The 183351-nt window shown below is 51.0% G+C and carries 175 protein-coding genes and 8 pseudogenes; 109 read left to right on the top strand and 74 right to left on the bottom strand.

Going from position 1 to position 183351, the window contains the following annotated elements:
- Positions 1-3789: 3789 nt before the first annotated feature.
- Entirely contained in the window at positions 3790-4773 is a 984-nt protein-coding gene (locus AC07WB_RS23830; RefSeq protein ID WP_494941569.1) for a ParB family protein, read from the bottom strand.
- Positions 4770-5978: an AAA family ATPase gene (locus AC07WB_RS23825; RefSeq protein WP_049852738.1), complete on the bottom strand. Its 1209-nt coding sequence runs from the start codon at positions 5976-5978 to the stop codon at positions 4770-4772. The genes AC07WB_RS23830 and AC07WB_RS23825 overlap by 4 nt, the downstream gene beginning before the upstream one ends.
- 578 nt (positions 5979-6556) lie before the next feature.
- Between AC07WB_RS23825 and AC07WB_RS23820 the strand changes: the two genes are divergently transcribed.
- Positions 6557-6865: a hypothetical protein gene (locus AC07WB_RS23820; protein ID WP_494941568.1), complete on the top strand. Its 309-nt coding sequence runs from the start codon at positions 6557-6559 to the stop codon at positions 6863-6865.
- Positions 6866-6898: 33 nt separating this feature from the next.
- Positions 6899-7057, top strand: coding sequence for a hypothetical protein (locus AC07WB_RS23815; RefSeq protein WP_494941567.1), 159 nt, complete (start codon positions 6899-6901; stop codon positions 7055-7057).
- A gap of 890 nt (positions 7058-7947) precedes the next feature.
- On the opposite strand, the gene umuC is transcribed toward AC07WB_RS23815, so the two are convergent.
- On the bottom strand, positions 7948-9219 hold the full coding sequence (gene umuC, locus AC07WB_RS23810; RefSeq protein WP_494941566.1) for a translesion error-prone DNA polymerase V subunit UmuC: 1272 nt from the start codon (positions 9217-9219) through the stop codon (positions 7948-7950).
- An 8-nt stretch (positions 9220-9227) separates the two neighbouring features.
- Positions 9228-9677: a translesion error-prone DNA polymerase V autoproteolytic subunit gene (gene umuD, locus AC07WB_RS23805; protein ID WP_494941565.1), complete on the bottom strand. Its 450-nt coding sequence runs from the start codon at positions 9675-9677 to the stop codon at positions 9228-9230.
- A 155-nt stretch (positions 9678-9832) separates the two neighbouring features.
- Between umuD and AC07WB_RS23800 the strand changes: the two genes are divergently transcribed.
- Both AC07WB_RS23800 and AC07WB_RS23795 read left to right on the top strand, forming a co-directional pair.
- Positions 9833-10702 (top strand): metallophosphoesterase, encoded by an 870-nt coding sequence (locus tag AC07WB_RS23800; protein WP_494941564.1) that lies wholly within the window; start codon positions 9833-9835, stop codon positions 10700-10702.
- A gap of 122 nt (positions 10703-10824) precedes the next feature.
- Entirely contained in the window at positions 10825-11091 is a 267-nt protein-coding gene (locus AC07WB_RS23795) for a hypothetical protein (protein WP_494941563.1), read from the top strand.
- Positions 11092-11136: 45 nt separating this feature from the next.
- Here AC07WB_RS23795 and AC07WB_RS23790 read toward each other — a convergent pair whose 3' ends face one another.
- A complete protein-coding gene (locus AC07WB_RS23790; RefSeq protein WP_494941562.1) occupies positions 11137-11493 on the bottom strand; it encodes a nuclear transport factor 2 family protein in 357 nt (118 codons plus the stop codon).
- A gap of 50 nt (positions 11494-11543) precedes the next feature.
- The gene (locus AC07WB_RS23785; protein WP_494941561.1) at positions 11544-11864 is read right to left on the bottom strand and encodes an ASCH domain-containing protein; all 321 of its coding nucleotides are present in this window, start codon (positions 11862-11864) and stop codon (positions 11544-11546) included.
- 201 nt (positions 11865-12065) lie between these two features.
- Between AC07WB_RS23785 and AC07WB_RS23780 the strand changes: the two genes are divergently transcribed.
- Positions 12066-12281, top strand: coding sequence for a YdgH/BhsA/McbA family protein (locus tag AC07WB_RS23780; protein WP_049853205.1), 216 nt, complete (start codon positions 12066-12068; stop codon positions 12279-12281).
- A 359-nt stretch (positions 12282-12640) separates the two neighbouring features.
- On the opposite strand, the gene AC07WB_RS23775 is transcribed toward AC07WB_RS23780, so the two are convergent.
- Complete coding sequence (locus tag AC07WB_RS23775) at positions 12641-13255, bottom strand: hypothetical protein (protein ID WP_494941560.1); 615 nt, start codon at positions 13253-13255, stop codon at positions 12641-12643.
- Positions 13256-14200: 945 nt separating this feature from the next.
- Between AC07WB_RS23775 and AC07WB_RS23770 the strand changes: the two genes are divergently transcribed.
- The 13 genes from AC07WB_RS23770 (at position 14201) to AC07WB_RS23710 (ending at position 25192) form a co-directional block, all read left to right on the top strand.
- Positions 14201-15097 (top strand): integrase domain-containing protein, encoded by an 897-nt coding sequence (locus tag AC07WB_RS23770; RefSeq protein ID WP_494941559.1) that lies wholly within the window; start codon positions 14201-14203, stop codon positions 15095-15097.
- A 305-nt stretch (positions 15098-15402) separates the two neighbouring features.
- Entirely contained in the window at positions 15403-15750 is a 348-nt protein-coding gene (locus tag AC07WB_RS23765; RefSeq protein ID WP_494941558.1) for a hypothetical protein, read from the top strand.
- A gap of 99 nt (positions 15751-15849) precedes the next feature.
- A complete protein-coding gene (locus AC07WB_RS23760) occupies positions 15850-16191 on the top strand; it encodes a hypothetical protein (RefSeq protein ID WP_494941557.1) in 342 nt (113 codons plus the stop codon).
- Positions 16192-16301: 110 nt separating this feature from the next.
- Positions 16302-16910, top strand: coding sequence for a hypothetical protein (locus AC07WB_RS23755; RefSeq protein WP_494941556.1), 609 nt, complete (start codon positions 16302-16304; stop codon positions 16908-16910).
- 69 nt (positions 16911-16979) lie between these two features.
- Positions 16980-17345: a hypothetical protein gene (locus AC07WB_RS23750; protein WP_154182273.1), complete on the top strand. Its 366-nt coding sequence runs from the start codon at positions 16980-16982 to the stop codon at positions 17343-17345.
- 111 nt (positions 17346-17456) lie between these two features.
- Positions 17457-18068, top strand: a complete 612-nt coding sequence (locus AC07WB_RS23745; RefSeq protein ID WP_494941555.1) for a hypothetical protein — start codon at positions 17457-17459, stop codon at positions 18066-18068.
- Positions 18069-18241: 173 nt separating this feature from the next.
- Positions 18242-18736, top strand: a complete 495-nt coding sequence (locus AC07WB_RS23740) for a hypothetical protein (protein ID WP_494941554.1) — start codon at positions 18242-18244, stop codon at positions 18734-18736.
- Positions 18737-18810: 74 nt separating this feature from the next.
- Positions 18811-19797 carry an ArdC family protein gene (locus AC07WB_RS23735; protein WP_494941553.1) on the top strand — a complete coding sequence of 329 codons (987 nt, stop codon included), beginning with the start codon at positions 18811-18813 and terminating at the stop codon, positions 19795-19797.
- A 102-nt stretch (positions 19798-19899) separates the two neighbouring features.
- Complete coding sequence (locus AC07WB_RS23730; RefSeq protein WP_494941552.1) at positions 19900-20838, top strand: DUF1281 domain-containing protein; 939 nt, start codon at positions 19900-19902, stop codon at positions 20836-20838.
- On the top strand, positions 20835-21146 hold the full coding sequence (locus tag AC07WB_RS23725; protein ID WP_494941551.1) for a DUF5983 family protein: 312 nt from the start codon (positions 20835-20837) through the stop codon (positions 21144-21146). Before AC07WB_RS23730 ends, AC07WB_RS23725 begins: the two co-directional genes overlap by 4 nt.
- An 89-nt stretch (positions 21147-21235) precedes the next feature.
- Positions 21236-21916 (top strand): N-6 DNA methylase, encoded by a 681-nt coding sequence (locus AC07WB_RS23720; protein ID WP_494941550.1) that lies wholly within the window; start codon positions 21236-21238, stop codon positions 21914-21916.
- Between the two features lie 116 nt (positions 21917-22032).
- The gene (locus AC07WB_RS23715; protein ID WP_494941549.1) at positions 22033-23550 is read left to right on the top strand and encodes a UvrD-helicase domain-containing protein; all 1518 of its coding nucleotides are present in this window, start codon (positions 22033-22035) and stop codon (positions 23548-23550) included.
- The gene (locus AC07WB_RS23710) at positions 23540-25192 is read left to right on the top strand and encodes a TraI domain-containing protein (RefSeq protein WP_494941548.1); all 1653 of its coding nucleotides are present in this window, start codon (positions 23540-23542) and stop codon (positions 25190-25192) included. Before AC07WB_RS23715 ends, AC07WB_RS23710 begins: the two co-directional genes overlap by 11 nt.
- A gap of 32 nt (positions 25193-25224) precedes the next feature.
- On the opposite strand, the gene AC07WB_RS23705 is transcribed toward AC07WB_RS23710, so the two are convergent.
- The 3 genes from AC07WB_RS23705 to AC07WB_RS23695 are packed head-to-tail and all read right to left on the bottom strand — an operon-like array spanning position 25225 to position 26638.
- Positions 25225-25611, bottom strand: a complete 387-nt coding sequence (locus tag AC07WB_RS23705; protein ID WP_494941547.1) for an acyl-CoA thioesterase — start codon at positions 25609-25611, stop codon at positions 25225-25227.
- Positions 25611-26081: a hypothetical protein gene (locus AC07WB_RS23700; RefSeq protein WP_200539314.1), complete on the bottom strand. Its 471-nt coding sequence runs from the start codon at positions 26079-26081 to the stop codon at positions 25611-25613. The genes AC07WB_RS23705 and AC07WB_RS23700 overlap by 1 nt, the downstream gene beginning before the upstream one ends.
- Positions 26063-26638 (bottom strand): hypothetical protein, encoded by a 576-nt coding sequence (locus AC07WB_RS23695; protein ID WP_494941546.1) that lies wholly within the window; start codon positions 26636-26638, stop codon positions 26063-26065. The genes AC07WB_RS23700 and AC07WB_RS23695 overlap by 19 nt, the downstream gene beginning before the upstream one ends.
- A 588-nt stretch (positions 26639-27226) precedes the next feature.
- On the opposite strand from AC07WB_RS23695, the gene dnaB-PI reads away from it, so the two are divergent.
- From dnaB-PI to AC07WB_RS23570, 25 genes are all read left to right on the top strand, one after another.
- Positions 27227-28615, top strand: a complete 1389-nt coding sequence (gene dnaB-PI, locus AC07WB_RS23690; protein WP_494941545.1) for an SPI-7-type island replicative DNA helicase — start codon at positions 27227-27229, stop codon at positions 28613-28615.
- Positions 28612-30165 (top strand): ParB family protein, encoded by a 1554-nt coding sequence (locus AC07WB_RS23685; protein ID WP_494941544.1) that lies wholly within the window; start codon positions 28612-28614, stop codon positions 30163-30165. Before dnaB-PI ends, AC07WB_RS23685 begins: the two co-directional genes overlap by 4 nt.
- A gap of 3 nt (positions 30166-30168) precedes the next feature.
- Positions 30169-30753, top strand: coding sequence for a DUF2857 domain-containing protein (locus AC07WB_RS23680; protein ID WP_494941543.1), 585 nt, complete (start codon positions 30169-30171; stop codon positions 30751-30753).
- A gap of 45 nt (positions 30754-30798) precedes the next feature.
- On the top strand, positions 30799-31047 hold the full coding sequence (locus AC07WB_RS23675; RefSeq protein ID WP_494941542.1) for a ParE family toxin-like protein: 249 nt from the start codon (positions 30799-30801) through the stop codon (positions 31045-31047).
- Between the two features lie 76 nt (positions 31048-31123).
- Positions 31124-32314 carry an STY4528 family pathogenicity island replication protein gene (locus tag AC07WB_RS23670; protein WP_494941541.1) on the top strand — a complete coding sequence of 397 codons (1191 nt, stop codon included), beginning with the start codon at positions 31124-31126 and terminating at the stop codon, positions 32312-32314.
- Positions 32315-32568: 254 nt separating this feature from the next.
- Positions 32569-33282, top strand: a complete 714-nt coding sequence (locus AC07WB_RS23665; protein WP_494941540.1) for a PFL_4669 family integrating conjugative element protein — start codon at positions 32569-32571, stop codon at positions 33280-33282.
- 1 nt (position 33283) lies between these two features.
- Entirely contained in the window at positions 33284-33847 is a 564-nt protein-coding gene (locus AC07WB_RS23660; protein WP_494941539.1) for a hypothetical protein, read from the top strand.
- Positions 33848-33860: 13 nt separating this feature from the next.
- Positions 33861-35927 carry a DNA topoisomerase III gene (locus tag AC07WB_RS23655; protein WP_494941576.1) on the top strand — a complete coding sequence of 689 codons (2067 nt, stop codon included), beginning with the start codon at positions 33861-33863 and terminating at the stop codon, positions 35925-35927.
- Positions 35928-36256: 329 nt separating this feature from the next.
- The gene (locus AC07WB_RS23650) at positions 36257-36739 is read left to right on the top strand and encodes an STY4534 family ICE replication protein (RefSeq protein WP_494941538.1); all 483 of its coding nucleotides are present in this window, start codon (positions 36257-36259) and stop codon (positions 36737-36739) included.
- 57 nt (positions 36740-36796) lie between these two features.
- Positions 36797-37405, top strand: coding sequence for a single-stranded DNA-binding protein (locus tag AC07WB_RS23645; RefSeq protein WP_494941537.1), 609 nt, complete (start codon positions 36797-36799; stop codon positions 37403-37405).
- A 62-nt stretch (positions 37406-37467) separates the two neighbouring features.
- Positions 37468-37710 (top strand): DUF4160 domain-containing protein, encoded by a 243-nt coding sequence (locus AC07WB_RS23640; protein ID WP_049852770.1) that lies wholly within the window; start codon positions 37468-37470, stop codon positions 37708-37710.
- The gene (locus tag AC07WB_RS23635; protein ID WP_007885438.1) at positions 37694-37942 is read left to right on the top strand and encodes a DUF2442 domain-containing protein; all 249 of its coding nucleotides are present in this window, start codon (positions 37694-37696) and stop codon (positions 37940-37942) included. Before AC07WB_RS23640 ends, AC07WB_RS23635 begins: the two co-directional genes overlap by 17 nt.
- A 129-nt stretch (positions 37943-38071) precedes the next feature.
- Positions 38072-38719, top strand: coding sequence for a PFGI-1 class ICE element type IV pilus protein PilL2 (gene pilL2, locus AC07WB_RS23630; RefSeq protein ID WP_494941536.1), 648 nt, complete (start codon positions 38072-38074; stop codon positions 38717-38719).
- A complete protein-coding gene (locus tag AC07WB_RS23625) occupies positions 38716-39483 on the top strand; it encodes a DUF2275 domain-containing protein (RefSeq protein WP_494941535.1) in 768 nt (255 codons plus the stop codon). Before pilL2 ends, AC07WB_RS23625 begins: the two co-directional genes overlap by 4 nt.
- A gap of 10 nt (positions 39484-39493) precedes the next feature.
- Positions 39494-40204, top strand: a complete 711-nt coding sequence (locus AC07WB_RS23620; protein WP_494941534.1) for a TIGR03759 family integrating conjugative element protein — start codon at positions 39494-39496, stop codon at positions 40202-40204.
- Positions 40183-40809 (top strand): lysozyme family protein, encoded by a 627-nt coding sequence (locus tag AC07WB_RS23615; protein ID WP_494941533.1) that lies wholly within the window; start codon positions 40183-40185, stop codon positions 40807-40809. Before AC07WB_RS23620 ends, AC07WB_RS23615 begins: the two co-directional genes overlap by 22 nt.
- Positions 40810-40811: 2 nt before the next feature.
- Entirely contained in the window at positions 40812-41318 is a 507-nt protein-coding gene (locus AC07WB_RS23610) for an integrating conjugative element protein (protein ID WP_494941532.1), read from the top strand.
- Positions 41315-41884: a restriction endonuclease gene (locus tag AC07WB_RS23605; RefSeq protein ID WP_494941531.1), complete on the top strand. Its 570-nt coding sequence runs from the start codon at positions 41315-41317 to the stop codon at positions 41882-41884. The genes AC07WB_RS23610 and AC07WB_RS23605 overlap by 4 nt, the downstream gene beginning before the upstream one ends.
- Positions 41881-43980, top strand: a complete 2100-nt coding sequence (traD, locus tag AC07WB_RS23600; protein WP_494941530.1) for a type IV conjugative transfer system coupling protein TraD — start codon at positions 41881-41883, stop codon at positions 43978-43980. The genes AC07WB_RS23605 and traD overlap by 4 nt, the downstream gene beginning before the upstream one ends.
- Positions 43973-44746, top strand: a complete 774-nt coding sequence (locus AC07WB_RS23595) for a TIGR03747 family integrating conjugative element membrane protein (protein WP_494941529.1) — start codon at positions 43973-43975, stop codon at positions 44744-44746. The genes traD and AC07WB_RS23595 overlap by 8 nt, the downstream gene beginning before the upstream one ends.
- A 179-nt stretch (positions 44747-44925) precedes the next feature.
- Positions 44926-45546, top strand: a complete 621-nt coding sequence (locus AC07WB_RS23590; protein WP_494941528.1) for a LysE family translocator — start codon at positions 44926-44928, stop codon at positions 45544-45546.
- A 136-nt stretch (positions 45547-45682) separates the two neighbouring features.
- Entirely contained in the window at positions 45683-46150 is a 468-nt protein-coding gene (locus tag AC07WB_RS23585) for a GNAT family N-acetyltransferase (RefSeq protein ID WP_494941527.1), read from the top strand.
- Positions 46151-47398: 1248 nt separating this feature from the next.
- Positions 47399-47641: a regulatory protein YcgZ gene (ycgZ, locus tag AC07WB_RS23580; protein ID WP_072093448.1), complete on the top strand. Its 243-nt coding sequence runs from the start codon at positions 47399-47401 to the stop codon at positions 47639-47641.
- A 34-nt stretch (positions 47642-47675) separates the two neighbouring features.
- Positions 47676-47960 carry a hypothetical protein gene (locus AC07WB_RS23575; RefSeq protein WP_494941526.1) on the top strand — a complete coding sequence of 95 codons (285 nt, stop codon included), beginning with the start codon at positions 47676-47678 and terminating at the stop codon, positions 47958-47960.
- Between the two features lie 61 nt (positions 47961-48021).
- On the top strand, positions 48022-48273 hold the full coding sequence (locus AC07WB_RS23570; protein WP_494941525.1) for a biofilm/acid-resistance regulator YmgB/AriR: 252 nt from the start codon (positions 48022-48024) through the stop codon (positions 48271-48273).
- A 309-nt stretch (positions 48274-48582) separates the two neighbouring features.
- On the opposite strand, the gene AC07WB_RS23565 is transcribed toward AC07WB_RS23570, so the two are convergent.
- The 3 genes from AC07WB_RS23565 to AC07WB_RS23555 form a co-directional block, all read right to left on the bottom strand.
- Entirely contained in the window at positions 48583-48843 is a 261-nt protein-coding gene (locus AC07WB_RS23565) for a hypothetical protein (RefSeq protein WP_049852710.1), read from the bottom strand.
- 600 nt (positions 48844-49443) lie between these two features.
- The gene (locus AC07WB_RS23560; RefSeq protein ID WP_494941524.1) at positions 49444-50637 is read right to left on the bottom strand and encodes an MFS transporter; all 1194 of its coding nucleotides are present in this window, start codon (positions 50635-50637) and stop codon (positions 49444-49446) included.
- Positions 50634-51161, bottom strand: coding sequence for a GNAT family N-acetyltransferase (locus tag AC07WB_RS23555; RefSeq protein ID WP_033780118.1), 528 nt, complete (start codon positions 51159-51161; stop codon positions 50634-50636). The genes AC07WB_RS23560 and AC07WB_RS23555 overlap by 4 nt, the downstream gene beginning before the upstream one ends.
- 98 nt (positions 51162-51259) lie before the next feature.
- On the opposite strand from AC07WB_RS23555, the gene AC07WB_RS23550 reads away from it, so the two are divergent.
- Positions 51260-52165, top strand: coding sequence for a LysR family transcriptional regulator (locus AC07WB_RS23550; protein ID WP_494941523.1), 906 nt, complete (start codon positions 51260-51262; stop codon positions 52163-52165).
- A gap of 138 nt (positions 52166-52303) precedes the next feature.
- Here the strand turns inward: AC07WB_RS23550 and AC07WB_RS23545 are convergent, their stop codons facing one another.
- Positions 52304-52969 (bottom strand): SOS response-associated peptidase family protein, encoded by a 666-nt coding sequence (locus AC07WB_RS23545; protein WP_494941522.1) that lies wholly within the window; start codon positions 52967-52969, stop codon positions 52304-52306.
- Between the two features lie 380 nt (positions 52970-53349).
- Here AC07WB_RS23545 and AC07WB_RS23540 point away from each other — a divergent pair, with 380 nt between their 5' ends.
- Genes AC07WB_RS23540 through AC07WB_RS23495 form a run of 10 tightly spaced genes read left to right on the top strand, consistent with a single transcriptional unit; the run spans position 53350 to position 61520 of the window.
- Positions 53350-53685: an integrative conjugative element protein, RAQPRD family gene (locus AC07WB_RS23540; protein ID WP_494941521.1), complete on the top strand. Its 336-nt coding sequence runs from the start codon at positions 53350-53352 to the stop codon at positions 53683-53685.
- Entirely contained in the window at positions 53685-53927 is a 243-nt protein-coding gene (locus tag AC07WB_RS23535) for a TIGR03758 family integrating conjugative element protein (RefSeq protein WP_494941520.1), read from the top strand. Before AC07WB_RS23540 ends, AC07WB_RS23535 begins: the two co-directional genes overlap by 1 nt.
- A 30-nt stretch (positions 53928-53957) precedes the next feature.
- Positions 53958-54359, top strand: coding sequence for a TIGR03745 family integrating conjugative element membrane protein (locus AC07WB_RS23530; RefSeq protein WP_494941519.1), 402 nt, complete (start codon positions 53958-53960; stop codon positions 54357-54359).
- A 13-nt stretch (positions 54360-54372) separates the two neighbouring features.
- A complete protein-coding gene (locus tag AC07WB_RS23525; protein WP_494941518.1) occupies positions 54373-54738 on the top strand; it encodes a TIGR03750 family conjugal transfer protein in 366 nt (121 codons plus the stop codon).
- Positions 54735-55391, top strand: a complete 657-nt coding sequence (locus tag AC07WB_RS23520) for a PFL_4703 family integrating conjugative element protein (RefSeq protein WP_049852787.1) — start codon at positions 54735-54737, stop codon at positions 55389-55391. The genes AC07WB_RS23525 and AC07WB_RS23520 overlap by 4 nt, the downstream gene beginning before the upstream one ends.
- A gap of 41 nt (positions 55392-55432) precedes the next feature.
- Entirely contained in the window at positions 55433-56311 is an 879-nt protein-coding gene (locus AC07WB_RS23515) for a TIGR03749 family integrating conjugative element protein (RefSeq protein ID WP_494941517.1), read from the top strand.
- Positions 56301-57836 carry a TIGR03752 family integrating conjugative element protein gene (locus AC07WB_RS23510; RefSeq protein WP_494941516.1) on the top strand — a complete coding sequence of 512 codons (1536 nt, stop codon included), beginning with the start codon at positions 56301-56303 and terminating at the stop codon, positions 57834-57836. Before AC07WB_RS23515 ends, AC07WB_RS23510 begins: the two co-directional genes overlap by 11 nt.
- An 11-nt stretch (positions 57837-57847) precedes the next feature.
- Entirely contained in the window at positions 57848-58264 is a 417-nt protein-coding gene (locus AC07WB_RS23505; RefSeq protein ID WP_277978012.1) for a TIGR03751 family conjugal transfer lipoprotein, read from the top strand.
- A complete protein-coding gene (locus tag AC07WB_RS23500) occupies positions 58264-61128 on the top strand; it encodes a conjugative transfer ATPase (RefSeq protein ID WP_494941515.1) in 2865 nt (954 codons plus the stop codon). Before AC07WB_RS23505 ends, AC07WB_RS23500 begins: the two co-directional genes overlap by 1 nt.
- Complete coding sequence (locus AC07WB_RS23495) at positions 61125-61520, top strand: hypothetical protein (RefSeq protein ID WP_494941514.1); 396 nt, start codon at positions 61125-61127, stop codon at positions 61518-61520. Before AC07WB_RS23500 ends, AC07WB_RS23495 begins: the two co-directional genes overlap by 4 nt.
- 92 nt (positions 61521-61612) lie before the next feature.
- On the opposite strand, the gene AC07WB_RS23490 is transcribed toward AC07WB_RS23495, so the two are convergent.
- Complete coding sequence (locus AC07WB_RS23490) at positions 61613-61825, bottom strand: hypothetical protein (protein WP_494941513.1); 213 nt, start codon at positions 61823-61825, stop codon at positions 61613-61615.
- A gap of 193 nt (positions 61826-62018) precedes the next feature.
- Here AC07WB_RS23490 and AC07WB_RS23485 point away from each other — a divergent pair, with 193 nt between their 5' ends.
- From AC07WB_RS23485 to AC07WB_RS23465, 5 genes are read left to right on the top strand one after another with little or no spacing between them, the layout of a single operon-like run.
- Entirely contained in the window at positions 62019-62411 is a 393-nt protein-coding gene (locus AC07WB_RS23485) for a TIGR03757 family integrating conjugative element protein (protein ID WP_494941512.1), read from the top strand.
- Positions 62412-63389, top strand: coding sequence for a TIGR03756 family integrating conjugative element protein (locus AC07WB_RS23480; RefSeq protein ID WP_494941511.1), 978 nt, complete (start codon positions 62412-62414; stop codon positions 63387-63389). It abuts the gene before it with no gap.
- A gap of 8 nt (positions 63390-63397) precedes the next feature.
- Positions 63398-64852 carry an integrating conjugative element protein gene (locus AC07WB_RS23475; protein WP_494941510.1) on the top strand — a complete coding sequence of 485 codons (1455 nt, stop codon included), beginning with the start codon at positions 63398-63400 and terminating at the stop codon, positions 64850-64852.
- Entirely contained in the window at positions 64852-65232 is a 381-nt protein-coding gene (locus AC07WB_RS23470; protein ID WP_494941509.1) for a hypothetical protein, read from the top strand. Before AC07WB_RS23475 ends, AC07WB_RS23470 begins: the two co-directional genes overlap by 1 nt.
- Positions 65232-66740 (top strand): conjugal transfer protein TraG N-terminal domain-containing protein, encoded by a 1509-nt coding sequence (locus tag AC07WB_RS23465; protein WP_494941508.1) that lies wholly within the window; start codon positions 65232-65234, stop codon positions 66738-66740. The genes AC07WB_RS23470 and AC07WB_RS23465 overlap by 1 nt, the downstream gene beginning before the upstream one ends.
- 27 nt (positions 66741-66767) lie before the next feature.
- Here AC07WB_RS23465 and AC07WB_RS23460 read toward each other — a convergent pair whose 3' ends face one another.
- Both AC07WB_RS23460 and AC07WB_RS23455 read right to left on the bottom strand, forming a co-directional pair.
- Complete coding sequence (locus AC07WB_RS23460; RefSeq protein WP_152929147.1) at positions 66768-67175, bottom strand: hypothetical protein; 408 nt, start codon at positions 67173-67175, stop codon at positions 66768-66770.
- Between the two features lie 903 nt (positions 67176-68078).
- A complete protein-coding gene (locus tag AC07WB_RS23455) occupies positions 68079-68966 on the bottom strand; it encodes a LysR family transcriptional regulator (protein WP_034458343.1) in 888 nt (295 codons plus the stop codon).
- A gap of 131 nt (positions 68967-69097) precedes the next feature.
- Between AC07WB_RS23455 and AC07WB_RS23450 the strand changes: the two genes are divergently transcribed.
- From AC07WB_RS23450 to AC07WB_RS23430, 5 genes are all read left to right on the top strand, one after another.
- The gene (locus AC07WB_RS23450; protein WP_494941507.1) at positions 69098-70078 is read left to right on the top strand and encodes an aldo/keto reductase; all 981 of its coding nucleotides are present in this window, start codon (positions 69098-69100) and stop codon (positions 70076-70078) included.
- A 72-nt stretch (positions 70079-70150) separates the two neighbouring features.
- On the top strand, positions 70151-70924 hold the full coding sequence (locus AC07WB_RS23445) for an SDR family oxidoreductase (RefSeq protein WP_034458340.1): 774 nt from the start codon (positions 70151-70153) through the stop codon (positions 70922-70924).
- A gap of 10 nt (positions 70925-70934) precedes the next feature.
- Positions 70935-71246, top strand: a complete 312-nt coding sequence (locus tag AC07WB_RS23440; RefSeq protein ID WP_034458338.1) for a putative quinol monooxygenase — start codon at positions 70935-70937, stop codon at positions 71244-71246.
- A gap of 77 nt (positions 71247-71323) precedes the next feature.
- A complete protein-coding gene (locus AC07WB_RS23435) occupies positions 71324-72208 on the top strand; it encodes an aldo/keto reductase (RefSeq protein ID WP_494941506.1) in 885 nt (294 codons plus the stop codon).
- 149 nt (positions 72209-72357) lie between these two features.
- Entirely contained in the window at positions 72358-72999 is a 642-nt protein-coding gene (locus AC07WB_RS23430; protein WP_053085176.1) for a carboxymuconolactone decarboxylase family protein, read from the top strand.
- 408 nt (positions 73000-73407) lie between these two features.
- Here the strand turns inward: AC07WB_RS23430 and AC07WB_RS23425 are convergent, their stop codons facing one another.
- A complete protein-coding gene (locus tag AC07WB_RS23425; RefSeq protein WP_494941505.1) occupies positions 73408-74388 on the bottom strand; it encodes an IS110 family RNA-guided transposase in 981 nt (326 codons plus the stop codon).
- A gap of 217 nt (positions 74389-74605) precedes the next feature.
- Between AC07WB_RS23425 and AC07WB_RS23420 the strand changes: the two are divergent.
- Positions 74606-75046 (top strand): annotated as a pseudogene (locus AC07WB_RS23420) (recombinase family protein); the annotation flags it as partial.
- A gap of 181 nt (positions 75047-75227) precedes the next feature.
- Here the strand turns inward: AC07WB_RS23420 and AC07WB_RS23415 are convergent.
- The 3 genes from AC07WB_RS23415 to AC07WB_RS23405 are packed head-to-tail and all read right to left on the bottom strand — an operon-like array spanning position 75228 to position 78153.
- Positions 75228-76103: a transporter gene (locus tag AC07WB_RS23415; protein ID WP_494941504.1), complete on the bottom strand. Its 876-nt coding sequence runs from the start codon at positions 76101-76103 to the stop codon at positions 75228-75230.
- A complete protein-coding gene (locus AC07WB_RS23410; RefSeq protein ID WP_494941503.1) occupies positions 76100-77149 on the bottom strand; it encodes a phenylacetaldoxime dehydratase family protein in 1050 nt (349 codons plus the stop codon). The genes AC07WB_RS23415 and AC07WB_RS23410 overlap by 4 nt, the downstream gene beginning before the upstream one ends.
- Positions 77150-77151: 2 nt before the next feature.
- Positions 77152-78153, bottom strand: a complete 1002-nt coding sequence (locus tag AC07WB_RS23405; RefSeq protein WP_494941502.1) for a carbon-nitrogen hydrolase family protein — start codon at positions 78151-78153, stop codon at positions 77152-77154.
- Between the two features lie 149 nt (positions 78154-78302).
- Here AC07WB_RS23405 and AC07WB_RS23400 point away from each other — a divergent pair, with 149 nt between their 5' ends.
- Positions 78303-79247: a helix-turn-helix domain-containing protein gene (locus tag AC07WB_RS23400; RefSeq protein WP_494941501.1), complete on the top strand. Its 945-nt coding sequence runs from the start codon at positions 78303-78305 to the stop codon at positions 79245-79247.
- Positions 79248-79417: 170 nt separating this feature from the next.
- On the opposite strand, the gene AC07WB_RS23395 is transcribed toward AC07WB_RS23400, so the two are convergent.
- From AC07WB_RS23395 to AC07WB_RS23380, 4 genes are all read right to left on the bottom strand, one after another.
- Positions 79418-79594: a hypothetical protein gene (locus tag AC07WB_RS23395; protein WP_494941500.1), complete on the bottom strand. Its 177-nt coding sequence runs from the start codon at positions 79592-79594 to the stop codon at positions 79418-79420.
- 10 nt (positions 79595-79604) lie between these two features.
- Positions 79605-80690: a hypothetical protein gene (locus tag AC07WB_RS23390; protein WP_494941499.1), complete on the bottom strand. Its 1086-nt coding sequence runs from the start codon at positions 80688-80690 to the stop codon at positions 79605-79607.
- 479 nt (positions 80691-81169) lie between these two features.
- On the bottom strand, positions 81170-81433 hold the full coding sequence (locus AC07WB_RS23385) for a glycoside hydrolase family 19 protein (RefSeq protein WP_494941575.1): 264 nt from the start codon (positions 81431-81433) through the stop codon (positions 81170-81172).
- On the bottom strand, positions 81430-81810 hold the full coding sequence (locus tag AC07WB_RS23380; RefSeq protein ID WP_494941498.1) for a hypothetical protein: 381 nt from the start codon (positions 81808-81810) through the stop codon (positions 81430-81432). Before AC07WB_RS23380 ends, AC07WB_RS23385 begins: the two co-directional genes overlap by 4 nt.
- Positions 81811-82154: 344 nt before the next feature.
- Between AC07WB_RS23380 and AC07WB_RS23375 the strand changes: the two genes are divergently transcribed.
- The 3 genes from AC07WB_RS23375 (at position 82155) to AC07WB_RS23365 (ending at position 90494) form a co-directional block, all read left to right on the top strand.
- Positions 82155-85631: an autotransporter domain-containing protein gene (locus AC07WB_RS23375; protein ID WP_494941497.1), complete on the top strand. Its 3477-nt coding sequence runs from the start codon at positions 82155-82157 to the stop codon at positions 85629-85631.
- Positions 85632-85702: 71 nt separating this feature from the next.
- A complete protein-coding gene (locus AC07WB_RS23370; protein WP_494941496.1) occupies positions 85703-88777 on the top strand; it encodes a hypothetical protein in 3075 nt (1024 codons plus the stop codon).
- A gap of 52 nt (positions 88778-88829) precedes the next feature.
- A complete protein-coding gene (locus AC07WB_RS23365) occupies positions 88830-90494 on the top strand; it encodes an HNH endonuclease (protein ID WP_494941495.1) in 1665 nt (554 codons plus the stop codon).
- Between the two features lie 429 nt (positions 90495-90923).
- Here the strand turns inward: AC07WB_RS23365 and AC07WB_RS23360 are convergent.
- The 3 genes and pseudogenes from AC07WB_RS23360 to AC07WB_RS23350 all read right to left on the bottom strand — a co-directional run.
- Positions 90924-91451: pseudogene (locus AC07WB_RS23360) on the bottom strand (ABC transporter permease subunit); the annotation flags it as partial.
- Positions 91439-92350, bottom strand: a complete 912-nt coding sequence (locus AC07WB_RS23355; protein WP_494941574.1) for an extracellular solute-binding protein — start codon at positions 92348-92350, stop codon at positions 91439-91441. The gene AC07WB_RS23355 and the pseudogene AC07WB_RS23360, both read right to left, overlap by 13 nt.
- A gap of 206 nt (positions 92351-92556) precedes the next feature.
- Positions 92557-93480: a LysR family transcriptional regulator gene (locus AC07WB_RS23350; RefSeq protein ID WP_494941494.1), complete on the bottom strand. Its 924-nt coding sequence runs from the start codon at positions 93478-93480 to the stop codon at positions 92557-92559.
- 125 nt (positions 93481-93605) lie between these two features.
- Between AC07WB_RS23350 and AC07WB_RS23345 the strand changes: the two genes are divergently transcribed.
- Both AC07WB_RS23345 and AC07WB_RS23340 read left to right on the top strand, forming a co-directional pair.
- Positions 93606-94637 carry a Rieske 2Fe-2S domain-containing protein gene (locus AC07WB_RS23345; RefSeq protein WP_494941493.1) on the top strand — a complete coding sequence of 344 codons (1032 nt, stop codon included), beginning with the start codon at positions 93606-93608 and terminating at the stop codon, positions 94635-94637.
- Positions 94638-94648: 11 nt separating this feature from the next.
- Positions 94649-95617 (top strand): annotated as a pseudogene (locus AC07WB_RS23340) (PDR/VanB family oxidoreductase).
- On the opposite strand, the gene AC07WB_RS23335 reads toward AC07WB_RS23340, so the two are convergent.
- Genes AC07WB_RS23335 through AC07WB_RS23325 form a run of 3 tightly spaced genes read right to left on the bottom strand, consistent with a single transcriptional unit; the run spans position 95607 to position 97564 of the window.
- Positions 95607-96125 (bottom strand): DUF1543 domain-containing protein, encoded by a 519-nt coding sequence (locus tag AC07WB_RS23335; protein ID WP_346437114.1) that lies wholly within the window; start codon positions 96123-96125, stop codon positions 95607-95609. The pseudogene AC07WB_RS23340 and the gene AC07WB_RS23335 overlap by 11 nt on opposite strands.
- A gap of 24 nt (positions 96126-96149) precedes the next feature.
- Positions 96150-96782, bottom strand: a complete 633-nt coding sequence (locus AC07WB_RS23330) for a LysE family translocator (RefSeq protein ID WP_346437113.1) — start codon at positions 96780-96782, stop codon at positions 96150-96152.
- Positions 96779-97564, bottom strand: a complete 786-nt coding sequence (locus AC07WB_RS23325) for a YqcI/YcgG family protein (RefSeq protein ID WP_346437112.1) — start codon at positions 97562-97564, stop codon at positions 96779-96781. Before AC07WB_RS23325 ends, AC07WB_RS23330 begins: the two co-directional genes overlap by 4 nt.
- Before the next feature lie 110 nt (positions 97565-97674).
- On the opposite strand from AC07WB_RS23325, the gene AC07WB_RS23320 reads away from it, so the two are divergent.
- The 5 genes from AC07WB_RS23320 to AC07WB_RS23300 all read left to right on the top strand — a co-directional run bounded on the left by AC07WB_RS23320 (position 97675) and on the right by AC07WB_RS23300 (position 100672).
- On the top strand, positions 97675-98601 hold the full coding sequence (locus AC07WB_RS23320; protein ID WP_494941492.1) for a LysR substrate-binding domain-containing protein: 927 nt from the start codon (positions 97675-97677) through the stop codon (positions 98599-98601).
- A 151-nt stretch (positions 98602-98752) separates the two neighbouring features.
- Complete coding sequence (locus AC07WB_RS23315; RefSeq protein WP_494941573.1) at positions 98753-99235, top strand: Y-family DNA polymerase; 483 nt, start codon at positions 98753-98755, stop codon at positions 99233-99235.
- 21 nt (positions 99236-99256) lie between these two features.
- A complete protein-coding gene (locus AC07WB_RS23310; RefSeq protein ID WP_494941491.1) occupies positions 99257-99817 on the top strand; it encodes a DinB/UmuC family translesion DNA polymerase in 561 nt (186 codons plus the stop codon).
- Positions 99818-100170: 353 nt separating this feature from the next.
- Complete coding sequence (locus tag AC07WB_RS23305) at positions 100171-100416, top strand: type II toxin-antitoxin system Phd/YefM family antitoxin (protein WP_346530374.1); 246 nt, start codon at positions 100171-100173, stop codon at positions 100414-100416.
- Positions 100397-100672: a Txe/YoeB family addiction module toxin gene (locus AC07WB_RS23300; RefSeq protein WP_350262670.1), complete on the top strand. Its 276-nt coding sequence runs from the start codon at positions 100397-100399 to the stop codon at positions 100670-100672. The genes AC07WB_RS23305 and AC07WB_RS23300 overlap by 20 nt, the downstream gene beginning before the upstream one ends.
- A gap of 302 nt (positions 100673-100974) precedes the next feature.
- On the opposite strand, the gene AC07WB_RS23295 is transcribed toward AC07WB_RS23300, so the two are convergent.
- The 4 genes from AC07WB_RS23295 to AC07WB_RS23280 all read right to left on the bottom strand — a co-directional run bounded on the left by AC07WB_RS23295 (position 100975) and on the right by AC07WB_RS23280 (position 108324).
- Positions 100975-101748 (bottom strand): nucleotidyltransferase domain-containing protein, encoded by a 774-nt coding sequence (locus AC07WB_RS23295; protein ID WP_494941490.1) that lies wholly within the window; start codon positions 101746-101748, stop codon positions 100975-100977.
- Positions 101749-102195: 447 nt separating this feature from the next.
- On the bottom strand, positions 102196-103224 hold the full coding sequence (locus AC07WB_RS23290) for a tyrosine-type recombinase/integrase (RefSeq protein ID WP_494941489.1): 1029 nt from the start codon (positions 103222-103224) through the stop codon (positions 102196-102198).
- 1691 nt (positions 103225-104915) lie between these two features.
- Positions 104916-105431 carry a thiol peroxidase gene (gene tpx / locus AC07WB_RS23285; RefSeq protein ID WP_494941488.1) on the bottom strand — a complete coding sequence of 172 codons (516 nt, stop codon included), beginning with the start codon at positions 105429-105431 and terminating at the stop codon, positions 104916-104918.
- Between the two features lie 1018 nt (positions 105432-106449).
- Positions 106450-108324, bottom strand: coding sequence for a hypothetical protein (locus AC07WB_RS23280; RefSeq protein WP_494941487.1), 1875 nt, complete (start codon positions 108322-108324; stop codon positions 106450-106452).
- A gap of 662 nt (positions 108325-108986) precedes the next feature.
- Between AC07WB_RS23280 and AC07WB_RS23275 the strand changes: the two are divergent.
- Positions 108987-110228 (top strand): annotated as a pseudogene (locus AC07WB_RS23275) (aminotransferase-like domain-containing protein); the annotation flags it as partial.
- Positions 110229-110279: 51 nt separating this feature from the next.
- Here the strand turns inward: AC07WB_RS23275 and AC07WB_RS23270 are convergent.
- The 3 genes from AC07WB_RS23270 to AC07WB_RS23260 are packed head-to-tail and all read right to left on the bottom strand — an operon-like array spanning position 110280 to position 112835.
- On the bottom strand, positions 110280-111191 hold the full coding sequence (locus AC07WB_RS23270; protein ID WP_320204563.1) for a MurR/RpiR family transcriptional regulator: 912 nt from the start codon (positions 111189-111191) through the stop codon (positions 110280-110282).
- 28 nt (positions 111192-111219) lie between these two features.
- Positions 111220-112134, bottom strand: a complete 915-nt coding sequence (locus AC07WB_RS23265) for a PstS family phosphate ABC transporter substrate-binding protein (protein ID WP_494941486.1) — start codon at positions 112132-112134, stop codon at positions 111220-111222.
- Positions 112131-112835: a PstS family phosphate ABC transporter substrate-binding protein gene (locus tag AC07WB_RS23260; protein ID WP_141400297.1), complete on the bottom strand. Its 705-nt coding sequence runs from the start codon at positions 112833-112835 to the stop codon at positions 112131-112133. The genes AC07WB_RS23265 and AC07WB_RS23260 overlap by 4 nt, the downstream gene beginning before the upstream one ends.
- Positions 112836-113550: 715 nt before the next feature.
- On the opposite strand from AC07WB_RS23260, the gene AC07WB_RS23255 reads away from it, so the two are divergent.
- The 3 genes and pseudogenes from AC07WB_RS23255 to AC07WB_RS23245 all read left to right on the top strand — a co-directional run.
- A complete protein-coding gene (locus AC07WB_RS23255) occupies positions 113551-115761 on the top strand; it encodes a TonB-dependent siderophore receptor (protein ID WP_494941485.1) in 2211 nt (736 codons plus the stop codon).
- A 125-nt stretch (positions 115762-115886) separates the two neighbouring features.
- Entirely contained in the window at positions 115887-116939 is a 1053-nt protein-coding gene (locus AC07WB_RS23250) for an ABC transporter substrate-binding protein (RefSeq protein WP_494941484.1), read from the top strand.
- Positions 116940-116990: 51 nt separating this feature from the next.
- Positions 116991-117366: pseudogene (locus tag AC07WB_RS23245) on the top strand (phage integrase family protein); the annotation flags it as partial.
- Between the two features lie 133 nt (positions 117367-117499).
- Here AC07WB_RS23245 and AC07WB_RS23240 read toward each other — a convergent pair.
- Positions 117500-118399 (bottom strand): siderophore-interacting protein, encoded by a 900-nt coding sequence (locus AC07WB_RS23240; protein WP_494941483.1) that lies wholly within the window; start codon positions 118397-118399, stop codon positions 117500-117502.
- 21 nt (positions 118400-118420) lie between these two features.
- Complete coding sequence (locus tag AC07WB_RS23235; protein WP_494941482.1) at positions 118421-119626, bottom strand: MFS transporter; 1206 nt, start codon at positions 119624-119626, stop codon at positions 118421-118423.
- 137 nt (positions 119627-119763) lie between these two features.
- On the opposite strand from AC07WB_RS23235, the gene AC07WB_RS23230 reads away from it, so the two are divergent.
- The 9 genes and pseudogenes from AC07WB_RS23230 to AC07WB_RS23190 all read left to right on the top strand — a co-directional run bounded on the left by AC07WB_RS23230 (position 119764) and on the right by AC07WB_RS23190 (position 134103).
- A complete protein-coding gene (locus AC07WB_RS23230) occupies positions 119764-121506 on the top strand; it encodes an IucA/IucC family protein (protein ID WP_494941481.1) in 1743 nt (580 codons plus the stop codon).
- Positions 121506-122447, top strand: a complete 942-nt coding sequence (locus AC07WB_RS23225; RefSeq protein WP_494941572.1) for a GNAT family N-acetyltransferase — start codon at positions 121506-121508, stop codon at positions 122445-122447. Before AC07WB_RS23230 ends, AC07WB_RS23225 begins: the two co-directional genes overlap by 1 nt.
- A gap of 23 nt (positions 122448-122470) precedes the next feature.
- The gene (gene iucC, locus AC07WB_RS23220) at positions 122471-124171 is read left to right on the top strand and encodes an aerobactin synthase IucC (protein WP_494941480.1); all 1701 of its coding nucleotides are present in this window, start codon (positions 122471-122473) and stop codon (positions 124169-124171) included.
- On the top strand, positions 124168-125493 hold the full coding sequence (locus AC07WB_RS23215; protein ID WP_494941479.1) for a lysine N(6)-hydroxylase/L-ornithine N(5)-oxygenase family protein: 1326 nt from the start codon (positions 124168-124170) through the stop codon (positions 125491-125493). Before iucC ends, AC07WB_RS23215 begins: the two co-directional genes overlap by 4 nt.
- Positions 125494-125518: 25 nt before the next feature.
- Positions 125519-127708 carry a TonB-dependent siderophore receptor gene (locus tag AC07WB_RS23210; RefSeq protein WP_494941478.1) on the top strand — a complete coding sequence of 730 codons (2190 nt, stop codon included), beginning with the start codon at positions 125519-125521 and terminating at the stop codon, positions 127706-127708.
- 217 nt (positions 127709-127925) lie between these two features.
- Positions 127926-128171, top strand: a pseudogene (locus AC07WB_RS23205) (transposase); the annotation flags it as partial.
- A gap of 551 nt (positions 128172-128722) precedes the next feature.
- Positions 128723-129904 carry a PAS domain-containing protein gene (locus AC07WB_RS23200; protein ID WP_494941477.1) on the top strand — a complete coding sequence of 394 codons (1182 nt, stop codon included), beginning with the start codon at positions 128723-128725 and terminating at the stop codon, positions 129902-129904.
- A 1746-nt stretch (positions 129905-131650) separates the two neighbouring features.
- On the top strand, positions 131651-133309 hold the full coding sequence (locus AC07WB_RS23195; protein ID WP_494941476.1) for a methyl-accepting chemotaxis protein: 1659 nt from the start codon (positions 131651-131653) through the stop codon (positions 133307-133309).
- Positions 133310-133914: 605 nt separating this feature from the next.
- Entirely contained in the window at positions 133915-134103 is a 189-nt protein-coding gene (locus AC07WB_RS23190) for a con-10 family general stress protein (protein ID WP_072093446.1), read from the top strand.
- 444 nt (positions 134104-134547) lie between these two features.
- On the opposite strand, the pseudogene AC07WB_RS23185 reads toward AC07WB_RS23190, so the two are convergent.
- Positions 134548-134831 (bottom strand): annotated as a pseudogene (locus AC07WB_RS23185) (methyl-accepting chemotaxis protein); the annotation flags it as partial.
- A 673-nt stretch (positions 134832-135504) separates the two neighbouring features.
- Here AC07WB_RS23185 and AC07WB_RS23180 point away from each other — a divergent pair.
- The gene (locus AC07WB_RS23180; protein WP_494941475.1) at positions 135505-136665 is read left to right on the top strand and encodes a diguanylate phosphodiesterase; all 1161 of its coding nucleotides are present in this window, start codon (positions 135505-135507) and stop codon (positions 136663-136665) included.
- Positions 136666-136703: 38 nt separating this feature from the next.
- Here AC07WB_RS23180 and AC07WB_RS23175 read toward each other — a convergent pair whose 3' ends face one another.
- A complete protein-coding gene (locus AC07WB_RS23175; protein ID WP_494941474.1) occupies positions 136704-136988 on the bottom strand; it encodes a hypothetical protein in 285 nt (94 codons plus the stop codon).
- A 315-nt stretch (positions 136989-137303) separates the two neighbouring features.
- Here AC07WB_RS23175 and AC07WB_RS23170 point away from each other — a divergent pair, with 315 nt between their 5' ends.
- The 3 genes from AC07WB_RS23170 to AC07WB_RS23160 all read left to right on the top strand — a co-directional run bounded on the left by AC07WB_RS23170 (position 137304) and on the right by AC07WB_RS23160 (position 138238).
- Positions 137304-137468, top strand: a complete 165-nt coding sequence (locus AC07WB_RS23170; protein ID WP_161804883.1) for a hypothetical protein — start codon at positions 137304-137306, stop codon at positions 137466-137468.
- Positions 137469-137698: 230 nt separating this feature from the next.
- Positions 137699-137959, top strand: a complete 261-nt coding sequence (locus AC07WB_RS23165) for a hypothetical protein (protein WP_049852687.1) — start codon at positions 137699-137701, stop codon at positions 137957-137959.
- Positions 137960-138040: 81 nt separating this feature from the next.
- Complete coding sequence (locus tag AC07WB_RS23160) at positions 138041-138238, top strand: hypothetical protein (RefSeq protein WP_049852688.1); 198 nt, start codon at positions 138041-138043, stop codon at positions 138236-138238.
- Positions 138239-138456: 218 nt separating this feature from the next.
- On the opposite strand, the gene AC07WB_RS23155 is transcribed toward AC07WB_RS23160, so the two are convergent.
- The 6 genes and pseudogenes from AC07WB_RS23155 to AC07WB_RS23130 form a co-directional block, all read right to left on the bottom strand.
- The gene (locus AC07WB_RS23155) at positions 138457-138723 is read right to left on the bottom strand and encodes a biofilm development regulator YmgB/AriR family protein (protein ID WP_049852689.1); all 267 of its coding nucleotides are present in this window, start codon (positions 138721-138723) and stop codon (positions 138457-138459) included.
- A 132-nt stretch (positions 138724-138855) separates the two neighbouring features.
- A complete protein-coding gene (locus tag AC07WB_RS23150; protein ID WP_312464204.1) occupies positions 138856-139128 on the bottom strand; it encodes a hypothetical protein in 273 nt (90 codons plus the stop codon).
- 102 nt (positions 139129-139230) lie between these two features.
- On the bottom strand, positions 139231-139473 hold the full coding sequence (gene ycgZ, locus AC07WB_RS23145) for a regulatory protein YcgZ (RefSeq protein ID WP_336779080.1): 243 nt from the start codon (positions 139471-139473) through the stop codon (positions 139231-139233).
- A gap of 284 nt (positions 139474-139757) precedes the next feature.
- Positions 139758-140012, bottom strand: coding sequence for a hypothetical protein (locus AC07WB_RS23140; RefSeq protein ID WP_049852692.1), 255 nt, complete (start codon positions 140010-140012; stop codon positions 139758-139760).
- 463 nt (positions 140013-140475) lie between these two features.
- A pseudogene (locus tag AC07WB_RS23135) lies at positions 140476-140659 on the bottom strand (con-10 family general stress protein).
- A 264-nt stretch (positions 140660-140923) separates the two neighbouring features.
- Complete coding sequence (locus AC07WB_RS23130; protein ID WP_494941473.1) at positions 140924-141328, bottom strand: hypothetical protein; 405 nt, start codon at positions 141326-141328, stop codon at positions 140924-140926.
- Positions 141329-141732: 404 nt separating this feature from the next.
- Here AC07WB_RS23130 and AC07WB_RS23125 point away from each other — a divergent pair, with 404 nt between their 5' ends.
- Positions 141733-141972 (top strand): biofilm development regulator YmgB/AriR family protein, encoded by a 240-nt coding sequence (locus AC07WB_RS23125; protein WP_336769020.1) that lies wholly within the window; start codon positions 141733-141735, stop codon positions 141970-141972.
- Here AC07WB_RS23125 and AC07WB_RS23120 read toward each other — a convergent pair.
- The 3 genes from AC07WB_RS23120 to AC07WB_RS23110 form a co-directional block, all read right to left on the bottom strand.
- The gene (locus tag AC07WB_RS23120; protein WP_494941472.1) at positions 141962-142276 is read right to left on the bottom strand and encodes a hypothetical protein; all 315 of its coding nucleotides are present in this window, start codon (positions 142274-142276) and stop codon (positions 141962-141964) included. The genes AC07WB_RS23125 and AC07WB_RS23120 overlap by 11 nt on opposite strands.
- A gap of 378 nt (positions 142277-142654) precedes the next feature.
- Positions 142655-144202: a methyl-accepting chemotaxis protein gene (locus AC07WB_RS23115; RefSeq protein WP_312464209.1), complete on the bottom strand. Its 1548-nt coding sequence runs from the start codon at positions 144200-144202 to the stop codon at positions 142655-142657.
- A 256-nt stretch (positions 144203-144458) separates the two neighbouring features.
- Complete coding sequence (locus AC07WB_RS23110) at positions 144459-144707, bottom strand: hypothetical protein (protein ID WP_049852804.1); 249 nt, start codon at positions 144705-144707, stop codon at positions 144459-144461.
- 231 nt (positions 144708-144938) lie between these two features.
- Between AC07WB_RS23110 and AC07WB_RS23105 the strand changes: the two genes are divergently transcribed.
- A complete protein-coding gene (locus AC07WB_RS23105) occupies positions 144939-145229 on the top strand; it encodes a hypothetical protein (protein WP_049852697.1) in 291 nt (96 codons plus the stop codon).
- 351 nt (positions 145230-145580) lie between these two features.
- Here AC07WB_RS23105 and AC07WB_RS23100 read toward each other — a convergent pair whose 3' ends face one another.
- Positions 145581-146183, bottom strand: coding sequence for a TetR/AcrR family transcriptional regulator (locus tag AC07WB_RS23100; protein WP_494941471.1), 603 nt, complete (start codon positions 146181-146183; stop codon positions 145581-145583).
- 140 nt (positions 146184-146323) lie between these two features.
- On the opposite strand from AC07WB_RS23100, the gene AC07WB_RS23095 reads away from it, so the two are divergent.
- Entirely contained in the window at positions 146324-146725 is a 402-nt protein-coding gene (locus tag AC07WB_RS23095; RefSeq protein WP_494941470.1) for a RidA family protein, read from the top strand.
- Positions 146726-146952: 227 nt separating this feature from the next.
- On the opposite strand, the gene AC07WB_RS23090 is transcribed toward AC07WB_RS23095, so the two are convergent.
- Positions 146953-147606 carry a TetR/AcrR family transcriptional regulator gene (locus AC07WB_RS23090; protein ID WP_494941469.1) on the bottom strand — a complete coding sequence of 218 codons (654 nt, stop codon included), beginning with the start codon at positions 147604-147606 and terminating at the stop codon, positions 146953-146955.
- 118 nt (positions 147607-147724) lie between these two features.
- Between AC07WB_RS23090 and AC07WB_RS23085 the strand changes: the two genes are divergently transcribed.
- The 3 genes from AC07WB_RS23085 to AC07WB_RS23075 are packed head-to-tail and all read left to right on the top strand — an operon-like array spanning position 147725 to position 151280.
- Positions 147725-148378, top strand: a complete 654-nt coding sequence (locus AC07WB_RS23085) for an O-methyltransferase (protein ID WP_494941468.1) — start codon at positions 147725-147727, stop codon at positions 148376-148378.
- 57 nt (positions 148379-148435) lie between these two features.
- Positions 148436-149797, top strand: coding sequence for a hypothetical protein (locus AC07WB_RS23080; RefSeq protein WP_494941467.1), 1362 nt, complete (start codon positions 148436-148438; stop codon positions 149795-149797).
- A 19-nt stretch (positions 149798-149816) separates the two neighbouring features.
- Positions 149817-151280, top strand: coding sequence for a prolyl oligopeptidase family serine peptidase (locus AC07WB_RS23075; RefSeq protein WP_494941466.1), 1464 nt, complete (start codon positions 149817-149819; stop codon positions 151278-151280).
- A gap of 346 nt (positions 151281-151626) precedes the next feature.
- Here the strand turns inward: AC07WB_RS23075 and AC07WB_RS23070 are convergent, their stop codons facing one another.
- From AC07WB_RS23070 to AC07WB_RS23060, 3 genes are all read right to left on the bottom strand, one after another.
- Positions 151627-152097, bottom strand: coding sequence for a DUF1203 domain-containing protein (locus AC07WB_RS23070; RefSeq protein ID WP_494941465.1), 471 nt, complete (start codon positions 152095-152097; stop codon positions 151627-151629).
- A 250-nt stretch (positions 152098-152347) separates the two neighbouring features.
- Positions 152348-152824 carry a GNAT family N-acetyltransferase gene (locus AC07WB_RS23065; RefSeq protein WP_110412124.1) on the bottom strand — a complete coding sequence of 159 codons (477 nt, stop codon included), beginning with the start codon at positions 152822-152824 and terminating at the stop codon, positions 152348-152350.
- A 335-nt stretch (positions 152825-153159) separates the two neighbouring features.
- Positions 153160-153828 (bottom strand): DUF3313 domain-containing protein, encoded by a 669-nt coding sequence (locus AC07WB_RS23060; protein WP_494941464.1) that lies wholly within the window; start codon positions 153826-153828, stop codon positions 153160-153162.
- Positions 153829-153949: 121 nt separating this feature from the next.
- Here AC07WB_RS23060 and AC07WB_RS23055 point away from each other — a divergent pair, with 121 nt between their 5' ends.
- The 3 genes from AC07WB_RS23055 (at position 153950) to AC07WB_RS23045 (ending at position 155179) form a co-directional block, all read left to right on the top strand.
- A complete protein-coding gene (locus tag AC07WB_RS23055; protein WP_494941463.1) occupies positions 153950-154426 on the top strand; it encodes a hypothetical protein in 477 nt (158 codons plus the stop codon).
- 81 nt (positions 154427-154507) lie between these two features.
- Positions 154508-154798 carry a hypothetical protein gene (locus tag AC07WB_RS23050; protein ID WP_312464633.1) on the top strand — a complete coding sequence of 97 codons (291 nt, stop codon included), beginning with the start codon at positions 154508-154510 and terminating at the stop codon, positions 154796-154798.
- A 78-nt stretch (positions 154799-154876) separates the two neighbouring features.
- Entirely contained in the window at positions 154877-155179 is a 303-nt protein-coding gene (locus tag AC07WB_RS23045) for a hypothetical protein (RefSeq protein ID WP_235440749.1), read from the top strand.
- Between the two features lie 321 nt (positions 155180-155500).
- On the opposite strand, the gene AC07WB_RS23040 is transcribed toward AC07WB_RS23045, so the two are convergent.
- The 4 genes from AC07WB_RS23040 to AC07WB_RS23025 form a co-directional block, all read right to left on the bottom strand.
- Complete coding sequence (locus AC07WB_RS23040; RefSeq protein WP_049852805.1) at positions 155501-156118, bottom strand: TetR/AcrR family transcriptional regulator; 618 nt, start codon at positions 156116-156118, stop codon at positions 155501-155503.
- A gap of 264 nt (positions 156119-156382) precedes the next feature.
- Entirely contained in the window at positions 156383-156703 is a 321-nt protein-coding gene (locus AC07WB_RS23035; RefSeq protein ID WP_442955905.1) for an ASCH domain-containing protein, read from the bottom strand.
- Positions 156704-156907: 204 nt separating this feature from the next.
- A complete protein-coding gene (locus AC07WB_RS23030; protein ID WP_235440750.1) occupies positions 156908-157195 on the bottom strand; it encodes a GNAT family N-acetyltransferase in 288 nt (95 codons plus the stop codon).
- A gap of 633 nt (positions 157196-157828) precedes the next feature.
- Positions 157829-158431 (bottom strand): DUF2913 family protein, encoded by a 603-nt coding sequence (locus AC07WB_RS23025; RefSeq protein ID WP_049852720.1) that lies wholly within the window; start codon positions 158429-158431, stop codon positions 157829-157831.
- Between the two features lie 398 nt (positions 158432-158829).
- Here AC07WB_RS23025 and AC07WB_RS23020 point away from each other — a divergent pair, with 398 nt between their 5' ends.
- Entirely contained in the window at positions 158830-159015 is a 186-nt protein-coding gene (locus tag AC07WB_RS23020; RefSeq protein ID WP_072093450.1) for a con-10 family general stress protein, read from the top strand.
- A 673-nt stretch (positions 159016-159688) separates the two neighbouring features.
- Here AC07WB_RS23020 and AC07WB_RS23015 read toward each other — a convergent pair.
- Positions 159689-159895 (bottom strand): DUF2767 family protein, encoded by a 207-nt coding sequence (locus AC07WB_RS23015; protein ID WP_369817624.1) that lies wholly within the window; start codon positions 159893-159895, stop codon positions 159689-159691.
- Between the two features lie 514 nt (positions 159896-160409).
- Positions 160410-160631, bottom strand: a complete 222-nt coding sequence (locus tag AC07WB_RS23010; RefSeq protein ID WP_494941462.1) for a hypothetical protein — start codon at positions 160629-160631, stop codon at positions 160410-160412.
- A gap of 1191 nt (positions 160632-161822) precedes the next feature.
- Between AC07WB_RS23010 and AC07WB_RS23005 the strand changes: the two genes are divergently transcribed.
- Positions 161823-162413 (top strand): hypothetical protein, encoded by a 591-nt coding sequence (locus AC07WB_RS23005; RefSeq protein WP_152929145.1) that lies wholly within the window; start codon positions 161823-161825, stop codon positions 162411-162413.
- Positions 162414-162911 carry a hypothetical protein gene (locus AC07WB_RS23000; RefSeq protein ID WP_494941461.1) on the top strand — a complete coding sequence of 166 codons (498 nt, stop codon included), beginning with the start codon at positions 162414-162416 and terminating at the stop codon, positions 162909-162911.
- 51 nt (positions 162912-162962) lie between these two features.
- Here AC07WB_RS23000 and AC07WB_RS22995 read toward each other — a convergent pair whose 3' ends face one another.
- The 5 genes from AC07WB_RS22995 to AC07WB_RS22975 all read right to left on the bottom strand — a co-directional run bounded on the left by AC07WB_RS22995 (position 162963) and on the right by AC07WB_RS22975 (position 169474).
- Entirely contained in the window at positions 162963-163166 is a 204-nt protein-coding gene (locus AC07WB_RS22995) for a hypothetical protein (protein WP_049852724.1), read from the bottom strand.
- A gap of 812 nt (positions 163167-163978) precedes the next feature.
- Entirely contained in the window at positions 163979-164263 is a 285-nt protein-coding gene (locus AC07WB_RS22990; protein WP_494941460.1) for a hypothetical protein, read from the bottom strand.
- A gap of 900 nt (positions 164264-165163) precedes the next feature.
- Positions 165164-165349, bottom strand: coding sequence for a hypothetical protein (locus AC07WB_RS22985; protein WP_049852726.1), 186 nt, complete (start codon positions 165347-165349; stop codon positions 165164-165166).
- Positions 165350-166652: 1303 nt separating this feature from the next.
- The gene (locus AC07WB_RS22980; protein ID WP_494941571.1) at positions 166653-168839 is read right to left on the bottom strand and encodes a putative bifunctional diguanylate cyclase/phosphodiesterase; all 2187 of its coding nucleotides are present in this window, start codon (positions 168837-168839) and stop codon (positions 166653-166655) included.
- Positions 168840-169234: 395 nt separating this feature from the next.
- A complete protein-coding gene (locus tag AC07WB_RS22975; protein ID WP_049852809.1) occupies positions 169235-169474 on the bottom strand; it encodes an antitoxin Xre-like helix-turn-helix domain-containing protein in 240 nt (79 codons plus the stop codon).
- Between the two features lie 354 nt (positions 169475-169828).
- Here AC07WB_RS22975 and AC07WB_RS22970 point away from each other — a divergent pair, with 354 nt between their 5' ends.
- Positions 169829-170035, top strand: a complete 207-nt coding sequence (locus AC07WB_RS22970) for a DUF3606 domain-containing protein (protein ID WP_049852727.1) — start codon at positions 169829-169831, stop codon at positions 170033-170035.
- On the opposite strand, the gene AC07WB_RS22965 is transcribed toward AC07WB_RS22970, so the two are convergent.
- The gene (locus AC07WB_RS22965) at positions 170032-171501 is read right to left on the bottom strand and encodes a methyl-accepting chemotaxis protein (RefSeq protein WP_494941459.1); all 1470 of its coding nucleotides are present in this window, start codon (positions 171499-171501) and stop codon (positions 170032-170034) included. The genes AC07WB_RS22970 and AC07WB_RS22965 overlap by 4 nt on opposite strands.
- A gap of 340 nt (positions 171502-171841) precedes the next feature.
- Here AC07WB_RS22965 and AC07WB_RS22960 point away from each other — a divergent pair, with 340 nt between their 5' ends.
- Positions 171842-173623 (top strand): EAL domain-containing protein, encoded by a 1782-nt coding sequence (locus AC07WB_RS22960; RefSeq protein ID WP_336779062.1) that lies wholly within the window; start codon positions 171842-171844, stop codon positions 173621-173623.
- 305 nt (positions 173624-173928) lie between these two features.
- On the opposite strand, the gene AC07WB_RS22955 is transcribed toward AC07WB_RS22960, so the two are convergent.
- The 3 genes from AC07WB_RS22955 to AC07WB_RS22945 form a co-directional block, all read right to left on the bottom strand.
- On the bottom strand, positions 173929-174117 hold the full coding sequence (locus tag AC07WB_RS22955; RefSeq protein ID WP_312463956.1) for a biofilm development regulator YmgB/AriR family protein: 189 nt from the start codon (positions 174115-174117) through the stop codon (positions 173929-173931).
- A gap of 119 nt (positions 174118-174236) precedes the next feature.
- Positions 174237-175826 (bottom strand): sensor domain-containing diguanylate cyclase, encoded by a 1590-nt coding sequence (locus tag AC07WB_RS22950; protein WP_494941570.1) that lies wholly within the window; start codon positions 175824-175826, stop codon positions 174237-174239.
- Positions 175827-176676: 850 nt separating this feature from the next.
- Entirely contained in the window at positions 176677-177579 is a 903-nt protein-coding gene (locus tag AC07WB_RS22945; protein WP_049852730.1) for a GGDEF domain-containing protein, read from the bottom strand.
- Positions 177580-178292: 713 nt separating this feature from the next.
- Between AC07WB_RS22945 and AC07WB_RS22940 the strand changes: the two genes are divergently transcribed.
- Both AC07WB_RS22940 and AC07WB_RS22935 read left to right on the top strand, forming a co-directional pair.
- On the top strand, positions 178293-178604 hold the full coding sequence (locus AC07WB_RS22940) for a hypothetical protein (RefSeq protein ID WP_049852731.1): 312 nt from the start codon (positions 178293-178295) through the stop codon (positions 178602-178604).
- Between the two features lie 87 nt (positions 178605-178691).
- Positions 178692-178913, top strand: a complete 222-nt coding sequence (locus tag AC07WB_RS22935; RefSeq protein ID WP_376753478.1) for a DUF2767 family protein — start codon at positions 178692-178694, stop codon at positions 178911-178913.
- Between the two features lie 180 nt (positions 178914-179093).
- On the opposite strand, the gene AC07WB_RS22930 is transcribed toward AC07WB_RS22935, so the two are convergent.
- From AC07WB_RS22930 to AC07WB_RS22920, 3 genes are all read right to left on the bottom strand, one after another.
- The gene (locus AC07WB_RS22930; protein ID WP_494941458.1) at positions 179094-179726 is read right to left on the bottom strand and encodes a DUF421 domain-containing protein; all 633 of its coding nucleotides are present in this window, start codon (positions 179724-179726) and stop codon (positions 179094-179096) included.
- An 8-nt stretch (positions 179727-179734) separates the two neighbouring features.
- Positions 179735-180181: a DUF3290 domain-containing protein gene (locus AC07WB_RS22925; protein WP_312463954.1), complete on the bottom strand. Its 447-nt coding sequence runs from the start codon at positions 180179-180181 to the stop codon at positions 179735-179737.
- A 2096-nt stretch (positions 180182-182277) separates the two neighbouring features.
- Positions 182278-183351, bottom strand: a complete 1074-nt coding sequence (locus AC07WB_RS22920) for a RepB family plasmid replication initiator protein (RefSeq protein WP_494941457.1) — start codon at positions 183349-183351, stop codon at positions 182278-182280.

Raw genomic sequence — 183351 nt, 5'->3', positions numbered from 1 at the left:
TTGAAAATCCGTGATATGAACAAGCGATAATCGCCGTTACTCGTTACAGTGGATACTAGCACTCACTACAGCGGTTATTCTACTCACTATAGCGGTTTAATTACTCTCTACAGCGGTCTTACTACTCGCTACAGCAGTCAACGATCCTTTCTAAATCCACGTATATCAAGGCTTGAGCGTGATCTGGGATCTATTAGGAACATATAGGGTCTTATTATGATCTGTTATTGGATCTAGCCAGTTGATAACTTTAAAACCAATAGATTGCCCATTTTGCGTGCTGTTTTCGGTGCATAACTATTTAAAACTAAGAGCCCATAAAATGTAGTGGTTTTACCGAACCTAAGAGCAGCAGGTGTTTGACCATAATTTCAACTAACTGGCTTATTAACAAGCAAATCAGCTCCTTACTCACTATAGCAGTCATGATGTTCTCTCTATATTGGTCATCTATTCTCTCTATAGCAGTCAAGATGCTCTTTATATTGGTCATTACACTCGCTACAGCAGTCATCGACAGGGGTTTAGCCCACTGATAGCAAGGCCTGTGGCGTTGTCGGGATCTGTTTAGGATCTCAATGGGATCATATTAGGATCAAGTTATTGGATCTGACCTGTGGATAATGGGGATAAATATAGGAATTTTATAAGCCTGTAAGCTATATCCAGTCATACGTCTCAAAGGGTAAGAAGGCTTCACTGATGACTGGTCATCGCATTGATACAGCGAGTACATACGAGGAATACTGTGCCTTATGCCTGTAATGATTGAGAATTTTCTACTGAGCTTGTACTAAGCACTACATCAAACAGAGCTCGCATAACCTCATGATGCCTGCCTTCTGGATCATAAACGCCTATTAACAGCGACTCATGATGACTGCTATAGAGAGAAGATGAATATTGTTATGAGTATCCCCATTCGTCTTCGTTTCAATGAGTTGATGTAGATTTGCTAAGGTGTAAGTAGCTCGTGCAACGCTAAAGACCGCTGTAGTGAGTAACTTACTCGCTATAGTAGTCATTTGGATTGAGATTATCCATGACATACACTTTCCGTTTTCAACAGAATCTACCTCATCAAGTCATTCACATTCCCTGTTAGCAGTAAAAAGTGGCGACATTGATAGTGTTCTGTGCCCTCTCATTCCTCCTCAATTTCATTTTTAATTGATCGCTTGTATAGATACTAAGCTACACATCGATCAGAGCAGCGGCCATTAATGGGGGTATCCAATAAGCATCGAGTGAAATCTTCAAAATAGTGAAGCAGGATTTGTTGAGAGAATGGTGTAGTGATAGGGCTGTTGAAACAGAAACTGTGTAATGACTTAAACCTGTTAGAACAAGAGGAAGTACTGACTAACTCACTGATGAAAATGTATAAAAAAGTATAGTACGATTCTTTATGAGTGTGTTGGAAAGCTTTTAAATTTTAATATGGGACACTCATTTACACCTCCCGAAAATTCTTTTGCTCAGAAACACCTCTTTTTGCTGGCTTTAAGCATCAGCTGTTTTGCCCAACAACAGTAATAGGCAACTTGATACTATTTCCCAAAGTTATTAAAGCAACCGAATTTTCCCCAAAAAGTTCCATATCTGAGTTAGTTAAATGATGCCATTAGAGAGCAGACAACTAAAATGTTTGAAGGATAATCAGCGAGCTGAGGGTCTTTAGTTTAAATCAGACTCAGGCGCTAAACCTCGTGAACGCTATATAGTCTTAAGGCCATTTGCCGAGGATATGGTCTAATCATCACGATCTAGTGCTAGCTAGCGCATAATGGCCATGCTCACCAGAACCGTGATTTAAAATTCTAACGAAACCTTAATGGCCTTCCCTACCATCCTCATTGTTTAAACCTCAGGGATTTTTCTACCTCCCTGATTCGAAGCCATTCCACATCATATGTTCTTGATGCGATGTAACCTTGCAACCTCAAATGGTTAAATGAACGCTATGTCTGGGAGCCGGTTAATTCAAGTTGACCGTAGCACTGTGCATAACCTGAAATGTGGTTACGCCTTGAAATGACAAATTGATGCTTAGGGGCAATTTTAGGAGCTAATTTGTGACGCGTTCTGGTGAATTTTGCAAAGGATTGCTGCAGCGAATCCACTAAAATTCACGTAGCGACGTCAGTGCTATTAAACGATTGTTTTTAAGGGATTCTTACAGGGAAATACAAATCCAGCACAAGAAATGTGGCAAAATTGTGTTTGAATCAACATTCAGTTTTTTCTTGATATCTTCACCCACCCCCAACAAGGCTATTCACTCTTAGTCTTAATTCGAACGATTTTATTTCACCGCATCAAATAACTTATGTCATTCGTATCGGCTTTGTTATTCATATCCTACTCCACTTTGATATATACCTCCCTGTGTTCGTCATGCTGACATCAGTAACGTGACGGCATCCATATGGAATGACGTTTTTCCCGCGAACAGATCATCTGTATCTTCTATACAGCCTAAGCCGGGATTACTGCCCGTAAGCACGCCATTTCAAAACCACCTTCTTTATCTTGCGTAAAAAGTTTGGCGGCATCGAAATCTCTCATGTGAAGCAGGTTAATTCACTTGCAGAAACCAACGTCCGGCTCATGAATCTGCTTTCCGAAGCCATACTGGCTAAAAAGGCATTTCAGATGGCTCTGGTCCAAAAACACTGACGACAGATAAATAGCCGGAAGCCTTGAAGTCTATATGTATGAACGCTCTGTTGCAGCGACTTGCCTTCAGGCTCATAGGTTTCTCCATGTACAACTGCCTCTATAAGTATCAGCGTCCAACTCCTTTTGCTTGAGTAAAAAGGCGCAACAATGAAATGAATTTTTCAATGCCGGCGCTTTGGCTTTCGCTGTAACTGGTGGCTTTTGATGCGTTAAGAGCTATGGGTCACTCATAAGCGAGTTAACACAATTATTATTTTGGTGCCCTTAACAAGAAGAGAAGGTTGTACTGTGATGTGCCGTTGACTGAATGGCTTCAACTCTATTTTACGGATGCACCTAATCTAGCTTGGTTGATGAAGATCTTCATGGACGCACTCGTCAGCTGTCGCTGTATTAATTGCGTGCTCAGTGTAGATGATTACACGGAGTCGAGCCTGACTATTAACGTTGCTTTTCGGATTTCAGATGTTCAGGTCACATATATTCTGGACAGTATCATGCTGTTACGTGGCTATTTGGTGACGATATAAGCTGCTCAGGGGGCGACATTCAACTGCCTGGTTTTTTGTACATGATGTGTAACTAAGGCTCATCAAGCAGGGTTAGCAGAAACAGAACGGTTCTAATGTGAGTTCAAATGGAAGATTTTGAGATGAAGGTCTAATGAGCAAAGTTATCAGTGAGAATGCTTACGGTAGGAATACGATTGATGAGTGACGGCAGGATTATAACGAATACCGTCCGTATGCAGCACTGAAATGCCAGATTCCAACTGAATGTGCAGCGGCATGCACAATGGGAATCATGAAAGGCCAATCGACATAGCTAACTGACTATGGAATCAAAGTTTGGGAGCTGGTCGTTAAGCGCCGACTTTAAGGTACACCTAAGGTCACTCCCTCCTCGTTCCCGCTATCATTTTCATATAGATCTGGTCTTGTTTATTTGATTATTTTTGGATGAAAACAGTGGGAATTTCAATGTGAAATATTCTTGTTTTTTGTAGGTATGACAATGGGTTAGGGTGTTTTCTGGAGGGGGGGTTTATTGACTAAGTTTGAAAGAGGCACAGCTTCAGTCATAAAGCTTTGCCTCTTTGGATGCAGGTTAGCTATCACCTTCAGATTGCATGCGTGCTATTACAGCTTTAACTGCAGCATCAAGCTCTGCTTGATAGGTCGCCGAGAGGCGTGAAAACTCATATGTGACCAATCTTTTTTCGCTATCGGTTTTCTTGCGGGCGAACTGTTTCTTGTCCTTAAAGTCAGCTATTTTTTCTGTGACGACTTGCTTGGGACCGCGCTTGTTTTTCACCCCAGCATTTTCTGCACGGAAATAGGCGATGATTTTCGCTTTTACACTCGGATCTTCACGAGCATAAGAGACATCATTATCTATGCGTTCTTGCACAGCTGAAGTGAGTTGTTGGATGGTTATATGCTGGGCCTCAGCTTTGTCAGCAATATCCAGTAATGTCTGATAATCGTTGATGGACAATTCACTAACTGAAGGAAAGACGGCGATCATTTCGTCTGGTACAGCTGCGGCTTGATATGCTCTCGTGACTTTGGCTGCTGACAACCCTTCAGCTTCAGCAATGTCAGACTTATTCATATCATCCGGGTACATCAACTGGAGACGCTTTCCAAGCTCACGAAGTGTATGCTCCTTAGCTGTCTGGATGTCGATGGCAAGTTGACGCGCATCTGCAAGGCTAATTTCGTCGCGTGTAACCAACACTTCAAACGATGTGCCATTAAAGATGCAGGCTGCTCGTCGGCGTGAACCATCCAGAACCTCAATTCGCCCATCCATTTCGCGGCCAATTGCTGGGAAGAACTGCTGTAACTTGATCGTTCGCGCGATATCACTAACTGATTCCGGGGTCAGAAACGCTTGGTCACGACCGTTTATCGCTGCATCGACATAGGTGTTTGACTCTATATCATCATGAAGCACCCTTGTAAGGGTAAAGCTTGCTTCTGCACCTGATTTTAAAGTGAAAACGCGCTCGCCATCGATTTCATTCAGCGTTTTAGAGAAGCCTGTTTTACCGAATTGACGGCCAAGTTTTACCATTTCTTTTTTCACTTAATACCTCTTACAAATTCAATTCGCTTAAATACTGCTTGCGTAAAACGCTCAGCTTCGCGTTTCGCATTCTTAAGGGCTTCAGCACTACCCGGATAAGAGTGAGGATCTGCGCTGACAATGGTGTCGAAACTCTCACCGCAACGTTCAAAGCCATCAAGTCGCGGTAGTGAGGCATCGAGGATGTAGGAAGTAAACACATCACGAGCCAGACCATGCGTCATTTCATGATCCCGCTTAGACGTCATTTTCGACATAAAACCGATATTACCTTTGATGCGGGGAGTGATGCCCTCTTCCTCCAGCTGCTCAAGCATCTCGGGCAGGCGCGTCAGATACTTCAGCGTGGAGTGAAAATCTACCTGTGCCGGCGGCGTAGGAGTCAACAGTAAATCGCTGGCGGCAATGGCGTTAAGCATGAAGGCATCCAGATGCGGACCCGTATCAATAAAGATGAAGTCATAGTCTTGGCCAACACGATCAATAATATTCCGGCGCAACACATCAGAGGGAAGAACCCCCGGTAAATGCTGGTTAACGAGGTCATTCCATTGGCTGGCAATAAAGCCATCATCAATCGAAGCTGGGATAATATCCACGCCGGGAATGATGGTCGGCTTGATGATGTCTTCTTTGATTTGCTCAGCATCCAGATCGTTCAACATAGCCTGAGCTGCTGTCTCGACGATTGAGCCAATACTGTTCGTGTGATTGAGGAACATGGTGCTGGATGCCTGAGGATCGAGGTCAATCACCAGCGTACGCAGGTCATATTGTAATAGGTCTGGGTGAACACGCAGGCCATGAGCAAGGGTGACCGTGGTGACTGTTTTTGATACGCCACCTTTAAGGTTTACCACGAACACCACAAACGGACCTTCACCTGCATGAATATCGCGATACTTTGGCACTTTGCGATGAGCGTAAATATCAACCACATCCTGGATGGTTAATGCATAGTGCTTGGCATTACCGGCTTCCTTTTTGCCAAACACATGCCCTTTAGATTCCATTTCTTCTACTGCTTGCTCAACAGCGCGTCGGCTAAGCTTAGGTAGATTAGCTACCGAATTTCGCGTGAATGTCTGGTAATACTGATCGAGGCCGTATTCATTACGTCTATCAGTGATGTCATCACTCATGCTGCGAAGCATGGCATTTGCCCTACGTGCTGTTACGTCTACCCCACCGTAATTACTTTTCATTACTCCGCTCCGTTGGTAACTTTTGCAGCCAGTGTACAGCTTATGATGCTGCGTGCAACTTTTAACGATATTCTTTAAAAAGTTGTACTGAACATGAGATGTTGATCCCGCTCATCTTTACTCAATCAGTAGCCTTCTTTCTTCTATAAGCTAACGTCATTAAGTCAATGGGGATGCGATTTGCTGCACCCTCCCCTCTTCTTTTAACTCTGACTACGTGATGAAAAACCGAAAAATTACCCATGGTAATTTCAGTGTTAAGTTAATGAAAAATAAGTTTTTTTGTTTTTCATTTCAAATTGAAATTCCCTTGAGCTTTTGCGTTTCCAACCGCCTGTTGAAGAGAAGATGTACCTTGTTATCCTTTTAAACCCTTGGATATGATTTCTTAAATGTCTTTCAGCTGGATGATGTACATTCAGCGTTATCACTGTAATCGCTTGTAAAATTGCATGGCGGTAAATAGATCGTGGTTTTTTTTCATATGTTTATTCTGCTTCTACGGGCTATATCTAATCTTGGCAATAGTGAATTTACAGATACAGTGCTCTATCAAATGGAATGTTCAGGATGGAGTCATGGCAATTATAAAGGCTTCAGCTCTACTTTCTCTTCTATCACTCTTCGCTTTCAATGCGAGCAGTGCTGAGTGTTCACCTCAGCAAGTTCAAAATAACAAGATGAATAATTTCATTCTCTTTGATGATCAGCCTTCAGCTGACACTCCTAAAGCAATAGAAATAACCATCGAAAGCCGCGATGGCTTCATCCACAGTTCAGTTTCAGCTATCTTTAGCCGTTGCGGAGAATTGATAAAAGCGGAGTTCGCTAAGGAAAATAACTACCAAACGGGAAGTCGAGTTTTAACTGCGACCTACTCTGCATAAATCAACAAAAAAGAGTATGGCTGGAGCACAAATTTGAAGTTTGATAATGCCATGACTGATAAAGACTCAAAAAAGAGAACCGAACTCTTTAGGCAGCAAGTTGAAGGTGTGATCTTATTAGGGAAAAATGGAGTAATAAGTAAGTCAGGTGAAAGATTTGAGGCAATGACAGGAAATCTAAATCAAATTTGAGTAGCGAATACATCTTATCGTTTCGATGCGACTGGACGGTTACTTATCACGGATAGAAGAAGTAATCTTCGTTCAGATAATGCTAAAACAGTCTATGAATATGATGCCAGAGGGCGACTTCTTCAGAAACGCTCAGCATCAGTATTGGACATCTATTCCTATGATCAAACAGGTAGAGAGCTCAGTTTAACTTCTACAGCGCCCTATTTTACCACAGAGAAGACAGTGACCACGTGCCAGGAGTGGAATGAATTTGGTAAATGCATATTGGCACACCAGCGTATAACGATAACCCCTCCCAATGCCAAGTCTGGTGTTAATTCCATTCAGAAACATGATGCTATCCTCAAAACATCTATCAGCTATTGGGAATGAGCGTAGACGTAGAACACAACTATCTCAGATGCGATTCTGTGATTTATGGCGCTACGATGGGAGTTGAAAGCACTAACTGGTGTCGAAACCAATTAAAAGCATTAGGTAGTTCAGTAAGCTGTTTACAAAATGCCCCGCCGACATTCAGCGTTCTTACATTCTAATCAGATTGAAGAGGTTTGGAAGATAAGTATCATTCCAGGCCAATAATTCGTGATGAATTGATTCTTATATGGGAAGCACTGCAGGTATGTAATTTGTTGCGTTAACCCTTTTAACGACATTTCAATTTGCCTTTATACTTGGGAGCTAAAAAGAAGTTGGGTGTAATGTTTAACGCTCAGTGAATATTAGTAATATCATAACCTTGATGCATTGAACATCCCTCCGCGTAATAGGGTTCTTCAGGAGTGTGAATAATCTTTATTATTATCTGCCAGTACGGAGGTCCCCCTAACTGGCGAACAGATATTTACGCTTAATGGGCATCTCATCCTATAGCGTGCTATCAGGCTCTAATACACCCTGGCTACAGGGATCTCGTTCCAGTTGGTAGTCCAGGCGTTACTCAACAATTCACGTTTCATTTTCCACTCTGTATTAACCCCCTGACCAGCAAACCACACATTGCCAAGTCCGGACTGGTTGATACCATCTAGAACTTTCATGAGCTTTTCGCTGTTGGGCCAAGCTTGATTTTCATCGAACAGATTTAACTGGCTCACTCCATTTGGCGTAAAATCATCGAGCATGACGCCAGCCTTCATATACCTTTTTCCTTCAAGCCAGATTTGATCAAGAGACTTCATCACAACATCAATGATCTCTCTGGTATCTTGCGTAGGAAGCGAAAGCTTCATACCTGCAGTGTTGCCATAGTAGATCTCATTGTGTGCATGAGGTGACGTTTGAATGAACATGCTGACATGGCGACAGTATTGACGTTCACCGCGCAGTTTTTCTGCTGCACGTGTTGCGTACTGACAAAGTGCTTGCTGCATGGCAAACTTCATTGTGATGCGTTCACCGAAGCTACGACTACAAACGATTTGCTGCTTGGCTGGAGGAAGCTCTTCCAAGGGTATGCAGGATTCGCCGTTAAGCTCTCGCACAGTACGCTCCAGAACAACGCTAAAGTTGTCACGGATGAATCTTGGATGAGCGCGTGAGAGATGGAGCGCGGTTTCAATTCCCAGCAGGTTAAGTCTTTTAGCAATTCGCCTGCCAACCCCCCAAATCTCCTCGACAGGCTGATTTTCCAAAAGAGTCGTGGTGCGCTGCGGATTGCTGGGCGTTAGCGCCAGTACCCCGCGGAATTGTTTCCACTCTTTGCTTGCCCATTGAGCCGATTTAGCCAGTGTTTTTGTGGGTCCCATACCCACGCCAACGGTGAGTCCCGTAGTATCAAGTACGTGGCTACGCAGACGTCGGCCGAAATCTTCAAAGTTTTCGCACCCGTCTATGCCGGTTAGATCCAGAAACATTTCATCAATGCTGTATTGCTCAACCCTTGGTGTGATTTCTTCAAGAGCGGTCATTACACGCTGAGACATCGAGTGGTAAAGAGCGTAATTGCTGCTGAACACATGAATTTTCTCAGGATAATCCTGCGTTTTAATCTCGAACCAAGGGGCTCCCATTTTTACATATTTTTTAGCGGCAGCACTGCGCGCAATAACACACCCATCATTATTACTTAATACCACCACGGGTTTGCCGCGTAGGTCTGGGCGGAATAGGGCCTCGCAGCTAGCGTAGAATGAGTTTACGTCTGCCAGTCCAAACATGACCACGATTACCTCCTGCGCGCGCGAGTGCTATTGAAAAACCATGTCACGACGCCGAGAAGTTGTAATTCATCGGGATAAATAACGGAGTAGGCCGGGTTCATGGGCAACAGAGCGAGGCGAGGGTGTAGTTGCAAGCGTTTAACAGTAAATTCGCCGCCGACTTCTGCAATAACAATATCGCCATGGCTCGCTTCTTCAGCGCGATCAACAACCATGACGTCTCCATCAAACAGCCCCAACTCCTCCATACTGCTGCCACTAGCGCGAACGAAAAAGGTTGAAGCCCGTCGACGGATGCAGAGTTCGTTGAGATCCAGTTCTGACTCGACATAATCTTGAGCGGGGGAGGGGAATCCCGCGGAGCAGGCATCTCCATAGAAAGGAATTTTTAACGGCGGACAATACAGTGGCGCCCATAGAAGCGACAAACCATTATGGTACATGGCCGGTTTCATAAACCGACTCTCCAGAATAAATCCTTTGATTGATGTGCTAATCGTTGTGTGTAGTTCATAAAAAGTCCCTCCTAATTTATACTGTTTATGCATACAGTATTATGGAGTGGGAATTATCTGGCAAGAGGGGGGGGGTGACAGAGGGAGGATGCGACTTGCAAATTGCTGAACGTAGAGAATTTTTTTTTCTTAAAAAATCTCTTCTGAAAATAGAATGCAAGCTAGTGTCTGTGGCTAACCTTGAGGAATCCGTTCTCAATGTAGATAAACCAACCTGGGAAGCAAATATGCTGATCGCGCAGATTTCAGATATTCATGCCACGTCTGGCAATGACTCTCTTCATCGGCTTGACCGTGTATTGGCATGGTTAGCCCAACTGGGACCGGACTTGTTGGTCATTACCGGTGATTTGATCGATGACCAGTGGCTTGAGGGTTATGAGCGGATAGCTTCGCGTCTACGTCAGCAAACCTACCCTGCATTGCTTCTTCCAGGTAATTCTGACCATCGTGGCCAAATGCAATCAGTCTGGGGCTCTCAACAATGGGCGCCTGACTCGCCTGACGGTACACTCAACTTTAATTTTGACTTAGCCGGTCTGCATCTACTGGGTGTCGATTCGACGATTGAAAATGAAGATTATGGCTCTGTGCATGGTCAGCTTGAGTGGCTGGAAAAGCAGCTTAATGACGGCAGGCATTCCCCCTCTCTGCTGTTTATGCATCACCACGTTTTTACCTCGGATATACCGGGTCTGGATAAGACGATGTGTAGAGGCGTGGACAAGCTGACTGATATCATCTTTAGCGCACCTGGAAAGGTAATAGCTATTTCAACAGGGCACGTTCACCGACCCATTTCTAGTATGCTGGCAGATAACCCGGCATATGTTTGTGGTTCTATTTGTCCGGCGAATCCAGTCTGGTTTGGAGCAGAGAGTATTCCCTCAGCTGATGATCCCCCGGCACTGATGATTCATCGTTATGCCGGCAATGTCCTAACCAGTCATCATGTGTCCGTATAAATGCGTGGGAACAGAAGAGGGGAGGGGGATGATACTTATTTGACAGTTATCGCTTTTATCTTTAATCGGTTTGAACAGTTGCAGTACTTTATGTTTACAGCATTTAGCTTATGGAGGGACTTATGCCTCATTACTGCATTTATAAAAAGGATAAGCATACCCTGATAGTGAACAGAGCGGATGAAAGCAGAGCAACGTTGCTGATCAGTCGGGGTATGAAAAACAGTTTGAAGAAGTTACCGCATCCGGCAGCTGAAGCTGCACTGCAACGTTTTAGGGATATTTGCCAGGAAGACAAGACTATAGAGTCTGCATTCGCAACGGGTGGAGCGTTTGTAGCGCTAACGGTTGGCTTGAAGGCCGCGGTAGATTCATTGTTCCAGAAATAAAAGGCTCTCAAAAAGGGCTTATTGCTAATGCCTCAATAAGCAAACTTAAGTTGAACCTGCTTCTGGTGTGCCCTGGTGAAAAGCGAGCTGCCAGCCGTTTTCCTCGCAGAGTATCCAATAAGATGTGCGTAGAGACGCTCGACTACCATCGGATTGGGAAGTTCTGTAATGCAATATTACGCAGGCATCACCCAGGAAGATTAGCTGAAAATCAGCGCTACGAATATCCGGGGCATCTCTCTCGTGCTCGAGTGATGCGATGGTCTCGATTCGGTTAACCATCAAGCCTGAACGGGTGATTTCGTGAAATTGTGGATGCAATATTTGCTCAAGCCAGTTGCGATCGCTCCGCTTTTCGCCATGAAGGCTGCACTCCAGAATTTTTAGCTTTACTAGCAGCACGGGTAATATCCTCGACCTTAAGAGCATTAGATTTTGCCCGCGTTTCGGTGTCATTCGTTAGCCGACTCAAGGTGATGTATTACATCTACCTCAGAATCTAGCTCAATATCAGGATAGTGTTCACGCATCCCTGCCAGCAGTACCTTATCAGGCCACACATCTCGCTTATCCAGATAACCGGCAACAGCAGACAACGGCATCCTTTTGACTTTGGTCACCATCACTCGTGCTGTGTCAGATGTATCTGATGCATTCACATAGATCATCGCACCAGGAACTATCTCCTGTTCACGCAAACGGATGGTATGCGTTTTTGTGCCTGTACGAACTTCGGAAAGCAGCCGCGGGACAATTTTAAGGCTTTGAACCATGTTATCTCCTGCAAAGCAGTAGTGTGCTTACTCAACTCTGCTTTGCGATAAAGTGATTTTCATAGGGAGTGCCTATCGGCGCAATAGTTAGCATGATCACAATACCAGCATTTATTGTTAATTATGAAATGATAACTATAGGTATTATTATTCCATCGAAAGCGAACGAGCTTTCAACCATACACACTAAGGAATATGACCATGAAAACTATCAAAGCAATGTCTATCGCCGCCGTAGCCGCTCTTTCTCTGATGTCTGCAGCAAGCTTTGCGCAGAGTGTTTCAGTAACCTCCGGTACGCTGGATGGTGCAGAAGCAAAAATAGCAGCGAAGGCTCAGGAACAAGGTGCTCAGTACAAAATTACTGAGGCAAACACCAACAATATCGTGCACATGACCGCAGAATTATACAAATAACGTATGGTCGCAAAGGGAAGTGCCGGAAGAGGTCGCCATAATGGCGGCCTTTTTCGCGTTAAAATCTGCGAATGTGTCATCGTTATCCCAAATTTCAAAGGTTCTGGATTAGTACTGGGAAGATAAATCTATAGTTATGCCTCTGTCTTCTGCTTATCATGAAAACCAAAAATATAAAGTGGTAATATTTGTCAATTACCAGCAATAGGTTTATATTGGCTCTCACCGCTTTTTTGACATGGACGATAATGTATAACATTCCTTATTCAGTCAAAAGTGGTGGCGAGCCTATTTATCTTGTTCAGCGTAACGTTAGGCCATATGCTATGGTCTGCGCTCCTATTTCTTTAGTTTATCAATTAGTTTTTATAATGAATGAAGCTACCTAGCGCTGGATATGTAATTAAACAAAATGTGTATTGTATTAACATGAAAATAGACATAGAGCCTGTTACTAAGGCTAATGGGATTTGATTTTTCATGTCAACTAAAGAAAATGTCGCTTGAGAAAAGATAATAGCAAGCGCGATGTATATTACGATACGATAGATCCCTTTGAATCTTTTCTTAAGGAATTTTTCTTTATTAAGAGTTATTGCGGTGTTGCTTACAAATGGGCTCAATGAAATTAACTCTTTATCTAAACAGTCAATTACTGTTCGTATAGATGCTTCCTTTTTGGTATCAAGTTCAGGGTTTTTCTTCATAAGCTCTAACATTAGCGAAGCAAGCTCGTTATCTTTTATTTTTGTGAGCTCAAACAAAACCTGTGACTTTAATTTTTGACTTGCCACAATTTTGGCATCTGAGAGTTCATTTTTACTATTGTCAAGTGACGATATTTCTTTATAAACCGATATTCTTTCGTTGGTGAATTTTTTTAATCTTCCATGAATGCCAAAGAAAAAATTAAGAGCAGCAAGGAAGATTGTTACTGTCAGCGTTAAAATCGTGGCATTGCTAATGTTATCCAATGGGGTACTCCTTTAATTCACTTTAAAATAGATGTATGATAAAAGTATATGTTATTTTAGTTTGACAATAAAATTTATAAGTTGATATATTTTAGATGCTATACGTTGCGTAAGGGCAACCACCAATGGTCCTGTAGCTTGAGAGGATCGCCTTCGGGTAGCTACGAAAACACTCCTGTAGCCTGAAAGGGAGAACACATCAGTGTGGTACATCTGCTAGCTCCTGGAAGCAGATATCGTCAAAACAAGCGCACCTACGACGCGACGATGGGGGTACATTAATCATACCAAAGCCAGGCTTTTACATACGCCTCACGCCCTCAGATAAGGCATCCACACTGATGCTTTTCTTCACTTATGTTATGAGATTTGTCAGGGATACGCCCTGAGCTGCATACGACTTCTGCTATGACGCATAAGCCCATTTGGAACATTTGGGCGCTTGCGGAAGACGCATTAGGAGCATGAAGCTGCGCGCGTCACTTTGGTTCGAGTGAAACGAGAACAAAGTGACGCGCGCAGCGCATAACGGTCAAACCCACGTACAGTGCGGTTTTCAGCATGCCGGTACATTCTGACGTGCACGTATTACGTGTTTTCAGATGCTCAACTGGCTATTTATCAACCATGACGCGACGTTAACGAACAACCCGTTAAGGGCGTTTAATTAGAAGGAGAATGATCGACTCGGTATCGATGGCGACATCAGGAAACTGGTGTACGGAGGCAGACTGACTAACGTCAGCACGGCGCAAGCCGCAAACAGGTCAGAGACCTGGGGAGCCTCGCAAGAACTCAACATTTCGCCGCCCCGATGCACAGATACCAGTCGAGACGCAGGAAGCGCAAAAGCAACCGTGTCATCGGGGAAGAAATGTACAGATTCAGAGTCATACAGCTGTGGGTTGATGGGCTTACAGCTGTAGGTTCTGAAGGAGATAAAAATTGTCTGGTAAATTAGGTAAGCAGCTCGTCACGCTCGCACGTCAGGGTGGAGGAAGTTTTAAAACAGTTTCTGATCGTTCAAAGATTGCCAGTCGCTTTTCGGAGCGACTGGCAACCCTTAATATTCAGATTCGGGACGTTAGCCATATTAAAACCAAGCATCTCGAAAGTTATATTCGTAGTCGTCAGGATGAAAATATCTCGTCACGCACCCTGCAAAATGAAATGGCCGCTTTACGTTCAATCCTTTCACAAGGCGGACGTAACGTTCTGGCTAATCCTGCACATGAAAAATTAAGTAATAAGGCACTGAATATTTCAGGAACCAGTCGGGAAGGCACTAAAGTTGCCATTTCGGACGAACGTCTCAGAGAAATTGTTTTAACGGTTTCAGAAAAAGACAGTGGGGTTGCGTTAGGTATTCAGCTCGCCAGATATATTGGGCTGCGTGCAGAGGAAACGGTTCAGTCGGCAAAGTCAATTAAGACCTGGCGAAAAAATTTAGAAGCCGGAAATAATAATGTTCGCGTTGTGTTTGGCTCTAAAGGAGGGCGTCCACGTGATGCCACCGTTTTTGATAAAGAGAAGGTTGTTAACCTGTTAAATGAAGCTATTCGCTACATAGAAAAAAATAACGGTAAATTAATCGATAAACCAACGCTTCATCAGGCGCTTGATCGTTATCATAACGTATTACGTGAAAGTGGAATGACCGGAATCCATGCGCCTCACTGTCTCAGGTATGCTTATTCAAAAGATGCTGTAAATCATCATTTAGAAAATGGTATGAGTCGCAAAGAGGCTGAGGCTTTAGTTTCAATGGATCTTGGACACGGTGATGGACGTGGTGCGTACGTTGCCCGGGTTTATAACCGGATAGATGAGTCAGATGAATAAAAGGTTCTTGTAATTTGCTTTAAGCAAACGCTATTATTAAAACGCTTCTTACGTTGTCTTCGGACAACCACCAATGGTCTGTAGCTTGAGATGACCGCCTTCGGGTAGCTGCAAACAACACTCCTGTAGCCTGAAAGGGAGAACACATCAGTGTGGTACATCTGCTCGCCTTTGGAAGCAGATATCGTCAATCACGGCTCCTACTGCCTGGCGATGAAGGTACATTCAACCATCCGGCTCCGGCCTTCGTCCTTCGGGGAAACATTCCCGACAGGGCAAATGTTTCTCTGTTTTCTGGAGAAACTATGTCCATAACCCGCTCGTTTCTGAATGAGTTGCGTACACCATTCGATCTGGTCCTTTCCGTTGCAACCCGCGTTGCATCTGAATGTCCTGACCTTAAGGCTGCACTCAGGGGAACATCGTGGCTTGCTTCACCTACCTGTCATTATGAATTTCGTTCCCGCGTCTGGTTTGACGATCAACGTTATCACGCCATTGTTATGGCAAGAACGTTGATTGCAGGCCAGCCAGGCGATGAATTCATTTTCAGCCGGCACGGGGAGCATTTTACGCACAAAGCTGCAGCGAAAGCCGCACAGCATGCCGCGTCTGATGCTGCGACTTTCAGGGTGTTCACCGCTCAGAAATAACAGCGCAGTCGTCTGTAGCATACATTCGCTATGCGAATGCCCCCTCGGGAAACATCTTCCCGACAGGGCAGGTGTTTCCCGCTCAACAGGAGAAACACCATGCATACCCTTTTATTACCAACCTCCTTTTCCATAAAAGGCATTTTTTCAGCCGCCTCTGCTGCAGCGTTATCCCTGTGGGATCGCGCCGCTGCCGGTAAAAGAAAAGAAGAGTGGATAACGAACCGGGCTGGTTCATTTAGCTTCAGGGTTCAGGTTCATCAGTTATCTTCAGGAAAATGGACGGCCGGCATACTTACCCGTTCCGGCACGTTTTACGGCAATCACCGGTTTGGTTCTCTGAAAAAACCGGATGAGGTTTTCAGCTCGTACCGTCATGCTCGCCGCTATGCACTGAAGCTGGCGAATCAGATGGCTAACCTGCGCTATGCATATCAGTGAGGGAAGGGTGATCTGGCAATTAGCCGGTTAGAATCTTTCTAATCTGACTTAACCCTGTGGGGATTTATTCCCTATCAGGGGGATAAATCCCCTTTTTTTGAGGATTTATCATGACACCAATCTCCGTAGCGCCCCAACACATCACCTATACCGTGAAGCAGAGCGGAAGGATTTCCCCGAGCCAGTGGCACAGTTTTACCCTGGCAGTCACTGAAGCATTCTGGCTGTTACCGGTACATCTCCGTCCGTGCTCGCCAACTGACGGTACACGTCTGGAACGCGCGTCCATGATGTTTACTCACCCCGGGGTTTTTGAATTCGGTGGAAAAGACGAAGGGAATTACATATCCAAAAGCGTGATGTTTACCCTGGATATGAGCCCTGAATTGCGTATTGAAACTGAAGGTCAGCCCATCGACTTCTTCACGCGGATTGCGCTGCTGATGCTGTATCACCATTGCTCAGGCTGCTTTGAGATAACGTCATCAGCTGGCGGCGTCAGCTGGGCGCTTCCTGTTCGCTGGGCAATACGGCACCAACTGATTGCTGACAGTAATGCTCCCCAGCCTTTCAGCACGCACGGTTTCATTACCGGTGCAGCTGATGAACTGCTTATCAGAAGCGTTTCCGGGGCTGAACGTCCGTTTACGACGGCTGACTGGGGGCTGGTTTTAGAACTTGAGTTCGCGCTCGAAGAACTGAAAACCGACAAACGCTGACATTTAACTTTATGCACCTGGAGGAGATACCCACCTCCAGCCGGTATCCCTCCCTGAGGAGATATACCGATGCGATTCTCTACACCAAATGATGTACTCAGCTTCATGCTTCAGCTTGAAAGCGAACTCGTCGGGATCCGTGCGCTTGAGAATATCGAGTGTGATTACTATGCAGATCCAGAGTGTATGAGCCTTATACACAACGCTCTTGAGTACGCAGGTAAGCAACTCGGTGAATTTGAAGAGGCCACTATCCGGGGAGAAACAGCAACCTGCTCAGCGCTCGCGCTGGAGGTGCAGGAAAATCTTCACCTGATAGCGGCGGATATCTACGAATACCACTGGAACCGTTCAATTGAAGAGGGCCGCTGGGAATATCGTTATAACAAAGCTGTGGCTGCATGCGATGACACAGATTTTTTAATGACCATTTAGGGTAAAAACCTTAACCCTCCTTCCGGGATTTACTCTCCGGACAGACCAACTTAACCCAACGGGGATTTACCTCCCTGTGGGCGGTAAATCCCTTTTTAATGGAGATTTACCATGACACATACACCAACCGAGACTCTGGTCCTTCCGGGCGTTTACCAGTTAGAACAGGGAGCGGCCATAAATGATGAACAGTGGTTCAGATTTACCGACGCAGTTAAAGAAGCCTTCTGGCTTCTTCCCGCTCAGCTCCGGCCTTATAAGCAGCTGGGTTTTGACATGAACCGCGCGTCAGAACTTTTTGACGAAGAGGGTTCGGTCACGTTCAACCATAAGGACGGCGAAGGCTACTGCCTGAATCCGTTCTACCTCAGGCAGACGCTTTCGGATAATTTTCGGCCATACCGTAAAGTGGAGAGCCAGCGATGCAAACAGGATTTATTCGTGCGCATCGTGCTGGTTCTTCTGCATAACCTATGCCCAGAAAGCTATCACATAACCAGTTCCTGTCCGCAAAGCTGGCATTTCGCGCAGCGATGGCTGGCATGGAATATGGATATGTTTACCAAAGCACCTGAAAACATACCTGCATCGTTTGTTATACCCGGTGCAATTGAACACCTGCTGCTGGTAAAAACCTCCGGTCCCGGCAAGCAGGTCACCACTGAAGAGTGGGAAGCCATATCAGGCATTGAGTTCTGGCTTGCTCAGCAGCACAACAGCTGACCTGTATAACCATCCTTCCGGGATTTGCTCTCCGGAAGGAGACAGATCCCGCTATTACAGCAGGTGATCCTATATTTACTTTCAACAGTGACGCGCTCGCGCAGCTGTTTCATGAAACTTACCATCAGGCTATGTCAGTCAGGCTTGTTATCTGTTCGCAGGAAGGTTTGTTCATGGAGTTCAGGAACGGATTACCCGGTCAGCTTTTCTACCGCAAAGAGCGCATTTATGCCCTTGAATACAGCGGCGGGAGTACCGATCCGGGCGTGCAGGTAGAACTGAATTTTGGTCAGTTCTCTGAGACGTTCGATCTGACTGTAGATGACCCGGCCTTTTTCAGTCCCATAACGCCGGCAGACAGGGTGGTTGTTCTGTCTGTCCATTCACCCTATCAGCTGAAGCGCAAAACCATCAGCTGGCTCAGTCAGCGTAAACTCGCGCTGTTCCGTGAACGGATCGACCTGATGAGGACTTCGGATTTTTGTGACTGCAGCTGCGACGAAGAGCGGGCCCGGTGGTTCGGTTCGGCAGCTTCAATGCTTGAAGAAGCAATGTTTACTGGCAGTAAGCGGCATGACCGCCACGCTTTCTATTATTCAAGGCGGCAACTCCGGTTGCGGCTGAACAGCATAACCGCCGACGGAAAGATTATTTCTCCGGTGCGTTAACCACTTCCCCTGATGGGCGTATTTCTCGCCCGTCAGGGGAGGGATGCGCCCTTTTTTCATTTAAGGAACATCCCATGACTAAACCAACCAAAACCCGTCGCACGAAGAAAACTGAGAGCGTCGATCTGTACCAGAAGGTCACTGACCGTATCGTTGAGGCACTGGAGAACGGCGTGGCGCCATGGAAAAAACCGTGGCGCACTACTGGCCGCTACGCCGCAGCGGGTCCGTTACCGGTTAATGCCTCAACCGGTAAGCCTTACAGCGGCGTAAACGTGCTGCTGTTATGGCTGGCCGCAGAGGAAAATGGGTACAGCACCGAACGCTGGGTAACGTATCGTCAGGCGCAGGAGCTGGGCGGTCAGGTTCGCAAAGGTGAAACGTCATCAGAGGCCATTATCTTCAGACCTTTTGAAAAGCAGGCTGAGGATGCCAGCGGAAACAAGCTGTTTGATTCCGACGGTAAGCCGCTGATGGAATCGCGGGCCATGATCAAGCCTAACTTCCTGTTTAATGTCGGGCAGTGTGACGGTTTACCGGACAGTGTTGCGGCTGTACCGCATGAGTCTCCCGTAGCTGAATACCCCGGCACGATCGACTGGCCGACGGAAAAACGGATATGTGAGATTGTGCATATGGCGGGCGTTAAGGTTGAGTTCAGATTACAGAACCGGGCCTGTTACGCCAGGCACACTGATTCCATACTGATGCCGAAGGCTGAACAGTTTTTTACCCACGCCGACTACTTCAGCACGCTGCTGCATGAAGTTGTACACGCCACCGGCCATGAGTCACGACTTAACCGCGAAGGCATAACCAAACCGTCGAAAACGTTCGGCGATCCGGTGTATGCGTTTGAGGAGCTGATAGCGGAGATGGGCAGCGCGTTTCTCTGCGCCCAGCTCGGTGTGTTTGGCGATGTTCAGCACGACAGCTACATAAAATCGTGGCTTGAGGTACTGAAGTCGGACAAAAAAGCACTCTTTCGTGCCTGCCGGCACGCGAGAGAAGCGTCAGAGTTTTTACTGCAGTTAGATCAACGTGCGGCTGAAGCTGCATAACACACCAACCCGGCATCGTTAAGTAAACGCGTTGCCGTCCCGTGAGGGCATTGTTCCTCACGGGACAGTGCCCTCTTTTTTTTGAAAGAAGAGGAATTAACCATGTCAGACTGGTGCCATAACCGTTTAGAAATCACCGGCAAATCCGCGCTCATCAGCATCATGGAGGAGTGGATCAGCGGTGAAGCCGTACCGCTTTACCGTCACGCCGTCATGCGCAGCATAAAGCTGTTTCTGGCGGGGTGTGGCGGCCTGCTACGCCCGGTTAAAACGGAGTTTTTTCCGCCGTTTCCCGGATTAATGCAGAGCGGAACGGGACAGGGCACACCAGCCAACTTGGCGTTTGATCAGTGGCTCGGTTTACTGCGCAATGACGTACCGCTTGACGGGGAGCATCTGCGCAAAATTGAGCGGCTTTACCATCAGTCGGGTATCGACGCGATCCGCTGGGACAGTATTCCGGACGTTTCACGCAGACATATCGCGCGACTCATTGAGGAACGCTATGCAGACTGGTTTGGTATTGCCACGCTTTCCCGGGAAATCGATCCGGGTCAGTGCTGGGAGCGACTGAGTCAGCTTCCTGACAGGGCTCAACCCTGCGATATGCTGCAGATAATCCCGAGCCGGCTGGCTGCCGAACTGAACGGAAGTGGCGGACTCCTGTCCGGGACGTCTACGTCCTGCAGCCTCTATTGCCGACAGTACGGTATGGAGTGGCCGGCAGGTCACAATGTCAGCTGGGAACGTGATGGCGTCAGCAGCATAAAGCTTGCGTTTGATTCCGCCTGGTTCCCGCCAGCAGCAGAGGTCATCGCGGCACTGTCATCTACCTTTGACTGTGAAATTCGTCACTGGTACAGCGAGCCGGTTCACGATCTTGATGGTTATGACTGTTACGATCGGGGCGAGCACGTCTGCAGTGCTGAGGCGATTATTGACGAGCTGGACGACGGCAGGCCCGGACTTCATCTGGTGCCGGTCGTTGAACCTCATGAACCAGAAAGTGCAATATCCGTTCATCAGGCGGCACAGGTATGAGCGGCAACAGTGAGTACCTTCGCTGCCGCGTTATTTCGACGGCTCACCTCAGCGCAGAAGACAATGCGCTGCTGGATGAAATCACGACTCGTGAAGTCGGTAACGGTGAGTGGGTCCACTATATCGGCGGGGGCTATCTTCTGCGGTTAACCGCGTGTACCGCGTCGGTTCTGCGGCTGAAGGAAGCCGGGCTATCGAAAGAAGCCCGCCGCGTGATCGCTTCACTGATGCGTTCGGATGCCGTGGAAATCCTGATTTTTGAATCAGGGGCTCCGGAGGCGGAAGGATTCACCACGTACAGCTGGTAACCAAAAAAGGCGGGCCGTAAGGCTTGCCTCACACCCTGAGGGGAACACCTCCTTAGGGGCGTGTTCCCCTTTTTTTATGGAGAACACGCATGACTTTTATCAACCATCGCCGCGCATTCCTTAAGATTTTCAACATCACGGCCCGTTATCATCACCAGCACAAGGTGTTTGAGGACTTCGTCAGCTGCGCGGCCATTGCGCTGCACAACGGCGTTGCGCACGATGCAGAGCTGGAAAAGCAGTATCTCAACATAATAGCCGGCTACGAGAAGGAAGACGTCACCCGGATGGCTGAGTTACTGGGTCACGTCGTGATGGCGCTCTATCAGGAACGTTGTGATTTTCTCGGCAGCGTTTTTATGGAGCTTGAGCTGGGAGATAAGTATCGCGGCCAGTTTTTCACGCCGTGGGACGTATCGCGAATGATGGCATCAGTGCAGCTTTCCGGTATCGATGCGCTGATGCAGGGAAAAGACTTCATTACCCTGCAGGAGCCGGCGAGCGGTGCAGGTTGCATGGTCATCGCCTTCGCTGAAGAGTTTGCTCAGCGCGGTTACACGGTCTCAGAACAGCTGTGGGTGTCGGTGACGGACGTAGATCCGCTGGCCGCCAATATGTCCTATATACAGCTCTCGCTCTGCGGCATTGCGGCAGAGGTTGTGACCGGAAACGCGCTGACGCTTGAGCGGCGTCGCACGCTTTACACCCCGCTGCACTACACCGCCAGGTGGGCAGCAAAACTCGGCAGCGCAGAGCAACGCGCAGCCTGACCATAACGCCTCTCCGGAGGCGTTTTTTTTTGCGGGTCAGTATAGAGTTTGCGGTGGATACCGCCTCCCCGGCAGGGCATGGTTCATGGCTTGACGCTGACGGAGGTACTGATTACATGCAACCCACGCAGGAGCAGGCACAGATCATCGCCTGGAAAGGCAGGAAACTTGTCGTTACGGCATTTGCCGGTACGGGCAAAACGTCCACGCTTGAAGCCTACGCACTGGCAAACCCCACGGAGCGGATGCTTTATATCGCCTACAATCGGGCGATCAGGGAGGAGTCTGAGCGTCGTTTTCCTTTTAACGTCGAGTGCAGAACGTTTCATCAACTGGCATGGCCGACGTTCGGGCGGCACTTCCAGGCGCGGCTAACCACGTCTCTTCGCGTAACGGATATTGCGCGGCTGCTCAACACCCGTCACTGGCTGCTGGCACGGACTGCGCTGAGCACGCTTAACACCTTTCTGTACAGCGCCGACGGAGAAATCTCATTTCTGCATCTGCCCGATGAAAACGATCGGGGCGGACTGGACGCGGGGAAAATACTCGGAGCTGCACAGGTCATATGGCACGAAATGACCCGGATAGATTCACATTTTCCGGTGACGCATGACACCTATCTTAAACTTTATCAGCTGTCAGTGCCGGAGCTGAATAAGAAATGGGACGTGATCCTTTTCGATGAAGCGCAGGATGCGAATCCGGTGACCAGTCAGTTTGTTCTCAGCCAGCACTGTCGCATCATCCTTGTCGGCGATCGTTATCAGCAGATATATCGCTTCAGGGGGGCGGAAAACGCTCTCGTTTCCCCGCAGCTGGAGACTGCAGACAGGCTGTGGCTGACGAACAGCTTCCGGTTTGGTCCGGCGGTCGCAGACGTTGCGAATACCCTGCTTGCCGAGGCGGGGGAAACCCGCCGGATTTGCGGCCTTGGCGGTGAGGACCAGGTAGTACCCGAACTGCCCGCCGGAACCGCACACTGCTGCGTTATCAGCCGGACGGTAGCGGGCGTAATTGGCTCAGCCCTGGTGGAGAGCCTGACGGATAAAAAGGTGTACTGGGTCGGCGGCATGGAGGGCTACCGCATTGGTGAACTGGAAGATTTGTACTGGCTTTCGGTCGATATGCCCGATCGCATTCAGTCGCCGCAGCTAACGCGTGATTATCGTGACTTTGAAGAATACCGAACCATTGCCAAAGCCACAAAGGATCCGGAAATGGGGCAGGGTGTACGATTGCTGGACATGTACTTTCCACTGCCAATGCTGCTGGCCGTGTTAAAAAAGCAGGCGGTGACGCGCGAAAGCGATGCTGATGTGACGGTCGTTACGGCGCACCGCAGTAAAGGGCTTGAGTGGATCACGGTCAAAATCAACGACGATTTTGTTGATATTACCGATCCCCTTCTTAACCCGCGCGAAAAAGAAGATGAGCTGAATCTTCTGTACGTATCGGTGACGCGTGCGCGCAAAATTCTGGTGCCGAATGAGCTGGTCTGCATCGTGACCGGCTGCCTCTATGCACTGAGCGCAGACTCTGAAACGCCGGGCGGAAAGGACTCAGAGAGCGCAGACGCTGCGCTTAATATCAGCAATGAAGTTGAATTATCAGGGAGCCAGAATGTTCAGTAAGCTCATAACCATGATATCCGGGGGGCAAACCGCGGCTAAGCCAGCGCAGGCTGGCGGTAAGGTTCCGCCCGGATATTTCGTGCCACATTCAGCCGCAGAGCTGCTTTCTTCCCCGCATCGTAAGCTCCTTCTCAGGCAAATCTGGGATAATACGTCTTTGCCTGAAGATATTTATAACCGGCTTTACCTGGCACCGCTGAAAAGACTCGCTGAGGGCGTACAAAACGTGCCGGCCAGCGCTGAAGGTGAATGGAGTAAAGAGGGCGGATACATAGATCTCACCCTGAAATTTACCGCCTGCAGCGTCAGGCTGGCGAAAGGCAATATGTTTCCTCCAGGCGCGGCACCTGAGGAACAGGCCGCTAAAAACACGCTCTGGAATGCGGTTGTTTTCTGGTCAGCGCTTACCGCGCATCTGCCACAGCTGACGAGGATTGAAGGTGAATTACTGGACGGACAATGCTGGATCCCCGGTATGTCAGCGCCGGGTGCACCCTATCGATTCCGGATAAGCAATGCAGCTGACTCCGGTACGGCGGCAATGATGGCCGCCAGGCTGTTGCCTGATGACGGGGTCACCTGGCTCTGCGGCGATCGCCAGGCCATGCGGGTGATGGCTTCTCTGGCCGGCGGGGATGCGGCGGTCATGCCGCTCATCAAAGAAATTCTCGACAAAGCGCGGAGCATCAGCGGTTCGCCCGCCGGTTCTGCACAGACGGGCTTGCCTGCAATGGCCGCTCCGGAGCTGATGCCGGATCCGGGGATGCCGGCAATGGCTTTCCCTGGCGATATCATCAGTGCTGCCTCTGCACTCGCCGGTATCGGGTCGGAAAGTGCAGAGAATCTGGCCTCCGGCCTCGCACCAATGAACGCAGAACCTCCATTAACTGCGGATGATGAAACCGGGTCTTTGCCCTCAGCACTTTCAGAAAACTGCGGCGCAGTAACTGAGCAGCCAGTGGCTACAAATGCGGCTGATGATGATACGACCGTGCTTCTCAGCATGTTTTCTGCAGCTGAACCGGCGGGCACCGATGTGGATGAACAGGCGGATAGAGCAGTTACGGCTCCAGCAGATGAGTGTTTTCCTGTACAGGATATGAATGAACAGGTAATTGCGGTCCCGGATGAAAGCCTAGAACCTATACCCGATGAAAAGGCGCAGGAGACATTGCCTGTCATTGATTCAATGCTGGAACAAACCAATAAAGAAAAAGTTGCGTCGGAAAATTCCGTTGCTCTCTCTGGACATGAAAGCAGTGAGGTAGATAATCTTGGGGAACAATATTTATTATGGCTTAAAGAGTCAGTTAATAATGATTCGCTCAGCGTAAATGAAAAAGACAGTCTGCTTCATGCAGTGAGTGGGTTTATGTTTGTTTCTCTGCCGGGTGCAGTTTTTAAATTCATCGAGGCAACAGGAATTGATAATGATCGTAGGGCTGTTCAGGCGTCATTTGAAAAGAATGGAGTATTGCATATGCGTAACGATAAGCGTTTTTTTAGAGTGCGAATATATGAATCTGAAGGGATGGAAGGTAAATATCAGAAGCGGAGTGGATATTTAGTGCGCCTCTCATTATTTTATCAGGCAGGAAAGGATAAGGTAAAGGACAGCCGATATATTCTGATTGAAAACTGACAAGGGAACCCGGCAGGGCTCCCTCAGATAATTCAGGCTGAAATAGCATTCTTAACTACTTCAGGTATATCCGGCCTGCCGTTGGCGATACACGTAGCGGTGAATATCGCTTCTGCATACACGATATCGTTAACCAGTATTTGCTGGATAAAATTGACGCGGCTGCGCTTCTCATTTGCCTGGAGGGCGCATGTAACCTGCATTTCATCCCCTTTATGCAGGCTCTTTTTAAAGCGCATAGTGTATTCAAGGATCATGTGAAGGCGTCCTTCAGCGAACTCCTGTTCCAGATCCAGGCCCAGTTCCTCTTTCATAAAGGCGTGGCGCGTCCACTCCATGTAGAAGGGATAATACAGTCCATCCACAACGCCCTGGAAATCAACGTGCTTTTCGTCTACGGAATAGGTTTTGGTAAACATCATAAGTCCTTAAAATAGTTCAGCAGTGCAAACCGCATTGGCAGTATCAGATTTTCAAATTCCTTTTGCGAGGTGTCAGCCCCGGTACAGATGTTGAGTGCCATACTCAACTCATTTTCAATTCCATAAATAAAGCTGATGCCGTGATAAATGTTGTGCTGCCGGCGCTGTTCATCAATGACATTATTTTTGTCATTGCGGAGAGCGTCATCCCAGACCACTGTACTGACGTCCCCTTTTTTGATTTTTGTCAGCTCAATACCAATTTTAATGAGAAGGCTGTCTTTGTATTTCCCATCGTAATAAAACTTGTTATCCCAGTCCGCATAACCATTGCTTTGATGGGCTGAAATAGTGTTGTTTTCAATCAGCAACGTGGATATATAGGTCGTTTTTTCCAGCTTGTTCAGGAAGTTTATGACCTCAGTACTGCAGCGATGAAAATTTAGCTTTACCTCTTTTGGATCCACTTCACTCTCCGGCACTCGAGAATATCTTCTTTCTTAATGGCCGTGCTTTTTACACCTTCAATAGTGACGTTATCCTCGTCAACTATTTTGACCACCCCAATTATCAAGCCGTTTTTGTGCCTTACATGGCATAGCTTGTTATTATTAGGGTCCAGAGTTCGCTCATTGGATACAATACAGAACTCTCCGAAACTTATATAAGGCTCGCCGTATGTACCGCCAACCTGGATGAGTTCAACGTCGGGTAACTGGCGGCTGGCCAGTATGAAAAGAGTATCTTCATCGAGCTGGGTGTATTCAGTGAACTGCGGCGGAAATCCCGCACCCGTCATGATCCAGTCACCTTCAACCTTCAGACCGCTCTCGCTGAAAAAGCCTGCAATCAGATTGATCACATCAATGCGTCGCGGCGGTACCGAACCGCCAGACTCCCAGCGGGTGTAAGTCGTGTAGGAAAGGTCAGTATTCTTCTGCTGAACGTAGTTCACCACTTCCTGAGGCGACGTTCCGGTTGCCGCGCGGCAACATTTCAGCCTCTTCTCAATTGTGTCAAGCATGTGCACGTCCTGGGCGAAAACAATACACATGATTCTAAAGGAAAAGTTAGCTTTCGGCGTGGGAATAAATACCACTAAATGGGAAATATTTGCACCAAAGTTTTAAGTGATGGTAATATTTAAAGACTTTATAAATAAAACGTTAAAGAATTTCATACTCTTTCATCAGCGCTGGCACGATTTTCATAAGTCGGGTCAAATTTTCGCTACTTGCATGATAAGTGTTGCTGCTGAGCATTCGGGATCAATGAGGGGCCAGAACAGTAGGCCTGAAATTAATAATTTTGAGTTAAGAAGAAATCCACACTTTGACTTAAGCCGGAGAGACTATGCCCTCAGTAACTGATGCCCAGAACCCTGCACCAATCGTTTACATAGGTCCAGTCAGACGTATGAAAACTGAAAGCTGTGCCGTCAGGCTCACTCAGTCTTCAGGCCGGGTGGTGAGCGCTTCAAAACTTGTTCAGGGTCTCATTGATCGTTATCTGGACATCTATACAGAAGAGTTAGCGGCTCAGTCAGTTAACAGCTAGCACCTCAAATATCAAACGAATGCTAATCCACGTTTATTCGTGGAGGGATCATCTCATGCCTGAAAAACCATTAGTAACAGAAAGTATTCCTTACCATACCGACGCAGAGCAGTGCGTGTTGGGTGCGCTGATGCTCGATAATGAACGATGGGACGATGTCAATCTCCTGCTTACCGGAGACGATTTCTTCGTTGGCGCCCATCGGGCGATATTTAGAGCCATGAGTGGGCTGTCGTCCCGATTACAGCCTTTTGACCTTATCACCCTCAGTGAAATGCTGGAAAGCGAAGGCCGGCTCGAAACGGCTGGCGGTTTTGCTTATCTTGCCGAACTCAGCAAAAACACCCCTTCGGCGGCAAATATCCTCTCCTATGCCGGAATTGTTCTCGAAAAGAGCCGGCTCAGACAACTACAGATCATTGGTAACTCTCTTCTGGCAGATATTGGCAGTAGCAGGCTTAATTCCCTTAATGTTGCCGCCCACGCTGAAGATGCGCTTTTCCGGTTGAGTGAGCAGGGACAGCATGCAAACGAGTGCGAAACGGAAATCATGCAGGCGCTGGATCAGCTGCTGAGCAAGCTGGAAGTGGCCACTGCCGCAGACAACGGAATTACGGGAACGCCGACCGGGATGACTGAGTTTGATTTTATGACGTGTGGACTGCAGCCCGGTGATTTAATCATACTCGCCGCGCGTCCCTCCATGGGTAAAACCTCCCTGGCACTCAGCTGGGGCATCGGTGCTTTGCTGAGCCGACCGGACGAGAACGTAATCATTTTCAGCATTGAAATGCCCACCGACCAGTTGACCATGCGGATGCTGTCGATGCGCAGCAGGGTAGAGCTAAACAGCCTGCGCAGCGGTAATCTCAGTGACGAAGACTGGAGCAGGATAAGCATGGGTGCACAGGAAATAGCGGACTGGCGCCAGAGGTTGATCATTGATGATAACAGCAATCAGACACCGGCTACCCTTCGTACTCGCGCCCGTAGATACGTCCGAAAATACGGCAAACCCTCTCTCATTATGGTGGATTATCTTCAGCTGATGCGCTGTCCGGACATGGAAAACCGCACGCAGGAAATCGCTGAGATATCCCGCTCTCTTAAAGCGCTGGGTAAAGAACTGGGGTGCCCCGTCCTTGCACTGTCACAGCTCAACCGCCAGGTTGAGCAACGCGCGGATAAGCGGCCCAACAATGGCGATCTTCGTGATTCAGGGGCGCTCGAACAGGATGCCGATCTGATTGCGTTTATTTATCGCGATGAGGTGTACCACGCCGATACCGCACATCCCGGTCAGGCCGAAATCATTATCAGTAAACAGCGGCAGGGGCCGACCGGCACTATCAAAACTCAGTTTGACGGCAGATGTACTCTCTTCAGTGAATACCCGGAAGGGGGATATGACCTGGGGTATGACTACCGGAGGCCAGCACAGTGAAGAAGGATCAGCAGGTTATAAGCGCATTGTCAGAGGGAGAAAACATCGCACATGTGTTCACTTTGGATCAATTGTGCGCTAATCCCGATAATCCACGAAAAACCCTAAATCCTCGTTACGATGATATTAAAGCGTCTATTCGCGCGCGCGGTCTCGACTCCGTGCCTCTTGTCACCCGCGATCCGCGACTCCCTGAAGGGATCTGGACCTTCAGCGATGGCGGGAATACGCGTTATGCCATTATGCGTGAGCTGTGGGACGAAACCGGAGATACGCGTTTTTACCGAATGACCTGCGTGGTGAAACCCTGGGCAGGCCGCTTTCAGTGCCTGACGGGGCACCTGGCAGAAAATGAAACGCACGGACAGCTGACGTTCATTGATAAAGCCCTCTCGGTTCAGGATGCCAAGCAGTTGCTTGAAGAAGAGAGAGGGACAAAAGTTTCGCTGCGGGAACTGGCATCTGCACTGACAGAGAACGGGCTACCCGTCCATTATTCCAGCGTCTGTCGTATGGAAGATGTCATCAGACATCTTTATCCGTGGATGCCTGAACTTCTGCGCTCGGGGTTTGGCGGGCAGGAACTTCGGCATCTGCTCAAGCTTCGTAAAAGCGCTGAATCAGTCTGGGAAAAGTATCAGGCAGAAAATTTTATTGAAACTGATACAGATTTTACCCAGGTATTTGGCATGTGCTGCAGCAAATTTGACGATCCAGAACTGTGGTCTCTTGAGATGTTCAGAGATGAGTTAATCGGCGATCTTACGCAAGCATTTCCCTGTGAAGAGCTCAACTACGATGGCTGGCTACTTGAGTTAAAAGGCAACTCCAAACCTGACGCCTTAGATCCGGAAAAATACTCCCTGCTCGATACAGCGAATGAAACTGTGCCGGAAGCAGAATCACAGGAAGCTGGCCATGAAATTCCAATCGAGACTGAACTGCAGCAGTCTGAGCCTGACCAGAGTTTTGACGATAATACGCCTGATTTTCAAAATCATGATCATCAGGCACGCACCGAAAAGCGAAACGGTTGTCAGGAGCCTTCTGACCAGGCCAGCGTCACCCCGGATTCTTCCTGTGCTCAACCAGATATACAGCCATCCCTCGTAAAAGACCCGGCTGAAGTTGCTGAGCCACAGGAACACGCCGTAACAGACTCGCTGTGGCACGTAAATGCTCTCCAGGACGACATCGACCATCTACAGAACCTCTCGTGGCGCCTGAGCTGGGAAATTGCCAGCGCCCATGGTTGTGGCGATGATCTTGAACCAGCCTGTGACAGTGAAACCTCACCGGGTTTCCGGATGGTTTCTGCCAGTAACGCATCTGATGTGGCTATCTTTCTGGCCTCGCTTACCGGCGCATCTCATTTCGCCGAAGACGTAAGCCTTTCGACTGTTTTGCTGATCGGGTCCTCCGAATCAGCCTCACCGCTATTTAATGACGAGCAGACCCTGACCCTCTTCCGACTTATCAGGATCCTTCGTCGCCTACGAGAACTGCAGCGTTTAAATGCTGCGCCTGTTGTTCCTGTCAATGAAGGGTAAACGATGAACACCAACCTCTCACGCGCCGCTAACGGTTTCCTGCTCGATCTGGTCATGGAGCTGAAGAACGGTTTTATACGCCGCTGCGACAAAATGGGCCTGAACTCCGACGACATCGCCATGCTCAGGGACATGACCGTGGAAGACATTCACTACATCATCAACAGCGAAGTATCCGTGCTGACGTTTGCCATAAACCAGGACAACCTTGCCCGGCTGGTCATACAGGCGCGACTTGAGCATACGCGAAAACAACGTATCGACCGGGCGCTTGCTCTGGGCGGCTCAATCAAACTCATGGAGCATTTTTTCGGGCTGATGAGTAATGACGTGGCGGCGCGTCGCAGGATCGCCGGAATAAAAATTCGTGCAGGTCGTGGAAGCGTCCTTAGCGATGAACAGAGTACGGAACTGTGGGAAATCTGGGCAGCAAATGATTGTAAAACACTTCGCAGCGAAACGGATGAAGGGCTTGATTTGATGCTGCTTGCCGCTGAACAGATGGATATTTCTCTGACTGCAGTCTGGAACACGGTTCTGAGGTGGGAAAGTGAAAATCTGACAGCGGCCACGCGGAGAAGAGCATGACTGTTAACCGGAGGAGAGCATTCACTGTAATCAGAAGGAGTCAAAATGCGATTTAAAGAGATCATCCCGGGCCTGAAAGCTCCGGAGACTGTTCCGGCGTCATTGTCTAAAAAAGCGGCTAGCGCGGTGCGAGGATTCTGGCACGGAGAGCGTAACTATAAGCGCCTGAATGAAAACCGTACGGGCTATTACAAGATTGATCTCGGGCCGTTCTGGCGACTGCTCAGCCGCGATGAAGGGCGCACCTGGGAGATGATGAACCATGAGCGCTATAACACGGCTATGCGTAACTGAAGCGTAGTCAGAATGCTGAGCGATGAGCCTTTAGCGGCACATTGCTCAGCATTTTTTTGTATTCAGAAGGTGAAGAATGACATTACCGGATGACAGCCTTATCCATCAGGCAGTCACAAAATTAACTGATCGACTGACCGCGCGTTTACCGGAAGAACAGAACAGCTTTGTCCGCGGAGGCCTGCTGTTTACGGGCAACATTCATGATTCCATGCCGCGCCGGTTGCTTCTCGATCAGCGTCTCTCTCCGCTTGATAAAATGGGCTGGATAATTATCCGCCTGCACGCTTTGAGCAATGACGGTGCCGTTTTTCCTTCCTATGAAGAATTGCAGCTGCAGCTGGCAACGCCGGGTAAAGGCAGGGCATCCAAAGAGACCATCAGCCGGATACTTCTGATGTTGCGCATCACGGGCTGGCTCAGCCTCTGCAAACGCGTAAGAGATGAAAAGGGAAGGGTAAGAGGAAATATTTATGCGCAGCATGATGAGCCTTTGTCATTTGCTGATGCAGAAATGTTCGACCCACACTGGCTTAAAACTGTGGCTGAAGCCTGCCTGAGCAGTAACCGCACCATCAGCGCTACCGCAAAAACAATCATCAGTGAAATCCGGCTTGATCACTCAATGCTCCATCATCGCAGTCATCTCCAGATAATTGGGGCCCGTCTGGGCTCAGCCCAAAGTCCTGAAGAATTGATCCGCCGTGCCGCCTCCGGGCAGACAGTCCGCTCGCCGGGTTCGGATTCCGAACTCAGCTTAAAAAAACATGATCCGCAGCCCGGTTCGGATTCCGAACACAGTGAGAGTACCGGGAATGACAACCGGGTTCGGAATCCGAACAGTTACGTACGTAGTTTTACTAATAATACAGATAAAACATACGTAACCGGTTCGGTTTACCTGCCAGATGGCTTCGCCTCACTGCTGAAACCAGCAGACCGGGACATGGTTAATCGCCAGCTGCAGGCGCTGTCGCCTGAGCGATCTGCCCTGGTGCTGTCGAATGTTATTCGTGCTCAGCGTGAAGGCAGCCTGCAAAACCCCCTTGGCTGGTTGCTGACGGTGCTTAAAAAGGCCCGGCAGGGGGAGCTTTATCCTGCAGAAAACGTACGAAAAGTGCCTGATCACATGAGCCCGTCACCGCGCCCTGAACTGCGCCCTTTTAAGCCTTCTCGTCCTGATAGCCGGCAGACGTGCAGTGAAGAGCGCGTAAGAGAAATCGTTCAGAGTCTTCGAATGTCTGTTGGAGCTCAGAGAAATGATTAGGCACCCAGCGGAGTCACAAAAGCGAGCAGTGTTGCACGGTGCAACAGAGGTTAAAAAGCGAGCAGTGTTGCACGGTGCAACAGAGGTTAAAAAATGAGCAATGTTGCGCGGTGCAACAGAGGTCATTAATTAAGCGTCATAAGCAGCGAACAAATTTTACGTTTCGAATATCTGATTTCGAATTGTTTACGGTCCTCTCAGGAATGAGGATCGCCACTTAACTTACGAAAGCCTTTGCCAATCAGGAGACAGCTATGGCCGAACAGACAACCACTCAAACAACGCCCCGGCGAGCTGGCGGATTAGTATCCACACTGACTGTCGAGCTGCATTCGCATTATGCAATCAGGCTCTGGGAAGGGCGCAATCGATCAGATGAGAAATCAAAGGCTGAAAAACGCCCCAAAATTCTGGGGATGCCGGAAGCGATTTCGCGTGCAGGGTTCGCCGGGCGTGATGCAGCTGCCGGCAACCCCTATGGTGATGCGTTGCTGGTCAATCTTGAAGAGGCCATTAAGCTGGCGACTCAGAAGGTGGAAGGGCAAGTCAAAAAGATAGCAACCATTACAGCCGCCATTCCGGCAGGTATCACCCTATCTGAAGTTACATCCTCCGAGCCGCTGAACCTTGATGTATTCAGCCGTTCCCCCCTTGGTTATCGCTGTGTCTGGCTGTTAGTGCATTACGATCAGCTGGCGCTGAAAGCCTTCCGGGCATTCCATTACGGTCTGATCTCCCGTTCACAGCGCGATGATGTCCTCCAAAAAGGGAGTAAAGCGATACGTGTCGTCTACGGGTTGATTCAGAACTACCGGACCGTGCCGGTGACATACGAGGATATCCGCCATAAAACGGCGCGGGGTCTGGCTGCCATAGAACGACTGGGGGAACCCGATCCTGCCGTTATGTCAGGCAAAAAACGTTCTTCGTTCTCTCCACTTTCTGCCGTTACCTCAGAGGACGATTAATTTGAACCGGATGATTACTTCGGGCGTTATCTGCGCCCTTCTCAGCGGCTGTGCCGGCACTGACTTTGCCAGCATCAACAAAAATATCAGCGATACCGCTTTCAGTATCAGTAACACTCTTCGCGGCAGTGATTCGGATTCAATGGATTCCGGCAACGGTATGCCGGTACTGACAAAAGCATCAGGATCTGGCGGGGAAAGTGCCAGTAAACAGTTCAGTGTGCCAGTAGATATCGATACGGCAGCCGCGCGATTAAAGCGCCACTACGGCTATGTGAGTGCGGATGAAATTGAACGTATTCGTTCCAGAGATCGTAACAGCCGCTGGAGTGCCGCTGCCATCGAGGACGCTCATCCAGTCTGGGAAGCGGTTCCGGGGAGCTCCTATCGTATGGGCAGCGATGTGGGTGACAACGACCATATGGATATTGAGCTTGAAAAGAACGGCTCCGGTACGCGGGTATATGTGACATACAAATCACCCGTGGCATCGCACCTTACCGGCAGCGCGTTCAACAACGTTATGTCTCAGGTCCGCCAGGTTGCTTCTGGTCAGGCACGCTAAAACGGAGGCCGGCATGCAGCTTTATCTATGTGAAAAACCCTCTCAGGCCAAAGATATTGCCCGCGTGCTGGGCGTCAGCCAGCGCGGCCAGGGGTGTATTACCGGCGGTAATATTACGGTCACGTGGGCAATAGGCCATCTGCTGGAAACGGCCACGCCCGAAACCTATGGCGTGCAGTTTGGTCGCCCGTGGCGCACGGAGGTGCTGCCGATCATCCCGGACCGCTGGCAGATGACCGTCAAGAAAGACACTGCCGAGCAGTTTGGCGTTATCAAAAAACTGCTGAAACAGGCCAGTGAGGTAGTCATAGCCACCGATGCCGATCGCGAAGGTGAGGTAATCGCGCGCGAGCTGATGGATTACTGCAATTACACCGGTGCCGTGCGCCGGCTGTGGCTTTCCGCGCTGGATGAGGCCAGCATCAAAAAAGCCCTCAGTGAAATGCTGTCAGGCGACAAGACCGAAAAACTGTATCAGGCAGGTATTGGTCGCTCGCGGGCGGACTGGCTTATCGGGATGAACCTGACGCGGCTTTATACCCTTAAGGCCGGTGAAGCCGGGTTATCGGAGGTGTTTTCCGTGGGCAGGGTGCAGACGCCCACGCTCGCTATAGTGGTTAACCGGGATCTTGAAATTGCCGGCTTCACACCAAAGTCCTGGTGGAAAGTCAGAGCGCAGCTTGAAAAAGACGGTGTCCGTTTTGAGGCTGAATGGGTCGCTGCGGACCAATACTGTGATGATGAAAAGCGGTGCGTAAATCAGCAGATTGCACAGGCCGTTCAGCAGCTCTGCCTGAAAACCGGGAACGGCAGCGTGATTTCCGTTGAGAAAAAGCGGGCTAAGACGCCGGCACCACTTTGTTTTTCCCTCGGCGATCTTCAGGAAGCCTGCAACAGGAAATGGGGTTTCGGCGCTAATGAGGTGCTGTCTATAGCCCAGTCGCTGTATGAAACGCACAAAGCGACGACCTATCCGCGAACAGACTGCGGTTATCTGCCAGTATCGATGCGGGAAGAGGTCAGTGACGTTCTCCAGGCTGTACAGCATTCTGATCCTGCTATCGGCAGCGAGCTTTCCCGACTTGATACCGCATTAACCTCGCGCGTCTGGAACGACAAGAAAATTACTGCGCACCACGCCATTATTCCGACGCGACAGCCATTCGACATAGCAAAGCTGAACGCAAAAGAGCTCAAAGTCTACTCTCTTATCCGCCTGCACTATCTGGCTCAGTTTATGCCGCTGCAGGAATCCGACGTGACGGATGCCACCTTCAATATCGGTAATCAGCTTTTCCGCACGCGCGGTCGCGTGATGGTTCATGCCGGGTGGAAATCCCTGTTCAGTGGGGAGCTGGCTGAAGAGGAAGAGGGTGATAAGGAGTCCGCCGCGCAGCTGCCCGTGCTGGAACAGGGCAACGTCTGCAGCGTCACCGGTGCAGACGTCAAAGATAATGTGACAAAAGCGCCGCCGCACCACACGGAAGGAACGCTTATTGCCGCCATGAAAAACGCCGCCAGCCTGGTCACGGATCCCCAGCTCAGGAAGGTGCTACGTGATAACGCGGGGCTCGGTACGGAAGCAACGCGCGGCGGCGTACTGGAGACGCTGTTTAAACGGGGCTTCCTGGAGAAAAAAGGGAAATTCATCATTGCCACGCAGATGGCGCGGGAACTGATCGCTGCCTTGCCAGAGACGCTGACCAGTCCGGGCATGACGGCCCTGTGGGAGCAGGCGCTGGATGACATTGCCCAGGGAAAAAGCGGGCTCGGTGAGTTTATGCAAAAGCAAAGCCAGTGGACCCGGCATCTGATCGAAAAAGGGCGGGACACTGCCTTTAAGGTCACGGCTCCGGTCGGCCCTGTCTGTCCGCTGTGTGGCGGACAGACCCATCAGCGTAAGAGTAAGGAAGGTAAATTCTGGGGCTGTGTGAAGTACCCGGACTGTAAGGGAATTGTTGGTGAGACAAACCGTAAAACCCGACGCCAGGCTGCGGGGAAAAGCCGGGGCACTGGTAAAGGCCGGAAAAGTCCGGCTTCTGCGCCGGCTACCCTAAATCTGCAGAGCCAGAAAGGTTGACAGTTGTGAAATTTGGCTTAAAAATAAACGTGCTTGTCCGTCGTCTCTGACGACCACCAATGATTCACCAGCCTGAGAGAATCGCCTTCGGGTGGCTGAACATAACACTCCTGTAGCCTGCAAGGGAGAACACATCAGTGTGGTAAATCTGCCCGCCTTTGGAAGCAGATATCGTCAATCACGGCTCCTACTGCCTGGCGATGAAGGTACACTCAACTATCAAGACAGTCAGAATTTAGCTGATTCTGACTCCCCGACGGGAATACTTCTCCCGTCCGGGCAGAAGTTTTCTCCGTCGAACCAAATTTGACCTCCATGGAGAAAACATCATGTCTGTAAACAACACCTCTAATGCCAGTAACACCGGTAAATCTAAAGACTACTTCAACCTGACCATCAACGGACTGGGCTATCTCAGCAACGTTCGCCAGGTTAACGCTCAGTCCGGCACCTTTATCAGCTGCGTTATTAACGCACTGTCAGGTCTGAGCGACAGCCCTTCTTATGTGCGTTTTGACGTCACCGTTGCCGGCAAAGAAGCCTGCAGTCTCATAAACCGCTGCCAGAAAGCGGTGGATGAGGATAAGAAAGTGCTGATTGGCTTTGTTCTGAGCAACCCATCAACGGACATTTTTCAGCTGAAAAATGGTGAGCACGCAGGTGAAAGTCGCGTCAGTCTGAAAGCCCGCCTGATCAAGGTGGACTGGGTCAAGATAGGCCAGGACATGGTCTTCAAGACTGAACGCGCCGAACCGCAGCATGCGCAGAGCGCCGCTTCCCAGCAGCAATCCTACGCAGAAAACTCATTCTGATTGTTCACCATAGCCTGCTCTTTTCTGAGCAGGCTTCCCTTTATAAGGAGCATACTTATGTCCTCACGTGGCGTAAACAAAGTCATTCTCGTTGGCAATCTCGGTCAGGATCCGGAAATCCGCTACATGCCTGCCGGCGGCGCTGTCGCTAACATTTCACTGGCAACGTCGGAGTCATGGCGTGATAAGCAGACCGGCGAAAATCGTGAAGTTACTGAGTGGCATCGCGTTGTGCTGTTTGGCAAGCTTGCAGAAGTCGCCGGCGAATACCTTCGCAAAGGTTCTCAGGTCTATATTGAGGGTCAGCTGCGCACCCGCAAGTGGCAGGATCAGAGCGGGCAGGACAAATACTCGACGGAAGTTGTCGTAAATGTTGGCGGCACCATGCAGATGTTAGGTGGCCGTACACAAAACAGTGACCAGCAGCAGTACAGTGGCAACTGGGGCCAGCCTCAGCAGCCGCCGTCACAGCCAGATTCCGCTCCACAACAGAAAAACAGTGGAAATAACGGAAAAGGTAATCGTGGTTCGCAACGTAACAATGCCGGCCAGCCCACGCCTCAGCAGCCCGCGCCACAGTCGCAGCCTGCAGGAGACTGGGATGATGATATACCGTTCCTCGGACACGGCTACGGCATGGCAAAACACGCTTCATCTTCTCTCTGACTCTTCGCTGCGTTTTGACCGCTGCACTAAATTTCACCATAATCCTTTAAAGGTTACTGACGATGCCTGCCATACTACGGCTGAACGGTTTTCGGTTCTTTTTCTACTCCAACGAAGGCAATCCACGCGAACCCGCTCACATTCATGTGATAAAGGCCGGTACAGAAGCAAAATTCTGGCTGGAGCCGGTTGTAAAACTGGCAAGTAACGATGGATTCGACTCACGGACGGTAAAAGAGCTGATGACAGTGATAAGGCAACACCAAATCATGCTTCTGGAGGCCTGGAATGATTATTTCAGCTAAGAACGTTCGGTTCGATCATCACATTATGTGGGTCGAACTCTCAGACGAGCGGATAATCGGCGTACCGCTTTCATGGTTTCCCCGGCTTCGCAACGCGTCTGCCGAACAGCTGAAAGATTACGAACTGTCTCCCCGTGGTATCCACTGGGACGCACTGGACGAAGATATCTCAATCGATGGCCTGTTACAGGGGCGCGGTGATGTAACGCACCCGCCTCATCAGGTCGCCTGAAGGTGCTGATTAAAAAACGCTGACTCCGGTCGGCGTTTTTTTTTGAAATCGCAAAAAGAGTTGTTGATAGAAGCATGCCGAAGAGTTGCGCACAGTGAAGCCTGTTCTCACTGTACAGGAACTTTTCAGATGAAATTTAACGCCGTCTTTACCGCTTTACCGCTTGCGCTGCTGGCGGGGTGCGTTCAGCAGCCCCAGAAGCTGCAGGAGCGGGCACCTGCTGAACCGGTTGCCCCGGTCAGCGTATCCCGCAATATCCAGGCATCCGCTGATGATGTATATGCGCGGACGCCGGAAGTGGTTCGCTACGATCGCTACCTGCTGGTCAGCACGGATCCGCAGGCGGTGCAGCGCGACCCTCTCTCCCAGATTATTGACGTCCGCATCCCCTCATCAGTGCAGCCAACCGTGGCTGACGCCATGCGCTATGCCCTGAAGCAGTCCGGCTATTCGCTTTGTCAGACCGGTCCGGCTAACGGCGTGTTATACCGTCAGCCGCTGCCGGCAGTCCAGTTCCGGCTCGGCCCGATGCGCCTTCGCACCGCGCTACAGGTGCTTGCGGGCCCGGCATGGGAGCTTGAAGTGGATGACGTACAGCGTGTGGTCTGTCACAGCCTGCGCGCCGGTTATCAGTTGCCCGTGACACAGCTGCCGCCGCGTCCTTCCAGCGCCTACGCACCGGCTGCAGGCGCTCCATCTTCTGCCAGTTCCTCTCAGGTGATCGCCCCTCGTCCCATTCAGGCCCAGTCTGCTCACGGAGGGTGGCTGACAAAATGACCACAGAAACGTCCTTCCCTCACGAAAACGCTGATGACGTTGTTCCGTCATCAGGCGGCAGGTTTAGCGCCGTCAAACGCCGGCTGCCGGCTATAGGACTGACCACGCTTTCCGTTGCCGCGCTTGGTCTCGCATTCATATCGCTTCGCGCCGGTGTGTCGCAGGAAAACCGTCTCAGCTACGTCGAGAAGCAGCAAAACGTGGTTTACACCCAGGCACTGGCTAAAACCGATCTTGAACCTCTCCAGGCAAACATCAGCACGCAGGCCGAGGCGATAAAAAGGCAGCAGGTTCAGCTCGATGCGGTCCGTAAATCTCTCGAAGCCTGGTCTGCCAAAGGCTTATCTGAAGCAGTCGGTCAGGTTCGCCATTCGATCGATGAGCTGAACGATTCGCAAACTGCACTGCAGAGCCGTCAGGCTGCACTGGAACAGTCAGTTACCGCACTGCAGAACCCGCCTCAGAAAGCGCAGCAGGCCACAGCTGAACCCAAAGCGGCAACGCCTGTAAAAAAGCCGGCACCCGCTAAGCCGCACCGGCCAGTCAAAACCGTGGCCCGCAAAGCGCCATTTGTACTGACCGGCGTTGAAAAGCGGGGCACGGAGTCGTTTGCGGCCATCGCGCCGTTGGGATTTAGCTCGCTGGCTGAAATCCGCCTGATCGTCGAAGGCCAGACCGTTAACGGCTGGACACTTGTTCACGCCGGTTACGGGCAGGCGCAATTTCGCGTAAACGGACGCTTAACGACTATCAACGTTCGCTAACGGAGGTGATATGAAGCTAAAAATAGCCAGTCTTACAGCGATTATGCTCAGCTGCTCTGCGCAGGCCAGCGTTCAGGTTCAGAATTCCAGGGGCGAACCGGTGGATGCGCCGGCGCAGAGCGTGCAGGATCTGAAACAGCAGGCCGGTCAGTGGGGGCTGAGTCAGGACGATTATGAGCGCTATCAGTCGCTGATGAACGGTCCGCGCGGCATTCAGTCACCGGGTCTGGATCCGTTGTCAACGCTGGGTATCGAGGCGCGGAGCCAGGCCGAGCGTCGTCAGTATGCTGAGAAGTGGGTAAAGGAAGAGTTTGCGCGTACGCAAAAAGAGCTGGATTTCCAGCGCGAAGTTACCGCCGCATGGAAGCGGCTCTATCCGGAAACGCTTGCGGTAAATATGGGCAACGCAGCCGGCATTGCGCACGACACCGGCGGGCGGCTGGCGCTGTTCGTTAAGTCAGCGGGCTGCGGGCAGTGTGACGCGCGGCTGGCAGCGGTATTAGCCGATAACAGGCCGGTTGATATCTACCTTGTAGACAGCCAGGGCGATGACGGGAAACTTCGCGGCTGGGCAACAGACCATCACATTCCGCTGGACAGGGTGCGCAGCCGTCAGATCACACTGAATCACGACGGCGGTCGCTGGATGCGGTTCGGTAACGGCATCATGCCGGTCGTTCTGCAGCAGGGGGAAGACGGATGGCAACTCGCCGCATTCTGACCGGAGCGGCGCTGCTGCTTTCATTTTCCACGTTCGCCGGTGGCAAACAGACCGTTCCGGAGGGGTATGTGCGCGTGGCGCAGGCTCACAGCGTGCCGCCTGAATCGCTCTACTCTGTCAGCCTGCAGGAATCATCACGCAGGCTGCCGCAGGGCGAACGCCCGTGGCCGTGGACCCTCAATGTCGCGGGTAAGGGCTATCGCTACAAAACCCGTCTTGAAGCCTGGCAGGCGCTGCAGGTGTTCATGAAAACGAACTCACTGAAGCGCATCGATGTCGGTATCGCCCAGGTTAATCTCGGCTGGAACGGCCAGCGTTTTACGTCAACCTGGGAGGCGCTGGATCCTTACGTGAATCTCAATGCCGCTGCTGCCATCCTGCGCGAGTGCTGGGACCGGAAACCCGGAAGCTGGCTCGATGCAGCCGGCTGTTATCACCATCCCGCCGGCGGCGCACCCGCTGCCCGCTATCGCGCTTTTGTTAAGGGCAAGCTCGCCATGCTCCAGTCCTCGCCGCATCTGCCGGCGGCTACCGCCGTTGAACAGACCGCGTCCGCATCGGTGCCGGATAACGGCCTCGTCTGGATAAATCCACGGAGTCAGTGATCATGAATCTGAAAAACCTCATCGTTACCGCAATCATCGCCTTTTCGCCTGGTGCGCGGCCTGAGCTCAACGTCATTGCAGACCTGGGCGGGCAGAGCACACAGGCTATTTTCGAGGCCGTAAACCGTCAGGATACGCCGCCTGCACCTGCTGCGGTTCCTGAACAGGGGGAAGCGGCCATGCTGCCGGTTATTACCCCAGAATTTTCCCCCGGAAACGTGACTCCCCGGGCGCTGCAGCTGCCGGGCATCGGCGCGCTGTTTATTATTGGTGATGACAGCTATTCACGGCAGTGGCTGCAGCAGAACGTACAACAGCTTTCGGCCAGGAATGCAGCCGGCCTGGTTGTGAACGTTGAAAGCATGGCATCGCTGGAATCTCTGCGCGGTCTCGCGCCCGGTCTTCAGCTGGCCCCCTCATCGGGATCTGAACTTGCGCGCCGTCTGCAGCTGACCCATTACCCCGTACTTATCACGGACAGCGGCCTGTCTCAGGAGGTGGAGCCGTGATATCAGCTCCTTACGTCGCTGCACTGCTGATGGCAAATCCGGTTCTCCTGGCCGTCCTGCTGGCCGTGATTATCTTTCTGCTCTGGCGCTTTCGCCGGCAGTCGGCCAGCGAGCGGCGGCACCGCCGTTATCGCGCCACGGCAGAACGCGTCTATACCCGCCTTCGCCAGCTCAGCGGAGACGGGCAGCGCATGAGCTATCTGCGCAGGGTTAATCCCTACGTCTTCGAGGAGTTACTGCTGCTGGCATTTGAGCGTCAGGGCTATGCCGTACAGCGCAATGCGTCATACAGCGGCGACGGCGGCCTGGATGGACGGGTACACATAAACGGCGAGTGCTGGCTGATCCAGGCTAAGCGCTACAGCCGGGCGATAACGCCGTCACACGTTCAGGATTTTGACGCGCTGCTGACGCGTATGGGGCAGCGCGGTCTGTTTATTCATACCGGCAGGACCGGCCAGAAAAGCAGGGCTGTCAGCAGCGGTTCACAGCAACTGATGATTATCAGCGGACAACGCCTTCTGGCTCTGCTGGCAGGTAAACCCTTTAAGGAGTTTTCTTTGTGAGTGATAAATACGTAATTGAGGCGCTTCTGCGCCCGGCTGTGGAGCTGAATACAGCGGTCGCAGCGGGCACTGCCGCCATCGTCTGCGTGACAGCGCCCTGGGCAGTCGCCCTGGCACCCTCCGTCAGCTACGTCACCGCCGGCGGATTCGCCGTGCTTTCTGCCATACGCGCGCGTCAGGGAATACAGGTCATTCGCTACCGCCGCAATCTCCGCCGTCTTCCGCGCTACGTGATGACGTCAAAACAGATCCCCGTCAGTAAACGCCGGCTTTTTCTGGGCCGTGGGTTTCGCTGGACCCAGAAACACACCCAGCGCCTGCGCGATACGCTACGCCCGGAAGTGGCCCACTACCTTAAGCCGTCGAAGCTGTATCAGCTTGCCCGTCAGTTAGAGGAAGCGACAGAAAGCAGTTTACCGGCAATCGGCAGACTGCTCAGTGCAGATTCGCCAGTCAATCCGGTTCGCCCGCTTCCCCCGGTTGGCGGTAATCCGGCCGTACACGGCATTGAACCGGATGAAACTGACGTTACGCTCGATCTGCGTGAGCGTGTCGGTCACACGGTTGTCTACGGCACAACCCGCGTGGGCAAAACACGCCTCGCTGAGCTGTTAATCACTCAGGATATACGTCGTGGAGACGTCACCATCGTGTTTGATCCGAAAGGCGATGCAGACCTGCTGAAAAGAGTCTGGGCGGAAGCGCACCGGGCAGGTCGGGGCGATCAGCTGACCGTTTTCCATCTTGGCTGGCCTGATATTTCCGCGCGGTATAACGCAGTAGGGCGCTTCGGGCGCGTATCAGAGGTGGCTACCCGCGTTGCCGGCCAGCTCAGCGGTGAAGGTAACAGCGCAGCGTTTCGCGAATTTGCCTGGCGATTCGTGAATATCGTTGCCCGGGCGCTGGTCGCCCTCGGGGAACGCCCGGATTACACCCTTATTACCCGCTACGTGAACAACATCGCCGATCTGTATCTGCGTTATGCCGAAAAAATCATTACTGAGAAACTGCCTGAACTGCACAGCCAGATCGAGAACAACGCCAACGCATTCAGTGAGGACGACGTACCGCGCAACATGCAGGGACAGCCTGAAGCTATCCGGATTTGGGCAGTTGAAGTGGCGCTGAGTTCTGACGCGGGAAGCGCGCTGTATGACCCGATCCTTGACGGACTGCGCTCTGCAGTACGTTATGACCGCACCTATTTTGACAAAATCGTGGCGTCACTGCTGCCGCTGCTGGAAAAACTGACCACGGGTAAAACGGCGGAGCTGCTGTCCCCCGATTATCTGAACATGGAAGATCCGCGCCCTATTTTTGACTGGGAGCAGGTTATCCGTAAAAAAGGCATCGTTTACGTAGGGCTTGATGCGCTCAGCGACAGCGAGGTTGCCAGCGCCGTAGGTAACAGCATGTTTGCCGATCTGGTGAGCGTGGCCGGGCACATCTACAAGCACGGTATCAACGGCGGTCTGCCGGGTTCAAAAGAGGGCAAAGACCCCATTAACCTGCACTGCGATGAATTCAACGAACTGATGGGCAATGAGTTTATCCCGCTCATCAATAAAGGCGGCGGGGCAGGCATGCAGGTGACGGCCTATACGCAGACCTCATCTGATATTGAAGCCCGGATCGGGAGCGCGGCCAAAACCTCTCAGGTTCAGGGTAACTTCAACAACCTGATCATGCTGCGCGTGCGAGAAAACCGGACGGCGGAGCTGCTGTCCTCACAGCTGCCGCAGGTGGAAATCTACAGTAAAACGCTGGTCTCAGGTCATCAGGATTCAGCTGACGTCACCGTCAATCACGACTTTACCTCCAGCACCCAGGATCGCGTCGGCACCATTAAGGTGCCACTGCTTGAGCCTGCCGACATTGTCACGCTGCCTAAAGGTCAGGCGTTTGCGCTGCTTGAGGGCGGCCAGCTCTGGAAAATCCGCATGCCGCTGCCGGCGGGCGATGCAGGTGACGTGCATATGCCTGAGAACATCGCGCGTCTTGCAGAAGAGATGCGCCGGAATTACCACAGCAGTGAAGGGTGGTGGGACAGCCGCAGTTCAGCAGCTGCGCCAGTGAAGGGAGATAATAATGGCTGAGGCACGTCGTACCGCACCGCAGCAATATCCGCAACAACACCCCGCGCAACCGCGTGAGCACGGCCTGCTCTATAACCTGGTCTGGGGCTGGCCGTGGAAACTCGTTGGCGTGATCCTGGCTTCACTGATGGTGAGTCTTGTCATTGAATATGTCGGGATTGCGTTCTTCTGGCCTGAAATGGGTGCAGCGCACAGCCAGGCGGTGATGAATATTGAGTTTGGCTATCTGTCTTCTGATTTTACCCGCAGCCTGCTGCTTTCCGAGCCGGCTGCAACGGTGACGCGCTGGATAACTGATGCCTGGCAGTGGGCGTTTGTGGACAGTGGGATTATCGGCTGGATACAGGAAAAATATCAGGCAGAGATGAACAGCGGCAATGAGGTATCGCGCAATCTTAAGGAAGCCAGCGGCTGGCTGGGGAGTTATCTGCAGCAGTACATGCTGGCAACGGTATATGTCTCTATCGTGACGCTGATCCGCGTCACCATCATTGCCCTTTCTGTTCCGCTGTTCGTAATGGTTATATGCGTCGCCGTGGTAGAAGGGCTTGGCCGTCGTGATCTGCGTCGGTTTGGTGCCGGTTACGAGTCATCTTTTTTGTACCACCGCGCGAAAAGGTTGATTAAACCGGCTGTGTATCTGCCAGTGATGGCCTACCTTTCATGGCCTTCTGCGGTCTATCCAAACCTGTTACTGCTACCCGCTGCGTTAATGCTGGGAATTACCATTACGGTTACAACTGCTTCGTTCAAAAAATATCTTTAGCCGCCTAAAACTAATGCCTGTGTAATGCAGGCTTTAGTTTTTCAAGCCGCTACAATCGATTAAATCTTGATCGGATTGGACGTCCGGTGTGAGCGAGGTGCGGACGTTTAAAAAGTGATATTTGTTGGATTGATTATGTGGGACTAAATGATTAGCATCTGCTCTTTCGGACAAAGAAAATGACTGTTAACGATTCCCTCCTGGCATTCTCTCTCGCAGCACTGTTACTTACCCTTACTCCCGGCCTTGATACGGCACTTATTCTGCGCACCGCTTGTGCTGAGGGCGGCAAAAAGGCTTTTCACGCTGCGCTTGGCATTGATGCTGGCTGTTTTGTATGGGGCGCGTTGGTCGCGTTAGGTCTTGGTGCTCTTCTGGCGGTTTCAGAGATGGCTTACACTGTGCTCAAAGTTTGTGGCGCGGTCTACCTGAGCTGGCTGGGCTTACAACTCTTGATACGTCCTCGATCATCGTTCAGTGATAGTGATGACAACAACGCTTCTCAGAGGAACTGGTTTATCAGAGGTATGCTGGGGAATGTGCTCAATCCAAAAATGGGCATTTTCTATGTCTCTTTTTTGCCGCAGTTCATACCTGCAGGTCACTCACCTTTAATATGGACTTTTATCCTGGTCAGCATCCACGTAGCGATTGGGAGTATATGGTCAGTCACTCTCATTTTATCCACGCATTTTGCGTCAGCCGTATTGAAGAAAAGTCGCGTAGTTCGGGTGATGGACCAAGCAACAGGGGGCTTATTTTTATGCTTCGCGGCTAAGCTTGCTGTAAGCACGAGATAGATTTAATGGCATTTATGTTCGCTTCTGGCACACAGCGGACTTTCAGCTACGCGGGGTCTGGGCCAGAGCAATCGGCGGAATGGACAGGATGGTTATTCTGTCCAGACTAAGCAGACTGAAAACATTGGAGTGGCTCATGGATATTCATTTCGCATACATCTCCCCGGACAGCCCAGGATTTGTTGAGTTGCGAGCGCAGAGCATGGCTGAAGGATTTAACATGCTGCGTCGGCTAAATGAAAATTGGCTAAGCGGTCATAACCGTTTTGACAGGCCTGGAGAAAAACTGATTGGGGCTTATGCTGACGGTTTAATTGTTGGCGTGTGTGGGCTTAACATCGATCCTTTTACGCAAGAAATTGGTGCCGGTCGTCTGCGACATCTATATGTAGACACTGAATGGAGAAGAAATCGGGTTGGCAGTGATCTACTCAGTGAAATACTGAAAGATGCTGGTCGATGGTTTGATTTTATCAACACAAATGCACCTTCATCAGCATTCATTTTCTATGAACTAGCGGGTTTTGTAGCTTTACATGGTGTAGATAAAGTTACACATCAATTATCCCTGAGAAACCCAGCACGGCAATTCGTCAGGTATTGAACAGACATCCAACTCTTGTCCATGAATGTAAACTGCATGATTTAGGGAAGGGGGTAGTTTCAAGTAAAAATCATAACATGTATTACAGGTCTTGAAATATGACAGTTTATGGTTTGCGAAATACAAAGCAGAACGTCAAAGGCAAAGCAGGTAGAGATTAATCGGAAATTTGAGTTTAATCACGTCACCATGCATTATTAGACGGATTTTTACACTATAAGATTATGAAGAGATATTGGTTTTCCCCCGCAGAGTGCAGTTAATAGACCCAACCTATGACAACTGTTTCGTTTTTGATATATTGTTAAATCTTTTTGAGGAAGAGCTATAATATTGTCGATAAAGTCTTAGCCGATTTAATAGTCTTAGGTTTATTGTAAGCTAAAAGCGAATTTCGTCTGCTCTTGACTCTGCTGCGAGCATGGGAGATTACGTCCAGCCATTTCGGGTCGGCCATATTAGTGATGTATTGTTCTAAAGCGGTCAACATAGCTGACCATATTATGAACTGATAATCTTTATCGTTTGCAAGAGAATCCCGCATCGATTGTATAACATTATCTACTTGTAATTTAATTTCCAGTAAAGATGTTCCTGCCTGATGCTTTGCGGCTAATCGCCTTATTTCTCTAACGTGACTATTTATGTTGATTTCATTCATGGTTAGTAACTCTCTGCGTGAATGCTAATATTTACCTCTTTCCTCATAAAAATAATTGACGAAATGGTGGTGAGGTTATACTGGCAGCGCTTCTTTCTATCTAGATTAGACTGGTACTGAAAGAATGGGAAGTGAATACTGTAGAATTTTTTTTTTACAAGACTGCTTTAAAATAAAAGAAGCGGTTTCATTTATCTTGTTTTCATTATAACTGTTCGTATCATCGTGATCTTAAGAAATAAATGCATGCTTTATATCAATTCTCGTATAAATTGACCCGGCGGAACTCTCCGCACGTACGAATGATGCTTTGCATCGCCTCTGGAAGCGTAAGGGATTTCCACTTTCAGGGGTAATTTTTTACCAGGCAGTGGGCTTCTTATCGACGCCGTGATCCTTCATTATGCTGAAAGTCAAAGAGAAGGATGCAAAACACTAACTCAACTAACCTCATGATTTATAGCACCTTAATTTATTAGGTATAAAATATTTCCTAAATGGAAGATGCAAAGCTGTACAAAGGAACTAACTCTGTATAAGTTTGTGTCACTTTTCCTGATTTAATTAACGACATTCGAGGTTAATTCATGCAGCAATCCGTTGGCATACCTAACTCAGTAAGTGACATTGCAGCCTACTTTAGCCGTGCATCTCTTCCTTCTCAGCAGGAAACGCTGGGTAGCATAGTGGTAGAAATTCTTCGTTCAGGACGCAATCTGAACCGAAAAGCGATCTGCACAAAACTTGTATCACGGCTTGAGCATGCATCCTCGCCTGAAGAAGCTCATCACTATCATCAACTGATAGCGCTCCTTTTTGCTCGGGGCTGAATTGCCTTATGGCCCAATCAGGGCAGAGAGTCTTATGAACAATAGCGATGAAGAACAATTTAGTGACATTCTCATCGGCGAGGCGGTATTTTCATTGCTTCGCGAAAAAGTCGGGATTTCCCTAAAGGCGATTCTGTTAAAGCTTAAGAATATGCTCGAGTCAGAACAGGATCCCGAGCGAGTCTGTACAATATTACGGGCTATTCAAAACTTAAAGTCTGAAAAGACGCAGAGTGAATCAAGCCGAATGGACGGTGGTAAAAGTGCAACAACGTTAACCATCGAAAGTTATGATCACGACAATACAACCCGACACTGATCACGGCTAATCCGTAAAGAACTGGAAATCAGTACGTTTACGAACCGCATAAGGGAAATGTATGCAGCAAAATATTACCGAATCAGATCTTCAGTCGTACCTGGAAAGTGCAGGGGACCAGTTTACCTCAGAAAAAGAAGTGATTGGTATCATAGTTAAATCACTCATAGCTGAAAAAGGGCGCGTAACGAATAAGGCAATCATTTTGCGCCTTATTGAAGAACTGGAATGCACAACTGACATTGAGCAACTTGATGTGCTTCGTAACTGCCTTGAAATTGTGGTAGGACAAACGGCTGACGATGAGGGTTAAACCGTTCTTGAATCTGGTGGGAATTTGAAACCGGATAACTTCGCCAGTTGTTTGTCGGTGTGATAACGAACAAAACTGGTGTGAGATTTTAACTGTTAACCAATGTCACCAAAAGACTACTATCTGCAAAATTTGTTTATCCAAAATTTAACTAAAAATTTTTTAACACATAAATGCGTTTATATGGAGAGTGTCGTCCCTGACAGTTTCTCCGGCCGGTACCCGTTTTCACGTTACCGCTGAGGTTATTCGCTTCGTCGTTTCCCGGCCGGAGCCGGATTACTTCCTAAGGCATCATTTCTTTAATAGTTAATTCAGATCTCGGTTCAGGCCTATAAGGGTCTGCAGGTACGGTACCTGCTTCTCGGCGACCTCGTCTGAATGGAAACTCTTCAGCCATTCTCTGGCATTAAAGATATCCTTCAACCTGACGCTATCAGTCTCCGATTTTGCCATGTAGCCAAGTTGAGTGAACAATGAGCCAATACTAATCTCTTTTTCACCCAACGCCAGGCTAAATGCCGCTTCGCCAATAATGGCATGGCCTTTCTCGTTGTTTTGAAATAACACAGAATTTCCTCCATTAGTACGAATTTTAATAACCTCATGTATTACTATAGACTCTGAGCATTGGCTTGCACTTCATTTAATCCGAAAAGCAAATGGGCTTTCATATCAGATGTGCTTCCAGGAATTATCCGGATGTTCTCAGCAATGAATATTTAAAAAGAGTGAGAGATTATACACTTTTTACTGGGTACAAGGCGGGCGAGCTATCAAGGCCTATTAATAGCGAAAAGTGGATATAAGAATTATCAAGACATGGCAGTTGTGCCACGTTAAAAATAACAATTTCTGGCCGGCCCCCGCATACGCCTTAATCTCGATACTGCGGCGGAACGGTTTGTTCCGGCACCTGTTTCTTTCGATTTACTTAAAAATGGCCTGATGATTTTGACGCACCTTCATGGTTATGCACTCAAAACTACTGTCTGCAGTTCAGCTAACAGATTTTTTAAACGTCCGCTTATGGCACAAAGCGGACATCTGCATCAGATAAAGTCCGATATGTGCGAAAAGCGAAAACACAAGATACGGATTTATCCAGATCAAATCCTGATAGTATCTCGAACCGTATCAAACGTTTTTCCCGGGCAGATGTAGTATTTTCTAATCTCGGCTCTGTACTCCTGAGCCGGAATGACGTCGCCAGAGCACTACGGAAATCGCCGTAATGAACAGTGTCAGGAAAGCTGAAATAAGCAGCGTACCACCTACGCCGTCCCGTTCCAGCATCATGGCATAAGCAGAAGGGGCAAGTGCCGCGAGAAAAAATCCTGTTGATAACAGCACGCCTGTTTTGCGGGCGTAATGTTGCGGATCAAACAGCACGAGAGGAAGTAAGGCCTTCACGACCGTGCACAGTCCGTTTACGGCTCCATAACCCAGGACGAAGAGGGCTGTAGCCACAGGCGTAACGTACCCCGCAAGGCCGGTCATAAAACAGAGTGGCAGCAGGATACCGGTAATAAGATTCAGGCGTAGTGCGGAGATTCGTGCGCCGGAGGCCACGTCCAGCAGGCGGGCACTCACCTGTCCCACGCCCCAAAGCATGCCGGCCAGGGCAGGCATGCTATAAGCGGCCAGTATCTGGGGGAAATGCGTAGACACGCCGGTGGAGACAAAGCTGAGCAGCGCTATCAGGGTGGCATACCACAGGCCGCTGATAAATCCTTTTCGTTCCTCTGCGGTCCCTGCCGCCGGAAGCTCAGATCGACCAGCAGCGGGAGGTTTTACACGACGGCCTGCCGGAACGGCGGTCAGAAAAAGCAGGCCCACCAGACCCGCACACCCGTAAACGAGTAAGGCATGCCGCCAGTCGGTAATGTGCAGCAGGGCCGCGCCAGCAGTCCAGAACACAGCTGACGCGAGGCCGCCCAGCAGTGTAACCAGAGAGACTGCCCTTCGGGCCCCGGCACCTGCGGTTTCCACAAGCAGGGCAAACGCAGCGTCATACAAGGCAAGGCGCATGCCGACACCCGTCAGGACCCAAACCGCAATCCATGCCACCGTGGAATGGGTAATCGCCATCAGAAAACACCCAATGGTTATGGCGAAGGTTCCCGCCATCATCATCATGCGTCCTCCGGTCCGGGCCATGACGGAACCGGTCAGCGGTGAAACCAGCCCCATAACCAGCATGGCAACAGTCAGACCAGAGAATGTCACCACGGGAGACCAGCCCGTCTCCGCCATGATGGCGGCTCCGAAAACGCCCGGCATGTAGAACGTAATACCCCAGTTAATAAGCTGTGTCATACCGATACAGAAAATGCTGCGGCCTGTCAGATGTCCGGCTGTCAAACTATGCTCTCCGCAAGCGTGGAGTCGCCCTGTCCAAGCGTGCGCTGCAGAATGACCGTATCGAGCCAGCGCCCGTGCTTGAATCCTACCGAGCTGAGTGTGCCAGTGATGCTGAAGCCTGCGGCGCGGTGCAGGGCAAGGGAGGCAGTATTTTCGCTATTACCTACCACGGCCACGAGCTGGCGAAAGCCACGGGCTTCTGCCCAGGCTATCGCACGGGATAACAGCATTTTGCCGTAGCCCCGCCCCTGACAAGTGGCGTCAATATAGACTGAGTCTTCCAGGGTAAACCGGTAGGCGCGCCGTTCTCTGTAAAATGACAGGTAGCAGTATCCCCGGACTTGCCCATCATCAACCGCCACAAACCAGGGCAGTCCTGCTGAACGCACCTTTTTCAGGCGGGCTGCCATTTCAGGTACATCTGGCGGTTCGGTTTCAAAAGTGGCGGTGCCATGTAATACGTGATAAGCATAAATCTGCTGGATAGCAGTAATATGTCTTTCATCTGCTTCAGTTATTTCCATCGGTATTGCTCTTTATCCGGTCAGAAACAAAGACTAACCCGGGTAAATAATTTCAGACAGGCCGCAGGACTTATCAGCGGTATAAGGAAAACTTTGGCATGGCAAACCTGAACCTTGATCACCTTGCTACTTTCAGGATGGTCATCAGCCGGGGCAGTTTCTCCAGAGCGGCAGAAGCTCTCGGACTTTCACAGCCTGCTGTCAGCCTGCAGATAAGACAGCTGGAGCAGGCACTCCATGTCCGGCTTATTGAGAGAACCAGCCGGGGGATAAGGCCCACTCCTGCCGGGCTGACTTTTTCTGAGCACTGTATGAAAATTGATTCAGTGGTAAATACGGCCATTGAATCGGTGTCTCTGCATTCAGACGACATCACCGGCACCGTTACTGTTGGCACTGGTGCAACAGCCTGTATTCATCTTCTGCCTCCCTTACTGCAACAGCTGCGACAGGCACATCCCCTGCTGAAAGTAGACGTACGCACGGGCAATACTTCCGATATTGTTCGGAGCGTAGGGGAGAATCGTATAGACATTGGACTTGTAACGCTTCCAGTAACCGTCAAATGCCTGAGCGTAAGCCCGCTGGGTACTGAAGAGTTTGTTGTTATCATGGAAAAGGATGCATCAGAGCAGAGTGCGAACCCGCTGTCTCCCGACGCCCTTTTGTCACTGCCGCTGATTATCTTTGAACCCGGAAGCGGGACACGCGCCCTAATCGACGAATGGTTCCGGTATGCCGGGCATACTGCCAGCCCTGTGATGGAACTTGGCAGTATTGAAGCAATCAAAAGAATGGTGCGTTCCGGTCTGGGCTACAGCATCGTTCCCCTTATGTCCGTTGCTGGTATGGAAGAAAGTCAGGGTCTCAGCCTTTACTCTGTGACGCCCTCGCTTCACCGGACTCTGGGGACAGTAATGCGGGAGGATCGGATTGTCAGCAGGGGCATAAGTGAAGTGCTGAAAAGACTAAACGTCAGTTTTGCAAAAGATGAAAGCAGTTAAATATCACTCAATATATTTATCTGACAGATCCGGTCTGCTCAGCTCCGAAAAATATCCTTGCTGCTTAAGCCTCTGATGTCCGCTCCTGGCACGAAGCGGACGCGGTTGAAAGGTTCGCTATGAGTGAAAACTGCTGAGCTATATCTTTTCAATCAGCTCTTCGCCCTGATGACGTGGCATATTCACCTTCGTCGATACGGGGTGCCATTTGAATGTGCTTTCCGGTAAGGCTGCATCATGCGCGATTTCTTCTGCGCGTTCGGGTGTGGTATCACCACTTAGCCACTCCCTCACTGCTGACGCCTTCAGCACCAGCGGCCTGCGGTCATGAATGTCCACCATGCCCTTGTTACTGGCTGAGGTGACGATCAGAAAACCTTCATGCCCGTGCGGATCGTTATAGGGCGCTTTGCCGATGGCGGCAAAAAACAGCGGCTCATGCGTTTTTTGATAGATGAAATAGGGCTGTTTCCTTTCTTCTTTCTTTACCCACTCAAACCATCCATCGGCAAACACCACGGCGCGGCCGTGGTTCCATAGCGGTTTAAACATACGGCTCGATGCGGCGGTTTCTCCCCGCGCATTGATGAGCGGCTGCTTGTCCCACCATTCGGGTCCGTAACCCCAGTACACCGGATCTATTTTCAGTTCCTCGTCGCGCTCGCTCAGCAATAGCACGTTGGTTCCGGGCGCTACGTTATAACGGCCGATGGGTTCTGGATCGTGCACGTAATTGCTGTCGGCTACGCCAAGGGCGTCAAGGTAAACGTCCCGGCTCTGATACTGCGCAAACCTTCCGCACATAATTTTTCCCCTCCCTTTCTGCACGATATCTGTTAAGGCGCGCTGTGCCTGATTTTACTCATCATTCAATATTAGTCGGCGAAACCGCAGATTAAATTCTGCGTTCGGGGAATTAATTTAATGTCTTACTCTTGTTTCCCCATATCAGAGCTGGACGGAGGCACCTGAAACTTGTTTTCAGATGACGGCCGTCAGCAGGCAAGGCGCATAGTGCCGCGTCAGAGCAGTTATTTAGTTACAACAAACATTAAGATTTAAATCCACCTCTTTCAGCATTTGCGCTGCTTTCTAAATTTTTATTTTCCCAAAAAGAGTTAACGGCTGAACCCTGCAGCCAGATTTCGCATGCTTACCACACTCAACAACCACTGGAGGTGCATATGAAATCTCTTCGTCCGGCAACACAACTTCTGTTATGCGGCGGTGTGCTGGGCCTGACCTTTCTCGCGTCCTTTCCGGCGCCTGCATCTGAGAAAGACGAGCTGGCATCCGCTCAGCGAATGATCGTCCAGGTTCAGGCTTCGCTGGAAAGGGCGCGGGTTGCCGCAGCACAGGCTGATCCGTCGGAGCGTGGCCGCTACTTCTTCGACTACCAGCGGGCAAACGGCGATTTGAAGACCATCAGGGCCGGTATTGACCGCTATCTGGAACCCACGCGTGCCCAGCCCCGCGATTTGTCTGGCGTGGCAGGAAATTATCGCCGGGAGCGTCCCTGATGGCGATGACCGCTGCACAGGAAGCTGCCTTTAAGGCGGGTTCCGGAAATGTGGAACCCAATCTGCTGCACCTGCTCTGTCTCGGACTGCTGGTCGGCTTCCTCTTCTTCTGGGCAGCATGGGCAATCGTGGATGTCTACTCAGGCTGGACAAATCAGCGTCTGAAGGAGGCCGCGATGGGCAGAGCCGTAGTCCGCTCAGTCTTATTGTTAGTTGTAAGTATCTGGATGTTTTGTAGTTAACCCTAAACCAACTCTTTTACAGGTGAAATCATGTCTAAATTCGTATCTGCAGTAACCCGCGTGACCGCTAAAGCTCAGACTAAAGCTAAATCAGCCTGGGCACGTATCCTGACTGCTGGCCTGCTGAGTACTCTGGCTGCTAAGCCAGCTCTTGCCGATTTGCCGACGGTTGAAGGTCCTTCGTCCAGCGGAACGGGGACCGGCCTGATGGGTACACTCAGCGGGCATTTACAGGATGGTCTGGTTCTCGGCGGCCTGGTCGTGTGTGGGTTTGCATTCTTCAAAGTCGCAGAAGCCAGCCTGGTAACGTTTGGTGAAGTCCGCAACGATCGCGCCACTTGGACAAAGTTCGGCTCCATCGTTGTTGTTGGTGTGGTCATGCTGGTCGCGGTTATCTGGCTGCTGGGTAAATCTGCAGAAATCATCGCATAAGGAAAACATTCCGATGGCGACCATCAGATTTTTACCGGATCGCCTGAACGCTGAGCCCGTTGTATTCCGGGGGTTTAACACCCCCGAGTTAGGGCTGGCGGCGCTGATTGGCGCTGCATCCGGTTTCGTGCTTTCGCTGCCCTTCGCGTTACTTTTTGGCTGGCTTGCCATCCCTACCGGGACTCTGCTTTTCCCTCTTGTATTGATTGCGTTCGGCGGCAAATGGCTTGCCAGCAAAAAACGCGGAAAACCGGAGACATTCCTCTGGCAGCAGTTTGATTTAAAAAAGCGCCGCATGGGGCTGGGCGATCCCAGATTAATCATTGACTCGCATGGCTGGTCCCTGCGACGCAGCAAAACCCTCAGGAGTACCAGATGAGTCGTTTTCGCCACGCGGTTAAGGGCCGCGATCAGCATATTTTCACCCTCCGGGCGGCCTGTGTCGTATTGCTGCTGTTACTGGTTACCGCTATGGGGGGCTGGATGCGGGCACCTGAAAAGCTGACCATCCACAACCCGCCTGATTTGCGTAAGGGCAGCACGCGCCCGTGGTGGGAAATCCCGCCTCCGACCGTGTACGGCTTTACGTATTACATTTTCCAGCAGCTGAACGCCTGGCCCAAAAACGGCAAAGTGGACTATCCCGCCCGCATTCAGTCTCTTTCAGCTTACCTGACGCCACAATGCAAGGCGTTTCTTGAGGAGGATTCAAAGGTTCGCGGTGAAAAAAACGAGTTAACCGACCGTGTGCGCGTCGTTTACGAAATTCCAGGACGTGGTTATTCAGGTGACAGCGTGAAAGTCATCGATCGCGACAACTGGGTGGTGAAACTCGATCTTGTTGCCGACGAATACTACCTCACCGAGCCGGTTAAGCGCGCGATGGTGCGCTATCCGCTAAAAGTCGTGCGCTGGGACGGCGACTCTGAATCTAATCCATTTGGCATGGCGCTGGACTGCTATGAAGGCATCCCGCAGCGTCTTTCTGCCGCGCCTGAACAGCCGAAACCAGAAAGAAAGGGGATGTTCTGATGTTGAATCCATCTTTTACCTCAGGATCGCGTGCATGCCTTATGGCGCTGTCACTGTCCCTGCTGCCGTTGGCAGCGATGCTTTCCGCGCCGGCGCAGGCGGACGAGCTGATGAAATGGGAGCGCGTGCCGCTGCAAATTCCCCTCAAAGCGGGTCAGGAAGGCGTGATTTTCGTTGATAAAAACGTGCGCGTGGGTTTCCCGCCGGCACTAAATGGAAAATTGCGCGTACAGAGCACCGGCGGCGCGGTCTACCTCAAAGCCGACAGTGATTTTCCTCAGACTCGCCTGCAGCTGCAGGACATGGAAAGCGGTGAGGTTATTCTGCTGGACGTCCGTACAACGGCCACCGCGTCAGCCGAACCGGTTAAAATCGTTTACAGCGGTGACGTCAGCACCCTCAGCAGTGCAGCCGCCGGCACCGGAGAGAAAACCGCCAGCGACAGCAACAGCACGCAGGCGAAGCGTAAAAAAGTCAGCTATAAGGCTCCCGTTCCGGTACTGCTGACGCGCTATGCAGCCCAGAATCTGTATGCACCGGTGCGCACCGTTGAAGCCGTGCCTGGCATTCATCCCGTTAATCCGCACCTGCCATCACGCATTACGACGTTGTACCCCTCGGCTCCCGTGACCGTGTCACCTGTAGCCGGCTGGGGCGTGGCCGGTCGCACCGTCATCGCGCTGAGGATACGCAACAGCTCATCACTGAAGGTTGTGCTCGATCCGCGTGAACTGCAGGGCCAGTTTGTCACGGCCACCTTTCAGCACCGCTGGGTGGGTGCCGCCGGCACGCCGGAGGACACCACCACGCTGTACCTGGTCACCGCCGGTCGTCCTGATGACGCTTTTGTACGTGAGCCATCCGTAACCCATAAGGCTGCTACCCGCCCTGCCCAGAAGGTGATCCGCTATGAAAATTAAGTCAAACGGACTGGTTAAAGTGCTGGTTCCGGCCATTCTGGTTGGCGGCGGATTCATTGCGGTGAAAAGTTATAACAGCAAGCCGCAGGAGCCCGCCACACAGGCTGCACATGCACAGACGGACGACGCGCTGAAAAACCTGTCTCCGCAGGAGCTCAAAGCGCTCGGCATCGAGGGCGACACGCCGCAGGATACGCTGAAAACCATCGTGGGCTCGCTAAACGCCGTTCGTCAGCAGCAGGATTCTCTTAACAAGCAGAATGCCAGACTGCTGGATGAAAATGAAAAGTTACGTGAGCGCAATACCAACGTTTCCGGCCAGGTTAATGAAGCGGTTCAGGGCGTGGAGAAAAGCTATCACGAGCGTGAAAGCCAGATGCGCCAGCAGCAGAACGTCCTGACGTCAAAAATCAACGAGCTGACGAATAAACTGCAGAATGCCGGGAAGGGTATTGCAGACAAGGCAAAAGGCACTGACAGTGATATCCCGCTGGGTCTGGGTCTCGACGGCATGGGTGCCGCCGGTGGTAATGCCCCGGCCTCCGGCAGCGATGGCCTGATGTGGGTCACGCCGCAGGACAACCCCTCGACGTCCCCGGCGCAGAAAAATGGCGCGTCGGACAGCAGCGCCGGCGGTTCACAGTTCCCGACGTCTTTTCTCAGTGAAAACGCGCTGACGAAGCAAAAAGGCACCTATGAACAGCAGGTAAAGGGTTCCACCGCTGAAAAAGGCGCGGAAGAGGAGGCCGAACCGGTGTATACGCTGCCGGAGAACTCCACGCTGATTGGCAGCCGCGCCATGACGGCACTGCTCGGCCGCGTGCCGATCAATGGCACCGTAACCGACCCGTATCCCTTTAAGGTACTCATTGGTAAAGACAACCTGACGGCCAACGGCATCGAGCTGCCGGACGTTGAGGGTGCGATCGTCTCCGGCACCGCCTCAGGCGACTGGACCCTGTCCTGCGTGCGTGGTCAGGTCAACAGCGTCACCTTTGTGTTCACTGACGGCACCGTACGTACTCTGCCGAAGCCGGACCGCAGCGGCGAAGGCGGCAATAACAGCAATCAGAACGGCGGCAAAGAGACCGGCATCAGTGGCGGCATCGGCTGGATTTCTGATGAAAACGGGATCCCCTGCATTTCCGGCACACGCAAGTCTAATGCCTCAAGCTATCTGCCAACGATCGGACTGCTGGGTGCCGCTGGGGCTGCGGGTGACGCCATCGGCCAGAATCAGACGACAAGCCAGACCAACGCCTACGGCGGTGTTACCTCTACGCTCACCGGCGACGCCGGGCAGGCCGTTCTGGGCAAGGCGATTTCAGGCAGTTCTGATGAAATTACCGAGTGGGTCAAACAGCGCTACGGGCAGACCTTTGACGCTATTTACGTACAGCCGGGGGCAAAACTTGCCGTACACATTACCCGAGAGCTGGCGATCGACTACGAAGATAAGGGCCGCAGGGTGCGTTACGACTTCACCCTGCCGGGCGAAGACGGCAGCACTGGCGGACTGGACTGAGGAGAATGACCATGGGTATTACTGCAAAATTCGGGATTTTCATGATTATTGCAGCCAGCGCGCTTGCCGGCTGCTCCACTAACAAAGATGAAATGCTGCCGCCGGGTAACAGCAACATGCTGGAGCTGTGGAAAGGCACCGACGGTGAATCAGGTGTCTCGCGCGGCAGTGAAGCCCGCAGCACGCTGCGCCGTGGCCTTTCTGACAGCGAGCAGCAGGCCGCACTAAGCGACGATCGCAGCTTCAGCCGCACGCAGGAATCAGAAATCAGCCAGCAGTTCCCGCGACTGCCTAATCCTGACATGGTGATGTACGTATTCCCTCATCTCGCTCAGGGAAACACCCCCGTGCCCGGTTACAGCACCGTTTTCCCCTTCTATGACCAGACGCAGTACGCCATGCCTGGCGAACGTACGGAGGCGCTGTAATGTTCGGACTCTTTAAAAGGAAATCCCCTGAAAAAAACCGTCACTTATCTGACGCTTCTGAGCAGGCCGGTCCGGAGCCCGTTGTCCGTCCCGGTAAAATGTCACAGGCCGATGAAAAACGCGTTTACTCGCATAATCCGTCCATCGTTGATTATCTGCCGTGGGCAGAGTTTCTGGATGAGGAGCAGTGCCTGCTGCTTGATGATGGTATCTCAGTGGGTGCCGTCTATGAAGTGACGCCGGCGGCAACCGAAGGCCGTCCTGACGAGCGCCTGGAGCAGATCCGCGACGTGGTGGAAGATGCGCTGCAGGACAGCTTTGACGACCTGGCGAGCAATCCGTGGATCGTTCAGTTCTACTGTCAGGATGAAAATAACGTCGATGCCTATCTTGACCGTCTGCGCGGCTACGTCAGGCCGCACGCGCAGGGCAGCGGGTTTACCGAGGCGTGGATCAGGGAAACCGAACAGCATATGCGCGGGATTGCGCGTCCTGAAGGTCTGTTTGAAGACAAACTGATCACCGGCCAGCCGTGGCGCGGGCAGCAGCGACGCACGCGCATGGTTATCTACCGCTGGGCGACAAAAAACAGCGTTGATTTGATGTCACCCATCGGCATGCTGAATCAGGCGTGCGAGCGCCTCTGCAGCGCCTTTTCCAGCGTCAACATCTACTGCACGCGCCAGAATGGTCTGCAGGTTCACGCCTGGCTGCTGCGGATGTTCAATCCTGCGCCCGAGGGCATGAATAAAGAAGCGTTTTACCGCGCGGCGGCCTATGAAGACAGCCGCGAAACGCCTGCAGGCATGATCCCCGTAGAGAATGATTTCGCCGAAACCCTGCTGTTCACGCCGCCACGTTCTGACGTTGAAAACGGGGTGTGGTGGCTGGATAACATTGCCCATTCAGCCATTTCCGTGGAGCGCCTGCGTAAACCCCCTGAGCCCGGCACGCTTACCGGCGAAAAGAGCCGGGGTGAAAAGAAAATTAACGCGCTGATGGACACATTCCCCGAAGGCACCATGCTGTGCATGACGGTTGTCGCAGAGCCGCAGGACACGCTGGAAGAGAAGTTTAACCGCCTAGCGAAAAACGCCATCGGCGAGAATACTGAGTCGGGTCGCGTCCGTCAGGATGTCGCTGCGGTCAAGGAGCTGCTGGGGAACCGCCACAAACTGTATCGCGCGGCCATCACCTTTATCCTGCGGGCAAAAGACACGCCCGAAATGAACCGCAAGCGCATCGAGCTCAGCACCGTACTGCTGAACGAAGGGCTGCAGCCGGTACGCGCTGAACATGAAACCGGCCCGCTTAACACCTGGCTGCGTGCGCTGCCTATGTGCTTTAACCCGCAGCATGACAGGAAAAACTGGTATACCCGCCTGACGTGGGTTCAGCACCTTGCCGGGCTGCTGCCCGTCACCGGCCGCGAAACCGGGACCGGCAACGCCGGATTCAGCTTTTTTAACCGTGGCGGCGATGTGCTGGATTTTGATCCCCTGAACAAGGATGACCGCTCTCAGAACGCGCACATGCTGCTGTTCGGACCGACCGGCGCAGGTAAATCCGCCACGCTCTGCTCGATGCTCTGTCAGCTGATGGCCGTGCACCGCCCGCGCCTGTTCATCGCGGAGGCCGGTAACAGTTTCGGGCTGACCGCTGACTACTTTGAAAGTCTGGGCCTTACGGTTAACAAGGTCAGCGTCAAACCCGGCAGCGGCGTATCGCTGCCCCCCTTCGCTGATGCGCATAAGCTGTTTGACGGCGACGCTCCCGCACCGGCAATTGATGAGAGTGATCTGCCGGATATTGAAGACGATCCGGATGATGATGAAGAGAACGGTAAGCGCGACATTCTGGGCGAGATGGAAATTTCTGCCCGAATGATGATTACCGGCGGCGACCCGAAAGAAGATGCCGCGCTGAAACGTGCCGACCGCGCCATGATCCGCGAGGCGCTGATTATGGCCGCGCGTAAAACCCTGGATGAAGGCCGCCAGATGCTGCCGGGCGACCTGCAGAATGCGCTTAACGCCATTTCACTGAAGACTGAAAGCGGCAACGGGCAGGTACGTAATGAAACACGCCGGGCGAAAGCGGCTGAAATGGCCGAATCCCTGGGTATGTTTACGCAGCAGGGGAGCTTTGAGGCTGAGCTCTTTAACCAGGAGGGTTCTTTGTGGCCAGAGGCTGACGTTACGCTGATTGACCTCGCGCACCTTGCACGTGAAGGGTACGAGGCGCAGATGGCGCTGACGATGGTGTCGCTGACCAACACCATCAACAACATTGCCGAACGTGACCAGTACCTTGAGCGCGACATTGTATTTACTGTGGATGAGGCGCACGTTGTGACGGTTAACCCACTTCTCGCCCCCTATATGACTAAAGTGGTCAAGATGTGGCGTAAGCTTGGCGCATGGCTGTGGCTTGCCACACAGAACCTCGAGGATTACCCGAACGCGGCCGGCAAGATGCTGAATATGGCGGAGTGGTGGATCTGCCTGACGATGCCGAAAAAAGAGGTGGAGGATATTGCCCGCTTCCGGACGCTTTCAGAAGAGCAAAAAGCCGTACTGCTTTCCGCCAGTAAGCTCTCACGGTGCTATACCGAAGGCGTGGTGCTCTCGAAGAAAATTGAAGCGCTGTTTCGCGCTGTTCCGCCCAGCCTTTACCTCGCGCTCGGGATGACGGAGAAAGAAGAGAAGGCCGAACGTAAAGCGCTGATGCGTAAACATAACTGTTCTGAGCTGGATGCTGCTATTCTCGTAGCGAAAAAACTGGATCGTCTGCGTGGATTGATGACGGAAGATGCGGCCGGAATGCCCGAACACAATGATAAGAGAGAGATGCTGACCGCATGATTAAGCTCAAGTATGCGCAACCTCTGACCCAGCGCCCTGCGCCGGACGACACGCCAACCCCTGCTATGTTCAGCCTGCATCCGCAGGGGGAGCCTGCGATGACGGCAACGACGGCAGAGCGACTGAGCGCAATGGAGAACGCGCTGAGGTCAAGGCTGCAACCGCCGGTAACGATCACATGTAACCCGCATCGTATCGGTAAGAGCAGCTGCGTGTCGGTTCATCTTGAGGACAGCAGGGGCAAGCGTGCGGACATTCTGCTGACGCAGGAAGGTCGCGCCGGACTCCCGCTGGATCACGAATTTTACTCGCCGCGCTGGCATGTAAACGTGCCTGACGCAGCTGATATGGTTTTCCTGACGCTATGGATCAACACCATTTTTTCTGACTGAGATCAACGTCAGCATGTAACCGGCCTCAAGGCCGGTTTTTTTGCCCAAACATGGGCATAAAAAAAAGGTTGCTGCTTAGGCCAATGTGGCATTCAGCGCTGATAAAGCCGAACCCATTCGATGATCTCATTAAGCTGTGCATTATCCAGCTCCGCACAGTTAGCAAAAATAGCTTCTGCTACACGACCCTGTTGTTTTTCCGTCGTTGAGCCAATTCCAGCATCTCCGCTCATGCCCTGCTGACCGTTATCGGTTAGCACACGTCTTCCAGTTGAAGTTAAAAACTGCTGTGGCTTAATTTCCATCGTAGCATCTCTATTGAGTGATAAGGCGTCATGATCTGACTATACCTGGCGGGATCTTGTGCTACCAGCGTAAACGGACAAATGATGGAAATATCTGCCTCAGTAATTTTCAAAACCGGGAAAAGAGTTTACTGCTGAAAGCCTGACCACGCGCTGCCACTCTGACGGCCTGTTACCGTAACGGAGATCCGCTATGCGACTCAGGCTATTACACTCACTTTTCCTGTTTTTACCTTTTCAGTTGATGGCCGGCACCGTTGTGTATACCGATGCCGATCATCCCCCTCAGAATCTGACTGATGAAAGCTCGGTTGTCTGGCTTGATGGCCCCGACCGCCTGCAGGACTCCATTTTCGGCAAACTGCCTGCAGATCCTCAGATGGCCGCTCAGCAGGCCCGCGAAATCATTCAGTCGCCGCAATGGCCCGGACAGCAGGAGCAGATTGCTCAGGCATATCGGCAGGTTGTGCATGCCTGGGAGATCGGGCTGCATAAGTTCCCCGCCGTCGTTTTCGATGATCGGGATGTGGTTTATGGCACGTCCGACGTTGCCCGGGCTGCCACGCTTCGCAGTCAGGGGGGGTAAATGATGCGTTTATCCCCCGGAACACACTTCAGCGCCGCCGGTGTTGCCACCGTGCTGGTAGCAGCTGCGGCTCCGGCCACGGTGTCTGCCATTAATACTGCCGGCATCATTGCCAGCGCCATCACCCAGGACTGCATCAGCTGGCGCGTCAGCGGCATCTGTTACTGGCTGATGTGCACGCCCTTTGGCTGTTCGGTGAAAACCTCCGTTAAGGTGACGCACTTCATTCCTGAAGTGGTAGTGTCCACCTACACCGGCCCGGGCGGGAATCCCTGGACAGAAATGGCGTTTATGAGCGGCGCGTCCGGTACGATCGATAACGCGCTGACCAGCGGTGCGCCAGCCGGCGGCGGTAACGCCGCCGATATCAAGACTCCCGGGCAGCGCAAATCGAACATCAAATTCAAGTACGCCGATGCGATAGGCCACCCTGCCACCTCCGTCATTGGCGGCAGCATTGCCGGTTACTCGTGCGATACCGCCGCCACGCCATTAAATCCCTACTTTCTGAGCACGCTGGATTCACTTGTCTGGCGATCGGGATTGCCTGAATCGCTCTATCCCGAGGCGCTGGTTCCCGGCCAGCGCGAACTGGGCAGCCAGGTCAGCGCCAACATGTGGGGCAATATTTATCCCCGATCCGGCTTCGTCAGCCAGACAGACGATGACAAAGCCTCCGCCGTGGTTGCGCAGCGGGTCGCCGACATTATCACCCGCTCCGGGCAGCCTCACGTTTATCAGGTACTGAAGGGCACGCATAAAGCCGGTTACTGGCCGCCCGGAGAGGTGAAAGAAAACACGGGCACGGCGAATCATAAATGGCAGCGCCTGTCGCCTACGCTTTCCGCTTCCTGCGCCGTCTTTCCGGACGGCGCGTATCCCATTGCTCAGGACGGCAACGAAGCCTATGCGCTCTGGCAGCCCTACAGCTGCTGCAAGCGACGCGGCCAGACCTTCCTCTATTCAACTGACTTCTGAGAGGCACAATGTCACCAGTTAAATTCAAATCGGCTGCGCTTGCCCTGTGCATTGCGTCCGCAGCGGCATCCGCGCAGGCGGATGATGATAACCAGTCCGGCGCATTCGGTATTTCACTGCCCTCCGTGAACAACAGCGCTATAGGGTACGGCAAGGACGTCAGCGGTGCGATTTCTGACAAGCTCTACTATACGCTCGGCGGCGGCTCTGTAATTTCGCAGCCGGCAACGCGCAGCAGCATGCGTAAAATCGGTATGAGCGCTGGCTGGAGCAGCGATCTGATGTGCGGCAACTTCGACCTGAAAACGACCGTCGGTAATCAGCTCAACGGCGTAACAAACGGCTTCAAAAACCTCATGGGCGACGTGGTGCAGAACGCCACCGGTGCCGTCGCCAGCCTGCCGGCAATGATTATCCAGCGTGCCAATCCCGGCCTGTACGACATGCTCACAAACGGCGTGCTGCAGGCAAACGTCTCTTTTGATAAAGCCCAGCTCAACTGCCAGAACATGTCGAAGCGCATGATGGATTTTGCCGGCAACAACAAATGGACACAGGGCGCGGTAATGGATGAGTACCGAGCGCTTGTTAACAGTGGAGACGCTGATGCTGTCCGCGTGAATAACTCAGCGGACAAGCTGCAGGGTAACTCAGGCCAGAACTGGATCGGCGGACAAAAACGGGGCGGTCAGGGGCAGAAGGCAATCCGGCCAACGCATGACTTAACCGCTGCGGGATTCAACATGATGAACAGCCTGCCGGTACTGAGCTCTGACACGGTCAGCAGCAACAGCTGTAACGGAGGTGCCTGCGGAAAATATGCGAGTGCTGAAGAAGCGGCTAAAGCCGTGGTTCAGGTTGTGGGAGACAGCTCCCTGCGCACCTGCAGCGACGCATCTCAGTGTACCAGCGGCGATGACGAACAGCAGCCGGGGGCTACTCAGGCTGGCACCGGCTTTGCGCCGATCCTGGAAGAGACCACAAAAGAGAATACTGAACAGCTGGTTAAACTCGTTAACGGCACCGAGCAGCCCAACGCGACGAACCTGGCAAAACTCAAAACCGGCAGTTTGCCCATCACTGCAGGTGTCATCAGAGCACTGCAGAGAGATCCTGACAACGCCGCCCTGACCGCCCGCCTCGCCGGCGAGCTGGCGATGGCGGACACGGTTGAAACCGCGCTGATTATGCGCCGTATGATCGTTACAGGCATGTCTGAGCCCAACGCTGCCGCGCAGAATGCGGCCATTGAGGAAGGCGATCGTCGCGTTGCGGCCATCGATCGCGAGATCACCGCATTACGCAACGAAATGGAGCTCAAGCGCGAGCTGTCCCGCAATTCCGTGCTCACCATTATCGATCGGGAAAACGGGCGCGTTAACAGTAATCCGCAGACGCAGAGCGATGACAGCACAGATAACCGTATTAACCGTCTGGCCGTGCCTGAAACGGAAAACAACTGATGAGAGCGCATCCTGTGAAAACTGATAACGGGGCGCAACGCGCCTCATTCTTCCGCCGGCATCCCGCGCTGTTTCGCGTGCTGTCTACTGCCGGCGCTCTGCTGGCATTCCTGCTGGCCGGGCTCATTGTCGCGGACCAGGCTATCAAAGATCCTGCTCAGGCCGCTGCATTTCATGACTGGATGGAGCATGCCCGCTATGGCTGGCTGGTATGGCGCCTGGCTGTTTATGGTGCGCTGGCGTGGGGATTTTTGAAAGTTTTCCGTGCACCGGGCTTCGGCCCGCAACACCGCCAGCCGCTTATTCGTATTGCGGCTGTCAGCGTCATTTTTGCCGTTGTCTGTGAACTGGTGCTGCTTGGCGGCACGGGAGCGTCCTGATGCTGACTAACAGCTACCTGGAATATTTCCTTACCCTGCTCGGCTGGGTGGTTAACAACGGACTCTGGAATATTCTCATCACAACCGGCCTGTTTGCCGCGCCTGTCGCTTTCCGGCTTATCGGCATCTGGCAGAAAGTACGTGAAGAAGGTGAAGATGAGGGTAATAAAGGTGCCCTGTCCATACCCCGCATGGAACATGCGATTTACAGCTCTTTTCTGGTGATGATTGCCTGTTGTATGCCGCTGATGAACGTCGATATGAGCACGATAAAATATGACACGTCGCGTGCGCAGAGCTGCGGGACGTGGACGCCAAAAGCGCCTGATGACACGGGATATTCACCGGTCATATCGAGCATTAACGATCAGACGGCTGCCGCGCCGGTCTGGTGGTATCTGATTCACAAGTTGGCAAAGGGCATTACGCAGGCGTCTGTTGCCACAATCCCGTGCCGTCCGGACATGCGTCAGCTCCGCTTTGAGGTTCAGCACACGCGGATTAACAACAAATCACTTGCCGAAGAGCTGCAGGACTTTACCAACGACTGCTATTCGCTCGCGCTGTATATGTGGAAGCGTCAGGATCAGGGGCAGACAAAAGACAAGGCCACGCTGCGTGACATTGAGTGGATAGGCAGCAAAACCTTCCTCAGTAATTATTACGGCAGCCTGCAATCGAAAACGCCCCGGGCGGAATTTGCCTGGAACGAAGGCCGCGATAGCGGAAGGCCGGAAACCGGCCGGGGTGGCTACCCAACCTGCAGCGAATGGTGGAATAAAGCGGATACCGGACTGCAGGCCCGCGTCGTCGATCAGGCTGACCCGGGATTGTGGACCCGTCTGTCGGCATCCATGACGATGATTGGGGGAAACTCGGCAGACTATAAGGAGGCTATTATCCGCCGCCTGGTCAGCCCTGAGAGTCTGACCGTATCACAGGGCGGACACGTCTATGCCGGCTACGGAGGCAACGCTGATTTCACGATTGATAACTCCGTAGCCCGCGTGGCTGCGATCGGCGGCACCGCGTTAGGCAGTCTGGCAGCGTTTCCGGCATTCGATGCCATGCGCCAGGCGCTACCAATGGTGCAGGCTGTATTGCTTATGGCGGTGGTGGTGATTCTGCCGCTTATTCTGGCGTTCTCAGCCTATGAAATTAAGACCGTCATTACGCTTACGTTTGTGCTTTTTGCCCTTAACTTCCTGACGTTCTGGTGGGAGCTGGCTCGATGGCTCGACAGCTGGCTGCTAACAGCGTTATACAGTTCTGACACACACAGCAGCTTTAACATGGCAGGTTTTCAGAACAGTTCGGATGACTTGATCATGAACTTTGTTATGGCCACGATGTTTCTTGTACTACCTGCAGTGTGGATGGGGGCTCTGTCATGGGCGGGTATCAGAATAGGCAGCACTTTAGACGGTGCATTTAAAAGTGGAACCTCTCAGGTTCAAAAGAGTGGGGGAGAAGCGGTAGAGAAGGCAAAAGGAGCAGTGAAAATCTAATTAAACCGACGGTTAGTTTAGCATCGGCTAATCGTCGTCTTCTCTGTCTAACCTCGAAGCAGTTACCGTAATATCGTCAGGACCGCTGTAAAAACCATCTCCGTCATTCCCGCTTCTGAATTGCCCACCTGCAGCACAGGAACTGTTAGATGACGTAGTATCCAAAGCATCTAATGCACTTAACTGAATGTGGCGAACCATATAAACGAAAGCAGCAACAATGATGATTACGGTGCCGATTGCAAATCCCGCAACTATGGCCAAAGTCAGGAGTATAAGAACGGAAAAGGGCACGGCAGATTTTCCTATCGATGCCGGTATATTTTTCCTGTCTGCCCAGGTAGCAAAGCGGTTATCTGAATCATAGTAGACACGAGATAGGCGCTTCCAGACAGATGCAGCTTTTGTTCCGCGAGTATATGCGGCTGAACTCATACGTACCTCAATTGAATTTGCCTTAAGCTGACGATACCGAAAGTTAATCAGAATTGCACATTGAGTTAAAACAGTAGCCTGTAGTTACAACACACATAAATAGATCTATTAACATCCACACCGAGCCGAACCTGAAACCCCGCGCCCCTCTCAACCCGGACCTGCGCCGTACCTGCACCCCGGTTGCCCCCGCTGATCAGCCGCCGCCCGGCCCGGAGGGCCGGAACAGAGTCGCTTTGTAGATGGATGTTGTAACTTTAGATTTGGGTAGCGGTAAGACTGAGCCCTGCGGTACGTATCTTTCGTCTGCGACCGTCCAGCTAATTCGCGCCTGAAAGGCCGCTGCTTAAACGGCGTCTGACAGATACAAGCTACCGTGTTAAGTTCAGTGACTGTCGCTGAAAGTTATGATTAACACCCCCCTAAGCGTCAGCAGCAAGCTGCCGCCGCCAAGGCCCCGGAAATCACGCCCTTCACGTCGCAAGCGCCGTAAAGCCCGCTCACCGGGGTAAAAGGGGTTACATAAACTTCTTCATCGTTGGTAGCTGGGTTAGGTTAATCAGGGCGAGGGATGGGATTGCAGAATATACAGGTCCGAAACCGGCTACGCCGGGCGTACGGCGCCGTTTACCATCCGAGTCATATGTGACGTCATCAGGCGCCTCCATGACGCTGACACGTCATTCAGAAGGCCGGCTGCGCACTGCTCGCCGGCCGGAATCACGTTAAGTAGGGGTTTTAAGATACATTATGTCCGCTGTGTGCCAATAGCGGACATTACGAACCTGGAATGTTAGCCTGCAATCTGAAACTCAGTGTAGGAGGTGTATTAATCGGATTGTACTTAAGGCTCGATACATATGATTGGCAGAATTTATCCATGCACTAAGGATGAGTCTTAACTCATACCCTTAGAGCGTTTAAAATCAACTTGAATGCAGGAAGAGCCTGCCTTCTACTTGGATAATAAAGATGGTAACCAGGAAATGTGGGTGACCAGTCCTCAAGTACAGGTATTAATTTTCCCTCTCTGATATATTTTTGCACCACATCCTCAGGAGCATACGCCAGCCCGTACCCTGCAAGCGCCGCCGATAACAGTTGAGGCGAAGTATTGAATATCATCTGGCCGGATACCTGAACTTTCAGCTCCTGCCCGTCTTTCTCAAACTCCCAGGCGAACAGGCCTCCGTGTGTGGAAAGCCGCAAATTTGCGCAGTTGTGTGAAGTCAGATCTTGTGGCGTTTCTGGCTTAGGATGTCTGGAAAAGTAATCAGGAGAGCCAACAACGATCATGCGAAAATCAGGAGAGATACGCATGGCAATCATATCTTTGGCAATCTGATCCCCGACACGGACTCCCGCATCGAAACGACCGGTCACAATGTCGATCAATCCATAGTCTATGTTGATTTCAAGCGTGATATCCGGGTACTCCCTCAATAACGTTGAAAGCTTTGGCCAGAGGATAGTGGTTGCCGCATGGTCATGAGCGGTGATGCGTATCATACCTCCTGGCTTCTCGCGCAGCTCTCCCAAAGAGGTAAGCTCGGTCTCAATCCCATCATAGTAGGGAGCAAGATTGGCAAGCAGTCGTTCTCCCGCCTCTGTTGGCACTGCCCCCCGGGTTGTCCGGGTCAGAAGACGTATCCCCAGCCTTTCCTCCAGACCTCGAATGCTATGACTGATTGCTGATTGTGAAACGCCCAGGTGCGCCGCGGCCCGCGTGAAGCTTTTTTCACGCGCTACCGTAATGAAAACAGCAAGATGATTGAAATCCGTATGATTCATTATTAGTTCCACTCATGTCGGTTATCTGATTATGCCACTTCAGTAATGACCAGTCATTCTTTAGAGTAAATGAACACCACCTAATCAAGCCGTGCTTGTGAGGTGTTCAATCCATAAACAGGAGACTCATTATGCAAAAGCGACAATTAGGTAACAGTGGCCTTGAAGTATCGGCAATTGGCCTGGGATGTATGGGACTGACCTTTGGCTACGGGCCTGCGACAGACAAAGCTGAAGCCATCAAACTTATCCGTACAGCTTATGAGCGCGGCGTAACGCTGTTCGACACTGCAGAAGCGTATGGTCAGATCAATGAAGAAATGGTCGGGGAAGCTGTGGCACCGTTCCGTGACCAGATCGTTATCGCTACAAAATTCGGTTTCAAAGAGGGTAATGCAGCGGCGGGACTCGACAGTCGTCCTGAGCGTATTCGTACTGTCGTTGAACAGTCCCTTAAGCGGCTGAAAACGGATTACATCGATCTCTTTTACCAGCATCGTGTGGATCCAAACGTGCCAATGGAAGATGTCGCCGGAGCCGTACGCGACCTGATTCAGGAAGGAAAGGTGAAATATTTTGGGATGTGTGAGGCGGGCGTAAAAGCTATTCGTGACGCACATGCTGTTCAGCCGCTGTCCGCACTGCAGAGTGAATACTCTATGTTCACCCGTGAACCTGAAGACGTCATTATCCCGACGCTGGAAGAGCTGGGTATCGGCTTCATTCCTTTCAGCCCGCTGGGTAAAGGCTTTCTTACAGGAAAGATTGATGGTGCAACCACCTTTGCTGAAGGAGATGTCCGAAATAATCTGCCGCGTTTTGCTGACGAAGCCCGTCAGGCCAACCATAACCTTGTCGCCCTGATCGGTAAAGTTGCTGAGCGTAAACAAGCAACCCCGGCACAGATTGCTTTAGCCTGGTTGCTGGCTCAAAAACCATGGATTGCTCCGATCCCCGGCACCACAAAACTCCACCGTCTCGAAGAAAATGTAGGCGGGGCTGCAGTTGAACTCACGGCCGCAGACCTGCAGGAAATTGCAGATGTGCTGGCAAAAGTTCCCGTCCAGGGCGAGCGTTATAACGCTGCAATGATGAAGTCCATTAACCGCTAAGCCTTGCTTCATTAACCGGCGACGCCATGTCGCCGGTATCCTCCCCCGTATTCATTCTCAGAGGACATCATCATGACGACCCAATCTCTTAAAGGCCGTATCGCACTGGTCACCGGCGGAACAACCGGCCTGGGTTTCGGTGCAGCGAAGCGACTGATTGAACACGGCGCAACAGTCTATATCACTGGCCGTCGACAGAACGTGCTGGACGAGGCAGTAACCAAACTGGGCAACTCCGCCAGAGCTATATGTGCGGATGTCTCAAGTAAAGAAGACATGCTGCGTGCGGCTGCCACCATTAAAGCCGAACAGGGGCATCTGGATATTTTGTTCGCTAATGCGGGTGGTGGCCACGCCACGCCACTCGAAGAACTGACCGAAGATCAGATCGACAGCGAACTGAGCATAAATGTCAAAGGTGTTGTACTCACTATGCAGAGCATGCTGGACGTGCTTCGTGACGGTTCCTCCGTAGTGCTGAATGCGTCGATTACTGCAGATATGGGGTTACCTGGATTTGCTGTTTATGCCGCGACCAAAGCGGCAGTGCGTTCACTGGCTCGCAGCTGGACCACGGATCTAAAAGGGCGAGATATCCGGGTCAATACCATAAGTCCCGGTGTAGTCCCGACCGAGGGTTACAGCAACGAACAGAAAATGAGTGACAACGATATTGCCTCATATGCTGAGCGAGTTTCCGCAGAAATACCGGCCGGGCGCGTGGGCACCGCGGCAGATATCGCGGATGCGTTGATTTTTCTGGTATCAGACTCGAGTACTTACATCCGTGGCATTGACCTGATAGTCGATGGCGGTATGACCCGTGTTTATGCCGGTAAGAACTGAGGAAATGACGATGCAGAAAATAAAATCGGAAGAACGCCACATCATCTGTGAACTGCGATGTGAACCTGAAAATCGTGAGCGCGTTAAAGAGCTGGTCCTGAAATTTGTTGAGCCTGCACGCCTTGAAGCCGGTTGCCTTTATTACGATTTTTATCAAAAAATCGATGAACCCGACACGTTTTATATTATTGACGGCTGGGTAAACCAGGATGCAGTAACCAGCCATGCGGAAAACCCGCATGTTGCAGAAGTTATGTCATACCTGCAACCGCTGCTGACATTCGGACCTTCTGTCAGTCTCATTACCCGTGTCAGTGACTGATAAGGGTAACCCCTCGCTTTCTTATTCATAGCATCACGTATGCTTCCTCTAAGCCACAACGCTAAAAAGGGACTCAAATGAATGGCATAAATCCTTATATTACGTTGAATAATGGTGTGAAAATGCCCGCTCTGGGATTGGGTGTTTATCAGGCCAAACCTGAAGAAACTACCGAGGCGGTGAAGAAGGCACTGGAAACCGGATATCGGCTTATCGATACCGCTGCGGCCTATTTTAATGAACGTGAAGTCGGCGCCGGGATCCGTCGATCGGACGTAGACCGCGACGATATCTTTATTGAAACTAAATTGTGGATTTCCGACTATGGCTACGATTCTGCTCTTCGCGCCTTTGATGTCAGTCTGAATAAATTAGGCATTGAGCAACTGGACCTCTGGCTGCTTCATCAGCCTCTGGCATCAGAATTTGAAAAAACCATTCAGGCCTATAAGGCGGCTGAAAAGCTGCTGGCCGAGGGGCGCGTGCGTGCCATTGGTGTATCCAACCTCACGCCCACTGAACTCGACAGATTGATTACAGAGACCAGTGTTGTTCCTGCGGTGAATCAGATCCAGGTTCATCCATATTATTCACAGGCGGAATGGCGTGCGGCTAACGACCACTATGGCATTATCACACAATGCTGGTCACCACTGGGTGGGTCTTATACCTACAACAATGCGGAGAAAAATCCTTTCGAAGATAAGATAATCACTGACATTGCCAGAAAATATTCGAAGACGCCGGCACAGGTTATTCTTCGATGGCATCTTGAACACGGATATTCCGCCATTCCTAAATCTGTAAAACCCCACCGAATTGTCGAAAACTTCGACGTGTTTGATTTCAGGCTCACGGCTAATGAAATTAAAGCTATTGATGCGCTTGAAACAGCCGTTCGTGGCGGCCCGGATCCCGACTCACTGGATCTGGCAACCTATGGTTTCCAGATCCCTGACTGATGATTTTCCAGTGTAATGACAAAGGTGCGTAAATGCGCCTTTGTCATGGTAGTGGGTGAGTGCTAAACCGCTGCGATGCAGGCGACCATCACACATTAACTTAGCTGTTTAAAGGCCGGAAAACTGCTCCGCCTCAAAGGGATCATTCTATGAAAGTTACAGAGCTGACGAGTCGCCAGCAGGCGATCGCTCCAATTTCTGCATTCACTGCGTTGGGCGATAATCATAAACTGAGAGCCGCACTGGAAGCAGGCCTACATGCTGGCCTGACTATTAACGACATAAAAGAAATACTGGTACAGCTTTATGCTTACCTTGGTTTTCCACGTGCGCTTAACGCACTTGGAACCTTTATGACCCTTGTGAATGAACGAAAAGAACAGGGTATAAATGATATTGCAGGTTCCGAAGCCAGCCCGCTGCCTGCTGGCCGATCCCTCCTTGAACTGGGCACATCTGTGCAGACATACCTGATAGGTGTGCCAGCAAAAGGGCCTGTATTCGATTTTGCTCCTGCTATTGATACGTACCTGAAAGAACATCTGTTTGGTGACATTTTTGGACGGGACAACCTCAGTTATGAAGATCGTGAGATTGCCACCCTTGGCGCACTTGCAGGCCTGGAAGGCGTTGAGCCGCAGCTAATGTCCCATTTCAACATTTCTTTAAACATTGGTTTGACTGAAACGCAATTAAGGGGGGTGATCGTCGCCCTTGAAAATTCGGCCTGTCCGGTCGTCGCTCAACGTGCAACGTCAGCCCTTGAGAAGGTGCTGGCAGCCAGTAAGTAAAATCTATGCAGCTTCTCTCTGTAGCGCACTAGCTGCGTAATGGCATGATTATTAAAAAACAGTGAGGCCGATTTGATGGCTTTCGCGACGTGATCTCGTAAGCCCTGACCTAAAGGAATATGGCAATAATCTGGAATGCGGGGCCCATGCCTTTGATGACTTAAAAATAAAGGCATGTCCTGACAAAGTCAGCAGGGCTTTCGATGCAATGTCCGCTTTTCGCTCATAGCGGACATGCTGCTAACTGTCTAAACCTCTCACCTGCATTTTCCAGGCATGAGCAGAGCGCTACGGCTTAGAACTGCCGCAATACAATTATCACTTTTCACCTCCATGTCATTGGTGACGCCACACGTCAAAGACACGGGCCATTTTTGTGATTAATAGTTCAATATCAGACTTAAATCCTTATGTGGACGGCAAGTTTTCAAAAGCTTTTCCGGTATGAAGCACGCCGTAGCACCAGTGAACCAGCTTTCGCATAACAGCCCCGATTGCCACCATCTTAGGTTTGCCACGCAGGCACAATTCTTCATAAAAGTTGCGCATTCGCGTATTGCATCGTCTGGCACAGAGGGCGGACATATACAGCTTTGCACGTAGCTGCGGTGGTCCGATTTTAGACATCTTTGCTTTACCTCGAACGGAAGTGCCCGAACGTTTTTCCACGGGCACCACGCCTAAAAAGGCCGCTGCCTGACTGGCAGACTCAAAATCATGACTGCGCAGTAAAACCAGCATATTTATGCCCAATTGTGGGCCGACGGCCGGGATGGACGTCAGAAGGTCATAATCAAGCTGTAGCGCTGCATGTGCTTTTATGTGTGCCTTTATCAGCTGCTCCGTAAATTTTACTTCTTCCCGGAGAAGTTTCACCATGCGCAGGCAGGAGCTCATCACGTCAGAAGGCGTATGCGTGCTCTGGTATTTTTCGAGCCGGTTTTCCTCACGTACGGCGTCACTCAGCAATGCATCACGCCTGCGTATAAGCGCACTGAGATGCATGACTTCAGCAGAAGGCGGGTGCCATCGGTGCGGCTTTTTCAGCAGCGCGTAGCAGGCCAGCATGTAAGCATCTACCTTGTCCGTTTTGGTCAGAATACCCATACCCTTTGCAAAATCGCGGCTGCGGTGCGGGTTTGCAAGAGAAACGTATGCGCCAGCTTCATGCAACGACAGAGCCAACCGTTCATGATAAACGCCGGTTGCTTCCATAATCAGATGAACGTCTTCCGGGCCACAGTGCTGAAGTCGAAGCCAGCGGATAATATTGGCTGCTGCACTGTTGTCATTTTTTATCTTCTTGGTTCGTATACGACCCTTTATGCCATCATAGAGGATGCAAAGGTCGAGCGAGTCTTTACTAACGTCTATGCCTACAGGGAACATTTTTATTCTCCTCTCACATTGACCGTCACGCCTGTTCGCCTTGTACATTCGGAGTCATGCTCCCGGTAACCGTTCAACAAAATGTGCTGGCGTGAAAGGTGAAACGGAGGGCCGCAAGCTGTCAGGCAGGATCAGTAATTTAGTCTGTCCTCAGGGAGGGGCCCGGCTCTCTCCGCTTCGTGTGATGGTAGCTAATCACCACATTATGTTAGATACAAGAGAGGGGCTGGATCTGCTGCGCATGAAGGTGGAAGAAGGTGACGTCATCCTGGTGAAAAAACTCGATCGGCTTGGCCGCGACACCGCCGATATGATCCAACTGATAAAAGCATTTGATGCTCAGGGTGTAGCGGTCAGGTTTATTGATGACGAGATCAGTACCGACGGTGATATGGGGCAAATGGTGGTGACAATTCTGTCGGCCGTGGCACAGGCTGAACGCAGGAGAATACTGGAACGAACGAACGAAGGCCGACAGGAAGCAAAGCTGAAAGGCACAAGATTTGGCCGAAGACGCTCTGTGGACAGGGATGGTGTACTGGAATTACTCCGGAAAGGTACTGGCGCAACGGATATTGCACGGCAACTCAGTATTGCCCGCTCTACGGTTTATAAAATTCTTGCAGAAGAAATGATCGGGACTTCGACACGGGGATGATGCCAGTGTGTTTATGACCCCAGGTAGTACTCACCATTGAAAATTTGTCAATCAAGAGAACGAGGTCATTCTGGCTTATACAAGTGTCCGTTGATTTTACATTTAAAATAATAGATTTTGTTACAGAACTAATGGCACTGATTGAAAATCTCTGGCCAGAGACAGCCCCTGGCCAGTAATTTCAGAAAAGGTAACCTAATCTCAGGCTGATATTTGTATCCTGCCGGAATCCCTGCTCTACAGCGATATCACGACCACCTGAGAACTGAACCTGAACGGCAGGCGTAATGAAATGCGAAGCAGAGACACGGACATACGTGCTGTCCAGCCGGTCATCCTGGGAAATACCGTCAATCCGGCTTTTGGCCCCGGTTATCCATCCGCCGCCAAATCCAAACTGCGTGGCAGGCGTCAGGTTATAACTCAGATACGCCTGATATTCGTACCGCGGACTCTGACTGAGTCTGGCGTTATCCGCGCCGTACCGGTTATTTGCTGTCGTCCAGGAGACATCGGCACCCGTGGTGAATGCCCAGGCGTCTGAGAAATGATGGATCCAGACGGCCTGCATCAGATAGCGCCAGCGGTTTTCCCCCACATTGACAGCCCTTTCATTGGTGTAGGCTCCGGTAGGTGCATAAATAAACGGTGCAAGTGAAAGAATGTCCCCCCCTGTATTGTCCATCCTGAACTTGAAAGGCATCCCCACAATGATATCGCCCATGCCTGACGCGCTGCCGAGTGGGCTGGCATCTCCCATCGCGTTCGCTCTCACAAACGGTATGATAATCTGTGGCTCAATACTGATGTTTTCCGCAGGCCGGAATCCATGAATAAATCGCAGCAGCGTGGCCTCAGAACGTAATCTGTAATCACCGGCAGCTTTATTGCCCTGAGAATAGTATTTATCGCTGTGGGCATACTGAAAATAGGCCAGCGCAAATGTTTTATCCGCCGGCATCATTTCGTAATCCCCGGGAGAAAACTCGAGGGCATCAGCAGGCAGGCTTAATACTGCTGCAAGAGAAATACCGGTACGGCAAAAAAACTTATTCATAATGATTCTCCGCTGTCCTGCCGCAACAAGCCGGTCTCCGGATGACAGTTAACGTATTCGAAATATTGTGATTCTGCAGGCACAACGATAACTTCATGCCACAGGCGAAGCGCTATATTAAAGTTCAGCTCTTTCACATAACGCATGAATCCACCAAATATGGCCACATGTGTCGGATGGCTTTTTGCCCAGAGTTCAAGGGCGGTCATATCGGCAAAGTGCGCCAGGCCAAACGTTTTCTCCGTCAGCGCATGTGATGAGGGGTCTAACACCTGCATATACCGGCAGCTCAGGCAGCCTATGGCGTTGCCCTGGTCTCTCAGAAAATCCATCCCCTGGTGCAGCACCGGCTCTACTTCCGTGAGGTATTTCTGTCTTTCCTCCTGTTGCGTGGCCGACCAGTCCTGCCCGGAGCGAATGAGGCAGAGGTTATTACTTCCTGACAGCACAGTGCGTTTTCCGCTTGTTGTCCGCGAACGGACTTTACCGGTTCCCCGGAGAGGGCTGTTCTGAGCTGCCGGCAGGCGATCGCGCGCACTCCCCCAATAACCATGCTCACGCATTTCACCGCTCATGCCTTCTGCCAGCCAGGCGACGCCTTCCGGAGATGCCCTGTCTGAGAATATGGTCTCAAAGCTTTCTGGCTGCGGGCTGACAATTTCCAGAAAGAAACCATACTCCCCGTTCTCCCTTTCGGGTGAATTCCACCATATGTGGAACTGGCTGCTCTCTTTCCAGCGCTCAAACTGCTCTGCGGATGACCAGTAGGCGATGGCCATCAGGTTATGAAACCCTGCCTGGTCTTTACATGACGCGATGTCCCAGTGCCCAGGACCGTCTGCTGACGAAAAACGCTCAGTGACTTCATTCAGGGCAGAAATATCCGGACAGTTTTTCCCCTGAATGCCGAAGTACGCCATGACTATCCGGCCGGTCAGGGGTGAGAATCGTGCTGTCCAGGCCGGAAAAGGCGGCTGATGTCCCTCTGGCATGGCTATAGGACATCTGCGCAGGGTACGCAGATGTTCCGGAATGGCAGGTTCCATTTCTACTCCTCCTCTTCTCCTGCAGCCTGCTCGGCAATTAACTCAGGAGGGGAATGTCGTTTAATCACAGTCTTGTTGGCTGAAGGATTAAAAAGGAGGCGGGTCACGTCAGGACGAGAATAGTGGCCAACCGGGTCTGCCGCCAGTTTCGCAAAGGTAATCGCAGCAGAGTCGAGCTCAGCGATAAGCAGTCCTTCCTCATTTTCCCCGAGAGGGGTGACGAGTTCTCTTCCGTCCGGTCCGTAAATACGGGCATGTCCCCCTCCGGCACTGAGTAACGCTCTCTGGTCATCATCAGGACAGAGGAAATCAATCATTTCATCAGAAACCACGGCACACGGGGCTATCACGAAGCACTGCCCCTCCGCGGCATAGAGGCGTGAAGCCGCCGTATTGACGTCAGGACCCAGCGCGGCCGTTGCACTGGTGTAAAGACTGAAACTGGGCCAGGCGGCGATGTGGATCTCCTCATGCTGGGAATACATCGCGTAGCGGGACAGCGGCTGCAGGTGCTCCCAGCAGCAGAGGGCCCCGACGTTACCCAGAGGTGTCTCCCAGGTGGTCAGTGAGGAGCCGTCGCTTTCGCCGAACAGCGTACGCTCCACGTGCGTGGCCTTGAGCTTGCGCCGGATGCCAATGGTCTCCCCGTCGCTGCCAATCAGCCACTGTGCGATATAGAGGCTTCCATGATCGCGTTCGCTGAAGCCCAGAGCGACAGTGATATTATTTTGCCGTGCCGCATCCGCAATTCGCTTCGCCTGGGTACTGTCCAGCACCAGAGAGTTCTGATGATACTGATAAACCAGGGGCATATTTGTCGCGGGCGAGTTCAGCCATAAGAACCACGGGTAACCGGGTATCCAGGTTTCCGGAAAAGCGATGAGCTCCGCGCCTTTCTGTGCAGCTTCAGAGATGAGGGTGATTGTTTTGTCTACGGTGCCTTCTAAATCCATAAATACGGGGGCGGCCTGAACGCAGGCAACGGTAACCGTTGTTTTCATCATGATCTGTCTCCTGGTAAAATATTTCAGCAGACACAGATATACCCTCCCTTCCGGGCGCGGAGTTATGACAGGGAGGAAGGAATGCTTGTCTGAAAAGGAAGTGGTCTGAAGTTTGCATTACATGTCCAGCCAGAGCGGAGGTTGCTGACATGAACACCTATAACACTGCTGATGTTTTGTACGCTGACCGGAGTGAATACTGGCAGCATGCCATCAGCCACACGTTTGTACCGCTGGAAAGCACTTTTTCCGGAAGTGAACGGCAGGGCGTTCTCAGGTCCGGAGTCTGGGGTGACCTGCGGCTGTCAGAGGTCAGCAGCAGTGCTCAGGACGTCGTAAGATGCCGCAGGGGGGCTGATAATCATCCCGACAATGCCGTGCTGCTGAGCTTCATCAGTCAGGGTAAAACATCCTTGATTCAGGCGGGGAGTCATGCCTGTCTTGGTCAGGGTGAATTCGGGCTTTATGACACACGCTTCCCTTACGAGCTGCACCTGCATGGTGAAACGCGACAGCATGTGGTGCACATACCCACAGAGCATCTGAGGCAGGCACTGGGAAAAACAGAACACCTTATTGCTCATTCCTTTGGCAAAAAACACGCCCTGACGCCTTTTCTTCACATGCTTCTGCACAACCTGATGGCGCAACCGGAAGATATGGTATCCCGTCACACTGGCGTCCTTTACGGGCAGTTTTTTGAACTCCTTGCCGTTATTGTCTCAGATGAATGCAAAGCAAAAAGACCGTCCCGTTCATCTGCGGGGCTGCTTTTACAGATTAAAATCATGATAAATCAGCAGCTTTCGGACACGACCTTGTCAGCGTCAAAAATTGCTGAATCATTCCATATTTCACCGCGTTATCTGAGCATGCTTCTGAAAAATGACGGCACCACCTTTGGCCGGTATGTCCTGACTCAGAGGCTGAATAAAGCCTCGCTGGCTTTGCAGTCCCCCCTGTATTCAGATGTCCCCATCAGCCAGATTGCATGGACGTTTGGGTTCAATGACATGGCTTATTTTTCGCGTGCATTCAGGGCAAAATTCAGCCACTCACCAACGGAGTACCGTCATCAGGCTGGCGAGGCCTAGCTGAAGATGGTCATACGACAAATTCCACTGCAGGAAATAAATCTGGTGCCTTTGGCTATAACTGGATTTTGGAAATTCAGTAATGTGATTTTTCACTCGACGGAGCATCTGCCCGGTTCAAAATCAGATATGAAATTTTTTCGCGAACCGATAGAATAGATAAAAACTTCTTATAAACAAATGATTGCACTCTTAACGTACGTTTTCGTTCCGTCGGCCCTCAAACCCCGTAAATAGCTCTGCAGAGCAGCGGCCAGCGCCCCTTCACTCAGCGCCTCATAATCTGTAGAAAGAAGTTTCTCATCCCACAGAATGCTGTCGGTCAGAGCAGGCAGATTATTGTACATACTTGTCTCCTTACAGATCCCCGTACAGGGCGCGTAACTCAGCCAGCGCCGCAGCCATTTCAGGTTCCTCTACCGCCGCCAGAAACTCCTTCTCCAGCGCCAGATATTCTTCTGTTGTCATGGCGATGTGGGTGCCGTCCAGCCCCAGAACTGCCTTGCTTCCCTCGCCGCGCGGGATATACAGCGACACCATGCTGTCGCGGGCGCTCCACCTGTCCGTGCTCCCCTGCCAGGCGCGGGCCTGTATGTAGCGGACCAGCGCGCTGAACACGTCCCAGCCGAGCGCCAGCGACACCCGCCCGGCGGTCACGAACAGGCTGAGCTGTGGCGCCTGCCAGGCCTGCCCGGGCAGTTGCGGCAGCCGGTTTCCGCGAATTTCGGCGCGCAGGGTGACGTCGGCCACCTCCGCCTTCAGGGTAAGATCGTCCGTGACCAGGCCGGTGGCCGCAGCCCAGGCCTTCAGGCTTTCCCCGTCCGGCCGCTGCGCCCGGACGACCAGCGGGAAAACGGCCTTCAGGCGCGCCGGCGTGCAGATGCGGGCGATAGCCTCATCCGGAAAGGCGTTCAGGTTCAGTGCGCCGGAGGAGAGCGGGCGCAGCAGGAACTCCGCCCAGGTGGCGTCCACGCCGTGCGGCACGGCCGCCATAAAGGCGTCCGTTTCGGCCCGGTAGTCCACGCCGGCGAGATCGAAGGCCCGGTTGATGTAGTAAGTATCGACGGGAATACCGTTTTCCGTGGCGTAAACCAGGGCGTCAAAGGTGATGCCCAGCAGGGCCTCCATCGCGGACCAGCTCATGAACGCGCTGCCGGTCTGGCAGGCCGCGTGCGCCTGCACAAACAGCCAGCGCAGCTCGGCCGGCTTCAGGGACTGCCGGCAAAAGGTTTCTCCGCGGACCACCTTCCGGTAGAGCGTCTCCCGCGTGCCACCCGGATCGGCCTGGAGGGCAAAAAAGGCGTCATCCGGCGGGGCGGACTTCAGCGCCCCGTCGAGCAGGCGTTCGGTCAGGGCGTTGACCGAGGTGTCCTCGGCGGACGCGCGGGACTTGAGCCCCTCAATGAGTTTTTTCGGAAACCGTAATGTCAGCTGGCTGAGCATGATGCTTTTCCCCGGATGCTGTGTGATTTCATAAAGAATGCATCAACGTTTGAGGAAAAGCACGCATTAAGTAAATGTGACATCATGTCAAAAATAACCATTCACATGTTCTTCTTTCTCTTTTCTGTGCTCAGATCCGGAAAAAGGCGGAACCGGATCGTTCTTATGTGCCTGTTTAACCTGTAAAGAATAAATCTGAAATCCATTTAGTGGGGGTTCTCTTGTTCCGTTTCAGATTCAAAACATGGTTGATGCGGAAATCTGATTCTTTCCAGTGTTTGATTAATTAAAGATATAAAAATCAGTGTTTTATTAAAATATTTATGAGTAAACATACCGATGGAGGAAGTTTTCGGAAGTTTAAAGGAAGGGACGTACCGCCTTATCTTAACGTTATGGTGTCTTATTTTATCTGTTCGGTAGTCACTCTTGCCTTATGTTCAGGGCGCTTATCGCCCCTTAATCTGACCGGATATCACTTACGGGATCGGCTTGCTGCAAAGGATAATCCGGGCGGTTTGGATCAGGGCCGTACGCTCCTGAAGGCCATTGTCACCGCCGTCAATTTCTTTCGTCATAGTCCTCACATCGCAGGCCTCAGCGAGGGCGTTGCACCCGTGTGTTTTCCAGAACCAGCCAGCGGAACGGGCTGCGACGGGTTCCCTCAGCAGTAGGTCGGGTTCGGCAACCAGATCCAGGCCGATGCCGCGACCGCACGCGAGGTAGTTATCCCTGAAGGTTATCTGCAGCAGCCCGCGCCCATGGTATCGCCAGCGTCATCGGGGGCGCGGTTACCGAATCGCCCGCCGTAAATGAGATTGGCAATCGCCCTTTGCTGTCCAGATGACAGTGGGGGAGCATTGTCCTTCCGGCCCAGCTGCTCACGTTGCGTCTGTGTCAGCCGATTGCCAAAAATTTTCAGCCCGCTGACGCTGCAGTTCAGGTTTTCGCTGATGCGGCTGAAGCCCTTCGATTCGTGACCCAGCTGACCGATAAAGTGGGCCTGCTGCAGGGACGTGCTGATGCTGAACTCTTTCATTGCGGCCTGCAGGGGTTCAAACCATTTCTCGGCGAGCTGTGTTGAGAGGCCGGCTGACCGCCGGAAATCATCTTTATTCATCGGCTTATTTCCTTATGGGGTTAAATAATTTGCAACGGTGTTTTCGTGTGTAAATAAGCTGCAGAAAATTTGCAGGAAATCTCGGTTCTGTTCAGCCTTTAAACCCGCAATAAGCGTGTTTGGGCATTCCGGGGAAGCAGTGAATTAAGCTGAGAAATTTAATCTTCAGCAGTGCTTATCATTATGCAATCCCGGTACATCAGGAGGATTCTCTGGGAATGTGATGGGAAGGGCCGCGGGCGCCTACATTCGCCCGGGATTCTTTATGGCAGTAATTTCTCATGATAATTTACCTTATAGGATAAATCTTAAAAATAATCTTACAAAACGCTTCCGGGTGAACCATGCGCTGTGCCAGCTTTTTCAGGCGGACAACTGTCGGCCTGACGACCGCTTTAGTCATATTTTGTTCTGTGCCCGCCGCCTTCGCGCTATCCAGTGGCTGCGTCGCGGTCAATGCTCTGTCGGGTTCATCCAGCCTGTCCTTCAGCGCAAACCGTTATCCGGCGTCTGACTTTGCTGCCGGCGATGCCCTGACGCTGAGCTTTACCGACAGCGGTGCGGCATACGGTGGAGACCCGTTGACCTCAGACAGCGTTAGCATCTCGCGTTACAACCTCAGCAGTTTCCAGACCTATTACGCCTCCAGCGCCACCAGTAACACGCCCCATACCGTGACCATCACCGTGCCGTCAGGCAGCCTGGAGGCAAACGGCGTTGCCCTCCGCGCCACGACGTCGAACGGTCAGATAAGCAACTTAGTGTTCAGCTGCACCAGCACATCGGTGGCCTCCGGGGATGCCACGCTTTCAGGCCTTTCACTTTCTTCAGGTACGCTCTCACCGTCGTTCAGCGCCGCAACCAGCAGCTACAGCGCCTCGGTCGGCAGCAGCGTGTCATCCGTTACGGTCACGCCCGTTGTCACTGAGAGCCACGCCACCGTCACCGTGGACGGCACCGCCGTCGCATCCGGCTCGGCGTCGCAGTCCGTCAGCCTGACATCCGGCAGCACGACCAGTATTTCCGTCGTCGTCACGGCGCAGGACGGTACGACCCGGGCGTACACGCTCAGCGTCACCCGCGCGGAAGCCGCCCCGGTTTCGTCAGGCAGCGCCGCTACCGTAGCCGCTGACAGCACGAACAACGTCATACCGCTCTCCCTGAGCGGCGGAACGGCAAGCTCGGTGACGCTCGTTTCCTCCCCGGCGCACGGCAGCGCGACGGTCAGCGGGACCTCGGTGACTTACACGCCTGCAGCCGGCTATTCCGGCAGCGACAGCTTTAACTGGAATGCGTCTAACAGCGGTGGCACCTCTGCCGATGCCACCGTATCCCTGACGGTTACCCCTCCGGTGCTGGCGGTGACGCCGGCTTCAGGCGCACTGCCCGCCGCCACCGTGGGGACCGCCTGGTCACAGAGTCTGACGGTCTCCGGCGGCACCTCTCCCAGGACCTGGTCCTCCACCGCACTGCCCACCGGGATCACGCTCGACGCACCGGCCGGCACGCTGTCCGGAACGCCCTCTGCCGCCGGCAGCTACAGCTTCCAGGTCACCGCTACGGACGCGAACGGTGCGACCGGCAGCGCCAGCTATACGCTGGTCGTCAGCGGCGCCTCGCCGGTGGCCAGCGACAGCACGGCCACGGTGGCCGCCAACAGCAGCAGCAATCCGGTCACGCTCAGTCTCTCCGGCGGAACGGCCAGTTCGCTCAGCATCGTGAGCCCGCCGGCTCACGGCAGCCTGGCCGTTTCGGGTCTGACGGTGTCCTATACGCCCGCCACGGGGTATGCGGGCAGCGACGGCTTTACCTATACGGCCACCAACAGCAGCGGCACCTCCGCCAGCGCCCGCGTGTCGCTGACCGTGACGCCGGTGCTGCTGACGCTCTCACCGGGCAGCGGCGCCCTGCCTGCGGCCACGGCGGGCAGCAGCTGGAGCCAGACGCTGACGGCCTCGGGCGGCAGCGCACCCTATACATTCGGTGCCACGACCCTGCCCGCCGGGGTTACGCTGAACCCGGCAACGGGTGTCTTAACGGGAACGCCATCCGCTTCGGGCAGTTACAGCTTCCAGGTCACCGCGACTGACGGCCTGAAAAACATCGGCACGGCCAGCTACTCCCTGACGGTTAGCGCGGCCGCGCCTGCTGCCCTCCAGCTCCAGCCCGCGGGCGGCGCCCTGCCAGAAGGAAAAGCCGGGCAGGCATACTCTCAGGCCCTCAGCGTCACGGGCGGCACCGCGCCCTACCGCTGGCAGCTGAGCGGCACCCTGCCGCGTGGACTGACGTTCAGCGACGGCCAGCTTTCAGGCACCCCGCAGGTCTCCGGAAGCAGCACGTTCAGCGTTCTGGTGACCGATGCCACCGGCAGGGCTCTGCAGGCGGGCTACTCGCTGAACATTGGCGCGGCGGCACCGTCCGCGGCTGACCATGCCGCTACGGTGGCCGCCGGACAGTCGGTCACCGTCAGCCTGACCGGCGGGGCGATCGGCGGCCCGTTCACCGGCGCGCGGCTGCAGGAGCAGCCGGACACCAGCCTGGGTAAGGCCTCAGTCCAGGCTTCGGGTGACGGCTATCAGCTGCTGTTCACCGCCGCCGCGCAGGCCAGCGGCACCCTCACGCTCCGCTATGTCCTGAGCAGCGCGGCCGGGACTACTTCGCCTGCACTGATTACCCTGACCATTACCGCGCGGCCCGACCCGTCCAGGGATGCTGACGTCATCGGGCTGGTGAGCGCGCAGTATCAGGCCGCACAGAATTTTGCCCGCGCGCAACTGCGCAACTTCAGCGACCGCCTGGAGCAGCTGCATCGCGGGACCGACCTGCCTTCTGACATGAGCGGCGTCCGTTTTTCCATGCCCTCCTCCGGGCCTGAGCACGACGCCGACCGGAATATGTGGACGACGGCCTGGCGGCAGCAGAAACCGGGCCTGTCGGACGCGCAGCGCCAGCCTGCCGCTCCGGCACTGCCTTTCGCCGGCGGACAGCAGCCGCAACGGCTGTCGTACTGGACCGGAGGCTATGTTGATTTTGGCGGCGACAATGCGGACGGAGTGCGCTTCAGTCACACCACAGTGGGCGTGACCACCGGGGCCGACTACCGCTTTAGCGGAACCTTTACCGGCGGAGCGGGCATTGGCTTCGGCCGCGACGTCAGCGACGTTGGCGACAGCGGCACCCGGACAAACGGTCGCGCGCTCAGCGCCGCTCTCTACGGCAGCTACCACCCGGGTCCCTTCTTTGTGGACGGCTTGCTGGGACACGGCACGCTGAGCTTTGACAGCCGCCGTGCGGTCACGGATTCCGGCGCCGTGGCTCGCGGTTCCCGGTCGGGGCGTCAGGTCTTTACATCGCTGACCTCGGGTTATGAATTCCGTGCGCCTGACCGCCTGGTTTCACCCTACGCCCGTCTGCAGTACACCCGCACGTGGCTGGATGGTTTCAGCGAGTCGGGCGCCGGTGCGTTCAGCCTGGCCTACGCCTCACAGACGGTTGCGCAGTTCGTGACGGCCGCCGGCCTGCGGGGGGAACGCACCGTGCCGGCCCGCTGGGGCATCCTGCGCCTGCAGGGGCGCATTGAATATGCACAGACGCTCAGCGAAGCAGGTACTGCGCGGGTCGGTTACGCGGATACCGCTGATGACACCTGGCGCGTGGCGCTGACGGAAACCAGCCGGCAGGCAATGACGGTCGGCACCGGGATTGATTTTCTACTCCCGTACAACATCACGCCGGGCATTGCCTATCAGGGCACGCTGGGGCTGGACGCGCAGCGCACGCGCGCGCAGATAGTGATGATCCGGGTCAACATTGGTTTCTGACGACAGAATAAGCAGCCCCGCACGAGGTCTGCATCACGCAGTTTCATCACTTGAAGAGAGAGTTCAGCAAGATGGTACCGGAAAACGACAGCAAGGGTGGAGAAAACGACACGCCACATATCTCCGCTTACATGCCGCACAAAGACAGCCAGGGCAGAACCCCGGAGGAGAGGCTGGCCAGACTGCAGAACAGTGATGAGATGATGCGGCTCAGTAAAGCGGAGAAAGACGCGGAAGAACGCAAGAAGGCGGACGAAAGAGAGACGGCCGACAGGCGGTCTGCACTGCTGAATGCGGTCCGGGTCAGTACGCCCGATCTGAGTACGAAACTGTTTGAGGAAATGAAGGCGCTGGCCTCACGGGACAAAAGTTTTTCCAGCCGGGATGCGATTGCCCTGATGAGTGCGACGGGCGTGACCCTGAATCCTTCGCACGATTTTTACGACCTGAATACCGCGCAGCGAAATGACCTGCTGGATCGCATCGGATTTTACCGGGGGGTGGTCATTGACCAGACCTCGGCCAATACCGTGGAGTCCGGGTATCGTGAAGTTATCAGGCGCCCTGATGACCAGTCGTCCGGGAATGATGAGGACCGCGAGAGCGTTCCCGCCACGCTGTTTTACCGCCGGCCTAACTTCTCTGGCTATTTTGAAAATAATCATACCAGCAATGAATCCGTTCATCAGATGCAGAAAAACGGGGTGACCAATCTCAGCCTGTCACTGAACGTCGCAATGGGATCGATTAAAAGCGCTGCAATTGGAGCCGAGTACGCATCGTCAAGTCAGAGCCGGATCACCGCGGGAGGAATAAACAGGACGCTGTACACGACGGCCAGTTTTTATCTTCCCATGATCGAATTATCCTTCGATGATTCAGAAGTGTGCGCCAGCCAGGCATTTATCCGGGCCTGCCGGACCGCGCTGACAATCTCCCTTCCAGATTCAGCCGAACCCGCTGAAGATGATGCGCCGGCAGAAACAGATGCAGATCTGAAGGATCGGCAGGCCAGTGAGGCGATGAAAGCCCGGTTCAGACGCCTGAAAAAGGTGCTCGATACATTCGGTCATTTTGTGCCGGTCAGTACCCGGGTGGGCGGGCGCCTGTATGTGACCGAAGAAAAGCAACTGACGACGAAGGAACTGAGCACTGACCTGACCGAGCGCTTTGCGGTCGCTGTCAAAGCCAGCTTCTCTCACCCGGTTGCCAGCGGTGACGCGGGTCTGAAATATGAAAACTCGGTCCAGACGACCTCCTCAGATGAGGCGTCAAGTGAAGCTCAGCGCCTTATTTTTCAGGCAGTCGGCGGGGAAGGGGCTGCGGTTCAGAATGCCAGCCTGTGGGCGGATTCCCTGGCGGATTATCGCCGCTGGTCTGCCATTCAGCGTGAAAATCTAGTGCCTACCATCAACCTGCTGCCGGTGGCGCTAAGAGATGAAGCATGGCACGTGCTTGAAAAATTTTCGCTGGCCAGTGATAAGCGGTCTCTTATGAATGATGAGGATGCCTCGTTTTTATTCTTCGGCGAATATGGAGAAAGAGCCGGTTCAAAAGCGCGGGAAATTTATTTCAGCATTCAGAATCTCGCCAGGCCGGCCGCGGTATCGCTGGGGCTGACTCCGCCACGGCAGGGAGATGCGGCCGTGCTGTCTCATCCTTCACTCAGTCAGGCGCAGATATGGCACCTGACTGCAGACGGGCAAATCATCAGCTACATCAGGGTCAAACCCGGAGCGACAGGCCCGCGCGAAGACATTGCTTTTGCACTGACTGCCGGTACGGGAAATAAGGATTCAGGATATGACGTCCTGATCCGTAAAGCGGGGTCTTCGCCGCTTCAGCAATGGCAATGCACAGAAGCGGGTGAGATTGTTAATACCGCCTTGTCTGATACTAAAAACCAGTTTGTTCTGACGGCAGGCAGCAGTGAAAAACTGATGCTGACAAAACAGACAGCGGGCTCTGATCTGACCCAGCTGTGGACACTGCAGGAGTTTTCGCACAATGAGATAAAGGACAGCAAGCCGCCGGTTATTGCCGAGAGGAGCGTCAGAATCACCTGTAAGGATAAGAAGCTGGCGCTGTCATTGATGGAAGGTGCTTATCAGAAAGAGCTCACGGACGGGAAACGCTATACCGTCTGCGCGCAGCCCTTTACCGGCGGGGCGCATCAGCTGTGGCAAAGAGACGCGGCGGGAAATATTACCTCGTGTCTGAAAACGGCCACCGGAAAGGATGTCTATCTGTCCTCAGCGGATATTGCCGGGGCCCCTTATCCTGTCGCCAAGACCTATGACCCATTGCTGACTCAGCGCTGGAAAAACGACGTCAACGGTCATCTGATGCCGGCGAGCGGGCCACTGGCGGACTGGATGATGTCAGTTAATGCCCAGTCTGATGAAAGCCAGCCCGTGTACCTGTCCGAAGCAAGAGCTGATATCCATACCGCATGGCAGATGGAGGAGGTTTCAGAAAACCAGAGCGCCAGTGTCACAGAATATTTCCTGCGGGCCGATGAAGCATTTTCAGAGAAAGAGGAAGTATTCACGGTGGACTCAAGGGAGCTGGTGATTAACGGATACATCCGTGAAATCAGCCTGTACGCTGTTGACCGTAAAACGTTCAACAACCTTTCAGCCAGTGGAGACGGAATTATAAATGGGGTCTGGAATGGAATTACAACTTTAGCTGGGGTTGGACCTGGAACCGGATTTGGAATTGGCGAAGGCTGGGCGTTACAAATGCGGTTGAAAACGCAGAAAACGGGCGGCGGGGAAGAAAACATACAACATCAGGGGGCCCCCAACCGGGATAATCAGCTGTTTGAGGAGCTGTCACCGGTGTACGTTGAGACCGCCATGGTCTACCTGCCCGACTGGCCCATTTACTCGCTGCGCCTGTCCATCCGGCGGGGCGTGAAAAACGTTCTCTGCTTCGAATATAAACCGAGGAAAGAAAGTGACTGGGTCGGAGCTGATCCCGGTGGCAGCACCCTCACAGAGTGGCAGCCGGGCTATGTAGAGGTAGGCAAAGGCGTAATGAAAAGCAGTGGGCCCGGTATCGCCGGCCTCGGCCTTCATTATGAAAGGAATGCAGCCGGTAATGCAGCGCGCATTTCGCCCAGTCTGCTGCTGAAGAAATAATTAACCTGGTGACAGCCCCCGGTTGTCACTGTTTTTTATCAGGAGAACATCTTTGCGTCCGTTTATGAGTTACCGTTTCGAAAATAATGAATTTGGTGAAGACCGTAATAAAAATAATTATTTTCTGGATAAAGAAAGAAAAGGGTTGATTAAAAAGCATGCGTTCTTCTATGAATATTTTGGCGAGGCGCCGGTATGCCCTTACTGTAATGAGCATATTGATTATAAGCACGCCGCTGTAGACCATATCATTCCTTTTAAAATGTATGTGCGTTATCATTTACTGAAAAATATCAGTATAGATATCGATGCTTTTCTGGATGATGGTATATATAATTTAGAAAATTTCTGTCTCTGCTGCGCCAGCTGCAACTCATCCAAAGGTAACAGCCTGGCTACAGAAAAAATTACCAAGGCTATAGTAAATTTTTCAGCGGCCGGGGTTGATCCGGGTATTTTCAATAAGGCCCTGATGATAGCTAATGATATTCTTGAGACGCTTCCTGGTTATCAGGCTATCTATTGTATGAAAGGGATCTACTGGCAACCAGATGTTTCATTATTAAAACCAGAAGTATTAGGTGACGAATTAAAAAGACGTGATAAATGGATGTCATCCTTTACAGGGGGGAAAGAAGTCAACCTCAATGATGCTGTGTTATGGCTTTCTGAGAAAATAAGCGACAACCTGGATCCCCCTCCCCATCCAGCCTTAATCAGACGCCATTTAGTAAAAATTAAAAAATACGAAGTTGGCAAAGTCGAATTTACCGCTTTAGTGAGCGTCAGAAAGCCCGCGGATGCAGAAAGTAAAAATAAAATATCAAAAGTGCCTATCGACCCCGGTGATCCCGGACAAGTGAAATATCGGACTGAGGTACAGTTCAGCGGCCTGAGCCGCGCATATGTACTACGAACTGTAGAAGGACTTCTGATGAATACGCCAAAAGAACAAAAAACAATAATCGAGGAAGAGAGTCAATCGGAGTCTGAAGCTGGCACAATGGTCCCTGAAAACGTATCGTCACTCCTGTCAGATCCCGCAGAGGATTGCACCGACCATGATGAAGATGACGATGACGATGACGATGACGATGACGACGAATATCTGCATGACCTTGATTCAAGAGGCAGAAAAAATAAAGACATTACGGATGTGAAACCTGAAAAACCGCTTCCTCTCCAAAAGAAAAACGTCGGTGATCCCTATCTGAAAGGGAAAAATCTCCGGGAGGCACTGATGTTAAAACAGGTGTTTAAGAAAGAGCAAAGCCTGCCGGTTCTTTGCTGTTGTTATTGCCTGGGTTTTTATCCTTCAAGTTCTTTCCAGATAGACCATATAGATTCTGGCCTGAAAAAAAGAAGTTACCATCTGAGTAACAACCTGCTGGCTGTCTGCCAGGGGTGTAATAATAATAAGAGAGAAAATAGGCTTACCACGGATTTTCTCAATAAACGTATTGAAGACAGACAGAACTCAGACAGAAAGACAGGACTGGAAAATAAGATAACAAAGAGTTCTCTATATAATTATACCCCGATGGTTATAGCCACTTGCATGCAGGCTTACGTCCTGCGGGAACACATCAAAACTTCACGGGGGAGCCTGGACGTAAATTACATTGCTGCATGCTTTGAAATTCTGAAAAAAACACAGATGGAGTTTTCTTTACCGAAAAACTTTACTGAAAACTATGAGAAGTTTAAGCAGAGATGAATATTACGTCCGGGACTGACAGAGTCAGGGAGTAACCCGGTACCGGGGAATTGTCCTCCGGCAGAAGTAGTACGTGAGTCCGCGGTGATAAGACCGTGCCCGCATGTACCCGGCGGACCGCGAGCTGCTCTGGTTATACCGCCCAGATCATGCAGGCACATAGCCTGAGAGCGTATCATGCCGGATGTTGATAATGGCTGCACTTCCGTTTTACGGCCCTGAACGTCCGGGCGTGAGCAGTAACACGCCAGTGGCAGTAGTTATCTCTGATCTGCTGGGTTATGACTCTTCAGCACCCGACCCTCTTTAAGAAACATTTTATCCCAGATGGAAAAATTTTGTTTTATTCACTGTATCCAGCACTTGCTGCCTTCGTTAAATCCTGCAGATCCGAAAAAAGGAAAAAGAGGAAGTGACGTAAAAAACTATGAGCCGGCGAAAACAGTTCCAGCGGGATGCTCCCAGAGTTTCTCCAGCTTTAAGTACGCTTTTGGGTACAGTGGCAAAAGCCGATCGCGCCACCACAATAAAGTAAGGCAGGGCGCTGTAAACCTGAGCAAGTACAAAAGCCGTCGGATTATTCACCAGCGTAGCGCCCAGCAGTGACAGCCATCGGCCAATCAGGCCGTAGGGTCCGAAAGCTGACACCAGCAGAATCCCCATTGCCAGCGGAGGGGTAAGCAGGGGGAGCATGACCATCAGCTCGGCGATCAGACGTTTTCTCCCTGAAGCCTGTGACAGCCACAATGCAACGGGAATACCAATCATAATGATGATTGCGAGCGCCAGCAGGCCCAGTCCCATTGATGTAATTATGGATGCATCGTCCCGCCAGGCCAGGCGGAGATGATGCCAGGGCGTGACGCTGACAAGGGTAATAAAAGGGATGCTCAGCAGCAGGAATGCAGGCAATGACAACCAGCCCGCAGCCCCGGCCGGACGTTTCAGCGGGCGTATAGGTTATCTCCCTTAGGCCCGGCGTAGCCGAACGCTTTAAATATCTTCTGCCCTTCTTCGCTCTGCATGAAAGTCACAAAATTCTGCCCCTGTTCCGCAGCATCATGTGCATTTTTCAGTACGGCCGCGTAAAACACCATCGGCTGGGTGTGCAGCACCTGATCTTGGCCTTTGCTGTCTTTGATGGTAAAGCTGACGGTGTCATACCATTTTTTCGCCATCGCCGGATTACTGAGGTTGATTTCATCCGGCAGGGCTATGTAAGGCAGGTGAGCGGAACGGACTTCGCTTTCATAGCCTGCAGCCGCATCCACCTGTCCGTTTTCAAGACGCGTCAGCAGCCCGCCTTCCTGATGGGTCTGTGCCGGATTCTGTAGCGAGCCCAGAATGTTATCGGCGATACCCGGCATTTTGTAAAATTTTTCAGCCAGCATCAGGCTGAATACAATGTTCTGACCTTTAGGATCAACGTAAGGATCCGTACGTCCGAAGTAAATATCCTTCTGCGCCAGCAGGTTCAGCCAGGAGCCATCTTTTTTCTGGCCGGCTTTTTCAAACTGCGCGGCATGTTTCCCCCTGGGGTTATAGGCGATCACCATACTGGTGCTGGCGACAGGAACGGCCTCATCGATCAACCCGGCCTTCCTGAGAATCTCCATCGGCCCCGGAGTAATGGAAACAAAAACATCGGCCTGAATCTTCTTGCTTGCGAGCAGACGGGCCATTCCGTAAGCCCCCTGTCCCTGCCCCTGATAACCGGCATCAGCCGCTTTAGAAAATGCCGGCCCCAGCCCCTCGTCCATGACTTTACCCATTGAGCCGGCATAGGTCACCCTGATGTCACTGGCCAGCACCGGGACTGATATCTGCATCAGCACAGCAGCTGTCAGCACGCACATTGTTTTTCTGTAAGCCACAATAACCACCACGTTATATATTTATCTGTATAACGATTTTCCTGAAAATGTCCTTCACTGACAATGACTTGCAGGAAAATCGCTAAGGTAAGTACAGAAATGCATCCGGCGATCTGAAAAAGAAAGAAGGTGTGCCGTCTGCGAAACCCGGATATCACAATTTGTAGCGGCTTTTTCCGGGCAAGGAATTACAGCTCCGGCTGGCTTCCGCTATGCATGATATCAATAACCGCAGACAGGCGCTTTATGACATGCAGGGCAGCCCGGGAAAGCTGTCGTGAGGGGGCGGTGCATAACCCCAGCGTCAGGGGTCGCAGGGGCCTGTTCCTGAGAGGGATAAACTTCAGCCGTCCGGCCCTGACATCCTCCATCACGTCAAGCCAGCTGAGTATGCAGACTCCGGTACCTTCGGCGATAAAGGTTCTGATAAGACGAATGTCGTTGCAGGAAACTGCTGTTTCAGGCATCTGGCCTGACCGGGCATAAAGCGAACGCACTCGCTCGTGAACGACCAGCCCTTCACCCGGCAGAATATGGCGTTCGTCGCGCAAATCTGTAAGGGAGAGAGTTGTACTTCTGCTCAGCCGGTGCTGCACTGGCAACACAATTCCCATCTCAAGCTCTGCAAACGCCATTACCTCAATTCCGCTGACCGTGGCCGGATCAAGGATAAGCCCGAAATCCAGCTCATTATCTTTCACCATTCGCGATACAGCGGCACTGCTCTCAACAACCAGCTTCAGATTCAGCCAGGTATTGCCCTGAGCCGTCAGTGATATTTCTTCACTGAGAGGCCCCTCAGTCAGTGCCTGTACCAGGCCCATACTGACCTGCCCGCGCCTGAGCCCCTGGATCTCATCAAACCGCTGCCGGGTGAGACTGAAATCATGCTGCCAGCGCAGAAAGTCGGTGTAGAGGAGTTCGCCGGCCGTTGTCATACGCATTCCCTCCGGCAGACGTTCAAAAAGGGGCAGTCCTAAGCTTTCCTCAGCCTGAAGGATCTGACGGTTTATTGCTGAGGCGGAAACGTGCAGCTTTTCCGCGGCTTTGCGAAGGCTTCCGCTTCGCGCAACTTCGGTGAAATAGGAGGCGAAACGGGAAAACGGACTCATAGCTTACCTGTACAGTTTTTTGCAACACGTATGTGCATTAATGCTGATGGATGAGTACACCTTATTTCACTCACACTATCGTGACAATGCCCGGCCATGACTCACTGCGTTGACAGGACAAAGAGATGAACAAAATCAGCCCACCCGCCCACTGCACTTTTGATCCCGACGACTGGATGCGCCTGGCGCGTCACTGGCACCCCGTAGCGCGCTCATCTGATGTGACAGCCTCACCCTTTAAAGCCGTTCTGCTTGACGAACAGCTGGTTATTTACCGGACAGGTTCAGACATTGTTGCGGCAAAAGATATCTGTCCGCACAGGGGCGTACCCCTCACCCTGGGCTTTGCAGATGAGAAAGGTATCGTGTGCCCGTATCACGGCCTCCGTTTTGGCGAAGGCGGGAAATGTAACCGCATCCCCTCGAGCCCGGACCAGGCTATACCGGCGAAACTCAATCTGACAACTTTTGCCGTAACAGAGCGTTTTGGCCTGGTCTGGGTCTGCATGCTTCATGATACAGAGAATCCTGCACAGTTGCCTCTCATGCCGCACTGGGGAGACACCGGATTTCAGCAGATCAACTGTCCCGGGTTTGATGTTAATGGATTTGCCGGACGTCAGGTCGAGGGATTTCTGGACGTCGCGCACTTTGCCTGGATACACACTGAGACGTTTGCAGATCCCGATAATCAGGTTGTCCCTCCTTATAATCCTGTTGAAACAGAATACGGTTTCAGCGTGGACTACCTGAGCACGGTAGGAAATTACCCGGCCAGCGCGCTTAACCAAGCACCGGATGGATTCACCTGGCTCCGGCATTTTGAAATGCACCTGCCCTTTACCGCGACACTCACAATACATTTTCCGGGAGACGCCCGGCTTGTAATTATGAACGCGGCTTCGCCCGTTTCAGCCCGGAAAACGCGTATGTTCGCCCCCATAGCCCGCAACTTCGATTTACATGTACCGGTGGACGATGTTTATGCGTTTAACCAGCGCGTTTTTGAGGAAGACAGGCTGATGGTTGAAACGCAGATGCCTGAAAATCTGCCACTCGATCTTACTCTTGAAGCTCATATACCCGCTGACAGAAGTTCGGTTGCGTACCGTCGCAGCCTGAAAAAGCAGGGTTTCGGCGACTTTTTCCTGGTCTGATGAGGTGTGATATGAACGAAACGCTTAACGTGATCGTTGATTCGCTCTGCCGGCAGGGTGAAAACAGTCTGGGCGTCACACTGGCTTCGCCAAACGGACAACCCTTACCGTCATGGACGCCCGGGGCACATATTACTCTCCATCTGGGAGAGGGGCTGATGCGCCAGTATTCGCTGACCGGAAAGGGTGACAGCCCTGGCCACTACGATATCTGTGTGGCACGTGACAGAAACTCCCGCGGCGGTTCAGCGTATGTCCATGACATCCTGAGGCCAGGCCAGCTGGTCCGTATATCAGCACCCCGGAATGACTTTCCGCTGGTTTCTGCGAGAAAGGTCATCCTTATGGCCGCAGGGATAGGCATCACGCCACTTTACGCTATGGCAGAATCGCTTGAAGCGGCAGGGATCCCATTCGTTCTTCATTACTATCTCAGGAAACACGGCGATGCAGCTTTCATCAGAGAGCTGTCACGCCCGATGCGTCATGGTTTCTGCGAAGTCTGGTACAGCAGCGAGGGACATTCGCCAAGAAGCCATCTGCCCGCCGAACTGCTCAGCCCTCAGGACGGGACGCATCTCTATCTTTGCGGCCCGTAAGGATTTATGTCGGCAATGGCACATAGCGCAGCTGAGAAAGGCTGGAAGGAAGAAAACATTCACAGAGAGGCTTTCAGGCTGCCGCAGCTGCCCCAGGGTAACGCTGAGGAGGGAGCCTTCACGGTCACCCTTTCCTCATCAGGACGGCAGTTTCATATCCCTGCGGATAAAACCATTGCTGCCGTACTGACTGAAAACGGCGTCAGTATCCCTCTCTCCTGTGAAATGGGCATGTGCGGTGCATGCCTGACTCCCGTAGAGTCAGGATGTATCGATCACCGTGACACAGTGCAGTCGGATGAAGAGAAGGCCTGCGGGCAACAGCAGATTGCGCTTTGCTGTTCACGCAGTTTTTCCGGCAATCTTGTGATCACGCTCTAGCGGTCAGGCCTATCGGCTGATAACCCTGCCACTCGGGCATGAATGGCGCGCCAGTTTCATCGGGTATGAGATGAACATACTGTCCGCCCACTTTATCAAGCAGCAGAAAATCGTCGACCTCTTTAAGGTTGTCTTTGTGCTGATGCAGCTTCCCTCTGAGAAGCTGCTGAAGTGCACGTTTTTTTGCTGCTCCCGCATCGGCTGCGATAAAGAACCCGAATTCATGAAGCTCGGCAAGTGAAGAAGCGTCGTAGGCGCCTGCATTAACAAACCACAGACGGTGTTTCTGGTTTTCAGGGGGGTGCGGGCAGAGCATGATGCGGTATCCGTCGGCCCAGCTGAGCTTTCCGTAACCATCAATATGTACCTTGTTGGCGTCACCGAACCATGCCTCGCGCAATGCCGGCCAGGCCTCTTCAGGCTGGCTGGCTGCAGCAAACTGTATATCATGAACTTCAATATTCGACTTACCGGCATTACCGCCCAGATAAAAGACGTAGAGATGCATACCTGTTTCCTTTTTCAGTCACGCTTAAAGAAAGTGATTATCAGCCAGTTCAGTGATGTTATAGATGATGCCGGCTCCCGCCACGACAAGCAGGAAAAGTGATGAAATCATCTCTATTTTTCTGCCGTGCCTCTCAGGCATCCATCTTTTAACCGTCAGTATATAAAGCGTGAGAATGGCAAAATCAAAGATTATCCATACCATGCACAGCGTGAAGACACTGGTCGTAAAATCACGCGTTACCGCAATAAACTGCGGGAAAAAAGAGACAAAAAAGAGAATGTCTTTGGGGTTGGATAATCCCGTAACCAGCCCGCGAAGAAAACCACCCCGGATTTCTCCGGGCGGTGCCGGTGTTTCTGAACCGCCCGGCAGCACGCTGAACATGCTCTGTAAGGCGGCGTAACCCAGGTAAACAGAACCGGCTATGCCGAGCAGGCTGAGCCATATCGGGGAGAGAGAAATCACCCCCCTGAGCATCAGCGTCGCGACAGCAATAAGTATGAGTGATGCGCCGTTAGTTCCCGCGGCGGTAGCAAATGCGCTGCGGTATCCATATCTGGCCGCCGTGCCCGTAATCAGCGCGACAACCGGTCCGGGCGTCAGCAGCAGCATCATTACTGACAATATATATGCACTCAGGAGTGTCATGTTCATTGCGGTTTTTTATCCTTATGAATATGCAGCGGGCACCGTGACGGATTCAGCGAACCGGGTTCACTGAGCTGATACTGCCTCCACTCAAGACTGCCCTCATCTCCATAGAAACCGAGTTCGGATGGAACGTAACCGTTGTTGTAATTGCAGACACGCGTCCGGATTTTTTCCCTGATTTTGATTCCTTTAGGATCGTTCTGGCTGGCCAGAATATCGAAATGAGCTCTGGGATTAACGACGAAAACGGCACGTTTACCCAGATTCCGGCTCCTGAGCTGGTTATGTCCGGGACAGCTGATGTTAAAAAATAATTCAGTACCCCCGAAACAGAAAGACCAAGCGCTGTCTTCAGGATTCAGGGGAATGTGGGATGGCCAGTCGTGTGTATCATGATCGTGTAGAGCCTGCAGCTGCTGCCAGCCAAACTTCTGGGCTGCCTCAAGTGAGTTCAGGCCACGCCGCTCAAAAATCAGTAAAAGCGGACTGTAAAGCCTTTCCGCTTCCGGCAGTTGCTGTGTACGCTTTGTCAGACTCGTCATAACGGCCACAAGATCTGCAGTCGTGTTTTCTTCACCAATCAGGCCAAACAACAGTGTTTCCGATTTCCAGGCATGGCGCGCAAAGAGACAGGGAAAATCCCGGTCGCTGAGCCGTGCGACGACATCGCGAAATCCATCGATTTGCCAGTTTCTGTCCGGACAGACATGCCCGGTATCCCTGCTGATCATGACCATGTCAGACTGCCTGATGATGGTCCCATTCCTGAGAAGCGTACCTTCCACGATAATCCCTCCGTTTATTTTTTCGGGCAGGATTATTCACCCGGCTGGAGCGGTTGAAAAACGGATAAAACTCGCGCTTAATGTGAGTAAAACTCACAACAGGAATTGATATGTCTCTGCCACCGCTGTATGCATTACGGGCTTTTGAAGCAGCAGCACGATTTAACTCTTTCAGCAAGGCCGCAGAATTACTCAATATTACGCCTGGTGCTGTCAGCAGGCATATCCGCACTCTTGAGGCGTGGTTTGACTGCGAACTGTTCAGGCGAAACGGGCCGCGTGTAAGAGTGAGTGAGGCGGGTCGCACTCTGGCAGCACAACTTACAGAAGGGTTTATAAGCATAGAGCGGGCCTGCAATGCTTTCAGAAGCCACAGCCAGTTTCTGCGCCTGAAAGCACCCTCAACGCTTACCATGCGGTGGCTCCTTGACGTACTTAATGGTTTTCGTCAGCACCATACAACCCCGGGAATCGAAATCACCAGCGTCTGGATGGACACTGACGAGGTGGACTTCAGCCGCGAGCCTTATGACTGCGCCATTCTTCTCGGTAATGGTCATTTTGGTGAGGGCACGGAGAGCAGGCTGCTCTTCAGAGAGTGGCTTATCCCGGTATGTTCTCCCGCAATGCTTTCCAGCGCACAGGTCTCCCTTCCGGACTGTGATCTTATCCATCCATCCCCTGACCGCCGTGACTGGCGGAGATGGCTGAAAAGAACGGGGCACTTCACGGGACTCAGTATCAGTGGAGGGAAAGTTTTTGATACCCTGGAGCAGGGTAATCTTGCCGCCCTGAGCGGTCATGGTGTTTCCGTAGGAGATCTGCTTTTAAGCACCGAGGCGATCAGGAGTGGGCTGCTTTCGCTTCCATTTCCGGAGGCTGTAGCTACAGGAGACGGATATTACCTTGTGTGGCCGGAAAACTCGGCGATAAAGAAAAATGTAGAAATTCTGCTGACATGGCTATCAGGCTACATACCGCAGCTACCTGATGAAAATCTTCTTTATCATGATACCGGCGAGGAAAATATCTCATGAGCATGATTTTCCCGTCGAAACCATCTGTTAACTCCATACGCGCAGCGTTAACTTTTTCTGTACTGACTGGCAGTCCATTATTCGATAAGTCCATTCTGAATGTGAAAATACAACCTTTAACTTTTCTCATTCACAGACCCACAAAGTATCAATAATTTCTGTAGATTTTCCATTCCACATAAATGGCGACATGTCGGCGCGTATGATGGCCATTCTGGGCGAAATGGCGGCCGGTCAGGAAGTGTATTCGATAGATGAAAGCTTTCTGGACGTCACCGGCATCGGCAGCCTTATTCCCCTTGAGACGTTCGGGCAGCAGATGCGCACGCGTATAAGAAGGGAAACAGGACTGACGATTGGCGTAGGGTTCGGACCGACCAAAACGCTGGCTAAGCTCGCTAACTATGCGGCGAAGAAGTGGACGCAGACAAACGGCGTGGTTGACCTGTCAGAGAGAAGCCGACAACGCAAACTGCTGAAGCTGATCGACGTGAGTGACATCTGGGGCATTGGACGACGCATCAGCGCTCGTCTTAACCAGCTCGGCATCACCACGGCCCTGCAGTTGGCGGACAGTAACGTCAGCATGATACGTAAGAACTTTGACGTTATCGTTGAGCGCACAATGCGGTAACTCAACGGTGAGTCCTGCCTGGTGCTTGAGGATGCCCCCCCGCCAAAGCAACAGATAGTTAACTCGCGCTCTTTCGGGCAGCGCGTCACCCGGCTTGAGGATATGCAGCAGGCGGTGGTGCTCTATGCCACTCGTTCGGCGGAAAAGCTCAGGGAGCAGCAGTCACGCTGCCGGCACATCAGCGTATCGATCGCTACCGGGCGTCACAGTAATGAGCCGCAGTATTCAAATACGGCCTCCCGCATCTGCGATTATCCGACGAACGATACGCGTGACATTATCGCGTCAGCGCTCGGTGGTCTGAGCACAATATGGCGTGAAGGCTACCGGTATGCAAAAGCCGGCGTCATGCTGGGCGATTTCTACCAGTCAGGCGTGACGCAGTATGACATGTTTAGCGAGCAGCAGCCGCGTGCAAACTCAGATGAGCTGATGTCGGCGCTCGACAGGATAAACCGATCCGGCCGTAGCAGGGTCTGGTTTGCGGGACAGGGCGTGCGTGACAGCAGCTGGCAGATGAAAAGAGAAATGCTGTCGTCGCGGTACACGACGCGACTGAGTGATATTCCTCTGATCAGATAAAATACTACCGGACGGCCGTCTCTAAAAATTATGACGTTTTCGTTCCGGGACACAGACGTAAAATCTTATTCAAAGCCGTATTAAACCTACCCGCAGGGCTCCGCGTGTTACCCTATATTACGGCTGTCATGTTTTTAGATTTTCCCAATCATATCGTCTCACAATGACACCTTCTGCTTTAAGGATAGTGGGTATACTGACGTCATAAGGGTTTCGTGGATCAGTCTTTCTCGCTTCCCTTCCTAATCTTTCCATTGCAGGGGCGTCGTCCTGAAATGAAATCGGGATAATTTAAATTGTACTTATCTGAGTACATGTTTCATAATGGTCATCAACTGTTGGGAGTTAATAACATGCATTCAATCAATTTTACCGATGCCCGTAAACATTTCGCAGATACTATGAAGCGTGTCACCGACGACGCCGAGCCTGTCCGCGTTATGCGCCGCGACGCACCTGACGTTGTGATAATCGATGCGGAAGAGTATGAGGCACTGATAGAAACGGTGTATCTGTTCAGTAACCCGGCGAACGCAGCGCATATTAATGAGTCAATGAAACAGGCGGAGCGCGGCGAGTTTGTCGAAGTGGAATATTAAGTTCACGAAAAATGGCGCTGACGACCTTAACTACTGGCGTGATACGGACAAAAAGAAGTTTGAACGCGTCCGGCAGTTGCTTCACAGCATAGAGGCCGATCCGCTGACCGGCATTGGAAAACCTGAACGGTTGCGGCATCACAAAGATCCGGCGCTCTATTCGCGCCGCATCGATCAGAGCCACCGGCTGGTCTACTCAATCCAGAACGGTGAGATCATTATCTATGCAGCCCGCTATCACTACGGCGATAAATAGTGATAACCAGTCAGCCCGCCTTTGCGGGCTTTTTCATCTCCGGCGGGTAAGCAGCGATAAGGTCTAGTGAGCGTTCAGTCTTGAATATGAGCTTTTTCTGGCGGGAGACGCATCCGTCTTCGCGAGGCAAGCAGGGCGGGCGTGAACGAATGCTTCCTCATCACAGGAATGTGACCTTAACACCTGTCAATTCAACACCCCGCACAGCTCGTCTTCAGCCAAACGGCCGGACTCCGGCCTTAGTGTGACGGGATCGCAAGAAGGAATGGTGCTTGCTGAAGCCTCTGCCGGCTTAATCGCGATTACTGGTTACGCGTGCTGAACTCGGCATTCAGCCAGTAGGAGAATGTAGAGATTCTGCTAGCAAAAGTCATAATGTCGCCGCGCGGGCGGTGGCTGATGTTGAGCAGGTAATCCATTTCTTCCGCGAGGGCCGGATACCGATCGTTAAATTTTTCACGATGCTCCTCCAGCGTTGACGGCCAGTCTGTATCGTTTTCATCTCTCAGGATGTTTGTCGCCCGGATAGCCTTGCGTGCCGCCGCCCGCTGAAGAGCATGCCGCTGTGAAGCCGCAAGGGAGGGCTTCATCCGTGAAATATAGGCGTTCAGCACAGTATGAAAATCACCGTTAACGGCAATCGCGATACTCCTTGAGGGTCTGAAAGGTTTTAAGTGCTCTCGCAGATCTTCGCCATAAATGCAGATGCAGTGATGTTTCAGCCAATAGCCCCATCGCTCTGCCTGTGCAGGCAGCATAACGGTATCCAGAACGCCAGGGTCGATATCAATCTTACTGATGACCGGATAATGCTGCTCGAGGCCGGACATGATTGCCGTAAGTTCACTGGTCGCGAGGTCATCCGGCTCACGGCTGAATATCACCGTAAGGTCGAGATCAGAAACCGACTCCTTTGCTCTGCCTTCAGCCAGGCTGCCATATACATAAACGCTGTGGATCAGGTCTGACATTGCGGAACCCAGTTTCTGCACTACGTCAGCTATCAGCGGTGAAAAAGCCGGCTGAAAGCCGGTAAAGGCAGGCAGCGGGATAAATCCGTTTTTATCGATGGCCATTTTTTTCCTTCACATCATGCATGATTTCATCGGGTTAATTCAGGCAGTCGCACAAAACACCTATGCTACAGCAGCAGGGGTACTCTTCCGTTTAGATACTCATCAGTCAGATTCCGCAGATATATCAGTAACCTACCTCACGAAAAAGTAAAGTTCCCGCTGAAGATATTGACAAAAAGCCAGAGCAAATCATACGCCAGCTTACTGATATGCCATGTGAATGGATGACCGCCATTCACAACTCACTTAAGTTAATTTCTAAATTTTCTGACTGAACGGGCCAGCATTAGCGGGGTAAGCACGGTGATGCATGAGTTCACAAGGTCGGGAGGAGCGAGGAGCCGGCACCTGGCGGAAATATTTTCAATAAGCAATCATTCATTAAATTCCCCTTCAGCGGGAGGTGGCCATACCGGGGAATTTTAAACAGGCGCGCAGCAGGCCAGACTAGTTCTCATCTTCCATTAGCGCGACCATGGCCCCTTTATGCGCCTCGACCATGCGGATATACCGCATCACCGTCTGGGTCTGCGTCCAGGTGCCTTCCTGCATGATTTGCGCGATGGATACGCCTTTTCTGGCCATATCCTGCGCGGCGCCGACGCGTGCGCTGTGGCCGCTCCAGCTGGCGTAACGCCCCTTATTGGTTTCAGGGCGGGAAGTCTGGCCAGCATGCCGCCTTGCCCGGTGCCAGATATCTTCCAGGCTTGGCGCACTCATGGGCACAGTCGGGACGCCGTTCACCTTATTTGAGCGGTGAACGGGGCAGAACAGGACGGCATCAGGCTCGTTTACAATGCCCGCCGCGCGAATCCACTCCATCAGCCGCTCTGATGAGCGCGCGCTCAGCGCCTTGACGATGCCGCCTGACTGCAGGATGGTTTTGGTCCAGCCCACGTCCAGGATAACGCGACCGTCGGCCGCGCGCGTTACGTCCCGCACCCGCAGGCGTGACAGCTCGCTCATTCGCAGCAGGGTGCCGTACGCCACGTGGACGAAAGCCAGATCTCGCAGGTGCTGCAGGCGGGGCGAATGCTGCCATAGCGTGTCCAGATGGTCGAGATCCGGACGACAGAAGGGGACGGCCTGCCCCGTACGCTCGCCGGACATGATGGCGGTACGGTTGATTTTCTTTCTGGCGCGCACCACCTCGGGTGATACCGTCGGCGGGACCAGTCCCGCGTTACGGTGTAACATTGCAACCAGTGCGGCGTGCACCGAAACGGTTGACGTTGCCCGGCCGGCGGCCTGCAGGTGAAAGAGGTAATCCTGCAGATCATCCGGGGACATGGGCAGAAACGAGCGCTGGTTTTCCTGTGACCAGCGCCAGCAGATCCGCATGACGCTCAGCAGCTGGCGCCACGTGTTGGGCGAAAACGCCTCGCGATGGCGGACGAAAGCCGACAGCCTTGCGGTCAGGTCATCATCCGGCGCCGCCCCGGGGATGAGCCCGGTAAAAGCGGAGAGATCGTTCATCGTGTTCAGTTTTCCCCCATGTGCGCTCTGGCGACGCTACGTGAATTCTGAGGGAACAGCAGGGTGGTTACCCGCCAGATTTTACGTAGCGCTGCCGGTTTTTCAGCCGCATTCAAATTCGGAAGCCGTCGGAATAAACGGCAGCAATAGTCAGGATCCGACCCGGATCCGCATGATACAGGGATTCCGGAGCTCTGTCTGGCCTTATATAAAGATAATTATATAAGGTTAGAGGTATGAGCGAGCGTTCGATTTGGAGGATAGGTATCGAGCCGTGAGGGTTCGTATAACACCTATTATATGAAGTTAGGACGATATATGATTTACTTTTAACATTTTAGGATGAAGAGTAAACCATGGCAGGTTAGTAAGGTATAAACGTTTTTAATCTTAAAACCTGTAGGTATATCTAAGTTTTTGAATCTTCAGGTTACAGCCGTGACTGAAATGAAATGGAAAACGTAACGAGCAGTAGCAGCATTATTTCTTAAGGTATAGCAGAATTATGGCACGTAAGGTCATGACTATCACGCTAAAGTTAATGATACTTCTGAAGGCTGGAATTAAATATGTGGTGAAGAGGGAAAGAGCGGTCAATTCCTTTAACCCAATCGAGCGGAATTAACTAAGATAACTATTGTATTTTTCTCGTCAGGCTAGGAAACTAATAAAGACAGGTGATAATATTTAAAAAAACAGCCGCAAACTGGGTTCAGTAAATTACATCGAATAAAGAAAGAGAAAAAATTATACTTATTATTGAAAAAAATTAACCCGCCTTAATAATAATGAGGATAGGTTTCCCTGGGTTGCAAAACCACATCACTGGCATAAAAAATCAAATTACCCTTGGGAATTATATATTAAAAATATATATCTTAGATTAAGAAGGTGCGAAAATCTTTATTGCTATAATATAAAGTTGTTAATAATTCCATTTTTCATTGATGGGGTTGCCGATTATATTTTTTCTAAAGTAAAAGTTCCATGTTGTTGAGGCATGTCTTCACCTGTATCTAAAACAGCGTTCTGTATGAAAGTTTGAGTAAGGTAATCATTTATAAATGTCAAATGATAATAAGATGTTTTATTTACCCTATCATGAGATGGTAAGGATATATATCGAATAGTATATGTTCGATCGCTAAACCTGCCTCGCAATACGTAAACTCCGTAATGCTCCTCTTCTTTAGTGATTGTTTTATACATTCCGTTATCATAATATAAAATATCGGCTATAGAGTAATTTTTTTATCATACATCGTAAGGTAAAACAACTTTTGTCTATAGGTAGGATTTCCAAATCCAGTATTTAATTTTCCTATGTTAGTCGATGAGTTTAGCGAATCACTGCTTGCATGCGCCCCTAATACCGCCATAGACAACATACTAATAGCCAATATCATTTTCATGTCAGCCTCTAAAGATTATCTTTAAATAAAAACAGGTCTAACTGAAATAAATTTCGCAATCAAAGCTTATATTAATAATGAGTATTTTTTAAATATTCATTACCCTTCTCATACTGCCTTAAACATATTACTCATTAATTTATTAGGCGCGCTTGTGATCAAAAAAATCATGTTAGTAAACACAATCATCCTTGACCCAAGCGCAATGAATTTTTTCTAAAGGATTATCTTAAAAAATTTTCAACTGATTAACCCACGTGGGGTGTAAAAATTAAGTGTTTAATTGGCACTTAATTCGCGGAGACTTGAAATAGCTCTTTCATAATGAGGTTCATTAGTGATCTCCTTGACAAGTTCACTATAGATTACCACATCGTGTTCATCGAGAACGACTATAGCTCGGGCAGTAATACCTTCTAGAGGACCATTTATAATTTGGACACCGTAATCATGCCCGAAGGTAGAACCACGCATGGCGGATAGCATTATTACATTATTTATGTTCTCTTCGCAGCAAAAGCGAGATTGTGTAAATGGCAGGTCACATGAAATGCATAGCATTACCATATTATCAACATCTTTAACTGTACTAAATTTTTTTACTGATAATGCGCAAACGCTTGTGTCAATACATGGGAAGATATTTAGTATTTTTCGCTTACCTTTAAACATATTCAATGAGACATCAGTTAAATCACCAGCGACTAGTCTAAACTGCGGTGCAGCATCGCCTTTATTAGGGAATTTATTAACTAATGAGATTGTTTTGCCTTGGAGTGTTACGTTACTAGACATATTTATCACCTTTTAATCTGTCAGTTAAAATTAGTGTAAATTGAACGTCGATATTGTGTATGACTTGTAACTTTCAGGTTATGTTGACGACCAAACAAACTATTAACAATTTAATCCCTTAAAAAATAATGTGAATCTTGAAAATGTCTAAGCTGTGGAAACTTTATAGATAAAATGAATATAAAAAAATAGAGAAATCTCTAAAATGAAAAAGATAATTGTAAAGAAGCATTTATTCTATTCAGAGACTCCATTTGCATCCCTGTAAAGCCAGCAGAGCAATAGCTATGGATACAAAAAATCAAGTGATTATGTGGAAGAAGTTGCGAGTCATATACTTCCTTTCTGGAAATCAGTTTCTGTAGAAAAAACCCACTGATCACGTTGTCGAACGAGCCAATGAATAATAACCTCTCTTTTTATAAAAAATAATTTTACTTTACAGTCTAAACTGTACGACGATATGTTAATATCTTACCTACCGGTGCGGCTATTAAACCCTAACTAAACACTAAGGTTAAATAAACTGTACCGTACCGGCTCCCTCTATTATATTATTAACATAATGGTCTGGAGATTTTCACTCACCGTATTTTTAAATATTTTCGAGCTCGTTTAACACGAAAGGGCGAAGTTGGTGAAAGTGAGAGTTATCGGAATGAGAAGTAACTCACTGCGTTAATTTAACATAACTATGATTTCACGTACTTTTATATCATGCTGCGATTTAATGATAAATATCAACAAGCTGACTTCATCTCTAAGCATTTTCTCTGCGTGGGAGGTATCTCCGGGCTCTCCGCTTACCCTTGAGTTAAACCGCTCATTGTTCGTCACAGTCAGCCACTACCACGTATAGTGCTGGGGAAGCACGGTACTCCACTGCCCACGCTGACCAACCGGACACAGACGTGAATGTCTGCCACATAGCGCAACTAGGTTCAGAAAAACGCGCCGGATAATGATTCCCAAAGGTCAGGAAGCGAGCGGAAAAAGTGGCAAGACATCGCTAGCCGGCTTACCGCATGTCTTTACGAATCCTATGGATAAGGAGAGTATCTGAGGATGCTCCATGGGTTAGCTGCGTTAACTTATCCAGCACCACATTCTGATGACCATCCAGAAAACTGAGAGGCATGCCTAAGAATTTCAAGACCCACGGCAGTAATGACACATAAGCCCCGCCCGGTATTCCCTTATATTCCATTAGTGCTCCTGCGGCTGTTGGAATAAGACCGGAAATATCCATACTAATCACGCGATCCGCTCTTTTTTCAACCCGCTTAATCTCTTTATTCAGCTTATAAACTTCATAACTCCGCGCCTCATCCGACAATCCGGAAAAACGGGATAAAATATCCGGAAGACGTTTTCGTCTGTGCCCAGACAAAGTGTCGTCCAACTCTAAGACGTTCATGTCGTTACTGATAGTCAGCACATCAGATAATAATTTCCCCACTTCAGACTGTTTCAATCGGGTTTCTGAAGAATGTACGCCGTTATATATACCGTTAATTATCCGGCAGGCATCAACTTCAGAATAACCCGGCATCTCTGCGGGAAAATGGTGTGCATTCAGCCCCTGTGCGTATTCAAACCCCATCGCGCTGGATGTCAATTCAATAAAAAAATCTTTTCCAAAATGCTTAAAAATATTCCCAGCAAATATCCCTGCGCCGAACTGACTTAATCCCATAGCTCCCTTTTGATCCAGAGAATACTCGAGATAAGAGGCGTTATGTGACATTGAGTCCGCCAGTATCTTCAGCGCATCAATGCCGGATTGCCAGCAACTTCTCTGCAGCTGATACTGCATTTCGGTATCAAAAGAGTAGCCGAACACGCCGGTTTTCTTCCTGATCTCAAGCAGGGAAGCTGCAGCTAACCGTCGGGAAAAGAGCATGCACTCCGGATCCACCGAGAGTACATCGGCCAGAAGTTCAGAATGATACCGGTGGAGGTTCTGGTACACGACGAACTTGACGCGCCCCCTTCTGACAAGTTCCAACAACTCCGTCCTTTTGAGCTGGAAAGTCTCATAAAAATCTCTGTAACCTGGCCCATCGGTTATGGGTAAGGCAATAATGACGGTGTCGTAAAGAGAGATATATTCCCGAACGTTGTTTCGCTGAAAAACCGTTGCATCAACGAAACAGCTGTTGGCTGCGTTCTTGAAGGCATCCGGTAGGCAGTCTTCGCGGGTCATGGAAACGTCGGAAAAGATAGAAAACTTATTTTGATACCAGAATTCTTGGTCCTCTTCATATTTATCCAACAAGGAACGCGGGAATTTGTTTTTCAAGTATCTCCCAGATATTAGCGTCAAATTACCTGAGGGTTTTCGCGTCGCTTCGACATTAAAATCGTATTCAGCGAGTTGATGATCGGTGTTATTTTCATAAGAATAGCCATAATATCCAAGCCCTTCACAAATCAGAATGATATCCTGAAAGTCGGCTTCAGATACCGCATTTTTAAAGGTGAACTTAAAACTGTTGTCCGCCCAATTTATGCGCACGTGAAAAGGATGCCGTTCCAGCGGCATTGCCTTATTTATCTGGTTGTTAAAATCTGACGTGTTGAATGACTGGCCAAAAAGATTAATTCTTTCAAAAGGGGTTCTCAGGCTTATTTTTATAAAATTCTCACCTTCCTTTTCCACAAAAACCGGACCCGGCACTCCCATTGTTCTGTACTGGTGATTATATAATTCGTTAACTTCCCTCAGCGACATGCCGGCCGCTTCTGGGGTTTTCACGACCGCATACAGCATGCGGTTATCGTGAAACAGCCCCACATGGTCCAGCCTGTAGTGCTGTAGAACGAAAGACTCATAGCTGGCCTTGATATTTTCAATCATCGAAGGCGGGGCGTTCAGAAAAGACATATCCATCGTAATTGGGCTCCTTGGTCGTAAGAGAAGTTCACTATCTCATCAAACTCACCTGTAGGGGAGGCCTGGATCGTGAAGGGAACAGAAAAACTGTTAAACCCCTAGGGACATCTCTGATGAACGGCCATAAGGGCGTGCCGGTCACGGCGTATCGGTACGGGCACGTAAGTGTCGATCATCCGCGTAAGTCGGATCTACCGGGCGTAGCGGTAGATTTTACCTGAGCTCAGCCGCACGATTTTCTTTACGTCAGACGCCGTGTGGCACACCGTACTGGCGCCTGAAAGGCCACCGAATGCGTATGACTGATTGTGCATAGTGACTATGTGCATACTGAAAACCGTGGATCATTTTTCTTTTCCCGGCCCGGATATTTTCCGGACGCTATTTGCCTTATCACTCTTCAGGCATCAATACCCTGCAAGTTTATGCATTTATCAGTTTAAGCATTCCTGCCTTTAAACTAGGCGTAATGCCGGGCCGTTTACTTGCAATGTTTGGCATCCGTTTCTTAACGATCCCGCCGAACTGTAGACAGGGTAAAAGATGTTAACTCCCTGCCCCGCTTTCAGACAGACGATTGACGCCGCCAATGGTGAAGGGCTGACAGGCGGCAGCCGCTTTTTTGAGTTCAGCGGCTATGTCTTTGTCGTATTCACTGATTGATTATTGCGCGTCCGCGCTCGGGCTATTTCGTCAGTCCGCGAAACATCGAACGGCAAATACCGCCTGCACCTGCTCTGTCGGGCCCTGTACCCGTGACCCTAGAAGCAGTTGCGCATTCACTGTTCAGCAGCGCGGAAACCCGTTTGATACCCCTCGGCGCGGCGCTGCCCGATCCCAACTGGTTGCCGACGGAGGCACTGCAGCGCTCGCTGCAGTGCCTCCGTCGTCTGGATACGCATGGCCAAAGCTACAGCCTGCCACCGGGCCGGGCCGATCTGCGCAATAAGATTGCCATACGTGTAGCGCAATGGGGCGCACGGTTTGGTGCGGACTACCTTGTTATTACCGCTGGGGCTACCCAGGCGCTGCGTCTGGCGTTGCGCGCCGTGTGCCAGCCGGGCGATGCCGTCGCGATTGAGCAACCCGCCTACTTCGGCACGCTCCTGCTGCTGGAAGATTTAGGCCTGAAGGCACTGCAAATCCCCACCGATCCCACTGAAGGGTTAATGCTGGTACCGCTTGCAGACGCCATTAAGCAGCATCGACCCGCTGCCGTTCTGGCCTCGCCTACCGTGCAAAACCCGCTTGGTGCCAGTATGCCGGTCGCGCGTAAGCAGGAGCTTGTGGCATTGCTCGAACGAGCGGGCATCCCATTAATCGAGGACGATATGTATGGCGATCTTGCTGGCGAAGGACAGCGTCCTCCTGCCTGCAAGGCCTTTGATCAGAGTGGCAACGTAATTTACTGCAGTTCGCTGTCCAAGACGCTCGCGCCCGGCTGGCGCTTAGGTTGGATTGCCGCTGGCCGCTTTCACACCTAGGTTTTGCAGGCGCGCATGGCGGGCGAATGGGCGGGTGCACCGTTGCTTGAAGCCGCCACCAGCGACGTACTGGCCAGTGGAGACTACTATTAGCACCTGCGACGTTTGAAGGTTCGCGTTGCAGAATGTGTGCGAGCCGTCATCGCACGGGTTGAAGCGAGTTTCCCGCCGGGCACACGCGTTACTGCACCGGAAGCCGGCTTTTTGCTGTGGGTTGAACTTCCGCCACAGATCAATGCGCTGGAAGTGCACCGTCGCGCACTGGCGCTAGGTATTGGGGTTAGCCCGGGGCCGCTGTTTTCACCTGAAGCGGCGTTACAGAATTTCCTGCGCTTAAATTGCGCGAACCAGCCAACGGCACAGCTGCTCAATGCCGTGGACCAGATTGGCGCGATTTGTCACGCATTGATGGCCTGAGTTTTGTGCAGGGCTCCAGAAACGTCTGCAGCGCTCGCTGCTTACGGCATCTCACTCCGGTTCGTGACGCTTTTTCCTCGGACGGTTTATCGAAGCGCTCAGTTCGTGCAACCGGTTGACGGTTTTAATCGGTGTCGCGGGTTCAGCGGCTGCCAACGCCAGAACCAGGACTTCCAGACAGATCATCGGCGTGCCGTGCACCGGAATCCTTTCCTCCGCCACACTGCGCGGGATGAAGATGGTGCAATCGGCGTGATGCGAAAACAGGGAATTGCGCGATCCCGTCAGTAAAATGATCGAGATATTTAAACGGCGCGCCTCTTCAAGAACTGTTGTGCCTTCCCGGTGCGGACTGCGCTGTACCATCATGATCAGCACATCGCCGGGCTGCAGGTGAATGAGCTGTTCGCTTAACGATGAACCAGTGCGATTCAACACGTAAGCAGGCTTGCCGTAACGGTTGAACAAACGGCTCACGTAGTCTGCCAATAATGCTGAAGCGCCAATACCAAAAATAGCAATGCGCTGAGCGCTGTGTAATAACCCCGTGGCATGCGCGATGGCATCGCGATTTTCGTCATCACACAGCAAATCACATGTCATTCGATAGCTATCGACCACAAAGCCGATACTGGCATTGGTATCCGGTGAGAGTTCATACACGGTTGAGGCAATACGTGCAGAACTGCTCAGCGTCCTGCCAAAAATATGATTCAACACACTTTTGAGTTCTCGTAGGCCCGAAAACCCCAACGCCTGGAGGGTGCGAATCACCGTGGCATCGGACGTACCGGTTAATTGCGCGATCTCCATTGCCGACTTGTCCATCATGGCGGCCCGATGGTGATAAATATACTCAGCAACGATGAGTTGCTGAGGCGTGAGATATTCCCGCCGCGCGTCAAAGCGTTCGGTATACGTATCCTGCTGCTTGCGTTTAGTCGTGGGGCGGGCGTTTTTCACATTCATTCCAAAATATCTGCAGGCGAAATTACCACTGCGCTAAGCGCTGGCGTTGCATGTCCAGTTGGGCCGTTTCGAGCGGAATATACCCTTCTGCGCTGTGCGTCTGGGCGCTGACGATAGCCTGCCCCTCTGATGACAGGGTAAACGCCAGCCACTCCTTTAGTTGTGGGTTCAGCTTTCGACCAGGAGGCAGATCGAAATAGAGGGAAACATAGCTGGATAGCGGGTATTTCCCCTGTCGCACCTGCGTCAAATCCGGCAGCACGAATTCGTCGCTATCATCAGCTGCAAGAGCAACAATTCTTGCCTGTTTCTGGTAATCCACGGCATTAAACCACCCCACAGCACCGAGGCCAAACGGATCATTTGCCACCGCTTCCAGCACCGACTGACGATCGGGTAGCGGCTCATAATGCGGCGGATAGGGATGGTTTTGCAGATGCAGATGACGAAATGCCGTAGCGTACTTGCCATCATCGCGCAGGCCATAAAGATGAATGCGGCGATACTGGAATTCCCCCTTTAAACCCAGTTGAGACCAGAGGCTGATCTCACCCTGTGGGTTGCCGCGAGCAAAAAGCGCTCGCACCTGCGGCATCGTGAGACCTGGCAGCGGGTTACGATGATTGACGTACAGTGCCGGCGGGCTTTTCGCGTTTGCACGCGGTCCATGGCCGGTGTAGCCAACGTGGATACAGGTCGGCGCATAGCCCTTCACCTTCACAAATGCATCCAGTTCATACTGCCAGGGTGAACGTGAAATGGGTGCAACCCAACTGGCATTCGCCGCCAGCGCCATGATGGCCGTTGAGGAACCTTCCATGGTGCAGGCGAATTGAATCCCGGGATGCGCCAGCTGGAAATGGTGGCACCAGGGCGTAACCAGTGAGTCCATGCCATCATTGCCAATGATCGGCAGAGTCGTAACCGTTGTATTCATGAGTTTTGTGCCAATAAATGAGTCTGGGAACTGACCAGTTCGTCAGAGAGTGCTGCATAGCGATGCTGCGCGTTGATGATCTTCTGCCCCGCAGGTGAAAGCATAAATTCAGCCAATGCGACCGACGATTGACTGATCAAACCGTCCTGATTTTTGGGCTGGTAGAGATGCAGATAGCGCGTGAGCGGATAGTGGCCACCTTGCATATTTTCCAGCGTCGCATCGAACAGGTTGCCGTTTTCATCTGACACCGGCACTGCACGGATATGCGGGGTTTCACGCCCAGCCTCAGCAATGGCGATAGCCGCTGGCGTGTTCTCCAGTTTGTTGATCAGCGCATCAGTATCACCAACGTACTCACCGTTGCTGCCTGGCTGAAGGTGGCCAAAATGATGCTGGCTGAGGTAAACGCTCAACGGCGCAATATCCGGTAATCGCAGAGGATAAATGCTGCCCGCCTCGGTTTCCTGATACTGCTCCAGTTGCTGCCACGATGAGTAGTCTCCCGGTAAATTACCCCGGGTATAAATCTGGCTAAGCTGCTGAATTGAAATATGAGGCAGTGGATTGGAACTGTGCACGTAGACAGATGCGGAAGCGCTATATTCATCAGCGGTAAGCGGTTTGCAGATGGCAACTTTAAGCATCACAGGCAGGCTATTAAGGAGTTTACGATAGGGCACCGTTTCAAAACTCGTCATCTCGCGCTCAATCAATGCCATTGAAACCCGGCCAGTCATCAGGAATGCAAAAATAGCCGCCTGCCCTAGCTCTGTGGATTGGTAATGCCTCTCTCCTTGATAACTGCTTAACTCCCTGAGTAGTTGATCGGCGAGATCACAGCTGTCCTTACAAGCACCCAGCTTACATACCGACAGTTCGGGCGGGGCAATATCCGGCGTATAAATCATTGAACTCATTACCTGAAATTTCTCAAACAAAGACCAAGGCCCTCTCTGGATTGCCGTTTTGCGATGGCATATACCCTGGCAAAGAGGTCATCCAGCACCATGCGAAATGATTGTCATTCGCATTTTGTTGTTGGAAATCATCATGTAGTAGCACGCTGTAGTAGTCAAACTCTTGAGGCACTACAGTCCGTCAAATTTTGCAGAGCAGGCATGTCCACAAATTCTTTGAGTGAAAATTTAATTTATTTATATCAACGAGTTAAAATATCGAAAAATCATTAATAAATCCCATTTCTGCCATCCGCCTCTGCGCATTTTTACCGTGTTGTTTACTACTACAGGCCTTCATGTTGGAATGAGAATCATTCCTATCAACCACCTTTCAGTAACCCGCTTTTATCTGGCCATCAATGGCACCAGGCACCTTACATGGCGAGATAGGTTGAATTAATAAATCGAAAAAAATTTTTTGAATTAACTGAATGACATCATCACTGGGGAAAAAATGAGTTTCCATAAAATTAAAAAGAAACGCCTGGTTTTAGCCATGGCGGGGCTGCCTTTTATTGCCTTTAGCGCATCAGGAAATGCTGAAACGAATACGCAGACAGAGGCGAATAAAGCGCAAAGCGCCAACGCGAATGCCGATAAATCAATATCACGTGCTAAACCAAGCGCTGAAGGAACCATTGAAGTGACGGCAGCTACCAACAATGCGCCGCCTCAGAGTGGTTTTGCACCCACCTATGCCGACGTCGGTGTTTATCAGGGACGCGATATGCTGGACGTTCCGAATTCAGTGAGCGTGGTTTCCAGTGAAATTATCAAAGCGCAGCAAGGCCAGGGGCTTTACGATGCATTACGCAACGTGGCCGGCGTAGTACGCCAGCAGCAAAGTGGCGTAGCCTACGATCAGCTATCGATTCGAGGTATTAATCTCGATAACCGCGCCAGCTATATGTTTAACGGCGTACTGCCGTTCGATAACAACCTGCCTATTCCCATGGAAGATAAAGAGCGTTTTGAGGTATTAAAAGGCGCCTCCGCACTCTATTACGGCTTCGTTTCCCCAGGCGGCGTCGTCAATATGGTGACAAAACGCGCCGGAAGTACCCCGGTCAGAGCGGTGACATTTTCCACTGATGACAATGGGTCATCACTGGCACACGTCGATCTTGCTGACAGATTTGGTGATGAGAAGAACTTTGGCGTTCGCATCAACGCCATGAGCAATAATATCCATCTGCCCATCGAGGGCGATCACGGGAATAAACGCTTCTTCAGCGCGGCGCTCGACTGGCAGGTCAATGACAAACTTTTGCTCAAATACGATTACGAAAAAGTAAAAGCGCGTATTACCGAACAAGCGGCGATTGCGACACCGACCGCGGTCAATGGCATTGTCACCATGCCTAATATCCCTGACCCGAAAAAATTACTGTCGATGAACGGCAAGGCAACAAAATCAGAGGCTGAAACCCATCTGCTGCAGGCTGAGTATGCCTTCAACTATGACTGGTCAGGAAAGATGACGCTGGGTCAGTCGCGCACCAAGCGCGATCGCTGGTTGTGGGTATTCGACAGCTACAATGCCAATACGGGTAACGGTACCGTTTATGGTGCAGATCAGCCGGGTCAGGACTATCTCAATCAGAACGTGCGCGCGGAGGTAAAAGGAAACTTCTCGACGGGTTCGGTAGAACACCAGCTGCTTGTCGGTGGCAGCCAGAACCGCCTTTATCAGCCAAGTTTTTACACCACCATGTATTCGGCCGCGCAGAACATGTATGACCCTGTCACGGTAACTTCACTGGTGCGCTCACCCAACGGTTCTAAAAACACCTTGCGCGACCGTGGCTTCAATGAACAAACGGTGCGCGATGGCGGCCTGTTCCTGCAGGACTGGATAACGCTGAATGATCAATGGCAGGTGACTGGGGCATTACGCTGGGGACGTTATACCAGCAAGCAACTCGACGCCGACAGTGAGAAAGTCAAAGCACTCACCCCCGCGGTGAGCGTGGTTTATAAAGTCACGCCTGATGTCAGTCTCTATGCAAGCTATGTTGAAGGGCTCGAGTCAGCCGGCACGGCACCCTCCACGGCAGCCAATGCGGGTGAATCACTGAAAGCCGTGGTGAGTAAGCAGAAAGAGATTGGTGTGCGTACCCGTTTAACGGATGGCCTGTTTGCCACGGCAGCCTACTTTGAACTGACTCAACCCTCAGCCAGCACTGGTGATAACGATATTTACTCGATCAATGGTGAGGCTCGTTATCGCGGCGGGGAGTTCTCGCTACAGGGTGATTTGACGGCGAATACCTCCATCACCACGTCATTGATGCTGCTGGACGCGGAGGTGACAAGTTCAACCAATAGCGCGCTGGTCGGTAAAGCCCCGGAGAATACTCCGGAAAAAGCCGCTAACTTCTTTATCAACCACAACCTCGATTTGCTCCCTGGCGTAGCAGTCAATGCAGGTGCTTCTTATGTCGGTAAGCGCCCGGTGAACAGCCTGAACCAGGCGTACGTGAGCAGCTACACGGTGTATAACTTAGGCGCCAGCTATAAAACGCGCCTGGCCAATACCGACGCCACCTTCAGATTCACCGTGAATAACGTCACCGACAAACGTTACTGGAGCGCGGCGGGCAGTGGCCAGCTGGCGGTTGGTATGGCGAGAACCTTTGTCCTTTCCTCTTCGTTCGAATTTTAATGACGTGACGGCAGATGAGCCTTCGTCTGCCGTATTTCCTCTCAGCTGATTAATCACTTATGAAAAAACTCACATCACAACTTATGATGTTCACTCTCCTGTCGCTTCTGCTCACGGTGACAAAAGTGCAAGCCAGAGAAATCACCGATATCTACGGGCGACAGGTTGAGGTGCCGGATAACCCACAACGCGTTTTCTTCGGCGAAAGCCGACTGCTGTTTAGCCTGGCGCTGGTGTATCAGGGCGATCCTTCTGCACGTATCGCAGGCTGGCCCACTGACATGAAATTTTATGACCTACAAAGTTGGCAAGCCTTCACGGCAAAATACCCGGCTTTAATCAGGGTGCCGACCACTGGCACCATCAGCTTCGCTCAGTCCAACGTAGAAAAGATCATCGCATTAAAGCCAGATCTGGCTATTTTGCCTCATTACGCGCGCCAGCAGCCCGGTAGAAGCGAGCTAGAGCGGCAACTTGAGATGGCGAAGATTCCTTATATCTATGTCGATTTCCGCGTGGACCAGCTGAAGAACTCGGTGCCAAGCCTGAAAATACTGGGCACGGTGTTTAACAGTCCGCAGAAGACCGCGCGCTTTATCGCTTTCTATCAGCGCCATCTGCAAGCGGTTGCTGACAGGGTGAAGCAATTACAAAGCGCCAAGCCGAAAGTGATGATCCAACTGCATCTGGGCAAGAAAGAAGTGTGCTGTATAACGGTGGCCCACGGCAGTCTGGCTGATTTACTGGCCTTCAGCGGCGGCGATAATATCGCCACACCTTACATTAAACAGGTGTACGGGCAGATGAATCCAGAGGCGGTGATCAGCGCCGATCCCGATATTTACATCACCACCGGTACCTCTTCAGCGGAGGATAGCCCCGGTATCCAGTTGGGGCCGCAGGTCAATACCCAACAAGCGGAAGCATCGCTGAGAAAACTTCTGTCAGAGGAGCCTTTCCTCTCGCAAATGCGCGCAATTAAACAGGGCAATGCCTTGAGCCTGTGGCATAACTTTTACATCAGTCCGCTTCACGTCGTGGCGGTTGAGGTTTTTGCTAAGATTCTCTATCCGCAAGCATTCAGGGATGTAGACCCGGAATCCACTTTGCAACAGATTTTTGAAGAGTTTCTTGATATGCCTTATCAGGGGGTTTATTGGGCGCAGTTGGAGAAATAATTTGGGCAGACGAATAGCCATCGCGTCAGGTATGGCTATTTGTCTTCGTGAATAGAGCCTATTAGTAAAGTCAGATGGCCGCTCTTGGTTGACGAGCTGCCGAAGTACCTGCTGGCGCCGGAGGTCAGCTCCCTGCTCCACTTTTCGCCCGACCTGCGGCTCAAGGTTCTGTTCACCACGCTGTGGAATATCGGCGCGCGTGGTCCTGACAAGAGGAGACTTTCTGCTGCGCCAGCAGTATCCGTTCTTGCAGCTGTCCACGCTAAAGCAACACGAGGAGAAGGCTGATCACCGCGCCGGCCGCCACGCCGCCGGCACCGTTTCCCACCGCCTGAAGCCACTGTCCGACGCGAAGTACGTGACGCAGCTAGAGATGATGATGACCACCCTGCGCATTCCTCTGGAGAGTAAGAGCGAAAAGACGGGCCTCCCGGCATAGAGTGCAGTTTCAGATATCGGGCAATGAAGCGGTATATTTATTGAAATCGATTGCAGCTAATTCAACACAACATCCGTTGTCAGAATTCCTTTTAAACAAACACTGATATCACTTTTGATGATCAAAAATACCCTTTACCTTTACACCAATACGCCATAAAACTCATCACTTCAGGCGCAACTTTCCGCTCCCCGACCAGATAACGGCGAAGGTGTTTCACAGCGGAGGACTCCGCTGCCACCCACCCATAAAATCGATTATTAATCGCTGCTGCGCTTTGCCACAAAACCTCGTGTTCGGCTTCATTATCATCGTTATCACAAGTGTCCGTCGCGTACTCTGGAACCAACACACGCTCTTTTACCGCTTGCAATAATGCCGTGCCGTGTGGAGCATTCATCCTGTCACGTGGTAACCAGACTATCTCAGCAAACGTATAGTGGCCCAGATCAATGATGTCATCCTCTGAAGGTATCTCCTGAAACACCTGTACCTGGGGTGCTAAAGGCATCTTATCCAGTTGCGCCAAAATCCCCTTTACTGCCGGTAACGCTGTCTCATCGGCAATAATCAACGCCCGTTCTATTTCAGTCGCCGGTTTCCATTCATAACCACCGCTGTCTGCCTTGTGTTCACGGTTAGGCGCAACCATTTGCAGAGGATCGCCGGGCATAGCGTTTAATACCCAGCTTGATGCAGGTCCTTCTGTGCCATGAATGACAAACTCCACTTCCATCTGGCTTTCAGCCGCATTGACGTGACGCAGCGTATAAGTACGAGATATCGGGCGTTGTTCGGGGGGCAGGCCTCTGAATTGCCCCCACCAGTCGGCGTCATCCGTTAAGGATGAGGGGACACCGTTTGAGGAGGGGAAGAGTATTTTGATGCGCTGATCGGGGCCATCCATCTTCATCTTCTCCACCTGGTCACCGGTGAATACACAACTCATCAGTGAAGGCGTCAGCCATCTCTTGTGCAGAAGCGTGACATTGAATACACGGTAACCGGGAACGATGGCCATATTTGTTTTCAACCCAGGCGCTCAGCGCTCATTTTTTGTTTTAGAGATGAACACCAGCCAGCAGGTCAATATCAAGAACAACATTGATGCCCCCCAGGCACCCGTGATCAAACTGCGCTGTCCTGCAAACCACGTGATGAAGGGAACCAACACCGCACTGATCCCATAACCAAGCGTATGGCTGGTCGCTATCAGACCGGCTCCTTTACCGATGGATAGCTGTTGGTTTATCAGTAACTGATAGGCCGGCGTGGCCAACGCGGCACCATAAGAGGTCATCATAATCCCTGCATATAACGCCGGGAAATTGCCTATCATCATTATGGCCAACCCAGCGCTCATCAATAACGCCGCAACAAATATCAGCGGAGTAATGGCCAGGCGCTGCGGTCGCACCACCAGAAATTGTGCCAGTAATGTGCTTACCGCTGCCAGACTAAGTAGCCAGGCCAGATGATGGCTGACGGTATCTGGCTGTTTAATAAAATCACTCAGCAGGGGTGAGAGACCAATCTGCATCAGGCTGATACCGATCGCGAGCAACAGAGCCAAGCACATAATTGGCAGCAATCGGATTTGAAAACGCGCGGATTGGTGTGGAATTACACCAAGAGGGGGATCACCGTATTGACCGCCTATCAGTATCAATGCGAATAAAGGCGCAATTGCCATTAACCATAAAGGCGCCATAGGGCCAAAGCCCAATGTCAATGCGGCCAGAGGGGGGCCCACCAATCTTCCACAACTGATACCGGAACTGATAGTGGCCAGTGCGGCCATTCGCTGCTCCGGCCCCGATCGTTGCATTGCCCAGGTTTGCGCCGCAGGCACCATGCCCGATACGGACAGACCATAAATGACGCGGGAGAGGAGTAAGCCCGCGAGCCCCATACCTGTACCCAGTACTTTTTCTGACATCAGGCCAACCACAGAAGCCAGTACGCCAAAGCTCAACAAATACCCGGCAAGCGACGCCACAACAACATATTTACATCCCCTGACTTCGGACACTCGCCCCCACCAAGGAGAGGCCGGCAGAAAGAGCATAGAACCAAAGAGTAATAAACCCGCCCATGTTGACAGTGTCAGACCGGTCATCTCCACAAGAAGTGGCAGCACGACCAGTAAGCCGTTCTGACCAATTCCCAACAACCCGGCGCTAAGGGCAAGGGGCCAAGAGGATTTTCTTATCACTCTATTGCTAAACAAAACCGAAATTACCGACATTTAATTGTAAATACACCGTTAAATATAGGGAGATATCTGACATAAACTGTATGTAAATATTGCAAAAACAGTTGTCAATGTAAATGGAATACTTATCATAACGATAATCATTATCAGTTGATATGCGAGATTATCTTATGAATCCTATACCCCAGTCGTCGGATGTGGACGTGGCGGCACAGTGCTTTCTTAATGCGCTTTTCCGGGAAACTCGTGACTGGAAGCATGTATCAGAGGCCCTCCCAGGTCATAAAGAACACATTCACCTCCCGCTATCGTCATCTCATTCCCTCTCTTTTCCACTGCGCTATTTTTCTCCAACACAGCATCATCAGTATCAGTTCCCTGCCCTGCTCATCAGCCATTCGTCCCCTGAGGGTGAACCTGTTAACGTCCAGACCTGGGTGTCATTGATCCTGGAAAAACCCGCAATCCGGACGGAATTGAACAGGAACGTCATCAAGCGGTTCCAGCAGCGGGTGCTTGCAAGTCATACCAATACCTGGCAGGCCATCAGACTTCGTCATCGCTGGTCTGATTTACGGTTAAGACCTCTTGCTTTCTCCGACGCTGAACAGGCCCTCCTTGTGGGACATGCATTCCATCCTGCGCCAAAATCGCATGAGCCTTTCAATGACGCTGAGGCACTCCGCTACCTTCCAGAATTTGGGTCTAGATTCCCGTTGCGTTGGTTATCTGTTGAATGCCAGTACATTGCCGGTGAAAGCCTCGGTTTGACACTACGCGCCAGATTACTGCGCATTGCCGCCCAGAATGCGCCGGGCTTGCTGCACCATTTTTCTGATACACACTGGTTGGTACCGATGCACCCCTGGCAGGCACAACATTTGCTGTCGCAATCCTGGTGCCATCAGCTGGTTACTCACGGTGCAGTGTCGGATTTAGGTGAGGCCGGTAGTAGCTGGTTTCCCACCAGTTCATCGCGCTCGCTTTATTCCCCCGCCAGCAACGACATGATCAAGTTTTCGCTTAGCGTTCGTTTGACCAACTCTGTACGGACCTTGTCAGTCAAGGAGGTGAAACGCGGAATGCGTCTTGCTCGCCTTGCTCAGACAGCACGCTGGCAGGCTTTGCAGCTGCAACATCCCACCATGAGGGTTATGCAGGAAGATGGCTGGGCCGGGTTACGGAATGAAGAGGGTGCCATCCAGGAAGAGAGTCTGATGGCACTTCGCGTAAACCTGCTTTTCGACATGCCAGCAACACAAACCAATGTGCTGGTCAGCCTGACCCAGGCTGCGCCTGATGGGGGGGATAGCCTGCTGGCCGCGGCAGTCAGAAGGCTGAGCATCAGACTGGGACTGTCATTAACTCAAGCGGCGCAATGCTGGTTAAACGCCTATTGCGATCACGTGCTGCTTCCCCTGTTCAGCACTGAAGCCAACTTCGGCCTCGTGTTGCTGGCGCATCAGCAAAATATCCTGGTAGAAATGCAGGAAGATCTCCCCATCGGCTTGCTGTATCGAGACTGCCAGGGGAGCGGCTTTACAGACAATGCCAGCGACTGGCTTGCTGACATTGACGAAGCCGACGCAGAAAACCGCTTCAGTCGGGAGCAGGTGCTGCGCTACTTCCCTTACTACCTGTTAGTGAACTCAACCCTTGCCGTCACTGCAGCGCTTGGCGCAGCTGGCTTTGCCACTGAACGGCACCTTATGGATCAGGTCCGCGACAAGCTGACTGCCCTGCGTAACCACGTCATTGATACGCGCACCCTCGATTACGTGCTCGATAGCAAACACTGGAACTGCAAGGGCAACTTCCATTGCTACCTCCACGATCATAACGAAAACACCATCGTCAATCCGGCGGTGATCTATTTCGATTTCCAGAATCCGTTTTACAGGGAGAATGCATGATGCCACAGGCAAATATTGTTCATGTAAATCAGGGGTTTCACTGCACACTTTCGGAACAGGCCTTACCGTTACTGCTCGGGCTGGATAACAGCGCATCTTTACCGCTTGTCACGTCTATTCCGTCCGGTTGGCTTGTCGATGCCGTCGACCAGTTACTGGTTGCTGCACCGTACCTCAATGGTATTCACCTCCCCTGGGAACAGTGGCAACACGAACCTCAGGCGCAGCAACTCTTTGACGCTATCCACGGCGACTACTTCTCACGTGAAACCTTTTGGCAGTTACCACTCTGGCGCTGCGGCGAGCACCGGGTTACCAGCGGCAAGATGCAATTTGAACAGGAACGCCAGCTGTATTATCCCGTGCGTCCGGCTCGTCCAGAAGGCGAGGTATATCGCCGTTACGATCCACAAATTAAGCGAACACTCAGTTTCCGCGTGGCTGATGTCACACAGGACTCCGCGCGCCTGACTCGGTGGATGAACGAACCTCGCGTCAATGCCTTCTGGGAGATGGCCGGGCCGGAGCAAGAAACCTACCTGCGTAAACAGCTCGACTCAGCTTACTGCTATCCGCTGATTGGCTGCTTTGACGATCATCCGTTTGGCTATTTCGAAGTTTACTGGGCAGCCGAGGATCGTATTGGTCGCCATTATCGCTGGCAGCCTTATGATCGCGGTTTGCACATGTTGGTGGGGGAAGAAAGGTGGCGCGGCCCGCACCATATCCGTAGTTGGTTGCGCGGGCTGACACACTATCTTTTTCTCGACGAACCGCGCACCCAACGCGTGGTGGCTGAACCGCGCTACGACAATCATCGTTTGTTCCGCCATCTTCCTGTTGCCGGCTACCACACGCTGAAGGAGTTCGACTTCCCTCACAAACGTTCGCGTTTGGTAATGAGTGAACGCCAGCATTTCTTTACGGAGGTCGGCTTGTGATATGGGAGCAGGTTAATCGCGAGATGATCGCCAAGATTCTCGCTGAACTCGAGTATGAGCATGCGTTGTATGCCATCGAAAAGAGCCCGGACCGCTGGACGATTTCTATTGGCAACGCGTGCTGGGAATTTGCAGCAAGTCGCGGCATCTGGGGGTGGCTTCATATCGATCCAGCCTCGCTCAGTGGCGGTCCAACCGAAGCCGATGCCCTGCTGCATCAGTTGGCCGTTGTACTGGAGATGAACGATGCCCAGACGGCTGAGCATTTAGAGGATCTCTACGCAACGCTGCGCGGTGATTTACAACTGCAGGAAGCGCGCCAGTCGCTGACCGCCGAAGACCTGATCGATTTAGCCCCTGATGAACTGCAATGTCTGCTCGGCGGACATCCTAAGTTCATTTTCAATAAAGGGCGTCGCGGATGGGGAATTGATGCATTGCGTGCCTATGCGCCGGAGTATCGGAACCGTTTCCGTCTGCACTGGATTGCTGTGCGACGCGACAAATTCGTTTGGTGTCACGATGAGGATTGCGATATCTCAGCATTGCTGGCCAGCGCCATGGACGACGCCGAGTTAAATCGCTTTCGTCAATGCTGGCAAGCATTGAGTCTCGACGGGCACTGGATAGCCGTGCCCGTTCATCCTTGGCAGTGGCAGCAAAAAATCGCCATTCATTTCCTGCCTTATCTGGCTCGCCGCGAAATAATTGATCTGGGGGAATTTGGTGACAGCTACCTAGCACAGCAATCTCTCCGAACGCTGACCAATGTAAGCCGCCCGGCGCGTTTTGATATCAAACTGCCGCTGACCATTTATAACACCTCCTGCTATCGCGGCATTCCGGGTAAATACATTGCCACAGGCCCACTCGCGTCAGGCTGGTTAAAGCGGCAATTTGCACAAGATGAAACTCTGCGGGCTTCTGGTGCACAAATCCTGGCAGAACCGGCCGCAGGATATCTGGCGCACGGGAGCTACGCCGCACTAACTGAAGCACCGTATCGCTATCAGGAGATGCTGGGTGTCATCTGGCGAGAAAGCCCCTCCAATTATCTGCAACAGGGCGAACAGGCGGTGCTGATGGCGGCATTGATGGAAACGGATAACGCTGAACGCCCTCTTATCGATGCGTGGATTTCACGCTCTAATTTGAATGCAGAAAGCTGGCTTATCCGAATGTTTGAAGTCGTGGTGATCCCCTTCTATCACCTGATGTGCCGTTATGGCGTTGCGCTGATTGCACATGGGCAGAATGTCACGCTGGTGATGAAAGACAACATTCCGCAGCGCATTCTGCTCAAGGATTTCCAGGGCGACATGCGCCTAGTCGATAAAACTTTCCCGGAGGCGGCATCATTGCCTGAACCCGTCAAAGAGGTGACGGCAAGACTCAGCGCAGACTACCTGATCCATGACTTACAGACCGGGCACTTTGTCACCGTGCTGCGTTTCATCTCCCGTCTCACTCTGCGATCAGGCATCAGTGAAACGCATTTTTACCGGCTTCTGGCGGATGTTCTTCAGCGATATATGGCCCAGCATCCGGCGATGGCCGAACGCTTTGCGCTGTTCGACCTGTTCAGACCGCAAATCATTCGTGTGGTCCTTAATCCGGTAAAACTCACTTTTTCTGAGCATGACCGCGGTAACCGCATGCTGCCAAATTATCTTACCAATCTTGATAACCCCCTCTATCTGGTCACCCGGGAGTCAGAAAAATGAAAACGTACGATTTTATAGGCATAGGCATTGGTCCATTCAACCTGAGCGTTGCTGCACTGGCTGAAGGGCTGGAAGGATTTACCTCCCTTTTTCTCGAACGCAAGCCTCAGTTCGCCTGGCATCCTGGCATGATGGTGCCCGACTGCTCCATGCAAACCAGCTTTCTTAAAGATCTGGTGAGCGCGGTGGAGCCAACAAATCGCTATAGCTTCGTTAACTATCTTGTACAGCGTAAAAAATTCTACCGTTTTCTGACCACCGAACAACGCACAGTGTCCCGCGAGGAGTTTTCTGATTACCTCGCCTGGGCGGCCACACGACTCAGTAATCTGGCATTCAATCAGTCGGTCACCTACGTTAGTTTCAATGATGTGGCTCAACTGTTCACTGTTGAAACCGCTCAGGAACGTTTCCAGGCGCGTCATGTTTGTCTTGGCATTGGTAAACAGGCAAATCTGCCAGGGTGCGTCACAGAGCAAAGCGATCGCTGCTTCCACGCCAGCGAGATGATGCTTCGCCGGCCAGATTTAAGGGGAAAACGCGTCACTATTGTCGGCGGCGGTCAGAGCGGTGCCGATTTATTTCTGAATACCTTCCGAGGCGAATGGGGCCAGCCCGCTGCGCTGAACTGGGTTTCGCGTAGAAATAACTTCAATGCGCTAGACGAAGCCGCCTTTGCCAATGAGTACTTCACCCCGGAATATCTTGAGAGTTTCTCAACCTTGGGTGAAAGCGCTCGCCAGCAGATGCTGAATGAACAAAAAATGACGTCTGACGGCATTACAACGGATTCACTGCTTGCGATCTATCGGGCGATGTACCACCGCTTTGAGGTTTTGCGTGAAAAGCCCTGGGCACATTTAATGCCATCCCGTTCGGTTACCCATATTGCAGAGAATGGGGGTCATCAGCGCCTGACACTTTGCCATCAACTCGATCATGGGGAAGAACAGCTGGCCACCGATGTGGTGATTTTTGCTACAGGTTACCGTCCAGCCCGCCCTGCTTTTCTTGCGCCCATTGCCCATCGATTGCAGCTGGACCCGGATGAAAGCTTCCAGATTAACACCGATTTCACGCTTAACTGGAACGGTCCATCGAACAATCGCCTTTTCGCCGTCAACGTCGGGATGCAAAGCCTGGGCATTGCGGAACCTCAACTCAGCCTGATGGCCTGGCGTGCCGCACGCATTCTCAATCGCGCGCATCCGGATGAACCCTTCGAGCTGGCTACCACTCCTGGCGTAATCCAATGGCGCACACAGCAGCCAGAGGTAAATGGTCAGGATCGTCAACGACCCGTTAATTCAGTTCAATGTTGAACACTTCATCGGAAAAAAATAACAAATGAAACAGCCGTATCTCTGGGTTTTAAAACCATGTTTGCTGGCGATGCTCTCTTCCGGCGCCTGGGCTGAAGAGCCTAATGAAGACCAGCTGGTCGTCTCCGCCAGCCGCGCCCATCGCAGCGTTGCGGAAATGGCGCAGACCACGTGGATAATTGAGCAGGCTGAAATCGAGCAGCAGGTTCAGGGTGGTAAAGAGTTGAAAGAAGTGCTGGCGCAACTCATTCCTGGCATGGACGTCAGCAGTCAGGGCCGAACCAACTACGGTATGAACATGCGTGGTCGTTCCATGATGGTAATGGTAGACGGTGTCCGCCTAAACTCATCACGCAGCGACAGCCGCCAGCTTGATTCCATCGCTCCCTTCAACATTGAGCGTATTGAGGTGATTTCCGGCGCGACCTCACTCTACGGCGGCGGCAGCACCGGTGGCCTGATTAACATCGTCACCAAAAAAGGCCAGGCAGGCACCGAAGTGGAGTTGCAAACCGGTACCAAGAGCGGCTTTAACAGCCATAACGATCATGATGAGAATATCGCTGCGGCCGTGAGCGGAGGTAACGACAAGGCCTCCGGTCGTGTGTCCGTGGCTTATCAGCGTTATGGCGGCTGGTATGATGGCAAAGGCGATGAGGTGATCATCGATAATACCCAGACCGGGCTGCAGTATTCGGACCGTCTGGATCTGATGGGCACCGGAACGCTGAACATCGATGAAAACCAGCAGTTGCAGCTCACCACGCAATATTTCAAAAGTGAATCGGATGGTAAGCACGGGCTGTATCTGGGCGAGAACTTCTCGGCGGTGACCGGTTCGGGTAACGCCTATAACGCTGGAAATCTCAACTCCGATCGCCTGCCCGGCACTGAACGCCACCTGATAAACCTGCAGTACTCTAACACTTATTTTCTCGGCCAGGATTTAGTAGCGCAGATTTACTATCGTGATGAAAACCTGACTTTCTACCCCTTCCCCACTCTCAGCGGTGGTCGGGTAACCAGTATTGGCGCGTCAGAGCAGAAGACGGATTTCTACGGCGGTAAGCTGACTATAAACAGCAAGCCCGTTGATTCGCTTTCGCTGACGTATGGTGTCGATGCTGAGCACGAAACTTTCGATGCCAATCAGCAGTTCTTTGACCTGAACACTGCGGCGCAGAGTGGCGGGATGACGCTGGAAAACGCCTATAACGTTGGCCGATATCCGGGCTACAGCATCACCAACCTTGCGCCTTTCCTGCAGTCCAGCTATGACATTGATGCCATCACGCTAAGCGGCGGTGTGCGTTATCAGTACACGAAAAACAAAGTGGATGATTTTGTTGGCTACGCCCAGCAGCAGGCCATAGCCACTGGTATTGCAACATCGGCTGACGCCGTACCGGGTGGCTCAACCAATTACAATAATCTGCTGTTAAACGCGGGGATCCTGGGCCGCATTACCGAGCGCCAGCAGGTTTGGTTTAACTTCTCACAGGGCTTTGAAATTCCGGATCTGGCGAAATATTACGGCTCAGGTACCTACCAGTTGGAGAACGGGCATTACAAACTGACCAACAGCGTTAACGTGAATAACTCTAAACTGGACGGCATTAAAGTTGATGCCTACGAGCTCGGCTGGCGCTTCACCGGTGATAATCTGCGTACACAGCTGGCGGCTTACTATTCACTTTCAGACAAAACCATCAGCATCAATAAAACCGACATGACCATTAATCTGGACGACGATAAGCGACGAATTTATGGCGTTGAGGGTCAGGTCGATTATTTCTTCAGTGACAGTGAATGGAGCAGTGGCTCGAATTTCAACATCATCAAATCAGAAACGCGCGTCGACGGAAAATGGGAGAAGCTGACTATCGACAGCGCCAGCCCGTCTAAATTCAGTGCCTGGCTGAACTGGGCACCGGGCGACTGGAATCTGCGCGTACAGAGCACGCAAACCTTCGATGTTTCCGATGCTGATGGCAAGAAAATTAATGGCTATAACACCGTTGATTTCCTGGGGAGTTACGCACTGCCGGTTGGAAAACTCAGCTTTAGCGTCGAGAACCTGCTGGACAAGGATTACACCACTGCGTGGGGACAACGCGCACCGGGGTTGTACAGCCCGACCTATGGTGATGCCGGACTCTATACTTATAAAGGACGCGGCAGGACTTTTGGCCTGAATTATTCGGTCGTGTTCTGATCATCTACTGGCATCTGCTCAGGCAGATGCCAGTAGATGAATAGGTAGAGTCAAGTAAGCTAAAGATACTGAAGATTTAAGCCCGTCATATTTGTGACTTAGCGTATTGCTTTAACTTCTATCCCCTCCTTTATGAGTGACCCTGACCCGAAATCCTGCTCCATTCAGAAACAGAATTCCGGCATGATATTCACTTCCCCGAGCGGAGTTTGTGCCGATGGAAAAGTCACGATTCACCGAAGAGCAGGTTGTGCTGAGCAGGGTACGCCCGTGCCCGAAGTCTGTCGCAAGCTGGGCATCTAAGACGCCAAGTTTTACACCTGGCGAAAAAAAGTACGGCGGGATTTCGCTTTCAAAACTCAAGCAAATGCGGCAGCTCGAGGAAGAAAACCTTCGCCTTAAAAAGCTGGTTGCCGACCTGAGCCTCGACAAGGCCATGCTGCAGGACTTGCTGGCAAAAAAGTGCCGAAGTTGCCGCGCAGGTAGTGACCGTTAACCGGCGCACCGTTTTCTTCCTGCCAGGCGATCAGGTCCACGGTCACAAGATATTTAAACTGCTGATAAAAAAATAATTATGTTTGTACGCCCTTTGATTGTTACTCCTAAACGCTGATGTCGTGCGTAACAACTCACCGATGTCGTCTCTGAACTAGCCTTAAATCTCCACAGGCTCAGCTCAGGATGCAGACTTTATGTTGGTGACTATGACAGATAAAGATCTATACCGGCTCGACATCATTCAGCGCGTTCACGACCACACTTTGCTGCAGCGTGAAGCTGCCCGCCTTCTCGAACTTACCGTAAGCACGGCGCGTCTTGTCTAAAGAGCCCTTGTAATACTGAAAATACCAATGACTGCACTTTAAGTGCCGCTTTACAGATTACGCACTTAACCGAATATTACTGTTACAGCCATAGCTAAAACCTGCTGAGTCTTAACTGAATTTTCAGACATTTCCGCCGATAAGTGTTGAGGGCATACTTTGTGCCAATCCTTGTTGACCAGGAGAGATAATGTTTCGAAATTTATTCGGTAAACAGTCCGCCGCAGAGCAGACGCAGCCATATATCGCTGAAGAGCAAGTCAATAAAGCGCTATATGTGGACCACAGTGATACCATTCTGCTGAAATGTGTTGTGAGCCTCAGTCAGAAAGGATTTTGGTATGTTGAGGCTCCGGTTCTTGGAAGTGACGCGCCTGTATTTTTTTCACCTGAAGCCCGCCAGCTTTTGTCATTACCTCTTCAAAGGGCACTAGGACTGACGTCACTTACACAGATGGTACATCCTGATTCCAGAGATGATTTTAGACGCTTAATAAATTATACGCTCAACCACGGCGATGTTAATAAACCGTTGCGATGCCTCTTCAAAACTGACGCAAATGATTTTCAGTGGTTTCGCATAAGTGCATCATACTGTCAGGAGTTTACGCCGCCACGTCTCGTGGCAGTTATGGAAAATATTGAAGAAGAAACCGCTCAGTCTCGCCTTTTTGAAATTGTTTCCACGCGCTTTGACCTATCTCGGGAAATGCTCAATGATGGACTCTGGGACCTAGACATCATTGGCGGAAATCCGCTGAACCCTGACAACGTATTCTGGTGGTCACCGCAGTTCAGAAAGCTGCTTGGCTTTGAAACTATTGAAGAATTTCCAGATGTGATGGATAGTTGGGCGTCACGCCTTCATCCGGATGACAAACAAACTGCACTCGATGCTTTCGTCAGCCACCTAATGGATTTCAGCGGTAAAACCGGTTTTGATATTGAATATCGTCTTAGATTGCGCAGCGGTGAATACCGGTGGTTTCAGGCTCGAGGCCAGACTAAACGTGCATCTGATGGTACGCCTCTGCGTGCGGTAGGCGCGCTTATTGATATCCAGGGCCGTAAGGATCGGTTGCTCCACGAGGAAAGCGAGGGCAGGCGAAATATTCAGACAGCCGAAACTGCAAAAGAAATTGCCGAGCTGGTTTCTGAAAACGCAAGTATAGCGGCGCAGATTAAGCTCATTTCATTGAACGCCAGTATTGAAGCCGCAAGAGCAGGTGTACATGGCCGAGGGTTTTCCGTTATCGCCAGTGCTATCAGGGGGCTGGCGGAAAGAACGGCAGATATTACAGGACAGATTTCTCGTCTTCAAATGCGAATAAGGAATTTTGCCAGCAGTACAGAAAATCCTCACAAGCATTGAGCATGCATCAACGTTTTTCCTGGCTGACTCAACATCTATTCCGGAGTAAAGCCTGTCTCTGGATTAATGTGGCCAAAGCTTGACCGCGGCCATATGAAATTAACCCCCAGAACGTCTTACATTCCTAAATGCGAGCGTGTTCTGGGACTCCTTTATCATTTTTAACCGAATATTATTACCTTTTCATATTTGTCGGCCTGTGTCATATAGCAGACATGCTCTCTATGAGTGGAAAGCTAACTTTTATAATGCAGAGAAATTTTTCTTCAAAATTCAAGAAAACGCATTATATAAACATTTTCATCTGGGTGCTTTTTGGTAATCATTCCAAGTAATGAGTCCCATTTATTACTGGTCATGCGGCATCTGCTCCCTATAATCTGGGCGGACATAGAAAACGTCTATTCATGCGATTGATACTATCCCCTATCATGGCCACACTGCCCGAACCTTGGATTGCTGCAGGAGGATTGGTCCGATTACTACGCCGACTATGAGGACTTGTCAGCGGTACGGCAGCAAGTAGACTAGTCAAAGCACTACCCATCCGAAAACCTCAATTGCAAAGATCGGCAAGTCTGTTTTTGTGTTTCACAATGTGATTTTCGCTTGAGCTTTACCGGTAACACTCTATGTTAATGAGGAGGCTTAAATCACACATATGGAAGGAAGGTTAACTATGGCAAAGTGTAATATATTTAAAGTAATCGAATTGTCTGCAATTCTTGTCTTCGCGTTAGTTTTGATTTATTTTGTCGCAACCGGAATATTTTCATCTCTTGGTATAGATCATTCATGGCCATATCCTAGCAAGTAAATGAGGTCGGCCCCAGGGAAAACAATTATTTCTTGACTATAAAAATAATAAACCTTCATTCCGCTGTCTCTTAAAAAGGGTTGATTCGCATAAATCGACCGTATAAGCAAACGTGAACCGCTGTATATTTCCATAAGGAGAAACCCTCTTACTATCATTAACCCCATGACACTCATTTTTTTAAAAATATAAAAATGATCTCTCACCTGCAATGATAGCCTGATGAAATTACTCCCCTGAGATTTGCATTGCTTTATTCTGTTAATATTTAACTGATTTGGCAGCAATGGATGCGTTGTTAGTTATAATCAGCCTTGGCAGTCGAATGTTAGAAAAATTTCAGCATGTTTAATCTAAATATCTCAACTGAAGTTCCATGCAGTTAAAGTAAAAACTGACTGATTTTGGGTCAGTAAAAGCAATAATACCTGAACCTTTGAACCTTGATTATGGGGACGATTTTTTAAGTCACTTCACTCAATGATCCATACCCACTAGAGGTTGGTGAGAGGCATACATGAAAATATGATAATATCATGTACGTTCAAATGCTTAATCTAAAACTGAAAGCTAGCAATGAGCGGATAGTAAAATTTCAGTTTAGTGTGCGAATGAAGCTGCAGAAGTTAGCCATAACCTCTGATGCTCTTCTTCCTCGGGCAGACCTAGAAATCCATGCCAATGATAAAGTTCTTAATAATTTTCATCTATCTCATCCTTTTTGAATATGAAGCTTATGAAAGTTGATAACGAGTTGTTACTTTCTTTACAAGGTGATAACTATAATCAATTATTTACACGATGTGCTAGTACATCTGAAGAAACTTTCAAGCCTGTTTGAAAAATATATTATTTATAAATAGTTAAAGCTTGGTAAAACTACGTCGATAAGCTCTGTTGCAATATTTAACATTTACATCAGGGTTCATATGACTATTACACAGCGTTTGTTGCTGGTATTTTTTTTACTGGCATTATCACTTCTCGCGATTGTTTCCGTTTCACTCTCGGTAATCTCAGGCTTCCAGTCTCGCTTTGAATATGTTCAGGCCAATGCAATTCCCAGCATCAAGGATCTCAATAAATCAATTAGTTACACTAATCAGTTAGGCATTGCACTCTACCGCCATCAGACCGCTTCAGGTAGTCAAGACCAGAACCAGGCTGAGGAAAGGATAAAAGATCTGCTGAATACGTTAAAGTCGCTTACGGATTATTACATGGAAAACGATATCTCCAGTGATGAAGATAAAGCGATGACCGAGCAGGCTTTTCATAACATTGATGCGGTTCGTGAGGCCTTACCGGCTTTTTTATACGCCTCAAAAAGCCAAGACAATACGCTTTCTCTGGCTTTACTAAAAGGTGAAAATGGGGTGGGCGCCGCAACACGTAAAATGGAGTCAGAGTTCACGAAGCAAATTGATTTGAATATAAAAATTGGTGCTGGTTTAAGAGAAATCAACAAGAAAATCTACACACAGACTGTTTGGATGATGAGCGGAGTGTCAGTGTTAGTCATCATCGGTCTCGGTATATTTTCTACCAGTATTATCCTTGGCATTAAGCGTAGTTTGAATAGTATGACCAATACTATGACTGATGTTAGCAATAACCTTGATCTTACTCTAGTAGCTCCAGTACTTAGAAATGATGAAATCGGTCAAACCGCATCAGCATTTAACAACTTGTTGATAAAAGTCTCGGCAACACTTTTGTCTGTTAACCATGCGGCACAATCAGTCAGCACAGGCTCCACCCAGATAGCTGCAGGGAACGAAGACTTATCATCACGTACTGAGCAGCAGGCAGCTTCGCTAGAGCAAACCTCAGCAAGTATGGCCACTTTAAGTGATACCGTTCGTCAGAATGCTGATGGTGCAGTTCAGGCCAGTGAGCTAGCGAATAATGCTAACGATTTATCCCAGCGAAACGGGAGTGCAGTCAGTCAGATGCTGGAAACAATGTTAGAAATACGTGGAAGTTCCTCAAAAATTTCCGAAATTACAGGTTTGATTGAAGGGATTGCATTCCAGACCAACATACTTGCGCTTAACGCTGCGGTAGAGGCCGCGCGCGCTGGTGAGCATGGTAGAGGATTTGCAGTCGTTGCTTCTGAGGTTCGTAATCTGGCCCAGCGCTCCTCAACTGCTGCTCGCGAGATAAACGAGCTTATTTCAGTTTCCGTTGCTCAAGTCGAACAGGGTCTTGAGCAGGCAACGCACGTGGGTAATAATACAGAAAATGTCAGTAATGCTATCCAGCAGGTTGCCGATCTGGTTAATGAAATTGCTGCAGCAACCTCTGAACAAAGCAAAGGCATAGAGCAGGTTCATCTTGCCATTGGACAGATGGACGAAGTCACACAGCAGAACGCTTCCTTGGTTGAAGAAGCTTCCTCTGCATCTAAGTCTTTGCAGGAGCAGGCTGAAACCTTGTCGAGGCTGGTTTCTACGTTCATTTTAAACGAATCCACAGCTCAGGTTGGTGTAGCAGTTAACGCACAGAAAGCCAGAACGTTACAACTTCAAAAGAATACTCCGTTAATTGCTCCAGAGGTGAGTAAGGCAAACTGGGAAAGCTTTTAGTTCTTAACTTTCTAACCATCGATTTACCCAACGAAAGCGCTATTTAATCAGCGCTTTCACTTTTTACGCTTGGCTGTAAGTCTCAGAATATCAAATGTCTGTGAAAAATATTTGGCATGTAAAAATCTAAATATAAAACACAAGTCTCCATTTCCAAAATATTTCACAGCTCAACTTGTTATTACAATGGTTTAACATTACTTAGCGTGGCTGAGGAGGAGCATGGATTTTTTAGGTCCATTAGTTACTTATGGCCTACTCTGATAAAAGTCAGGTCCATTTTTAAATGGTCTTGCCAACAATTTGAAGCCATTACATCCTCCCTTAGTATGAAAAACCTCGATTCCACTGATAGATACCTCAATTTGCAATCAATGCTGTTCATACAAAAGAATATTTATATCAAAGCTCTTGTCAGGAGAAAAAGCAGTACCAATTAAAACCAGATTTTCGAACATCATCACTTTTTTTTAGAAAGAAAGTTACTCAGAATTAGTATCATAAATTACCTAAATTTGAATTTTTTTTATTCCTTGCTAATGTTTATTAGTGTTCATAACTAAAGTTTTATAAATATTTTTTATTCACTCTCGTCAGGAGTTAACATGGTCACACATCGTGGTGGAGCAGGTAATTTCGCTGAGAATCATGAAAGAGCAGTTGAGGCTGGCCGAAAAGGCGGCCGCGTAAGTGGTGGTAACTTTAGGAATGATCCGGCTCGCGCCGTCGAGGCAGGGCGTAAAGGAGGAACCATCAGTAAACGCAAGCCGTTGTCACAAGATCATTTAGAATAAATAAATTTTTTTAAAAGCCGCTTGCAGCGGCTTTCTTTAATCTTTGTAACTTTCTCTTGCTAGTAGTCATTATATTCTCAACAAAGTTATCCCAACTCTGTCTGCTGATGTTAAAATTAGGTGTGCCAGATTATTGGATTACGTAACCAGCAACCTTAGTATCCCCTTCTCAGTTGTATAAGCAGCAGATCCGTTTATGTCTTGATTTCTAACGCGCTGAAACTTTTCATGCATACAGATTTAACCATACGGTAATCGATTTTTTTACAGATACTACGCGGAAGTAGTCAGTAGCACTGAAGAACGAGCACATGTATACCTCGCATGCTCCCCAGAGAAACAAGCAGCCATGACCCTGAGTTCAACGCGTCCGCAGTATACAAATATGGCTTAAACCTTGAATGTCTCCACCATTCCGCGCTGTGCCTGTTCTGAAAGTGACTGTTAGGCGAATGAGGATTCTTCCATCAGAGCTGCATTATTCTGCGTTCCCCCGTCGATCTGGCTGACGGCAATGCTGACCTGAGAGATGCCCTGCATCTGTTAGGATGAAGCCAGCGAAATATTATCCATGGCCTCGGCCAGTTCGCCCACCATACCGACAATTTTCAGTATGCTGCACCTGCACCTGCACCTGCGACCACACCGCTATCAACAACACTTACTGCCTCCGTCATCAGTTGCATGATGTCATGCGCGGCATTAGCACTACGCAGCGCAAGCGTCCTGTCAAAGCTGCCACTGTAAGCCCGAGTATATAGGGGTGGAATTAATTTCTGATGCGATTTAAGCGCGGGAAAAGCGGAGGGTTTCGTACCTGACAGGGTCTCCGGCCTGTACACGCCTGCGCGCGACCGGTGAGGATCTCTTCTTAGTCGTGTTCCGGCCAGAGCTGGACTAAGTCCTTTGGCGTCAGTTCTTCTCGTCGTTCAGGCCTGCCCCGGCTCGTGTAAGCTCTTCAGCCAGCATCTGGCTTCGGATATTTCTGTAAGCCGCTTATCGCTGCTGCCAGTCTCAGCCATGCGTCCGAGTTCGGAAATAAGCGAATGCACGCTTATTTCTCTTTCGCCCGGAGCAAGACTCAGTGCCGCTTCGTCAATAATGACGCGCCTTTTCCCGTATTGTTGAATAGACAAATTTATTACCTCTGTTTTACGTTGATGACAGCCTCACGCCACACTTTTGACACCGCTGAATAAAGCCCCCGAAGGATGTTCTGAAAAACCACTATTCCGCAATGATTTATTTTGATTACAAGGCTACGAGTGCGTTAAAAACTATCGTTTCAGACTTTCTGAATGTTTATTCAGCGTCTCATCATGTCCGTTGCCGGTCCGGTTTGAGAAATGGCGGCTGGCTGCTATGGTGCCCGTGACAATCTGTGGCAATACGGAGCCTGAAATGCTTACAACAATAATTTACCGGAGCCACCTCGCTAATGAGGTACCCGTCAGCGTTCTGCCGGGCATGGTGGAGAAGGCCAGCCTGCTGAACGCCCGACATCAGGTCACGGGGATCCTACTCTTTAACGGCACACACTTCTTTCAGATTCTGGAGGGGCCGGAGGAAGGCGTACTGGACATTTACGGCCGCATCTGCGCCGACCGGCGCCACCACAACGTGGTTGAGCTGATGCGCGACTATTCACCGTCGCGCCGCTTTGGCAACCACGGCATGGAGCTGTTCGACCTGCGCCATCACGACAGCGGCAGCGTGCTGCAGGCGGTGCTTGACCGCGGCACGTCTAAATATCGTCTGACCTATGACGACCGCGGCCTGCAGTTCCTGCGAACCTTCGTGGAAGCACGTGAGAAAGAAAACTACTTTGAGGTCCTGCCCGCCGACTACTGGGACTTCGTGCCGGATGACAATGGGTCACCGGCTGCGGCAGCGGGCGTTACCTTCCGCCCGGTGGTCGATCCGCTCGGCCGTAAGGTCACGGCCCTTGAGGCCCTGCCCGATGACGCGCCGGCGGGGCTCTCCGGCGAGGCGCTGTACGAGCATAATCTCGATGCGGTCATCGGAGCGCTGCACAGGGCCGGCAGGGCATGCCCTGACGACATCATGCTGTACCTCAGCATTCTGCCTATGACGCTGGTTTATGTTCCGGACGCCGTCAGCCGGCTCGTCAGCGCCATTGACAGCGCCGGAATGGTGCCGCAGCAGATCATACTGGGTGTTAGCGAGACGGAGGTCATTTCTCAGCTGGAAGCATTTTCTCAGGCGGTGCGCCAGCTGAAGCAGGCCGGCATCAGCCTGTCCATCGATAACTTTGGTGACGGCTCAGCCGGACTGTCGCTGCTGGCGCACGTGCAGCCTGACCGCGTGCGCATCGGCGCCGGGATCGTTCGCAATATTCACCGCAGCGGCCCCCGTCAGGCGGTAGTACACGCCGTGCTGCGCTGCTGTTCGGCGCTGGAAATTAACGTGATCGCGGCGGGCATTGAGCAGCCGGAGGAGTGGATGTGGCTGGAGGCGGCGGGGGTCACTGATTTTCAGGGCGCGCTGTTCACCGCTGAAGGCGCGGCCGTCGCCTGGCCGGAAACACGGGAAGCCGTCTGAGGCACGGGAACAGAAAGGGGCCCGTGGGCCCCGGATGATTAACAGGCTGCGGCACGCTGAGGCGGGTGCTGCGCGGCCATAACGGCCGCCGGCGCTTTAGCCCTTTCCTGCCGCAGCGTTCTGCCGCGGTTGGCCTTTTCAAGCCAGGTGCGGAAATGCGTCGTCATGACCGCCGCGTGCTGCGCGTCCGGCGTGCGGTAAATCAGCAACCGGCTTTTGGTCTGGTTTGTGCAGTCGATGGCATAAATCTCGATGCCGGCGTCGCGCTGCTCGCTTTCAATTGCTGTGAAATGCATCTGAGGCCAGCGGTTCACCTTCAGCATAAACTCACCTAAAATCATTTTTTTTACCTCTTATTGTTTTAAAACCGGTACTCTCTTCACTGGTCCGCCCAGTGTAGAACTGGTTGCAAACTCTGCAAGTGGCCAACAAGACATTAAGCGTAAAGGTTTCGTAATCCCCCTGTTTTCAGCGACGGAGGTACCTCCAGCATGCGCCAGCGGGAGATGTCCGGCAATCCGCCGGCAGGCTATCGCTGCAACAGGGTTTAACGCACAGGAGACGCAGCAATGCTTAGCTAACACAGGCTTACTCAAATCGCCGGTAATCCGGAAAATCATGACGCAGAGGCCGTGGCGATGGCGCAGGAACTCCTGCAGCTGCGTCGCACGCTGGGAATGCCCTGGGCCGTGGTACAGCCGCTGGGCGAACTTTACGTTGAGGACTGGAATGCGGCCATGATCTGGCCGGCGAGCCTGGCGGAGCGCGGCGACGTCTGCCTGTATCGCCTGGAGAAGCCTTAACCGGTGGCGGAGCCCGCACCTCCAGCAGCAAAGCAGCGCGGACGCAGCAAGAAAATGTCCGCGCAGGAGTGAGGCACCGTCAGAGCAGGATACCTCCCTCCCTGGCAGCGTTACCGTGGCGCGTATTTACACTGCGGTGAAAAAGTTTTATGCGGACAGATTACCCGTTCATGTCCAGGCCAGGTGGCTGTGGTAAGCTCTGCGCCCGAAACCTGCTGCCGGATAACCCCATGAAAAATGACTTTGAAGAAAAAATGGCCGACATCATGATTGGCGAGGCCGTAACAGCGCTGCTGGATGAGGACGTGGCCATCAGCTGGGCTGTCCTGACAGACCGCCTGCGCGCGGCGATTGAGCATGAAACGGATGAAGACCGCGTTCGCGCGGGCCTGCGCGCTATCGAAGAGGTCCGGCGGGAAATGCACATTCGCGCCGATGAGAAGACCGGGGTCGCCAGCGCTGACAATCTGTCATCGCAGAAGCTTCACTGAAGTCACCCGGGCCGCCGCTGTATCTGCTGCGGCGCCTTTCAGTTATACTGTACACTTATCCACCTTACGGACGGAGGTCATATGAACGATGACACCACCGCCGAAGATATCTACGCCGTTATCGGAACGGTCGTGGCGCGCCTTCTTAAGCCGGACCAGTACCTCACCCTGCACGAAATCACCAGCGCCTTGCACAGCATGGGCGAGTCGGCTGGCGCTGCCGCATTGCGCGAAAATTGCGAACGCGCGGTCAGACTCCTGGCTCAGCAGATGCACTGACCTTCAGATTTATCCCGTTATGACGCGTTTCCCTCGCGCAATAACTGTGGCGCGCCACACTGTTAAAAGTGAAATCTTTTAAACCGGGAGGTGCCTGTGAAAGTCTGGATTGCCGTAACCCTCGCCGCCGCAGTCACCTGCTCCTTGTGGGCTTCGCAGGGAGGATTCGACTCTCCGCCTGCGCTGAATGCCGCGCAGGCTGCGCAGCACAATTAATCTCATAAGGCTTCATCGTCGGGCGTTTTACCCACCACGATTTCCAGCGCGCTGCGCAGCACGTCAAGCTCGTCCATGTCTGAGGTGCTTTCGAGCTCGGCAATCAGGTAAAGGATGATCGCTTTGCTGGTCACCTTTTTACCGTGGATAACGATATCGCGGATGACAGCGTCCAGCACGGCGGTTTCAGCGGCCAGTGCGTCGCCGCCGCTGCGGAAGTGCTGGATGATGTATGCTTCAGAAGTGTTAAGTTTCTCATTAACTTGCATGATGTTATCCGTCAGGCCCTGCGGGCTAATGTGGCCAGGCAAATGCCTGAAATAAAAACGGCCACCCTCCGGTAGCCGCGTCCTGCGGGCGTCCTGCCACTATCCGCTATAAACGGAAATCTCAGCTGAGGCTCAGTGCTTACGACCACTGTCAGGTGAGAGCTCATCATTAAAAGCCAGTATTGCTGCATCACGAGTGTTACTTAATCGTGGAAGAGTAGCTTCAACTTCCTGAATAGCCATCATTACTGCTTCCCGTCGCTCAGCATCCTGTTCAGTTTGAGTCATGGACTTAAGCACGCCAATCAGCCTTACAGTGCTGATGTCATCGTCGCCATCAAGCATAGCTATGACAGCATCTCCTAAAACAGCGTCAACGAGTCTTTCTGGTTTACTTCTTTGCATACCCGCGCCTTATGGTGCCTGTCCTCCGGACAAAGTGCCGGTCGCCCAGTCCGGACGGCCCTTGTATGCATGCTGCGGGGCGTTTCACCTGGAAATTAAAACTTAACGCTCGAACAACATACCGATAAGCGTCTGATAATGACGCTCTTCTTCCTGACTTGATGCCGCTTCAAGGCGGTGTAACAGCTTGGTGCAGATGGCCTTACGGTTGAGGTTCTTGCCCGAGCGCAGGATTTCGCCGACAATCTGCCCAAGGGTTTCCTGTTGGGTCGGCGCCGACGCCTTGCTGAAGTAGTGTGCAATGTCGCTCGCGGCATCCGGTAATTTCGTGACATTCTGACGCATGGTGAACCCCTCAATGGTTAAAATGTAGTCGACTCTGTCTGTCCATAAAGTTATACAATCAAATCAAACTTGTACAGCAATTGTGATGCTGTACAAGTTATCTTTTTTTTGCAAAAAGTGCTAGCCGTTACTAAACAGTAGCTTACGTGAGTATCAGCGCGCGAATGATGAATGCGATAATAAAAGGGTTGTACAGCATTAAGAAAGCTATGGCTGGCCTGCGTGTTGCGAGAGACGCTGGAAAGAGGTCCGCCCGGTTTTTGTCCCGAACGGGCGTAAACCCTTCAGTGAACTGAGCCCTGACCCGCTCCGGTAACCCATCTGAGCTCGTCACGGTTCCCTGAAGCTGGCATGAACCCGCGGAGCCAGTGTTTCGCCTCTCTTATCTGCACGCAGCGCGCAGGATTTTCCTCGATGGCAGCCATCTCAGCCAGCGCCCTTACAAGCGAGTCAACAGTAATATCCGCATTATTTAGCGCCAGATGAATCACAGCTTCGCCAATAATCAGCTGATTTTCGTTGTGATAATAATCAGGCATGCTCCACTCTCCATCAGCCTTATTACGGTATTTCAGTGTAGCGGTTTAATGAGCTGAAGTACGGTCCGGAATGGTTATTTTCAGCGTAGCGCTTCCTTAATGCGAAATAAATTCAGTCCCGTTAAGAAAAAAACGCCTTAAATTCATAATACTGACAGATTATCAGGGATAAAGTTCAGAAAACACTGAATAAACCTTATGTGGTCCCTGAAATCGTTTTCATCTTTAAAAGTTAAAGTCATATGGGATTTAATCTCAGGAATGGATTTAACACGATTTGAAAATATTGCAGGCCTTCTTAGAGAGATATTGCCTGTAGAAATGCGCAGCGGGCTAGAAAAAATCATGCGATAATTCGTTATAATTAATCTCCGCCGACCCCAGGGGAATTAGGTAATATTAATTTCCTAATTGAGATCGCCGGGATAAAATTTCACCGCCGGTGCGAATCTGTTTGCCTTAATTAAATTTCAGGTTTAGGGCCCCGGCGGCTGATAAGTCCGCCCTTACGGCCAGCCACGCGTGCGCGACCGGGGCGGTGTTTGAAGTTGCCTCCGCTGGCTGTACCGCCTTTGTTGCCCGTCCGGAGAGGCGCGTGCCGGGTCGGCCGCGAAGTTTCCGGCACCACTGCGCCTTACTGTTGTCATGATATCTTTCTCCAGATAAAAAAATGTCCTTTGTATCAGGCAGTGAAATCCTGCAGGTCTGGCTGATACTCACTGTCCGCCGCGCACATTTTTTCGTAGATACGACGGTGGACACGTGCTGCAGGACGCCTTAATCTGAAATGCTGGCGTTATGAGCCCCCCGGCTTGCTACTCCGGCGATATACGCAGGTTGTGTGGGCTGAACGGCGCGTGACATCCCTCCGGTGGAGAGTTGTTCTGCAGCCGCGTCGTTCCGCATACGTATTATTTCTGCGCAGCGTTAAGGGGGTGCGTACTGATGACAACCCGTCGTCTCAGGTGGCTTCCTGGCTCGGCGCCCCAGCAGAAGGCGGCCCAGTGACCGCAGAACGCCAGCCAGCTGCGCACCGGGTGCAGGCAGCCCGATTCGCCTGTGCCGTCCCACACGTATACGTAGTGCTCCGGGTCGCGCAGCGCCCAGGCAACCATCCCTTCCCACATCACTTTTGCCGCGTTGGTCTGCGCGCTGTCGGTAATGATGATCGACCAGCGATGACGAAAATGGCAGAAAAACCGGCGCGCCAGGCCGTGCACCGCCACCTCGTGCTGCGGCTGGCGGGTGCGCCATACCATGACCTGTATGCAGGCGCGCTCCGGCGAGGTAAAGTCTTCGGCTTCTTCCAGCCTCACTGCATATGCGGTCTCCGGCTCTGGCTCCTGCGTTATAAGCCTGAACTGTCGCTCTGCTCTGTTCTGCCATAGGGTGTAGCCGAACGGCGTCACAAACCCGGGCAGCGTAAACGGCTCCACGTCGCGGGAAAGAAATGCGCGGGTGTCGGCCCGGTTGGTGTCTTCCGGATTCAGTACCTAACTGAAGCAGGTATCGGGCAGGGTAATGGGCATGCTGTCGTCCGCCGGTATTTTTCTGTTCACTGAGCCTCCCCTTATAACCGGAGCGTTAATTTTATCGCTGAATTGTCTGCAATAACTGGTGGCGCTGTTTAAAGGATGGTGCACCGGTGGATTACTGCTGTACACGCGCCGGTACATCGGTTACTTTGCGCCCGACCTCATTCTTTATGCACGGGTATTTCATGCGACAGGACGGACTACCGCCGGAAAAAGATGCCGGGCTGACTGGCTACTTCAGCCAGGTCACCCACCCCGGCCAGATTGCGCTGCTGGGACGAATCACCGTCGATATCCTGCGTCAGGAACGGCGTCTGACGCGCACAGCGCTTTGCCTTAAGCTGATTGCGCGCCTGGACTGTACCGGCGATGAGGCCGAGGCGGCACACCTTACGGCGCTGCTCCGGATGCTGTTTAATCGCTGAATCCGGAGCGGAGTGCCGGCGCGGCACCGGTTAAGGATTGTCCGTCGAAAGAAGAGAGCGGCAAACGTAATGCCGTGCTGTCCCGCTGTAAATACACCGTCCGCAGATGGCGGTTACAGATAAACCAGACTTCGTCGCGGTCGTTGGAAAGAATGAAATAGGCGTCAGACGTTTCCGACGGGTTAAAGCACCCCAGCGCCCGGTAGGCCGTCGTTAGGCTGAACCCGCTCAGCAGCGGCAATGGCCGCGGGCCGCCCGGCAGCTCTTCTACCCTGAGATACATACCCTCTTCCATCCACAGCATGGCCACCTCCGCAGCGCATCTTCATTCTTCTGTAAAAGTACGGCGCCGGGTACCTCCCGGTGATTCAGGAGGGCTATCATCTGAATTGCGCCTTTGTTTCTGCTATACCTGTGTAGCCTGGCCCTGTCGTATAAAGGGATTCACCATATTAAGAGCATAACTGCTAGTCAGCTTTTATTACTAACGTCAGGCTAATGTCCACTACTTGCGAACAGCGGACATTCATTTTAAGATTTTGTATTCAATTTCATTTTGCGTTGCATCACCAGTCTTGTCATAAGAGTTGAATTCTGCTCAGCCCCTTCCCTTATGTAGCGTAGCAAAGTGTCCGATTAAACAGCAGCCTATAAGTATCCCCACACCCTATTGCCACTGACCTTATACCCTGAAGGCCTCAACCATTCCGCGCAGCGCGTGTGCCTGCTCAGACAGTGACTGTGAGGCAGACGAGGATTCCTCAACCAGCGCGGCGTTAGTCTGGGTTACACCATCCATCTGACTGACGGCAATGCTGACCTGGGATATACCCTGCATCTGTTCGGATGAAGCCAGTGAAATGTTATCCATGGCCTCAGCCAGCTCGCCCACCATACCGACAATTTTCATTATACTGTGCCCTGCATCTGCGGCTGCGACCACGCCGCTGTCAACAACACTTACTGCCTCCGCCATCAGTTGTTTGATGTCATGCGCGGCATTCGCACTGCGCTTTGCAAGCGTCCTGACTTCACCCGCCACCACGGCAAATCCCCGCCCTTCTTCACCTGCCCGGGCGGCCTCCACTGCAGCGTTTAAGGCCAGAATGTTTGTCTGGAAGGCGATACTTTCAATTACGGATGTGATATCTCGCACCTTCGCAGCGCTAACAGATATGGCATTCATTGTGTCTGACACGCGCTGTACATCTGTACCGCCTGAACGGGCAACTTGCGCTGCTTCACGGGCTGAACCCGCTGTCTGCTGTGCACCCGCAGTATTACTTTTCACTGTAGCGGTAAGCTGCTCCATGCTGGCGGCCGTTTCCTGCAGCGCGGCCGCCTGCTGCTCGGTGCGGGAAGAGAGTTCGGTATTACCCTGCGAAATTTCATCCGCAGCAAGCGCCACGGAGCTGGCGGAATCCTTTATCTGAGAAATAAGCCTCCGCAGGTTTGCCTGCATACCATCCAGTGAAGCCAACAGGCTTGTTTTATCATTACCTCGCAGAATTACCTGACTCGTCAAGTCGCCAGAAGCAATTGCTGCTGCGAGTATCTCAGCATCTTTTGGTTCCCCGCCTAACTGGCGCATCAACGTCCTGACTATCATAAAAATGGTCAGAAGAGAGAACAGGACTGAAAGAGTCGTGAGTGAGAGAAGTAAAACGGAAGCCTCACGTACAGATGCGCTATTAACTGCTACCGTATCCCGGCTAAGCTTATTCTGTACATCGGTAAGCCCATCCAGGGCATCGGACAGAGCCTTCTGAGCCGGGCGCGCCGTATTCAGCAGATAGTCAGCGGCTATTTCTGACTGGCCATTGTCCATCCCCATTTTTCCTGCAACTGTCAGTGTATTCAGAGCGACACTGTCTGAGGACAGAATACGGTCTAACGCTGATTTTCCTTCAGGGGAATCGTTATGCATCATGCTGGCAACCAGTTGTTCGCGTTCCTGAAGATACTTTTCATGTAAATCACTGACCTTTTGCCATTCATTTTTCTCCTGCTTAGGGTCTCTGAGAAGAACGATGTCTCTGACTGAAACTGCCATGTTATTAACTGCAGCACGCATGTTCAGGACAAGCGTAAGGCGCCTCATTTTGTAATTTACCGTATCGTCCATGCCTTGCCGGGATTCCCTGAGCGCGTGCAGAGACAGGCCGGTACAGATTAAAAAGCAGACAACCAAAAAACCGTAGCCTGAGAAAAGACGAACCGATATTTTCATTTTTTTTCCTTGTGGGCGGGAGAACAACTTCTTTATCGGCATGGAGCCAGATACTAGTAGCTTTGATGAGTTACGAACTGTTACTACCTCTCTCAGCACAGTTGCTTGTTTGCGAGGCCGCCCGGCTACCGTGAGGGCACGGCGCTTATGCCCGCCGTTGCCGGCGCGCAGTAGAGGAGACGGCCATAATGCGGAGCGCAGCGACAGCCTTTTTACGTGCGTCAGCACGGGAAAGGCCGCACGGGGTCGGCTCCCTTCAGCAGCGTTCCTCCCTTGCGGCCAGAATGGTGTCGGCGCAGTGTCGCAGGAAATACCAGCTGAGACTGACGTCTGCATCGAGCGTGGCGTCGGCCAGCGCGATCGTGGCCAGCACCTCCCCGTGCGTCAGCTCCGGCGCCACGTCGTCGAAGTCATCGGATACCCACAGGTGCACCACGCAGGGCGTATCTGGCGCAAAGCGCTGCAGCTGTTCGGCCAGCTGGCCAGTTGTATGAGGTTGATTCATGGTCACTCCGGTTTGCAGGTTGCACGGCATCAGCGCCGTGACGTCACGCCAGCCGGGCCAGTGCGCAGTACGCAGGGTCGAGGGACGAAGCCGCACGCGCCGCCGGAGCGGACTGAATGTCCCGCGACCGGCGGGGAACGGGTGAGTTACGAGGCGAAGCCTACCTTTCGGACGAAGCGGCCCGGCTAAGGTGAAGTCACGGCGCCGCCCGACGGCAGGGAGGGAGGTTGCATGCACTTTTTAAGGGAGCAATCAGGCACCCTTTATGACGGCGCTCATGAAACGCTGCCGGCAGCCGAAGATATGATGTACACACCCGATAATTGCGGAACACAACAAATGGCCAGAGCCCTTCCCCCGACCTACCTCCCGTTTTCACCTCCCTGCCTGGCAGAAAAGCTCCGTGAAATCGCTGATTTGCTGGAGCAACGCAGCACCTTAATCCGTACAGCGGAGCGCCACTACACTACCGGCAGCCACGGTGAGCCGGTAACTGTTATTCACATTGAGGTACGGGATTAGTCTGAATGAAGTTTTAAACAGCGACAGCGAGGGTGAATCCTGCTGACTGACCATTTCACGGCTGCAGTCAAAATAACCAGAGTATCGAAAAAGTGCCTTTCTCTGACCGGCTGCTTTGAGCGAAAGGCGGACGTTAGTTTTTCAGGCCTGTTTGTACACAATCGGCCTGAGTACTGAAATATCCCAATAAGCTGCACAAAGAGTGTTACGCAAAGCTCTTTATTATCAAGAGGCGTGAAAGTCTTTTTAAAATGGCCTTCTGTGATTTTCAAACTGCACTGATGACCCGAAGAAACCGACGTCAGAACGTGCTGCACAGACTCACGAACATTCAGGTTGCGTATGAAAGAATTATGGAAGCGTGGCATCCTTCAGTAAGCCATTTACCAACAGGGTAAAAACCTGAATCGCTTTTGGTAATGCATGCTGCGGATCTTCGCTGGCGGCCACCCATTGAGCGGCGTTCAGTGCGGCACCGTTTAACAGCCAGGCGGTGGCATCTACATCTACCGGTTGGATTAAGCCGCGCTCAATCAGTTCTGAAATGCTTTCGCGAGTGGCGTCGAGGCAGTTATTCTGACTCGGCCATTTTGTAGGATCTCCAAGAAAAGCCGGCCCATCAAGCAGAACGATGCGCCGGACTTCTTCATCCAGCGCCATCCTGATATAGGCTATCCCTTCAGCCAGAAGCTTTTGCTGGTCATCACCGGAATGTGCCGCTGCACTTTTGGCGCTTCGAGCCATTTCAGAATCAATCTGAGTAACCACCGCGGCAAGTAACCCTTTTTTATCCCCAAAATTATGGTACAGAGCCCCGCGCGTCAGGCCCACGCTGGCGGTCAAATCATCCATCGATGCTGCTGCAAATCCTTTTTCGGCGAAGGCTTTTCGTGCGGCCGCAATCAACTTTGTGCGGGTTTCTTCCATCATTTCGGCGCGGCGTTTGGCAGACATCCGGACTCCTTGCAATATACGCAGCGTATGAAGTTTGACATACGCGGCGTATGTGTGATTAAGTTTACATACGCCGCGTATATTAATTCATTTATTTATGCCGTGCACCCGCTGGCGCACATTCAAAGAAAGGATACGTTATGAACCAACCGAAACCCGTTTTCCCTGCAAATCGCCACGCTCTTTATGAGAAGCATGGTTATTCTGCCGCGATCCGCTCTGGTGATTTACTGTTTGTTTCCGGTCAGGTGGGTAGCCGGGAAGACGGTACACCTGAACCCAACTTTGCAACGCAGGTAGAGCGTGCCTTCGATAATCTTAAGGCCACACTTACCGCTGCAGGATGTACGTTTGATGATCTTATCGATGTGACAACCTTTCATACCGACCCTGAGAATCAATTTCCAACCATTATGCAGGTGAAACAAACCGTTTTCCCGGAGCCCCCGTATCCGAACTGGACAGCCGTGGGTGTTAACTGGCTGGCGGGCTTTGATTTTGAGATAAAAGTTATCGCCCGAATTCCTATACATCAGGAATGAAAACTCCACACACAGATATCAGGAGAACCGATATCTGTGTGTAAATTTGCAAACAGGTCAACTATGTCTGCTTCTGGCACACTGCGGACTTCAATATTTTGATGCAACTTCAAAACTAAATCAGTCCGGCATCCCCATTTTATTCGTTTTGCGCCGATAAGTTCAGTATTGGAGGTTAGGTATTATCTTCTCAACTCAATGTTCTCCACATGTAACCAGTTAGATAACTAGAAAGAACTCTTTAGCCATCCAATTCCCAGCAAAATAATCTCAATGCGTTTTTTAATGTGCTCTGCAATGATCCTTCGATCCTCCATTCCTGACGGCCGACTATGTGGCAATAAAGCACCAAAAACAACATCCATGAGTAAACCCGCCAAAACTTCGACATCCTCAAGATGCAGGCCGCGCTCACCGGCTGTTTTAAGTAACCATTCCATCAGCAATTCCCGAGATTTCACTGCTTTCGTTTCGTAAAGGTAATCAGAAAGCTCGGGAAAAAGAATTGATTCTCGTGTCATCAACCGCAGGATCGCTTCGCGTTCCAGTTTTTCATCGTTGCTGATATCGAGTCGGAAAATACGGAACAGGCTCTCCTCGACGGAGCACTGTTCATCAACCGGCCTGGGCAGGTCGAGTAACAAATGGCGGTATTCACTGATCACTGCAGCAAATAACGCTTTTTTATCACTGAATATCTCATAAAGGGTGCGTTTGGATATTTTGGCGCGCCGGGCGACTTCAGCTGTGCTGGTTTCTGCGAAGCCCAACTCCACGAACGCCCGATAAGCGTTTTCTATGATGGCCTGACGGCGCTGTGTATCGTCCAGAATTCTTGGTCGGCCGCGCGTAGGTGAGGACGAGGAGTCATTCAATTTCATCTTTGATTACACAATCCAGTCAGCATTTTGTAATTATGGTACTTGATAAGTACCATAAATTTGGCGAAGATATTTTCATCGATGCACATAGTGTACCTTCATCCCGGATGATTATTTTATGAAATCCTCATTGGAAAATTATCACTCTTCCGCCCTGCGAGACCCTGTGATTTTAGCGGTACTTGAAGAGATGAATGCACGCCGCAAACGTCCAGATGCATCAGCGTTTGAGGGGCCGGGCGCGCCTGATCCTGAGCTGTTTGCTGATTACGGCTTTTCAATCCACCCTGAACAGGGAGACCTGATTTACCTGCTGTGTCGCGCGATGAAAGCCACGCGCGTGGTTGATTTTGCTACGTCAGTTGGCATGTCGGCGATCTATTTTGCTGCCGCCATGCGGGACAATGGCGGTGGGCAGGTGGTGGGAGCAGAACTGGTCTCTGCTAAAGCTGCCACGGCTTACCGCAATCTGGCCGCTGCAGGACTGGACAGTTATGTCGACATCCGAATTGGCGATGCCCGCGAGACACTGAAAGATGTGGATGGCCCGGTGGATTTTGTACTTATTGATGGCTGGCCATTGGCTGAAGGCCCAACGCTGGCCAGACAAATTATTGAAATCATGGCACCGCAATTACGCGTGGGTGGCTACGTGCTCAACGATAATGCTGAGCCTGATTTTCTCGACTATATCCGCGACCCTGCCAACGGTTTCATATCCGTGACGTTGCCCATCAAGCGGGGCACTGAACTGGCAGTGAAGATCGCATGACAGGCTTCATCTTGATCATAAAGCGTGCATTTTTCACTAATCTGTCTGAAGTAAGGGATGTTGGAATTGACGATGTTCAGCCGTAGACGTTTCATTGAGGCCGGTATCGGTTTAAGCGCGCTAGCGCTCGTGATGCCTGCCATCGCTGGTGCCGCGACAGTCGATGATGCTCAGTTAAGCGCGGGTGCTGGCCGTTCAAACATCACGCTAACCGATCTGTTTCCGATCGATGACTTCACCGCAGAGCATGACCCACTCAATACGCGCGTTTTACTGATAGAGAAGGGGCGTGATCGGCAGGCTATTGTGGTTGTCGATATAACGTCTCTGACGGAGGCGGTGATTACTCAGATGAAAGCTGTGGTGTCTGAAATCACTGGCGTAAAAGCTGAGTGCATTATTATTACAGCCAGTCACTCGTTCTCTACTCCACACATTTTTACCGGCGATCAGCAGATGCCCAAAACTCACGCAGTGCTTGAGGCATTTAAAAAAGCATTACGCCGCGCGACTCAGCAGGCGATGGACACATTGCAACCGGCCATTATCGGCATGGGCAACGGCATCAGCCTTATTGGTGTTAATCGCGATATCTCCACGCCTTATGGTTGGTGGTTGGGTGCAGACGACACGGGGTTTTCGGACCCTCACGTCGGGGTGGTAACAATCAACACGCTGAATAATCAGCCGCTTGCCATTCTCATCAACTATGCGGTTCAGCCCGCCGTGATGGATGCGTCTCAGACTGCAAACGGTGGGCGTTTAGTGAGTGCCGACCTTGCGGGTGCTGTCAGTCATTATGTGGAGCGTCATTTCGGAGACACCGCAGTGGCGTTTTATCTGGTCGGGTGTGCGGGCGACCAGGTGCCAAATTTTCAGGCAAGCCGCCATGTCGTCCATGCTGATGGCAGCGTTGGTCGTACGGATGAGCATGAAAAAGGCTTCGTGCAGCTGGCGTTACTGGGGCAAAAACTTGGTGAAGAGGTGGTCCGAATTGCTCAGAGCATCAAACCTGAACCTGCCAATGTATATCGAATTGAACGCCATCTGATTGCGTTAAAAGGAGTGAAATTTAGCCCACACAATGCAGCGACAGGTCCGGTTACCACTTTTGATTATGTGCCCAGCACGCCGGTTACCTTGCCTGTTGTACTCCTGCAGTGGGGGAGCATTGTCATGGTCGGTGTCCAGCCTGAACTCTCCGCTATTCTCGGTGAACGTATCCGTGCCGCTTCTCCCTTTGCTCAGACGTTTGTCATAACGATGGTTGATGGAGCAGCAAAATACTTGCCAGATATCTCCGGTTATCAAAGATTGACTTACGAAGCACGCTCATCGCCCTTTGCGCCTGGTGAAGGTGAACATGCCGTGCAAGCCATCGTCAGTTTGTTGAACCATTTGCAGGCATTGTCGGCGTAACATTTTTAAGGAATTCGATATGTCAGATATGTCACGAAGAACATTTATGGTTGCCGGCACCGCACTGGCTGGCGCGCTTTCTGCCACGGTGCTCCCAAGGGCTGCCGATGCAGCAAACAAAAACGGCTTTATGGCGGCGGCAGTCAGCGATGACAAAGACAGAACGCCGAAAGGACCTGGCCTGCAGCGTGTTTATGCGCTGTGTGAAGTCACGGGTGGCGGCGAGAAAGTTTACGGTATTGCAGCTGAGTATGATGCGGACATTGATCCTCAAAGTTTACGGAAGGATACCTATAAAGCCGGGGTGGTTCCTGCCGCAGAGGGGTTCTTTGCCGGTATGCCGAATGAACCAGATAAAAATGATACACAAGCTGCCCCCGTGATGCGGGCGGTCAACGCCATTTATACCAATACGCAACCGGCTCTTTTAGCCAGCCAATCCAGCGTGACCGGCCAATTTGTGATTATTGAATTCAGCCATGACGCAGATCTCAGCCTGCCTACCACCGACAGCGACAAAGTTTCACTTATTCAGGTGAAAAACGTCAAAACTCTGGGGGGACAAAGCTATGCAGCCAGCAACACTGTCTGGTCAAACAGTGACGGGCAGAGAACCAATACTGTTATACGCGGGGTGGATGACTGGGAGCAGAGTCACTGGTGGTGGGATGATGCGCGCTCGGCATGGCTCGAATACAGCATTTACTTACCTAAATCTTTCCTGCAGCCCGGCGGCGAAAACAAGTCTTACCCTCTGCTGCTGGCGATCACGCACTCCGGCACCAGTTACGACGGGACTTGTGCTCAGACGCTGACCGAACAGTGCATCGCTTCAATCTGGAGTCAGCCTGAAGAACAGGAAAAGCGTGAATGTGTGATCATCACGCCACGCTATGAACGCACCACCATGAATGATTACTGGGAGCACACCAGTGATGTTGAAAACACCTGGCGACTGGTTCAGTCACTGCTGAGCAATACCTGGGATTATGGTAATCCCAATCTTGAGGATCGCCGGGATAAGGTGCTGAAAATCGATGCTTCCAGAGTCTACTGCACCGGATGGTCCATGGGCGCAATGACCTCTCTGTGGCTGATGGCCAGACATCCAGAAACCTTTGCGGCCGGACTGATCATCGCTGGCCAGCAGCGTCCTAAAGATGTCCTCACGCTAGCCGATCAAAACCTGCTGATCATTACGGGCTCGGAAGACAATAAAGCAACACCATGGAATGAAAAATGTGTGCCTTTCTGGGAAAAGGCGGGAGCAAAAGTCACTCGTCCTGGTGAGCAGTTGGATCCTGCTCTTATCTTCCCGATAAACCGTCAGCAAAGTTTAAATAATCAGGTCAAAAAGTACTTAGATGAAAAGGCGAATATTACGTTTCTGACCTTTAAAGGTATTGATCACATGGCTTCTGCGCGTAAATTCTTTTACATCCAGACCGCAAGAGAATGGTTATTCAGTCAGAAGAAAAGATGAGAATTTAAGGTTAACAAAACGCTTTACATAAAAGGCCTTACACTCCTTAAGAGGGGCCTTTTTTCTTTTTCTGCATAATATTTTTACAAGTGTTTTATTAGCGGTTGTTGCAATCGCTGGCACAATCTAAAAAGCATAAGTTATTAGGCCAGATTGTATTCACCTTTGATGAAAGACGTCTATGTCTGTTTCTCAAGACAATTATGTCCGCTCCTGGCACGAAGCGGACGAGGTAACGGTCCGCTATGAGCGAAAAGCGGACCTTCGTGATTGGCAGCTTGGTGATTTAGTAGTATGAATATTTGTTAATCATTTGGGAGCAGATCATCTATCTTATTTCATGAGCTTATTCAAAACGCTCAGCCAAACATGCGTAGCATCCCTGTTTCGCATTGTGTATATGGATATAGCTAATCTGCGGGTCGGCAAAGAAAATCTCTATGAGATTTTCTACAGATTGGCCCTCGCAAATATCTGCCTTTCTTAGAAAGTGTTTTTCGTTATATGCCCGTAATGAAAGGACTCTGCCATTTATAACTTCAGGTAATTCGTTGATATAAATTCCTTGCTCGGTACATCCCTCCCTTATATATATTGCATTAGAGCCGCGATAGGGTGTATCAGCTGGCTGATAAATGTGGTTGATAAGCAGAGCGGTTTCGCCAACAGGTATATCGCATAATGAGATTCTGTCAGGATAACCGGGGTAACTAGTGACAGTTTGTCTTACTGCTCCGTATCTTCCCAGATAGCCATCGCTACGCCCAAAAAGATGAGTAAACTGCTCGGCTCTAAGGCCAGAAATTCTATATTTCATGATGCCTCCAGTGGTATCAGCATCACCTTAGTGGTTTTTCTAAGAAGAAACTCGCTGTTTCCGGTCAGGGAAATATTGGTTATTGACGAGTATAAAATTTTCGCATGATGAGCCGCTCCCCTGTGATCAACACAGATTGTTGTTAGCTACTTCAGCTCTTGGCACGTAGCGGACCATCGGACTGAACTGAAGGTCCGCTGCGAGCGAAAGCAGGCGTAGTTTTCAATTACTGATTCTGTTATTTAATATCCTAACGCACGATTGCCTTGCTCATATTGATACCCGTTACTCCAAAACCGCTGCTCTCGTATACATGGAAAGCACGGGCATTATCTCCAGCTACGCGAAGTCTAATCTCTTTAAAACCCTTATCCTGAAGATCCTCTTCAAAAGCGCGAAGAGCCTGTTTACCCAATCCCTCTCCCTGAAGTGAATTAAAAATATGAAAATCATAGATAAATACTGTGCGCATTGCCGCATCTGGTTTGTACCAGAGATAGCCTACGTGCCTCTCAAATACAGCTAATTTCGCGAAAATGGACAGTAAAATTTGTCCGTGCGTATTCACTCCTTCCGCGAGCAATTTTGATATTTCCTGCCTGGCCATCGTTAGAGAATCACTTCTAGACATTCTATAATTTGACGCTATCTCAATGGCATAATCAGGAATGAAATATTCAAGATAAGCAGAGTACTCTTCTTCTGTCATTGAGCGAAACGAGACCATCTTTTAATCCTTATTGAGGAAGTCATACAGACAGAAAGGACCATACTAATAGCGCCAATAGCAATGTAACGTCAAATTATTCGTTTATGGAATAACAACACTCCCGATCGATTACATGAAAGTGATACTCAATGTCCGCTACTGGCACAAAGCGGGCAGTTTGACTATTACAAAGGTCCGCTATGAGCGAGGAGCGGACATTGATAATTCACCACACCCCTTTTGGCGAGAGGATAGCTGTTGTGAATAATGGCTTAATCCATATCCTGCCAGTGCAGCGATAGAAACACTGGCAGGGCCCTCTGCTCACAGGCCGTGATGTTCTTATCATCGCCTTAACGCAGTTTTTCCAGCAGCTGCTCTGCGCCTTTGTCCACTCCGGTCTCTGCCGCGCTCATTGAGCCAAACGTTGCACCCACGTTCATGGCGTTAGGATACTGCTCCGCCACGTAGGCCAGCAGCAGCTCGCCGGTCGCGGCATCTTTTACCTCCACGGCATAGTTAACGTACCCGCTCATCAGGCCGCGGCCGCCGCGCACTGACTGAACGATGTTATAAGGTCCGCCGGCGAGGTCGAATTTTGTGAAGGTGCCCACAACCTGAGGCGTGGTGTCCGCTCCGGTGAGCGTCAGCTTAAGACGGAGGCAAGGGGCTCTTCCGGCATGGGTATTAACAGTAAACTTCTTCGCCAGCACTTCGGTAAACTTCTTCTGCATGTAGTCTGCCAGATTGCGCCTGTCCTCCTGAGGCAGGTCGTTAAACTGCGCGTCGCTGCCGCCGTAGATTTCGACGGGGTCGATGATAATGCTCCGGTATTTACTCCAGTCAACCGGAGTGGTGTAGCGGAAAGGGATGCGGTCGCTGTCATCAGTCGTATTGGGGGTCATCCGGGATGTGGTTTCAATGCCGGAATATTTTACCGGGGAGGTGGATGAACATCCCGCGGTGGCAACGACGGCGGTCAGGATCAGCGCGCGGGACAGGTTTCTGAAAAGACGGGGCATGAATATTTCTCCGGTTACTTTTTATATAATGAACTGTACGGTGTAGTTATTATGGATTATCATGACCCTGTCAAGAAAATGTTTCAGTTCGTGTCCGTAAATTTCAGCTCAGGAGCGTGGCATGTTTTCCATTTACCCGGGATTTCCAGCGACAGGCTTCACAAACGAGACCTGTCCTCAGCAGGTGATTTCCCGGGCACAGAGGGAAGACGCGCCCGCATTCGTAAATCAGGGGAAAACAGAAAGTGCTGTTTTTACCTGGAGTCTGCCGCTCCGCTATTCCGGCTTTCCGGTCCGGCGGAGGCTGATAAGAATGATGCTGACGCTGCAGAAATGCGGTGAAGCCGGAAGCCAGCGCCGCTGGGAGGCTTTTACGCCGGCGGCTGACTATGTCCGGAGCGTCATTGATACGGCAATGCTCCGCGGAGAGTTGCGCTGTCGGCCCTCCGGCGAAATGGCACACGCCTACCTGATGCTGACCTGGGAGTTACGGAGCGTTATGGCCGGTGTTCAGCAGGATAAAGTGCTGCTGCGCAAAGAGGTCCGGCGAAGAACAGCTGATTTTCTGAGCCAGTATGGGACGGAGGCACGGGTATGAAGGTATTACTGCTCAGGCCATTCTGGCGCTTGTCTTTATTGCCGGCTGGATTCTGAGCGCGTCTGATGCCGGATTTGCCTGATGGAAGGCTGGCTGGTAGCGGAGTCGCTGGGAAATACGCCGCCGCGTCAGTGGATTGTGTATGGCTTCATGCTGACCGCCCTGACGTACGCCCTGCTGAGAACCGCCGGCAACCTCAGGGAGATGTACCGCCTGCGCCGGCTCGGGAAGCGACGGGCCAGGTACTATGCCGTCAGGGTGTGGGGGACCTCATCAGAACCGCTGCAGGTAGTCCTCGTGGCGGAATGCCTTGTCACTGACGCGCTGTGTGCGCTGCTTCTGCGGGCGCTCCACAACGTCACTCTCTGGTGAGAACAGCTTTGGCGGGATAAGTTTATACGGAAGCGTAAGCCATAGCGCTAAAACGGGAATTTAAAAGAGGGCCTCAACGTGATTGAGAAACTGTCAGAGATTAACGGGAATGTCTCCTGGATGGACTGGAGCATGATAAGCATCCTGATTTTATTTGGCACCCTGGTCATAACCGTCATGATTATGTGGTGGCGCGTCATCAGTAACATTGCTCAAGTCGTCCACATCCGGCGCGTTAAGGCCCGCCGCGAACGGAAATATGCCGAAGGTGCCTGGGGTGTTCGCCAGAACTCGCTGATGACGCTGCTTATTGCTGAGACCCTGGTGGCTCTGGCCATCAGCGCCCTTATTGTCCTCGTGCTGACAGGGGCGTCATTCTGACTTCGCTCAGGCGGAGTGGGTGAAAGGCCCGCCGGAGGGCGGGCTGGAGAGATTCAGATGTGGCTGCCGATGGTAAGACACCCGGAAAGCATCAGCACGGCCATACCGGTCACGAGACTGTAAACAAAACGCATGTCAGATCCTCAGAATAAAGAAACGCAGCCGCTCAGCACAAACGACCCCACGGCAACAGCGGCCACCACTAAAAAACGATTAAGCATTAACGCACCTCGCTCATATATAAACTGTACGTATCAGTTTATATATGAATTAAAAACAGTCAAGCGAATATGCTGAATCTTAAGGGCGGAGGTCGCTCTGTCAACGCGGTGACGCGCCAGCCATGAAAACCTCTACGGCACTTTGCACCATAGCGACGATATCCCCACGGGTGTAAACCGGCATATCGTGCCGGAGAAAGAGCTCGTCCGCTTCGGCCTTCACCAGCGCAGAAAACTGTTTCGCACGCAGGTCGGGGCGTGCAGGCTGCAGGTCACCAGCTTCAATATGCTGCTCCATCAGCGCCGACAGGGCGTTCATGCTTTCCCGGACGCCGGACTCGTAGAAAATATCACCAATGCCGGAATGCCCCGCCTCGCCGATGACCATGCGGTAGAGCTGAAGTCCCTTCCAGTCCGACGTCATGGCGCCCAGCATGCCTTCACCAAATCGCTGCAGCCTCTCAGGCAGGGGGAGATGACGGCTGTCCTGACTGTAAAGATCGTCCGCAGCACGCGTCAGAAAGTTGGTGCCGTAGGCCCTGACGACGGCGTCAAGAAGGCTTTCCTTGGAACTGAAGTAGTTATAGAGCGTGGCCTTGGAGCACTCTGCCGTTCTGGCCACTCCTTCCATTGAGGCTCGTTCGTACCCCTGCTCGAGAAAGACTTTCGTTGCAGCATTCAGGATGTCAGTTCGTTTCTTTTCAGTCAGTGTTCGCATGTGGTTTCTCCCTGTAAACAAGCCAATATTAACAGAACCACACGGTTCATTAAAGGCGCGCATTTTTAGTTTCAGCATCCAAATTGCTGACTTTGAACAGCTGCCTCATAGTTAATGGAATGCAGACTTACAAACGTCTGCTTCTGGCCCAGAGCCGACATGCGCGCGTGGCAACGTCCGCTTTGAGCTCACCGCGATAGGCGGACGTCAAATTATGGCGACAGGTAGGTTCTGCCACAATAAACTAACAACCCTGCCACCAACTTACGCCTCAGGCGGTAAATGGTGGATGACCACGACCTCGGAATCCATCTCTATGCGCGGGTAGTGCTCACGCATCTTTTCCAGCAGTTCGGCATCCGGCCAATCCGTGCTTTTCCCAAGTTTGGCAGCGACGTCAGAAAGCGGCATCCTTTCAACGCGCGTGACCCACACCATGACCGTGTCGGAGGCATCCCGCACGTTTACGTAAAGCATCGGGCCCGGCACAATTTCGCGCTCCCGCCAGCGGATGGTATGAAGTTTCCTGCCTGCGCGAACGTCCGGCAGCAGACGTGGCACGATCTCAAGATTCTGCAATGACATTACCTCCGGCGAAAAAAAGGCTCCCCGCAGCGGGAGCCTTCAGCACATACAGCAGCAGTATCAGTGTATACCCCTGGTGAGGCACACTACCGTTATCGGCTTTCTCAGCGGGCACATAAGCGCAGCCGGTATCTTTTTTCCTGGTACCTGACATGCGTCACGTTTTTAACATAAAAGCGCTGTTGCGAATCGCTTACGCCCACTTCATACCTTGATGGTGTAGCGGACAAAATCCTCCAGAACAGCCAACCGATCGTAGAGCGCTCGAGTTGGATTGGATTCACGAGTGATCCAGTAAACTTTCGCCCATGATTTTTCCGTAGCTTCGTCCCGGATAGCTTCTATAAGCGACTTTCCTGCTCCTACGCCTCGCTTTTTCTCGTCAACATACAAGCAGTTGTGTTTGATGACAATCAGGATGACAAGCCCGCTAATTGAAACGCACGTTAACTCTCTGGTTGAGCTGTAAAACCGCGCATCCAAATTAAACACGGTCCGGGCTACGATTGATTAAAAAACATACAACCCCCCCTGAACCCCTGCCGTAGTAAGGAAGAACCACATTTATCCACAGGGTTACGGGACAGATATACACTTGTTATGTGGGCAAGAAATGAGTAACTGACCTTTCAGCTATTAGGAGCATGATGGGATTTGATGCAAGGTGAGTGAAAAAAACCACGCAGAACTACGTGCTGTTAGCACCTGAAAATCCTGAATCTTAATTTTTATTATTCACATAATATTTATACATAAGAAAAAGCTAAAGGTTTATCTATCTGAGTCCGATAACAAAAAAGCGACTGCTCCACAGTCTGCCACCATTTAGATGAACGTTTGCAATGCCGAATTTCTTAAGGGCCGTCCTGGCCCTCTTTTTTTCTCAGAATTGAGAATCTCCCGCATCTGCCAACTGTCGGTTGCTTTAGGAACAAAACACGATATTAGTGACTCCCTGGCGACGTCGCTGAGCTTTGTCGCGATGGCGTAAGCGACGCAGGCATCTATTGAGATGGGTTATTGGTATATGTATTCCATCTTAAAAAGCATAACTACCTACCGATAATGCTTCCCTTGGAGAGGAAAACCTGGATGCTGCTCCTGGATTATGCGTTCAGATTTTTGTTACGCGGCGTTAAGATTTTCCGAAATAAGCTGGTACAGTAGCGGGTCCGGCCCAACTACCGGTTCTCGCCGCCAGCCTGAGCGCAGGAGCAGCGTATCAATCACACTCAACTCTCCTGTTATGCGTACAGGCAGAGGGCGTATCTGCTGTCCCCATTCACTGAAGCCGTTATCCAGCACCCTGCGATTAACATAAATACCGGGCACGGACGTACTTAGTTGCAGCTGTCGCCGTCCGTTCCACTCAGACTCGCTCAGCAGCATATACAGCCAGCCATTGAGCTTCATCGCCTGAAGTGCGTGCTGCAATCGGAATAAGTCATTCTGTGCACGAAGCTCGCCACTGCCGGAGCGCCAGAGATAATCGAGCTTACCTGCCAGGTCCGCCTGCTGGCCCTTCTCACGACTCTCCTTCAGAAGCCAGCGGATGTCGTTCGCATGTTCTTTCGGAAAGCGGCACTGCTTTTCAGCGGTAGCAAGCCAACGCGATATAAAAAGGTTTTCCTGCGCCGGCGTGTTGACTAGGCCGTCGCGGCGCGCAATATGAAGGGCTATCAGTCCACACCAGGCAAAATGACTGACGTTAAAGTTAACTTTATCCATGCTCTTCCTGTTGATGCCGAACCGGCATGATTTAACCGTGCTTTATTCAACATTGTAGAGCAGTAATGGTGATCGGTTGAACCGCTGCAGCACTAAAGCAAACGATTGCTATCCTGATAACTGCAGAAAAAAAGGATAAGAAGACATTGAAACAGAAAGATTTTAAGTTATGTATTGATGATGTCCCAGAAATTGTTCCGGGATTTTTCCCGGTATTTGTGAATATTTATTGCTCCGAACCATTTTCTGCTTTCTTCTCTTAATGCTTGCTGATAGCTGTTTTTTTTTACAGCTTTACCTGTCTTTGCCTGAATGACATAACCGTAACGGCCTACTACAGTTAGTGATGTGACTAGCTAGTCCTTAAATCTAATGGAACATTGATAAGAGGTCTTCCTATGAACAAACAGAGCTACAGAGGCGGCGCAGGGAATTTTGCTAACAATCCGGAACGAGCTAAAGAAGCTGGAAGCGCAGGAGGCAAAGCCAGTGGTGGTAATTTCAAAAATAATCCTGAAAGAGCCGTTGAAGCGGGTCGGAAAGGTGGCCAAATAAGCCGACGTCCTCCAAAAAAGTCTGAGTAAGGTGCCTTAGGATTTTTTTCGCCATGGATTGGCATGTTTTAATAAACCACCGTCAATTTTTACCGGTATTATTTCATTACTAACAATGCCCATCACAAATATCTCTCTGATAAAAATCATCTTTTTGGGGTGTTATGCATCGTAGATGATTCATGATCCTGTTTAAAATAATTAAGATGCCTGACCTGAACTCGCAATCTAACGCCGACCAGCGGCCCATGTGATGCAAAAATGATTCAGGTAATCGCAGAACTTACTCTATAAACGTATCCAGGTAAGAGCTACTTTAATAGTGCATGAAAGTGTTGTGTGACTAAGATTAAATCATCTACCCCGTAGCCTGCATAGATGGACGCGGTAATCAGCTGCCCCGTCGCCGGGGCTTTTTTTGCATCAAAAATCCAAATCATCTTAGCAAATGATTATCATCAAAAAATTTATTACCAGACTAACTAAGATTGCTATTATAGTGACGGAACACACAGCAAACGTGTTGCTAACGAGATGATTTTACCATTTGAAAGACTTTGAGCCTGCTTTTAGCAGGCTCTTTTGTTACGCTCACTGAAGCTTTAAATAGTAAAAAATTATCAAAATTTAAAGCCTAAGAAGCCGTCACCAATCCGTCATAACGCCAAGAAACTATACGTTTGCGCCAACGACGATAATTATTTTACTTATCCAACACACCCAGTGCAGCTTTCATTGCTTTGATGAGTATCTCCGGCCGCTCGGGGTGTTTCTGTGCTAACGCGGCTCTTAATGCATCCGCGATAACGATTTGTTTTGACTCTTCTCCATGATCATGGAGTATGAAAACAAGATCTCCAACCACACGGCACATCTCATTATACAGCTCATCTAATTGCGTTGAATTCAAAATCCACCTCCCGATCACTATTCATTTAACTAAAAAAGTACATTAATAGTTTATTCACAATTTGATTAAAACTTAGCGGACCTGACCACAGAAATAATCCTTTAAATACTCATTTATCCGTAAAGGATGAAGAATTCCCCTCCCAAACTCCTCTTATATTCTGCGCTTTAATGGTGACGATTCGTTACAGATTGACTGCTAATTATTAAAAGCTAAGCTCATAATTATCATTCGTTCAGTGAATATCGTAAGGGAAATTGCCATGCGTTATCTATTGCTGCCAGCCTTTATGACAATCGTGATAATGATAGTTATATTTCTTATGCAGATTGGCTGGAGCCCTTCCCCTTGGTAAGGGACTCACAAAATGTTTATAGCACAAATTTTTTCCCTGCCAGAATCAGACTCGTCCGTTTGTTGGTTAGTTATACCTTTCTGTTTTCCTTGCTTTAAATTTCTGATTACTGTTGGCAAGTTAGATTTTAGAGGAAAAAAGCCGCTAAGCAGCTTTTTCTTAATCAGACTTCTTTTGCGGTTGCTCGGTAAGTGAATCTATGAACCTTTTCTGCTTGTCATTAAGATCGAGTTTTTTTATTTTTTCAATATCAACAACCTTAGGTTTCTCAACCGGTTCGATTCTGGGTTTTCCTGTAAGGCTGTTAGTAGCATAGGTGACCCCTGTAGCTATAAGCCCCCAAATAATAAGACAAAATAAAAAAACCGTAATCCATGCCATTCTTCTCGTGACCCTCACACTCCATGTCTCCTTCAGTAAAATAGGCAGAAGTAGGACAAATCCCAATAAAGGATAGTTCAGGAAGATGACAATTTCAGATGAAAAAGCTAGAAATCAAGATCATATCGCATCAGTGACAAAGCATTTACTCTGAAAAAATCGAATGAAAAAATGATTCCTCTTCACTGATAAACCGGCACGCGCACCGGTGAAAACCCGACGTTTCTCTCCGCAAGAAGCGAAAGCCACGCGGTGCCATCATCAAAATTATCGATAGAAAGGCTGACAGGCGCCTGATGCCTGTTACGAAAGCGTCCATATGTAAAATGAACTCCGTTCTACTGCCGCCCTGCATTACATGGTCAGGTACCGGCGGCCTTAATTGCGGGGGAAGAGCTGGCTTATGGCGTCAGGAATGACATCGAGCGTCGGGGCAGAGCGCTGACATAACGCGCTACTCCGTCAGGCAAGGACCATCCTGCTTCAGAAACTGCCTGACGCTACGGAGGTCATGAAGGTAACGCTCTCTGCCTGGTTGTAAATCGGGTATGGCCTTATGGCCGAGACCTCGCGCCCGGGCGGATGGAATAATTGGCCGCTTTACGCACCGGCGTTACGACCTGGTAAGGTACAAAGTCACAGTAGCTGGCGGGCGTCAATTCTAAAAAGTTTTCTTTCTCGCGGGCTTGCATAAAGGTTCTGAGGAACTGCAGGTCCCGGTCATCCCACGCCCGCCGAGGTGCAGGGCGAACAGTTCCGGATCAGCCTGTCCCTGCCCCTTCTGCCATCATCGGGGACGCCTGCCGTTGAATGCAGAAGCCCGCTATTCAGGATTCTGACTTGATCATCTGCGGAAACAGAAACACTGATGTGTACCGGATAACTGCAGGGACACATATTTTTTGTTAATTTTCAGAAAATATTGAGGCAGTTGGTTCCCAAAGAAGCTATTTGTTAAGGAATAAATAATAAAAAAATCAGTGCTACCTTTTGCCAACCTTTACCAGGAAACTGATTCTGACAATGATTAAGTGCTCCCGAATAAAAACTCAAATACTCACGTTGACTTCAACTGAGCCTGGCAAAGATCAACCCAATCTAACCCGCATCCTCGTAGAGTCATGGCTAGAACATGGACATTCGAACTTATGGACCCCTTCCGCAGTCACGTTTAATATCCGTTGGCACATAATGGTACCGGGATATAACCTGCTTAAGCCTGGCATGGTCTCGGCAGTTTACCGCCCGGGAACTTTCTTTCGCCCCGGCAAGCTGGAAATTGCTCCTGAAGGCCTGTCACTAACACCACACCTGCGAGGGCAAGGCATGGGCACCTGGATCATGATGAAGCTGGTATGCTGGGCCACGTCACTGCCTGATCGCACGCAGATAGAACATATCCGGACTGTATTTATCGAGAATGACCCGTCCAATCTCATAAGGCAGGATCTTTTGTTCGAAGGTGCGGGATTCCGTTTTGGCAAAGCACTTGAGAATGGTACCCGTGTATCAGAGAGTATGACAGTCACCTCACTGATTCAAAATTATCGATGGGTAAAAAAAGTTATTGTAAGCGTTCCGCACTATGCGCTCTTAACGCTCCCGTGCACGGAAAACTTCAGTCCAGAACCAGAATCTGAGGAACCTCATCTTTTCAATCTAATACAGGGGATGATAATCGGGCGAAGTTTTTTGCACCTGATCACACTTGTTGTTTCACTGCCGTTTCTTGCGCTTAGCCACTTCACAGAATGGTTAATATCGCGGCTCGATGGACGCTGAATGCTTATTAACGACTTGAACGGTGGACACCCTTATATGCAGCATCAGGTTGCTGGTAAAGTGCTCCGCCTGCTGCCAGTGTGGTTCACGGTTTTAGTCCTGGTTCAGTTGCTGTTATTTAATGCTTCAGCAGAAGACCGATGCCATTTCAATGAAGCAGTCTGTAGTGTCAAGGCGATGGAGGATAATTACTGGTTAAGGGCAACCTGTGACAATGATGCCGCGCTGATTGTATCGCTCGAAGCGCCATCAGGAGAGCTCCAGGATGTGAGAAATGGTGCATACGAGAGTTCAGGAGGCTGGATTCGATCAGGAGACGCCCTTAGCGGGCATATAAATATACTTTATGCGCACACACCAACTTTAATGCTTGAGCTCTTCTATGACAGACATGGGGTGCTCAGCTTACAGGGCCTCAGGGTTGATGGTGAGTTGATTAAATTCCCCACTACGCGGGTCAGGCAGTGGGCAAGATGGCATGCGGGAAAATGCAAATAATCAATAACACAGGGAGAGCAGTCATGATTACCTTTTCTGATTACTTCATTTTTACTCAGCCAGTATTACCCGCGAAGAGTGTTCATCGCTTAAGAGCAGGTGTAACGTTGTTACAAGCAATAAAATCAGCCTGCCAATATTAGCAGGCTTGTTATTAACAAAAAGAGCAGCACCCGGCCCGAGCGCATGTTCAACGTTCATCGCTTCTTTACGGATATCATGAAAATGGGTAAGTGCACACTTTGCATTCGGCACGTTCTGTTCCTTAAGTTGCATTGCATAGGTTCTAACGCTAAGAATGTAACCTCTCCAAACGTCAGTTCCCACTAAGGAATTTTTCTGGTTGCCGATTTCAAAAAATTGGTAATCCGGTATAAACGCCTCATGGAGCAGTGAGGCCGGCAGGCATAAAAGTTACAAACGAATATGATTTAGTCTGGTAGAGTGCGGTTTGAAGTCAAACCTTTATAATAAAAGCGGGAGCCTTGCAGGTATTACAAAATTTATCCCGGCTGCGTTTATGTTGATAAAGAACTGGCCAAAAAATTAATGAGTCTTCCCTGGCCATAAACCGACATTGCGTTTGCTGCTGCGTATATTTATGGTTCCCCCGCGGGTATCATTGTTCCCGTGAACAACTTGTGGCGACCTTGCGCTATGACGCTTTCCTTTCAGGCCAATGGCATTTCGGTTCATGCTGACTCCGGCACATTGTGTGCTAAATACACGATTGTTTTTTAGATTATTTTAAAACGTTATTTTTCGATAATGACGGAGGGTATATGGTCTTCAGGGGGGCATTATAACCACGTGACAGGATTAACTCCCTGGGTATTTTGAATAGTGACCAGAGGTAGTACTATCAGGTTCGTCAATTAAACCATAAAATAAACCCATTTAACTTTCAAACAGCCTGCTTACTTTAACTGAATAGAAAAAAGCATTCATTAAAATTATTTTTGTAAGCTAAAAAAAAGCCGCGCAGACTGGCGCGGCGGAGCAATGAGGAGTTTTTTAAGATTATAATCATTAGAATTCTGCACATTTTAGTATGCTATCGGTCATGGTCAAGTCCCATTGAGTTTCTTCTTCCGAGGCCTACGTAACGTGGCCTGACAGGACGCTCTCAATTTATCCTGTCGCACATTTTCATCATACCCCTCAATTAAAAAATGGCCCTGCTCAGTCAGGCGGTAACGATTTTTCTCCCTGAGCCAGTCTTCAGAGTGAAAGTATTCAGCGAGCCCAGATGATACAAGTTCCTCGCGTACGATGGGCTTGACCCATGCCGGGACGGAGCCTCTTTCCTTTAAAATAGACAGCAGCCGAAAATGTTTCGGGGCCAGTTTCATCACTTCCTCCCTGCTCACATTTACTTCATAGTCGAGCGAGCGCACAACGACTTCAATCAGACTAAGGGCAAAGTATTCAATTTCGGTCCATTCTTAATATGAACCAAGGTCCCCTGAACACCGCCGCGCAAAATGGAAAAATGCGTGGTTCTTCACATAATGATGCGTGGATGCGGACTATGCCGTGAGCGTAACCGCAGGGTAATACCGCCGAATAGAATTACGACATGGCTCACGATCATCATCACGGCGCGCGCGGTGATGAAAACATTAAGGGCATTCTTAGAAAAAAAACGACGCCAAGCCGAGTGGCTTTCGGGGTAACGGCAATCTATCGCCTCAGGGCAAGGTGAAGCTATAGCCCATCGGACGATTGCTCTCGTTAAGATACACGGCAGGCGAAGAAGCAATTGCTTTATGAAGCCTTACAGGGGCAAATATCAGGGACCGTTACCGCCACAAAAGTGACTATTGTCAACTACAATGTTGCACCCATCATCTTCACGCTCAATTTGATCTACAACCCTGAAAAATCCTGCTCCCGTCTGTAATTTTGTTATATAAGCCACACTTCAACACTGTTGTGCTCATTCCCTGCTTCACACGTATGTCCCACCTCCGGCAGAATGCGTGACAGCCTTTTGCAAGCATCCTGACTTGTGCAGTTTAAAGGGCTCCAAAAAAAGGGCCTGTACAGGCCCAAATGCTGCCCACTTAAGCAATAAATTGCCTATGTATACAGGTGCACTATTTATGGCGACCGATCCGCGCTTAACTGTCAAGCAATAGCCCGTTCAGGCCCCGCAGGATCGCGTTCATTTGGCGCTCAGATGCTTACAGCCCGGCGCCTTAAGTTATTCTAAGCAATAGAACCTTACCCGCACATCGGCGGCGGCGGATTCATCCGGGCGCGTATTTCTGTTCATAGCGTTCAACATCGCGTTCCGCATCCTCCACCTCCGACAATAGCGCGGCAAGATCTGTTACGCCAGCCGATGGATTACGGCATGCGCGCCGGTAGCGCAGCCGCAGCGCCACCAGGCGAATTAAGGATTCACGATAAGGCGTGGCGCCTTTTCTCATCATCTTATCTCCTTCAGCTAGTCTGACTGCGACGCTAACCGAGCCACTAAGTTCTGCACAGCGTTCTCCTTTACCTCGCTCGTCACGCCCATAAGTCGCGGTTCGTGAAGGGCTAAGTTATATCTTCTGCCCCGCACGGGCAGGCTCCGCCCCCCTTACTCTGCGCCAGAGTACCGCCGAACGGACCGCCGCAAAAGACGAATGCTTCCAGATGAACTCACATTCGAGATCGAACTCGCAAACCCGGTTCTGAGCTCGTTTGCCAGAATATCTACTTTAAGCACCTCACGCAGTACTCACAGGATATGCTTTGCACTCTCGGACACATATAATCCGCGGGAACTGCATTGAGGATGATTACCCCGGCATTACCGTAGCAAAACAGGGGGCCATATTTTCTGATGGCTTAATTCCGCCCCCGTGCGCATCCTGCCCATGTGTGTGAGACGCGGAATGCCAATCGTTACCCTGTTATTTTGTAATGTATACTTTCGCAATAGCGTGGTTTTTTTCTGATGCGCTTACTCAAGCCGGTAATCAGCATCCATATCGGCTTGTGCGAGATCAGTGACGCGTGAGCCTGAAGCAGGCGAAGGTTAAGACCGCATAACCCAACAAGCGCAGAGCGAACCATTCATGGGCAGCCATTCGCTGACGCCAGTGCTCTCCAGCACACGACCTATCTGGACTTCCGCGTTTTCCAGTCTGTCTAATGACGGAACACATATGTGCAAAACCACCAATGGGTCACGCGCTAAAAGTTTAGTTCGATACAGCAGTGTTACTGGCCATGCATGGGGATTGCGATTTGCAAAAGCGTCACCAGAGCGACTTATCTCATGATTTTGTGCATAATGAAAAAGAATCTTTAAAAAGGCCGGTAGTTCATCGGGTAACCTGGGAAGCTGTGTCAGTAATTCATTAAGGCGCTTCCTGCCACCGATACTTTATATAATTCCATATTGAAAAATATTCCTAAGCGGTTTTGATCTTTTATTTTACGCTAAAAATAGCGTGGATATATGAATACAGAAGATATCCCGTTGTTTATCTATCGTAATTATTGCTTGCGGAAACTTTCGTTCCTCTTATTCTGACAGTTATTAATCAGTCACTTTTTAAAGAAAGAATAACAGTCAGAATCGACCCTAAAGAGTGGATTAACGCTCCAGCATTTATCGGTTGTTTTACTTAAGAATAAGTCCAGCAACCGCCAGACAATAGTTCATGAGTGATACAGACAGGGGAAGGGTCACATCCTCAGCCCCTGCATTTTTTATCCTGGTAGTGTTCGCTGCCAGGTGACTTAAGGGATCAATTGGGGCGGGCTGTTAGCATCCGCCGCTAGCAGTGATTCAAATTCGGCCGCGCTTAACGGCGGGCATAATCCATTTCCCTGCATGATGTCGCACTGGGCCGCAGTAATAAACGCTTGCTGCTTCATATCCTCCACGCCTTCCGCCGCCACGCTAATACCCAGGCTTTTACCCAGCGCTGCAATTGCCCTGAACATCATGCGCACATTTATACTCGTTTCGATTTCGTGTGTCAGCGACTTATCGATTTTAAAACCGCTTACAAAGCCGTGCCGAAGAAGGTTGACCGCGCCAAGCGTTTTTCCGTAATGGTCAATGACGAATGACGCACCCGTTTTTCTAACGGCTTCAAACCGCGCCGGCGCGTCCTGGATCAGAACAGTCAGCAGAGGTTCATCAACCTCCAGATCTACAAAACCCGCTTCGCAACCAGCACATTCCCGGAGCACGCTTTCAAGCCCTGGCCCTGCCAGCTGGCGGGGGAAGAGATTGATGCTGACCCGGAGCCCGGGGCAGCGCACGTGCCACTGCCTGACCTGAGCCAGTGCGCTGCGAATAATCCACTCACCGAGCGTCAGGGACAAGGGATTTTTCACCAGCATGCTGATAAATTCGGCCGGCAGCAACAGCCCGCGTGCAGGGTGCTGCCAGCGTATAAGGGCTTCACAGCCAATCAGGCGTGCATTCTGCACGTCGTAGCGTGGCTGATAGTGCAGAACAAACTGCTGCTGGCGGACTGCGGCCTCCAGCTCTCGCTCAAAGCGCCGGCGCTGCTGCTCCGCTTCGCGAAACGCCGGCAGGAAAAGCACACTGCAGCCTTTCCCTGATGCCTTGGCACGGTAGAGGGCAAGGTCGGCGGCGGACATCATTGCCGACTGATCTTCCCCGTGATCGGGATAGGAAGCGATGCCCGTACTGGCACCGATAATAACCGGGGAGTCATGGTAACGGAACGGCGTTTGTACAGCAGCAATCAGGCGCTCAGCGGTGAGGGATGCCTCGGTACTGCCACCTGGCAGCAGAATAATAAACTCATCCCCACCTAGCCGTGCAGCGGTGACCGCGCTGGCGCACACCTCGCGTATCTGATCGGCGACGTGGCACAGTAACGCATCGCCGGCGGCGTGACCGAGTGTATCGTTCACCTCCTTAAATCCGTCGAGATCGGTCATTAACAGCGTATATGGTACGCCAGCCTCAGTCAGCTGGCCGAGCTGCTGCATAAACGCACTCCGACTGGCAAGACGGGTCAGCATATCAAGAGAGGCAAGCTCGCAGAGCCGGGCCTCGCTTTCGTGACGGGCGGTGACGTCGCGGATAATCATGCCGACCAGTCGCTCATCGTTTTCCCGCCAGCCCGAAAATGACACTTCGGCGGGAAATTCACGTCCATCACGCCTGAGCCCCCAAGTCTGCAGCGTGCGCGGACGGGAAATGGCGGCCTCGTCCGCGCTCAACCGCTCAAGCTCATTACGGTAATCAGTCTGACATCTTTCAGGAATGAGTCCGGCCACGTACTGCCCTGACATCTCATTCGCGTCATATCCAAAGAGGGCGCTGGCGGCCGGGTTCCAGAAGGTGATGCCGCGGCGCAGGTCGGTACAGATGATGGCGTCCGGTGAAGTGGCCGATATTGCCTGCAGTCGCTGCTGGCTGGCATGTCGCAGCAGCTCAAGCCGGTGCACCTCCATACGGTCCATTACCAGCGCGGCGATATCGGCCAGGTGTTGCCTGTCTGCATCCGTCAGCGGAGGGCGTGGCTGTGTGTCGGTCAGGCAGACAGTGCCGATGTGGTGCCCGTCCGGGGTGGAGAGCGGGACGCCCGCATAAAAGCGGATGTGCGGATAGCCCAGCACCAGAGGATTATCGCGAAAGCGCGGGTCGATAAGGGTATCGGGCACGCAGAGAATATCACCCTGCGCCAGCGTATGATCGCAGAAAGCGACCTCTCTGGCCGTGCCGGAAATGTTTAACCCGTACCGTGACGTGAAGAACTGGCGCTGATCGTCAATCAGCGAGACAAAGGCTACCGGCACGCGAAAAAGGCGGGCGGCGAGCGTGGTAAGTCGGTCAAGCGCATCTGCTGGCAGGGCGCGTGTATGCTGGTACTGTGCCAGCGCGTCGAGGCGGGCCGCCTCGCGGATATCAGTCAGGCGTTTCAGGGGCTGTCCCCTCATGTTTGGTTTACTGTGGCCGGCATGACACAGCATAAAGGGGACACGTTCAATCAGACGGAGCCGCACAAACTTTGCTGCCGCCCCGCAGCCGGAAGAAAGGCCCATCCGTGGGCCCGCACGCTCAGAGCCCTGAAGCCCGGCATCTGCCCGTTGGAAAAGGCCGGTCTGAAAAACATAAGCTCATGACCAGTGAAGTGACCATGAAGTGGATTTTCCGGAGCATTCCTGGCCGGCATTCATTGCTGCAGGGATGTTACACCCCGCGTTAGGGACGCAACCGAAATATTGCGCGCCCCGGGCCGACCGATCGGTGAAACAACACTTCCTCTCATGGCATTAAATCCCTGTATCGGCATATCTCACCTGAACTTCAGCTCCGGCGTAAACGGCGCTTCTTATTTTTTTTTCTGCGGGATAAGTGCAAAGTACGGATGCTGACCGGCGAGCAGCAACAGCAGCTCATATTCGGCCTGGCTGAGAGGGGCCGGATTCTTTGCCGCCTCCTTCGTCTGCCAGACGCGCAGGCTGAGGCCAAATCGTTCAGCGGCGCGTTCCTGGGACAGGCCGGCGGCGAGCCGGAGTTCACGGACGTTGGACTGTACGCTGACGGACTGCTGTAATCGCTGATTTCCCAGAAATAACCTCCTGTTGCCCCCCTCAGTGAGGGCCAATGCCGAAGTGGCCTTTGTATCGCCTTTAATCATTACATTATCTTAACTGTAAACCGGCCCAGTCAAGACGACGGTGTTCAGAAAATGGCGGTGTGAGAGAATTAAACGAAATTAATCTGGCTCCCTCTTTCTAAATCATGTTTGGAATAGGCAAACAGGGGGGCAATACCGCATCCAGGATTTATCTCCTTTTTAAGTGATTCCGCAACACAAAGATTATTCCGGTATATACCGGCCGCTCATTTATGGGGGAATGGTGGGGATTATGGGGCGACATTTAATCATCGCCCTACCCTGAAAAATATAAAGGATAACCTGATGAAACACCGCGATTATATTCAGCGTCGCGTGCCTGGCGATCTCAGCCGCGTGGACATTCGCGAGCAGTGGCAGATAACATTCTGGACGCAGGAGCTATGCACCACGCAGGAGCGTCTTGTCCGTGCCGTGCGGGAGGCTGGCCCGGAAGCTGACCGCGTTCGCGAATGGCTGGAGAAGAACCCTCCTCCGCGTGCATCCCGCTAATGACGGCCGAAGGCAACCCAGCCGCCCTGTTTCGCGGGTGCGGCACGCATATTACGGGGAGGCTGCGCCGCCGGGTTTACAGCCGCCACTCCCTCGGCCTGTGCAGCCTGCGGCAGCGTGAAGCGGGTAATTACATCGCCGAGGGCCGCAGTCTGCCCACTGAGGCTATTAGTCGTCGCAGAAACCTGCTGAACCAGCGCTGCATTCTGCTGCGTCACGCGGTCAAGCTCTGCTACGGCCAGCGTGACCTGCGCGATGCCTTTACTCTGCTCTTCAGAGGCCATCGCAATCTGCCCAATCAGCTCGTTCACCCCGCCGACACCGTGGAGCACCTCATCCATGGTGGTGCCAGCACTGTTCGCGGCTCTGCGACCGTCGCTGACACGGGCCACGGTATCCGCAATCAGCGCCTCAATCTCCTTCGAGGCGGCTGCGCTGCGCTGCGCCAGCGAGCGCACCTCTGCGGCCACCACCGCAAAACCGCGCCCCTGCTCGCCGGCGCGGGCGGCCTCAACGGCGGCGTTCAGCGCCAGAATGTTAGTCTGGAAAGCAATACCGTTAATGGTGGCCGTGAACTGACGGATTTTTTCGGAGCCTTCGGCAATACTGCCCATGGCCGTCATAACCGAGCGCACCAGCTCCGCCCCTTCCTGAGTAGTAACCGCTGTCCTGACGGCCAGCTCCCGTGCTTCACGTGCGTTTTCAGCGTTATGGCTGACGGTGGCGGTAATTTCTTCCATGCTGGCCGCAGTCTGCTCGAGCGCCGCGGCCTGCGTAGAGGTGCGGTCCGCCAAATCCGCATTACCGGCCCCAATGTCGCCTGCCTCACGGTGAAGAACGCTTGCGTTATCGCGGATGGCCTGCACCGCATCGAGCAGGCTGTGCTGCATCTCCTTTACCAGCGGCACCAGCTGACCCACGCAGTTACGGCCCAGGTCTTCAGGCTCTCGCGTGAGGTCGCCGTCCGCGATGGTCTTAAGGTGCGCGCGGATCATAGCCACCGGACGCACGAGATGGGCTACCAGGTAGCGGTCGCAGAAAACCAGCAGGCCGCCGGCGGCCAGCAACGCCGCGATGAGGATAATTTCGAGGCGGTGGCGGTCTGCCATGACGGGCGCGTCATCGGCCGCCAGTTGCTGCGTCAGCGCGGCAAGGCGTTCACCCGCGGCGGGTCCATACTCAGCCGGCCCGGCCGTCAGCGCAAAGCGAAAGCGACCCCAGTCGGCACCGTCGGGTATGGCGGCCATCAGCGCATTTTTTTCAGCCGCCGTGCCGCTCTGCATCACGATGCCGCTGCGCGTCAGAAAAGTCAGCTGCTGCGTCAGCGCGTCAGCGCGGTCCGCGTGCCGGTTCATATCCCGCAGGGTCACCGTCCCGTATCCGCCGGCGAGCGCCACTATCGCCAGTGAAAAGATCATCATCCATAGTACGACGCGGCGGATGGTAAAGTGTCTGAGTAACTGCATAAGGTTTTCCCCGGGGCGGTTATTAGTTAATAATAATTATTATTTTCTTCTTTCGAATTCGAGCGTAATTAATCTGCGTGCGATGCTTTGTGACTAAATAGTCTGACATGTTAATTAAAAAGATAAAACTTTCGCTCGATTAAATTAAAGAATCGTCGTCGCGTAAGGATTTCGTTAAAGAAAATAAAAATGACATCAGACCACTATACGCCTATTATAAGCCACATAATAAAGCTTCAATTGTTTTATCCTTTCGCAGAAATCGCGCATTTTACGGTCCGCTACTGTACATTTTCTCTTTTTAATTTCGTTCCGGAACCAGGCCGGGGCGGAGGAACCCATGCTGATGAACCTATCCGGCGACCATGATCGCCGCGCGCAGGCGCTGAAAGCGCTGCGCAGTACCGACGAAAGCCGCGACGACGTGCTGCGAAAATTTGTCCGGCTGGCCAGCCAGGCGCTGGGCATACCGGGAAGCTTCATCTCCGTGCTCGACGATGAGCAACAGCACGTGCAGGCCGCGCATAACTTTGCGCTCCGCCAGTCTTCACGGGAAGAGTCGCTCTGCAGGCACGCGGTGGACAGCGACTGCGCGGTGGTAGTCCCTGATACGTGGCTGGACGCCCGGTTCGTTACGCACCCCCTCATCACGGGTGCGCCCTACATTCGCTTTTACGCCGGCGCCCCGCTGAAAAACCGGGAGGGTATCGTGCTGGGTACGCTGTGCGTCACCGATACCGAACCTCATTCGTTCAGTGCCGAACAGGTCACCACGCTTAAGCTACTGGCTGCGCTGGTGATGGCGTTTCTGGAGGCCTGGCACTCGGCCGGCTTTGCTGACCCGGTCACTGGCCTGCCCAACCGCCAGCGCCTTATCCGCGACCTGCAGTTCCTGGCGGCGTCGGGGGATAGTACCCCCCGACGACTGGTACTGATAGACTGCATCGATATGCCGCGTGCTTACGAACTTGCCCGCTCTATGGGCATGGGTCCGGTGGAGAGTCTGCTTAACGACGTTGCCACGCTGCTGCCGCTGCGCCTGCGCCCGGCTTCGGGCGAAATGCTTTACACTGTCGCCACCGGTCGCTTTGCGCTTCTGACGCGGGATGATAGCCACCTTACCGCGGACTGGGTGGCGGGGAGGCTGGAGGGCATCAGCGCGGATCTTGGCGAAGGCATCGCCGTTGCACTCACAACGCACACTGGCGAAGTCACCTTCACCCTTGGAGAAATTCCCGCTCAGGAGGCGCTACGCCGCGCGGTGAGCGCGCTGCATGAGGCCATCGGACGCGGGCTTCCCTCAATGCGCTTCAGTCAGGGCACCGACGCGCGTCATACGCAGGATTTTACCTTGGTGCACGAGCTGGCCTCCGCTATGAGGGGGGATCACGGGCTCTGGCTTGCTTACCAGCCCAAAATCTGTCTGCAAAGCGGCCGTCCCGTGGGACTGGAAGCGTTAATCCGCTGGCGGCACCCGCAACGTGGTGAACTCTCCCCGGCACACTTTGTGCCTCTGGCTGAACAGACCGAACTGCTCAGCGAGCTGACGACCTGGGTGACAGATCGCGTTATTAAACGGCTTGCCCGGCTGCGTAACAACTGCGTCCAGCTCCCGGTGACCATCAACGTCAGCAGCCACGACTTTGCCCGTGAGGGGTTTGCCGATGCGCTTGAGACGAAAATGATCAGGGCCAGGCTTCCAACTTCGCTACTGGGCATCGAGTGTCTTGAGACGGAACGCATTCTTGAAAGCCCTGCAGCAATGCGGGGACTGGAGATGCTCAAGCTCAGGGGCTTTGGCATTTCGCTGGATGATTTCGGCACCGGCTACAGCAACATCAGCTATCTTCGCCGTATGCCGCTTGATGTAATCAAGCTTGACCGCTCGCTTATCAGTGAATTATCGTCTGATACCGCCTCACGCATAATTGCGCGCAGCATTATTGCTATGCTCAAAGACCTCGACTACACGGTACTTGCTGAAGGTGTAGAGGATGAACGGACCGTTACGGCGCTGACCGAGTACGGCTGCGACCAGGCTCAGGGCTTTTTCTATTCTAAGGCGTTACCGGAAACAGAACTCGACGAATGGCTCGAATGGAAGCTGCGGGGGCAGTGCTGAAAACGCACGGCCTGCTCAGGTCAGAGCAGCCCCATTGTCAGGTCCGGCTCTGCCTTACCGTAAAAAAACCTGGCACGGGGAGTGCCAGGCGCAGGCAACCGCAAGAAAGGCCTTAATTGACATCATGAGGTAAGAGCCGCAAAGGAGGAGAACCCAGCGGCCTTCTGAGAGTACCATTTTGCTTAATATTTTCCAGTCAGGAGACGTCAGGTCGCCCCGTGCGGTAATGCCTGCAGGGGAGAGTCAATCCGGGTGTCCGATTATCTTTCAGCTCCGGAGTATCTCCCAGCCCCGCGAGGCACATCCTATCGCACCACGTCTGAAGTGCTTTCCAGCTCAGCTATCAGGCTGAGGATAATGTCTTTACGCAGTACGCGATCCCGGTCTGACCAGAGACACGCGAACACTGCGCTGATAATTTCGGCCTCAGGTGCAAACAGCTCACTTCTCTCTCGGAGGATATGAGGGATTTCTTCTTCGGTATTTTGCTGCATAATGCTCTTCCGGATGGGTAAAAAGACGCGAACGGAAGCCGGATGGCACCGGGCGCAACGCACGTGCGACAGCAGAGGACCGGCCTCACGCGGGGCAATCCGAAGTGGCTCAGGACACATTATGATAATTCAGGGCTGGCGTACCGGCTGAAACCGTCCGGGCCAGCGATAATGACAACGTTGCGTCCTGCTCCTTTAGCCTCGTAAAGCGCCTCATCCGCGCGGCGCAGCAGCTCATCCCGGCTACCCTCACAGTCCCTCAGTGCCGCCACGCCCGTGGACACCGTCATGGTGCCCACGAACGGAAATACAGTGGTGCTTACGGTCTCGCGGATCCGCTCCGCCGTCCGCGCCGCATCGTTCAGTTCCGTCGCCGGTAAAAGCAGGATGAATTCCTCGCCGCCAAACCGGCTGACCACGTCCCCTGCACGGCATGCCTGACGCAGCAAGGCAGCGAGGCTTACCAGCACCGCGTCTCCGGCGTCATGCCCGTACCAGTCATTGATTTTCTTGAAGTAATCGATATCAATGGCAATCATGCACTGATCCTGAACGTCATTTATCTGGTCGGCCAGCACATTAAAACCGCGGCGGTTACAAAGCCCTGTCAACGGATCGGTCATGGCCTCATCGCTGAGGGCGGCCATGCGCCCTGCTACACCCTGCCGGTATTCCTGAACGGCTTCTTTCAGTCGGTCTGCTTCATAATACCAGGCCTGCACCAAGGTAAGCGGTACGGGCTCTACGTCGCTGCCTCCATTACGTACCATGTCGGCGAGCCTCTCCAGCGGAGAAGCGATGCGTCCTGCCAGGAGGGCCATTGCGGCGGCCGTAATGGTAATGATTCCCAGCAAAAACCACAGTGCATTTTCTACCGTGTGCAGCAGGATGTGCCGGACCGTTTCCGATGTACCGGTGATAAAGATGTTCCAGTCGGTGCGGTGCAAGCTCGCGTAGCCAGTGAGGAACTGCTGGCCGCCGCTTTCGGTGCTGAATCGCCCACTGTCGGTAGCGGCAAGCCGCTTAAGAAGCGCCGGGCTTAGCACCATTTGCTCACCTACGCGGGAAGCATCATGGCTGAAGACAATCAGGCCGTCATTGCTGACAATGCTCACCGCCGCCCCTCTGGCATAAAAGTGCTGGCTGAGTATGTCGCTCAGCATGCTCTGCTTTTTAAGGTAAATGGTGCCACCTATGTATCCAAGATAACTGCCGTCCGCCGCAAAAAGAGGCTGTGACAAAAACACCACGTAGTTGCCCGACGCCGAAGTAAATGGTGAAGAAATGAAAGGTTTCTGCGTGGCAATAGCCTGCTGACTCGCGTCGGAGTGCAGTTTCAGGCCGACCAGACTCAGGCTTTCCGGCGAGGTGGCAGCAATAACCGCATCCCGGTTCACCACCACGACCGTATTAAAAAAACCGGACTGCAGCCGCAGACGGTCTGTCTCATCCCGCAGCAGTGCCGGGTCGGTCAGCCCCTTTATCTGCGTGGCGCTCCAGGCCAGCTCACGCTGCGCCGTAGCGAGGTAACGGTCGGTAGTGTCCGCGAGCTTGCGCGCATAGGCAATATTGCCTTCCAGCAGGCTGTCCTCAATGTTAGCCTTCTGAAAAAATAGCAGCGTACCCAGAAGCAGGCCTGAGGTAAGGACGACGCCCCCGATGGAAAGTGACATCAGAAGCGTGCGGAGGCGGAGTTTTTTCAGAAGCATGGCGTTAAGGGCCCGGGTAAAGGTGTCATCGGATCTTACCTTCATGAGAGGCAGCCGAAGGGAAGAGCAGCGCGCAATAAATACATCACGCTGGGCGATTGGGTCAGACCTCGCACTACCACTTTAGCGTACCTTTTCTCCCTTAACTCAATTTTGCATTATAACTCGCTGCTGTTATGAGATTTTTGTAGATTTAATGCAGAAAAAAGATTATCAAAGAGTGGTATCGTCTCACCACGGTACAAATCAACGATTAGCCCGTTATAGCTTACGGGCATTTTTTTAGAACAATGGTTAAAAATCAATATCTTGTCAGAAATGCTTTTAAAAATGAGTTAACCTGACACTGTTGAATTAATAAACAAATCTGCTTTGCATGCACACATCTGGTGACTGGAAAGTAAGTACTTTTATACCACACGGATGTAAAATGCCTGTGACCAAAACTATTCCGGGCTCAAATGAGACGCAATTACGTCTGACAATCTTCTGCCAATCGTTTTGTCAAACGAATTACTTTCACAGCCTCACAAACCCGTGGGTTACGCATTTAACGAACAGGTTGCGTGAATAACGATTTGCCAGGCATTTTCATCTCATAAAGAGTTCTGAATCAGTATTTATCTGTTAAAAGTATGTCAGTGAAACCAGCCAAAACAATTAAGTGCGCTGATAAAGTTCGCCTTGCTACCAGCAGTAACGTTTACGTTAAGTAGCAGGGCGCGTTAAGAAGTCGGGAGGGTCATCGTTGGTTTTCACGCAAAAGCAGAAGACAACCGACAAATTTATCGTAGAAGATGATGAGATAATCAGAACTGTAAACGCCTTATAATGACCGGTGAAAAAACGATCAGAGGTTTCTGTTTTCTGGCGCATAAATTATGCAGTTCCTGCCTGCTCTCTTAGCCCTGTAAAGGGCTTCATCAGCAGCTTTGATGGCAGAAGTAGGAGGCTCAGCTGACCGTTTGGAGGCAACACCAATACTGAGTGTAACCTGTATACTGCCGTTACAAACATCCGTAAGAGAGGTTTTTATTTTTTTTATCGTATCTTCAGCAGACAACGTATCGAATACCACAATGACAAACTCTTCACCTCCGGAACGTGAAATAAAGACCTCCTCACTCGTGAAACCACCTAGAATTATGCCGGTTTTTCTCAAAACGTTATCTCCCATTTCATGACCATACGTGTCGTTTATTTTTTTAAAATGGTCAATATCCGCAATGCAGATAATCCCTTCCCTGCCTTCCATCTCTCTGAGCTTAGAATTAAGGTGTCGTCGGTTAGGAAGTCCTGTTAATTCATCAGTAAAGGACATACTTACAACAGACTCATAGCTATAGTTAACATATTTAATAAATTTGTTGAAAGAAAAAACGATCAGAAGGATGGCTGGCATATACAGAACGGCTGCAATCAATGAAGCCACATCTCTTTCCAGTAACGCTAACCCACCGGCCATAGATGCAAGTGATGAGTTAAGTAACAGGAATAGTCCGATTCTGAAAACGGCCAGATGTTCTTCCTCAGATTTAATATTAAATGATTTCCTGATAACCCATGTCATTATTGAGACGGTGCAGGTATTAATAAAAAAATAAAAGTTTAAACGCCCGGTATTCCCATAGACCAGATAAAGGGAAAAAAGCAGGCCGACCATAATGAAAACATAAACAATAATTGACCTGTAAAGTAAACCTTTAGGGGTTTCGGCTTCATGTATCAGTTTGCTTGAAATCTTAAAGTTCATTACATTATCCTGATGTGATTCAGGCATTAAGGGTAACATGTGATTATTTCTTTTGGTTATCATTTGTGCCTTTTCTGTATATAAAAATGGCACTGATAACATTCTTTTAGTAAATGAAAAAATCATGTTTATCGAGAGTTAATGGGTTGTTACAATCCATGCCGAGCAGTCATATAATTTCAGCAGGTAACCGCCAGGTTTTCGCCCGGGAACGGTTTTAAAACTGGTAGTGATCGGTCATGCCATTCACATAGTGGGCCCAGCGGCCATATTTTTAGTCTGAAAAAGTCAGATAACAGAATATTAGTTCTGACCAGGAATGATATTATCATATTAACACTAACGCATTAGGTCAAAGAAATAAAAAATCTCTACGCAGAATAATTCCACCATTTGAATATATTATTCCCGAGAGATTCATTTGCGCGCTAAATAAATTTTAAGTGCCGGACTGTTAATACCAAGCCCGCTTAGCTCTGTTTGCCCTGACTCGCCATGAATAGATATGTAAACGATGCAGTTTTCTTTCGCAAACGAAAATCTAATTCAAAAAACCTTATGCTTTAAACATTTTTTCACTAAAAATTGGCACTAATATAGCTGGGCCGATATAATGAAACTGTAAGGAAACTATAGCTACTTAGGAATTATCATATGCGGTTTTATTGTTGAGTGGCATAACCTGAAAAAACACCCTAACACAGGAGATATATGTGAATGAAATCAGCATACATTTTTTTGCAGTCGGCATCAGGAAGCTAGCAGCAGAGCATCAGGCTGGCAAAACCTGTGCTGTAGCGAAAAAGGAGGTTGACCAGCTCATTCAGTCCATGCGTGACATCATGGGGCCTGATAAAGCTTACCAGGCAAAAAAGTGGTCACAACTACTTGACGAACTTGAGCTGTATAACAACAGCAGAGCCGACCCCAGATGGGAAACTATAATTTCTCACGCCAGAAACAGAATTAAAACGCGCAAAAGGACAGCCACTTTCTCCCGGAAGCGGTTCCGAATAGAAAAATAGCGGTGCTGAAATGGCCTGGATGATTTCTTTGCAGTTGCTAAATCGTTTTTGTTATGGCTTATAAGAATACTATTTTAGCGGCATTTTATGAATGATATAAAGGTGGATGTGATGAACGCGAATGAACTCTACAATGAAATGTGCCGTGTGGTAGGTGATATGGTTTTTACGCTTCATGATTCAGGCATTGAGTCAAAACAAATGGTTATTGCGGACGCCCTGAGAACAGTCCTGGCTTACAAAAATGTTGACCGCACGGAGCTAATGGTCAGGGCAATTGAATGCTCGGTAAGAACGCTAGATAGATAGTAAGATAGCTGATTCTGGGGGCTTTTTGGCACATTTATCGCAGGCTGTTTATGCAGATGAGTAAGTTATACATTTGTTAACCGGGATGGTAACGACCCGCTGTAGATCCGTAAACTTTATTTCATCTGCGCTCTTAGCTTTTGCATTTAGTATATCAACGTATAATTAATACCGATGCATTCATGCATAGCCATATAAGTTAATCCTTCCGGAAAGATATTCACCTAAATAGATCTCACTGATTTTGTTAAAACCCTGCTCGGCGATTTTTTCTTCCAGCCATGCCCTGTCCTTATTGATAATTTCAAGCAAGTCGTCGTTTGCTAAACCGTCCACTATAATAGGATAACGGATGTTTTCATCTCCGCTCTGGATAATAGTCAGCTGCCCATTCTGTTCGAGAACTACACGTTTGAGTTGTTCGACTTCATAAACCCCGTTAGATCTTAACTTAAACATTAACTCATTAGCAGAAACTCCATTTCGTAAACATTCTCTGACATTTACCGTCCCGTTATGCACCAGCGTAATAGGCTTGCCATCAATTATTTTTTTTACTAACCTATTGTTCTCTTTTGAAAACTTGAGAACAAATACAAGTAATGTCCATATTATTAATACCAGTACAAACTGAAGGACTGATATCGTTTCATTATAAATTACACCACCGATAATGCCGCCTAACACGTAATTCTGAACCTGGTCCATGGCTGACGATGGAGCAAGATTGCCTTTTCCCATAAGATTTATCTGGACAATCAAGCACAAAATACCAAGTCCAAGTTTTATAATAATAGGCATATATAATATCATTGTCTTACTTATCTCTCTAAAATGTTGACGTCTGCAGTGGTTAACCAGACCTGTACTAAATAGTAACTACTTTGATCGGCGCTTAAACTTACGCGAAAATAATTATTGTGAACTTTAATAATTATACCATCTGACAGCTGCACTGAGTTTGAAAAAACAGAGTTTATGCTTACGTTCTTGTCTTTCGATAAAGTTTTTACAAAGTTCACCATTTGCGATGATTGCGAATGTTTGTTCTGGCTGTTTGTGTAATCGGAGTACTGCAATCCTGAAATGAACAGAAGAAACAGGAAAGTAATAATGGTTAAGTCCCGATACTTTGTCTGTAGCCGATGTCGCATATACAGACTAAAAACAACAATTAATACAGTCAATGCACTGAAAATTACAATATATTTAAAAAAATCGTTCAGGTTTGACTGCGCCTGCAGATATTCAATGCCATAAAACTTCATTCTGACTGTATTCCTTATTATTTAATATCCCGTTCATCATAACTCATAACATGGTGTTTTTTTTGAAAAATGGGGCGTAATAATTTAATGATATCGTCTTAGTTTCTTCATGGTTGCGGTAATTGCTGTGAGTACATTACAGCTTCTCAACATACATAATGCCTTTACATGAAGGTGATTAGTTACCATACTCCATTTGATATGTTTTTTGTATGTAAAAAGATATGTTAAATGATGATGGTTTATTCTGAATAATGACCTGATTTCAGTTAGTCCTGTACGGTCCGGCGTATCGAAAACATGACGGCTAAATGTTTCCGGTAATTTTCCTTCCTTAACAGTATTTTCCGTTGACTTGCTCATGTCAAGTTCACCATTTTCGCATGTCAGACTGGTGAAAAATTCACCTTCCCGTGCAAACTATATATTGTGTTCTTTGGGTAGTAATCACCACCACAATTTTTTTCGTGCCGTTAACGGCATTTCAGGCAGAGATTAAAGCGTTTCTAAGAAATATTCTGCGCTGAATGAAACTGACTAAAAGTCCTTGGATCTGATGAGGAATACTTTCTTTTACCCAGCAGCTTACTTGCATGGGCTGTCCGGAAAAAATTTTCCGTTCGTCTCGCCTCATTTAATCAAGGCTATGCGATCCTCCCTCACGGCGGCGGCTAAGTGACTTTGAGAACTTACCTGGTACGTCATCCGGACATTCTACTGTCCATCAAACTTTCCCGTTTTGCTAACCTGTATGACCACAAAGTTCAGTTTCGACCTTTATACATTTCTTACCAGGCATTCAGCCTGGAGTGCCTGGTACGCCCCCTGCCCCGCCCTTTCAGCGCTCTTTCCTTCTGCATCAGCGGGTTACGCCGCGATCGGGGCCCGAAACGCGCCCGGGCGCCCCGCTGTTTAACTCGCACTATCCAGGTTATTCTCCCTGTACGGGAAAAAAGCCGGAAAACCGATCCGGAACGGATCCTCAGAGGAAAGATTTAATCTTCTTGACTTGTCCCCACCGAACTGACCAACGTATTACCCAAGGACCCGGATGCTGGACTGGCTCAGTTAAAAGTATGACGTTCTCTTCGTGGTCAGCGCAGGAAATATGGCCCACGATTTGCGCCGCCGGCCATGACAGCATTCAGCATGCTATTCAGAGCTATGTTGCTGCGGTTAAAACCAAAACGTTTCCTGCTGCTGAGCATTGTTACGCTGAATGAGCACGATGGTGCTGAATAAAGATAACCGTTGAGGGCGACGCTCAAATGACTTATTGAGCCAATTCTCATTTTTTGTTCAATCTGTTCTCATTGTTCTTTTGCCGTTCTGGTGACGAGGTGTTAACTCAAACACATTGCCTCCTCCTGGTTTCCACATAGACAGTGTTTGATAAGGATCTTTGTGAGAGAAAGCCTGAACGAGGTTCAAGCAAAGTGACACTGTTACCCTCTATACAAATTCACTAGCTGCTCATCAAAATCGCTGTTGATAGTTAATGTTGAATGGACCGCGCTTTTAATGGTCATGTGAACATGTTCCCTCTGTGAGGACTAATGAGCCTTAACCGCTGTAGTGAGTAGTTGGATCTCAGGTCTATGATGACTGCTTTAGCGAGTAGAGGTGGTGACCGTTGTAAAGAGTATCAGTAGAGTATAAATACTGGCGGCCAAATATATGGCTGTGCGTAAGCGGTTAAAGCCTAACGGGAACGCACACGGTTAGCGCTTACTAACATGCCTTGTAGCAAGGGCTATAAGGTTAGTGGTCACCAGGGCGCTCTGTAAAATGTTAACCTTATGCCGTTATGACTACTCGCTGCAGCAGTCATTCTTAACCAGACATTTATCGGCGTTTTCTCTCTACAGCGGTTAGTGTGGATGAGAGATAAAAGACTGCTCTAGAGAGATGAATTTAGTTTTTAATCCACGACAATTCGATTAAATGACCGCTGTGGTGAGAGTGATGACAGTCACAATTATGCGGGAAGTAGAGACCACTATAGCGAGTAGACTTCTCACTACAGCAGTCAAAGTTATTTAGAATATAAAAAAAGGCACTCGTAGTTCAGTGCCCTCTTCTGTCAGTTTTCGACGTCAGTTCTTCTTGCTCTTCCTGATGGTTTCCAGTATAGCAAGCTCTTCTTCTGACAACATGACCATCTTGCCGGCAGCTTCCTTCTTGGCTTTAGGAGTAGCTCTCTGCTTCACTGGCTTCATAGCCGGAGCAATTTCAACGTCACTCTCTAGTTCATCGTCTTCTAGTTCCGGAAGACTGATCGGGATGTTTGCAGGCCTTAGCTTAGGTTGCCGATAGTGGATCGAGAAGTAGATCGTCGAACCTCGTTTGAACTCTGTGTAATCGAGATACCCAATCTCTTTCAACTGCTCCATCGCCCTTCTGACCGTGGCATATTGGGTATTAGGTCGTGAGGTCAAATTTAAGCGCGCCTGAAGACGCTGCATGGACACCGGAGCAGGATCCGGAGGTAAACTCTCAATGAAGGTGTAAAGCGCCTGAGCAGACTCTTTACGAGCTAATTCGTTGATGGCGCGTAACTGAAGCAAGACCTTGCGATCAAACTGATAGAGTTCGAAGATCTTAGGATCAGCCTGCAATGTCACGGTGTCATTTTTTACACTGTATTTAGCTGACTGAACCAGATGCGTGACGTAATACTCACCCTCTTTGTTAGCAAAGTGGATGGTATTAGTCGCAATACGCGTCAGAGAGGCCTCCAGACGCGTTCTAAGCTTCGCAGACGAGCGCAATGAGGGAATGCCACAGAGTTTGGCGAAATCAACAAAGGGAAGCGTTACGCTGTCTCCCAGCACTTTGTATTTCGCAAAGGCATGAATGATCCCGACCCATGCTTTAAAGTCGTTATCCATATCAAGGCGTGCGCCAGTTATCTTGATATTTTCATAACCTTCAGCCTTTACGATCGAAAGCTGTTTAAGCTCATCAGTTACGTCCATGGAGGACATCTGATTCTTACGACCATTAGCAGTGGATTTCAGTGTTGGGACAAATAGACCAAGCCTCATTAACGCCACTGGCTGAACAGTATTGTTACTGTTGGGCGTTAGGTGAATAACTTCACCTGTTCGTTTGTCCGTTTCACTGAATGCTTCAGCTATCAGGTTGATTTCTTGTTCTTTTTTCGGCAT

The organism is Pantoea sp. GW821-FHT03E06, from assembly GCF_059420725.1.
Note: the sequence above shows the minus strand (reverse complement) of the source record. Positions and strands in the feature narration are given on the sequence as shown.

Coding starts and splice junctions, on each gene's coding strand:
- AC07WB_RS23825 (WP_049852738.1), bottom strand. CDS start 5,978: ATGAAAAGTAATTACGGTGGGGTAGACGTAACAGCACGTAGGGCAAAT.
- AC07WB_RS23820 (WP_494941568.1), top strand. CDS start 6,557: ATGGCAATTATAAAGGCTTCAGCTCTACTTTCTCTTCTATCACTCTTC.
- umuC (WP_494941566.1), bottom strand. CDS start 9,219: ATGTTTGGACTGGCAGACGTAAACTCATTCTACGCTAGCTGCGAGGCC.
- umuD (WP_494941565.1), bottom strand. CDS start 9,677: ATGAAACCGGCCATGTACCATAATGGTTTGTCGCTTCTATGGGCGCCA.
- AC07WB_RS23795 (WP_494941563.1), top strand. CDS start 10,825: ATGCCTCATTACTGCATTTATAAAAAGGATAAGCATACCCTGATAGTG.
- AC07WB_RS23785 (WP_494941561.1), bottom strand. CDS start 11,864: ATGGTTCAAAGCCTTAAAATTGTCCCGCGGCTGCTTTCCGAAGTTCGT.
- AC07WB_RS23780 (WP_049853205.1), top strand. CDS start 12,066: ATGAAAACTATCAAAGCAATGTCTATCGCCGCCGTAGCCGCTCTTTCT.
- AC07WB_RS23765 (WP_494941558.1), top strand. CDS start 15,403: ATGTCCATAACCCGCTCGTTTCTGAATGAGTTGCGTACACCATTCGAT.
- AC07WB_RS23760 (WP_494941557.1), top strand. CDS start 15,850: ATGCATACCCTTTTATTACCAACCTCCTTTTCCATAAAAGGCATTTTT.
- AC07WB_RS23755 (WP_494941556.1), top strand. CDS start 16,302: ATGACACCAATCTCCGTAGCGCCCCAACACATCACCTATACCGTGAAG.
- AC07WB_RS23750 (WP_154182273.1), top strand. CDS start 16,980: ATGCGATTCTCTACACCAAATGATGTACTCAGCTTCATGCTTCAGCTT.
- AC07WB_RS23745 (WP_494941555.1), top strand. CDS start 17,457: ATGACACATACACCAACCGAGACTCTGGTCCTTCCGGGCGTTTACCAG.
- AC07WB_RS23740 (WP_494941554.1), top strand. CDS start 18,242: ATGGAGTTCAGGAACGGATTACCCGGTCAGCTTTTCTACCGCAAAGAG.
- AC07WB_RS23735 (WP_494941553.1), top strand. CDS start 18,811: ATGACTAAACCAACCAAAACCCGTCGCACGAAGAAAACTGAGAGCGTC.
- AC07WB_RS23730 (WP_494941552.1), top strand. CDS start 19,900: ATGTCAGACTGGTGCCATAACCGTTTAGAAATCACCGGCAAATCCGCG.
- AC07WB_RS23725 (WP_494941551.1), top strand. CDS start 20,835: ATGAGCGGCAACAGTGAGTACCTTCGCTGCCGCGTTATTTCGACGGCT.
- AC07WB_RS23720 (WP_494941550.1), top strand. CDS start 21,236: ATGACTTTTATCAACCATCGCCGCGCATTCCTTAAGATTTTCAACATC.
- AC07WB_RS23715 (WP_494941549.1), top strand. CDS start 22,033: ATGCAACCCACGCAGGAGCAGGCACAGATCATCGCCTGGAAAGGCAGG.
- AC07WB_RS23710 (WP_494941548.1), top strand. CDS start 23,540: ATGTTCAGTAAGCTCATAACCATGATATCCGGGGGGCAAACCGCGGCT.
- AC07WB_RS23705 (WP_494941547.1), bottom strand. CDS start 25,611: ATGTTTACCAAAACCTATTCCGTAGACGAAAAGCACGTTGATTTCCAG.
- AC07WB_RS23695 (WP_494941546.1), bottom strand. CDS start 26,638: ATGCTTGACACAATTGAGAAGAGGCTGAAATGTTGCCGCGCGGCAACC.
- dnaB-PI (WP_494941545.1), top strand. CDS start 27,227: ATGCCTGAAAAACCATTAGTAACAGAAAGTATTCCTTACCATACCGAC.
- AC07WB_RS23680 (WP_494941543.1), top strand. CDS start 30,169: ATGAACACCAACCTCTCACGCGCCGCTAACGGTTTCCTGCTCGATCTG.
- AC07WB_RS23675 (WP_494941542.1), top strand. CDS start 30,799: ATGCGATTTAAAGAGATCATCCCGGGCCTGAAAGCTCCGGAGACTGTT.
- AC07WB_RS23670 (WP_494941541.1), top strand. CDS start 31,124: ATGACATTACCGGATGACAGCCTTATCCATCAGGCAGTCACAAAATTA.
- AC07WB_RS23665 (WP_494941540.1), top strand. CDS start 32,569: ATGGCCGAACAGACAACCACTCAAACAACGCCCCGGCGAGCTGGCGGA.
- AC07WB_RS23655 (WP_494941576.1), top strand. CDS start 33,861: ATGCAGCTTTATCTATGTGAAAAACCCTCTCAGGCCAAAGATATTGCC.
- AC07WB_RS23650 (WP_494941538.1), top strand. CDS start 36,257: ATGTCTGTAAACAACACCTCTAATGCCAGTAACACCGGTAAATCTAAA.
- AC07WB_RS23645 (WP_494941537.1), top strand. CDS start 36,797: ATGTCCTCACGTGGCGTAAACAAAGTCATTCTCGTTGGCAATCTCGGT.
- AC07WB_RS23640 (WP_049852770.1), top strand. CDS start 37,468: ATGCCTGCCATACTACGGCTGAACGGTTTTCGGTTCTTTTTCTACTCC.
- AC07WB_RS23635 (WP_007885438.1), top strand. CDS start 37,694: ATGATTATTTCAGCTAAGAACGTTCGGTTCGATCATCACATTATGTGG.
- pilL2 (WP_494941536.1), top strand. CDS start 38,072: ATGAAATTTAACGCCGTCTTTACCGCTTTACCGCTTGCGCTGCTGGCG.
- AC07WB_RS23625 (WP_494941535.1), top strand. CDS start 38,716: ATGACCACAGAAACGTCCTTCCCTCACGAAAACGCTGATGACGTTGTT.
- AC07WB_RS23620 (WP_494941534.1), top strand. CDS start 39,494: ATGAAGCTAAAAATAGCCAGTCTTACAGCGATTATGCTCAGCTGCTCT.
- AC07WB_RS23615 (WP_494941533.1), top strand. CDS start 40,183: ATGGCAACTCGCCGCATTCTGACCGGAGCGGCGCTGCTGCTTTCATTT.
- AC07WB_RS23610 (WP_494941532.1), top strand. CDS start 40,812: ATGAATCTGAAAAACCTCATCGTTACCGCAATCATCGCCTTTTCGCCT.
- AC07WB_RS23595 (WP_494941529.1), top strand. CDS start 43,973: ATGGCTGAGGCACGTCGTACCGCACCGCAGCAATATCCGCAACAACAC.
- AC07WB_RS23590 (WP_494941528.1), top strand. CDS start 44,926: ATGACTGTTAACGATTCCCTCCTGGCATTCTCTCTCGCAGCACTGTTA.
- AC07WB_RS23585 (WP_494941527.1), top strand. CDS start 45,683: ATGGATATTCATTTCGCATACATCTCCCCGGACAGCCCAGGATTTGTT.
- ycgZ (WP_072093448.1), top strand. CDS start 47,399: ATGCAGCAATCCGTTGGCATACCTAACTCAGTAAGTGACATTGCAGCC.
- AC07WB_RS23575 (WP_494941526.1), top strand. CDS start 47,676: ATGAACAATAGCGATGAAGAACAATTTAGTGACATTCTCATCGGCGAG.
- AC07WB_RS23570 (WP_494941525.1), top strand. CDS start 48,022: ATGCAGCAAAATATTACCGAATCAGATCTTCAGTCGTACCTGGAAAGT.
- AC07WB_RS23555 (WP_033780118.1), bottom strand. CDS start 51,161: ATGGAAATAACTGAAGCAGATGAAAGACATATTACTGCTATCCAGCAG.
- AC07WB_RS23550 (WP_494941523.1), top strand. CDS start 51,260: ATGGCAAACCTGAACCTTGATCACCTTGCTACTTTCAGGATGGTCATC.
- AC07WB_RS23545 (WP_494941522.1), bottom strand. CDS start 52,969: ATGTGCGGAAGGTTTGCGCAGTATCAGAGCCGGGACGTTTACCTTGAC.
- AC07WB_RS23540 (WP_494941521.1), top strand. CDS start 53,350: ATGAAATCTCTTCGTCCGGCAACACAACTTCTGTTATGCGGCGGTGTG.
- AC07WB_RS23535 (WP_494941520.1), top strand. CDS start 53,685: ATGGCGATGACCGCTGCACAGGAAGCTGCCTTTAAGGCGGGTTCCGGA.
- AC07WB_RS23530 (WP_494941519.1), top strand. CDS start 53,958: ATGTCTAAATTCGTATCTGCAGTAACCCGCGTGACCGCTAAAGCTCAG.
- AC07WB_RS23525 (WP_494941518.1), top strand. CDS start 54,373: ATGGCGACCATCAGATTTTTACCGGATCGCCTGAACGCTGAGCCCGTT.
- AC07WB_RS23520 (WP_049852787.1), top strand. CDS start 54,735: ATGAGTCGTTTTCGCCACGCGGTTAAGGGCCGCGATCAGCATATTTTC.
- AC07WB_RS23515 (WP_494941517.1), top strand. CDS start 55,433: ATGGCGCTGTCACTGTCCCTGCTGCCGTTGGCAGCGATGCTTTCCGCG.
- AC07WB_RS23510 (WP_494941516.1), top strand. CDS start 56,301: ATGAAAATTAAGTCAAACGGACTGGTTAAAGTGCTGGTTCCGGCCATT.
- AC07WB_RS23505 (WP_277978012.1), top strand. CDS start 57,848: ATGGGTATTACTGCAAAATTCGGGATTTTCATGATTATTGCAGCCAGC.
- AC07WB_RS23500 (WP_494941515.1), top strand. CDS start 58,264: ATGTTCGGACTCTTTAAAAGGAAATCCCCTGAAAAAAACCGTCACTTA.
- AC07WB_RS23495 (WP_494941514.1), top strand. CDS start 61,125: ATGATTAAGCTCAAGTATGCGCAACCTCTGACCCAGCGCCCTGCGCCG.
- AC07WB_RS23490 (WP_494941513.1), bottom strand. CDS start 61,825: ATGGAAATTAAGCCACAGCAGTTTTTAACTTCAACTGGAAGACGTGTG.
- AC07WB_RS23485 (WP_494941512.1), top strand. CDS start 62,019: ATGCGACTCAGGCTATTACACTCACTTTTCCTGTTTTTACCTTTTCAG.
- AC07WB_RS23480 (WP_494941511.1), top strand. CDS start 62,412: ATGATGCGTTTATCCCCCGGAACACACTTCAGCGCCGCCGGTGTTGCC.
- AC07WB_RS23475 (WP_494941510.1), top strand. CDS start 63,398: ATGTCACCAGTTAAATTCAAATCGGCTGCGCTTGCCCTGTGCATTGCG.
- AC07WB_RS23470 (WP_494941509.1), top strand. CDS start 64,852: ATGAGAGCGCATCCTGTGAAAACTGATAACGGGGCGCAACGCGCCTCA.
- AC07WB_RS23465 (WP_494941508.1), top strand. CDS start 65,232: ATGCTGACTAACAGCTACCTGGAATATTTCCTTACCCTGCTCGGCTGG.
- AC07WB_RS23460 (WP_152929147.1), bottom strand. CDS start 67,175: ATGAGTTCAGCCGCATATACTCGCGGAACAAAAGCTGCATCTGTCTGG.
- AC07WB_RS23455 (WP_034458343.1), bottom strand. CDS start 68,966: ATGAATCATACGGATTTCAATCATCTTGCTGTTTTCATTACGGTAGCG.
- AC07WB_RS23450 (WP_494941507.1), top strand. CDS start 69,098: ATGCAAAAGCGACAATTAGGTAACAGTGGCCTTGAAGTATCGGCAATT.
- AC07WB_RS23445 (WP_034458340.1), top strand. CDS start 70,151: ATGACGACCCAATCTCTTAAAGGCCGTATCGCACTGGTCACCGGCGGA.
- AC07WB_RS23440 (WP_034458338.1), top strand. CDS start 70,935: ATGCAGAAAATAAAATCGGAAGAACGCCACATCATCTGTGAACTGCGA.
- AC07WB_RS23435 (WP_494941506.1), top strand. CDS start 71,324: ATGAATGGCATAAATCCTTATATTACGTTGAATAATGGTGTGAAAATG.
- AC07WB_RS23430 (WP_053085176.1), top strand. CDS start 72,358: ATGAAAGTTACAGAGCTGACGAGTCGCCAGCAGGCGATCGCTCCAATT.
- AC07WB_RS23425 (WP_494941505.1), bottom strand. CDS start 74,388: ATGTTCCCTGTAGGCATAGACGTTAGTAAAGACTCGCTCGACCTTTGC.
- AC07WB_RS23415 (WP_494941504.1), bottom strand. CDS start 76,103: ATGAATAAGTTTTTTTGCCGTACCGGTATTTCTCTTGCAGCAGTATTA.
- AC07WB_RS23410 (WP_494941503.1), bottom strand. CDS start 77,149: ATGGAACCTGCCATTCCGGAACATCTGCGTACCCTGCGCAGATGTCCT.
- AC07WB_RS23405 (WP_494941502.1), bottom strand. CDS start 78,153: ATGATGAAAACAACGGTTACCGTTGCCTGCGTTCAGGCCGCCCCCGTA.
- AC07WB_RS23400 (WP_494941501.1), top strand. CDS start 78,303: ATGAACACCTATAACACTGCTGATGTTTTGTACGCTGACCGGAGTGAA.
- AC07WB_RS23395 (WP_494941500.1), bottom strand. CDS start 79,594: ATGTACAATAATCTGCCTGCTCTGACCGACAGCATTCTGTGGGATGAG.
- AC07WB_RS23390 (WP_494941499.1), bottom strand. CDS start 80,690: ATGCTCAGCCAGCTGACATTACGGTTTCCGAAAAAACTCATTGAGGGG.
- AC07WB_RS23380 (WP_494941498.1), bottom strand. CDS start 81,810: ATGAATAAAGATGATTTCCGGCGGTCAGCCGGCCTCTCAACACAGCTC.
- AC07WB_RS23375 (WP_494941497.1), top strand. CDS start 82,155: ATGCGCTGTGCCAGCTTTTTCAGGCGGACAACTGTCGGCCTGACGACC.
- AC07WB_RS23370 (WP_494941496.1), top strand. CDS start 85,703: ATGGTACCGGAAAACGACAGCAAGGGTGGAGAAAACGACACGCCACAT.
- AC07WB_RS23355 (WP_494941574.1), bottom strand. CDS start 92,350: ATGTGCGTGCTGACAGCTGCTGTGCTGATGCAGATATCAGTCCCGGTG.
- AC07WB_RS23350 (WP_494941494.1), bottom strand. CDS start 93,480: ATGAGTCCGTTTTCCCGTTTCGCCTCCTATTTCACCGAAGTTGCGCGA.
- AC07WB_RS23345 (WP_494941493.1), top strand. CDS start 93,606: ATGAACAAAATCAGCCCACCCGCCCACTGCACTTTTGATCCCGACGAC.
- AC07WB_RS23335 (WP_346437114.1), bottom strand. CDS start 96,125: ATGCATCTCTACGTCTTTTATCTGGGCGGTAATGCCGGTAAGTCGAAT.
- AC07WB_RS23330 (WP_346437113.1), bottom strand. CDS start 96,782: ATGAACATGACACTCCTGAGTGCATATATATTGTCAGTAATGATGCTG.
- AC07WB_RS23320 (WP_494941492.1), top strand. CDS start 97,675: ATGTCTCTGCCACCGCTGTATGCATTACGGGCTTTTGAAGCAGCAGCA.
- AC07WB_RS23305 (WP_346530374.1), top strand. CDS start 100,171: ATGCATTCAATCAATTTTACCGATGCCCGTAAACATTTCGCAGATACT.
- AC07WB_RS23295 (WP_494941490.1), bottom strand. CDS start 101,748: ATGGCCATCGATAAAAACGGATTTATCCCGCTGCCTGCCTTTACCGGC.
- AC07WB_RS23290 (WP_494941489.1), bottom strand. CDS start 103,224: ATGAACGATCTCTCCGCTTTTACCGGGCTCATCCCCGGGGCGGCGCCG.
- tpx (WP_494941488.1), bottom strand. CDS start 105,431: ATGTCTAGTAACGTAACACTCCAAGGCAAAACAATCTCATTAGTTAAT.
- AC07WB_RS23280 (WP_494941487.1), bottom strand. CDS start 108,324: ATGGATATGTCTTTTCTGAACGCCCCGCCTTCGATGATTGAAAATATC.
- AC07WB_RS23265 (WP_494941486.1), bottom strand. CDS start 112,134: ATGAATACAACGGTTACGACTCTGCCGATCATTGGCAATGATGGCATG.
- AC07WB_RS23260 (WP_141400297.1), bottom strand. CDS start 112,835: ATGACGAGTTTTGAAACGGTGCCCTATCGTAAACTCCTTAATAGCCTG.
- AC07WB_RS23255 (WP_494941485.1), top strand. CDS start 113,551: ATGAGTTTCCATAAAATTAAAAAGAAACGCCTGGTTTTAGCCATGGCG.
- AC07WB_RS23240 (WP_494941483.1), bottom strand. CDS start 118,399: ATGGCCATCGTTCCCGGTTACCGTGTATTCAATGTCACGCTTCTGCAC.
- AC07WB_RS23235 (WP_494941482.1), bottom strand. CDS start 119,626: ATGTCGGTAATTTCGGTTTTGTTTAGCAATAGAGTGATAAGAAAATCC.
- AC07WB_RS23230 (WP_494941481.1), top strand. CDS start 119,764: ATGAATCCTATACCCCAGTCGTCGGATGTGGACGTGGCGGCACAGTGC.
- AC07WB_RS23225 (WP_494941572.1), top strand. CDS start 121,506: ATGCCACAGGCAAATATTGTTCATGTAAATCAGGGGTTTCACTGCACA.
- iucC (WP_494941480.1), top strand. CDS start 122,471: ATGATCGCCAAGATTCTCGCTGAACTCGAGTATGAGCATGCGTTGTAT.
- AC07WB_RS23215 (WP_494941479.1), top strand. CDS start 124,168: ATGAAAACGTACGATTTTATAGGCATAGGCATTGGTCCATTCAACCTG.
- AC07WB_RS23210 (WP_494941478.1), top strand. CDS start 125,519: ATGAAACAGCCGTATCTCTGGGTTTTAAAACCATGTTTGCTGGCGATG.
- AC07WB_RS23200 (WP_494941477.1), top strand. CDS start 128,723: ATGTTTCGAAATTTATTCGGTAAACAGTCCGCCGCAGAGCAGACGCAG.
- AC07WB_RS23195 (WP_494941476.1), top strand. CDS start 131,651: ATGACTATTACACAGCGTTTGTTGCTGGTATTTTTTTTACTGGCATTA.
- AC07WB_RS23190 (WP_072093446.1), top strand. CDS start 133,915: ATGGTCACACATCGTGGTGGAGCAGGTAATTTCGCTGAGAATCATGAA.
- AC07WB_RS23180 (WP_494941475.1), top strand. CDS start 135,505: ATGCTTACAACAATAATTTACCGGAGCCACCTCGCTAATGAGGTACCC.
- AC07WB_RS23175 (WP_494941474.1), bottom strand. CDS start 136,988: ATGCTGAAGGTGAACCGCTGGCCTCAGATGCATTTCACAGCAATTGAA.
- AC07WB_RS23170 (WP_161804883.1), top strand. CDS start 137,304: ATGGCGCAGGAACTCCTGCAGCTGCGTCGCACGCTGGGAATGCCCTGG.
- AC07WB_RS23165 (WP_049852687.1), top strand. CDS start 137,699: ATGAAAAATGACTTTGAAGAAAAAATGGCCGACATCATGATTGGCGAG.
- AC07WB_RS23160 (WP_049852688.1), top strand. CDS start 138,041: ATGAACGATGACACCACCGCCGAAGATATCTACGCCGTTATCGGAACG.
- AC07WB_RS23155 (WP_049852689.1), bottom strand. CDS start 138,723: ATGCAAGTTAATGAGAAACTTAACACTTCTGAAGCATACATCATCCAG.
- AC07WB_RS23150 (WP_312464204.1), bottom strand. CDS start 139,128: ATGCAAAGAAGTAAACCAGAAAGACTCGTTGACGCTGTTTTAGGAGAT.
- ycgZ (WP_336779080.1), bottom strand. CDS start 139,473: ATGCGTCAGAATGTCACGAAATTACCGGATGCCGCGAGCGACATTGCA.
- AC07WB_RS23140 (WP_049852692.1), bottom strand. CDS start 140,012: ATGCCTGATTATTATCACAACGAAAATCAGCTGATTATTGGCGAAGCT.
- AC07WB_RS23125 (WP_336769020.1), top strand. CDS start 141,733: ATGCGACAGGACGGACTACCGCCGGAAAAAGATGCCGGGCTGACTGGC.
- AC07WB_RS23120 (WP_494941472.1), bottom strand. CDS start 142,276: ATGCTGTGGATGGAAGAGGGTATGTATCTCAGGGTAGAAGAGCTGCCG.
- AC07WB_RS23115 (WP_312464209.1), bottom strand. CDS start 144,202: ATGAAAATATCGGTTCGTCTTTTCTCAGGCTACGGTTTTTTGGTTGTC.
- AC07WB_RS23110 (WP_049852804.1), bottom strand. CDS start 144,707: ATGAATCAACCTCATACAACTGGCCAGCTGGCCGAACAGCTGCAGCGC.
- AC07WB_RS23105 (WP_049852697.1), top strand. CDS start 144,939: ATGCACTTTTTAAGGGAGCAATCAGGCACCCTTTATGACGGCGCTCAT.
- AC07WB_RS23100 (WP_494941471.1), bottom strand. CDS start 146,183: ATGTCTGCCAAACGCCGCGCCGAAATGATGGAAGAAACCCGCACAAAG.
- AC07WB_RS23095 (WP_494941470.1), top strand. CDS start 146,324: ATGAACCAACCGAAACCCGTTTTCCCTGCAAATCGCCACGCTCTTTAT.
- AC07WB_RS23090 (WP_494941469.1), bottom strand. CDS start 147,606: ATGAAATTGAATGACTCCTCGTCCTCACCTACGCGCGGCCGACCAAGA.
- AC07WB_RS23085 (WP_494941468.1), top strand. CDS start 147,725: ATGAAATCCTCATTGGAAAATTATCACTCTTCCGCCCTGCGAGACCCT.
- AC07WB_RS23080 (WP_494941467.1), top strand. CDS start 148,436: ATGTTGGAATTGACGATGTTCAGCCGTAGACGTTTCATTGAGGCCGGT.
- AC07WB_RS23075 (WP_494941466.1), top strand. CDS start 149,817: ATGTCAGATATGTCACGAAGAACATTTATGGTTGCCGGCACCGCACTG.
- AC07WB_RS23070 (WP_494941465.1), bottom strand. CDS start 152,097: ATGAAATATAGAATTTCTGGCCTTAGAGCCGAGCAGTTTACTCATCTT.
- AC07WB_RS23065 (WP_110412124.1), bottom strand. CDS start 152,824: ATGGTCTCGTTTCGCTCAATGACAGAAGAAGAGTACTCTGCTTATCTT.
- AC07WB_RS23060 (WP_494941464.1), bottom strand. CDS start 153,828: ATGCCCCGTCTTTTCAGAAACCTGTCCCGCGCGCTGATCCTGACCGCC.
- AC07WB_RS23055 (WP_494941463.1), top strand. CDS start 153,950: ATGTTTTCCATTTACCCGGGATTTCCAGCGACAGGCTTCACAAACGAG.
- AC07WB_RS23050 (WP_312464633.1), top strand. CDS start 154,508: ATGGAAGGCTGGCTGGTAGCGGAGTCGCTGGGAAATACGCCGCCGCGT.
- AC07WB_RS23040 (WP_049852805.1), bottom strand. CDS start 156,118: ATGCGAACACTGACTGAAAAGAAACGAACTGACATCCTGAATGCTGCA.
- AC07WB_RS23035 (WP_442955905.1), bottom strand. CDS start 156,703: ATGTCATTGCAGAATCTTGAGATCGTGCCACGTCTGCTGCCGGACGTT.
- AC07WB_RS23025 (WP_049852720.1), bottom strand. CDS start 158,431: ATGGATAAAGTTAACTTTAACGTCAGTCATTTTGCCTGGTGTGGACTG.
- AC07WB_RS23020 (WP_072093450.1), top strand. CDS start 158,830: ATGAACAAACAGAGCTACAGAGGCGGCGCAGGGAATTTTGCTAACAAT.
- AC07WB_RS23010 (WP_494941462.1), bottom strand. CDS start 160,631: ATGGCATGGATTACGGTTTTTTTATTTTGTCTTATTATTTGGGGGCTT.
- AC07WB_RS23005 (WP_152929145.1), top strand. CDS start 161,823: ATGGTACCGGGATATAACCTGCTTAAGCCTGGCATGGTCTCGGCAGTT.
- AC07WB_RS23000 (WP_494941461.1), top strand. CDS start 162,414: ATGCTTATTAACGACTTGAACGGTGGACACCCTTATATGCAGCATCAG.
- AC07WB_RS22990 (WP_494941460.1), bottom strand. CDS start 164,263: ATGAAACTGGCCCCGAAACATTTTCGGCTGCTGTCTATTTTAAAGGAA.
- AC07WB_RS22985 (WP_049852726.1), bottom strand. CDS start 165,349: ATGATGAGAAAAGGCGCCACGCCTTATCGTGAATCCTTAATTCGCCTG.
- AC07WB_RS22980 (WP_494941571.1), bottom strand. CDS start 168,839: ATGAGGGGACAGCCCCTGAAACGCCTGACTGATATCCGCGAGGCGGCC.
- AC07WB_RS22970 (WP_049852727.1), top strand. CDS start 169,829: ATGAAACACCGCGATTATATTCAGCGTCGCGTGCCTGGCGATCTCAGC.
- AC07WB_RS22965 (WP_494941459.1), bottom strand. CDS start 171,501: ATGCAGTTACTCAGACACTTTACCATCCGCCGCGTCGTACTATGGATG.
- AC07WB_RS22960 (WP_336779062.1), top strand. CDS start 171,842: ATGCTGATGAACCTATCCGGCGACCATGATCGCCGCGCGCAGGCGCTG.
- AC07WB_RS22955 (WP_312463956.1), bottom strand. CDS start 174,117: ATGCAGCAAAATACCGAAGAAGAAATCCCTCATATCCTCCGAGAGAGA.
- AC07WB_RS22950 (WP_494941570.1), bottom strand. CDS start 175,826: ATGCTTCTGAAAAAACTCCGCCTCCGCACGCTTCTGATGTCACTTTCC.
- AC07WB_RS22945 (WP_049852730.1), bottom strand. CDS start 177,579: ATGAACTTTAAGATTTCAAGCAAACTGATACATGAAGCCGAAACCCCT.
- AC07WB_RS22935 (WP_376753478.1), top strand. CDS start 178,692: ATGAATGATATAAAGGTGGATGTGATGAACGCGAATGAACTCTACAAT.
- AC07WB_RS22930 (WP_494941458.1), bottom strand. CDS start 179,726: ATGATATTATATATGCCTATTATTATAAAACTTGGACTTGGTATTTTG.
- AC07WB_RS22925 (WP_312463954.1), bottom strand. CDS start 180,181: ATGAAGTTTTATGGCATTGAATATCTGCAGGCGCAGTCAAACCTGAAC.
- AC07WB_RS22920 (WP_494941457.1), bottom strand. CDS start 183,351: ATGCCGAAAAAAGAACAAGAAATCAACCTGATAGCTGAAGCATTCAGT.